The 221,263-nt window shown below is 64.6% G+C and carries 234 protein-coding genes, 1 tRNA gene, 2 pseudogenes and 1 riboswitch (2 of these 238 cut by a window edge); of the genes and pseudogenes, 104 read left to right on the plus strand and 133 right to left on the minus strand.

Translation table 11 applies throughout. From position 1 onward, the window contains the following. Positions 1-90: the end of a MarR family winged helix-turn-helix transcriptional regulator gene (locus NLM33_RS20315; RefSeq protein WP_254105844.1), read on the plus strand. 489 nt of this gene lie to the left of the window's left edge; only the last 90 of its 579 coding nucleotides appear in the window; its start codon lies beyond the left edge, outside the window; the stop codon is at positions 88-90. A 6-nt stretch (positions 91-96) separates the two neighbouring features. Here the strand turns inward: NLM33_RS20315 and NLM33_RS20320 are convergent, their stop codons facing one another. Beyond that, positions 97-1,059: a hypothetical protein gene (locus NLM33_RS20320; RefSeq protein ID WP_254098016.1), complete on the minus strand. Its 963-nt coding sequence runs from the start codon at positions 1,057-1,059 to the stop codon at positions 97-99. An 825-nt stretch (positions 1,060-1,884) separates the two neighbouring features. On the opposite strand from NLM33_RS20320, the gene NLM33_RS20325 reads away from it, so the two are divergent. Continuing rightward, positions 1,885-2,655 carry a response regulator transcription factor gene (locus NLM33_RS20325; RefSeq protein WP_254098018.1) on the plus strand — a complete coding sequence of 257 codons (771 nt, stop codon included), beginning with the start codon at positions 1,885-1,887 and terminating at the stop codon, positions 2,653-2,655. Between the two features lie 173 nt (positions 2,656-2,828). Here the strand turns inward: NLM33_RS20325 and NLM33_RS20330 are convergent, their stop codons facing one another. The 37 genes and pseudogenes from NLM33_RS20330 to motA all read right to left on the minus strand — a co-directional run bounded on the left by NLM33_RS20330 (position 2,829) and on the right by motA (position 33,372). Further along, on the minus strand, positions 2,829-3,284 hold the full coding sequence (locus NLM33_RS20330) for a hypothetical protein (protein ID WP_254098020.1): 456 nt from the start codon (positions 3,282-3,284) through the stop codon (positions 2,829-2,831). After that, a complete protein-coding gene (locus tag NLM33_RS20335; protein ID WP_254098022.1) occupies positions 3,281-3,772 on the minus strand; it encodes a flagellar biosynthesis protein FlgN in 492 nt (163 codons plus the stop codon). Before NLM33_RS20335 ends, NLM33_RS20330 begins: the two co-directional genes overlap by 4 nt. 38 nt (positions 3,773-3,810) lie before the next feature. Then, positions 3,811-4,293 carry a rod-binding protein gene (locus tag NLM33_RS20340; protein WP_254098024.1) on the minus strand — a complete coding sequence of 161 codons (483 nt, stop codon included), beginning with the start codon at positions 4,291-4,293 and terminating at the stop codon, positions 3,811-3,813. A 13-nt stretch (positions 4,294-4,306) separates the two neighbouring features. Further along, on the minus strand, positions 4,307-4,711 hold the full coding sequence (locus NLM33_RS20345) for a hypothetical protein (protein WP_254098026.1): 405 nt from the start codon (positions 4,709-4,711) through the stop codon (positions 4,307-4,309). Positions 4,712-4,714: 3 nt separating this feature from the next. Continuing rightward, a complete protein-coding gene (fliR, locus tag NLM33_RS20350; RefSeq protein ID WP_254098028.1) occupies positions 4,715-5,467 on the minus strand; it encodes a flagellar biosynthesis protein FliR in 753 nt (250 codons plus the stop codon). Continuing rightward, the gene (gene flhA, locus NLM33_RS20355; protein ID WP_254098030.1) at positions 5,464-7,545 is read right to left on the minus strand and encodes a flagellar biosynthesis protein FlhA; all 2,082 of its coding nucleotides are present in this window, start codon (positions 7,543-7,545) and stop codon (positions 5,464-5,466) included. The genes fliR and flhA overlap by 4 nt, the downstream gene beginning before the upstream one ends. Before the next feature lie 77 nt (positions 7,546-7,622). Then, positions 7,623-7,889: a flagellar biosynthesis protein FliQ gene (fliQ, locus tag NLM33_RS20360; protein ID WP_254098032.1), complete on the minus strand. Its 267-nt coding sequence runs from the start codon at positions 7,887-7,889 to the stop codon at positions 7,623-7,625. Positions 7,890-7,892: 3 nt separating this feature from the next. Beyond that, positions 7,893-8,309, minus strand: a complete 417-nt coding sequence (gene flgD / locus NLM33_RS20365) for a flagellar hook assembly protein FlgD (RefSeq protein WP_254098034.1) — start codon at positions 8,307-8,309, stop codon at positions 7,893-7,895. Between the two features lie 14 nt (positions 8,310-8,323). Continuing rightward, entirely contained in the window at positions 8,324-8,734 is a 411-nt protein-coding gene (gene flbT, locus NLM33_RS20370) for a flagellar biosynthesis repressor FlbT (protein WP_254098036.1), read from the minus strand. After that, complete coding sequence (gene flaF / locus NLM33_RS20375; RefSeq protein ID WP_254098038.1) at positions 8,734-9,078, minus strand: flagellar biosynthesis regulator FlaF; 345 nt, start codon at positions 9,076-9,078, stop codon at positions 8,734-8,736. The genes flbT and flaF overlap by 1 nt, the downstream gene beginning before the upstream one ends. 54 nt (positions 9,079-9,132) lie before the next feature. Then, on the minus strand, positions 9,133-10,191 hold the full coding sequence (locus NLM33_RS20380; RefSeq protein ID WP_254098040.1) for a flagellar hook-associated family protein: 1,059 nt from the start codon (positions 10,189-10,191) through the stop codon (positions 9,133-9,135). Then, the gene (flgK, locus tag NLM33_RS20385; RefSeq protein WP_254098042.1) at positions 10,188-11,666 is read right to left on the minus strand and encodes a flagellar hook-associated protein FlgK; all 1,479 of its coding nucleotides are present in this window, start codon (positions 11,664-11,666) and stop codon (positions 10,188-10,190) included. Before flgK ends, NLM33_RS20380 begins: the two co-directional genes overlap by 4 nt. Before the next feature lie 43 nt (positions 11,667-11,709). Beyond that, positions 11,710-12,936 (minus strand): flagellar hook protein FlgE, encoded by a 1,227-nt coding sequence (locus tag NLM33_RS20390; RefSeq protein WP_254098044.1) that lies wholly within the window; start codon positions 12,934-12,936, stop codon positions 11,710-11,712. 82 nt (positions 12,937-13,018) lie between these two features. After that, a complete protein-coding gene (locus tag NLM33_RS20395; protein WP_254098046.1) occupies positions 13,019-13,600 on the minus strand; it encodes a transglycosylase SLT domain-containing protein in 582 nt (193 codons plus the stop codon). Then, positions 13,551-14,840: a flagellar hook-length control protein FliK gene (locus NLM33_RS20400; protein WP_254098048.1), complete on the minus strand. Its 1,290-nt coding sequence runs from the start codon at positions 14,838-14,840 to the stop codon at positions 13,551-13,553. The genes NLM33_RS20395 and NLM33_RS20400 overlap by 50 nt, the downstream gene beginning before the upstream one ends. Then, on the minus strand, positions 14,837-16,024 hold the full coding sequence (locus NLM33_RS20405) for a chemotaxis protein (RefSeq protein ID WP_254098050.1): 1,188 nt from the start codon (positions 16,022-16,024) through the stop codon (positions 14,837-14,839). Before NLM33_RS20405 ends, NLM33_RS20400 begins: the two co-directional genes overlap by 4 nt. Further along, complete coding sequence (locus NLM33_RS20410) at positions 16,021-17,310, minus strand: MotB family protein (RefSeq protein WP_254098052.1); 1,290 nt, start codon at positions 17,308-17,310, stop codon at positions 16,021-16,023. Before NLM33_RS20410 ends, NLM33_RS20405 begins: the two co-directional genes overlap by 4 nt. A gap of 6 nt (positions 17,311-17,316) precedes the next feature. After that, on the minus strand, positions 17,317-17,985 hold the full coding sequence (locus NLM33_RS20415; protein WP_254098054.1) for a hypothetical protein: 669 nt from the start codon (positions 17,983-17,985) through the stop codon (positions 17,317-17,319). Next, on the minus strand, positions 17,982-19,607 hold the full coding sequence (gene fliF / locus NLM33_RS20420; protein WP_254098056.1) for a flagellar basal-body MS-ring/collar protein FliF: 1,626 nt from the start codon (positions 19,605-19,607) through the stop codon (positions 17,982-17,984). The genes NLM33_RS20415 and fliF (NLM33_RS20420) overlap by 4 nt, the downstream gene beginning before the upstream one ends. Before the next feature lie 287 nt (positions 19,608-19,894). Then, on the minus strand, positions 19,895-20,812 hold the full coding sequence (locus NLM33_RS20425) for a flagellin (RefSeq protein WP_254098057.1): 918 nt from the start codon (positions 20,810-20,812) through the stop codon (positions 19,895-19,897). A 259-nt stretch (positions 20,813-21,071) separates the two neighbouring features. Continuing rightward, a pseudogene (locus NLM33_RS20430) lies at positions 21,072-21,986 on the minus strand (flagellin). Positions 21,987-22,225: 239 nt separating this feature from the next. Continuing rightward, on the minus strand, positions 22,226-22,966 hold the full coding sequence (gene fliP / locus NLM33_RS20435; RefSeq protein WP_254098058.1) for a flagellar type III secretion system pore protein FliP: 741 nt from the start codon (positions 22,964-22,966) through the stop codon (positions 22,226-22,228). Further along, positions 22,963-23,406, minus strand: coding sequence for a flagellar basal body-associated FliL family protein (locus NLM33_RS20440; protein WP_254098059.1), 444 nt, complete (start codon positions 23,404-23,406; stop codon positions 22,963-22,965). Before NLM33_RS20440 ends, fliP begins: the two co-directional genes overlap by 4 nt. Before the next feature lie 42 nt (positions 23,407-23,448). Further along, a complete protein-coding gene (flgH, locus tag NLM33_RS20445; protein ID WP_254098060.1) occupies positions 23,449-24,144 on the minus strand; it encodes a flagellar basal body L-ring protein FlgH in 696 nt (231 codons plus the stop codon). Then, positions 24,145-24,891, minus strand: a complete 747-nt coding sequence (locus NLM33_RS20450; protein WP_254098062.1) for a MotE family protein — start codon at positions 24,889-24,891, stop codon at positions 24,145-24,147. It abuts the gene before it with no gap. 67 nt (positions 24,892-24,958) lie between these two features. Then, positions 24,959-26,089 carry a flagellar basal body P-ring protein FlgI gene (gene flgI, locus NLM33_RS20455; protein ID WP_254098064.1) on the minus strand — a complete coding sequence of 377 codons (1,131 nt, stop codon included), beginning with the start codon at positions 26,087-26,089 and terminating at the stop codon, positions 24,959-24,961. Continuing rightward, the gene (flgA, locus tag NLM33_RS20460) at positions 26,086-26,562 is read right to left on the minus strand and encodes a flagellar basal body P-ring formation chaperone FlgA (RefSeq protein WP_254098066.1); all 477 of its coding nucleotides are present in this window, start codon (positions 26,560-26,562) and stop codon (positions 26,086-26,088) included. The genes flgI and flgA overlap by 4 nt, the downstream gene beginning before the upstream one ends. 13 nt (positions 26,563-26,575) lie before the next feature. Next, positions 26,576-27,367 (minus strand): flagellar basal-body rod protein FlgG, encoded by a 792-nt coding sequence (gene flgG, locus NLM33_RS20465; protein ID WP_254098068.1) that lies wholly within the window; start codon positions 27,365-27,367, stop codon positions 26,576-26,578. A gap of 17 nt (positions 27,368-27,384) precedes the next feature. Then, positions 27,385-27,711: a flagellar hook-basal body complex protein FliE gene (locus tag NLM33_RS20470; RefSeq protein WP_254098070.1), complete on the minus strand. Its 327-nt coding sequence runs from the start codon at positions 27,709-27,711 to the stop codon at positions 27,385-27,387. Between the two features lie 2 nt (positions 27,712-27,713). Continuing rightward, the gene (gene flgC / locus NLM33_RS20475; RefSeq protein ID WP_254098072.1) at positions 27,714-28,130 is read right to left on the minus strand and encodes a flagellar basal body rod protein FlgC; all 417 of its coding nucleotides are present in this window, start codon (positions 28,128-28,130) and stop codon (positions 27,714-27,716) included. Positions 28,131-28,141: 11 nt separating this feature from the next. Further along, entirely contained in the window at positions 28,142-28,522 is a 381-nt protein-coding gene (gene flgB, locus NLM33_RS20480) for a flagellar basal body rod protein FlgB (RefSeq protein ID WP_254098074.1), read from the minus strand. Positions 28,523-28,596: 74 nt separating this feature from the next. Continuing rightward, complete coding sequence (gene flhB / locus NLM33_RS20485; protein ID WP_254098076.1) at positions 28,597-29,682, minus strand: flagellar biosynthesis protein FlhB; 1,086 nt, start codon at positions 29,680-29,682, stop codon at positions 28,597-28,599. Between the two features lie 12 nt (positions 29,683-29,694). Beyond that, positions 29,695-30,738 (minus strand): flagellar motor switch protein FliG, encoded by a 1,044-nt coding sequence (locus NLM33_RS20490; protein ID WP_254098078.1) that lies wholly within the window; start codon positions 30,736-30,738, stop codon positions 29,695-29,697. Positions 30,739-30,740: 2 nt separating this feature from the next. Continuing rightward, positions 30,741-31,136 carry a flagellar motor switch protein FliN gene (gene fliN / locus NLM33_RS20495; protein ID WP_254098080.1) on the minus strand — a complete coding sequence of 132 codons (396 nt, stop codon included), beginning with the start codon at positions 31,134-31,136 and terminating at the stop codon, positions 30,741-30,743. 106 nt (positions 31,137-31,242) lie between these two features. Next, positions 31,243-31,557 carry a hypothetical protein gene (locus NLM33_RS20500; RefSeq protein ID WP_254098082.1) on the minus strand — a complete coding sequence of 105 codons (315 nt, stop codon included), beginning with the start codon at positions 31,555-31,557 and terminating at the stop codon, positions 31,243-31,245. Next, positions 31,538-32,479 (minus strand): flagellar motor switch protein FliM, encoded by a 942-nt coding sequence (locus NLM33_RS20505; RefSeq protein ID WP_254098084.1) that lies wholly within the window; start codon positions 32,477-32,479, stop codon positions 31,538-31,540. The genes NLM33_RS20500 and NLM33_RS20505 overlap by 20 nt, the downstream gene beginning before the upstream one ends. Then, positions 32,476-33,372, minus strand: a complete 897-nt coding sequence (gene motA, locus NLM33_RS20510; protein WP_254098086.1) for a flagellar motor stator protein MotA — start codon at positions 33,370-33,372, stop codon at positions 32,476-32,478. Before motA ends, NLM33_RS20505 begins: the two co-directional genes overlap by 4 nt. Positions 33,373-33,513: 141 nt before the next feature. Between motA and NLM33_RS20515 the strand changes: the two genes are divergently transcribed. The 8 genes from NLM33_RS20515 to NLM33_RS20550 all read left to right on the plus strand — a co-directional run bounded on the left by NLM33_RS20515 (position 33,514) and on the right by NLM33_RS20550 (position 42,488). Next, complete coding sequence (locus NLM33_RS20515; RefSeq protein WP_254098088.1) at positions 33,514-34,314, plus strand: DUF1217 domain-containing protein; 801 nt, start codon at positions 33,514-33,516, stop codon at positions 34,312-34,314. A 3-nt stretch (positions 34,315-34,317) separates the two neighbouring features. Beyond that, positions 34,318-35,046, plus strand: a complete 729-nt coding sequence (gene flgF, locus NLM33_RS20520; protein ID WP_254098090.1) for a flagellar basal-body rod protein FlgF — start codon at positions 34,318-34,320, stop codon at positions 35,044-35,046. A gap of 21 nt (positions 35,047-35,067) precedes the next feature. Continuing rightward, positions 35,068-36,393: a flagellar protein export ATPase FliI gene (gene fliI / locus NLM33_RS20525; protein WP_254098092.1), complete on the plus strand. Its 1,326-nt coding sequence runs from the start codon at positions 35,068-35,070 to the stop codon at positions 36,391-36,393. Positions 36,394-37,107: 714 nt separating this feature from the next. Further along, on the plus strand, positions 37,108-37,734 hold the full coding sequence (locus tag NLM33_RS20530; RefSeq protein ID WP_254098094.1) for a MarR family winged helix-turn-helix transcriptional regulator: 627 nt from the start codon (positions 37,108-37,110) through the stop codon (positions 37,732-37,734). Between the two features lie 425 nt (positions 37,735-38,159). Further along, on the plus strand, positions 38,160-39,269 hold the full coding sequence (locus tag NLM33_RS20535; RefSeq protein ID WP_254098096.1) for an ABC transporter ATP-binding protein: 1,110 nt from the start codon (positions 38,160-38,162) through the stop codon (positions 39,267-39,269). 57 nt (positions 39,270-39,326) lie between these two features. Continuing rightward, positions 39,327-40,376: an ABC transporter substrate-binding protein gene (locus tag NLM33_RS20540; protein ID WP_254098098.1), complete on the plus strand. Its 1,050-nt coding sequence runs from the start codon at positions 39,327-39,329 to the stop codon at positions 40,374-40,376. Between the two features lie 22 nt (positions 40,377-40,398). Beyond that, positions 40,399-41,661, plus strand: coding sequence for an ABC transporter permease (locus tag NLM33_RS20545; protein ID WP_254098100.1), 1,263 nt, complete (start codon positions 40,399-40,401; stop codon positions 41,659-41,661). Then, positions 41,658-42,488 (plus strand): ABC transporter permease, encoded by an 831-nt coding sequence (locus NLM33_RS20550; RefSeq protein ID WP_254098102.1) that lies wholly within the window; start codon positions 41,658-41,660, stop codon positions 42,486-42,488. The genes NLM33_RS20545 and NLM33_RS20550 overlap by 4 nt, the downstream gene beginning before the upstream one ends. 209 nt (positions 42,489-42,697) lie before the next feature. Here the strand turns inward: NLM33_RS20550 and NLM33_RS20555 are convergent, their stop codons facing one another. Then, a complete protein-coding gene (locus NLM33_RS20555) occupies positions 42,698-43,897 on the minus strand; it encodes an adenylate/guanylate cyclase domain-containing protein (RefSeq protein WP_254098104.1) in 1,200 nt (399 codons plus the stop codon). Between the two features lie 181 nt (positions 43,898-44,078). Next, complete coding sequence (locus NLM33_RS20560; RefSeq protein WP_254105845.1) at positions 44,079-45,059, minus strand: AraC family transcriptional regulator; 981 nt, start codon at positions 45,057-45,059, stop codon at positions 44,079-44,081. 150 nt (positions 45,060-45,209) lie between these two features. Between NLM33_RS20560 and NLM33_RS20565 the strand changes: the two genes are divergently transcribed. The 3 genes from NLM33_RS20565 (at position 45,210) to NLM33_RS20575 (ending at position 47,856) form a co-directional block, all read left to right on the plus strand. Then, entirely contained in the window at positions 45,210-45,746 is a 537-nt protein-coding gene (locus NLM33_RS20565; RefSeq protein WP_254098106.1) for a carboxymuconolactone decarboxylase family protein, read from the plus strand. Between the two features lie 41 nt (positions 45,747-45,787). After that, positions 45,788-46,321 (plus strand): YkgB family protein, encoded by a 534-nt coding sequence (locus tag NLM33_RS20570; protein ID WP_254098108.1) that lies wholly within the window; start codon positions 45,788-45,790, stop codon positions 46,319-46,321. 221 nt (positions 46,322-46,542) lie between these two features. Next, positions 46,543-47,856 (plus strand): aminotransferase class V-fold PLP-dependent enzyme, encoded by a 1,314-nt coding sequence (locus NLM33_RS20575; RefSeq protein ID WP_254098110.1) that lies wholly within the window; start codon positions 46,543-46,545, stop codon positions 47,854-47,856. 30 nt (positions 47,857-47,886) lie between these two features. On the opposite strand, the gene dapA is transcribed toward NLM33_RS20575, so the two are convergent. The 4 genes from dapA to NLM33_RS20595 form a co-directional block, all read right to left on the minus strand. Further along, complete coding sequence (dapA, locus tag NLM33_RS20580) at positions 47,887-48,795, minus strand: 4-hydroxy-tetrahydrodipicolinate synthase (RefSeq protein WP_254098112.1); 909 nt, start codon at positions 48,793-48,795, stop codon at positions 47,887-47,889. Then, positions 48,792-49,925: a hypothetical protein gene (locus NLM33_RS20585; protein ID WP_254098114.1), complete on the minus strand. Its 1,134-nt coding sequence runs from the start codon at positions 49,923-49,925 to the stop codon at positions 48,792-48,794. The genes dapA and NLM33_RS20585 overlap by 4 nt, the downstream gene beginning before the upstream one ends. 144 nt (positions 49,926-50,069) lie before the next feature. Next, the gene (locus NLM33_RS20590) at positions 50,070-50,738 is read right to left on the minus strand and encodes a GntR family transcriptional regulator (RefSeq protein ID WP_254098116.1); all 669 of its coding nucleotides are present in this window, start codon (positions 50,736-50,738) and stop codon (positions 50,070-50,072) included. A gap of 154 nt (positions 50,739-50,892) precedes the next feature. Then, entirely contained in the window at positions 50,893-52,200 is a 1,308-nt protein-coding gene (locus NLM33_RS20595; RefSeq protein WP_254098118.1) for an MFS transporter, read from the minus strand. Between the two features lie 11 nt (positions 52,201-52,211). On the opposite strand from NLM33_RS20595, the gene NLM33_RS20600 reads away from it, so the two are divergent. Next, the gene (locus NLM33_RS20600) at positions 52,212-52,361 is read left to right on the plus strand and encodes a hypothetical protein (RefSeq protein ID WP_254098120.1); all 150 of its coding nucleotides are present in this window, start codon (positions 52,212-52,214) and stop codon (positions 52,359-52,361) included. Between the two features lie 32 nt (positions 52,362-52,393). On the opposite strand, the gene NLM33_RS20605 is transcribed toward NLM33_RS20600, so the two are convergent. Further along, on the minus strand, positions 52,394-54,715 hold the full coding sequence (locus NLM33_RS20605) for a molybdopterin guanine dinucleotide-containing S/N-oxide reductase (protein ID WP_254098122.1): 2,322 nt from the start codon (positions 54,713-54,715) through the stop codon (positions 52,394-52,396). A 363-nt stretch (positions 54,716-55,078) separates the two neighbouring features. Between NLM33_RS20605 and NLM33_RS20610 the strand changes: the two genes are divergently transcribed. The 5 genes from NLM33_RS20610 to NLM33_RS20630 all read left to right on the plus strand — a co-directional run bounded on the left by NLM33_RS20610 (position 55,079) and on the right by NLM33_RS20630 (position 61,789). Then, positions 55,079-56,869: a peptide ABC transporter substrate-binding protein gene (locus tag NLM33_RS20610; protein ID WP_254098124.1), complete on the plus strand. Its 1,791-nt coding sequence runs from the start codon at positions 55,079-55,081 to the stop codon at positions 56,867-56,869. 218 nt (positions 56,870-57,087) lie between these two features. Beyond that, positions 57,088-58,545 carry a DASS family sodium-coupled anion symporter gene (locus NLM33_RS20615; protein ID WP_254098126.1) on the plus strand — a complete coding sequence of 486 codons (1,458 nt, stop codon included), beginning with the start codon at positions 57,088-57,090 and terminating at the stop codon, positions 58,543-58,545. 38 nt (positions 58,546-58,583) lie between these two features. Further along, positions 58,584-59,861, plus strand: coding sequence for a CaiB/BaiF CoA-transferase family protein (locus NLM33_RS20620; protein ID WP_254098128.1), 1,278 nt, complete (start codon positions 58,584-58,586; stop codon positions 59,859-59,861). Between the two features lie 21 nt (positions 59,862-59,882). Beyond that, positions 59,883-60,716, plus strand: coding sequence for a citryl-CoA lyase (locus NLM33_RS20625; RefSeq protein ID WP_254098130.1), 834 nt, complete (start codon positions 59,883-59,885; stop codon positions 60,714-60,716). Further along, the gene (locus tag NLM33_RS20630) at positions 60,713-61,789 is read left to right on the plus strand and encodes an amidohydrolase (RefSeq protein WP_254098132.1); all 1,077 of its coding nucleotides are present in this window, start codon (positions 60,713-60,715) and stop codon (positions 61,787-61,789) included. The genes NLM33_RS20625 and NLM33_RS20630 overlap by 4 nt, the downstream gene beginning before the upstream one ends. Here NLM33_RS20630 and NLM33_RS20635 read toward each other — a convergent pair. Next, entirely contained in the window at positions 61,743-62,741 is a 999-nt protein-coding gene (locus NLM33_RS20635; RefSeq protein ID WP_254098134.1) for a LysR family transcriptional regulator, read from the minus strand. The genes NLM33_RS20630 and NLM33_RS20635 overlap by 47 nt on opposite strands. Positions 62,742-62,869: 128 nt before the next feature. Here NLM33_RS20635 and NLM33_RS20640 point away from each other — a divergent pair, with 128 nt between their 5' ends. Continuing rightward, positions 62,870-64,177 (plus strand): MFS transporter, encoded by a 1,308-nt coding sequence (locus NLM33_RS20640; protein WP_254098136.1) that lies wholly within the window; start codon positions 62,870-62,872, stop codon positions 64,175-64,177. Between the two features lie 85 nt (positions 64,178-64,262). Here NLM33_RS20640 and NLM33_RS49290 read toward each other — a convergent pair whose 3' ends face one another. Then, positions 64,263-64,394, minus strand: coding sequence for a hypothetical protein (locus NLM33_RS49290; protein WP_256570538.1), 132 nt, complete (start codon positions 64,392-64,394; stop codon positions 64,263-64,265). A 199-nt stretch (positions 64,395-64,593) separates the two neighbouring features. Between NLM33_RS49290 and NLM33_RS20645 the strand changes: the two genes are divergently transcribed. Further along, complete coding sequence (locus NLM33_RS20645; RefSeq protein WP_254098138.1) at positions 64,594-65,538, plus strand: AraC family transcriptional regulator; 945 nt, start codon at positions 64,594-64,596, stop codon at positions 65,536-65,538. Between the two features lie 168 nt (positions 65,539-65,706). On the opposite strand, the gene NLM33_RS20650 is transcribed toward NLM33_RS20645, so the two are convergent. The 4 genes from NLM33_RS20650 to mnmA form a co-directional block, all read right to left on the minus strand. Further along, positions 65,707-65,783: transfer RNA gene (locus NLM33_RS20650), tRNA-Met, on the minus strand. A 139-nt stretch (positions 65,784-65,922) separates the two neighbouring features. Continuing rightward, positions 65,923-66,288 (minus strand): hypothetical protein, encoded by a 366-nt coding sequence (locus tag NLM33_RS20655; RefSeq protein WP_254098140.1) that lies wholly within the window; start codon positions 66,286-66,288, stop codon positions 65,923-65,925. 46 nt (positions 66,289-66,334) lie between these two features. Further along, positions 66,335-66,973 carry a class I SAM-dependent methyltransferase gene (locus tag NLM33_RS20660; protein WP_254098142.1) on the minus strand — a complete coding sequence of 213 codons (639 nt, stop codon included), beginning with the start codon at positions 66,971-66,973 and terminating at the stop codon, positions 66,335-66,337. 21 nt (positions 66,974-66,994) lie between these two features. Continuing rightward, positions 66,995-68,176, minus strand: coding sequence for a tRNA 2-thiouridine(34) synthase MnmA (gene mnmA, locus NLM33_RS20665; protein WP_254098144.1), 1,182 nt, complete (start codon positions 68,174-68,176; stop codon positions 66,995-66,997). A 373-nt stretch (positions 68,177-68,549) separates the two neighbouring features. Between mnmA and NLM33_RS20670 the strand changes: the two genes are divergently transcribed. From NLM33_RS20670 to NLM33_RS20710, 9 genes are all read left to right on the plus strand, one after another. Next, positions 68,550-70,148, plus strand: coding sequence for a flagellar hook-length control protein FliK (locus NLM33_RS20670; RefSeq protein ID WP_371929973.1), 1,599 nt, complete (start codon positions 68,550-68,552; stop codon positions 70,146-70,148). Between the two features lie 12 nt (positions 70,149-70,160). Beyond that, positions 70,161-70,862, plus strand: coding sequence for a flagellar hook assembly protein FlgD (locus tag NLM33_RS20675; protein WP_254098148.1), 702 nt, complete (start codon positions 70,161-70,163; stop codon positions 70,860-70,862). Positions 70,863-71,106: 244 nt separating this feature from the next. Continuing rightward, positions 71,107-71,382 (plus strand): DUF1153 domain-containing protein, encoded by a 276-nt coding sequence (locus NLM33_RS20680; RefSeq protein ID WP_002714638.1) that lies wholly within the window; start codon positions 71,107-71,109, stop codon positions 71,380-71,382. 180 nt (positions 71,383-71,562) lie between these two features. Continuing rightward, positions 71,563-73,188 (plus strand): flagellar basal-body MS-ring/collar protein FliF, encoded by a 1,626-nt coding sequence (gene fliF, locus NLM33_RS20685; RefSeq protein ID WP_254098150.1) that lies wholly within the window; start codon positions 71,563-71,565, stop codon positions 73,186-73,188. A gap of 18 nt (positions 73,189-73,206) precedes the next feature. Beyond that, positions 73,207-74,304: a flagellar motor switch protein FliG gene (gene fliG / locus NLM33_RS20690; RefSeq protein WP_254098152.1), complete on the plus strand. Its 1,098-nt coding sequence runs from the start codon at positions 73,207-73,209 to the stop codon at positions 74,302-74,304. Next, a complete protein-coding gene (locus NLM33_RS20695) occupies positions 74,304-74,924 on the plus strand; it encodes a FliH/SctL family protein (protein WP_254098154.1) in 621 nt (206 codons plus the stop codon). Before fliG ends, NLM33_RS20695 begins: the two co-directional genes overlap by 1 nt. Positions 74,925-74,927: 3 nt before the next feature. After that, positions 74,928-75,278, plus strand: coding sequence for a flagellar motor switch protein FliN (gene fliN, locus NLM33_RS20700; protein WP_254098156.1), 351 nt, complete (start codon positions 74,928-74,930; stop codon positions 75,276-75,278). A gap of 107 nt (positions 75,279-75,385) precedes the next feature. Continuing rightward, on the plus strand, positions 75,386-76,771 hold the full coding sequence (locus tag NLM33_RS20705) for a sigma-54-dependent Fis family transcriptional regulator (RefSeq protein WP_254098158.1): 1,386 nt from the start codon (positions 75,386-75,388) through the stop codon (positions 76,769-76,771). A gap of 359 nt (positions 76,772-77,130) precedes the next feature. After that, positions 77,131-78,279 carry a M20 family metallopeptidase gene (locus tag NLM33_RS20710; protein WP_254098161.1) on the plus strand — a complete coding sequence of 383 codons (1,149 nt, stop codon included), beginning with the start codon at positions 77,131-77,133 and terminating at the stop codon, positions 78,277-78,279. Between the two features lie 123 nt (positions 78,280-78,402). Here NLM33_RS20710 and NLM33_RS20715 read toward each other — a convergent pair whose 3' ends face one another. The 10 genes and pseudogenes from NLM33_RS20715 to NLM33_RS20760 all read right to left on the minus strand — a co-directional run bounded on the left by NLM33_RS20715 (position 78,403) and on the right by NLM33_RS20760 (position 87,858). Next, positions 78,403-78,558 carry a hypothetical protein gene (locus tag NLM33_RS20715; protein ID WP_027523194.1) on the minus strand — a complete coding sequence of 52 codons (156 nt, stop codon included), beginning with the start codon at positions 78,556-78,558 and terminating at the stop codon, positions 78,403-78,405. Positions 78,559-78,647: 89 nt separating this feature from the next. Then, on the minus strand, positions 78,648-79,229 hold the full coding sequence (locus NLM33_RS20720; RefSeq protein ID WP_254098164.1) for a flavin reductase family protein: 582 nt from the start codon (positions 79,227-79,229) through the stop codon (positions 78,648-78,650). A 32-nt stretch (positions 79,230-79,261) separates the two neighbouring features. Beyond that, positions 79,262-80,086, minus strand: a complete 825-nt coding sequence (locus tag NLM33_RS20725; RefSeq protein ID WP_254098165.1) for an ATP-binding cassette domain-containing protein — start codon at positions 80,084-80,086, stop codon at positions 79,262-79,264. A 7-nt stretch (positions 80,087-80,093) separates the two neighbouring features. After that, positions 80,094-80,900, minus strand: coding sequence for an ABC transporter permease subunit (locus NLM33_RS20730; RefSeq protein WP_254098168.1), 807 nt, complete (start codon positions 80,898-80,900; stop codon positions 80,094-80,096). Next, complete coding sequence (ssuD, locus tag NLM33_RS20735; protein ID WP_254098170.1) at positions 80,897-82,063, minus strand: FMNH2-dependent alkanesulfonate monooxygenase; 1,167 nt, start codon at positions 82,061-82,063, stop codon at positions 80,897-80,899. The genes NLM33_RS20730 and ssuD overlap by 4 nt, the downstream gene beginning before the upstream one ends. Positions 82,064-82,209: 146 nt before the next feature. Next, a pseudogene (locus NLM33_RS20740) lies at positions 82,210-83,156 on the minus strand (aliphatic sulfonate ABC transporter substrate-binding protein). A gap of 218 nt (positions 83,157-83,374) precedes the next feature. Continuing rightward, positions 83,375-84,544 (minus strand): cytochrome P450, encoded by a 1,170-nt coding sequence (locus tag NLM33_RS20745; RefSeq protein WP_254098172.1) that lies wholly within the window; start codon positions 84,542-84,544, stop codon positions 83,375-83,377. Between the two features lie 90 nt (positions 84,545-84,634). Beyond that, entirely contained in the window at positions 84,635-85,501 is an 867-nt protein-coding gene (locus NLM33_RS20750) for a L,D-transpeptidase (RefSeq protein ID WP_254098174.1), read from the minus strand. A gap of 93 nt (positions 85,502-85,594) precedes the next feature. Further along, on the minus strand, positions 85,595-86,419 hold the full coding sequence (locus NLM33_RS20755) for a helix-turn-helix transcriptional regulator (RefSeq protein WP_254098176.1): 825 nt from the start codon (positions 86,417-86,419) through the stop codon (positions 85,595-85,597). Between the two features lie 233 nt (positions 86,420-86,652). Beyond that, positions 86,653-87,858 carry an LLM class flavin-dependent oxidoreductase gene (locus NLM33_RS20760; RefSeq protein WP_254098178.1) on the minus strand — a complete coding sequence of 402 codons (1,206 nt, stop codon included), beginning with the start codon at positions 87,856-87,858 and terminating at the stop codon, positions 86,653-86,655. Between the two features lie 349 nt (positions 87,859-88,207). On the opposite strand from NLM33_RS20760, the gene napE reads away from it, so the two are divergent. From napE to NLM33_RS20790, 6 genes are all read left to right on the plus strand, one after another. Next, positions 88,208-88,390: a periplasmic nitrate reductase, NapE protein gene (napE, locus tag NLM33_RS20765; RefSeq protein WP_254098185.1), complete on the plus strand. Its 183-nt coding sequence runs from the start codon at positions 88,208-88,210 to the stop codon at positions 88,388-88,390. Positions 88,391-88,417: 27 nt separating this feature from the next. Then, positions 88,418-88,732 (plus strand): chaperone NapD, encoded by a 315-nt coding sequence (locus NLM33_RS20770; protein WP_254098186.1) that lies wholly within the window; start codon positions 88,418-88,420, stop codon positions 88,730-88,732. Between the two features lie 30 nt (positions 88,733-88,762). Continuing rightward, the gene (gene napA / locus NLM33_RS20775) at positions 88,763-91,267 is read left to right on the plus strand and encodes a nitrate reductase catalytic subunit NapA (RefSeq protein ID WP_254098187.1); all 2,505 of its coding nucleotides are present in this window, start codon (positions 88,763-88,765) and stop codon (positions 91,265-91,267) included. Between the two features lie 2 nt (positions 91,268-91,269). Beyond that, positions 91,270-91,740 (plus strand): nitrate reductase cytochrome c-type subunit, encoded by a 471-nt coding sequence (locus NLM33_RS20780; RefSeq protein ID WP_254098188.1) that lies wholly within the window; start codon positions 91,270-91,272, stop codon positions 91,738-91,740. After that, on the plus strand, positions 91,737-92,390 hold the full coding sequence (locus tag NLM33_RS20785) for a NapC/NirT family cytochrome c (protein ID WP_254098190.1): 654 nt from the start codon (positions 91,737-91,739) through the stop codon (positions 92,388-92,390). The genes NLM33_RS20780 and NLM33_RS20785 overlap by 4 nt, the downstream gene beginning before the upstream one ends. Positions 92,391-92,478: 88 nt before the next feature. Beyond that, on the plus strand, positions 92,479-93,594 hold the full coding sequence (locus NLM33_RS20790) for an ATP-dependent RecD-like DNA helicase (RefSeq protein WP_254098192.1): 1,116 nt from the start codon (positions 92,479-92,481) through the stop codon (positions 93,592-93,594). 211 nt (positions 93,595-93,805) lie between these two features. Here the strand turns inward: NLM33_RS20790 and NLM33_RS20795 are convergent, their stop codons facing one another. Further along, complete coding sequence (locus NLM33_RS20795; RefSeq protein WP_254098194.1) at positions 93,806-95,491, minus strand: caspase family protein; 1,686 nt, start codon at positions 95,489-95,491, stop codon at positions 93,806-93,808. A 245-nt stretch (positions 95,492-95,736) separates the two neighbouring features. Here NLM33_RS20795 and msrA point away from each other — a divergent pair, with 245 nt between their 5' ends. The 4 genes from msrA to NLM33_RS20815 all read left to right on the plus strand — a co-directional run bounded on the left by msrA (position 95,737) and on the right by NLM33_RS20815 (position 97,659). Further along, positions 95,737-96,447, plus strand: a complete 711-nt coding sequence (gene msrA, locus NLM33_RS20800) for a peptide-methionine (S)-S-oxide reductase MsrA (protein ID WP_254098196.1) — start codon at positions 95,737-95,739, stop codon at positions 96,445-96,447. Between the two features lie 30 nt (positions 96,448-96,477). Further along, positions 96,478-96,897 (plus strand): peptide-methionine (R)-S-oxide reductase MsrB, encoded by a 420-nt coding sequence (msrB, locus tag NLM33_RS20805; protein WP_254098198.1) that lies wholly within the window; start codon positions 96,478-96,480, stop codon positions 96,895-96,897. Positions 96,898-97,003: 106 nt separating this feature from the next. Beyond that, complete coding sequence (locus NLM33_RS20810; RefSeq protein WP_254098200.1) at positions 97,004-97,168, plus strand: DUF3309 family protein; 165 nt, start codon at positions 97,004-97,006, stop codon at positions 97,166-97,168. Positions 97,169-97,371: 203 nt separating this feature from the next. Further along, complete coding sequence (locus NLM33_RS20815) at positions 97,372-97,659, plus strand: hypothetical protein (protein ID WP_027523175.1); 288 nt, start codon at positions 97,372-97,374, stop codon at positions 97,657-97,659. A 129-nt stretch (positions 97,660-97,788) separates the two neighbouring features. Here NLM33_RS20815 and NLM33_RS20820 read toward each other — a convergent pair whose 3' ends face one another. Both NLM33_RS20820 and NLM33_RS20825 read right to left on the minus strand, forming a co-directional pair. Further along, entirely contained in the window at positions 97,789-98,331 is a 543-nt protein-coding gene (locus NLM33_RS20820) for a DUF4112 domain-containing protein (protein WP_254098202.1), read from the minus strand. Positions 98,332-98,429: 98 nt separating this feature from the next. Beyond that, positions 98,430-98,855 (minus strand): DUF5413 family protein, encoded by a 426-nt coding sequence (locus NLM33_RS20825; protein WP_254098204.1) that lies wholly within the window; start codon positions 98,853-98,855, stop codon positions 98,430-98,432. Positions 98,856-99,004: 149 nt separating this feature from the next. Between NLM33_RS20825 and NLM33_RS20830 the strand changes: the two genes are divergently transcribed. From NLM33_RS20830 to NLM33_RS20840, 3 genes are all read left to right on the plus strand, one after another. Then, the gene (locus tag NLM33_RS20830; RefSeq protein ID WP_254098206.1) at positions 99,005-99,247 is read left to right on the plus strand and encodes a hypothetical protein; all 243 of its coding nucleotides are present in this window, start codon (positions 99,005-99,007) and stop codon (positions 99,245-99,247) included. Positions 99,248-99,530: 283 nt separating this feature from the next. Then, on the plus strand, positions 99,531-99,803 hold the full coding sequence (locus NLM33_RS20835) for a hypothetical protein (RefSeq protein ID WP_254098208.1): 273 nt from the start codon (positions 99,531-99,533) through the stop codon (positions 99,801-99,803). Between the two features lie 85 nt (positions 99,804-99,888). Then, the gene (locus tag NLM33_RS20840) at positions 99,889-101,169 is read left to right on the plus strand and encodes a hypothetical protein (protein ID WP_254098210.1); all 1,281 of its coding nucleotides are present in this window, start codon (positions 99,889-99,891) and stop codon (positions 101,167-101,169) included. A gap of 220 nt (positions 101,170-101,389) precedes the next feature. Here the strand turns inward: NLM33_RS20840 and NLM33_RS20845 are convergent, their stop codons facing one another. Further along, on the minus strand, positions 101,390-103,024 hold the full coding sequence (locus NLM33_RS20845; protein WP_254098212.1) for a hypothetical protein: 1,635 nt from the start codon (positions 103,022-103,024) through the stop codon (positions 101,390-101,392). A gap of 37 nt (positions 103,025-103,061) precedes the next feature. Then, complete coding sequence (locus NLM33_RS20850; protein ID WP_254098214.1) at positions 103,062-104,354, minus strand: adenylosuccinate synthase; 1,293 nt, start codon at positions 104,352-104,354, stop codon at positions 103,062-103,064. 409 nt (positions 104,355-104,763) lie between these two features. Here NLM33_RS20850 and NLM33_RS20855 point away from each other — a divergent pair, with 409 nt between their 5' ends. Next, complete coding sequence (locus NLM33_RS20855) at positions 104,764-105,696, plus strand: DMT family transporter (RefSeq protein WP_254098216.1); 933 nt, start codon at positions 104,764-104,766, stop codon at positions 105,694-105,696. 153 nt (positions 105,697-105,849) lie between these two features. Continuing rightward, positions 105,850-106,785: a DMT family transporter gene (locus NLM33_RS20860; protein ID WP_254098218.1), complete on the plus strand. Its 936-nt coding sequence runs from the start codon at positions 105,850-105,852 to the stop codon at positions 106,783-106,785. A 161-nt stretch (positions 106,786-106,946) separates the two neighbouring features. Here NLM33_RS20860 and NLM33_RS20865 read toward each other — a convergent pair whose 3' ends face one another. Next, a complete protein-coding gene (locus NLM33_RS20865; RefSeq protein ID WP_254098220.1) occupies positions 106,947-108,632 on the minus strand; it encodes a methyl-accepting chemotaxis protein in 1,686 nt (561 codons plus the stop codon). Between the two features lie 262 nt (positions 108,633-108,894). Between NLM33_RS20865 and NLM33_RS20870 the strand changes: the two genes are divergently transcribed. Further along, complete coding sequence (locus NLM33_RS20870; protein WP_254098222.1) at positions 108,895-109,938, plus strand: C-terminal binding protein; 1,044 nt, start codon at positions 108,895-108,897, stop codon at positions 109,936-109,938. Between the two features lie 69 nt (positions 109,939-110,007). Here the strand turns inward: NLM33_RS20870 and NLM33_RS20875 are convergent, their stop codons facing one another. The 6 genes from NLM33_RS20875 to NLM33_RS20900 form a co-directional block, all read right to left on the minus strand. Continuing rightward, positions 110,008-110,844 carry a TonB family protein gene (locus tag NLM33_RS20875; protein WP_254098224.1) on the minus strand — a complete coding sequence of 279 codons (837 nt, stop codon included), beginning with the start codon at positions 110,842-110,844 and terminating at the stop codon, positions 110,008-110,010. Then, positions 110,841-111,287, minus strand: coding sequence for a TonB system transport protein ExbD (gene exbD, locus NLM33_RS20880; RefSeq protein ID WP_254098226.1), 447 nt, complete (start codon positions 111,285-111,287; stop codon positions 110,841-110,843). Before exbD ends, NLM33_RS20875 begins: the two co-directional genes overlap by 4 nt. A 3-nt stretch (positions 111,288-111,290) precedes the next feature. After that, positions 111,291-112,070: a tonB-system energizer ExbB gene (exbB, locus tag NLM33_RS20885; protein WP_371929974.1), complete on the minus strand. Its 780-nt coding sequence runs from the start codon at positions 112,068-112,070 to the stop codon at positions 111,291-111,293. 15 nt (positions 112,071-112,085) lie between these two features. After that, a complete protein-coding gene (gene hutX / locus NLM33_RS20890) occupies positions 112,086-112,601 on the minus strand; it encodes a heme utilization cystosolic carrier protein HutX (protein ID WP_254098228.1) in 516 nt (171 codons plus the stop codon). 11 nt (positions 112,602-112,612) lie between these two features. Beyond that, positions 112,613-112,948, minus strand: a complete 336-nt coding sequence (locus NLM33_RS20895) for an antibiotic biosynthesis monooxygenase (RefSeq protein WP_254098230.1) — start codon at positions 112,946-112,948, stop codon at positions 112,613-112,615. A 95-nt stretch (positions 112,949-113,043) separates the two neighbouring features. Next, a complete protein-coding gene (locus NLM33_RS20900) occupies positions 113,044-115,386 on the minus strand; it encodes a TonB-dependent hemoglobin/transferrin/lactoferrin family receptor (RefSeq protein WP_254098232.1) in 2,343 nt (780 codons plus the stop codon). Positions 115,387-115,642: 256 nt separating this feature from the next. Here NLM33_RS20900 and hemP point away from each other — a divergent pair, with 256 nt between their 5' ends. Genes hemP through NLM33_RS20920 form a run of 4 tightly spaced genes read left to right on the plus strand, consistent with a single transcriptional unit; the run spans position 115,643 to position 118,709 of the window. Further along, positions 115,643-115,849, plus strand: a complete 207-nt coding sequence (gene hemP / locus NLM33_RS20905; RefSeq protein ID WP_254098234.1) for a hemin uptake protein HemP — start codon at positions 115,643-115,645, stop codon at positions 115,847-115,849. 6 nt (positions 115,850-115,855) lie between these two features. After that, a complete protein-coding gene (locus NLM33_RS20910; protein WP_254098236.1) occupies positions 115,856-116,803 on the plus strand; it encodes a hemin ABC transporter substrate-binding protein in 948 nt (315 codons plus the stop codon). Beyond that, entirely contained in the window at positions 116,800-117,888 is a 1,089-nt protein-coding gene (locus NLM33_RS20915) for a FecCD family ABC transporter permease (RefSeq protein ID WP_371929975.1), read from the plus strand. Before NLM33_RS20910 ends, NLM33_RS20915 begins: the two co-directional genes overlap by 4 nt. After that, on the plus strand, positions 117,885-118,709 hold the full coding sequence (locus NLM33_RS20920; RefSeq protein ID WP_254098238.1) for a heme ABC transporter ATP-binding protein: 825 nt from the start codon (positions 117,885-117,887) through the stop codon (positions 118,707-118,709). The genes NLM33_RS20915 and NLM33_RS20920 overlap by 4 nt, the downstream gene beginning before the upstream one ends. Here NLM33_RS20920 and NLM33_RS20925 read toward each other — a convergent pair. Continuing rightward, positions 118,690-120,369 (minus strand): mucoidy inhibitor MuiA family protein, encoded by a 1,680-nt coding sequence (locus NLM33_RS20925; protein WP_254098240.1) that lies wholly within the window; start codon positions 120,367-120,369, stop codon positions 118,690-118,692. The genes NLM33_RS20920 and NLM33_RS20925 overlap by 20 nt on opposite strands. A 192-nt stretch (positions 120,370-120,561) precedes the next feature. After that, entirely contained in the window at positions 120,562-121,170 is a 609-nt protein-coding gene (locus NLM33_RS20930; RefSeq protein ID WP_254098242.1) for a response regulator transcription factor, read from the minus strand. Between the two features lie 202 nt (positions 121,171-121,372). On the opposite strand from NLM33_RS20930, the gene NLM33_RS20935 reads away from it, so the two are divergent. After that, complete coding sequence (locus NLM33_RS20935) at positions 121,373-122,422, plus strand: AraC family transcriptional regulator (RefSeq protein ID WP_254098244.1); 1,050 nt, start codon at positions 121,373-121,375, stop codon at positions 122,420-122,422. Between the two features lie 316 nt (positions 122,423-122,738). Here the strand turns inward: NLM33_RS20935 and NLM33_RS20940 are convergent, their stop codons facing one another. Together NLM33_RS20940 and NLM33_RS20945 are read right to left on the minus strand one after the other, a co-directional pair. Further along, positions 122,739-123,908 (minus strand): acetyl-CoA C-acyltransferase, encoded by a 1,170-nt coding sequence (locus tag NLM33_RS20940; protein ID WP_254098246.1) that lies wholly within the window; start codon positions 123,906-123,908, stop codon positions 122,739-122,741. 119 nt (positions 123,909-124,027) lie between these two features. After that, complete coding sequence (locus NLM33_RS20945; RefSeq protein ID WP_254098248.1) at positions 124,028-124,927, minus strand: LysR family transcriptional regulator; 900 nt, start codon at positions 124,925-124,927, stop codon at positions 124,028-124,030. Positions 124,928-125,047: 120 nt separating this feature from the next. Here NLM33_RS20945 and NLM33_RS20950 point away from each other — a divergent pair, with 120 nt between their 5' ends. From NLM33_RS20950 to NLM33_RS20965, 4 genes are read left to right on the plus strand one after another with little or no spacing between them, the layout of a single operon-like run. After that, positions 125,048-126,421: a 2-hydroxycarboxylate transporter family protein gene (locus NLM33_RS20950; RefSeq protein WP_254098250.1), complete on the plus strand. Its 1,374-nt coding sequence runs from the start codon at positions 125,048-125,050 to the stop codon at positions 126,419-126,421. A 14-nt stretch (positions 126,422-126,435) separates the two neighbouring features. Continuing rightward, entirely contained in the window at positions 126,436-127,299 is an 864-nt protein-coding gene (locus NLM33_RS20955; protein WP_254098251.1) for a CoA ester lyase, read from the plus strand. Beyond that, positions 127,296-128,561 (plus strand): CaiB/BaiF CoA-transferase family protein, encoded by a 1,266-nt coding sequence (locus tag NLM33_RS20960; protein WP_254098252.1) that lies wholly within the window; start codon positions 127,296-127,298, stop codon positions 128,559-128,561. Before NLM33_RS20955 ends, NLM33_RS20960 begins: the two co-directional genes overlap by 4 nt. 13 nt (positions 128,562-128,574) lie before the next feature. Next, a complete protein-coding gene (locus NLM33_RS20965) occupies positions 128,575-129,558 on the plus strand; it encodes an amidohydrolase (RefSeq protein WP_254098253.1) in 984 nt (327 codons plus the stop codon). Between the two features lie 118 nt (positions 129,559-129,676). On the opposite strand, the gene serA is transcribed toward NLM33_RS20965, so the two are convergent. The 10 genes from serA to NLM33_RS21015 form a co-directional block, all read right to left on the minus strand. Then, entirely contained in the window at positions 129,677-131,266 is a 1,590-nt protein-coding gene (gene serA, locus NLM33_RS20970) for a phosphoglycerate dehydrogenase (RefSeq protein WP_254098254.1), read from the minus strand. 126 nt (positions 131,267-131,392) lie between these two features. Then, positions 131,393-132,565 (minus strand): phosphoserine transaminase, encoded by a 1,173-nt coding sequence (locus NLM33_RS20975; protein WP_254098255.1) that lies wholly within the window; start codon positions 132,563-132,565, stop codon positions 131,393-131,395. 79 nt (positions 132,566-132,644) lie between these two features. Further along, a complete protein-coding gene (locus tag NLM33_RS20980) occupies positions 132,645-132,851 on the minus strand; it encodes a hypothetical protein (RefSeq protein WP_254098256.1) in 207 nt (68 codons plus the stop codon). 158 nt (positions 132,852-133,009) lie between these two features. Then, positions 133,010-133,477: a GNAT family N-acetyltransferase gene (locus NLM33_RS20985; RefSeq protein ID WP_254098258.1), complete on the minus strand. Its 468-nt coding sequence runs from the start codon at positions 133,475-133,477 to the stop codon at positions 133,010-133,012. A 14-nt stretch (positions 133,478-133,491) separates the two neighbouring features. Next, the gene (locus NLM33_RS20990) at positions 133,492-134,082 is read right to left on the minus strand and encodes a glutathione S-transferase family protein (protein ID WP_254098260.1); all 591 of its coding nucleotides are present in this window, start codon (positions 134,080-134,082) and stop codon (positions 133,492-133,494) included. Positions 134,083-134,155: 73 nt separating this feature from the next. Beyond that, positions 134,156-134,980 (minus strand): outer membrane protein, encoded by an 825-nt coding sequence (locus NLM33_RS20995; protein ID WP_254098262.1) that lies wholly within the window; start codon positions 134,978-134,980, stop codon positions 134,156-134,158. A 170-nt stretch (positions 134,981-135,150) separates the two neighbouring features. Then, a complete protein-coding gene (locus tag NLM33_RS21000; RefSeq protein ID WP_254098264.1) occupies positions 135,151-136,005 on the minus strand; it encodes an outer membrane protein in 855 nt (284 codons plus the stop codon). Positions 136,006-136,231: 226 nt separating this feature from the next. Continuing rightward, positions 136,232-137,482, minus strand: coding sequence for an MFS transporter (locus NLM33_RS21005; protein WP_254098266.1), 1,251 nt, complete (start codon positions 137,480-137,482; stop codon positions 136,232-136,234). Positions 137,483-137,775: 293 nt separating this feature from the next. After that, positions 137,776-139,119, minus strand: coding sequence for a phosphoglucosamine mutase (gene glmM / locus NLM33_RS21010; RefSeq protein ID WP_254098268.1), 1,344 nt, complete (start codon positions 139,117-139,119; stop codon positions 137,776-137,778). A gap of 223 nt (positions 139,120-139,342) precedes the next feature. Next, the gene (locus NLM33_RS21015; protein WP_254098270.1) at positions 139,343-139,510 is read right to left on the minus strand and encodes a hypothetical protein; all 168 of its coding nucleotides are present in this window, start codon (positions 139,508-139,510) and stop codon (positions 139,343-139,345) included. 90 nt (positions 139,511-139,600) lie between these two features. Here NLM33_RS21015 and NLM33_RS21020 point away from each other — a divergent pair, with 90 nt between their 5' ends. Beyond that, entirely contained in the window at positions 139,601-140,737 is a 1,137-nt protein-coding gene (locus tag NLM33_RS21020) for an alpha-hydroxy acid oxidase (RefSeq protein ID WP_254098272.1), read from the plus strand. Between the two features lie 27 nt (positions 140,738-140,764). Here NLM33_RS21020 and NLM33_RS21025 read toward each other — a convergent pair whose 3' ends face one another. The 8 genes from NLM33_RS21025 to NLM33_RS21060 all read right to left on the minus strand — a co-directional run bounded on the left by NLM33_RS21025 (position 140,765) and on the right by NLM33_RS21060 (position 149,510). Continuing rightward, positions 140,765-142,303 (minus strand): L,D-transpeptidase, encoded by a 1,539-nt coding sequence (locus NLM33_RS21025; RefSeq protein ID WP_254098274.1) that lies wholly within the window; start codon positions 142,301-142,303, stop codon positions 140,765-140,767. A 318-nt stretch (positions 142,304-142,621) separates the two neighbouring features. Next, on the minus strand, positions 142,622-143,266 hold the full coding sequence (locus NLM33_RS21030) for a hypothetical protein (protein ID WP_254098276.1): 645 nt from the start codon (positions 143,264-143,266) through the stop codon (positions 142,622-142,624). Positions 143,267-143,386: 120 nt separating this feature from the next. Next, entirely contained in the window at positions 143,387-144,013 is a 627-nt protein-coding gene (locus NLM33_RS21035) for a hypothetical protein (RefSeq protein WP_254098278.1), read from the minus strand. A 55-nt stretch (positions 144,014-144,068) separates the two neighbouring features. Continuing rightward, a complete protein-coding gene (locus NLM33_RS21040) occupies positions 144,069-144,902 on the minus strand; it encodes a shikimate dehydrogenase (RefSeq protein WP_254098280.1) in 834 nt (277 codons plus the stop codon). 81 nt (positions 144,903-144,983) lie between these two features. Further along, positions 144,984-145,184, minus strand: a complete 201-nt coding sequence (locus NLM33_RS21045) for a hypothetical protein (protein ID WP_254098282.1) — start codon at positions 145,182-145,184, stop codon at positions 144,984-144,986. Positions 145,185-145,256: 72 nt separating this feature from the next. Beyond that, a complete protein-coding gene (locus tag NLM33_RS21050) occupies positions 145,257-147,305 on the minus strand; it encodes an elongation factor G (protein WP_254098284.1) in 2,049 nt (682 codons plus the stop codon). A gap of 127 nt (positions 147,306-147,432) precedes the next feature. Next, on the minus strand, positions 147,433-147,912 hold the full coding sequence (locus NLM33_RS21055; protein WP_254098286.1) for a DUF992 domain-containing protein: 480 nt from the start codon (positions 147,910-147,912) through the stop codon (positions 147,433-147,435). A gap of 395 nt (positions 147,913-148,307) precedes the next feature. Beyond that, on the minus strand, positions 148,308-149,510 hold the full coding sequence (locus NLM33_RS21060) for a pyridoxal phosphate-dependent aminotransferase (protein WP_254098288.1): 1,203 nt from the start codon (positions 149,508-149,510) through the stop codon (positions 148,308-148,310). 546 nt (positions 149,511-150,056) lie between these two features. Here NLM33_RS21060 and NLM33_RS21065 point away from each other — a divergent pair. From NLM33_RS21065 to NLM33_RS21090, 6 genes are all read left to right on the plus strand, one after another. Next, positions 150,057-150,707, plus strand: coding sequence for a glutathione S-transferase family protein (locus NLM33_RS21065; RefSeq protein ID WP_254098290.1), 651 nt, complete (start codon positions 150,057-150,059; stop codon positions 150,705-150,707). 145 nt (positions 150,708-150,852) lie between these two features. Beyond that, positions 150,853-151,029 (plus strand): hypothetical protein, encoded by a 177-nt coding sequence (locus tag NLM33_RS21070; RefSeq protein WP_254098292.1) that lies wholly within the window; start codon positions 150,853-150,855, stop codon positions 151,027-151,029. Between the two features lie 78 nt (positions 151,030-151,107). After that, positions 151,108-151,254 carry a hypothetical protein gene (locus NLM33_RS21075; RefSeq protein WP_254098294.1) on the plus strand — a complete coding sequence of 49 codons (147 nt, stop codon included), beginning with the start codon at positions 151,108-151,110 and terminating at the stop codon, positions 151,252-151,254. A 176-nt stretch (positions 151,255-151,430) separates the two neighbouring features. Then, positions 151,431-152,243, plus strand: coding sequence for a PAS-domain containing protein (locus NLM33_RS21080; RefSeq protein ID WP_254098296.1), 813 nt, complete (start codon positions 151,431-151,433; stop codon positions 152,241-152,243). 94 nt (positions 152,244-152,337) lie between these two features. Beyond that, on the plus strand, positions 152,338-152,793 hold the full coding sequence (locus NLM33_RS21085) for a GNAT family N-acetyltransferase (protein WP_254098298.1): 456 nt from the start codon (positions 152,338-152,340) through the stop codon (positions 152,791-152,793). A 253-nt stretch (positions 152,794-153,046) separates the two neighbouring features. Beyond that, positions 153,047-153,988, plus strand: a complete 942-nt coding sequence (locus NLM33_RS21090) for an aldo/keto reductase (RefSeq protein ID WP_254098300.1) — start codon at positions 153,047-153,049, stop codon at positions 153,986-153,988. Positions 153,989-154,006: 18 nt separating this feature from the next. Here NLM33_RS21090 and NLM33_RS21095 read toward each other — a convergent pair whose 3' ends face one another. The 4 genes from NLM33_RS21095 to NLM33_RS21110 all read right to left on the minus strand — a co-directional run bounded on the left by NLM33_RS21095 (position 154,007) and on the right by NLM33_RS21110 (position 157,649). Continuing rightward, positions 154,007-154,330, minus strand: coding sequence for an antibiotic biosynthesis monooxygenase (locus NLM33_RS21095; protein ID WP_254098302.1), 324 nt, complete (start codon positions 154,328-154,330; stop codon positions 154,007-154,009). Between the two features lie 18 nt (positions 154,331-154,348). Continuing rightward, positions 154,349-154,759 (minus strand): endonuclease domain-containing protein, encoded by a 411-nt coding sequence (locus NLM33_RS21100; protein ID WP_254098304.1) that lies wholly within the window; start codon positions 154,757-154,759, stop codon positions 154,349-154,351. A 65-nt stretch (positions 154,760-154,824) separates the two neighbouring features. After that, positions 154,825-156,045, minus strand: a complete 1,221-nt coding sequence (locus NLM33_RS21105; RefSeq protein ID WP_254098306.1) for a DUF1501 domain-containing protein — start codon at positions 156,043-156,045, stop codon at positions 154,825-154,827. Beyond that, positions 156,042-157,649, minus strand: coding sequence for a DUF1800 family protein (locus tag NLM33_RS21110; protein WP_254098308.1), 1,608 nt, complete (start codon positions 157,647-157,649; stop codon positions 156,042-156,044). Before NLM33_RS21110 ends, NLM33_RS21105 begins: the two co-directional genes overlap by 4 nt. A gap of 101 nt (positions 157,650-157,750) precedes the next feature. Here NLM33_RS21110 and NLM33_RS21115 point away from each other — a divergent pair, with 101 nt between their 5' ends. After that, the gene (locus NLM33_RS21115) at positions 157,751-157,957 is read left to right on the plus strand and encodes a cysteine-rich CWC family protein (RefSeq protein WP_254098310.1); all 207 of its coding nucleotides are present in this window, start codon (positions 157,751-157,753) and stop codon (positions 157,955-157,957) included. 198 nt (positions 157,958-158,155) lie between these two features. On the opposite strand, the gene NLM33_RS21120 is transcribed toward NLM33_RS21115, so the two are convergent. The 4 genes from NLM33_RS21120 to NLM33_RS21135 form a co-directional block, all read right to left on the minus strand. After that, positions 158,156-158,851 (minus strand): glutathione S-transferase family protein, encoded by a 696-nt coding sequence (locus NLM33_RS21120; protein ID WP_254098312.1) that lies wholly within the window; start codon positions 158,849-158,851, stop codon positions 158,156-158,158. A gap of 109 nt (positions 158,852-158,960) precedes the next feature. After that, positions 158,961-159,941 carry a hypothetical protein gene (locus NLM33_RS21125; RefSeq protein ID WP_254098314.1) on the minus strand — a complete coding sequence of 327 codons (981 nt, stop codon included), beginning with the start codon at positions 159,939-159,941 and terminating at the stop codon, positions 158,961-158,963. Between the two features lie 45 nt (positions 159,942-159,986). Beyond that, entirely contained in the window at positions 159,987-160,217 is a 231-nt protein-coding gene (locus NLM33_RS21130) for a hypothetical protein (protein WP_254098316.1), read from the minus strand. Continuing rightward, positions 160,214-160,993 carry a sulfite exporter TauE/SafE family protein gene (locus tag NLM33_RS21135; protein WP_254098318.1) on the minus strand — a complete coding sequence of 260 codons (780 nt, stop codon included), beginning with the start codon at positions 160,991-160,993 and terminating at the stop codon, positions 160,214-160,216. Before NLM33_RS21135 ends, NLM33_RS21130 begins: the two co-directional genes overlap by 4 nt. A 204-nt stretch (positions 160,994-161,197) precedes the next feature. Between NLM33_RS21135 and NLM33_RS21140 the strand changes: the two genes are divergently transcribed. From NLM33_RS21140 to uvrB, 4 genes are all read left to right on the plus strand, one after another. Beyond that, positions 161,198-162,112, plus strand: coding sequence for a LysR substrate-binding domain-containing protein (locus tag NLM33_RS21140; protein ID WP_254098320.1), 915 nt, complete (start codon positions 161,198-161,200; stop codon positions 162,110-162,112). 91 nt (positions 162,113-162,203) lie between these two features. Further along, complete coding sequence (locus NLM33_RS21145) at positions 162,204-162,425, plus strand: hypothetical protein (RefSeq protein ID WP_254098322.1); 222 nt, start codon at positions 162,204-162,206, stop codon at positions 162,423-162,425. Positions 162,426-162,480: 55 nt separating this feature from the next. Then, positions 162,481-162,711 carry a hypothetical protein gene (locus NLM33_RS21150; protein ID WP_254098324.1) on the plus strand — a complete coding sequence of 77 codons (231 nt, stop codon included), beginning with the start codon at positions 162,481-162,483 and terminating at the stop codon, positions 162,709-162,711. Between the two features lie 94 nt (positions 162,712-162,805). After that, the gene (gene uvrB, locus NLM33_RS21155) at positions 162,806-165,703 is read left to right on the plus strand and encodes an excinuclease ABC subunit UvrB (RefSeq protein WP_254098326.1); all 2,898 of its coding nucleotides are present in this window, start codon (positions 162,806-162,808) and stop codon (positions 165,701-165,703) included. A gap of 148 nt (positions 165,704-165,851) precedes the next feature. On the opposite strand, the gene NLM33_RS21160 is transcribed toward uvrB, so the two are convergent. Next, positions 165,852-166,070, minus strand: a complete 219-nt coding sequence (locus NLM33_RS21160; protein ID WP_254098328.1) for an SEC-C metal-binding domain-containing protein — start codon at positions 166,068-166,070, stop codon at positions 165,852-165,854. Between the two features lie 359 nt (positions 166,071-166,429). On the opposite strand from NLM33_RS21160, the gene NLM33_RS21165 reads away from it, so the two are divergent. Then, entirely contained in the window at positions 166,430-167,131 is a 702-nt protein-coding gene (locus NLM33_RS21165; RefSeq protein WP_254098330.1) for a hypothetical protein, read from the plus strand. A 201-nt stretch (positions 167,132-167,332) separates the two neighbouring features. On the opposite strand, the gene NLM33_RS21170 is transcribed toward NLM33_RS21165, so the two are convergent. Next, complete coding sequence (locus NLM33_RS21170) at positions 167,333-167,719, minus strand: hypothetical protein (RefSeq protein ID WP_254098331.1); 387 nt, start codon at positions 167,717-167,719, stop codon at positions 167,333-167,335. 296 nt (positions 167,720-168,015) lie between these two features. On the opposite strand from NLM33_RS21170, the gene NLM33_RS21175 reads away from it, so the two are divergent. The 6 genes from NLM33_RS21175 to NLM33_RS21200 all read left to right on the plus strand — a co-directional run bounded on the left by NLM33_RS21175 (position 168,016) and on the right by NLM33_RS21200 (position 171,788). Further along, a complete protein-coding gene (locus NLM33_RS21175; protein ID WP_254098332.1) occupies positions 168,016-168,465 on the plus strand; it encodes a nuclear transport factor 2 family protein in 450 nt (149 codons plus the stop codon). A 222-nt stretch (positions 168,466-168,687) separates the two neighbouring features. Next, entirely contained in the window at positions 168,688-168,954 is a 267-nt protein-coding gene (locus NLM33_RS21180) for a hypothetical protein (protein WP_254098334.1), read from the plus strand. A 183-nt stretch (positions 168,955-169,137) separates the two neighbouring features. Then, on the plus strand, positions 169,138-169,578 hold the full coding sequence (locus NLM33_RS21185) for a nuclear transport factor 2 family protein (RefSeq protein WP_254098336.1): 441 nt from the start codon (positions 169,138-169,140) through the stop codon (positions 169,576-169,578). Between the two features lie 279 nt (positions 169,579-169,857). Beyond that, positions 169,858-170,766: a hypothetical protein gene (locus NLM33_RS21190; protein WP_254105848.1), complete on the plus strand. Its 909-nt coding sequence runs from the start codon at positions 169,858-169,860 to the stop codon at positions 170,764-170,766. 320 nt (positions 170,767-171,086) lie between these two features. Beyond that, entirely contained in the window at positions 171,087-171,503 is a 417-nt protein-coding gene (locus NLM33_RS21195) for a hypothetical protein (protein WP_254098338.1), read from the plus strand. A gap of 147 nt (positions 171,504-171,650) precedes the next feature. Next, positions 171,651-171,788: a hypothetical protein gene (locus NLM33_RS21200; protein ID WP_254098340.1), complete on the plus strand. Its 138-nt coding sequence runs from the start codon at positions 171,651-171,653 to the stop codon at positions 171,786-171,788. A 34-nt stretch (positions 171,789-171,822) separates the two neighbouring features. On the opposite strand, the gene NLM33_RS21205 is transcribed toward NLM33_RS21200, so the two are convergent. From NLM33_RS21205 to NLM33_RS21215, 3 genes are all read right to left on the minus strand, one after another. Then, complete coding sequence (locus tag NLM33_RS21205) at positions 171,823-171,969, minus strand: hypothetical protein (RefSeq protein ID WP_254098342.1); 147 nt, start codon at positions 171,967-171,969, stop codon at positions 171,823-171,825. A 196-nt stretch (positions 171,970-172,165) separates the two neighbouring features. Next, entirely contained in the window at positions 172,166-172,648 is a 483-nt protein-coding gene (locus NLM33_RS21210; RefSeq protein WP_254098344.1) for a MaoC family dehydratase, read from the minus strand. Beyond that, positions 172,648-173,100: a MaoC family dehydratase gene (locus tag NLM33_RS21215; protein ID WP_254098346.1), complete on the minus strand. Its 453-nt coding sequence runs from the start codon at positions 173,098-173,100 to the stop codon at positions 172,648-172,650. Before NLM33_RS21215 ends, NLM33_RS21210 begins: the two co-directional genes overlap by 1 nt. A 156-nt stretch (positions 173,101-173,256) precedes the next feature. Here NLM33_RS21215 and NLM33_RS21220 point away from each other — a divergent pair, with 156 nt between their 5' ends. Continuing rightward, positions 173,257-173,550 (plus strand): DUF4282 domain-containing protein, encoded by a 294-nt coding sequence (locus NLM33_RS21220; RefSeq protein ID WP_254098348.1) that lies wholly within the window; start codon positions 173,257-173,259, stop codon positions 173,548-173,550. 141 nt (positions 173,551-173,691) lie between these two features. Here NLM33_RS21220 and ychF read toward each other — a convergent pair whose 3' ends face one another. The 4 genes from ychF to NLM33_RS21240 all read right to left on the minus strand — a co-directional run bounded on the left by ychF (position 173,692) and on the right by NLM33_RS21240 (position 176,807). Further along, positions 173,692-174,789, minus strand: coding sequence for a redox-regulated ATPase YchF (gene ychF / locus NLM33_RS21225; protein ID WP_254098350.1), 1,098 nt, complete (start codon positions 174,787-174,789; stop codon positions 173,692-173,694). 121 nt (positions 174,790-174,910) lie between these two features. Next, on the minus strand, positions 174,911-175,516 hold the full coding sequence (pth, locus tag NLM33_RS21230; protein ID WP_254098352.1) for an aminoacyl-tRNA hydrolase: 606 nt from the start codon (positions 175,514-175,516) through the stop codon (positions 174,911-174,913). Between the two features lie 60 nt (positions 175,517-175,576). After that, positions 175,577-176,299 (minus strand): 50S ribosomal protein L25/general stress protein Ctc, encoded by a 723-nt coding sequence (locus NLM33_RS21235; RefSeq protein ID WP_254098354.1) that lies wholly within the window; start codon positions 176,297-176,299, stop codon positions 175,577-175,579. Between the two features lie 244 nt (positions 176,300-176,543). Next, a complete protein-coding gene (locus NLM33_RS21240) occupies positions 176,544-176,807 on the minus strand; it encodes an accessory factor UbiK family protein (RefSeq protein WP_254098356.1) in 264 nt (87 codons plus the stop codon). Positions 176,808-176,981: 174 nt separating this feature from the next. On the opposite strand from NLM33_RS21240, the gene NLM33_RS21245 reads away from it, so the two are divergent. From NLM33_RS21245 to NLM33_RS21280, 8 genes are all read left to right on the plus strand, one after another. Continuing rightward, a complete protein-coding gene (locus tag NLM33_RS21245) occupies positions 176,982-177,713 on the plus strand; it encodes a dienelactone hydrolase family protein (RefSeq protein WP_254098358.1) in 732 nt (243 codons plus the stop codon). Between the two features lie 12 nt (positions 177,714-177,725). Next, positions 177,726-178,568, plus strand: coding sequence for a prolipoprotein diacylglyceryl transferase (gene lgt, locus NLM33_RS21250; protein ID WP_254098360.1), 843 nt, complete (start codon positions 177,726-177,728; stop codon positions 178,566-178,568). Between the two features lie 21 nt (positions 178,569-178,589). Next, the gene (locus NLM33_RS21255) at positions 178,590-179,711 is read left to right on the plus strand and encodes a class I SAM-dependent methyltransferase (RefSeq protein WP_254098362.1); all 1,122 of its coding nucleotides are present in this window, start codon (positions 178,590-178,592) and stop codon (positions 179,709-179,711) included. Then, the gene (pgeF, locus tag NLM33_RS21260) at positions 179,708-180,475 is read left to right on the plus strand and encodes a peptidoglycan editing factor PgeF (protein WP_254098364.1); all 768 of its coding nucleotides are present in this window, start codon (positions 179,708-179,710) and stop codon (positions 180,473-180,475) included. Before NLM33_RS21255 ends, pgeF begins: the two co-directional genes overlap by 4 nt. A gap of 184 nt (positions 180,476-180,659) precedes the next feature. Continuing rightward, positions 180,660-181,274, plus strand: coding sequence for a hypothetical protein (locus tag NLM33_RS21265; protein ID WP_254098366.1), 615 nt, complete (start codon positions 180,660-180,662; stop codon positions 181,272-181,274). A gap of 180 nt (positions 181,275-181,454) precedes the next feature. Continuing rightward, positions 181,455-182,408 (plus strand): ribose-phosphate pyrophosphokinase, encoded by a 954-nt coding sequence (locus NLM33_RS21270; protein ID WP_254105849.1) that lies wholly within the window; start codon positions 181,455-181,457, stop codon positions 182,406-182,408. 202 nt (positions 182,409-182,610) lie between these two features. Next, a complete protein-coding gene (locus NLM33_RS21275) occupies positions 182,611-183,639 on the plus strand; it encodes a putative zinc-binding metallopeptidase (protein ID WP_254098368.1) in 1,029 nt (342 codons plus the stop codon). After that, positions 183,636-184,670 (plus strand): ATP-grasp domain-containing protein, encoded by a 1,035-nt coding sequence (locus NLM33_RS21280; RefSeq protein WP_254098370.1) that lies wholly within the window; start codon positions 183,636-183,638, stop codon positions 184,668-184,670. Before NLM33_RS21275 ends, NLM33_RS21280 begins: the two co-directional genes overlap by 4 nt. A 263-nt stretch (positions 184,671-184,933) precedes the next feature. Here NLM33_RS21280 and NLM33_RS21285 read toward each other — a convergent pair whose 3' ends face one another. After that, complete coding sequence (locus tag NLM33_RS21285) at positions 184,934-186,028, minus strand: serine hydrolase (RefSeq protein WP_254098372.1); 1,095 nt, start codon at positions 186,026-186,028, stop codon at positions 184,934-184,936. Positions 186,029-186,128: 100 nt separating this feature from the next. Between NLM33_RS21285 and NLM33_RS21290 the strand changes: the two genes are divergently transcribed. Further along, on the plus strand, positions 186,129-186,458 hold the full coding sequence (locus NLM33_RS21290; RefSeq protein ID WP_254098374.1) for a PadR family transcriptional regulator: 330 nt from the start codon (positions 186,129-186,131) through the stop codon (positions 186,456-186,458). Next, a complete protein-coding gene (locus tag NLM33_RS21295; RefSeq protein WP_254098376.1) occupies positions 186,455-187,027 on the plus strand; it encodes a DUF1700 domain-containing protein in 573 nt (190 codons plus the stop codon). Before NLM33_RS21290 ends, NLM33_RS21295 begins: the two co-directional genes overlap by 4 nt. A 1-nt stretch (position 187,028) precedes the next feature. Here NLM33_RS21295 and NLM33_RS21300 read toward each other — a convergent pair whose 3' ends face one another. The 9 genes from NLM33_RS21300 to NLM33_RS21340 all read right to left on the minus strand — a co-directional run bounded on the left by NLM33_RS21300 (position 187,029) and on the right by NLM33_RS21340 (position 196,250). Continuing rightward, positions 187,029-187,490, minus strand: coding sequence for a carbon monoxide dehydrogenase subunit G (locus NLM33_RS21300; protein WP_254098378.1), 462 nt, complete (start codon positions 187,488-187,490; stop codon positions 187,029-187,031). Then, complete coding sequence (locus NLM33_RS21305; protein ID WP_254098380.1) at positions 187,450-188,334, minus strand: XdhC family protein; 885 nt, start codon at positions 188,332-188,334, stop codon at positions 187,450-187,452. Before NLM33_RS21305 ends, NLM33_RS21300 begins: the two co-directional genes overlap by 41 nt. An 11-nt stretch (positions 188,335-188,345) precedes the next feature. Continuing rightward, positions 188,346-189,554: a VWA domain-containing protein gene (locus NLM33_RS21310; protein WP_254098382.1), complete on the minus strand. Its 1,209-nt coding sequence runs from the start codon at positions 189,552-189,554 to the stop codon at positions 188,346-188,348. Then, complete coding sequence (locus tag NLM33_RS21315; protein ID WP_254098384.1) at positions 189,551-190,417, minus strand: MoxR family ATPase; 867 nt, start codon at positions 190,415-190,417, stop codon at positions 189,551-189,553. Before NLM33_RS21315 ends, NLM33_RS21310 begins: the two co-directional genes overlap by 4 nt. Before the next feature lie 2 nt (positions 190,418-190,419). Beyond that, positions 190,420-192,840 (minus strand): aerobic carbon-monoxide dehydrogenase large subunit, encoded by a 2,421-nt coding sequence (locus NLM33_RS21320; protein WP_254098386.1) that lies wholly within the window; start codon positions 192,838-192,840, stop codon positions 190,420-190,422. Continuing rightward, the gene (locus NLM33_RS21325) at positions 192,837-193,337 is read right to left on the minus strand and encodes a (2Fe-2S)-binding protein (protein WP_254098388.1); all 501 of its coding nucleotides are present in this window, start codon (positions 193,335-193,337) and stop codon (positions 192,837-192,839) included. Before NLM33_RS21325 ends, NLM33_RS21320 begins: the two co-directional genes overlap by 4 nt. Positions 193,338-193,348: 11 nt before the next feature. Further along, positions 193,349-194,212 carry a xanthine dehydrogenase family protein subunit M gene (locus NLM33_RS21330; protein WP_254098390.1) on the minus strand — a complete coding sequence of 288 codons (864 nt, stop codon included), beginning with the start codon at positions 194,210-194,212 and terminating at the stop codon, positions 193,349-193,351. 170 nt (positions 194,213-194,382) lie between these two features. After that, positions 194,383-195,585: an MHYT domain-containing protein gene (locus tag NLM33_RS21335; RefSeq protein ID WP_254098392.1), complete on the minus strand. Its 1,203-nt coding sequence runs from the start codon at positions 195,583-195,585 to the stop codon at positions 194,383-194,385. Between the two features lie 101 nt (positions 195,586-195,686). Beyond that, on the minus strand, positions 195,687-196,250 hold the full coding sequence (locus tag NLM33_RS21340) for a 6,7-dimethyl-8-ribityllumazine synthase (protein ID WP_254098394.1): 564 nt from the start codon (positions 196,248-196,250) through the stop codon (positions 195,687-195,689). 77 nt (positions 196,251-196,327) lie between these two features. Then, positions 196,328-196,478, minus strand: a riboswitch (FMN riboswitch). Positions 196,479-196,880: 402 nt separating this feature from the next. Here NLM33_RS21340 and NLM33_RS21345 point away from each other — a divergent pair. Then, complete coding sequence (locus NLM33_RS21345; protein WP_254098395.1) at positions 196,881-197,381, plus strand: YbjN domain-containing protein; 501 nt, start codon at positions 196,881-196,883, stop codon at positions 197,379-197,381. Between the two features lie 161 nt (positions 197,382-197,542). Then, a complete protein-coding gene (gene proC / locus NLM33_RS21350; protein ID WP_254098396.1) occupies positions 197,543-198,370 on the plus strand; it encodes a pyrroline-5-carboxylate reductase in 828 nt (275 codons plus the stop codon). A gap of 112 nt (positions 198,371-198,482) precedes the next feature. Here proC and NLM33_RS21355 read toward each other — a convergent pair whose 3' ends face one another. The 4 genes from NLM33_RS21355 to NLM33_RS21370 all read right to left on the minus strand — a co-directional run bounded on the left by NLM33_RS21355 (position 198,483) and on the right by NLM33_RS21370 (position 201,462). Further along, complete coding sequence (locus NLM33_RS21355; protein ID WP_254098397.1) at positions 198,483-198,887, minus strand: thioesterase family protein; 405 nt, start codon at positions 198,885-198,887, stop codon at positions 198,483-198,485. Positions 198,888-199,020: 133 nt separating this feature from the next. Then, entirely contained in the window at positions 199,021-199,224 is a 204-nt protein-coding gene (locus NLM33_RS21360; RefSeq protein WP_007596840.1) for a tautomerase family protein, read from the minus strand. A 101-nt stretch (positions 199,225-199,325) separates the two neighbouring features. Next, positions 199,326-200,876 carry a histidine--tRNA ligase gene (hisS, locus tag NLM33_RS21365; protein WP_254098399.1) on the minus strand — a complete coding sequence of 517 codons (1,551 nt, stop codon included), beginning with the start codon at positions 200,874-200,876 and terminating at the stop codon, positions 199,326-199,328. Between the two features lie 58 nt (positions 200,877-200,934). Further along, entirely contained in the window at positions 200,935-201,462 is a 528-nt protein-coding gene (locus tag NLM33_RS21370; protein WP_254098401.1) for a YegJ family protein, read from the minus strand. Between NLM33_RS21370 and NLM33_RS21375 the strand changes: the two genes are divergently transcribed. Beyond that, complete coding sequence (locus NLM33_RS21375) at positions 201,461-201,718, plus strand: hypothetical protein (protein WP_254098403.1); 258 nt, start codon at positions 201,461-201,463, stop codon at positions 201,716-201,718. The two genes, NLM33_RS21370 and NLM33_RS21375, sit on opposite strands and share 2 nt — an antisense overlap. Here NLM33_RS21375 and NLM33_RS21380 read toward each other — a convergent pair. Together NLM33_RS21380 and NLM33_RS21385 are read right to left on the minus strand one after the other, a co-directional pair. Continuing rightward, positions 201,673-202,563: a branched-chain amino acid aminotransferase gene (locus NLM33_RS21380; protein ID WP_254098405.1), complete on the minus strand. Its 891-nt coding sequence runs from the start codon at positions 202,561-202,563 to the stop codon at positions 201,673-201,675. The two genes, NLM33_RS21375 and NLM33_RS21380, sit on opposite strands and share 46 nt — an antisense overlap. A gap of 124 nt (positions 202,564-202,687) precedes the next feature. Next, a complete protein-coding gene (locus NLM33_RS21385; RefSeq protein WP_254098407.1) occupies positions 202,688-203,770 on the minus strand; it encodes a branched-chain amino acid aminotransferase in 1,083 nt (360 codons plus the stop codon). Between the two features lie 342 nt (positions 203,771-204,112). On the opposite strand from NLM33_RS21385, the gene NLM33_RS21390 reads away from it, so the two are divergent. The 3 genes from NLM33_RS21390 to NLM33_RS21400 are packed head-to-tail and all read left to right on the plus strand — an operon-like array spanning position 204,113 to position 206,788. Then, complete coding sequence (locus NLM33_RS21390) at positions 204,113-204,655, plus strand: MarR family winged helix-turn-helix transcriptional regulator (RefSeq protein ID WP_254098409.1); 543 nt, start codon at positions 204,113-204,115, stop codon at positions 204,653-204,655. Next, positions 204,652-205,380, plus strand: a complete 729-nt coding sequence (locus NLM33_RS21395; protein WP_254098411.1) for a response regulator — start codon at positions 204,652-204,654, stop codon at positions 205,378-205,380. The genes NLM33_RS21390 and NLM33_RS21395 overlap by 4 nt, the downstream gene beginning before the upstream one ends. A 19-nt stretch (positions 205,381-205,399) precedes the next feature. Beyond that, entirely contained in the window at positions 205,400-206,788 is a 1,389-nt protein-coding gene (locus NLM33_RS21400; protein WP_254098413.1) for an ATP-binding protein, read from the plus strand. 42 nt (positions 206,789-206,830) lie between these two features. Here NLM33_RS21400 and NLM33_RS21405 read toward each other — a convergent pair whose 3' ends face one another. From NLM33_RS21405 to NLM33_RS21415, 3 genes are all read right to left on the minus strand, one after another. Continuing rightward, a complete protein-coding gene (locus tag NLM33_RS21405) occupies positions 206,831-207,562 on the minus strand; it encodes a haloacid dehalogenase type II (RefSeq protein WP_254098415.1) in 732 nt (243 codons plus the stop codon). 12 nt (positions 207,563-207,574) lie between these two features. Next, on the minus strand, positions 207,575-208,063 hold the full coding sequence (locus NLM33_RS21410; RefSeq protein WP_371930128.1) for a DUF3617 domain-containing protein: 489 nt from the start codon (positions 208,061-208,063) through the stop codon (positions 207,575-207,577). 86 nt (positions 208,064-208,149) lie between these two features. Beyond that, positions 208,150-208,455: a hypothetical protein gene (locus NLM33_RS21415; RefSeq protein ID WP_254098419.1), complete on the minus strand. Its 306-nt coding sequence runs from the start codon at positions 208,453-208,455 to the stop codon at positions 208,150-208,152. A gap of 181 nt (positions 208,456-208,636) precedes the next feature. Here NLM33_RS21415 and NLM33_RS21420 point away from each other — a divergent pair, with 181 nt between their 5' ends. The 4 genes from NLM33_RS21420 to NLM33_RS21435 all read left to right on the plus strand — a co-directional run bounded on the left by NLM33_RS21420 (position 208,637) and on the right by NLM33_RS21435 (position 211,318). Next, complete coding sequence (locus NLM33_RS21420; RefSeq protein ID WP_254098421.1) at positions 208,637-209,104, plus strand: hypothetical protein; 468 nt, start codon at positions 208,637-208,639, stop codon at positions 209,102-209,104. Positions 209,105-209,208: 104 nt separating this feature from the next. Further along, complete coding sequence (locus NLM33_RS21425; protein WP_254098423.1) at positions 209,209-209,901, plus strand: ribonuclease T2; 693 nt, start codon at positions 209,209-209,211, stop codon at positions 209,899-209,901. 89 nt (positions 209,902-209,990) lie between these two features. Further along, positions 209,991-210,851 carry a 23S rRNA (adenine(2030)-N(6))-methyltransferase RlmJ gene (locus tag NLM33_RS21430; protein WP_254098425.1) on the plus strand — a complete coding sequence of 287 codons (861 nt, stop codon included), beginning with the start codon at positions 209,991-209,993 and terminating at the stop codon, positions 210,849-210,851. Between the two features lie 251 nt (positions 210,852-211,102). Further along, complete coding sequence (locus tag NLM33_RS21435; protein ID WP_027523068.1) at positions 211,103-211,318, plus strand: cold-shock protein; 216 nt, start codon at positions 211,103-211,105, stop codon at positions 211,316-211,318. Between the two features lie 73 nt (positions 211,319-211,391). Here the strand turns inward: NLM33_RS21435 and NLM33_RS21440 are convergent, their stop codons facing one another. Next, complete coding sequence (locus NLM33_RS21440; RefSeq protein ID WP_254098427.1) at positions 211,392-212,015, minus strand: outer membrane protein; 624 nt, start codon at positions 212,013-212,015, stop codon at positions 211,392-211,394. A 252-nt stretch (positions 212,016-212,267) separates the two neighbouring features. Here NLM33_RS21440 and uvrC point away from each other — a divergent pair, with 252 nt between their 5' ends. The 9 genes from uvrC to NLM33_RS21485 all read left to right on the plus strand — a co-directional run bounded on the left by uvrC (position 212,268) and on the right by NLM33_RS21485 (position 220,903). Further along, positions 212,268-214,328 (plus strand): excinuclease ABC subunit UvrC, encoded by a 2,061-nt coding sequence (gene uvrC / locus NLM33_RS21445; RefSeq protein ID WP_254098429.1) that lies wholly within the window; start codon positions 212,268-212,270, stop codon positions 214,326-214,328. Positions 214,329-214,423: 95 nt separating this feature from the next. Next, positions 214,424-215,041, plus strand: coding sequence for a CDP-diacylglycerol--glycerol-3-phosphate 3-phosphatidyltransferase (gene pgsA, locus NLM33_RS21450; protein WP_254098431.1), 618 nt, complete (start codon positions 214,424-214,426; stop codon positions 215,039-215,041). Continuing rightward, positions 215,038-215,289, plus strand: a complete 252-nt coding sequence (moaD, locus tag NLM33_RS21455) for a molybdopterin converting factor subunit 1 (protein ID WP_027523064.1) — start codon at positions 215,038-215,040, stop codon at positions 215,287-215,289. The genes pgsA and moaD overlap by 4 nt, the downstream gene beginning before the upstream one ends. A gap of 10 nt (positions 215,290-215,299) precedes the next feature. Beyond that, positions 215,300-215,767 carry a molybdenum cofactor biosynthesis protein MoaE gene (locus NLM33_RS21460; protein ID WP_254098433.1) on the plus strand — a complete coding sequence of 156 codons (468 nt, stop codon included), beginning with the start codon at positions 215,300-215,302 and terminating at the stop codon, positions 215,765-215,767. Next, the gene (gene prmB / locus NLM33_RS21465) at positions 215,767-216,726 is read left to right on the plus strand and encodes a 50S ribosomal protein L3 N(5)-glutamine methyltransferase (protein WP_254098435.1); all 960 of its coding nucleotides are present in this window, start codon (positions 215,767-215,769) and stop codon (positions 216,724-216,726) included. The genes NLM33_RS21460 and prmB overlap by 1 nt, the downstream gene beginning before the upstream one ends. A gap of 84 nt (positions 216,727-216,810) precedes the next feature. Next, a complete protein-coding gene (locus NLM33_RS21470; protein WP_254098437.1) occupies positions 216,811-217,398 on the plus strand; it encodes a phage holin family protein in 588 nt (195 codons plus the stop codon). Next, on the plus strand, positions 217,395-218,525 hold the full coding sequence (locus tag NLM33_RS21475) for a YihY/virulence factor BrkB family protein (RefSeq protein WP_254098439.1): 1,131 nt from the start codon (positions 217,395-217,397) through the stop codon (positions 218,523-218,525). Before NLM33_RS21470 ends, NLM33_RS21475 begins: the two co-directional genes overlap by 4 nt. Positions 218,526-218,608: 83 nt before the next feature. After that, positions 218,609-220,033, plus strand: a complete 1,425-nt coding sequence (locus NLM33_RS21480) for an EAL domain-containing protein (protein ID WP_254098441.1) — start codon at positions 218,609-218,611, stop codon at positions 220,031-220,033. A 15-nt stretch (positions 220,034-220,048) separates the two neighbouring features. Continuing rightward, entirely contained in the window at positions 220,049-220,903 is an 855-nt protein-coding gene (locus NLM33_RS21485) for a TIGR01459 family HAD-type hydrolase (protein WP_254098443.1), read from the plus strand. 148 nt (positions 220,904-221,051) lie between these two features. On the opposite strand, the gene NLM33_RS21490 is transcribed toward NLM33_RS21485, so the two are convergent. Further along, a protein-coding gene (locus NLM33_RS21490; RefSeq protein ID WP_008567674.1) for a response regulator crosses the window boundary here: on the minus strand, positions 221,052-221,263 show its 3' portion. 184 nt of this gene lie beyond the right edge of the window; 212 of the gene's 396 nt are visible here — the last part of the coding sequence; its start codon lies beyond the right edge, outside the window; its stop codon occupies positions 221,052-221,054.

Raw genomic sequence — 221,263 nt, forward strand, 5'->3', positions numbered from 1 at the left:
GCGGAGTTCACCTGCCGCCTGTTCCGCGCTGTCATCACAGACGTTGAGACCGAGCTCCTGTGCACGAGCTTCGAGCAGCGCAGGCAATAACGCAGATCAGGGCGCAGATTTGCGCGCCGGCAGAACCGCGCCGGCACTGGTCAGCACGAGCAAGCGCCCATTGTCGCTTTTGATCTCCTCGATCCGACCGAGGCCCGGCACCTGTTGTCCGAGAATGGACTCGACGACACCGTTCGGCCCCTGAAGGATCGCGATGCCTTCATAGGCCTGACGAACCGACCAGCCCTTGACCACCTTCTTCGAAAGGGTCGCGTGCTCCGACGGCGGGACCGAACCGGTGATCTCGGTACCAGGGCCTGCCGACGCCACGACCGCCATGGGCTGGGCGGCAGCCGCCGTCTGAGAGGCGACGGGCGCCGGCGCAGGCGTCTGCACCTGAGCCAGCTTCTCGAGCTTTGCGGTCGAGGCCGAATTGACGCGCTCGATGCGATCGAGATTCTCGGCGAAGCGGCCGAAGCGATCGCTCGTCGTCTTGCTCGAGAGATCGACGGCGGTCCGCAAGCCGTCGAGATTCTCCGAGACGCCGGAAACCTGACGGCGCAATTGCGCGACCGTCTCGCGCAGATTCCTGATCTCGGCGCTGGTCGCCGCATTGGTCTGGCTCGGCTGCGTGGTCAGATAGGCGATGACGCCGGTGCAGGCGCTGACCACCAGACCAACCGCGACCGCCAGCGTCGCAAGCGGCGCCACCCAGGAAGGGCGCGGCGCCGGTGGCTTGGAGACGATCACCGCCGGCCGCACGGCGACCGATGCGGGCTTCGGTATCGCCATCTTGTCCAGCCGCGCCTTGGCGCGAATGCGCTTGAGCCCGTCGAGTGCTTCCTTTGCCAGTGCTTCATCCGCAGCGACAGCAGACGCATTCTTGGAGCGAGCCTGAGGCGCGGCAGCAGCGCGCGGCGAAGGGCCCTTGCCTTTCGGATCCTGCGCGTCACGTCGCTGCGTTGCTGCCCCCGACATGTCTGCCGGTCCATTCGGACGAGCCTGTCCATCGGACGACATTTCAAAATGCTCCGTCTCGGTTCTTCTCACCGTGGCGAAGCTAGAATGCCAAGCTTGTCCGAAACCGGCGCGAATGGCCGTGCGTCATGCGAGGTACGACACAACCGAGTGTAGTGCGTCGGCACGGACGCGCTACAGTGCGGCATCAAAGCAACAGCGCGATCACGATTTGCGTTTGCCGCGCTTGTCTAGCGTCACCTGAGTCAAATTGGCGCACCCGCCTCGCAGGCTCAGGTGTCGATGCAGGCGTCAAAATCCGCTGCAAATGCGGATGCACGCAACTGCACAAAATCCCCGTGATTTCACGGTGTCGGCGACGGATCGATCTGGCACGCGGCAAATCTAGTAAGGACGCTTAATCAACTGCTACGTTCGGAAACATCAAGAAGCAACCAGCAAAAACAAACAGCATCAAACCCGCATACCAAGAGGTTTGTTCCGCGCGCTTGATCGGAATTCGGCAATTGTTACGGTCCTACTCAAGTGATTCTCGCCAGTTGGCGAGGAGAACGACACGGTTCAGCAGCGTTCGGACGCAATCCGTAACTCGACGCAGTCGGTCCAGGTCGTTTCTCGTCTGCTCCGCGAGGCCGTCGTAAGGCGCTCGCCGAGCCTCACTTCGTAAGCGTTCAGTATCGAGTGGCGTAACAGGCCTGCAGACCGCAGGCGCTGAATGCGTAGGGCTGCCCGCGAACATCATCACCGAACCATAACAAGCGTTCGCGGGGGAATGTCGTCAAACAGCATGGCCGTTCGTTCCGCCGGGGCATCACAGAAGTCTTCCCGGCGGGATCTCAGCGAGTGCGAAACAGGGGCGAAAGACTGATGTATATAATCGTTGACGATCGCGAAAGCGTGGCGAACAGCTACATTGCAGGGCTCGTTCGTGAAGGCGTTTCGTCGATCGGCTTCTCCTCCGGAGAATTCTGGGATTGGCTGCAATCCGCAAGCGAAGCGGATCTCGAGGCCGTCGACGCCTTCCTCCTGGGGGATGTCGATGCGCGCGGAAGCCTTCCGCGCGCGGTACGAAAGCGATCATCGGCTCCGATTATCGCATTGAGCGGACTGAAGATGCTCAAGAACACGCTGGAGCTGTTCGAGGCAGGCGTCGACGACGTCGTGCACGTTCCTATCCACCTGCGCGAGATTCTCGCCAGGACCGCGGCGATCGCGCGCCGCCGGATGGGCGACAGTCCGCGGCCCTGCGAGACCAGAATCCAGGTCTTCTTCAACGGCCGCGACCCGGAGATCGGCGGGCATGCGCTAACGCTGCCCCGCCGCGAGCTGCGCATCCTTGAATACATGGTCGGCAACCACGGCAAGTGGATCACGAAGACGCAGATCTTCAATGCGGTCTACGGCATCTTCGAGGCGGCCTATGACGAGAGCGTCATCGAGAGCCATGTCAGCAAGCTGCGCAAGAAGCTGCGCGATCGCCTCGGCTTCGATGCCATCGTGGCGCGGCGCTACGTCGGCTATCGGCTCGACATCCCCGTGAGCGAGACCATCGACGAGCCGATCGGGGAACTCCAGGACGTCGGCATCCTCCTCAACCGGCCGCATGCCAGCCCGGCCGCATACACCGCCGGCGGCTAGCCGAGAGCCTAGATCAGGCACGGTCCCTGCGCTCAGGTCGCGCAGGCACCGTGTGCCTGTCCATTCTCCGTCATTGCGAGCGCGGCGAAGCAATCCAGAATCCCTCCGCGGAGACAGACTGGATTGCTTCGCTGTGCTCGCAATGACGAGGAGGAGAGATCTGCTCTTTCCAGCTACGGCTTGGGCTGGAATTCGTCGCGCGAGACGTAGTTGAAGTCCTCGACCAGGACGTCCTGAATGACGTCGGCCTGCATGCGCTCGTTGACGCGTTGCTTGATGGCGGCTGTCAGGATGGACAGGTCGTAACGGGCGAGCTTCCTGAAATCCAGGCGATCGTCCGCATAGATCTTGCGGAAGGCTTCATCGACGACGAACGGATCCGGCGGAACGGTGAGCTGATGCATCGTCCGCGCCTCGACTGTGTAGACAAACCGCGCGACGATGTAGCCCTGCACGCTGCCGTTCTCGACCATCGGCACGCTAAGCGCTCGCGTTTTCTGGTACTGGAGGCCGTCAAGGTACTCGTCCTTGTGGATCAAGCCACCGTTCTCCTTCCAATAGGCGACCGCGTAGCTTCCGCCCGCGGTGAGAATGCATACCCAGAGCCCGGTCAAGAGCAGCCTGATCATTTGCCCTCCTGCGAGGTCCTGCCGCTATAGGTGCCGTCCGACTCGGCCTCTCTGATCGCCCGCACGATGATTTCGGCCACCTCGCGCACCGCGTCGTAGTGCATCTCGAGGACCGCGCGGTTCTTCTCGAGCTTCCGCCGCAGATTCTGAATTTCGTCGGTGACCTCGGCCTCCACGCCGAGGTGGAGCTGCGCGCGTATCAGGCGAACGAATTCCAGCATGCTGCGGCTCTTGCGCGTGCTGAAATCATCGAAATCGATCTTCTTGCCCGTCTGGAGTGCGAGCGTCTCCTCCTCGATGACGCTCTCGAGCCGCCGGATCGCCGCGAGCAGGCCACGCACCTCGTCGGACTTGGAGGGATCGACCGGCGCGGGCGAGGGCTCGGCGCGCACATCCGGCAGATGCACGGGTAACGCCGCTCCGCCCAAGCCGACGGTCTCCGTGTCCCGCTGCTCCACCATGCTCGTCGCGCGTTCTTCTGCCTGCATCTCAAATCACCTCCCCACTCATTTCAAGTCCGCCCAGATCATCCGGCCTTTCCCGACTTGCCATCGGCAGATGCCGGATGCGCAGCCGCAAGCTGCCTCGCAATCCCGATCCCCTTGCCTTGCGCGAGCTGGTTGCCGAGCTGCTCGGCCAGCATCGAGCGCCAAATGCCGCCCGCGGTGCCCTTGCCGAACAGGTCCTGCGCATTCTGCGGCAACATCGTCTCGACGAAAACCTGGAGAACGAAAGCCTCGAACTTGCGGTAAACGTCGCCCGAGGACGGCGCCTTGATCACCCGCACCGGTGCGACCGCATTCGAGGAGTCGAGCGAGGCCTCTGGCGGCTTTGCCGCCGCCTGATCGCCTGCGACGCTCGCGACCCTGGCGACCTCGGTTTCCGTGGCAGCGAAATCGGTGCCCGACGACTTCAGCGCATCGAGCTTCGCGATGGCCGCACGCTGCGTCACCGGGTCGGCGGCCTCCAGGACGTCGAGGACAACGTCGGGTGTCGGTGTCACGATCATGCATCGGCTCCGTCTAGCTGCTTGTGGAGGTCCAGTCGCGCACACCGGCGTGCGCGCCGGTGATCTCCTCGAGGATGCGCATCTCCACCTCGCGCTGCTTGCTCGCGATCACGCCTCTTGCGACCTGCTCGAGATGTTTCACGCGCCGGCTTTGCGCATGGACCTGGCCGAGCTGCTTCTCGGCTTCGGCCTGGACGGCGCGAGCGCCGGCGCTGGTGGCCGCAAGACGCCGCGAGATCGAATAGCTCGACGAGCCGGCCGGCAGCTCTGCGCCGTTGAGGGTTTCGACCAGATAGACCTCTTCGTCCTGCAAGTGCTGCTCCCGCTGCCTCAGCTGCACGAGCTGCCATTCCGAGAGCCGGAGCTGCAGTTTCATCAGCGAGACCATGCGCGTGACCCTTTCCGCACGTGACGTCATCGATCATTCCGCGAGAAACGACGTCACGCCGATCATGAACTGCGTCAGGAGCTCATCGCTCGTCAGATAGAGCAGCAAGAGCCCGCCGAGCAGGACGAACGGCACCGAGATGAAATAGACAGGGATGGACGGCGTCAGCTTGTTGACGAGGCCGACGGCCAGATTGACGATGACGGAGTAGACGATGAAGGGGCTCGTGATCCGCAGCGTCAGCACGAAGGCTTCGGAAAGGCGGTTGACGAGCTGCGAAAGCGCGACATCGCCGCCGAGCCTGTCGCCGGGATGCCAGACCTCGTAGGAATTCATGAGTCCCCTCAGCACCTGCCAGTGCTGGTCGGTCATGAAGAACAGCGTGGTCACGGCCGCCATGATCAGCGGAACCAGCGCCGGCGCCGGATCGGTATCGCCGACCGGTGTTCCCGGAATGTTGGAAAGCCCGATCGCACCCGCCATCGCGGTCGCCATGGTCTGAAGCGCAAGAAAGAACACGCGCCCGGCGATGCCGATGATGCTGCCGGTGAACAGCTCCGAGCCGATGAGCGAAGCCAACGTGAGCGGCTGCGCGTCTGCCAGGAGCGGCTTCAGCGTCGCGACCAGGATCGGCGCCAGCGCGAAAGTGGTGACGATCGCGACGAACAGGCGGATCTGAACGGGAATGTTGACGCTGGAAAAGCCGGGCACCAGCATCAGGCAGGCGCCGATGCGACAGAACACGATGAAGGTGGCCAGAACGCTGTCCGCAAGACCACTGATCACGACACCGCTCCAAGCGCCCTGATCTCGGCGCTGCGCGCCACCTCGACATGCGACAGGATCGGCAGGGTCGGGAACACCCGCTCCAGGATCATGCGGACATAGGGACGGGCTTCCGGGGTCACCGCCAGTACGACGCTGGTGCCCTTCTCGGTGATCTTTCTGACGGCCGCGCTCGCCTCGGTCGCGAATTGCTCGATCAGGCGCGGATCCGCGTCGAACTCGACCACGTCGCCCTTGGCGTCGCGCTTCAGGCTCTGGTGAAATGCGAGGTCCCAGCGATTGCCGAGGCGCAGCACGTTGAGCACGCCGCTGTCGGAGAGGTCGCCGCAAATCTGCTGGGCAAGCCGCATCCGCACGTGCTCGGCGACCTGCTCGGAGCGCCGCACATGCGGCGCGATCTCGGCGATCGCCTCGAGGATGAGATGGAGATTCCGGATCGAGACGCGCTCGGCGAGCAGGATCTTCAGGATCGCCAGCAGCCCGGAATATGAGATCTGCGACGGACAGAGATCTTCGACCAGGCGCTTGTATTCGGGGTCGAGCCGGTCGAGCAGGCCGCGCATGTCCTTGTAGGACAGGAGCTGGGCGAGGTTCGCCCTGATGACCTCGCTCAGATGCGTGAGCAGCACCGACAGATTGTCGACCGGCTTGCAGCCCTGCCGCTTGACCTCGTCCGTGAAGGCCTCGGTCACCCACAGCGCCTTCATCCCGAAGGCCGGCTCGATCACCTCGTCGCCGGGCACGTCGGGCTTGCCGTCCTTGTCCACCAGCACCATCACCTCGCCGAGCCGCAGCTCGCCATGGGCGATCCGCGTGTCGTGGATGCGGATCTGATAGCCCTTGGGATCGATCGACAGGTTGTCGGTGAGCTTGATCTCCGGGATCACGAAGCCGTACTGCTTGGCGAACTTCTTGCGGATCTTGGCGACGCGATGAGCGAGCTCGCCGCGCGAGCCGAGCAGATGAACCGAGAGCTGGCTTCCCAGCGAGAGCTCGATCTCCGCCGTCTTCAGCGATTCCTTGACGGATTCCTTGGCCTCGGCCTGGGCCCGCTCGTCGGCCTTGCGCGCCTCCGCCTTGCGCTGCTCGGCCGCCTGGCGCCTGGGCAGCGAATAGCCGACGAAGGCCATGACGGCGCCGAGCAGCGCGAAGGGCAAGAGCGGCAGCCCCGGCATCAGCGCCAGCACGAACATCATCAGCGCGGCTGCCGAGACGGCGCGCGGGTAGCCGCCGAGCTGGCGCAGCACGGCCTGCTCCGCCGATCCCCTGGTGCCGCCCTTGGAGACCAGGAGGCCCGCCGACAACGAGACGATCAGCGCCGGCATCTGCGACACCAGGCCGTCGCCGACCGACAGCTTGGTGTAGACATCGGCTGCGCGCGCGAGCGTCAGGCCATGATGCGTGACGCCGATGACGATGCCGCCGAAAATGTTGATCGCGGTGATGATCAGGCCCGCAATGGCGTCGCCCCGCACGAATTTCGAGGCACCGTCCATCGCACCGAAGAACGCGCTCTCTTCCTCGAGCTCGCGGCGCCGGCGCTGCGCCTCCTTGTCGTCGATCAGGCCGGCGGACAGATCGGCGTCGATCGCCATCTGCTTGCCGGGGATGGCGTCCAGGGTGAAACGGGCGCCGACCTCGGCGATACGGGTCGCGCCCTTGGTGATCACGACGAAGTTCACCGTGACCAGAATCGCGAAGATGATCAGGCCGATGACGAAATCGCCGCCCATGACGAACTTGGAGAATCCGGCGACGACGTAGCCGGCGGCCTGTTCGCCCTCCCCGCCCCGCGACAGGATCAGGCGGGTGGTCGCAATGTTCAGCGCCAGCCGCAGGATCGTCGCGATCAGGAGCACGGTCGGGAAGGCCGAGAAGTCGAGCGGGCGCTGGATCCACAGCGCAACCATCAGGATGAGCGCCGAGAGCGCGATCGAGACCGCAAGGCCGAGATCGATCAGCATCGGCGGGATCGGCAGGAACAGGATCGTAAGCATGACCACGATGCCGCCCGCGAAGAAGACGTCCGCGCCAAGTCGTCGCGGGGTCGGCAGGCTCGCAGTCAACGTATCGGCCATAGGTCACCGGCAGGAGAATTCTGCCGCGCAATCTGCCGCGCAAAGCTTACGCGAGGATGGCGGCGGCACGCCGCGCCTCAGAATCCGTGCTCGATCCGCGCGTACACCATTTCGGTGAAGGTGGAGAGATGCGCCCCGATGAAGGAGCCGGAGACCGCCACGACAAGCAGGATGACGATGATCTTCGGAACGAAGGTCAGCGTCACCTCCTGGACCTGGGTCAGGGCCTGGATGAGCGCGATGATCGTGCCGACCAGCATCGCCGCGCCGACCGCCGGACCCGAGGCGATGATGATCGTCCAGATCGCCTGCTGGACGATGTCGAGGGCGTCCCTCTCGTTCATGGCCTAGCTGATGGTAAGCCCGGCGCCGACCGGGATGCGCGTACCGTTCTCGAGCGTGGCGACCGCGCCGTCGGTGTTGATGGAGACCGAGGCGATCTTGCCGCTCACCGTCGTTCCACTGCTGTCGGTATAGCTCGCCGTGTGCCCGATCAACCCGTCGGCCTGGGACAGCGCCGAGGAGGAAAGCAGCGCGTCGAGCTTCGAATTGGTCTGCATGGCCTGCTCGACCGTCGAGAGCTGCGCGAACTGGCTCATGTATTGCGAGGTGTCCATCGGATTGGTCGGATCCTGGTTCTTCATCTCGGCGATGAGGAGCTGAAGGAAGGTGTTGTAGTCGACCGTGTTGGTCGCCGTCGTGGTGGTGGACCCGGTCGAGGTCGACTGCGTGCTGGTCGCGTCGGTTGCGCTGGTGACGTTCATGAGTCTCTCCGCTGTCAGGCCGCCTCGAAGGGAACGTTGGTCGCAGAGCCGGCCAGGATCGCCTGCTCCACCGGGAACAGCGCCCGAATCCGCTTCAAGGCCTCGTAGTAACGGCTCGCTCCGACCAACTCGTCGATCGTGGCGAGGCCCTCCAGCATCTGCCGGTTCTCGCAGACCGCCTGCAGGGCGGCGTGATGCTGCCCGTAGAGCGCAGCCGCATCGACGATGTCGGTCGGGTTCATCAGCATGTGCTGGACGATGAAATAGAGCTGGCGCAGCGCCGTCGTGGCTTCAGCCGCCTGCATGACCTGGCCTTCCAGAAGGAACATCACGTCATTGACGAGCTCAAGCGAGACCTTCCGGTCCACACGCAGCACCGCCCCGTTGACGTAGATCCGCTCGCCCGCGCGCAAGGATATCTTCATCAGAGCGCGTCTCGGATCACGCGGTTGATCTCGACGAGCTGCACCACGTCGTTCGATTTGTCCTCGCGCAGGCGATCGGCCTCCTTGATGACCCACAGGCCGATCGAGATGATGTCGGCGCGGAGCTGCTCGGGCAAGCCGTTGTCCGGATGCGAGAGATCCTCGATGAAGATCGCCCACAAGCGGCGGACATAAAGCAGGGTTTCGACCAGATCCTCGGTACTGAACAGACCCTTGCCAAGCCGCTCCAACCGGTCGATGCCGAGCGTCAAGGCCATCCGCTCGCGTCCTCGCGCCTCAAGGCTGCTGTCTTCCACGACCGCTTCATAAGCTTCAAACGTCATCTGAACCACTCTGCGCAGGAAACCGAACGACAAGGCAACGGCCAACACTCCGGCTCAGAGATAGTCGATGAGGCTGATCTTCTGCATCCGCGAGGTGAGCGCGAGTGCCGTCTCGATCTGGTTCTGCAACGTGTTGACGCGAACCGAGGCTTCGGTCGGATCGACCTTCTCCATGTCGACGATCTGCTGGTTGAGAATGTCGTGCTGGATCTTCAGCTTGTCGGTCGCGGTCGAGACTTGCTGCTGGATCGAGCCGACGCTGCCGCCGAGCACCGCGAGATTGTCGATCGCACCGCTGACGAGGCTGATGGCCTTGTCCACGACGGTCTGGAACGTCGCCTGGCTCAGGTTCGTGTTACCGAGATCGCTGAGCATGGTGTAGGCCTCGGCGAGTTGGCGGAAACCCTGCTGGTTGGCGCTGACCGACGTATTGACGATCTGGGTCGTTGAGATGCGGCTGCTCAGCGGCTGGTTGGTGGCCGAGGACCAGTTGGTGTTCCAGGCGGGACTCTGGAACTCCGCATCGAAGGTGGTGTTGAGGAAGCTCTGCATCTGGGCAGGCGTAATGCTGCTCACGCCCGCCGCGCTTTGCGTGAAGCCGAAGCCCGTGGGCGGCGCTGCCAGGAAGTCCGCGTCAACCTGGTTCTTGCTGGTCGAGCCGGCCGCGTAGTTTGCGATCGGGGCGTTCTGCGTATTGAGACCGCCGAACAAATAGGAACCGTTGTAGGAGGCGTTGAGCGCGCCGATGAGGTCCTGCAGGTTGGCGGACGCACTCGGCAGGATCATGCTGGCGCCATTGTTGGCATCGCGCGCGGCGATCATATTCTTGAGGAAGTCCTGAGCGGTCGAGCCGAGCTGCGTGATCCGGTTCTGGGTCACGTCGAGGCGGCCCGAGACCAGCCCGTTGGTGTCCACGATCTGGTCGATGAAGTTCATGTCCGCCCGCAGCGCGACGTCGCGCCCGGTGGAGACGCCGAGCTGGAGGCCGACGTCGGCAAACCGGCCGGTGGTCGCTTCCTTGGTGGCCTGGCTCAGCGAGCTCTGGTTGTTCGTGATCGAGTACCTCAATGCCGAGGAGAGCATGTAGGTCGAGATGTAGTTCGCGCTCATCATGATGTCCCCACGGCGGCTAGCAGGCTGTCCAACATGTTGTCGACGGTCGAGATCAGCTTCGACGACGCCGAATAGGTGCGCTCGACCTGGAGCATCAGAGACATCTCGTCGTCCATGTTGACGCCGTTGACGTTCGAGAGCGCCGAGTTGCTGCGGTCGAGCAACGTGTTCTGGTACTGGACGCCGTCGTCGGCCGTCTTGCGCTGGTTTTCGATCCAGCTCGCGGACGACGAGGCGAAATCGATCACGCCGCCGCTCGGCTTGCCCTGGGCTGCAGGATCGAATGGCTGCGGCGCATCCATGTCGTCGATGAGCTGCTGAAGCCGGGTCGAGAAGCCGGCATTGCCGGCCGTGTTGTAATTATAGGCCGCATTGCCGCTGATCGCACCGTCGCGCAGCAAATTGGGATTGCCGCCCGAGGCCGGATCGACGGAAGCCGCAATCGTGATCGTGCCGGCAAGGCCGACCGACACGGTTGCGCTCGCAGGCATCGCCGGTGCTCCGGGATAGGTGAAGAGACCGGGCACGTTCGGCAGCGCGGCGCCGGACTGATCGGTCTCCTGGAAGGCACTGATCAGGCCGCGCGCGATTTCGTCGAGCTGGCTCTGATAGGTGACCGTCGCATTGTCGCGGAGATCGGCAAGGCCCGCGATCTTGCCCGATTTGAGGGGCATGACGGAATTGGCCCCAGTCACAGGCACACCATCGATAAAGACGGCATTGCCGGTGGTGCCGGGCGTGTAGGCGTTGGTCGGCGCAAAACTGACCGTCCGCGCCGTCTTGTCGAACAGCACGACGCCACTGTCGGTGTATAGCGCCGCATCGCCATTGGCGCGGATCGACATGGAGACACCGACCTCCTGCGACAACTTCGAGACGATGCTGTCGCGCTGGTCGAGATAGTCGGTCACGTCGTCGCCGGCGATCGTGCCTTTCACGATCGCGGTGTTGACGGTGCCGAACTGGGTGAGGAGCTGGTTGATGTTGGCGACCGAGGTCGCGATGTCAGCATCGGCGCCCTCGCGAACCGACTGCACGGTGTTCGTCGCCTCGTTGAGCGAGGTCGCCATGTCCTTGGCCGCAGAAACCGCAGCCTGCGCCAGCGTCGTGTTGTCGGGGGCGTTGGCATATTGCTGGAGCGCCTGCTTCAGCTTGTTGAGCTCGGCGGTCGGCGACTGATCGAGCTCCGGATCGTCCACTGTGGAGGCCGCGATCTTCTGAAGACCGTCATAGATCGCAGTTTGCCTCGCGGACGCCGACGTCGCGGTCAGGACGTTGGTGAACAGGCCGGCGCTCGCGGCGCGCTGGATCGCGGCGACATAGACGCCGGCGTTGGGGAACGTGTCCAACACGGCGGTCTTGCGCGAATAGCCGGTCTGGCTCGCGCCGGCAATGTTGCGCGAGACGACCGACGACTGGATGCCCGTCGCCATGAGCGAGGAGCGGGCATTGTCGAGAGCGGCAGTGAGGGACATGAGATGCTCTTTGGCTGGCTCTTTGGCGCGCTCTCGGCCGGTATCAGCGCTTCAGGTTGACGACGACGTCGAGCAGATCCGCGCCGGTCTGGAACGACTTCGAGTTCGCGGTGAAGCCGCGCTGCGCCTCGATCATCGAGGTCAGCTCGTCAGCGAGATCGACATTGGAGTCCTCGAGGGCGCCAGACTGGATCGTGCCGAGGCCGCCGGTGCCGGCATTCCCGATCTGGAGGTTTCCGGAGTTGAGGCTGACCGAATAGACGTTACCGACTTCGGGTGTGAGGTTGTCGGGGCTCGGGACGTTGGCGAGCGCCACCGTGTAGATCGGTATCTGCGTTCCATTCTGAAGAATCGCGTTCACCACGCCCTTGTCGTCGATATCGACCTTTTCGACGGAGGACGGAGCATTGCCGTTGACGGTGGCCTTGAAGCTAAAGCTCGAAGCCACCTGCGTCATGGCCGACAGGTCCATGGTCATGGCGGCCCCGTTTGGAACGTTCACCGAGAGCGTCGACGGACCGATCAGCGCGCCCTTACCGACCGCGGTCGTGTCGAAGTTGAACGTTCCGGAGGCACCCGCGATCGGAGTGCCAGTCGCGGAATCATAGACCTGGACCTGCCAGGTATCCTGGGTGGCGGTTGTCGCGGTCCTCGACATATAGACGTCGAGCGTCACGGGCCGGCCGATATTGTCGTAGGCCACGATCGAGCTCTTCGATGAATATGACGCCGGGGTGGGCGGACCGGCGATGACGGCCGCACTCGGGTCCAGATTGCCGTTGACAGTCGCCGTGGTCGAAGGCGTGGCCTGAAGCTTTGCCTGATTGACGTTGACGATCTGCATTCCGGCGGTGCTGTTCGAAGAAATGTTGGACACGGCGCCGGGGTAACCCATGAGATAGAAGCCGGCCGCATTGACCAAATTGCCCTGGCTGTCGGGCACGAAGGAGCCCGCCCGCGTCAGGAACTGCTTCGTGCCGGTGGCGTCCGACACGACGAAGAAGCCATTGCCCTGAACGGCAAGGTCAGTCGTCGACGTTGTGAACTGCATATGCCCGGCATCGGTGATCGCGTAGCGGACCTCAGTCTCGACCGCGCCGGAGTCGTAGTTGCCCGAGCCGCTCTTCAGGATCAGCGAGGAGAACTCGGTCGAAGCCCGCTTGTAGCCGGTGGTGTTGACGTTCGCGATATTGTCCGAGACCGTCGACAGCTTGTTGGACTGCGCGCTCATGCCGGACACACCGGTGCGCATTACGCCATACAGGCTCATGGATTGGGCTCCCTTGGTAAATTGGGCTTACAATGACCGCACTTGCTTGCGCGGGGCTGGCCGTGAAGCTCGCACATCATCGTCACGCCGCCTCCTTCTGACAGAAGGCGCGCGCCTTGTCGGTCCAGGCACCGAACCCGCTCGAGACGAGATGATCGACGATGTGGCAGATGTAGCGCTTCTGCGCGGGCTGATTGTTGGGCCCCGCATTGTAGCGGGCGACCGCCATGGTCCAGCTTCCCTCGCGCTGCTTCAGCTCCTTGAGGAAGCGCGCGGCGTAGTCGACGTTGCTGGCGGGATCGAACATCGCGCGCACGGAAGCGAATTTGTCGCCGTGATAGTAGTGATTGATCTGCATGCAGCCGAGATCGATCAGCTTGACGCCCCGACGGCGCATCGCCTCGAAATTTGCCATCGCATCGTCGAGATTCTTGGCAAACACCGTCTGGCCTTCGGCGCCGAGCGCGTAAGGGTAGAGCGCACCGCGGCGGCCGGTTTCGGTGAGACCGACCGCATAGAGGATACCGAGCGGAATGCCGTGTACTTGCGCCGCGCGCGCCATCTCGCGCTCGCAGGAGCGCATGCTGTCCGCGCCCGCCGCGGCGGCGGTCGCACTAAAGATAAACAGGGCCGCGACGAGTGCGCTGGGCCACGTCCTGCTCATGACGCGTCTCCTGGTTGGGCTGGCGCTCGTCCCTTGCTTGCCTCGCTCCACTGTCCGACTGGCCGGACGATGGGCTCGAGCCGTCGAACGATCCTTGCGCGTTCTGCGACTGCGGCTGGCCGGATAGCGAGGGCTGCGACTGGCCTGAGCCCGCCTGAAATCCATCCAGCGCGCCGTGCTGGACCGGCGCGACCTCGGCGACATAACCAGCCGACTGCATCAGCTCGCGGATCGAGTCGCGCTGCTGGTCGAGCAGCTGGCTGGTATCCTTGCGGTCGGCCGCGAGGTGAACAGAGACGGCCTCGCCGACCAGGCGAAGCCGCACGGTGACATTGCCGAGCGCGGGCGGCTCGAGGCTGATGGTCAGAATCTTCAGCGGCTGATCTGGAGCATTGCCCTGCGCTGAGGCGAGATCGGGTGCGGCGGTTGACGCCGGCGCCGCGGAGCTCTCCAATTCGGTGACGACGGCATTCGCCACCTGCTGAGGCGCGGTGAATTGCGCAACGGGTGGAAGATGGGTCTCTTGCTGCACGACGGTCACCTTGGCCGCTTCGGGCAACGCATCGCGAGCGGACACCTTCGCGGCCCGCTCGACATTCGCTGTGACGGCCTCGAAACCAGATGCTCCAGGCATGGCCTTTGGCGTGGGCGCATTGCCTTGCGGCACTGTCGCAAGCTGCGGCGCGTCGGCTTGCGTCCGGGTTCCGGCTTGGGCGATGTCAGCCGTTTGCGCTTTGGCAACGCTTGCCGCCGATAGCTCGCGCCCGCCAAGGAAGCGCTCGGATCGCGCGGGCGCATCCTTCTTGTCACCCGAGAGCGGTTCCGCCTGCGGCTTGATGAGCGCCGCGGCCGCAAGCTCTGACCCGACCGTTGTGGGAAGGCTCAAGCGGCTCTGGACCTCCGCCTTCGGTGCGAGATCGAGCGGATCGTGCTTGCCGCTGCCTTGCGGCTCTTCGGCCGAATCGACCCGATCGTCGACCGTCTCGTCCTTCGACTCGTCGCGCTCGGTCAATTGCGCGAGGTGCGTGCGCAGTGTCCCCGACTTCACGGCTGCTTCGTTTCCGGAATCATTCAAGGCCCGTTTCGCGAGGTTCGACACCGTGTGAAGCAGATCGTGAAACCCGGAGTCCGCGGTACCCTGCCCGGTCAAGCTCTTTCCGGAGCGAACCGTTCCGCGCGCATTGATGCTTTCGGCGACGGCCGAGAAGAGCTGTCCGGAAGTGCCGTTGAGCTTGGTCATGGGCGGCGGTCCTTGGTCAGAAGCTCCAGCTCTTCGAGCTGCCTTTGCGCACGCGCAAGGGTCGCGACCGACGACGCCAGATCCAGACGCGCCGGCGTGGGCGGCGGCTTGTCGGCGGCGACGGCGGATGGCGGGCCGGAGATCGGCTTGCGGACGTCGAGCGCGAGCTGGATGTTTGCATTGAGAAGAGACGCCTCGCGCTCCGGCAGCTTCGGCCTGTCGACCGCCTTCAGTTCACTGAGGCCGCCTTCATAGTCGTCGGTGAGCACCCGGGCGCTCCCCCGGAACAGATGCGCCCGCTCGCGCTCCACGCTCCCGTCGGCGCTCAGCGACAGCGCCTGCTCGCCTGCAAGACGCACCACGGCAAGCCGTCCGTGGACGAGAGCGCTTTTCGCGATCACCAGATAGAGCTTGAGACGGTTGGCGCGGTCGATCTGGTCGAGCAACGCCACGATCCGTGAAAAGCGGTGCTCGTCGAGCGCGAGGCTCGAACGCGTCAAGGCCGAGGAAAACCGCTGCCAAAAGTCGCCGGCATAGACGGAATTGCGATAATGCCGGATATAGGCCTGCGTCAGGAACTCGAACTTGTCGAAATCCTCGGCTTGCCCGACCAGCGGAACCTCGCGTCGCAGCGCCGCCTCTTCCACGAGCGTGCCCGGCAGAAGCAGACGCGCATCGTCCAAGCGCTCGATCGCGACCGGTGCATCGGAACTTGCGAGCAGCGCGCCCTGCACCAGCGCGATCTGTCCGCTCATGCTCGAGGGAATCGTGCGCGGCTTGACGTCCTTCAAAAGCTCCCGCGCTTCGTCCTGGCGGCCCTCGACATAGGCGAGCGCGCCGTTGAACAGCCGCTCGTCGACATTGATCCGCTCGCGCGGCAGCTTGCGCACGATCTGCGGCGCGCCGCCACTGAGCAGGTAGACGACGATCGCCTGGCCGTTCTGCGGGTTGCTCCACACGCCTGGATCGGCGGCAAGGAATTTCTCGCCGATCTGCCGGATCAGCGCGAGATGGCCGCCATGCGCCGCGGCGTCGCCGCTGGCGATGCCGTCCTGCACCGCCTGCAGCGAACGAACTAGCGCATACGGCTCCTCCGACGATGGCGCAGGCTCCGGCGATACGGCGAGCGCGCTCGTCGCAGCGAACGGCACCAGGAGCAACGCGAAAATTCTCGGGCCGATCACGGGCGCTTCTCCCGGATCAAGATCTCGATCCGGCGATTTTGTGCCGCCGCCGGATCGTTCGTGAGCTTTGGACGGCGATCGGCATAACCCTCGACATGCTCGATCCGCTGCGCATCGACGCCGGCGCGAACCAGCATGTAATAGGCCATCTGGGCGCGCGCGGTCGAAAGCCGCCAGTTGTCGTAGGTGTCCGACCGGTAGGGCCGATTGTCGGTATGGCCGCGCACGATGATCGTGCCCGGGCGCTTGGTCAGCAGCGGCCCGATCTTGTCGATGACGCGGATCAGTTCGGAGCGCGGCTCGGCGGAGCCGACCGCGAACATGCCAAAACTCGCGTCGTCGGTCAGACTGACGAGCAGGCCTTCCTCGACCTGGCGCACCTCCGCCACCGGCCCGGCGCCGGCCTTGATGTCCGAGAGCACGTCGGTGATCGCGGCTTGCAACTGCTTGACCGTGGGCTGCTGCGCCTGTGCCGCCTCGCGCGGCTCGGTGTCCTTTGCGGCAGAATTCGCCTGCGCGTTGGCCTGAGGACTGGCTTGCGCTTTGCCGTCGCGGCCGGCCTGCGGAGGTGCAGGAGCCGGCGGCAGCAGAGGCGACATAGCGGCGGACTGCGCTTGCGCCTCGGCCGCGGCGCCGACCTCGTCAGCCTTGCTACGACGCGCGGGCTCGCCTTGATCCGCGGCGGCCGCATTTTCACGTGCGGCCGGATTTGGAGCTGGCTCGGTCTGGCTCGCCCGCCCGTCCTTCGCCGTTTGCGGCGCGAACTTCCAGAAGCCGGGATCGAAGGGGTCGCGATAGGCCTCGCCGCCCTTCAGGCCCTCTTCCTCGGCGGAGGCGAGCGCCCCGACGCGCCGCTGCCCCGCCGCCTGGCTCGAACCAGCGGCGATTTCCGCGAGGGTCGCGTAAGGGTCGCGAAACAGCACCTTCTCCTCGTAGAACGGCGGCTTCTCGGCCGTGGGCGAATCGCCGCGACGCTCCTCGTTCGGGCCTGCCGGCTTGCGCTTGCCCTCCTGGCCCTCGGACGCCGCAGGGTCCTTCTTGACGGGATCCTTCAGACCTTTCGGTGCCGGCGCGTTCTCTGCGAGCTCGATCGGATTGAAGTAGCTCGCCACGATCTGGCGCTGGTCCTGATTGAGCGCGTTGAGCAACCACATCACCAGGAAGAACGCCATCATCGCGGTCATGAAGTCCGCATAGGCGATCTTCCAGACGCCGCCCTTGGCCGGCGCATCGTCGAAAGCGCTGCGGCGGCGGATGATCACAAGCTCGGGTTGGACGTCGCTCATGGCGGATTACCGTCGCGCGTCCTTCAGACGCTCGATCCACGGCGTGATCTGCGTCTCGATCACGGTCTGGTCGGCGACCACGCGGATTTCGAAACTGTCGGCAACCTGATATTCGATGCCGGTCCGCCGCGCCGTGTCGAGCTGCGCCTTGACCAACTCGAGCAGATCGCTCGGCCCCGTGATCTTGAACACCGGCACGGGCGACTGGCAGGTCAGCGTCGATATCTGCGCGACCAGAGCCGCAACGGCCTTGTCGCGGACCGCATCGGCGAGGAACGGCTGCAGGATGCGGGCGACCGCACTGGCGATATTGGTTTCGAGCTCGCGGCAGGCCGCACCAAATCCGTTCACGATCGCGACCGCCTGCTGATCCGACCATTTGGCCCGCTCTTCGCCGAGCCTGATCGCGCCGCGCACGCGCTCTTCCGCAAGCTTGGCATCGCCTTCCGCAACGCCCGCGGCGTAGCCGCGCCGATAGGCATCATCGAGGAGATTGACGGGCGGCGTCTCAACCTTCGGCACGGCGGGCTGAGGCTGGGATTGAAGCTGAGGCGGCGGCTCCCGCCTGACCTCCTTCGGCTTTGCCGCCGGCTCCGGAAGCTTGGGTTTGTCGGCCGGCCTCGCCCGTCCGTTGGCGTCGAACTGCGTGAGTAGCTTTCCGATTGCCGCGTTCATGCCGCCTCCTCCCGACGCATCCACTCTTTGAGGATTGCCGCCGCCTGCGTCTGGTCGAGACGCACGATCTGCTCAAGCCGCTTCTGCGGCGTGCGCTGCATCTTGCCTTCGAGGTCTTCGACCAGGTTGAGCTCCGCCTCCTCCTGTTCCGGCAGCGCGAGCGCCGCGGCTTCGAGCTGCGCCGCAACGTCGGCGGCTTCGGCCTGCTCCTGCTGCGCGCGATGGGTCAGGATGCCGTTCACGGCAGGACGAAGGCCGAACCAGACCAGCATCGCGGCGACGGCCAGGATCGTGACCGCGTTGATGAAGCTTCCCATCTGCCGGTTCAGCATCTCGACGAAGCCGATCGGCGGCACCGGTACCAGCTCGCGCGAGCCCTCGACGAAATCGACGGCCGTCACCTGGATCTGGTCGCCGCGCTGCTTGTCCAGTCCGCCGGCGGTGGCCGCGAGCTGGCCGATCTCGGCGATCTTGCTGTCGACGATGGCCTGGTTGGTCTTGTCGCCGAGATCGGCGACCAGCCGCGCGCGGTTGATCAGCACGGCGATGAAGAGCTTTTTCACGGAGTAGCCGTCGCTGACCGTCGTCGTGGTCTTGGACGACACCTCGAAATTGGTGACGTCCTCGCGGCGATTCTTCTCCTCGTTGGAATTCTTGGTGCCGCCGGAATTAACCTGCTGGTCCGGAAGATTCTGCTGCACCGTGGTCGGCGTCGAGCGATCCGCGTTCTGCGACGTCTCCTTCTCGCGGACGTTCCGCACCGAGCGTTCGGCCCGCGCTTCCGGATCATAGACGGTCTCGTTGATCTGCCGCTTGTCGGTCGACAGCTGCGGCGCGACGCTGACCTCGAAATTGTCAAGACCGAGATACGGCGTCAGCGCCTTGCGGATGTTCTCCTGCACCATCTGGCCGACCATCTTCTGGAGGCTAGCCATCTTGGTCGGCGCAGCGCTGGCCTCGTCCTCCTCGGCGAGCAGCATCGAGCCGTCGGCATCCAGCACCGTCACCTTGTCGCGCGTCATGCCGGGAATGGCGGCGGCGACGAGATGCCGGATCGATTGCGCGGTGCGCGCCTCGATCGCGCCGTCGGTACGCAGCACGACGGACGCGGACGGAGGCTGCTGCGTGGCGCGGAACGATCCGCGCACGGGAAGGACGATGTGGACCCGCGCCGCCTTCACGCCTTTCATGAGCTGAACGGTGCGCGCGATCTCGCCTTCGAGCGCGCGGAGCTTGGTGACCTCCTGCATGAAGGAGGTCAGGCCCAGCGAGCCGATCTTGTCGAACAGCTCGTAGCCGGAATTCGCACTGGTCGGCAGCCCTTTCTCGGCCAGCAGCATGCGCGCCTGCATGGTCTGGCTCGGGCGGACCGAGATCGCATCGCCCGCCGCGTTGACGTCAAAGGCGATATTCTGCTCGCGCAGCGCGGCGCCGATACGCGTTACCTCCTCGCGCGTCAGGCCAGTGTAGAGGGTCTCGAATTCGGGCCGGCTCAGATAATAGGCGCCGCCCACGACGGTGACGAGAACGGCAAAACCGATCAGCCCCAATGCCATCAGGCGTCGCGGGCCAAGCTCCAGCAGATTGTTGAGCAGCTGCTGCACCTGCGCGCGACTGAGCATATGACCTCGTACCAATGCGAACGCAAATGACACTCCGCTGCCAACCTTGTCTGAAGGTTGCGCGCGACTCGAAGCGAGTCAGTTCGCCGCGCAGGCGTTGCAATTTTGCATAAGGTCTTGGAACGGATGGTCGGCAACGGCCGCACGCCGGAACGTCGACGTGCGCAGGCGCTGCGAGACGTCGCCGCTGATGGTGGCAGACCATGTCGGAGGCCGCATCATTACATCCGCCGTTTACGGCGGGGACCGTGCTCCCATGGGAGCACGGTCGTTGTTCGAGCCGAGGCTTACTTGAACAGCGACAGGATGCTCTGGCTGTTCTGGTTGGCGATCGATAGCGCCTGCACGCCGAGCTGCTGCTGGACCTGGAGGGCCTGAAGGCGAGTCGATTCCGCGTTCATGTCGGCGTCAACGAGCTGGCCGATACCGCGGGTCACCGAATCCATCAGGGACTTCACGAAGTCCGTGTTGTTCGAGATGCGGTTCTTGATGGCACCGAGGTCGGCGGCGGACTGGCTGACCGTATTGATGGCACCGGTGACCTGCGCGATGTAGCCGTCGAGCGTGGCCTGGTCGGTCGCCGAGTCCGTCAGCGCGCCGATGTTCATGGTGTCGACGGACACGCTGGTCGTGGCGCTGACGGTGTCGAGAAAACCCGCCTGCGTGCTGGTGTAGAGCGAGTAGTTGGCGACCGTCACGCCGATCGTGTTGATCGTTGGCGTGCCGCCGACGCGCGAGAACGACGACACGAGGTTGACGTTGGTCGGCGTGGTCGCGTTCGTGCTGAGCCAGTTCACCCCGTTGAACGTCGCCGAATTGGCGGTGTTCTTCATATCCTGCTGGATCTGGGTGATTTCCGACTGGATCTTCTTGCGGTCGATACCGGCCGTCTTGGCTTCGACGAGCAGCGCCTCGAGCTTGTTCAGGCCGGAGTTGCCGTCGCTGCCCAGAACCGAGGTCAGCGCAGTATATTCGGTGTCGACGGTCGCCGCCGACAGGCCGAGCGAGTCGGAGACGGCGGAGAGCGCCGCGTTGTCGGCGCGCATCGAGGTCGCGATCGACCAATAGGCCGAGTTGTCCGACGCGGTCGCGACGCGCTGACCGGTCGAGATCCGGTTTTCAGTCGTCTGCATGTTCGAGCTGACCGACCGCAGGGTTTGCAGTGCGGTCATCGCGGCCGAGTTGGTAAGCAGGCTGGAAGCCATCGTTAATGTCCCTTTGAAAGTGGAATTGAGCTTTTGGCTGGGGACATACCGGACTCTCACCGGTACGACAGGGCGACGTCATGCCTTTGGGCATCTCGAATTCGGTCGAGACCCAACCTGTCGTAGCAGCAAGGATAGCGCTCGAAGCTTGCGCGAGGCTTGTGGCGCGGAGCCGGGACGTGGATCAGGGATCGTACGGACCGGAACGAAAAAGGCCGCGCTCGCGAGAGCGCGGCCTTTCCGCATGGGTGAGCGAGGCTTAGCGGAACAGCGACAGGAGGCTCTGGCTGTTCTGGTTGGCGATCGAGAGCGCCTGAACGCCCAGCTGCTGCTGAACCTGGAGGGCCGACAGACGGGTGGATTCCGCGTTCATGTCGGCATCGACGAGCTGGCCGATACCGCGGGTGATCGAGTCCTGCAGCGACTTGACGAAGTCGGAGTTGTTCGAGATGCGGTTCTTGATGGCACCGAGGTCGGCGGCGGACTGGCTGACGGTGTTGATGGCACCGGTGACCTGCGCGATGTAGCCGTCGAGCGTGGCCTGGTCGGTCGCTGAATCGGTCAGCGCGCTGATGTTCATCGTGTCAACCGACACGCTGGTCGTGGCGCTCACCTTGTCGAGAATACCGCCCTGGGTGCTGGTCTAGAGTGAGTAGTTGGCAACAGTCACGCCGATCGTGTTCGTCGTGGGCGTGGCGCCGACGCGCGAGTAGGACGACACAAGGCTGACGGTGGTCGGCGTGGTCGCGGTCGTGCTCAGCCAGTTCACGCTGTTGAAGGTCGCCGAATTGGCGGTGTTCTTCATGTCCCCCTGGATCTGGGTGATTTCCGACTGGATCTTCGTCCGGTCGATACCGGCCGTCTTGGCCTCGACCAGCAGCGACTGGAGCTTGTTCAGGCCGCTGTTGCCGTCGGTGCCAAGGACCTGGTTCAGCCCGGTGTACTGGGTGTCGACGGTCGCGGCCGAGAGACCGAGCGAGTCGGAGACGGCAGAGAGCGCCGCGTTGTCGGCGCGCATCGAGGTCGCGATCGACCAATAAGCCGCGTTGTCCGAAGCTGTCGCAACGCGCTGGCCGGTCGAGATCCGGCTTTGCGTGCTGGCCATGCTTTGGCTGACCGACCGCAGGGTCTGCAGGGCGGTCATAGCGGACGAGTTCGTGAGCAGGCTTGACATGTGGAATGTCCCTTTATGTACGCGTTACATTTTCATGAGGGGACATACCGGGCTTTCACCGGTACGGCAGGGCGGCATCATGCCTTTGGACTGGATATGGGTGGGGTCCAACCTGCCGTGGCCCCGTAACTAGCAGCCGAACGTTATTTGTAGCTTAAGAGGCGCGCGAATTTCGCCGCAATAACAAGGGCATCCGTTTGCGTTTCGGTAACCATGCCGCGCCGGCAGGACCGATCGTCCTACGAGAACGATCGCACCAGTCCGGAGGCGAGCAGATTCCAGCCATCGATCAGTACGAAAAACAGCATCTTGAACGGCAGCGCGATCACCGTGGGCGGCATCATCATCATGCCCATCGACATCGTCAGCGTCGCCACGATCATATCGATGACGAGGAACGGCAGGATGATGAGGAAGCCGATCTCGAAGGAGCGGCGTAGCTCGGAGATCATGAAGGCCGGAATGATCACGCGCATGTCGATGCGCTTGTCGTCGAACTTCCTGCGGAAACTTTCCGCAGCGAGCGCCTCGAAGGTCTGCAGATCCTTGTCGCGGACATGGGCCAGCATGAACTCGCGGAACGGATCGGTGATCCGCAAATAGGCCTCCTCCTCCGAGATCTCGTTCTTCATGAGCGGCTGAACGCCGGTCTCCCAGGCCCGATCGAAGGTCGGTGCCATGACGTAGAACGTCATGAACAGCGCCAGGCTGATCAGGACGAGATTGGCCGGCGTCGTCTGCAGGCCGAGGCCGGCCCTGAGGAACGACAGCGCGACCGCAAAGCGCGTGAAGCTGGTCACCATGATGAGCAGGCCCGGTGCCACGGACAGCACCGTGATCAGCGCCATGAGCTGGACGATGCGGCCGCTGGTCGAGCCGTTCCCCGGAGGCAGCAGGGAGTTGAGGTCCGGGATCTGTGCGGACGCCGCCTCGGGCAGCAGAATCAGCAGCAATGCAAGCAGCAGGACTCTCGTTCTCACTGGATCACCAACGTCTCGATAATCAATTCCCGGACCTTGCCCGAGGAGCGGACATTGGCGCGCTCGGACAGGTCATCCCGCAGATGCTGAAGGCCCCGCGCACCTTCGAACTGGGCAGCCGTCGCCGACCTGAGATAGGCGACGATGTCCTCGCTGATGTGAGCGGCCAAAATGCCCGCCTCCTCGTCATTCATGCTATCCGTGACCATGGAGGCCTCGACGCGGGCCCAGTTGTTGGCGGGCGCCGCGAGATTGGTGACGACCGGCGACAGCTTCCGCAACCGCGCAGTGCCGGTGTAGGTCGACGCAACGGGAGGCGGAGTCACGTTCTTCCTGGCGTCGACGACGCGTTCGGCCGTCACCAGCAGGTGATAGCCCGTGATGGCGCCGGCGCCGGCCGCGATCAGCGTCAGGATCACGATGGCCGCGATCAGGCGCATGGCGTCCCGCGGCTCCGCGATCCGGTGCACGTGCCTTGCAAATCAGAATGGCGCCACGGTGTCATAAATCCGATGCCCCCATCCCGGCTGCTGGACGTCAGACAGATTTCCGCGACCACCATAGGACACGCGTGCCTCGGCGATCTTCTCATAAGAGATCGTGTTTCCCCGCGAAATGTCCCGCGGACGCACGATGCCCCCGACGTTGAGCACGCGCATTTCCGTGTTGACACGAAACTCCTGCGATCCGCTGATCATGATATTGCCGTTCGGCAGCACGTCGGTCACGATCGCGGCAATCGACAGCTTGATGTCTTCCGCGCGATCGATCTGGCCGTTGCCCTTGATCTGGGTGTTTGTGCTGAGATTGGCGTTGGTCTGGCCCTTGTCGCTCCATCCTGCAACGTCCATCAGCCAGTCGAGACCGACCTTGATCTGGGAATCGCGCGAGCGATCGGTCTTGTTGTCGAGCTTCGCCTTGTCCTGCATCGAGATGATCACCGTCACGACGTCACCGACGCGCCGCGCCCGGGGATCGCGGTAGAGATCGGTACCATCGTCCCAGGTCGAACGGTAGCTGACCGGCGTGCGGACGCGGGGCGTCACCGGGATCGGATAGGCCTGCGTCCTCAGGCCGTCGCCCACGGGAGACAATTGCGGCCCACGCAGGATCTCGGACGGGTCCTGGGCGCAACCGCTCAGGAACACCAGCGACAGGATGAGCACCGGCTTCTTCATCTACTTGGTCTTTCCGTCGTCCACGCGACGCATTCCGCCGAGCAGATCGGCCAGATGCGCTGCGCGTGCCGTATCCATCTCATTGAAGATCGCGCTCGAATTCCTGGGGCTCAGCTTGGCGAGCACGGCCGCGGCGGTGTCGTCCGCCATGCTGGCGATCTGGATTGCGGCAGACTCCGGCTTCATGCGCGAATAGATCTCGACCACGCTCGCCTCGGCCTTCTTCAGGAACTCGTCGCGCAGGGCCATCCATTTCTCATATTCGGCCCGCTTGGCCTCGACCTCCGCGATCCGCTCGCGCAGCAGAGTCTCGGCCTTCTCCAGCTCCTTCAGCTGCCAGGCCAGCCGGGCGTCGACGGCGGGGTCCGCGACGCTGCTGCAGAATTGCGCAACATCGTTCTCTGCCGCCGCAGCCGCAACGGGTGGCGCGGGCTTCGGAGGGACGCTGCCCGGCTTGGCCGCGCGCGCGACAGGCTGCGTCTCGGGAGCAGGCACCGCGCCGGTGGTCAGGGGTGCGGCATCCTCCGCAGCCCAGGCCGTCGCCCTGACAGAGTTCGTATCATTAGGAAGCGGCGTGATCGGCGCGCGCGGCTTCTGCGGGCCCGCCGCGCGCGATCGCGCAAAGGAGAGCAGATTGAGCGGCTTTGACGGCTTCGGCTCGTCCAGCGCCGCAGCCGGCGATGCGCTCACCAGCACGGACGCCGTGATCAGGTAGAGGAGATGCGTTTTGTAATCCAGCTTCAGCATCGGGCCGCGCGCGAATCTCGATTGAGACGACAGACATGCGCGATCAGGCTTGCATGGCGCTTGCGCGTCATTGGACGATCACATCCGCCTGCAGCGCGCCGGCCGTCTTAATCGCCTGGAGGATCGCGATGATGCCGGACGGCTTCAGGCCGATCTGGTTGAGACCGCGCACCAGGCGCTGCAAATCGACGCCGCTGAGGATCGCAACCTGGGCCCCGGCCTCGTTGGCCTCGACCATGGTCTGCGGAACGACCACGGTCTTGCCTTGCGAGAACGGCGCGGGCTGCGACACGACGGGAAGCTCCGTCACACGGACCGTCAGATTGCCGTGCGTCACCGCAACGGTCGATATCCGCACGTCGCGCCCGATGACCACCGTGCCGGTGCGCTCGTTGATGACGACTCGCGCAGGCGTATCCGGCTCAACCGTCAACTCGCCGATCTCGGCGAGAAAGCGGACCGGGCCGGCATAGCTCGGCTTCGACAGCACGATGGTCCGGTAATCGCGCTCGAAGGCGATCTGTGACCGGTAGCGGCCGCCGGCGTAGCGGTTGATGGCATCGAGGATTCGCGTTGCGGTGACGAAATCGGGATTCTTGAGCTCGAGCACGAGGAACTCCATCTCGTGAAGGCTCCCCTGCACCTCCCGTTCGACCAGCGCGCCGTTCGGAATGCGACCGGCGGTCGGCGTGCCCTGGCTGACGTTCTGCGCCTGACCTCCGACGCTGTAGCCGGCAACGGTGACGGCGCCTTGCGCCACCGCATAGACCGCGCCGTCGGCCGCCCGCAGCGACGTCATCACGAGCGTGCCGCCGAGCAGCGAGGTGGCGTCTCCGAGCGAGGACACCGTCACATCCATACGCTCGCCGGGCGAAATCGACGGCGGCAGGTCCGCGGTCACCATGACGGCCGCGACGTTGCGGGTGCGCAGCGTCGTTGGCCGCGCCGTGTTGTTCGTGCTGGTGGTATCGTTCCTGACGTTGATGCCCATGTTCTCGAGCATCGACTGGAGCGACTGTTCCGTGAATGGCGCGTTGCGCAGCGTGTCGCCGGTGCCGTTGAGGCCGATGACGAGCCCGTAGCCGACGATCTGGTTTTCGCGCAGTCCCTTGATATCAGCGATGTCCTTGATGCGGACTGCGGCCTGTGCGCTTGCCGCGGAGACGATGAGAATGAACGCAAGCAGCAGCCTGATCATGATCCATCCATGACCTTAACGGTGCCGTCCGGCTGGACGATGCCCTTGATGATCACGCCGGTGTCGGTGTTGCGTACCGGAATGAGCGCGCCGGCCGCGCCCGATTGCAGGGCCGAGCCATAGGTGACAATCGAGAGGCCACTGTCTTCGACCACGACCTTGACCATGGCCCCGCGCGCGACGGTCCAGGGATCCTCGACCGCATTGGTCGGGATCGGCTGGCCCGGCAACAGCGTCCGCCGCGCCATGCGTCCGACCAACACCTGACGTCCTTCGATGAACATGGCGACGCCGAGGAGGTTGGCCGCAAAGGCACGCTCCGTGATCATGTCCTCGCGGATCAGTTCGCCCGCGCGGATCGACACGGCCGGCACCGGAAGCCGGCGATCCTCGGCCGCAGCCAGGGATGCTGAGGCGAGCACCAGCAGCGCGGCGGCCAACCCGCGCATGATCAGGCCGAGCCTGTTCGACATGGATACACCGGAACTAGCGGCCAAGCCCCTTCGACACGGTCTGGGCCATCTCATCCGAGGCCGTGATGACCTTGGCATTCATCTCATAGGCGCGCTGCGCGGAGATCAGTTCGGTGATTTCCTTGACGGGATCGACGTTCGAAGCCTCGAGATATTGCTGGTTGATCTTGCCGTAGCCGGAATCGCCCGGCAGCCCGACGACTGGCGTTCCGGAAGCCGTAGTCTCACGATAGAGATTGCTGCCTAGCGGCTCGAGGCCGGCTTCGTTGGCGAAGTTCGCGAGGTTGAGCTGGCCGATCTGGCGCGGATTCACCTCCGTGTCCAGCTTGGCAAACACCTGGCCGGTCTGGTTGACCGTCACCTGGACCGTTCCCTGCGGCACCGTGATCGCAGGATCCAGCAAATAGCCGTCCATTGTGACGAGCTGACCGTTGGCGTTGGTGTTGAACGAGCCCGCGCGCGTGTATTGCACTTCATTGTTCGGGCCCAACACCTGAAACCAGCCGCGGCCGTTGATCGCCAGATCGTAGGGATTGCCCGTCTGCGTGAGCGCACCCTGGATGTGCAGCTTGCGGATGGCCGCCGACCTGACGCCAAGGCCGAGATTGGCGCCCTCGGGGATCGGCGAGGAGCCCGTCGCGTTCGGAACGCCCTGCATGCGATCCATCTGGTAGAACAGATCGGTGAACTCCGCACGCGCCCGCTTGAACGACGTCGTGTTGATGTTGGCGATGTTGTTCGCAATGACCTCGATGTTGGTCTGTTGCGCATTCATTCCGGTGGCCGCGATGGCGAGCGATTTCACAGCATGATTCCTTCAGATCAGATCGACATGCGAACGACTTCTTGGTAGGCCTGCACGACCTTGTCGCGAACCGCGACCGCCGTTTGCAGCGCCTGCTCCGCCGACATCAACGCCTCGACGACGCGCCGCGTCGATTCCTTGCCCTGGATCGCCGAGATCGACGCGGCCTCACCGGCCTTGAGCGTCCCGATCGCATCCGTCGTGACCTGCTTGAGCACGGAGTCGAAGCCGACCTCCCCACCCGACTGAACGGCGCCTGCCGCAGGCGCGGTCACTTGTGCTTCAATCGAGCGGGCTACCGCCTGACCCGCGGAGATCGCGGTGGACGCAATTGCCTCTAACATCGTCAGCTCCTTAGGAGATCGATGGTCATGCCAACCATCGACCGCACCTGTTTTACGACCTGAAGGTTGGCCTCATAGGATCGATTGACTTCGCGCATGTCGGCCATCTCGATCATCATGTTGACGTTGGGCAGCTTGACGTAGCCGGCCTTGTCGGCAGCCGGATGGCCCGGCTCGTATTCGACGCGGTATGGGCTGGTATCGACACCGACTTCCTTGACTTTGACGAGCTGGCCACCCGCAGCGCGATCCATCTCGGCATCGAAGGTCACGGTCTTGCGCTGATATGGGTCGGCACCAGCGATGCGCCCCGTCGAATTCGCGTTCGCCAGGTTTTCCGAGACGATGCGCATCCGCGTCGACTGCGCCTCGAGACCGGAGCTCGCAACCGCGAGCGAAGCCTGCAGGGAATCCACCATGTCAGATCACCTCAGGCTTTCACGCCGGACAGCAGCATCCGGTGGAACGACCGCACGATCGCGGCATTCATCGAATAGTCTCGATTGACCTCGCCGCCCTTGAGCATCTCCTGCTCAAGGCTGACGGAGTTGCCGGAGTGCACGACGTCCCAGCTGTCCTTCTTGGCGTTGGTTCGCGTATCGGTCTCGGCCGCACTCAACTGCATGTGCGACGGCGATGTCGTCGCGAGCCTGACCGGGGTAGCATCGAGAACCTTGTTGAACGGTTCGACGTCACGCGCCCTGAAGCCGGGCGTGTTCACGTTGGCGACGTTCGCTGCGATCGTCGACTGGCGCAGCTCCAGCCACCGGGCTTGCGAGGAAGCAAGTTCAAACAGATAAAGCGGTCCCACGGCAGCTCCCGATCTCGTCTATGCAGACGAACATAGGAAGTTAAGCTTTTCTCAAGCTTTCGCCGCAAGACGCATCATTGAACCTTTTCGCTTCGCGGCGCCTTCTGCGATTGCAGGAAATAGATGATCTCGGCGACCGGCCGGAAGAATTCCGGCGGGATCAACTGATCGACCTGCACTGCCTCGTAGAGCGCCCGCGCCAAGGCCTTGTTCTCGATCACCGGAATTCTGTTCTCTTCGGCCACCGCGCGGATCTTGAGCGCGATCGCATCCATGCCCTTGGCGACAACCATCGGCGCCGGATTCTCGTCGCGCTGATAGCGCAATGCCACCGCGAAATGCGTCGGGTTCGCGATCACGAGCGAGGCGCGCGATGCAGCCGCGATCATTCGCTGGCGCGAGCGATCGCGTGCCAGCGACCGCAGCCGCGCCTTGATCAGCGGATCACCTTCGGCCTGCTTGTGCTCGTCCTTGAGCTCCTGCCTCGTCATGCGCAGCTCGCGCCGCCAGTGGAAGCGCGCCCAGGCGAGATCGATCGCCACCAGCACGATGGTCGCAATGCAGATCGCCGACACGATCCGCATCGCGATGGTCAGGATCATCTCCGGCAACGCGACCGGATCTGTATACATCGCCTCGAATGCCCTCGCCTCGGAGGATCGCAGTACGAAGCCGACGACGAGGCTCACCGAGACGAGCTTGAAGACCGATTTCGCGAATTCCACGAGCCCTTGCGTCCCAAAGAGACGACTCCAGCCCTGCGCGGGCGATATCCGCGAAAAATCCGGCTGGATGCGGGCGAACACCAGCCGCGGCGCGTTCTGGAGCAGCGAGGCTGCCAGTCCGAATACCGCGAGAACGAGAACCGGCGGAAGCAGGAAGCGCAGCGACTCCAGCCCGACGACCGACAGGAGATCCTTTGCGTCCGCGGCCGTCCGCAGGCGAAAGCCGTCGGGGTCGTCGAGCAGAGCTTTCAGGGTCGGAACGAGCTGCTGCACGCCCTGCCCGATCAGGAACGCCTGGATCACCATCAGCGCCGCCATCGAGGCGAAGACGGAAGCCTCCCGAGATACCGGAATCCTGCCCTGCTCGATGGCATCGCGGATCTTCTTCTCGGTCGGCTCTTCGGTTTTGCTCTCCTGATCGGATGTCTCTGCCATGCTGTTCGCCGGTCAGCGAAAGACCAGCTCATCCTCCTGGTCGGGGTTGAGCTCGATCTCGCCGCGCTCCGCCAGATCGAGCGCGAGGTCGGTGATGACGCGCCGCGCCTCCAGCACGTCGCGCTGGTTCGACGGCTCGCCGATCGCCAGTTCGTGCTCGACGACGCGCCTGACGCGCGAGGCGACGGAGGACAGGATCAGCTCGCGGAAATTCTTGTCCGTGCCCTTCAGCGCGACGACGATGCGGTCGGTCGGCACCTGGTCGAAGATCATGGTGCGCGCCTTCGGCGTCAGGTTGACCACGTCGTCGAACGTGAACAGCAGCTCTTTGAGCACCTCCGCCGACTTCGGACGTTTCTCCGACAGGCTCTTCAGCATGTCCTCGATGTGGCCGCGCTCCATCTTGTTGATGATATCGGCAACCCGCGCATAGGTGTCGGCGCCGAGGTTCCGGGCGAAGTTCAACGTCAGGTCCTCATGCAGCGTCTTCTCGACGATGCGGATCGCGTCATCGACGATCGGCTTCAGGCTCAGCACGCGCCGCATCAATTCGTTGCGCAGGCTCGAGGGAAGTTGGCTCATAACCTTGGCGGCACAGGCGGGCTTGACCTTGGAGAGGATCACCGCCGCAGTCTGCGGGTGTTCCTTGGACAGGTAGCTCGCGAGCGAGTTCTCCGAGACCGACGATACGCGATCCCAGACTGACCTCGAGGAATTGCCGAGCAGGTCCGACATGATCTGGGAGACCTGCTCGGCCGGCAGGACGTCGCCGAGCACGGCCTCGAGACCCCCGAGCGTGCCGAGAATATTGGCGCCCATCGAGAACTGCTGGGCGAATTCCTCGACGATCCCTTCCAGCTCCTGCGCCGTGATCGGGCGCAGCTCGGCTGCCGCCTTCGTGACGACGCGGATCTCCTGCGGCTCGAACTGCTGCAGGACGCTCGCGGCCGCCTGCCGGCCCATCGCGAGCAGGAGTGCTGCGACCTTCTCCGTCCCTCCCAGCGAGGCCACGCCGCGCTGCTTGACGGAGGTTGCGATGCCCATCGGTTCCGCCACGATCAGGCTTCACCGTGACCGCCCAGCGGCCCGACGATCTCCGTGAGCGACACGCCGAAGCGGGAATTGTCTTCTTCAACGACCACGACCTCGCCGCGCGCGACGATCCGGCCGTTGACCACGACATCGACGGGTTCGCCGACCCTGTGGTCGAGCGGGACCACCGCACCGCGGCCGAGCTTCATGAGGTTCGCTACCGGCATGGTAGCCGCACCCAGCACCACCTGCACGGTGACGGGAATGCGCAGGATCGCATCGACATTGGCAAACTTGCCGGATTCCTCGGCCGTTCGCGCCGCGATCTCCGCCAGCCGCTCCAGCGGAGAGGTGTCGATTTGTGCCTCGCCGGACGCTGCCGCCCGGGTGGCAGATGACTCATAATCGAAAGTTTGCGCCATTTGGTCTTGCCTCTTGAAAACGTTCCTCCCGGAAATCTGCTCCGGGACGATCCCCCTACCTGCGCGCCGACGTCAGGTGACGACCCCGGCGTCCGCAGGACGTAGCCTACGGCTCACCCGCATCGCTGCCGCCTTTGGTCCCCGGCACAGCCTGCGACCGCCGCGCGTCCAGCGCCGTGATCGCCTCGTGAGCCTGATCGATTTTCGCGCTGAGCACGTTGGCCAGCCGACCGAGATTGGCGGTCGAGTCATGGGCCGCCCTGATTACGGTATCGAAGGCGCCCGCGGTCTCCTGCACGATCGTCGAGAACTCGCCCTGGTAGCTGCGCAGCCGCGCCAGCTCACGATGCATACGGGTCACCCGCATGCTGGTGAACGCGAGCGCAATGAGCAGAACCGCATCAACGAGATAGGATATCATCGACAAACTCCCGCTTCTGATCGACGGGATCCGCTACCTGCATGGCGTAATAGCCATCGAGCTGGCCGATCTGACACCAGAACAGCACCTGGTTGTTGTTCTCGAGCCTGGCGAGCGTGCGCGGCGTGGCGTTGAGCTCGATGACCTGCCCGACCTGAAACTGCGCGACCTCTCCGAGGGAGAGCACGCACTCATCCAGCACGGCGTTCAAGGTGACCTCGGTGCGCTGGACCTCGCTCTCCATTTGCCCGCGCCAGTTCGGATCGGCCGCCCGGCCGTCGGAGACGACGACATGGGCGAGCTTCTGCCTGAGCGGGTTGAGCGCCGAATGCGGGATGATCAGGAACATCTGCCCGCCGCGATAGAGCGCCTGGAGCATGATGTTGGCACAAACCGACATGTTGCTGCTGCGCCCTATCGCGAGCGATGCCATCGCGGTCTCGACCCGCTCGAGCTTGAAGGTGACATCCGACGTCGCGGCGAAAGCCGATTGCAGCGCCTTGGCAAAGCGCTCGAACAGCACCTGCACCACACGCAGCTCGATGTTCGAGAAGGCTCGTTCGACATCGATCGGCGGCTCCGCACCGTCGGAGCCGAACAGCGCCTCGACCATCGTGAATACGAAATCGCGATCGAGCATGACGAGGACCCGGGCGTCCCATTGCTCGGCATAGAGGACCGCGGCGACCGCGTTGCCTTCGTAATCCTTGACGACGTCGCCGACGCGGGCGTTGCTGATGTCGTTGACCGAAAAGTAGCAGGGGGTTCCCGCCATCGGCTGGAGACTGTCCGTGCAGGATGCCGCCATGCGATCGAAGATCACATTGAGCATCGGCATGCGGTCGATGGATATGCCCGCCGCATCGAGCAAATAGTTCGGCAGCCGCTTCTGCTGCTCGACGTCGATCCCTTCCATCATCATGCTCTGGCAGCCTTCGGTTCGGCGTCGGCCACGACGGCTTTCGGCCCGGCGATCGTCTCGTTCTCGACCACGTCGATCGACGGCCGCTCGGTGCTGGCGATCATCTTGCGGCCGTGCTCGACCGCGATCTGCGGCATGGCGCCGTTCATGAAGGCGAGCAGCGTCTGCTTGACGATGATGTAGGGCCGGCAGCGCTTCTCGCGGGTCAGCTTTATCTTCAGGGCGAACGGCGAGATGATGCCGTAGGAGAGGAAGATGCCGGCAAACGTGCCGACCAGCGCCGCACCGATGAAACCGCCGAGCAGCTTGGGCGACTGGTCGAGCGCGCCCATGGCCTTGATGACGCCAAGCACGGCGGCGACGATGCCGAGCGCCGGCAACGCCTCCGACACCACGACGAGGGCGTTATAGGGCGTGAGCTTGCTCTTCACGATGGTATGGATCTCCTCGTCCATCAGCGCCTCGATCTCGTGCGTGCGGGCGTTGCCCATGATGATCAGGCGCACGTAATCGCAGATGAACTGCAATAGCGCGGTATCCGCCAGCACGCTCGGGAACGCCTTGAAGATCTCGGAGGATGAGGGATCGTCGATATGCGCCTCGACCTCGTTGCGGCCCTTGCCCCGCAACTCGCGCATCAGCGCGTGAAGGGCGCCCAGGAGATCGAGATAGTAGCGCTCCCCGGGCACCGCCCCGGTAACGGCCTGAACCGCCGCGAGCCCGGTGTCCGCCACGACCTTCCAGGGGTTGGCGACGATGAAGGTGCCGGCCGCCGTGCCAAAGATGATGACGAATTCCCACGGCTGCATGAGCACGGCCAGATGCCCGCCCATGGCGGCAAATCCGCCGAGCAAGGCGGCCACCGTGATGATGATCCCCACGAAACTGCCCAACGCGCCGCTCCATCGCCAATCCCGTCGGCCATGTCTATGCGGCGACGCTTGCGCGAAGCTGGCTTCCCGCTGGCCAGCCCCGCGCAAGCTATTCGCGGCAGCTTGGGACGATGTCGCAACGGCCGTAAGGGGACGCGTGTCATGCTATCCACGATCGCGGACTACACGAGACTAACCAAGGACATGGGCAAGTCGCTGACGCTCGTCGCGAAGCAGCCGGATGTCAGCCGCGAGACCGACTATTTCCTCGCCAATATCGGCAAGGTGAAGAGCATCGACGACTTCCTGAAGGACTATCGCCTCTACTCCTACGCGATGAAGGCCTACGGCCTCAGCGACATGGTCTACGCCAAGGCGTTCATGCGGAAGGTGCTGACCGAGGGTGTCGCGACCAAGGATACCTTCGCCAACAAGCTCTCCGATTCTCGCTACCGTGAGTTCGCCTCGGCCTTCAATTTTGCCGCGCTCGGCAGCAACGCGACGCAGACCACCCAGGCCACGACCGGCACGGCCACCCAATATGTCACGCAGACGATGGAGCAGAACGCCGGCGACCAGAACGAGGGCCTGCGGCTGGCGCTCTATTTCACGCGCAAGGCCTCCTCGATCAAGAACGCCTATCAGATCCTCGCTGACAAGGCGTTGACGCAAGTGGCGCAGACGGCTCTCGGCCTGTCGGCGACCGTCAGCTCGGCCGACATCGACAGCCAGGCTGCGATGCTGACGAAGATGATCAAACTCACCGATTTCCAGGATCCGGCCAAGGTCACCAAATTCGTGCAGCGCTTCGCGGCGATGTGGGATGCGAGCCAGGCCTCGAGCGATATCAGCAACGGCAGCTCGACCAATCCCGCGCTGATCCTGATTGGCGGCGCGTCGACGACTGCCAGCATGGATACCGACATTCTCTCGAAACTTCAGTCCATCCGGCTCGGAAAGTAAGTCATGCAATCGGCTCTTTATGTGGGATTGTCGGCCCAGGTCGCGCTGGAGAAGCGCCTGCAGACGATCGCCAACAACGTCGCCAACGTCAACACGGCGGCGTTCCGCACCGACGTGGTGAAATTCGAGACGGTGCTGTCGCGTGCCGGAACAAATCCGGTGGCGTTTTCCTCGCCCGGCGACAACATCATCTCGCGCGAGGCCGGCAATCTCTCCGAGACGGGCAACCCGCTGGATGTCGCGGTGGTGGGCCAGGGCTGGCTGGCGTTCGCCGGCCCCAATGGCACGGTCTATACGCGCGACGGCCGCCTGCAGATTGCCCCCAATGGCGATCTTCAGACGCTGACCGGCTTTCCCGTCATTGATTCGGGCGGGGCACAGATCACCGTCGATCCGAACGGCGGGCCCCTCGCCATCGCACGCAGCGGCGCGATCACCCAGGACGGCAACGAGATCGGAACGCTCGGCCTGTTCAACATTCCCACTGAGGCCAACCTCGATCGCTACGGCACTTCGGGCATCGTGCCCGATCGTCCAGCGGCCGCCATAACCGACTTCACCAGGGACGGCTTTCGCCAAAGCTATGTCGAGGGATCGGGCGCCAATCCGATGCTCGAGCTGACGCGGCTGATGTCGGCGTCGCGCGCCTTCGACGGCACCAATTCGCTTGTCGAGGGCACTGAGAGCTCGCTTCAGAACGCGATCCGCACCCTGGGCGACCCCGCCAAATAGCCTTCCTTCCGAGGACTTCCCTTGAACGCTCTCCGGCAAATCGAGTGGGCGCTGCAAGAGCTGCAGCAGAGCACCCCCATTGCAAGCACCAGCGGCGCCATTTCGGAGATCGCGCCGACGCATTTTCGCGTGTCCGGCCTGTCCCGTTTCGTCAAGCTCGGCGAGCTCATCGCGGTGACGTCAGGTGGCAGGCCGCAGATCGGCGAAGTGGTTCGCATCGACAGCGACGGCATCATCGCAAAGCCGTTCGACCGGCAATTCGCAGGCGGGCTCGGCTCGGTCGCATTCCGACTGCCTCCGTTGTCGCTTGCGCCGGATGCGAGCTGGAAAGGGCGCGTCATCAACGCGCTCGGCGCGCCGCTCGACGGGATCGGCGCGCTGATTCCGGGATCGCGCGCGGTCTCGGTCGAGGCGGAAGCGCCTTCGGCCATGAAGCGGGCGCGCGTCCACAAGCCGCTGCGCACCGGCGTGCGCGTGATCGATCTGTTCGCGCCGATCTGCGCAGGGCAGCGGGTTGGCATCTTTGCCGGCTCCGGCGTCGGCAAGTCGACCCTGCTCGCGATGCTGGCGCGCAGCACCGGCTTTGACACCGTCGTCCTGGCCCTGGTGGGCGAGCGCGGCCGCGAGGTGCGCGAATTCGTCGAGGATGTGCTCGGCCACGGCCGGGACCGCGCCATCACGATCGTATCCACGGGCGACGAAAGCCCGATGATGCGACGGCTGGCGCCGAAAACCGCGATGGCGATCGCTGAATATTTTCGCGGCCGCGGCGAATCGGTCCTGCTGGTGGTCGATTCGATCACCCGGTTTGCCCACGCCTCCCGCGAAGTCGCGCTCGCCGCCGGCGAGCCTGCGGTCGCGCGCGGCTACGCGCCGACGGTCTTCACCGATCTGCCGCGCCTGCTCGAACGGGCCGGGCCCGGAGAGGAAGGCACCGGCACGATCACCGGAATCTTCTCCGTGCTGGTCGATGGCGATGATCACAACGAGCCGATCGCCGATACCATTCGCAGCACGCTGGATGGACACATCGTGCTCAGCCGGCATATCGCCGACCAGGCGCGCTACCCGGCCGTGGACATTCTCGCCTCCGTCTCGCGCCTTGCGCATTGCGTCTGGGATCCCGAGGAGCGCGAGCTCGTCAGCAAGCTGCGATCCATGATCGCCAAATATGAAGACACGCGCGACCTTCGCCTGATGGGCGGATACCAGTCGGGGCGTGATTCGGGGCTCGACCACGCCCTCGACATGGTGCCGAAAATCTACAGCGCGATGCGCCAGGATGCTTCTGCCCCGCCCAGCGCGGATGCGTTTCGCGAGCTGAGAGACGTGCTGAAGGCCGGTTAGCGCTGCCGTGTAGCGAATGGGCCTTCGCGTTAAACGCATGACTCGGTGCCCACGCGCGATCGTCGAAGCGAAGCGTCAACACAACGGCGACGAGAATTGCCGTGCGCTCCGGGCATAGCTTGTTGCATATGATCGTCGCATCAGGCCGCCGCTGCGCCCATCCCTCAGGCAGAGACTGCGTAGCGTGAGACCAGCAGGTATACAACTCCTGCGCGCGAATGTTGCATATCGCCTCCCGGATTCCGGCGAGCGACGCGGCAAGCCGTCAAACGAGGGTGCAGGTCGTCATCTCATGCATAGGCTCTCATCATGCTGCCTCATCGGCGAACAACATTGTTCGCTTTCACACAACTGTCGCATCCATTCGTGCTCGTCGCGTGGCGCATGAGGTGATTTACGCTGGTGATTTGCCGAGGGCGTGGCGGTCAAGTTGCACACTGTGGAGAACTCGCGCACGGGGACCGCGCCGGGCGAAACACAAAGATCTTCAAGAGCGTCTCTACTTGCTTTTCCTAACAAGCTCAGTCATCGTTTTTGCGCTGGATAAGAAACGTGGGCTGACTGACTTTTGGAATGCAGGGGCTTCGGTTGAGCAAATTCGACCCATCGTCCGACGCTGATGGCGACAGCGACTTCCATTCGGCATTGCCACACCAGACATGCCATCGACGGCCCGGTCCGCGCCGAGCAGCATCGCGACGGTCGGGGTAGGTCATGCCGCTGGCACGCGAAGCAGTCGAGCTGCTGATTCAGGCGGCGAGAGCCTGGTATTTCGAAGGCGACCGACACGGGTTACGCGATCGGGAATGGATGGCCCTGCGCTTCCTCGGGCGCGCCAACAGGTTCTCGCGGACGCCGTCCGCGCTGGCGGGCTTCATCGGCGCAACCAGGGCCACGGCTTCGCAGATCGTGAAGACGCTCGAGACCAAGTCGTACATCATCCGCAAGCCTTCGCACGAGGACAAGCGCTCGGTGGTGCTCTGCGTCACCGCCCAGGGCGAAAAGTGCCTTGCGCAGCACGACCCGATCAATCCCGTGCTGAACGCCGTGACCGCGCTGGACTCGGAGGACCGCATCCGGCTGCGTGATTCCCTGAGGGAGATCCTCAACAATCTCGACGCGACGCATCAGCGTCTCAACGCCAGCATCTGCCGGGACTGCATGTTTCTTGCCGAGCGCAGCGCGCCCAAGGGGCGCGCGGGCACAGAGTATACCTGCCGGCTCTATCGCGCTCCGATTTCGCCCGACGAGATCGAGCTCCTTTGCGCAAGCTTCGAGCGCGCCAACGACCGGTTGAGGGTCGACGAGACCCCGGACAGGATACGCGTCGCGAGCGTGTGAGCCCTTGCGGTATCTGCGCCGGGCGGATCGACGGGTCATTGCAAGCGCAGCCCAGGCGGCTTCCGCCGCTGGTATTCTTCTTGCAGGATGCTAAGCTTCACGTCCGACCTTGGACGAGGTGTTGACGGCGCCGTGGCGGCCTGCCAGCGTAAGCGCGCGGGCGGCGGGATCGGGGGCCTGATCCAACGCAGCGTCAGCGCTCCGTTCGCAGCACTCTCGACCACGCCAGGCGGAGAAAGTATTGCGTATGGCCTGCGGCAATGAAGCCTCGATGACGGCGTGCGACGTTCGCCGCTACCCGTTGTCCTCGCAGATCGACTGCGTCCCGGGCGCAGCACCCGGACACCGCCGGGCCACATCTTACTCTGGCGAACCCGGTTGATAATGGTCCCGGCTCGGTGCTCATCAGCGGACGGGAGGACAGCATGGAAGGCGCCATGACCGCGAGCACGCCGGCCCTGGTGCGCTTTTCCGGCATCCAGAAGACCTACGACGGCGAGCACCTCGTGGTGAAGAACCTCGACCTCGACATCAGGAAGGGCGAGTTCATCACCCTGCTTGGCCCGTCCGGCTCAGGCAAGACGACCACGCTGATGATGCTGGCAGGCTTCGAGGTCCCGACCCAGGGCGAGATCTACCTCGCCGACCGGCCGATCAAGGACATGCCGCCGCACAAGCGCGACATCGGAATGGTGTTCCAGAACTACGCGTTGTTTCCGCACCTCACGATCGAGGAGAATGTCGCCTTCCCGCTGTCCGTTCGCAAGGTCAACAAGGCGGAGGCGCAGGAGCGCGTGCGTGCGGCGCTGCGCATGATCAAGATGGAAGCCCTGGCACAGAGGCGGCCGGGACAATTATCCGGCGGCCAGCAGCAGCGCGTCGCACTGGCCCGCGCGCTGGTCTTCAACCCCCAGATCGTGCTGATGGACGAGCCGCTCGGCGCCCTGGACAAGCGCCTGCGGGAGCAGATGCAGCTGGAGATCAAGCAACTGCACGAGACGATGGGCATCACCGTCGTCTACGTCACGCACGACCAGAGCGAAGCGCTCACCATGTCGGACCGCATCGCCGTGTTCAACGACGGCATCGTGCAACAGATCGACAGGCCCGACGCACTCTACGAGCAGCCCGTGAACAGCTTCGTCGCCCACTTCGTCGGCGAGAACAACGTGCTGGCCGGCACCGTCGAGACGATCGAGCAGGGATATTGCCGCGTCGCGCTGGCCTCGGGCGGCTCCGTCATGGCCCGGGCGGTCAACGTGGCGGGCAGTGGCACCGCCACCTCGCTGTCGGTGCGGCCGGAGCGGATCTCCATTATGATGGACGGGGCGACGAGCGAGGGACCGAACCGTCTGCCGGCCACGGTGCAGAGCACCATCTATCTCGGCGACCACACGCTGGCCGTGCTCGAGGTCGCCGGCAACGAGGAGTTCATGGTCAAGCTTCAGCCGGGCGAACATGACGGCTTGAGGCAGGGTGAAAGCGTGTCCATCACGTTCCGCCCCGAAGACTGCCTGGCCCTCGATCCCGTGTAATCGCGCGGGACAGAACATTTTCAGGACGCAACTCACAACAAGAAGGGAACGAAGACGATGCTGAAGCTCAAGATGGCACTGGGATTCGCCGCGACGCTGACCGCCGGCGTCGCTCTGGCAACAGTCGCGCAGGCCCGCGACCTCACCGTCGTCTCGTGGGGCGGGGCGTATCAGGATGCCCAGAAGAAGGTTTACTTCGAGCCGTTCAAGAAGGCGGCCGGCGTCCCCATGAACGACGAGTCCTGGGATGGCGGCATCGGCGTGCTGCGCGCCAAGGTGCAGGGCGGCGCCGCGACCTGGGACGTCGTCCAGGTCGAGAGCGAGGAACTCGCGGTCGGCTGCGACGAGGGCCTGTTCGAGAAGATCGACTACACCAAGATCGGCGGCGAGGCCGCCTATCTGCCGCCGTCGGTCAATCCCTGCGGCATCGGCGCCATCGTGTACGATTTCGTTCTCGGCTACGACAAGGACAAGCTGAAGGACGCGCCGAAGGGCTGGGCCGACTTCTTCGACACCAAGAAATTTCCGGGCAAGCGCAGCCTGCGCCAGGGTCCGAAGACCACGCTGGAGATCGCCCTCATCGCCGACGGCGTTCCGCCGGCGGACGTCTACAAGGTGCTGGCGACCGACGAGGGCGTCGATCGCGCCTTCAAGAAACTCGACACCATCAAGGGCGACCTCGTGTGGTGGAAGGCCGGCGCCCAGCCGCCGCAATTGCTCGCTTCCGGCGAAGTGGCGATGACGTCGGTCTATAACGGCCGCATCGACACCGCGAACAAGAACGAGAAGAAGAACTTCGGCATGGTGTGGGACGGCGCGCTCTACACGCTCGACAGCTGGGTCATCCTGAAGGGGAGCCCGAACAAGGATGCCGCCTACAAGTTCCTCGACTTCGCCGGCAAGGCCGAGAACCAGTCCAAGCTCTCGGAGAACATCGCCTACGGCACCTCGAACAAGGGCGCCGCAGCCCTGATCCAGCCGGCGGTTCTGAAGGATCTGCCGACGGCGCCGGACAACATGAAGAATGCGGTGGAGATCAACGTTGCCTTCTGGCTCGAGAACATCGACCGCCTGACCGAGCGCTTCAACAAGTGGGCAGCCAAATAGCGCGCCCGCAAGGCCTGACGCGATGACGGAAGCGTTCCTGACCAGCGCCGATGCGCCGACCGACGTGCCGCTCAAGCGCCGCCTCAAGCGGGCGGAGCGGGCACGCCAGGTCAAGGCATTGGCGCTGGTCCTGCCGCTTCTCGCATTCCTGCTCTTCACCTTCTTGGGGCCCATCGCCGGCATGCTCTGGCACGCCGTCGACGATTGGGAGGTGCGCAAGGTGCTGCCGCTCACCGTGGCGGCGCTGGCATCGTGGGACGGCAAGGACCTGCCGGACGAGAAGGCCTATGCGGCGCTGGCCGACGACGTCCTGGCGGCGCGCGCTGCCGGGACGCTCGCCATCGCCGCCAAGCGGCTGAACTACGCGGTCAACGGTTTCCGCACCATCCTCACCGGCACGGCGCGCAACCTGAAGGCCCCGCCTGAGCCCGGCACGGCGAAGGAGACGCTCGGCAAGATCAATCCGGCCTGGCGCGACCGCGCCACCTGGGCCGCGATCAAGGGCGCGAGCGGCCCGGTGACTGGCTTCTATTTGCTGGCGGCGCTCGACCTGACGCGAAACGTGGACGGCGCGATCGTCGCCGCCCCGCCCGATCAGGCCATCTACCGCGACATCTTCGTCCGCACCTTCACCATCGGCCTCAGTGTCACGGTGCTGTGCCTGATCCTGGGCTTCCCGGTCGCCTATCTGCTGGCGACACTGCCGGCCGGACGGTCGAATCTGCTGATGATCTTCGTGCTGCTGCCGTTCTGGACCTCGCTCCTGGTGCGCACCTGCGCGTGGATCGTGCTGTTGCAGACCAATGGCGTGGTGAACGACAGCTTGCGCTTTCTCGGGATCATCGATGCGCCGATGCGCCTGATCTACAACCGCTTTGGCGTCTATGTGGCGATGACCCACGTTCTGCTGCCCTTCATGATCCTGCCGCTCTACAGCAGCATGAAGGCGATCTCGCCGGCCTATATGCGGGCCGCCGCCTCGCTCGGCGCGCCGCCGCTCACCGCCTTTCTGCGCATCTACCTGCCTCAGACCCTGCCCGGCATCGCGGCGGGAAGCCTGCTCGTCTTTATCCTGGCTCTCGGCTACTACATCACGCCGGCCCTCGTCGGCGGCGGCGCCGACCAGATGATGAGCTACTTCATCGCCCTCTACACCACCGAAACCGCCAACTGGGGCCTCGCATCCGCGCTGGGCGCGCTGCTGCTGGCCGCAACGCTGCTGCTCGCCGTCGTCTATGGAAAGCTGGTGCAGGGACAGCAGGTCACGGGAGGAATGAAGAATTGAGCGGCGATGCATCCCTCCGCACGACCAGCCAGCGCATCGCGTGGAGGGCGACGATCGTCCTCTCCACGCTGGTCTTCATCTTCCTGATGGCGCCGATCCTCGCGATCATGCCGCTGTCCTTCAGCTCCGGCTCCTACCTCACCTACCCGCTGCCCGGCTTCTCGCTGCGCTGGTACGACGAGTTCATCCATTCGGCGCGCTGGATGGCGTCGGTGAAGAACAGCATGATCATCGGCGTTGCCTCGACGGTGCTGTCGGTCGTGCTTGGCACCCTCGCAGCGCTGGGGCTGGCGCAGTGGAAGAGCCGCTTCAAGCCGCTGGTGCTGGCGATCGTGCTGTCGCCGGTCGTGGTGCCCGGCGTCATCACCGCGGTCGGGCTCTACTTCTTCTTCGCGCCGATCGGGCTGACCGGCAGCTATCTCGGCCTGATCCTCGCCCACACCGCGCTGGCGACGCCCTTCGTAGTGATCACGGTCGGCGCGACGCTGCAAAGCTTCGACATGAACCTGGCGCGCGCCGCAGCGTCGCTCGGCGCCCCGTCGCTCTACGCCTTCCGCCGCGTGATCCTGCCGCTGATCCTGCCGGGTTTGGCATCGGGTGCGCTGTTCGCCTTTGCCACCAGCTTCGACGAGGTGGTGATCGTGCTGTTCATGGCCGGCCCCGAGCAGCGCACGCTGCCCCGCGAGATGTTCAGCGGCATCCGCGAGAACATCAGCCCGACCATCACGGCCGCGGCGGTGATCCTGACCACCGTCTCCGTCATCCTGCTCGCCACCATGGAGGGCCTGCGCCGGCGCAACGAGCGGCTGAAGGGCAACAGCGCCTGAGGGGCGCTAGCCGCGTTGCTAAAACCAAAACATCGAAAACAACCCCATGCAAAGTAGCCGGTGGCGGCCGGCGTGATGATTTACGATTTTACGAAATCATTTGACATGTCGGGCAAATCAGGGGTATGTTGCCATCATCGGGCGGTGGCATGATCGTGCCGCAACTGGCCACGTCGAGCGACAGTAGCGGCCGATCGTAGCCCGGACCTTCACCCGTGATACGCGAACAGCTCGACGGGCTCGTTGAAGCCGCGGACCGGATGCTCGCCGACGCGCTCGAGTTCGACTTCGTTCTTCACAAGGTCGGCGAAAGCGCGGGATAGCAGCACGGTTCGCCCAAACTGTTTTGTGAGCGTTTCGAGACGCGAGGCCATGTTGACGGCCGGGCCGATCACGGTGAAATCCAGCCGGGTGCGCGAGCCGATATTGCCGTACATGACGTCGCCGACATGGGCGCCGATCCCGTAATGCAGCGGCGCGCGGCCGGTAACGCTGTTGTTTTCGTTCAGCACCGCCATGGCCCGACGGGCCTCGCTCACGGCCCGCAACAGGTTTGCGCAGGCCGACGGCTGGCTGAGCGGAAAGATCGCGAGCAGGCCATCGCCGATGAATTTCAGGATCTCCCCGCCATGCCGCACAATCGGCTCGGACATCGCGTCAAAATAATCGTTGAGGAGATCGATGACATCGTCGCGCGGCCAGTTGTCGGAGATGCGGGTGAAATCGCGCAGGTCGCAGATCAGGATCGCGGCGCGCACCGTCGTGCCGCTGCCGCGCCTGGTGGCACCCGCGAGGATGAGCTCGCCGGCGTGCGAGCCGACATAGGTCTCGAGCAGAGTGCGCGCCAGCCGGTTCTTGACCCGGATCTCGCTGACCAGCGCGAGGACCGGCAACACTCTCCTCAGGGCTGCGATATGCGCATCGTCGAAACCACCGGGACGGTCGGTTGCGAAGGTGACGAGATGCTGCTTGCCGAGCGTATGGTAGAGCGGCCACGCCACATAGTCGGTCAGGCCCTTCGCGCGCATCTCGTCATAGACGGCGTGCTTGCGCCGCTCTGACGGGTCCCGATCGAGATGCTCGCGCACCTCTGTTGCACCGTCAAGAATTTCGTTGGCGGGACTGCCGATGAATTCGGACCGCCCGCGCACATCGTAATCGACCCGTGAAATCTCTGCCTCGCGCATCCCGTCGGCCCACATCATCCGCGCGCCGAGCCATTGCGGATGGTTGATCACGACATGCAGCGTCGCCCGCGCGACCGGAATGCCCGCCTGCTGGAGCCGGATGCACATCTCGGCAAAGATGTTGTCGATGAAGCGCTGATCGCGGGTCTCGTTGGTCAGCCAGTGCAGGACGTCGCTGCCCGGAAGCGCGGCGGCAGGATCGATGTTTTGCGGCGCATTCATGGGGTGCTCCTGGGCCGGGGACGTGGATCGGTGCAGGATATGTCGTGTCTCGGATCGGCGGCGTCAACTGGTTGTGCGCATCGCAAGAGGTGGCAGCCCGGATGGAGCCAAGGGGGGCTGCGCAAGGCGCTGCCCGATGGCTTGCTCCGCGAAACGCAGGCACACACGCGACCCGACACAGTTATCCCGGATTGCGCTTGGCTCCATCCGGATTTTGGGTTTCGGCAGCCTTCGCCAATCCAAGGTCGGCAAGGATCGCTGGTTCCTGTGCCGCCTTTCGCCATTGCGCCGGGGTGATGCCCATGTGGCTTTTGAAGGCGCGCTGGAATGCAGCCTCGGATTGATATCCTACCATTTCCGCAACGGCTCCGGTCGAAATCGAGGATCTCCTCAATTCGTTCGCCGCGCGCGACATGCGGATATCCGTCAGGAGATCGCTTGGCGACCACCCCAGTTTCTCCTGGAATTGACGGGCGAGCGTGGCACGCGACATGTTGCACAGGCGCGCAAGCTCGGGCAGCGACCAGCCGCGCGCGGGCTCGTTGAACAGAGCGGCCACGGCCGGAGCCAGGCGAGCATGACCAGCCAGCGCGAGGATACCTCGCGGTGCATCTTCGGTCTCGCTCGCAAGCCGCAGCACGAGCGCAAACATCGCCGTTGAAAGCGCGTTGAGCATTGCACGGCCACCCAGGTGATCGTCCGCCGACTCGCTACGCATCAGAGCAACGAGACCGGCGAGCTGCGCGCCAGTATCCCTTTGCACCGTTCGAGCGCCGGCGTGCACGACCAGGCGTGGCGGGAGATAGCTGCGCAAAAGCCGGTCGTGTGGGGGCGTGATCGCGAAATGCCCGCAGAGCAGGTCGAGCCGCTCGCCTCTGCCTGCGTTTTCACTGATCACCAGATTGAGCTCTCGGCGATTTCGTGCCGGCTTCGGCCGCGCGGTGCTCCCGTCGTGCATCACGTGGCGCGGATTGCCGGGAAGCAGCAGGATGTCGCCCGTTTCCAGGCGAAGCGGCCGCCCGCCCGCTGGATCTTCGAGCAGCGCCGAACCGCCGACAACGGCGTGATAGGGGATTTCGTTCGCCTCGCCCGGCCCCTGATCGATGCGCCAGGGCGCACCGTAGGCGCAGCGCAGGTCCAGGCGACCGCGCACCGGCATCATCTCGAATAGCCGGCTAAGCCAATCCACGACGCCCCTCAGGAATGAGACGATTGAGCATATATACGAGTTATTACGACATTCAACGTCTCAAACCGCGATCATATCGTCACTCCGTAATCGTTCACCAACCCCAACGAAGGAGTGCCACCCATGTCTCGTCTTTCCGTCCCCAACCTCGAAACCGTCGTCGGCCCGTCCGGTCAGGTCTATGCCCAGATCAAGAAGGCCATCGGCAGCGTGCCAAACACGTTTGCGGCCATTGCCGCCCACGGTCCCGCTGCGCTCAAGTCGGTCCTCGCCGCCGACGCCGTGCTCGCTGCGGGCAGCCTGACGAAGCGCGATCAGGAAGTGATCAAGCTCGTCATCAGCGGCGCCGGCGGCTGCGACTACTGCGTCGCCGCCCACAACTATCTCGCCAAGCTCGCCGGCGTGAAGCCGGACGAGCTCAGGCGGATCCGCGAGGGCCAGCCCACCGGCGATGCCAAGCGTGACGCACTGGTCGGCTTCGTGCGCAAGCTCGCTCGGTCCAGCGGCACCGTCAGTGACGAGGATTTCGCCGCGATCAAGGCCGCCGGCTACAGCGACGCCCAACTGGTCGAGATCAGCCTCGCTTTTGCGACCACTGTCTTCACCAACGTGTTCAACCGCATCAACGACACCGAGATCGACTTCCCCGCAGTGGCATGAAGCGACCATGCAGTCAGATCTTCAATAAAGGAATCACGACCATGACCATGCTTGCCAAGACCATGCTTGCCAAGACCACGCAAAAGACCACTCAAAATCCCGTTGTCCGCGCGCTGCACAGATCCGGCCTGCTCGCCGACGACCTCGACTACCATGTCGTCCGGGCCTCGATGGTAATCATGTTCTTCTTCTTCGGGTATCAGAAGTGGTTTCCGTACGAGTTCGAACGCCTGGTCCCGTTCATCAGCAACGGGCCGCTGATCTGGTGGCTGTACCCGGTGTTCGGCCACGCCGGCGCCAGCTACTTCCTGGGCGTTTCCGAGTGGACGTTCGGGTCCCTGCTGCTGGGGGGCTTCTGGGACAAGCGGCTCGGCATTATCGGCGCCCTGGGCTCAACCGGCACGTTCATTGCGACGGTCACCATCATTCCGTTCATGCCGGAAGGCTGGGACGTCGCCGCGGGAGGCTTCCCTGCGATGACGGGCAACGTGCCCTTCCTGATGAAGGATGTCGTTCTGCTCGCCGTCTCGCTCTACCTCCTGAGGCAGGACGTGGTTCGCCTGACGCGGCAATAGGGTGGCGCACTGCTGATGGCGATGCGTCGCCGGCGAGCTTCCCACTCGCCGGCGATTGCGCGGCTTCGCGCCACACCGAGCCGGCATGACGAGAAAAGCAACGGCCTGCGCTGGGAGGAGGACGATCTGGATAGACGGTCCACCTTTGGACGGTCACAGTGCCGTCATCCCCGCTTCGTCGATCGTTGCTCTGGTCGCCGCGCTTATGTGAGGGGCTCAAGATGCATTTGTTCAAGACGATCTCGTCCGACCGCCGGTCGATCCTGAAGGGACTCGCGGCCGCGGCCGTCGCGCCGCTGGCGGGGCCGGCGATGGCGGCGGAGGGATTGCCGAAGGCGCCGACGGGGTTGGCGATCGCCAGCGACAAGGCTTATTGGGACGCGGTGCGCGGGCTCTATGCGGTGACACCCGATATCGTCAACCTGGAGAACGGCTATTGGGGCGTCATGCCCGAGCCGGTGCGGCGCGAGTTCATCCGCCAGACCGACATGGTCAACTCCCAGAATTCCTATTATGCGCGGCAGCGCTTTGGTGCCGATTTCGAAGCCGTGCGCGTCAAGGTGGCGGAGGCCGTCGGCGCCGCACCCGAGGAGATCGCGCTGACGCGCGGTGCAACCGAGGCGCTCCAGCTCCTGATCGGCGGCTACAACAGGCTGAAGGCCGGCGACACCGTGCTCTATGCCGATCTCGACTACGATTCGATGCAGTATGCGATGAACGCGCTGAAGGCGCGACGCGGCGTCGACGTCGTCAAGTTCGACGTGCCGGAGCCGGCGACCCGACAGGCCGTGCTGGACGCCTACACAAAGGCGATCGAGGCCAATCCGAAGACGAAGCTGCTGCTTCTCACCCATGTCAGCCACCGCACCGGCCTCGTGATGCCGATCGCCGAGATCGCGAGGATGGCGAAGGCCAAGGGGATCGACACCATCGTCGATGCCGCACATTCGTGGGGGCAGCTCGACTTCAAAGTGAGCGAGCTCGAGACCGATTTCGTCGGCTTCAACCTGCACAAGTGGATCGGCGCGCCGCTCGGCGTCGGCTTCCTCTACATCAAGAAGGACCGCCTTTCCGAGATCGACCGCGACATGGGCGACGAGGATTATCCGGAGGCCGACATCCGCTCGCGCGTGCACACCGGCACGATCAATTTCGCGACCGTGCTGACGGTGCCCACCGCGATCGCGCTGCATCAGGAGATCGGCGCGCCCGCCAAGCAGGCCCGCCTGCGCCATTTGCGCGACTCCTGGGTGAGCCGCGTTCGGGCGTTCAGGGATATCGAGATCCTGACGCCGGACGAGGCCGGCTCCTACGGCGCCATCACGTCCTTCCGCCTCGCCGGCAAGACCAGCAAGGCCGACAACGATGCCGTCGTGGCCAAGCTCCGGGACGGCTTCAGGGTGCACACCGTGCGCCGCGCGGGCGTCGCCAAGGGGCAATGCATCCGCGTGACGCCGGCGCTCTACACCACGGAAGCCGATCTCGATCGCCTGGTCGAGGCGCTCGCCGTCGTCACCGGCACCAGGGCGGGTTGAAGCTCTGCAGGGTCGAAACCTGGCGGAGGATCACGCCGCCTTCGCCCATTCGGCTGTGGCGGAGACGATCTCCTGCAAGGCGATGTCGGCGAGCTTCAGATTTTCGGGATCCGCCGGCTGAAGAGGCGCCCTCGCCTTGCCGACCTGGTGGCCCATCCTGCACATCGCGTTCTTGAGCGGCGCTGGATGGTTGGCCGTGTAGAGAGCGGCCACGAGCTTCAGCAGCGCGCAGTGCGCCTTCCTGGCGATGGCGAGGTCGCCCTTCACCGTTGCCTCGAAGAGCTGCCGATGGAAGGCCGGGACGAGGTTCGCCGTCATGAAGATGCCGCCTGGGCTGCCCAGCAGGAAGGTCGGAAATCCGAGGTCGTCATCACCCGACATGACGGCGATCCGGTCCCCGATGGCGGCGATCTTGGCCGCCACCACCGCGAGATCCCGCTCGCATTCCTTGAGCGCCACAATGTTGGGAATTCCCGCGAGCTTCTCAAGGATCGGAATGTCGAGATTGAGACCCGTGCGGCCCGCGTTGTTGTAAGCCACGATCGGAATGTCGGCCACGCCAGCCACGCGAGCGAAATGCTCGTGAATGCCTACCGCGCTGGCCTTGATATAGTAGGACGGGAGCACGAGCACCGCATCGGCCTTGGCGTTCGCGGCCATGCATACCGTGTCCTGAACCTCGCGGGTCCCTGGTGCCAAAGCGCCGACGGTGACGGGAATCCTTCCAGCAGTCTGGTCAACCGCGGCCTCCACGACCCGCTGCCGTTCCGCTGGCGTGAGGCTGACGAACTCGCCACTCCCCCCGATGACGAGCAGGCCGCTTGCGCCCTCCTCGACCTGAAAGTCGATCAGGGAGCGGAAGGTCGCCTCGTCAAACTCGTCGGCGTCCGTGAAGGGGGTGATGAGGGCGGTGTGGATGCCGTTGGGAGTGAACTTCATGATGCATGCGCCTTCTTGGAGTGAAGCGAGACGTCGTTCTTGTCGAGGGCGAGCACGGACCAGTCGTCCGACAGCTCGCGGAACAGGCACTCTGCGATCCAATAGTTGCCGTAGGGCATGACGTCTTCCTGGGGGAATCTGCCGAGCCGAGGCTTGCCGGATTCGACGTGCCGCATCCGACCCCACGAGCCATGGAGCAGGACGCCGCCGGGGGTCAGGAAATTGGAAATGAGTGCCTTGAGCGTTTCTCGCGCGACCCCGCGATAGCTGTCCGCCCGGTCAGGAAGCCATCTCGCCAAACGCAGCAGATTCGCGGTCGCAATGCCGGCCGCGCAGGAGTCGAACGGCAGACTCTCGCGCTCGGGATCATCGTAGTCGTAGCGAGGCACCCATCCGGATGGCGCATGCGCGACATACCAGTCCGCTGCGCGGCGCGCGGCATCGAGATAGCGGGGATTGCCGCTGGCCTCGAAGCCATGCGCGAAGTTCAATATCGCCCAGCCCTGGCCGCGCGCCCAGACGCTGTCGTCCCGCCAGCCCTGGAGGCTGAAGAGCTTGGTGACGGCGCGCGTTTCCGGATCGAGTGCCGCCGCATGACAGTTGGACCCGTCCTCTCGAATGAGACCAACCTCCAGAACCGTGTCCAGGTGCCGATAGGCCAGCGCTGCGCGCCCAGGCTCCCACTGCGACGCCCAAAGCATGGACGGCAGGTTCAACCCCGTGTCGATGACGATCCGATCCGCGCCGGCGATCTGGATGAAGGCCTGCGCCCTCCGGTCAAAGATGTTCGCGAAGTTGTCGCCCCCCGCGAAGATCCACGACTTCAGCTCTTCCCGGCCGGTGATTTGATATCCCAGCGTCAGAGCGTAGTACATGTCGATGCCGGTGGACGAGAACGTGGTGGGCTTCTCGGCCAGCACGGGTCCGATCCGCTCGCAGAGCCGCATCGCCGCCGCGCTGAAACGGCTGTTCCCCGTGAGCAGCGAGAGCAGCCAGAGCCGGCCTGTCAGGAAGCCAACCCACTGGAAGTCAGCCCAGCTGTCCCAGACATAGTTGTCATCCCAGCTGTATCCGCCCGTCATGTAATTCAGGCGCGGGACTCCATCGGTCCGCTCGAGACCATCGCACACGACGTCCGCTCCAACGCAGAGGTGCTGAAGGGCGCGATCGAGAGATGACTTGTATTCGCTGTCCACCTTGTTCCCCGATGTCGAGGTCGCGCAACCAGGCAGCCCGCAAAATGACAGGCGGCACGAGAGACCGATCTTTTCAATTCAAACGAGGAGGATGAGCCGCTCTCGCGCACCCTCGACGTGCGCCCGCGCCAGCTTTTCGGCCACATCGCAGTGCCGCTTCTCAATCGCGTCGATAATGGCGAGGTGCTCGGCGTGGATCTCCTCTGCCCGCCGGCTCGTCAGATTCGCAAGGCCGGCGGACATGACGAGGTGGATCTGGTTGCAGAGGCTCTCCAGCATCCGCTGGAGCTCCGCCGAACCGGAGGCCCGCGAGATGGTTGTGTGAAACGCGATCGCCTTGCCGGTCAGCGACGGATCGCTCTGTCCGCCAGCCGCGACCGTCGCTTCGTTGAGAAGCTCGGCGTTCGCTCTCAGCGCGGCGACCAGCTCCGGCGTGCTCATTTCGGCGGCCCAACGCGCCGCCACGCCCTCGAGCGCGGCGCGAAGGGTGTAGGTTTGGCGGATTTCCTCGGGACTTGGCCGGCGTACCTCTGCGGGTCTGTTAGGGCGGCTCACGCAGAGGTTCTCGCGTTCAAGCTGCAGAAGCGCCTCTCGGACGGGAGATCTGCTCACCGAAAGCTGCTTGGCGAGGACATTTTCGTGCAGCAGCTGCCCGGGCTTCAGGGACCCGTCGAGGATGGCCTTCCGAAGGATCGTCGCGACTTGATCGCCGAGTGCGTTCCGGGGACCGAGTTCGAGATCAATCACGCCAAGGCACCCTCATTCTGCATCCTGTCGACAGGATACAGTCGACTAGCGCGATGTCAATGGCGATTGGTCGAACAAGAAAGGCCTCGCTTCCGCGAGGCCTTTTTGTCTTGTTTGTTTTGCGACCGTTGGCCGGCGCAGCCCGAACGAGATCTCAACTGACCGATACCAGCTCCCCGTCGGTCGTCACCATCGAAGCCCTCGTGCGCGGCAGGACGAAGTGGATGATCGCGGTTGCGATCAGGTAGACGCTGGCACAGGCAAAGAACACGAAGGTGTAGTTGTTTCCCGTTGCGTCAAGCACGCGGCCGATGGCCGCGGCGGAAAAGGCGCCCGCCACGGAACTGATGCCGCCTCCGAGCCCCACCGCAGAAGCGACCGCCCCGCGCGGCATGGTGTCGGATACCAGCGTGAACAGATTGGCGGAAAAGCCCTGGTGAGCCGCCATCGCGATGCCGATCAGGATGACCGCTGCCCACATGCTGTCCAACTGCGGCGCGAGAAACACCGGCACGGTGCAGGCTGCGCAGAGCAACAAGGTGATCTTGCGGGCGGTGAAGACCTCCGTGCCGCGCTTGATCAGGGTCGACGAAATCCAGCCGCCCGCGATCGAGCCGACATCGGTGAGCAGGTAGATCACCACGAGTGGCAAGCCCACCGCCATCAGTGACACGTGAAACTTGCTGTTGAGGAAGGACGGAACCCAGTTGTTGTAAAACCACCAGGCCGGATTCGTGAGCACACCACCAACGATGTAGACCCAGGTGCCGGGATAGGCCAACAACTTTGTCCAGGGGACCTTTCCCGTCGCGACTTCGGGGTCGCTGTTGATATAGGCCAGCTCGCTCGGCGACACGCGGGGGTGTTCGGCCGGGCTGCGGTAGGCGATCAGCCAATACGCGACCCAGATCAGACCCATCGCGCCGGTCACGTAGAAGGCTGCCTGCCAGCCGGACAGGCTCACGACCAGCGCGCCGATCAGCGGCGCCAGCATCGCACCGACATTGCTGCCGCTGTTGAAGATGCCCGTTGCCAAGGCACGGTCACGCACCGGGAACCATGTGGCGATCGTCTTGATGCACGTCGGGAAGTTGCCACCTTCACCGAGGCCGAGCACGATGCGGGCGATCATGAAACCGGCGACGGACGCGACCAGACCGTGCGCCATGGATGCGAGGCACCACAGGATCGCAGCCGCAGCAAGACCGAGGCGAATTCCGATCTTGTCGGTCAGCCACCCCATGCCGGCGTAGCCGAAAGCGTAGGCGAACGAAAAGCAGAAGATGATGTTGCCGAAATCTGTTTCGCTGAAATGCAGATCGTTCTGTATCGTCGGCTTGAGCACGCCGAGAATGTTGCGATCCATGTAGTTGATCGTGGTCACGACGAACAACAAGGCGCAGATGACCCACCGATAGCGGGTGGACGCCTTGGTGAACGCATGCAGGTTCGACTCGCGCATCAAATCCTCCCTTGAGCTGGCGCCTCGGCATGTTGCCCAGCCTCCGGCCCGGCCCCGGTTTTCCCGCGGCTCATTTCGCCATCGCCTCGAACCTAGAAGACATCCCGAATGCGATCGACTTGCTATTGAGCATCGATCAATTCAATTTCGGCATTGAATGACGCGACGAAACCGATGGCCGTCGGCGTGTCCGCTAGATCGGATCGAAGGCGCGGATCGGCGGCAGGTTGCCGGTGAAGCGCTCCACCTCGACGGTCGTGAGCTGGCCGGTGCAGCCTTGCGCGAAGGACGAGGTGCCGATGTCGCGGGTGAGTACGTTCGGATTGCCGTGAACGCAGAGCGGCGCGTCGTCCTCCGGATCCATCGGGTCGTACCAGGCGCCGGTCGGCAGCTGGACGACACCGGGCGCGATGCCGTCGGTGACATGCACCGCGGCAAGGCAGGCCCCGCGCTCGTTGAACAGGCGGATGATGTCGCCATCCTTGATGCCGCGGGCGTCCGCATCGTGGGGATTCATGCGCGCGACCTCGCGGCCGCGATGTTTTGCGCCGAGCGAATGCCCGCCGAAGTCGAGCTGGCTGTGCAACCGCGTCACCGGCTGGTTGGCGACGAGGAAGCACGGCGAGCCGGGCTTCGGCATGTCGGTCTTGTCGAGCCAGACCGGATGGCCCGGACAGTCCGCATCGCCATGGCCCGCGATCTTTTGCGAGAAGATCTCGATGCGGCCGCTCGGCGTCGGCAACGCATGATTGGCCGGATCCTCGCGGAAGCGACGCAGCCTGCCGCCATCGTCGGGCTGTTGCGGCACGACGAGGCTGCCGCGCTGCCAGAAATCTTCGAAGCTGGGCGCCTCCAAGCCGCGTTTGGCGAGCGAGGCGCGGGTCGGCTCATACAGATGTTCAAGCCACTCCCGCGATGTGCGGCCTTCAGTGAAGGGCTCGCGGGCGCCGAGACGATCGGCGAGATCGGCAAAGATCTCGTAGTCGTCGCGCGCCAGCCCAAACGGCTCGGCGATGCGGTGCATCGCGACCACCAGGGGATCGTTGGTGGAATAGCCGATGTCCTCGCGCTCGAGCGTCATCGTCGAGGGCAGGACGATGTCGGCATGCCGGGCCGTCGCGGTCCAGGCGAGCTCGTGCACGACCAGCGTGTCGACTTTCGCGAAGGCCTTGCGCAGGCGGTTGATGTCCTGGTGGTGATGGAAGGGATTGCCGCCGGCCCAGTAGACCAGACGGATGTCCGGATAGGTCCGCGTCTCGCCATTATAGCGATAGGTGGTGCCGGGGTTGAGCAGCATGTCGGCGATGCGCGCCACCGGAATGAAATCGGCGACGCCGTTGCGCCCCTGCCCCAGCGTGGGCCCCGGCACGTCGTTGACGCGGCGGCCGTAATAGCCGATCGCGCCGAGCGAATAGGCGTAGCCACCGCCGGCCAGACCAATCTGGCCGAGCGCTGCCGCCAGCACCATACCCATCCACACCGGTTGCTCGCCATGTTCGGCGCGCTGCAGAGAATGGGAGACGGTGATGAGCGCCCTTTTCCCGGCAAGGCGACGTGCAAGTTTTCGGATCGTGGGCGCATCGACGCCAGAGATCGCGGCGGCCCATTCGGCACTCTTGGCTTGCCCATCGCTCTCGCCGGTCAGATAGCGCAGGAAGACCGGCCAGCCCTCGGTGTAGCGATCGAGGAAGGCCTGATCATGCAGGCCTTCACTGACCAGCGTGTGGACGATGCCGAGCATCAGGGCCGTGTCGGTGCCGGGCATGCACGTCATCCATTCGGCACCGGCTTCCACGGGCAGATCGTCACGCAGCGGGCTGACCAGGATGAACTCGCAGCCGCGCCGGCGCGCAGCACTCATGGCGCCGCGCTCGACGTGCTTGCTGATCGAGCCGCCGGCCACCATAGAATTCTTCAGCGCCATGCCGCCGAACGCCAGCACGATTCCCGTCTCGGTCGCGATCTGCTCCCAGGTGACGTTGCGCTTGGTGATGTCTTCGTAGCCCGCCAAGATCTGCGGCAGCAGCACCGATGACGCGCCCGAGGAATAGGTGTTGACCGAACGCACATAGCCGCCCATCGCGATGTTGAGGAAGCGATGCACCTGGCTCTGCGCGTGATGAAAGCGGCCCGCGCTCGACCAGCCATAGGAACCGCCGAACACAGCCGAGGGGCCGCGCGTGTCGCGGATACGCGACAGCTCGTCGCCTAAGAGGTCGAGCGCCTTCTCCCAGCTGACGGAGACGAACTCGTCGCGGCCGCGGCGATCATCGGGGCCGGGACCACGCTCGAGCCAGCCGCGGCGGATCGCCGGCTGGGCGATGCGCGCCTGATGGCGCAACGCGCCGGGAAAATTGTCGATGATGCCGTTCGGATCAGGATCCCCCGCATAGTGCCTGACCTCGAGCCCGGCCTCACTGTTGCGCGCCGAGAACACGCCCCAGTGCGAGGTGTGCGGCTTGAAACCGTCCGACAGGTCGAGGCCGGGATCGGGGAAGCCAATCGTATCATCCATCGCGTGGTCCTCATCGCGGAGCGCCGCGCAGGCTGCTCCGGTCGCAATGACCGAGACAATATGAGGCGCGCCTGTGAAGGGCAACGGATTAGCGATGTCGGGAACCGAGAGCATAGCAACCTCGCGCAGATTGCACAGCCCACAGCCTTCATGCATCCGGCCTCAACGTCGTCGTTGCGAGCCACCGGGTCCGCGCGTCGCGCGGCCCGATGCCAGGCTCCGCGAAGCAATCCAGAAAAGCTCCGCCCGTTCGCCATTTCGCCGCAGGGTTTGCGGCCTTGTCGGCATTGCCGCCTTCGCCATGATGAAACATGATGGGCTTCAGCCGGTGAGAGCTTTTCTTCCAGAGGTGGGGATCTTCCGATGAACGAAAACGAAATCCGCAGGTTCATTGCGGAGGTTAAGGAAGGCACGCTATCGCGACGCTCGTTCATTCAGACGATGGCTGCGGTCGGGATCGCAGCGCCCCTCGCGAGCCAGATCCTGATCTGGAACGACGTGGCGATGGCGGACGCCACGCTGCAATACAAGCCGACCAAAGCCGGCGGCGGCGGCCCGCTCAAGATCCTGCTTTGGCAGGCCCCGACGCTGCTCAATCCACATTTCGCGCTCGGCACCAAGGACCAGATCGCCTCGCGCATCTTCTTCGAGCCGCTCGCCGGCTGGGACAAGGAGGGCAACCTCATCCCCTGCCTCGCCGCCGAGGTCCCGACCAAGGCGAACGGCGGCCTGGCGGCGGACGGCGCCAGCGTGATCTGGAAGCTGAAGCAGGGCGTGAGGTGGCATGACGGCAAGCCCTTCAGCGCGGACGACGTGGTCTTTACCTGGCAATACGCCGCAGATCTCGCGACCGCCGCATACACCACGGGATCCTACAAGGACATCACCGTCGAGAAGATCGACGACCACACCGTCAAGGTGATCTTCAAGGCCCCGACCCCGTTCTGGGCCGATCCCTTCGTCGGCGCGACCGGTCAGATCCTGCCGAAGCATCATTTCGGCGACTATGCCGGCGCAAAGTCGCGCGAGGCGCCGGGCAATCTGAAGCCGGTCGGCACCGGCCCGTACAAATTCGTCGAGTTCAAGCCGGGCGACATGATCAGGGCCGAGCGCAATCCCGACTACCACGTCAGGAACCAGCCGCATTTCGACACGCTCGAGGTCAAGGGCGGCGGCGATGCGGTCTCCGCGGCGCGTGCTGTGCTCCAGACCGGCGAATACGACTATGCCTGGAACCTGCTGGTGGAGGACGAGGTCCTCAAGCGCATGGAGGCCAGCGGGAAAGGCAAGGTGGAGTTCACGCCCTCCGGCAACGTCGAGTTCATCATCCTCAACACGACGGACCCGTGGACCGAGGTCGACGGCGAGCGCTCCAGCGTCAAGACGAAGCACCCGACGCTGTCCGATCCGGCCGTGCGCCGGGCGATCAACCTGCTGATCGACCGCGAGGCGATCCAGAAATTCATCTACGGCCGCGGCGGCATCGCGACGGCGAGCTTCGTCAACCAGCCTGCGCAGTTCAAGTCGGGCAAGCTCAAATACGCGTTCGACGTCGACAAGGCGAACAAGATCCTAGACGATGCCGGATGGAAGATGGGCGCGGACGGCATCCGCGAAAAGGACGGCAAGAAGCTCAAATACGTCTTCCAGACCTCGATCAACGCCCCGCGCCAGAAGACGCAGGCCATCATCAAGCAGGCCTGCCAGCGCGCCGGGATCGAGATCGAGCTCAAATCGGTCACGGCGTCGGTGTTCTTCTCCTCAGACGTCGGCAATCCCGACACCTACTCGAAATTCTATAGCGACATGGAGATGTACAACACGACGCAGCCACAGCCTGATCCGGAGCGGTTTTTGAACCAGTGCGTCTCCTGGGAGATCGCGACCAAGGACAACAAATGGCTCGGCCGCAACGTCTCGCGCTGGTCCGATCCCGAGGTCGACAGGGCCTACAAGGCCGCGCAGAACGAACTCGATCCGGTCAAGCGCGCCGCACTCCTGATCAAGGTCGACGAGGCCTTCTGCGAGGCAAACGTGTTCCTGCCGCTCCTCTCGCGCAACATCGTCGGCGGCGCCGTCAATAACCTCATGGCCGACATCTCGGGATGGGACGTCACGACCTGGAATCTGGCGAGTTGGTATCGCAGCGAGTAACGCGAGCCAGCATCGCGATCAGTCCAGATCAAAGGAAGACGTGGCTGCCCTGACCGGTGCCCGCCGGCACGACCGCGCACATTCCCGCCGGTTATGATCTCCTGAAAACTTGCAATTGGACGCAGGTTTGGCCCGCGCGTTATTCCCACCGCGAAGCACGGCTCCAAATCCGTGATGGCACCGATCCATCGCCGAATGCTTCGACAGGGAGAAAACACGTGTCATCTCACGCTCACGCGGCGGGCAGCGAGCACGCGCCCCGATCGCTGGAGGCCACGCTCAGGGCGATCGGCGTTCCCCTCGCCATCGTAATCGCGGCCGCCATCTGGTTCAGCCCCACGCCGGAAGCGCTGTCCCTCCAGGGGCACAAGGCGCTCGCGCTCTTTGGCGGCATTTTCGTTCTTTACCTGACCGAGGCGATGCCGTTGGCCATCGCCAGCCTGATGGTCGTACCGCTCGCGGTCCTGACCGGAACGGCCACGCTTCGGACCGCGCTTGACGGCTTCTCCGCCTCGCCCGTGTATCTGATCGTCGGCGCCTTCATCCTGGCGACCGCCATGGTGAAGACCCGGCTTGCGGAGCGCATCACTTACGTCATTTTGGCGCGGTTCGGCAGCGAACCGACGCGGATCACGCTCGGCGTGACGCTCGTCAACATCGCGCTTGCGTTTCTCGTTCCATCATCGACGGCGCGCACGGCAATCCTCCTGCCGGAGTGCCTCAGCATCCTGACAATCTTCGGAGCCGGAGCGCGTTCGCCATTTGCGATCAATCTGCTCCTCACTCTGACGATGACGAACGCGACGATCGGCGCCGGCGTTTTGACGGCGACGGTGCCAAACCCCGTGACGGTCGAGTTCGTCGCGAAGACCAGCGGCCATACGATCACCTACGCCGAATGGCTGCTCTACGGATTCCCGCCGGCGCTGGTCATGACCATGTTCACCTGGTGGTTCATCCAGCGTGTCTTTCCGCCGGAATTCAAGGCCGGTCATGAGCAGGCCGACGCGCGGATTTCGCAGAATCTCGCCGCGATGGGGCGGATGTCTTCCGCCGAATGGCGCGCGCTGGCCGTGTTCGTCCTGGTGACCTGTCTGTGGGCGACGCAGGGCCTGACCGGGCTCGACACGACGGTCGTCTGCCTGATGGGGGCCTGCCTGCTGTTCCTGCCACGCTTCGGCGTGATCGACTGGAACGATGCCAATAAGGGCGTCTCCTGGCAGGTGCTGCTCATCGCGGGCGGCGGCGTCTCGCTCGGCGATATCCTTCTGAAGACGGGCGCCGCCAACTGGCTGGCCAATTCGATCTTCCACGCGCTCGGCCTGGCCGGTGCATCGGCGCTGATCGTCATCGTGGTCGTGATGTTCATCGTGCAATTCATGCACGTGATGTTCGTCGGCACGACCGCCATGGCGACGGCCCTGCTGCCGATCATCCTGGCGATGGCCGGAACCGCCAATGTCAATCCGGTCGCGCTGGCGCTGCCGGCCGGCATGATCATCGGCGGTTACCCGCTCCTCATGTTCTACAACACGCTGCCAAGCATCCTTGTCTATGGAACGGGCCGATTGCGCGTCGAGGATTTCCCGAGAGTGGGTGTCGTCGTCTGCATCGTCGCCTGCCTTCTCTACGCCCTGTGCGCCGCGACCTGGTGGCGCTGGCTTGGACTCGTCTGATCCCTCGCTCATCAACTCAATCATCCGGAGCACACCATATGACATTGCCACTCGCCGGTATCCGCGTTCTCGATCTCTCGAACGTGCTTGCCGGTCCCTTCTGCGGCTATCAGCTTGTGCGTCTCGGCGCCGAGGTCATCAAGATCGAGAATCCGAAGGGCGGCGATCTCGCGCGCCGGCTCGGCGCCGATCCGGCGATGGCGAAGAACCTCATGGGATTGTCGTTCGTCGCGGTCAACGCGGACAAGCAATCCGTCGCCATCGATTTCAAGGCCGATGAAGGCAAGGAGATCTTCCTGCGTCTCGCCGAAACGGCCGACGTCGTGCTGGAAAATTTTCGCCCGAAGGTCATGGAACGGCTGGGGCTCGGCTATGAGGTGCTCGCAAAGCGCAATCCGCGCATCATTTATTGCGCGATCTCCGGCTTCGGACAGGACGGCCCCTGGGCGGCCCGGCCCGCTTACGATCAGATCGTTCAAGGACTTTCGGGCGTTATGAGCGTCACGGGCGATGCCAACACCGCCCCCTTGCGCACCGGCTTTCCGATTGCCGACACGATTGCCGGTCTCACCGCATCCTTTGCGATCACGGCCGCTCTGGTGGAACAACGGCAGACCGGACGCGGGCGGCACATCGATGTCTCGCTGCTTGAATCAACCCTGGCTGCAATGGGCTGGGTGGTTTCCAACCACCTCAACGGCAATGTCGATCCGCAACCGATCGGCAACGAGAACTTCACGGCAGCTCCGTCCGGCACTTTCACGACGGGCTCCGGGCCGCTGAACATCGCGGCAAACGAGCAGAAGCAGTATGAGGCGCTGTGCGACCTCGTCGGCAAGCCGGAGCTGAAGTCCGATCTGCGGTTTCACGAGCGGCAGGCGAGAAAGGACCATCGCGCGGCCCTGAAGCAGGAGCTTGAAGCCGCGCTCGCCGGCAAATCCGCCGCCGAGTGGGAGACGCTCTTCAACGCGAAGGGCGTCCCTGCGGGATGCGTTCTGAGCGTGCCGCAGGTGCTCAAGGAGGAGCAGATCGTCGGTCGCAAGTTCGTCGAGAGCCTGAAGGCGTCTGTTTCAGGCGGCCAGACGATGCGTGTTACCCGCCCGGGCTTCCGGCTCGGGACGGACTATCCGGAACCGTTGCCGCCACCCCGCCTCGGCCAGGACACCGAGAAGTGGCTCAGGCGGCTCGGCTTCGAGAACGGCGACATCGAGGCATTCGGCCAGCGTGGCGTTGTCGCCTTCGACAACCGGCCGACGGTCAAGGAGACGGTCAAGATGCCGGATCTGAAGGCACGCGCCGAGACCTCAAGCACCTGACAGGCGATCGAGGAGAGACTCATGACCGATCAAGGCTCCGCAGACCTGCTGCAAACCGCGACCCAATGGTGGTCGACCGACATTATCGACATGAAGCCGGGCGTGATCCGGTTCCGCGGTTTTCCGATCGAGCAACTGATCGGCCGGGTGTCGTTCCCGCAAATGATATGGCTGATGCTGAAGGGCGAGCTCCCGTCCCCTGAGCAAGGAGCACTCCTGGAAGCTGCGCTTGTCTCTGCCGTGGACCACGGTCCCCAGGCGCCGTCGATCGCGATCGGACGGATGGCCGTGACATGTGGCCTTCCTCTGAATGGCGCGATGGCCTCGGCCATCAACGTGCTCGACGACGTGCACGGCGGCGCCGGCGAACAATGCATGGAGCTATACGGCGACATCGAGCGGCGTCGGGACGCCGGCGTCGAGCTGAAAACGGCCATCGAACAGGGCCTCGACGCCTTCATCGCCGCGAACGGAAAGATCGTGCCCGGGTTCGGACACCGCTTTCATCCGATCGATCCCCGGTCACCCCGACTTCTCGAGCTCGTCGATGCAGCGCGAGGGAACAAGGTGGTCTCCGGGCGCTTTGCAGAGATCGGCCGCGGGGTCGAGGACTTGATGCAACGGCGCAAGGGTCGAAAGATCCCCATGAACATCGACGGCGCCACCGCCGTCATCTATTCGGAACTGGGCTTTTCGCCCGCGCTGGGTCGCGGCCTGTTCATTCTCTCGCGTTCGGTCGGCATCCTCGCGCATGCATGGGAGCAATCGCAGCAAGGCGGACGGATCAAGGGACCCATGCCGCCCGGCATCCCCTATCGCTACACCGGGCCCGCTCCTCGGGATTTCGTAAAATGACTCAATCCCAAACCGAAGGCAGCGGCTCCGCCTCTCGGTCGGGAGGCGGTAACTATCTCGCCGTGCGGCCGGACTGGCTGGCGCGCGGCTTCGAGGAGGCGCTCGAACCTGGGCTGCCGATCATCGACGCCCACCATCATCTCTGGGACAGGCAGAACTGGAGATACCTGTTCGACGAATATCTCGCCGACATCGCCGGAAGCGGCCATAACGTCACGGCGAGCGTCTTCATGCAGTGCCAGGCGATGTACAGGTCCGACGGACCAACTGCGATGCGGGTCGTCGGCGAAACCGAGTTCATCAACGGTGTCGCAGCCATGATCGCGAGCGGCAACTACGGTCCGCGGCGCCTTTGTGCCGGAATTGTCGGTCATGCGGATTTGCGTCTCGGAGACAAAGTGACGCCCGTGCTCGAAGCCCACGTCGCCGCCGCGCCCCGCCGATTTCGCGGCATTCGACACATCACGGTGTGGGATGCGGATCGAGGCCTGATGAATCCGCTGAGTGCCGGTCCACCCGGACTCCTCGGCGACAGCGCGTTTCGAGTGGGGTTTGCGCGGCTGGCGCCATTGGGTCTCGTGTTCGACGCCTGGCTATTCCATCCGCAAATCGGCGAGCTGACCGACCTCGCACGCGCATTTCCGCAAACGACGATCGTGCTCGATCATCTCGGCGGGATCGTGGGGATCGGCGCCTACAAGGATCGACGCGACGAGGTCTTCGCCGAATGGTCGCGCGCGATCCGCGATCTCGCACGGTGCGAGAATGTCTGTGTCAAGCTTGGTGGCCTCGGCATGCGCATCAACGGTTTCGGATTCGAGATGCGCGACGACCCGCCGACGTCGGAAGTCCTCGCTTCGGCCTGGCGGCCCTACGTCGAGATTTGCATCGAGGCGTTTGGCGCGCAACGATGCATGTTCGAGAGCAATTTTCCGGTCGACAAGGGCTCCTATGGATATGGATCGGCGTGGAACGCATTCAAACGCCTGACACGTCACGCAAGCGAGAGCGATCGCCAGAGCCTGTTCAGTGGGACGGTCGCACGCGTTTATGGACTCGCTCCGCCCGACTGACCACGATCGCAGGCATGGCGGCGGAGGCATCCGTCATGCCCGGCAACGTGACCTGCTCGAGGAAATCGCGCCCTTTGGATTTGAGCAGGCCGACGACCCGCTGCGCAGCCGGAGAGAGATAGCCGTCCCGGCGGGTTACGAAGCCGAGCGGCCTTCGCATCGTCGTGGTGTCGATCATCAACCGGTCGAGCTGGCTGCCCAGTCGAAGAGGATGAAGGTTTCGCGTGGACGTAAAGCTGAGCAGCGCCGTGTCGGCGATCAGCTTGGGCAACGTCGTGATCGAGTTGGTCTCGATCTGGACGACCGGCGGCGGCAGACCATGCGCTTCGAATACGTTGTCGAGCCACTGACGCATCGCGACGGTGCGGGCCGGCAGCACCCATTTCGACGCGACCAGATCCTCGATAGCGAGCCGCTTGCCGCAAAGTGGATGATCCTTTGCGGCGACGACGACCACTTCGTCCATGCCAAACGCTTCGTGCCTGAACTCCTGCTCGTCCGAGGCAAGTATCGGTCCAATCGCGAGATCGAGGGTCCGCTCGCGAAGCGCTGCCCTGACGACGCCACTCATTCCAATCTGCACTTCGATCGCCAGTCCGGGCGCATCGGCGATGATGGCCCGGCATATCTGCGGCAGCAGGTATTCCCCCATCGTGGCGCCACAGCCGATACTGACGCGCCCCGCTGCACCAGCAGCGAAATCGGTGACCTCGCGCAGCGACTCCTCCATCGCCTCGCGCATTCGTCGCGCGCGTGCCAGGAGGACCTCGCCGACGCGCGTGAGGGTGATCCCACGCCCTGTTCGCTCGAAGAGATCGGCGCCCACGGCTTCTTCGAGACGCTGGATGCATTTTGTCAGAGCTGGTTGAGTGCGACCGAGCTTGTCGGCGGCTCGGCCCATATGGCCCAAATCGGCAATCACCTCAAAATAGGTGAGGTCGCGAAGGTCCACTTCTTCCTCCCGGTTATCGATTCTTGAACATTAGCGATTGGACCCTTGTCCGCTCGATCTGGCATGTCGAGCCTAACACGGCTGGGCCCCATCGGGGTAACCGGCCCGGATAGCGGGAGGACCGGCGGATGACCGAAATCACGGCCAACAGATCATTCACGGAAGGAAGTCCCGATGCGGGACTGCTAGCAAGTGCCATTTCCAAGAACACCTGGCGTTTGGTCCCGCTTCTGGGTCTCGCCTATCTCTTCAACTACCTCGATCGCACCAGCGTCGGCTTTGCTGCACTGCAAATGAACAAGGATATCGGTCTGAGCGCCACTCAATTCGGCTGGGGCGCCGGAATCCTGTTCTTCAGCTACTGCCTTCTGGAAGTTCCGAGCAACATGATGATGTACCGGTTCGGTGCGCGGCGCTGGCTGGCCCGCATCATGATCACGTGGGGCCTTGCTGCGGCGGCGACTGCGTTTGCGACGGGACCGTACAGCTTCTACCTGATCCGCTTTCTCCTCGGTGTATTCGAGGCCGGCTTCTTTCCGGGCGTGATCTGGTACATCTCGATCTGGTTTCCCGAGAAGCACCGGACGAGCGTGCTCGCCCTGTTCATGGCTGCGACGCCGCTCTCCTCGCTGCTGGGAAGTCCGATCTCGGCAGCCCTCCTCGGGATGGATGGATTCTGGGGGCTTGCAGGCTGGCAGTGGATGTTTCTGATCGAAGGCCTTCCGGCATGCGTGCTCGGAATTCTGTGTCTCGTTCTGCTCGCCGACAGGCCCGAGCAGGCTCGATGGCTCACGCCTCAGGAGCGACAAGCGCTTCTGTCCGCTCTTGCCGGCGACAAGCACGACAAGCCCAAAAAGAACCTGTGGGCCGCAATGAAAGATTCGCGGGTGCTGATGCTCACGGCGATCACCTTCGCCTTCACGATCGGCTCCTACGGCATAGGCATCTGGTTGCCATTGATCCTGAAGGGGCACGGTCTGAGCAACATGGAAGTCGGGTGGCTCTCGGCCGTTCCCTACCTCTTCGCAACGATAGGCATGCTGTTTTGGGCCAGTCTCGTGGATCGGAAAGGTCAGAAGATCTACAATCTCATGGCCGCTCTGATCCTTGGCGCCCTGGGCCTTGCCCTCTCGGTCGTCTTCACCTCGCTCGCTCCGGCCCTTGCCTGCCTGACACTGGCGTTGGTCGGCACGATCTCCGCGCGGACGGTCTTCTACACGATCCCGCAGAGCTTCCTGACGGGCGCCGCGGCGGCCGGGGGAATAGCGTTCATCAACTCTGTCGGTGCGTTCGGCGGTTTCGTGGGTCCCTATATGGTCGGCCTTCTGAAGGACGCGACCGGCTCCTTCAACGCCGGCATGATCGGGATGGCCGTGATCCTCGTCGTGGCGACAGGAATTTCCGGCGCACTCAAACTGGTCGCCGAGAAGATGTGATCATTCGGAGGAAGCTCCTGCGGCTCGGCCGGCCTGTCCTGTCGCTAACGGACGTCGCACCTCGGGAGCAGCGGTAGCGAAAGCATCATATCCGTTCGTCCTGCGCCACACCGTAATATCGCAGAGCCAATCTGCCGCCCCATCCGACGAAGTAGCCAGCGCCGAGGCCGGAGATCGGCATTGGTGTCGCAGCGGCCGTCGACGCAAACCGGCTCATTATGAAAACGCCTAAGAGGCGCAATCTGAGATTTGCGGGCCACCTTAAAGCTACTGCTTCGCCTCACAATAAAGTGCGTTTTACGTCGCCGCCCTACTCCTAGACCCCCGCACTGGGATACCGGATAATGACTCCAGACCTCACGAGCTGCCGTGGGAATGTGCTGCCAGGTCAAATCTAGCAGACAAGGCCCCTCCACATGAAGCTGACGGGTTTCTACGGTCAGGCTGTGACCCAGTACTTTCATCTGGAGCATCAACCGTCCTCGTTGATCACGCGTTCGCTGCGCAATGCCGAGATCGCGGTTACTGAGGTCCGGGATGATACCCCTGTGGAAGGCCCTTCCGGCGAGATGGATCTTCAGGATGCCTATGTTGTCAGCCTGAAACTTTGCGATTACCCCAACGCCGTGCGCTGGGAGCGCGGCAAGCCTGCCGCCAAGACCGATATTCGTGCGGGCGCAACACACCTGTACGACATGAAGAAAAATCCGCGATTCATCATCAACAAGCCGTTACATCACCTTCATTTCTATCTTCCGCGCTCGGCACTCGACGGCATCGCTGAGCAGGCCGGCGCACCGCGCGTGGGTGAGCTCCCCTCCCAGCTCGGCGTCGGCCATGATGACCCGGTCATCCGTCATATCGGTGGGGGAATCCTGCAAGCGTTGCGTCGACCGGCTGAGACCAACCGGCTCTTCATCGATTACACGATGCTCGCATTTACCGCGCACGTTGCGCAGACCTATGGGGGGCTGCGAACTATCCGCACGCTGGCCCGCGGCGGTCTCGCTCCATGGCAGGCCAAACAAGCCTGCGAAAGTCTCAACGCCGATCTCGGTGGAACGCTTTCGTTGCAGCAGGTCGCGGCCGAGTTTGGCCTCTCGGTCAGCCATTTCTCACGCGCGTTTCGCATCTCAACCGGCCTGCCGCCGCACCAATGGCTGCTTCGCCAGCGCGTGAAAGCGGCCCAGCAGTTGATGAGCGTGCGTGACTTGCCCCTGGCCGAGATTGCGATATCAGCCGGATTCGCCAATCAGAGCCACATGACAAAGGTCTTTGCGGCCTTGGTCGGTGTGAGCCCGGCGACATGGCGTCGCGAGGTGCTCGGTGTCAGGGACAGCGTGGCACGATCGTCCGGCTAGTGGCAGGGAGGTGGCAGCGACGCGGCGGCCGAGTCAGCTCAGGGTCAAAATGCGAAGAACTCATAGGGAGCCAATCTGGTCGGCTATGCCCCAATGAGCGGACCTCAATGAGACAACCCGCTACCAAGCCGCGAATTTTATAAATCAAATCTGACAGTCAGTTATTTTTGGTAGCGGGGGAGGGACTCGAACCCCCGACCCCAGGATTATGATTCCCGTGCTCTAACCAGCTGAGCTACCCCGCCACAGGGCTCGCGGGGCCGAAACGGCCGATCTCGCGAACGCGCGGCATATAAGGAAGGGGGCGGCGGGCTGTCAAGCAAAGTGGCCGCCCAGCGCGCCCTTTTCGGCACCGGACTCGTAGGCGAAGAAAGGGGCCCGGCCCTATTTCGGCCGGATCGTGGGATCGCCGCCGGGGCTGCCGGGCGGCGGGATCACCGGGGTTTTGCCGACATCCGGCGCCGGGGCGCGCATTTCGGGATCGATGCCTGCAGGCGGACAGAGCACGCCGTCGGATTGTGCGAGCTTGTCGCCGAGGGGTTCCCGGGCCTGGCCGGTGGTCGCGCCATTGGGCATCACCGTGCCACGCGAGCGATCCGTCTGGCTCGGCGTGCAGTCGCTGGCGCGCTGCGGGGGCGGCGGCGCGGTCGCCTGCGGCGGCGTCGCCGGGCTGGGCGGAGCCTGCGCGATCGCGTTACCCGAGGCGGCGATCAGGAGGGTTGCAAGGATGAATTTCGATGTCGTGCGCATGACGTGGAAACGCACGCCGACGCGCGCGTGTTCCAGCTAGCTGCGTTCACGATTTGCGGTAGCGGATCAGCGAAAAGTGGCCCATCGGCGGCATCGGCCGCCGCTCTGCGAGCGTGATGCCACCGTGGCGCTTCTGCCAGTTGACGAGGCGGTCCCAGGGAAACTCCGGGCGCCAGCCGAGCCGGCGCGCGAGCGGCGCAAAGGCGAGCTCGAACAGTTTTCGCGGTCCGCTTTCCGCGCCGATGTGATTGACGAGGATGAGCTCGCCGCCGGGCTTGAGCACACGCACGAACTCGTCGAGCGTGCCTTCGGGATCGGGCACTGCGGTGATGACATATTGCGCGACCACCGCGTCAAAGAAGGAACTGGGGAATGCGAGGTTCTTCGCATCCATCACACTGAGCACCTCGACATTGCCAAGCTTCTCCGCGCGCACGCGCGCTTGCGCCTTGCGCAGCATCGGCTCGGAAATGTCGACGCCGCAGATTTTCGTCGAGCGTGAATAATCCGACAGCGACAGGCCGGTGCCGACGCCGACGTCGAGGATGCGGCCACCGATCTTGTCGGCCTCCGCAATGGTCGACTGGCGTCCCGCGTCGAACACCTTGCCGAACACGAGATCGTAGACCGGCGCCCAGCGGCCATAGGCCTTCTCGACCCCGGCGCGCGAGATATCTGCTGCCATGCCCCCTGCCCTGTAAGGATCTCAGCCGCGGACCGCTTCCGCGAGCGGCCGCGCCGCATCGCTTGCGACCTTCGCGGCTGCGCTCTGGATAAAGCCGCCGCCGAGCACGCGCGCCTGCCCCGACGGCGCATCGTAGAACACGCAGGCCTGTCCCGGCGAGACGCCCTCTTCGCCGGCGACGAGCTCGACCTCGTAGTGGCCGTCGCCGCCGCGCAGCCAGGCCGGCTGCGGCGCCCGGGTCGAGCGCACGCGCACGAACATTTCGAGGCCGCCGCCGATCGCGCGATCGATATCGCCGTCGCCGATCCAGTTGACGTCGCGCAGCACGATGCGGTGCATCTTCAAGGCATCGCGCGCGCCGACCACGACGCGGCGGGTCGCGGCCTCGAGCCGCACCACATACAGCGGCGAGCCGGAGGCGATGCCGAGGCCGCGGCGCTGGCCGACGGTGAAATTGGCGATGCCGTGATGCTGGCCGATGACGCGGCCGTCGAGATCGACGATGTCACCGGGCTCCATCGCATTGGGACGCAGCCGGGTGATGATGTCGGTGTAGCGCCCCGTGGGCACGAAGCAGATGTCCTGGCTGTCGTGCTTGTCGGCAACGCTGAGGCCAAAGCGGCGGGCGAGCTCGCGCGTCTCGGTCTTGGTCATGTCGCCGAGCGGGAAACGCAAGTAGTCGAGCTGCTCGCGGGTGGTCGCGAACAGAAAATAGCTCTGGTCGCGCTCGCTATCTGCAGCGCAGACCAGCGCACGGGAGCCGTCGGCAAGACCGCGCGAGGCAACATAGTGGCCGGTCGCAAGCGCGACGGCGCCGAGCTCGCGCGCGGTCTTCAGGAGATCGCGGAACTTGACCGAGCGGTTGCACTCGATGCATGGCACCGGCGTCTCACCGAGCGCGTAGCTGTCGGCAAAATTGTCGATGACGGACTCGCGAAAGCGGTCCTCATAGTCGAGCACGTAGTGGGGTATGCCGAGCTTGGCGGCGACGTCGCGCGCGTCGTGGATGTCCTGGCCGGCGCAGCAGGCACCCTTGCGATGGGTCGCCGCGCCATGGTCGTAGAGCTGGAGCGTGATGCCGACGACGTCGTAGCCTTCGGCCTTCAGCAGCGCAGCCGTCGTCGAGGAGTCCACGCCGCCCGACATGGCGACGACGACCCTGGTGTCCTGCGGACGGCCTTCGAGATCCAGACTGTTGCGCATGGTTCCGGCTGTTGAATGCGACTGCTGCGGCGTGCGTTCCGCTGACCCCGCGTTTGTCGGTCGGGAAAGGGGCGGTCTCAGGGAACGGAAATAGTTCCACGAGGTCGGCTTGCCCGGTCGAAAGCGGCTGAGAGCTACCCTTTAATATAGGCCGTATTCCCGTGAAGCAATCGCAGGGGAGGCTTTCGCCACGCGCTTAGGGCAATTCTTGCCGGGAGGCAGAAATGGGCCGTGTTCCGGGGGCCTTCCAGCCGTCAGGCCAAACAAATCAAGTATCTGATTTTATTATATAAAGTGACATTTGGTCCAGCTGGCCCGCTCCTTGCTAACTCCTTGTGCTGAGTTCATTGCAAGGGGCGTGTCCGTGGTCAGCGTGACGTCAGATGTAGCCGCAAGCGTGTCGGTCCAGACCGCGTCGCCGAAACCTGCCCGCTTGCAGGGATCGACGGCGAACGACCAGTTCGGCGCGCTCGTCGACAGCAACACGGCGGCTGCCAGCAGCACGCCGAGCCAGACCTCGGATTCCGCACCGCGCCGCACCGACAATGCGTCCTCGTCCTCCTCCGACAAGAGCACGCGCGATACGTCGTCGACGGACTCCTCGTCGCAAAGCAAATCGACGGATGCGACCGACGATTCGACCTCTGCCGCCACCGACACGCCGGCCGATCCCGGCAAGGCGACCGACAAGACCAAAGGTAAGTCGGACGCCTCCGGCACGAAATCGAGCGAAAAATCCGACGACGGCAAGGGTGACAAGACCGAGGACACTGATGGTCTGGCCGCCGCCATTCAGGCCGATCCCACGCAGGCAGCCGCCACCGCAACGCCCGATCCGAACGCCGTCGTCGTCGCGGCGCCGGTCGTCCCGGTCGATCCGAGCGCGGCCGCGAGCCAGGCTGCCGGCAATTCAAGTTCGCCGCTCACGATCGCAGCCGCCGGCATTGCCGCGAGTGCCTCGACCGCGGCGCAGATGGCTGCGCCCGCGGTCAAGTCCGACGCGACCGGCGGCAAGACCGCCGCAACCACCGATGCCGGCACCGCCGCAAAAGCCGCGCTGACGGATGCTGCCGCCAGCGCGACGGCCGACGCTTCGCCGACCGATCCGCAAACCCAGGGCGCGCTGACCGCCACTGTTGCCCAGGCCACGCCCAAGACCTCGTTCATGGCGGCGGCCACGACGCAGCAGAACACCGACGTTTCCGATCTCGGACAGGATACGAGCAAGACGGGCACGACCGGCGCGACGCCCAACCAGGCGACGACGGCCACGAACCCGAACGCAGCCGCGCATCCGCAAGCCGCCAAGCCGCAGGTCGACGGTAACACGACCGAGGCCAAGGCCGACGCATCAGACAAGACCGCTCCCGCCGCACCCGCCACGGCATCGACGCACGACCATACGGCGAGCACCCAGGCGCTGACCAGCACGACGGACACCAGCGCCCAGGCCGCGGTCGCGGTGCAGGCGCCGCAGACCACGACGACCTCGGTCGCCGGCGCATCGACGGCGACCCTGACCGCGACTGCCGCCACCGCGACCGCGGTGCCAATCAGCGGCCTGCCGGTCACGATCGCCGCGGCCGCGCGCAGCGGCAAGACCCAGTTCGACGTCAGCCTCGATCCTGTCGAACTCGGACGCATCGACGTGCGCATCAACGTCGACCGCAACGGCCAGGTCACCTCGCATCTCACCGTCGAGAAGCCGGAGACGCTCTCGATGCTGCGGCAGGACGCGCCGCAATTGCAGCGCGCGCTCGACGATGCCGGCCTCAAGACCGGCAGCAACGGCCTGTCGTTCAGCCTGCGCGACCAGAACTCGTCCGGGCAGAACTCGGGCAACAACAACGACAATGGCAGCAACGCCCGCCGGCTGATCATCAGCGACGAGGACGCAGCTCCGGCCGCGCCCGTGGGACGCGGCTACGGCCGCATGCTCGGATCGAGCAGCGGCGTCGATATCAGAGTGTGAGGAGTATTCGACATGACCACCACGAATGCCGCCACCGCCCCGTCAGTCGTTTCCGGCACGACCCAGACGTCGTCCTCGTCGAGCTCCGGCCTGAGCTCGACCACGGGATCGACGCTTGCCGGCAATTTCCAGACCTTCCTGACGCTGCTGACGACGCAGCTCCAGAACCAGAACCCGCTCGATCCGCTCGATACCAACCAATTCACCCAGCAGCTCGTGCAGTTCGCAGGCGTCGAACAGCAGCTCAAGACCAACGACTCGCTGTCCCAGCTCGTCACCTTGCAACAAACCACGCAGGCAACGCAGGCGCTGGGTTTCGTCGGCAAGACCGCCGTGGTCGACGGCACCACCGCGACGATGACCAGTTCGTCGGCGACCTGGCATCTCAACGTGCCCTCCAGCGCTACGGTCGACATCTCGATCGCCAACTCGAGCGGCCAGACCGTCTTCACCGGCAAGTACACCGCCGGCGCCGGCTCCGACATTCCGTTCACCTGGAACGGCCAGGGCAATGACGGCACGCAGTGGCCTGACGGCAAATATACGATCAGCGCGACCGGTAAGGACGCATCGGGGAATTCGGTCGGCGTCGCCGCGCAGGTCCAGGGCACGGTGTCTTCGGTCGACCTGACGCAGTCGCCGCCGCTGCTGACGATCGACGGCAACACCTACACGGTCAGCCAGATCAAGAGCATCGTCAGCAGCAGCAATTAAAGCGGCGCGCCGAGACGACGGTGAAAAAACGCCACGCACGCCCCCGTGCGCGGGTCTTTTGTTAGTAAAGTATTTACGAAGTTGCCCGCTTGGCCGGTTGAGACCCCGTCTCACCCGCCGGGCCGATCGTGTTCCAGCCATTTTCAACGAGAATTGTATTGAAGCCTTAGGCTTAGCCAATTTTTAAGCCGACCGGCGTAGGGTTACGGCGTGAGTTCAGTGGTTGAGAGTTTGTGAGTACGCCATGACAGAACCCCATCGCCCGAGGGTGAAATACGTCATCGGGCCGGACGGCAGCCCTTTGACGATCGCGGACCTGCCTGCACCGGGGACCAAACGCTGGGTCATCCGACGCAAGGCTGAAGTCGTTGCCGCCGTCCGAGGAGGCCTCCTCTCCCTCGAGGAAGCCTGCAGCCGTTACACCCTGACGGTCGACGAATTCCTCTCCTGGCAGTTTTCCATCGACCAGCATGGTCTGGCCGGACTGCGCACCACGCGCATCCAGCAGTATCGCCAGTAAGCGATCTGGAAATTCGCCAAGTTTGACGCAAATCGGCCTCGCTCTGCGAGGCCGATTTTTTTTCATGTCGCGACTTTTGTCCCACCTCTTAATCTTCGTTAACCATATCGAAACCATCACCTAGGCAATAATTGCCCAGTCGGCTTGCCGGTTGCAGGCCGAATCTGGCGGGGCGATTGCTTGCAAGGTCTGTTGGACTTCCTGAAAGGTATCGGCGCCGCCCGGTTCGGGGCGATGATCGCGGTCACCGCCGCGCTCATCGGCTTCTTTGCCTTCGTCATCATGCGCGTGACCACGCCGCAGATGACGACGCTGTTCACCGACCTCAGCGTTGAAGATTCCTCCGGCATTATCAAAGACCTAGAACGCCAGGGCATCCAGTTCGAGCTGCGCAATGAGGGCAGCATCATCATGGTGCCCAAGGACAAGGTCACGCGGCTGCGGATGAAGCTTGCCGAAGGCGGCCTGCCCAAGGGCGGCGGCGTCGGCTACGAGGTGTTCGACAAGTCGGACGCGCTCGGCACCACCAGCTTCGTCCAGAACATCAATCATCTGCGCGCGCTCGAGGGCGAGCTCGCCCGCACCATCCGCGCCATCGACCGCATCCAGGCCGCCCGCGTCCACCTCGTCCTGCCGGAGCGCCCGCTGTTCTCGCGCGAGGCGCCGGAGCCGTCGGCCTCGATCGTGGTGCGGGTCCGCGGCTCGCTGGAGGCACAGCAGATCCGCGCCATCCGCCATCTCGTCGCCTCCGCCGTCAACGGGTTGAAGCCGCAGCGCGTCTCGATCGTCGACGAATCCGGTCAGTTGCTCGCCGATGGTGCGGCGAGCGATCCGGAGCAGGCCGTCGGCGACGAGCGCCGCACCGCGTTCGAGAAGCGGATACGCAAGCAGGTCGAGGACATCGTCTCCTCGGTGGTCGGCTCGGGCCGCGCCCGGGTGCAGCTCTCAGCCGATTTCGACTTCAACAAGATCACCCAGACCTCCGACAAGTTCGATCCCGAAGGCCGCGTGCTGCGCTCGAGCCAGACCCGGGAAGAGAGCAGCCTCACCGCCGACAACAACGGCCAGGTCACCGTCAACAACGAGCTGCCGGGTAATTCATCGGGCGGCACGGCGGTCGCGGCCCGCGACCAGAGCAAGAAGACCGAAGAAACCAACAATTACGAGATCTCCCGCACCACCAAGACCGAGGTGACCGAGGCCGGCCGCGTCAACCGCATCTCGGTCGCGGTGCTGGTCGACGGCATCTATTCCAAGAACGACAAGGGCGATCTGGTCTATCAGGACCGCACCAAGGAGCAGCTCGACCGCATCGCCACGCTGGTGCGCTCGGCGATCGGCTTCGACCAGAAGCGCGGCGACCAGGTCGAGGTCGTCAACCTGCGCTTTGCCGACGCGCCGTCGACCGCCCCGATCGCCGAGCCATCGGGCTTCCTCGGCATGCTCCAGTTCACCAAGGACGACGTGATGTACTTCGTCGAGCTCGGCGTGATGATGCTGCTCGGCCTCATCGTGATGTTCATGGTGATCCGGCCGCTGGTGAAGCGGATCCTTGCCTCCGACGAGGTCGCGGCCCTGACCAGCGCGCTGAGCGCCCCTGCGCTGACCGACGAATCCGGTTCCGCCTCTGGCGGCGGCCACGCGCTGGTCCCGAGCGGCAGCGCCACGGCGAGCGCGATCGACGTCGCCACCGTCCAAGGCCAGGTCCACGCCCAGTCCGTTCATCGCGTCGGCGAGCTCGCCGAGCGCAACCCCAATGAAACCGTCGCCATCATCCGCCAGTGGCTGAGCGAACCCGCGAAATGATTCGAGAAGTGAACTGACATGGCCCCTTCCTTGCAAAACGCCAACTCGCAAGACATCACCAGCGTGATCTCGACGCTCGGGCAGCGCGCCGGCAACCGGGCCAAGGACGGCAAGTCCTCCGAGCAGCTGGCGGGACCGAGGCGCGCCGCAATCCTGATGCTGGCGCTCGGCGAGCAATATGGCGGCAAGATCTGGTCGCTGCTCGACGACGAGGAGGTGCGCCAGCTCTCGCTGGAGATGTCCACCCTCGGCACGGTCGAGGTCGACACGGTCGAGGACATGCTGCTCGAATTCGTCTCGCGCATGTCGGCTTCCGGCGCGCTGATGGGCAATTTCGACGCCACCGAGCGGCTGCTGCAGCAATACCTGGCTCCGGAGCGCGTCAACGGCATCATGGACGAGATCCGCGGCCCTGCGGGGCGCAACATGTGGGAGAAGCTCTCCAACGTGCAGGAAGAGGTGCTCGCCAACTACCTGAAGAACGAATATCCGCAGACCATCGCGGTGGTGCTGTCCAAGCTCAAGCCGGAGCACGCCGCGCGCGTCCTCGGCATCCTGCCCGAGGAGCTGGCGCTCGATGTCGTCAACCGCATGCTGAAGATGGAGGCGGTGCAGAAGGAGGTCATCGAGAGCGTGGAGAAGACGCTTCGCGTCGAGTTCATGTCGAACCTGTCGCAGACCCGCCGCCGCGACGCTCACGAGGTGATGGCGGAAATCTTCAACAATTTCGATCGCCAGACCGAAACCCGCTTCATTACCTCCCTGGAAGAGGAGAACCGGGAATCGGCCGAGCGCATCAAGGCCCTGATGTTCACCTTCGACGACCTCGTCAAGCTGGACTCCGGCTCCGCCCAGACGTTGATGCGCAACGTCGACAAGGACAAGCTCGCCGTCGCGCTGAAGAGCGCCAACGAGGACGTCCGCAACTTCTTCTTCGGAAACATGTCCTCACGCGCAGCCAAGATGCTCCAGGACGACATGGCGGCGATGGGACCGGTCCGGTTGCGTGATGTCGACGAGGCGCAGGCGCTGCTGGTCAACCTCGCCAAGGACCTCGCCGCCAAGGGTGAGATCATGCTGACCAAGAACCGCGCTGACGACGAGTTGGTGTATTGATGGCGGCGCCCGCGAAATTCCTGTTCGACAACGATTTCTCCGCGCCCGACCGGACGCGCGAGAAGGCTGCGAGCGCAGCCGAGATCGCGCAGAAGATCGCGGCCGCCGAGGCGCGCGCCTACCAGGCCGGCTTCGACGCCGGACAGCGCGAGGCCAAGGCCGAGAGCGACCGCCGCGTCGCGCTCGCCATGGAGGAGATCAACATCTCGGTGAGGGGCATCGCGTCGGGCATCGGCAATATCGAGGCCAGGATGGAGACCGAGGCGGTCGACGTCGCGGTCGCCGTGGCGCGCAAGCTGTGCGCCGACCTGATCGCCGCCGAGCCGCTCGGCGAGATCGTGGCGCTGGTCAAGGACTGCTTCTCGCACCTGGTCGCGACGCCGCACCTGGTCGTCCGCATCAGCGACGCGCTCTACGAGAGCGCGCGCGAGCGGATCGAGCGGCTCGCCAAGCAGAGCGGCTTCGAGGGCCGGCTGGTGATCCTGGCCGAGCCGGAGATTGCGACCGGCGACTGCCGGATCGAATGGGCCGATGGCGGCGTCGTGCTCGAGCGCGGCGCCATTCTCGGCAAGATCGACGAACTCGTCGGACGCTATGTCGCGTCCCGCAAGGGGAACTAAGCCATGAGCGACACTGACGGGCAGGTCCCGCTTCCCGATCTCAACGGCCCGATGGCGCCGACCGGCACCGATGTCGGCTACAACGAGGACGAATACGCGGCCCGCGTCGCTGCCGACCTCGAGGCCGTATTCGACGTGCCGGTGCAGGTCTCCGCCGTGCTCGGTCGCTCCAAGATGGATGTCGGAGAGCTGTTGAAGCTCGGTCCCGGCACCGTGCTCGAGCTCGACCGGCGCGTCGGCGAGGCCATCGACATCTACGTCAACAACCGCCTCGTCGCCCGCGGCGAGGTGGTGCTGGTCGAGGACAAGCTCGGCGTGACCATGACCGAAATCATCAGGACCGAACGCACTTGATTGTTTCGAGCATGATCCTTTCGGAAAACCGCGACACACTTTTCCGGATCATGCTCTAGCGCAGCGAATGACGCGCGGCAGCGCGAACAGACGGACAGGAGACTGACATGCGGCTTCTCATCGTTGGCACACTGAAGGGCCAGCTCACCACCGCCACCAAGATCGCGATGGAGAACGGCGCCACCGTGACCCACGCCGAGGACCACGAGCAGGCAATGCGCGTGCTGCGCGGCGGCAAGGGCGCCGACCTGCTGCTGGTCGACGTCGCCCTCGACATCCGCGACCTCGTGATGCGGCTGGAAGCCGAGCACATCCACGCTCCCATCGTCGCCTGCGGCATCACCAACGACGCCCGCGCCGCGGTCGCCGCGATCCACGCCGGCGCCAAGGAATACATCCCGCTGCCGCCGGAGCCGGAGCTGATCGCCGCCGTGCTCGCCGCCGTCGCCAACGACTCCCGCGAGCTCATCTATCGCGACGACGCCATGGCGCGCGTGGTCAAGCTCGCCCAGCAGATCGCGGGCTCGGACGCCTCGGTGATGATCACCGGCGAATCCGGCACCGGCAAGGAGGTGCTGGCGCGCTACGTCCATACGCGATCGGCACGTGCCAAACGCCCCTTCATCTCCATCAACTGCGCCGCGATCCCAGAGCATCTCCTCGAATCCGAGCTGTTCGGTCATGAGAAAGGCGCCTTCACCGGTGCCGTCGCCCGCCGCATCGGCAAGTTCGAGGAGGCGACCGGCGGCACGCTGCTGCTCGACGAAATCTCCGAGATGGATGTCCGCCTGCAGTCAAAACTGCTCCGCGCGATTCAGGAGCGCGTGATCGACCGCGTCGGCGGCACCAAGCCCGTCCCCGTCGACATCCGCATCATCGCGACCTCGAACCGCAATCTGGCCGAGGCCGTGCGCGAAGGTACGTTCCGCGAGGATCTGCTGTTCCGCCTCAACGTCGTGAACCTGAAGATCCCGCCGCTGCGCGAGCGTCCCGCCGACGTCCTCGAGCTCGCCCAGCATTTCGTGAAGAAATATGCCGAGGCCAACGGCGTGCCGCTGCGCCCCATTTCGGCGGAAGCACGCCGGGTGCTCTCGACCAACCGCTGGCAGGGCAACGTCCGCGAGCTCGAGAACACCATGCATCGCGCGGTGCTGATGGCGCAGGGCGACGAGATCGGCGCCGACGCCATCATCACGCCGGACGGCGACCGCCTCGATGTCGCCAGGACCGCGCCGGCGGTGGCACACGCCACGATGGCAGCCGAGCAGGTGACGCGGGCGCTGGTGGGACGCACCGTCGCCGATGTCGAGCGCGATTTGATCCTGGAGACGTTGAAGCACTGCCTCGGTAACCGGACCCATGCCGCCAACATTCTCGGCATCTCGATCCGCACCCTGCGCAACAAGCTCAACGAATATGCCGACGGCGGAATCCCGATCCCGCCGGCGGGCACGCCGGGCGAATATCCCCGCATGCCGGCGATGGGGGCGTGAGGCGATCACAAACATTAAGACGACGCGAAATGCCCGGGCCAAGTCCCAGGCATTTTCTTTGCGGCGGACACGTATACACTTGCCCCGTCATCCTGAGGCGCGAGGCATGCGATGCGAAGCAGCGCATGCCGAGCCTCGAAGGATGAACGGCTACGGACGCAGCCGGGCCGTCGCCCTTCGAGGCTCGCCAAGCGGCGCGCTTGCGCCGCTAAGCTCGCACCTCAGGGTGACGGTCAACGAACGCACATTCAGGCTTGCGAGACTGGACTGTTCCAGGCGCAGAGGCGAACCGCATTCGGCGACTAGGTCGGGCCGGAATAAGACCCTATAAGCGCGAACGATAATCACGCGAGGTAATAATGTCTGAGGCTCAAATCACCGATTGGCTGGCGTCGCAGAAGCAGGCGATGATCGACCTGTTGCGCGACGCCGTGAACATCGATTCCGGGTCCTATGACAAGGAAGGCGTCGATGCGGTCGGTGCGCGGTTCGAGCGGCATTTTGCCGAGCACGGCATTCCGTTCCGGCGCGAGGGCCATGGCACCTTTGGCGATGCGATCCATGCCGAAGTGGCCAAACCCGGCAGCAACGAAAAGCCGATCCTGCTGATGGGGCATCGCGACACGGTGTTCGGCAAAGGCGAGGCCGAACGACGCCCCTTTACGATTCTGGACGGCCGCGCCTATGGCCCGGGGGTCGCGGACATGAAGGCCGGCCTCGTCATGAACGTGTTCGTGGCCACGGCCTTTCAGAAATTCGGCGGCAGCCCTCACCCGATTAAGGTGCTGATCACCTCGGACGAGGAGATCGCCTCGCCCTCCTCGCGCCCGGTGATCGAGCGCGAGGGACGTTCCGCGCGCGCCGTCTACAATTCCGAGCCGGGGCGGCCGACCGGCAACGTGGTCACGAGCCGCAAGGGCGGCATCTTCATGCACCTTGCCGTCACCGGCAAGGCCGCGCATTCCGGCGCGAATTTTGCGGCCGGCGTGAGCGCGATCGGCGAGCTCGCGAACAAGATCGTCCATATCCATGCGCTGACCGATCTGTCCAAGGGGATCACCCTGAACGTCGGGCTGATCGCGGGCGGGCAGTCGGTCAATACGACGGCGCCTTACGCCGAGGGCCAGATCGATCTGCGCTATGTCGAGCCGAGAGATCGCGACGCGGTGATGGCCGCGATCGAGAAGATCGTCGTCACCTCCTACGTGCCGGGCACGAGCGCCACGCTGACGATCAAGGGCGAATTCGTGCCGGCGGTTCAGAGCGAGGCGTCGAAGACGCTGTTCGAGGGTTACCAGGGCGCCGCACGCGACGTCGGGCTGACCACGCTCACCGGCGAATTCTCCGGCGGCTGCGCCGATTCAGGCTTCACTGCCGCCGTCGGCACGCCGACGATCTGCGGCGTCGGCCCGGTCGGCGGGCTTGCACATACGCCGGAGGAATATCTCGAGCTCGACAGCATCGTCCCGCGCGCACAAGCGCTGGCGCTGGCGATCTTGCGGAGCTGACGGCGACCCAATTCGTAGTGCGTAGGGTGGGCAAAGGCGCACTTGCGCCGTGCCCACCATCTCTCCAGGTCTCAGACGGAAGTGGTGGGCACGCTTCGCTTTGCCCACCCTACAGGAGACATCTCAAGAATAGCTCGGCGCGTCGGGATTGCGGAAGATGTGGATGGGGTCGCCGGGCACGATGTGCCGGCCGGTGAACATCGCATAGGCGTAGAGCGCGAGATAGGCGATCGCGAGCGCGCCGACGGCGTAGAAGGCCCAGGTCGCAACGCGTTTCATCGCCGGCTCCATCGCCTCCTCCGGGAGGCTCTGGCGGGGCTTCTAGATCGAGGGAAACGAAAAGGCCAGCCCGGAAGGCCACCCGGCGGTCAAATGACGCGCCGGCCCCGCGCGGGAACACTGACCTCGGCGAGCCCGGCGGCGTCCTCATCCTGGTCGAGCGCGACGTACTGTCCGTGCCAATAGGCGAGCGCCGCGCTGCGGGTCGAGCTCCGGATGTCGCGCACGCGTCCGATGACGATGCCGTGCGAGTGACGCTCGACGATCTCCTCGACCTCGCAATCGAGCGCGGCCAGCGCGCCGGCCAGCAGCGGGACGCCGGAGACGGCCGTCACCCAGTCACTGCCGGCGAAGCGATCGGCACCCTTCAGCCCGCCCTTGCCGGCAAAGCGCTCGGCGATGTCGAGCTGGTCGGCGTTGAGGATGTTCACGCCGAAAGCGCCGTGGCGCTTGATCAGCGGGAACGACGAGGCGTCGCGGTTGATGCTGACGAGCAGCGTCGGCGGATCGACCGACAGCGACGTCACCGAAGTCACCGTCATGCCGGTGATGTCCCTGCCGCGGCCGGCGGTGATGACGCTGACGCCGCCGGTGAGATGGCGCATAGCGCCGCGGAAATCGGCGGAGGGGATGGTCGTGTCGGTCATGATATGGCGGGCAATCACGTTCATGGCATGCTCCCCGAAATCAGGGCCCCTGTTATCTAGGTACGATCATCCGCCGAGAGAAGATGGCGCAGGATGGAGCCTTCGAGGCCCGCAAGCTCCACCGAGCCGCGCTCGCGCGGCCGCGGCGCATTGACCGTGACGTCATGCGCGATACGGCCCTCCTCGATCACGAGCACGCGATCGGCGAGCGCAACGGCTTCCGCGACGTCGTGCGTCACCAGGATCGCCGTAAAACCCTGGTCGCGCCAGACGCGCTCCAGGAGCCGCTGCATCGAGATGCGAGTCAGGGCATCAAGCGCGCCGAGCGGCTCGTCGAAGGCCAGCACGCGGGGCTGGCTGACGAGCGCGCGCGCCAGCGCCACGCGCTGCTTCTGGCCGCCGGACAGCACCGAGGGCCACTGGTCGCGCTTGTCGGCGAGCCCGACCTCGGTCAGCGCATGCTCGGCGCGCGGATGCGCATCAAGCGAGGCGCGGTCGCGCCCGAGGCCTACCTCGACATTCGACAACACGCGGGCCCAGGGCAGCAGCCGAGGCTCCTGGAACATCACCCTGATATCCTCGGGCCGCGCCGCCTCACCAAAGCTGATGGCGCCGGCATCGATCTTGTCGAGGCCGGCGATCAGCCGCAGCAGCGTGCTCTTGCCGCAACCGCTTTTGCCGACGATCGCAACGAACTGGCCAGCGGGGATATGCAGGTCGATGCCGCGCAGCACCTCGTTGTCGCCGAAGGATTTACGCAAGTTCCGGATCGTGAGCGGCAAGCCAAGCGCCGGCCGCTCCTGCCGCGCGCGCCGGGCCTGCGGCGTATTGCGGGTGCGCTGGTTGCGTTCGGTCTCGGGCAGGAGAAGAGCTGTCTGCATTTTTGTCTCAACGTTTCTGGAAGGCGGGGTGCCAGGCGAGCGTCAGGCGCTCGAGCAGGCGCGAAGCGCTGTCGGCGAGCTTGCCGAGCAGGGCGTAGATCAGGATCGACAGCACGACGACGTCGATCAGCATGAACTCGCGCGCCTGCATCGCCATGTAGCCGAGGCCGGAGGACGCCGCGATGGTCTCGGCGACGATCAGCGTCAGCCACATGATGCCGAGCGCGAAGCGGATGCCGACGAAGATCGAGGGCAGCGCGCCCGGAAAGATCACGCGGCGGAACAATTCGCCGTCGCTCATGCCGTAGATGCGGCCCATCTCGATGAGCTGCGGGTCGACGGTGCGAATGCCGTGCAGCGTGTTGAGATAGACCGGGAAGAACACGCCGAGCGCCACGAGGAACAGCTTTGCGCTCTCGTCGATGCCGAACCACAGGATGACGAGCGGGATCAGCGCCAGATGCGGCACGTTGCGCACCATCTGAAGCGTCGTGTCGGTCAGCTTTGCCGAGAGCTGCGAGAGGCCGTTTGCAAGCCCGAATGCGAAGCCGATGCTGCCGCCGATCAGGAAGCCGATCGAGGCGCGCCAGAAAGAGACCCAGATGTTGCGCACGAGCTCGCCGGAGAGCAACAGCTTCCAGCCCGCGAGCGCAACGTCGCTCGGTGCCGGCAGCACCCGTGTCGGCACGAGACCGGTGATGCAGGCGATCTGCCAGACGACGATGATGGCGAGCGGCACGATCCACTGGATCAGGCCGTCGACGCGCGGCAGGCGGACGCTGCGCGGAAGGGGAATGCTGTCGATGAGGCTCATGACTGCGACACCTGCTTCTGCGGACGGAAATCGCTGCCGACGGTCTCGCCGAACGGACCGCCGTTGAAGTGAAGCTTCGTGACGTTGCTCGGCAGCTCGAGCGAGAGCAGCGGGAATACCAGCTCGGCGAAGCGATAGGCTTCCTCGAGATGCGGATAGCCGGACAGGATGAACGTATCGATGCCGAGGTCCTGATATTCCTTGATGCGCGCGGCGACCGTCGCAGGATCGCCGACCAGCGCGGTGCCCGCTCCGCCGCGAACCAGGCCGACACCGGCCCAGAGGTTCGGGCTGATCTCGAGCTTGTCGCGCCTGCCGCCATGCAGCTGTGCCATGCGCTGCTGGCCAACGGAATCCATGCGGGCAAAGTTCTTCTGCGCGAGCGCGATGGTCTCATCGCTGACGTGCTTGATCAGCTCGTTAGCGGCCTGCCAGGCCTCTTCATTGGTCTCGCGGACGATGACATGCAGGCGGATACCGAAAGACAGCTTGCGCCCACGCTGGGCCGCGACCGCCTTCACCTTGGCGATCTTCTCGGCGACCTGCGCCGGCGGCTCGCCCCAGGTGAGATATTTGTCGACGGTGTCGACGGCGACGTCGATGCCTGCATCCGACGAGCCGCCGAAATAGAGCGGCGGCCGCGGCGACTGCACGGGATGGAACAGCAGCTTGCCGTCCTCGATGCGGATGTGCTTGCCCTCGACATTCACGGTCCTGCCGGCAAGCAGGTCGCCATAGATGTTGAGGAACTCGCGGGTGACCTCGTAACGCTCGTCATGGGCGAGGAAGATGCCGTCGCCCTTGTTCTCGACGGGGTCGCCGCCGGTGACGACGTTGATGAGCAGCCGGCCGTTGGTGACGCGGTCGAGCGTGGCGGTCATGCGCGCCGCGACGCTCGGCGATTGCAGGCCGGGCCTGACAGCCACGAGATAGCGCAGCCGCTCGGTGAACGGCGCGACGCTCGAGGCGACGATCCAGGAATCCTCGCAGCTTCGCCCGGTCGGCAGCAGCACCCCGTAATAGCCGAGCTGATCGGCCGCCTGCGCGATCTGGCGCAGATAGTTGAAGTTGACCTCGCGGCCGCCGATGCCGGTGCCGAGATAGCGGCCGTCGCCGTGGGTCGGCAGGAACCAGAGGATGTTGCTCTTGAGAGATTGGCTCATGGATGTCTCGCGCTCAGATGATTAGCCGTAGGATGTTCCGACCGCAGCCGCCACGATGCCGATCGACAGGGCAATGGCTGCGACCAAGCGTTGAATAAGACGCCTCATGTTCAAACCCTTTGAAATCGGAAGATTTGTCGGCACGATCAGGTCGCCGTGCTGCGCCAGACGATGTCACGGATCGCGATAGGCTTGGGAATCAGGCCGAGCTTGTAAAAGCGATCGGCAACACCCTGCTGGGTCGCGATAATGTCCTCGGTGACGGGGCCGACGACGAAGGCCGAGCGATTGGCCGCAATGGTCTGGATGTCGAGAGGAATGCCGGTCACCGCGGCCAGCGATCTTGCAACCTCATCGCGGTGCTGCTCGGCCCAGCGCGCCGTCGCCGTCGTCACGTCGACGATCTGCTGAGGATCGGGCCATGGTTCTTCGCGAAATCGCGGTTGGCAATGTAGAAGGAATTGCTCTTGGTGACCTCGCGCGCGTTGATCAGGATGCGGCCGTTCTGCTTGGTCTCGCCGATTGCGAAATAAGGATCCCAGATCGCCCAAGCATCGATGCTGCCATTGGCAAAGGCGGGGCCGGCGTCCGGCGGCGTCAGATAGACCGGTGTGATGTCGGCATAGGTCAGGGCTGCCTTCTCCAGCGTTTGCACGACGATGTTGTGTGCGCTGGACCCCTTGGTGAAGCCGATGCGCTTGCCCTTGAGCTCGGCGATCGAGCGGATCGGTGAATCCTTGGGCACCAAAATGCCCTGACCGTTGGTGATCGGCTGGCCTGCCGCATAAACGATCGCGGCGCCCGCGGCCTGGGCAAACACCGGCGGGGAATCGCCGACCGCGCCGTAGTCGACGCTGCCGACGTTCATCGCCTCCATCATCGGCGGGCCGGAGGAGAACTCGACCCATTTCACCTCGATGCCCTGGGACGCGAAATGTTTTTCCAGCGCAGCCTGCTGGCGCGTGATGACCAGCACGCCGTTCTTCTGGTAGCCGACACGAATTTCCTTCACGCCTTGTGCGCTTGCACGCGATGACAACGCAGCCAGCGCCGTTGTTCCAAGAGAGAATTTCAGAAAGTCCCGACGCTGCATTCCCAACTCCCGACCGCGTGCGGCCGTGCATTCTATTGCGATGCGGGAATGATGGTGCGAGTTACGAAAGCTGTCGAGACGTCCTGAAAAATAGCGACACGCGCACTGCGTCTGCGGCAATGGGCGTGATTAATCTTTCAATTGCCTAGGGAAATGCAGAGAGAACTTTTCCGCACGCGAACGTGAAGCCGTACCCAGCCGCGCCACTTGTTCACGCGCTAGTGCCTCCACCTCACCGGAAGGTTCAAGAGACCGCGAAACGCCCAGCCGCCGATCCGCACCGGCTCGTCGTCGGCGATCTGCAAATTCTTCGCCTTCGCGAACACGGTCGGCAAGGCAACGTCGGCGATCATGGCGCGCGAAGCCCAGGCGCCGGCGCAGAAATGCGGGCCGGCACCAAAGGCGACGCTCTTCGACACGTCGCGCCGCAGATCGAATTCCTCGGCACGCTCAAAATGCTTCTCGTCGCGATTGGCCGAGCCGAACATCAGGAACACGCGCTCATTGACCTCGAACGAGACGTCGCGGATGGTCCACGGCTTTGCAATTCGGCGTGGCGACATGCCGATCGGCGAAATCCAGCGGGCATATTCCTCGAACGCCTGGAGCCAGGACACCTCGCCGCGCCGGACGAGCTGGAACTGGTCAGGATGGGTCAGGAGCGCCCAGACGGTGCCGGCGATGGCCTTGCGTGGCTCGTTCTGACCGCCGGAGATCGCGAGCTTGACGTTGGCGCGCATGCTCTGCATCGGCATGCCCGACGCCAGCATCACACTTAACAAACTCTGGTCCGGATTTTTCTGCATGACCGGCAGCATGTCGTCGATCGCCGCATCGATGCCGGCGGTCGCCGCATGGCAGCGCGCTTCCACGGCGGGATCGCCGGCATAGTTCGCGATGCCGTCGATCATTCCTTGCGACCAGGCATCCATCTCCGCAAAGCCAATATTGGTGAGGCCCGTGATCGACTTCAGGCATTCGCCCGAAAACGGCAGCGCGAAGTCGCGCATGAAATCGATCCGCGCGCCCGGCTCGATGTCATCGATGATGCGGTCGGCATGGGCCTGGAACTGCGCGGTCCAGTGCGCCTTCACCGTCCTGGGCGAGACCGCGGGAAACACCGCGCGGCGCTCGACCTGATGCGCCTCGCCGTCCTTGCGCATCATGTTGTGGCCCATCAGCCTGTTCATGAGCCCTTCGGGCTGGTGCGAGGAGAACACGTCGATCTGCTTCTCGGAGATCGAGATGTCGTCGCGGCTCACGAGCAGCGTCGAGCCGAGCTGCGGCACGAAGGCGATCGGCGCCTCCCGTCGCATCTTCGCAAGCATCGGATAGGGGTCGCTCCAGAACGAAGCCGGGTCGATATCGATGCGCGGCGCGGTGCTCAAGGCGGTCTCCCCTGGATTCTCGTGTCCAGGAGACTAGCGAAGTCCGGCGCCGGCGTCTGTCCCTAGCGATAGGGACGGGCGGCGTTGGAGTTACTGAACCTCGGCGATCTTCGGTCCAGATGACGGCATCTGCGCGTTGGCCGCCAAGGGCCGCTTCGACGGCGATGCCGGGTCCGGCAATCGGAAAGCGGCGTCGGCCGGCGTTCCCTGGGATGGACGACGGGCAGCGGTTGCCGGAAGCACGATCACTTTCGCTCCGACTTTCACCCGCTCATAGAGGTCCACGACGTCCTCATTGGTCAGCCGGATACAACCGGACGAAACCCGCTTCCCGATCGTATCGGGGTTGTTGGTGCCGTGAATTCTATATTCGGTCTCACCCAGATACATCGCCCGAGCGCCGAGCGGGTTGCCGGGGCCACCTGCCATGAACCGAGGCAGATAAGGCTGACGCGAGACCATCTCCGCAGGCGGATGCCAATCCGGCCATTCTGCTTTACGAGCCACAGTCTGCTCACCGGACCATGCGAATCCCTCGCGGCCGACACCGATGCCGTAGCGCATCGCGTGCGCGTCGTTCAGAACGAAATAAAGGAATGTGTTCTTGGTATCGATGATCACCGTGCCCGGCGCCTGGCGGCTGGCGTAGTCAACCACTTGCCGAACAAGTGCTCCGGGACCGTCAGCGGCTTTTGGCGGTTCGACCAGAGGCGCCGGGGGCGGAATCGGAGCGGGAGCTGGAGCCGGCGCAGATGCATGAACCGGAGTTGCCACGTAAACCGGCGTTGACGATGCCTGGGCTTGTGGTGCAGACGACTTCCGTACCGGTTGCACGCTCGCCGGGCGGGACAGCAAACTATACCCCAATGCAGCGACGGCCACGGCGCCAATTGCAACTCTCGCGGCCATTGGTAGTGCGAGCGTCTCTGCCTTTCCACGTTTGGCCCGCTTACTCATGTCTTCTCCCAGGTCACCATCCTGGAAGCGGTACCCAGCAAACTTTAAGAAACTTCGAAGCGACTTCGCTCAGACTGGAACCGTCAGCGATGGTTAACGCCGAACTTCTTGACAGGCCATGAGCCGACAATAAGCCCGTCCGTCACCCATGGTTTCCAAGAGCAAGCCCAGCACGATCGCAAACAGCTCGCTCTGCGAGGAAATTCCGAGCCGCTCATCGGCGCGCTTGCGGTAGGTCAGGGTCGAATGCAGGCTGATGCCGAGGGCTTGCGAGATCGCCTCGGAGCTGAGGCCGGAGAGGATGCGGCGGCAAACCTCCTGCTCACGCGGCGTCAGCGCGGAGAGCGGCGCGCGTGTGGCGAATAATGCGGCGAGGCTCTGGTCGGGCGTTGCGGCCTGCTGGAAGTGTCGGGCGACGCTCGCGCCGATCGCAGGCGCGATTGTTTGAAGCCGCGCACGCTCGGCATCGTCGAAGCGGCCCTGCGACGTGATGCGGTAGAAATTGACATAGAAGCAGGTGTCGCCGGTCCAGATCGCGGTGGCGCATTTGTCGACGATGCCGGAATCGAGGAAGAAGATTTTCCGGTAGCGCGCGCCGTACATGCGCGGCGCGAAGAACGGGAGCATGATCGGGGCACCGCCCTCGCCTTCGAACAGCGCATCGCGATTGGGATCGGATTCGTGGAACTGGCCAGCATAGGCCGCGCCAAGGTCACCGCCGGTCGGGATGTTGCCGACGTCGAGCAGGCAGTGTGCGGCACCGGCCCGGCTCAGCGAAAACACCATGCAATGGCCGACGCCGGCCTGCCGGCGCAGGGTATCGATGAGGACAGACGCGAAGTCGGGCCGGCCGATGGCGAGCACCGCCGGGGTGATGTCGCCGGCCGCTGAAGTCGAGGCCATACCGTGGGGCCGCATCGTTTTCCTCCGCAAAGCGTTCTTTCGGCGATGGATAGCAGCAAGGGAACTATCGAGGAAGGCAGCCAAGCCGCTTCTGGGTCCCGGCTCTGCGCCGCATCGCTACGCGCTGCAGCGCGTCCGGGACACGTGCCTCGCAATTGGTCTCGTTACCCGGACGCTGCGCAGCGCTTCTTCAGCGGTGCGCTGCTGAGCCGGGGCCCATGCGGCCGCAACGGAGATGCTCGAACGCCCTACCCCACCGCCACCTTCGCCGACGGCACGTTGATCGCGAGCTTGCCGTAGCGGTCGGTGAAGGCCTGCGTGTCGATCTCCTCGAGCCCGATCTCGCCGCTCATCACGGCCCGCTTCCAGGCCTCCTGCTCCGGATCGTTCTGGAACTCCGGCATCACCTCGCGCGCGAAGAGGTCCAGCGACTCGCAGATATGCTCGTGGCTGTTCTTGCCGGCCTGGTTGAGCAGGATCACCTGGTCGATATGGGAGGTGCGGAAGCGCCGGAGCTTTTTCCGGATGGTTTCCGGCGAGCCTATCAGGCCGCCGCGCAGCGCGGCTTCCTGCGCTTCCGGATTGTCGCGCTTCCATTTGTTGTACTCGTCCCACATATTGACTGTGCCGGGTGCCGGCCGCTGGCGATTTTGCGACGCGCCGTAGAAGCGCAGCGCGAACTGGAAGAAGGTGGCGCCATCGGCCCGCGCACGCGCCTCCTCGTCCGTCTTCGCGCACATGAAGAACGACACCAGCGCCATGTTCGGATTGATCTCGTAGTCTGCCAATTTGTGCAGCCGCTTGGTCATCGCGTTGTAATAGGCATGCACCCAGGCGTGTGCGGCGTCCGCGCTGACGAACTGGAAGCCGAGCGCGCCAAAGCCGTGGCGGCCAGCGCGCTCGATGGTCGGAAGCTGCGAGCAGGCCATCCACAGCGGCGGGTGCGGCTTCTGCACCGGTTTCGGCACGACGTTGCGCAGGGGCATGTCGAAATATTTGCCGTGATGCTCGCAGCCGCCATCCCGAAACATCGGGAAGATCGCACGCACCGCCTCCTCGAAGATCTCCTTCTTGGTCTCCATGTCGCGGCCGAACGGCTCGAGCTCGGTGATCGAGGCGCTCTCGCCCATGCCGAACTCGCAGCGGCCGTTGCTGAGGAGATCGAGCACCGCGACGCGCTCGGCGACGCGCGCGGGATGATTTGTGGTGAGCTGGAGGATGCCGTGGCCGAGGCGGATCCGTTGCGTGCGCTGGCTCGCGGCAGCCAGAAAGGATTCCGGCGACGGCGAGTGCGAATATTCCTCGAGGAAATGATGCTCGACCACCCAGGCATGGTCGTAGCCGAGGCGATCGGCGAGTTCCATCTGCGTCAGGGCATTCTGGTAGAGCCGGAGCTCGTCGCCCGCCACCCACGGACGCGGCAATTGCAGCTCATAGAAGATGCCGAACTTCATGACGCCTCTCCCTGGATTGTTCTTGTTGCGGGCATCTTATTGAGCGGGGCTGCGCTGTCCATGGCGGCTCAATTCCGCCGGACGGGACGTCTTTGACCGGACGCAGGGTGTGCCAGGTACCCGATATCGTCTGTGCGAAGGCAGACGACCCACGACGCGCAAACTGTCGAAAACAACCCCATGCAAAGTAACCGATGGCTTCCCTGCCCGCTCGTCGCAGCCGTGCGGCGAAGTGCCCGCAGGCGCCAACCGTTGATTCAGATCAAGGCGATCTGCCGCCCGATACCTATGGTGCGGCAAGGCAACGGCCCGGAAGCCGTCCAATTTCCAAATTTCAGAGAGACCGAATATGTCGGCCCCTGACGACACGACTGGGCGCATGCGCCGCAAGCGCATGGAGATCTTCGCATTCCTGTTCCTGACCGCGGTCGTCATGCCCGCCCTCGCGGTCGGAACGGTCGGCAGCTACGGGCTCGCCGTGTGGATCTACCAGATGTTCGCAGGCCCCCCCGGCCCGCCTCCTCCACATTGAAGCCCCGCAAGCCGAAAGACCGAGATCATGGCCCAAGCCACACTCAACCGCCGCGCACTGATCACCGGCCGGGTGCTCAGTGCCGACCGCATCATCCCGCCGCCCGGAGGCGAAATCGCCAGCATTCTGGTGCAGGCGCGACCTGAGCGCCTCGCTGAGCTCGAGGCCGCCATCACCGCGCTGCCTGGCTGCGAAATCCACGGTCGCGATGCGCGCGGCAAGCTCGTCGTCGTGGTCGAGGCGCCGGATGCCGGCAGCCTCGGCACCCTGCTCAACGACATCCAATCCATGCCGCACGTCTATTCCGCGGCGCTCGTGTTTCACGCCATCGAAACTGCCTGAGACCGCGTCGCCCACGCCGGGAGAACCATTATGACCTCACCGAAGATCGACCGCCGCCAGATGCTGAAGCTGGAGGCCGCTGCGATCGCAGCCGCCGCCGCGGGCATGCCGGCACCGGCGCTCGCCGCCAACCTCATCGCCGAGCGCGATGTCAGCGAATTGAAATGGGACAAAGCCGCCTGCCGCTTCTGCGGCACCGGCTGCTCGGTGATGGTCGCGACCAAGGACAACCGCGTGGTCGCGACCCATGGCGACATCAAGGCCGAGGTCAATCGCGGCCTCAACTGCGTCAAGGGCTACTTCCTCTCCAAGATCATGTACGGCCATGATCGCCTGACCCAGCCGATGCTGCGCAAGACGAATGGCAAGTACGACAAGAACGGCGAGTTCACGCCCGTGTCGTGGGACGAAGCCTTCGACATCATGGCCGAGAAGTGGAAGGACGCGCTGAAGAAGCGTGGGCCCAGCGGCGTCGGCATGTTTGGCTCCGGTCAGTGGACGATCTGGGAAGGCTACGCCGCCTCAAAACTGTTCAAGGCCGGCTTCCGCACCAACAACATCGACCCCAATGCGCGGCACTGCATGGCCTCGGCGGTGGCCGGCATGATGCGCACCTTCGGCATCGACGAACCGGCCGGCTGCTATGACGACATCGAAGCCACCGACGCCTTCGTGCTGTGGGGCTCCAACATGGCGGAGATGCACCCGATCCTGTGGACGCGGCTGACCGACCGCCGCCTTTCCGCACCGCATGTCCGCGTCGCCGTGCTCTCGACCTTCGAGCACCGCTCGTTCGACCTTGCCGATATCGGCATGGTGTTCGTGCCGCAGACCGATCTCTATATTCTCAACGCGATCGCCAACCACATCATCAAGACCGGGCGCGTCAACAAGGATTTCGTCGCCGCGCATACCGTGTTCAAGCGCGGCCAGACCGACATCGGCTACGGCCTTCGGCCCGAACACCCGCTTCAGAAGAAGGCAACCGGCGCGGCCAAGGCCAACGATTCCACCGACATGAGCTACGACGAGTTCGCAAAGTTCGTGTCGGACTACACGCTAGAGAAGGCCGCAAAGATGTCCGGCGTGCCGCTCAACCGGCTGGAGGCGCTGGCCGAGCTCTACGCAGATCCGAAGACCAAAGTCGTCTCGTTCTGGACCATGGGCTTCAACCAGCACACCCGCGGCGTCTGGTGCAACAACCTCGTCTACAACATCCATCTGTTGACCGGAAAGATCGCGTCGGCCGGCAACAGCCCGTTCTCGCTGACCGGCCAGCCCTCGGCCTGCGGCACAGCGCGCGAGGTCGGCACCTTCTCGCACCGCCTGCCGGCCGACATGGTCGTCACCAACAAGGAGCATCGCGACAAGACCGAGCACATCTGGCTGTTGCCGGAGGGCACGATTCCCGACAAGCCCGGCTATCACGCCGTGCTGCAAAGCCGGATGCTGAAGGACGGCCTGCTCAATGCCTACTGGGTGCAGGTCAACAACAACCTGCAAGCGGGGCCCAACATCAACGAGGAGACTTATCCAGGCTTCCGCAACCCCGACAATTTCATCGTGGTTTCGGATGCCTATCCGACCGTGACGGCGCTCGCCGCCGACCTGATCCTGCCGACCGCGATGTGGGTGGAGAAGGAAGGCGCCTATGGCAATGCCGAGCGTCGCACGCAGTTCTGGCACCAGCTCGTCACGGCGCCGGGCGCATCCAAATCCGATCTCTGGCAGCTCATGGAGTTCTCCAAGCGCTTCAAGATCGAGGAAGTATGGCCCGAGGAGCTGCTCGCCAAGAAGCCGGAATATCGCGGCAAGACGCTGTTCGACGTGCTGTACAAGAACGGGCAAGTCGACAAGTTTCCGACCTCGGAGATCGAGGAAGGCTACGCGAACGACGAATCCAAGGCGTTCGGCTTCTACGTTCAGAAAGGCCTTTTCGAGGAATATGCCGCGTTCGGCCGCGGCCATGGTCACGACCTCGCGCCATTTGAAGCCTATCACCGCGAGCGCGGCCTGCGCTGGCCCGTCGTCAACGGCCAGGAAACCAAGTGGCGTTTCCGCGAGGGCAGCGATCCCTATGTGAGACAGGGCGCGGACGTGCAGTTCTACGGCTATCCCGACGGCAAGGCGCGGATCTTCGCGCTGCCTTTCGAGCCGGCGGCGGAATCGCCCGACAATGACTATCCGTATTGGCTCTCGACCGGCCGCGTGCTGGAGCACTGGCATTCCGGCACCATGACACGCCGCGTGCCGGAGCTCTACAAGGCCTTCCCCGAGGCCGTCTGCTTCATGCACCCCGACGACGCGCAGGACGCAAAGCTGCGCCGCGGCGACGAGGTGAAGGTCGTGTCCCGCCGCGGCTACATCCGTGCTCGCGTCGAGACGCGCGGCCGAGACCGGCCGCCGCGCGGGCTGGTGTTCGTGCCCTGGTTCGACGAGTCCAAGCTGATCAACAAGGTGACGCTGGACGCCACCGATCCGATCTCGCTGCAAACCGACTTCAAGAAATGCGCCGTGCGCGTCGAGCGGGTGTGACCATGACGAAACGATCCGGAATCGTCCTTCTGGCGCTCGCTATTGCCGCGGGCGCGAGTTCGCTGACCGCGCAGACGGTAACCTCGGGCCTGCGCGGGCCGACCCCGCTCAACGACGAAGGGCCGGCGCCGCCGATGCTGCCGAACCGCAACACCTCCGAGAGGGAGTCGCGCAACTATCCGGAGCAGCCGCCGGTGATCCCGCATTCGATCGACGGCTACCAGATCGACCTCAACAGCAACAAATGCCTGTCCTGCCATGCGCGCTCGCGCACGGCGGAATCGCAGGCGCCGATGGTCTCGATCACGCATTTCATGGACCGTGACGGCCAGTTCCTGGCCTCGATCTCGCCGCGGCGCTTCTTCTGCACGGAATGCCACGTGCCGCAGAACACCGCCACTCCGCCTGTCAGCAACGACTTCACCGACATCGACACGCTGCTCTCGCGTTCAAGCCCGGGTGGCCGCCGATGACGACGACCGCCGATGACCCCAATTTAGACCCCAAGGCCAAGCGCGGCTTGCTCGCCCGAAGCTGGGATTTCGCGCTCGAGCTCTGGGGCGTGCTGACGCGGCCGAGCACGGTGTTCGCATTGGGCACGCTGGTGCTCGCGGGCTTCGTGGCCGGCGTCATCTTCTGGGGCGGCTTCAACACCGCGCTGGAGCTGACCAACACCGAAAAATTCTGCACCGGTTGCCATGAGATGCGCGACAACGTGTTCGCCGAGCTGAAGTCGACCATCCATTTCAGCAACCGCTCCGGCGTGCGCGCGACCTGCCCGGACTGCCACGTCCCGCACAACTGGACCGACAAGATCGCGCGCAAGATGCAGGCCTCCAAGGAAGTCTGGGGCAAGATTTTCGGCACGATCGACACCCGCGAGAAATTCACCGACCACCGGCTCGAGCTCGCGGCGCATGAATGGGCCCGCTTCAAGGCCAACGACTCCCTGGAATGCCGCAACTGCCACAGCGCCGATTCCATGGACATCACCAAGCAGTCGCCGCGGGCCTCCGTCGCGCATCAGCGCTTCCTGTTCACGGGCGAGAAGACCTGCATCGACTGCCACAAGGGCATCGCCCACCACCTGCCCGACATGCGCGGCGTTCCCGGCTGGCAATAGGGCCGGCGCCACCGCTTGAACCGGCGGGGGGAATGGTTAGTTTTGAGGATCGGCGAATCGATCATTTTCGCCCTCCCTCAAGACGAAAATGCCGACATTTACCCCGCATCAGGATGCCGCCCTCAAGGCCGTCGCCGACTGGCTCAAGGCAAAGCCAGGCCGCAACGGCACGCCGCCGATCTTCCGCCTGTTCGGCTTTGCCGGAACCGGCAAGACCACGCTGGCGCGGCACATCGCGGACGGCGTCGATGGCGAGGTCAAGTTTGCCGCCTTCACCGGCAAGGCCGCGCTCGTCATGCGCAACAAGGGTTGCGACAACGCCTCCACCATCCATTCCCTGATCTACCGCGCCCGTGAATCCGGCGAGGAACAGCCGAGCTTCGAGCTGTGGGACGATGCGCCGGCCTCGAAGGCGAAGCTGATCGTGATCGACGAATGCTCGATGGTTGATGCCGAATTGGGCCGCGACTTGATGTCGTTCGACTGCCCGCTGCTCGTGCTCGGAGACCCCGCACAGTTGCCGCCGATCCAGGGCGGCGGCTTTTTCACCAATACCGAGCCCGACGCGATGCTGACCGAGGTGCATCGCCAGGCGCAGGACGATCCGATCGTGCGGATGTCGATGGACATCCGCGAGGGCCGCGAGCTCGAAATCGGCCGCTATGGCGAGAGCGAGGTGGTCTCGCGCAAGGAGCTCGATCCTGACCGCGTCATGAGCGCCGACCAGATCCTGGTCGGCCGCAACAACACCCGCCGCGCCTACAACATGCGCGTGCGCCAGCGCCAGAACATCGAGGACCAGTTTCCAGTCGCCGGCGACAAGCTGGTGTGCCTGCGCAACAACCGCAAGAAGGGCCTGTTCAACGGCGGCCTGTGGCGCGTCAAGTCGCGCAACACCTCGCGCTCGAAGTCGCGCATCCTCAGCATGCGGCTGTCGCCGGACGAGGACTTCGGTCACAAGGTCACGAAGGTCTCGGTGCGCGCCGACTGTTTCGAGGGCGGGGTCGAGCAGATCGCCTGGGAGCAGCGCAAGCCCTATGACGAGTTCGACTACGGCTACGTGCTGACCGTGCACAAGTCGCAGGGCTCGCAATGGGACGACGTCGTGCTGTTCGACGAGAGCTTTGCGTTCCAGGACAGCCGCGCGAGGTGGCTGTACACCGGCATCACGCGCGCGGCGAAGCGGCTCAGCGTGGTGGTGTGATCGGCGGGACCCGGGCGACGCCGCAGCCTTAACCTCCGTTCGTCATCCCGGACAAGCGAAGCGCAGATCCGGGATCCATAGCCACAGGGAGTAGTTTGGCGAAGACTCGTGGTTAGCTGATCGCGCGACAACACCTCCCTGGGGGTATGGGTCCCGGCCTTCGCCGGGACGACACCGAATGTGTGGCGCCGGTGTTCCGCAAATCGCGCGATCACTTCCCCGCCACGAAGTAGAAATCCTCGCTGCCCGGCGGCGAGCCGTAGGTGAAGGGTTGCTGGCCGTGCTTGGTCTGGAGCCAGACGTCGTCGCGGACGATGTCGAACAGCTTGCGGACCTCGACGTTCGGCTGCCGCACGTCGCGGGCGAGCGCGAGCGCGAACGGGCTGTCGTTACCGTCGCCGTCCATCGCGGTCTCGCCGTGCTTGGCGGCGTAGACCACCATGAAGCCGACGCTGGGCTCGATGTTGGAAAAACCCTTGTCGACCAGCTTGAGCGCCAGCGTGTGCTGCATGGTTGGCGCGAAGGGATTGTCGCGACAGGCATCGAGGATGACGAGCCGCAGCTTGTGCGCGCCACCAACCGCCGCGATCACCTGCTCCAGCGCCACCGCTTCGGTCTCGGCGTCCTTGTCGATTGCAAGCCTTGCGTCGACCGGCACCAGGTAATTCACGCCGCCGATCTCGAAGCCATGGCCGGCATAATAGACCACGGCCCAATCGGCCTTCTCCGCATCCGCTGCGAAGGTGCGCAGCGTCTCGAAGAACTGGTCCCGGGAAAGATCAGTCGAGATCGTGACGGTCTGGAAGCCGACGTCACGTAGCGCGCCGGCGACCAACTTGGCGTCGCGCGGCGGATTGGCGAGCGCATGAACGTTGCGGTAGGCGCCGTTGCCGATCACCAGCGCCACACGGCGCAGCGTCGAGCGCGTCGACGGCGTCTTGGGCTCGAGCACGGCCAGGCGGCCCCGCGCGCCGGTGCGCGCCATCGCGACTTCGATCTCGTCGAACGGGGTGAGCGCGAAGGCGGCGGCGCGGTAGTCGGCACGCGCCTGCGCGAGATCCTGCTTGCGCTCGAACACCTGGCCGCGGCCGGCATGGGCGCGGACGTTGTTCGGATTCATCTCGAGGATGGCGTTGTAGTCCTTCAGCGCGGAGTCGAGGTCGCCCTTGGCGAGGTAGGCATCGGCGCGGTTGGCGAGCGCATACTGGTTCTTCGGCTGCTTCTCCAGGATGTTGTTGCAGTCAGCGAGCGCCTCGTCGAAGCGCCGCATCGCGGCAAAGGTCACGCAGCGATGGTTGGGAATTTGCAGCGCATTCGGATCGATCTTCTGCGCGTCGGCAAAGTCCGCGAGCGCGCCGTCATAATTCTTCATGAAGGTCCGCGTCCGCGCGCGGTTGGTGTGACCGACCAGCAGATTGGGCGTGTATTTGATCGCGAGATTGAAATCGTCGAGCGCGCTCTGGAGCGCGCCCTTGCGCAAGTACAGCGTGCCGCGGTCATTATAGGCGCCGCCATAGTTGGGGCGCTTCTGGAGGGCGAGGTTGTAGTCAGCCATCGCCAGATCGTCCTGGCCCTTGCGCTGATGCGCCTGGGCCTGGCCGTCGAGCGCGAGCATGTTGTCGGGATCGGCGTCGCGCGCCGCGGCAAAGGCTTCGAGGGCGTGATCGAAGTCGCGCTTGTTCAGCAGCGAGAAGCCCCGCACGATCAGCGCGATGGACTTGTCCTTCCCGGTCACGCGGTCCGAACCGAGCAGCTTTTCGCAGGCCGTGAACCGCGTCGGCAGATCCAGCTTTCGCTCGCGGCAGGTCTCGAGATCATCGCCGAGCTGAGGGTCGGCCAGGACGACCGGCGCAGATGACAGCAGGATGAGAACGATCAAAGAAACAACGCGCAACATTTTCGTCGAACAAGCTCCAGCGCCACTCATTTTCTATGTCGGTCATCCAACGAAGGGGTTCATCCCGGTCCGATTTCCCCGTTCCGGCGACGCTAGCATGCCTTCTTCACGGGCTCGTGTCCGCCAGCGCGTAACATCCGGCCCGTCCGCCCGTATCTTGGGCAGGCCCGCATGCGGGGCCTGGCGGGCTGTTCGCCCGGCCCCAACCACCCTAGACTGTCGCATCGACCGAACGAGGATCCGCCATGAGCCGACCCGCCTTCCATTCCCTCCCCCTCCTCGCCGCCACCGCCGCGCTGGCGCTGGCCTTCGCCACGCCGTCACGGGCGGCGGAAGACGCGGTGGTGATCCCCGCCCCCGCTGTCGACGCGGCGCCCGCAAGCGGTATCCAGACCGCGGTCGTCGCCGGCGGCTGCTTCTGGGGCGTGCAGGGCGTGTTCCAGCACACCACCGGCGTCGTCAACGCGGTCTCCGGCTATGCCGGCGGCACCAAGGCGACGGCCGACTATCACACGGTCTCGTCGGGCACGACGGGCCACGCGGAATCGGTCGAGATCAAATACGATCCGAAGAAGATCTCGTACGGCAAGATCCTCCAGATCTTCTTCTCGGTCGTGCACGATCCGACCCAGCTCAACCGCCAGGGACCCGACACCGGCACGCAATATCGCTCGGCAATCTTCACCACCTCCGACGAGCAAAAGAAGATCGCGGACGCCTATATCGCCCAGCTCAACGCAGCCAAGGTCTTCAGCAAGCCGATCGTGACCAAGGTCGGCGCGCTGGACGCGTTCTATGCGGCGGAAGGCTATCACCAGGACTATCTGACGCTGCACCCGAACCAGCCTTACATCGCCTACAACGATATCCCGAAGGTCGAGAACCTGAAAAGGCTGTTCGCGGATAACTATATCGAGAAGCCGACGCTGGTCAGCGCCGGCAAGGTCACCAACTGATTGCAAAGTCATTAGCTGAACGGGAGATCCATGCCCGACACCAAGACACCCACGAACGAAACCAAGGTCGCCAAGAGCGAGGAGCAGTGGCGGCGCGAGCTCACGCCGATGCAGTATGCGGTGCTCCGCGAGAAGGCGACCGAGCGTCCCTTCTCGGGCGAGTACGAGCACGACCACCGCGCCGGCACCTACGTCTGCGCCGGCTGCGGCAACGTGCTGTTCGAATCCGACGCCAAGTTCGATTCCGGCTGCGGCTGGCCGAGCTTCACCCAGCCGGCGGTCGAGAGCCATATCGACGAGGAGACGGACCAAAGTCACGGCATGGTTCGCACCGAGGTGCTGTGCTCCAAATGCAGCGGCCATCTCGGCCATGTCTTCCCTGACGGCCCGGCGCCGACGGGCCTTCGCTACTGCATCAATTCAGCGGCGCTGAAGCTCAAGCCAAGATGACCTGCAAGAGCCGGGTTCCGGCGTGGAACCCGGCGGCCGGATGTGCTTTTCTCTTCTGACGGGCGCGGGCGGACAGGGCATTCCGGCGGCCGTCAGGGAGGACGCCATGACCCTCGGAACCATCCTGATCATCCTTGTCATCATCTACCTGCTGGGCGGCATGTCCGGCCGGTTTGGCGGCTATGGCTATGGCATGGGCCATTCCGGCATGGGGCTCGGCGGCGTGGTCCTGGTGGTGCTGATCGTGCTGCTGCTTCTTGGCAAGCTGTAAACCACTCAAGCCATTGAATTTATTAAACTTATCTCCGTTGCGGGGCTGCCATGCGCGGATTCATCATCTCCGTTCGCGGGGGTCGCATTTTTGTCAAATCGGCCTATATTAGAGGGCGAAAATGACATGGCCGCCTGGTTGCGGCCCGCGCTCACAAACCCCACACGCGCCCGAAACCGAAGAAGATCACGAGGTCTTTGACCATGCGTCCACTGCGTCCGTTCAACTTCAATACCTCCGCCGAGCTTTTCCCCGCTGCGATCCGCAAGAAGAAGCGTGCGGGCTTCACCTATCGGCGGTTCGGCACCGCGGCCGAAGCCGTGCGCTTCGCGATCGAGGAATTGCCGACGGATTCTCTGAACGGCGCGTACCTCCAGGTCGAGGAAGCTCGCTTCGACCAGAACGGCATCCGCTCGCTCTATGAGAGCGAGGCGTTTCCGCTGCCGCGCCGCCGCAAGCCGGCCGCGAACACCGACGCCGACGCGGCGTAAGCTTTTCTCATCCCCCGATGCGCAATGAGCGCGGTAGCCGAAAGGTTACCGCGCTTTTCGCGTCTTGATCTCTCCCTCTCCCCGTTCTTGCGGACCGCACGCGGGAGAGGCGAAGGGTCCGCGCTCGCCTTACAAGCGCGGCTGCTTGTCCAGCCAGCGGCGCAACAGGCGGACGTTACGCATGTTGGCGCGAAACATGACATCGAAGGCATCGCCTGCGAACGGCACCATGCCGACCACACCGTCGACCGCGACATTGCCGAGCATCCGCGCCGTGATGTACCAGGGCGCGCCCAGCGCGCGGGCCTCGCGCACCAGCCACAACGAGATCGCGGTGGTGATGATGTCGCCGATGACAGGGATCAGGCCGATCAGGCCGTCGATGCCGTAGCGGATCTTGGTGCCAGGCAGGATGAAGGCGACGTCGAGCAGCTTTGCGATCGCCTCGAGCCGCGCCAGCCGCTGCTCGCGCGTCAGCTTGCCGAAGGGATTGGTGCTACCGAACTCGAAAGCGAATTCGCGAAAGCCCTCTCCAAGCGTCTCGGGACGGATCTCGCGGCCGTCCTGATCGATGATCGGCCCGCGCGCCTCATCGCCCGAGAAGTCTGCGCGCGAGGTCCTCCGCGAATGGGCACGGCGCGTTGCAAGAATATCGTCGTCAGACATCGTCATCGCTTGAGGCAAAACCATCGCTTGAGCGTCATCGCCTGGGGCAAACGCGCATGCGCCGCTTCGGTTGCTGCGCCGCGCCCAAACGCCGCCCCCTGCCCTCAGGTCGGCGCCGGAGCCGGCTGCGGCTCCTCGACATATTTATGTACGAGCCAGGACGAAATCACGCTCGGCACGAAACCGACGAGGCCGTAGAGGACCCATTGCACCGCGCCGGTATCTGCCCCGCGCGAGCCATAGGTGATGGCGGCGAGGACGAAGGCGAACAGGCCGACCAGCAGCATCCGCAGCACCGGGCCGATGCGCTTGACGTGAAACAGGATGTCGTCGACCGCGCCGATCATCAGCGACGGCAGGAAGCCGAACAAATAGCTGTATTGCAGGGTCTTGAAGAACACCACGAACAGCTTGCCGACCTCGCCCCAATTGGTCTGGGCCCAATAGCCGGACTGGTAGGTCGTCGTCAGCAGCAGCAGGAATCCACCGACAAACGGGCCCACCAGCGCAAAAACCAGATAGCGTTTCATCAAGCACCCCTCACCTCAAGACCCGCCCCCGTTATAGCAGCGCCTTGAGAAGCTTGGATAGCCGGGTCGAAGCCCGGGGAACAAGTGGCAGGCCGATGGGTTCTGTGAACGGCCCTCGTGTCTGTCCTTTCCGGAGATTGGATTTGGCCATGCGTTGGATGACCCTTTTCCTGGCGACGATCATGCTCACCGCAATCGGCTTCTCTGGCCTGCCGGCGTTCGCACAAGGCCATGCCGGAACCCAAGGGGAGCAGCAGGCCTGCTCGCGCGACGCCTCGCGCCTGTGCCGCAAGGAGCTCGGCAATGACAGCGCGGTCCAGTCCTGCCTGCAGGCCAACCGCGCCAAGCTCTCGCGTCCCTGCCGCAAGGTGTTCGAGAGCCACGGCATGTGAGCGCAACACATGTCGGAGACCTGGCGATGCTGAGCGAATTGCCGTGACGAACGCGCAACAATCGTGAAATCGTTCACGCGAACCATTGAAGCTTCGCGGCATTCGCGCATAATCGAATCGGGGCGGCGCAGCACTTTCGATTCGAAATCTCAAGCGTAATCGAGCAACCACACCGGGGGCATCTCCCCGCGTGTTGGATCTGACGTGCGGCAGTGCAAGCCGCGTGCGGCGCCTCCAATACACAAGCGGCCAACACCGCCAAAATCTTGGGGATGCATCTCACATGTTTAGCCACAGTATCGGGAAGATCGCCACGCTCGCCGCCATTGCCGCAACTGCCACCGTGCTTCAAGCCGCACCCGGCCTCGCCTTCTCCTCCGAGGCGCAACAGATGTGCACCGGCGACGCCATGCGGCTGTGCGCCAGCGAAATCCCCAGCATCTCCCGGGTCACTGCCTGCATGGTCCGCAACAAGCACCATGTCAGCCCCGGCTGCCGCGCCGTGATGGACCGCGAGGCCGCTGCCGCGCGCAAGCGGGAAGCTGCCGCGAACTGATCACTCGCGCGCACTGCAAGTTGAGCGGCGTCCTGCCACGATCGCGCTATGCTGAGGCCCGGCCAAGAGAGCTGGAGCAACAGACATGGCGAGGATTTCGGCGAGGATCCTGATCGCGGACGGCTGGCGGCAATCCCTTGTCCCGGCGAGCACAGCCGCCCTGTTGGCACTGGCGCCTTGCGCAGCGCCCGCCCAGCAGGCCGGCGTCAACTTTCCGGATGGCCCCGGCAAGAGCACCGTCGTCGGCATCTGCGGCTCCTGCCATGACATCGGCCGGCTGGCGGCGGGCTACACGCCCGAAGGCTGGCACACCGTGATCCGCATGATGCAGAATTTTGGCGCACCGATTCCGCCGGAAGAGACCGCCGAGATCACCGACTATCTCATCAAGAGCTTTCCCGAACGGCCCCGCCCCGCCGCCGTGCTGATCGCCGGCGACACGCAGATCGACATCAAGGCGTGGCCGGTCGCCACCGAAGGCTCTCGGCCGCACGATCCGCTCGCCGCCCACGACGGATCCTTGTGGTACTCCGGCCAGCTCGCCAACGTGCTCGGCCGCCTCGATCCCGCCACGGGCGCTATCCGGGAATACAAGCTCGATCCGCAGACCGGCCCGCACGGCCTGAAGGAGGACAAGGACGGCAACATCTGGTTCACCGGCAATTTCGCCGGACTGATCGGCAGGCTCGATCCGAAGACCGGCGACGTCAGGGAGTACCGGCTGCCGGATGCGTCGGCCAAAGATCCGCATACGCTCGTTTTCGACCAAGACGGCATCATCTGGTTCACCGTGCAGGCCGGCAACAAGGTCGGGCGCCTCGATCCCGCAAGCGGCGAGATCAAGCTCGTCACGCCGCCGACGGCAAATGCGCGGCCCTACGGCATCGTGGTGAATGCAAAGAACGCCGTCTGGTTCGTCGAGTTCGGCGCGCCGAAGATCGCGACCATCGATTCGAAGAGCATGGAGATCCGCGAGTACCTGCTGCCGGATGCGGCCGCCCGTCCCCGCCGGCTCGCGATCGGTCCGGATGATGCGATCTGGTATGTCGATTTCGCCCGCGGCTTTCTCGGCCGGCTCGATCCCGCAACGGGCATGGTGAAGGAATGGGCTTCACCGAGCGGCCCGAAGTCGCAGCCCTACGGTATTGTCTTCACCAAGGGCGCGGTCTGGTACAGCGAGTCCGCTGCAAAACCCAACACCATCGTCCGCTTCGATCCCGCAAGCGAAAAATTCCAGAGCTGGGCGATCCCCGGCGGCGGCGACATCGTCCGCAACATGGACATCGACCGCAGCGGCAACCCGGTGATGGCCAACAGCCTCGTCAACAAGGTCGGCGTGGTGGAGATCGGCGGGACGGGGCACTAGGTTCTGCCGTCATTCCGGGGCGCGCGAAGCGCGAACCGGAATCTCGCGCCACAATCTCGGGATTCCGGGTTCGACGCTGACGCATCGCCCCGGAATGACGAAAGCGGTTGAAGTGTTCCCTAAAGCATGATCCGGAAAAGTGCGAAGCGGTTTTCCGGAAAGATCATGCGCAAACAAAAACCTAAGGCGCGATGACGATTCATCCTGATCTCATCGCGCTTTAGTCCCCCCACTGCGCGAATGCGTCGTTGAACGCGCGCTCGCCGGGGGCGCCCTTCTCGATGGCGATGATGGCGCGGCGCTGGTTGGTATAGACCAGCGGCACGTCGAACCAGGAGCGCTCCTTCAGGAGCTGGACGTTGCGCGCGCGGTCGGCATCGACGTTGGAGAGCCCGACCAGGAAGAAGCCGTCGGTGACCTTGACGGCGAGGCCCGCGAGCGGCGTGCCGCGCGCCTGCTCGTTCGACTTCATCAGGATACCAGGCACGTTGGCCACGCCGCCACCGGGGAAGTCCGGCGGCAGGATGAAGGTCAGCTCCGCGGTGTGGCTCGCCGGCAGCGATGAATCGGTGTTGCGGCGGAACGACATCGTCATCTTGAACTTGCGGTCGGGAATGTCGATGTCGGCGCGCACGGCGACGTCGGCCTTCTGGTTGCCCGAGGCCTTGATCGGCTCGGTCCGCCAGACCACGGTGCCGACATATTGCTTGCCCTTCGGATCGGACGGATCCTCGTCATAGAGCACGACCTTCTGCGCCACCGGCGCGGCCGGCTGCTCGGTCGACGAGGGCTGGCCGACGCGATCGGGGATCTTCGGCTTTGCGGTCGGCTGCGAAGCATCCTTCGGTGCCTCCACGACCTGCGTCGTCGCGGACGGCTTGAACAGGCCGCTCACGGTCTGCACCGCCTGCTTGCCCCAGAGGATGCCGGCGCCGACCAGGATGAGCACGATGCCGACGGCGATCGCGCTCTTGAACGGGAAGGCGGAGCCGGAGCGGGCACGCTTCTTGGTGTCGCGATCGAGGACCGGAATGTGCGGGCGCGGTGCCGCCGGCCGCGGCGCGTAGCGCTCGGCCTCCTCGATCGACTCGTCATAGGAATACGGAACGTCCGGCGGCTCGCCGCGGTTCTCCAGGCTCGGCTCGAGCCGGTCGAACTCCGGCGAGGGCGACGGCACGTTGGCATAGGTGCGGCGTGCGGCGCGGTTGGCCTGCGCCGCGGCGCGGCCGAGGTCGTCGGCATCCGCGGTGATGTCGCGAAAGCCACGAACGCCCGGCGCCTGCGGCACCGGCGGTGGCGCGCCTTCCGGCGGCCGGCGCGAGGCCGAGCGATCACGCGCCGCAGGCGGCGCCGGCGGCTCGGGCATCGGGGGCGGAGGCGGGGCCTGCGGGCGCGGAGGACGCAACTGGCGCTGGGCATCGCGGTCTCCGAGGTCATCCCCAGCAAGCGGGGGACGCTCGTTGCGCGACGACGGCGGCGCGGCAGGACGTGCGGGGCGCGGTGGTGCGGACGATGAGGTCGAAGGCGGCGCGGGCGGAGTGCCCTCGGCGGCGCGGGCGCTGGCGCGGCGGAAGGCATCGCCACTGCCACTGCCGCCCGCACTGCGGGCGCCGCCACCGGGGCGCGAGGCATCCCGGGCGCGCTGGGCGGCTTCCGATTCGACCTTGCGGACGGCCTCTTCGAGCGACAGCCGCTCGCGGGTGATCTCGGATTCGGAGAGCGGTGGCTGCACGCTGCGGAGCTGCGCGATCAGCGCCGTGCGCGCCCGTTCATAGAGCGCGCGGCGGCTTTCGCCGGGAGCGTTGGGGTCCAGGGCGGCAATAGCGCGGGCGATCAGCGGATAGTAATCAGCCATTTCAACTCAACTATGCGCCTGTCCCGGTAAGATACCGTTAAGCCTCAAACGGGTTTTGCACCAGAATAGTATCTTCACGTTCGGGGCTCGTGGAAAGAAGCGCGACCGGACAGCCCACCAGTTCCTCGATCCGGCGCACATATTTGATGGCCTGAGCCGGCAAGTCCGCCCAGGAGCGGGCGTTCGCGGTCGGCTCCTTCCAGCCTTCGATGGTCTCGTAGATCGGCTCGACCCGGGCCTGCGCGCCCTCGCCGGCCGGGAAATGGTCGATCTCCTTGCCGTCCAGCCGATAGCCGGTGCAGACCTCGATCGAATCGAAGCCGTCTAGGATGTCGAGCTTTGTCAGCGCCAGCCCGTTGATGCCGCAGGTTCTGACCGCCTGGCGAACCAGCACGGCGTCGAACCAGCCGCAGCGGCGCGGACGGCCGGTGTTGGTGCCGAACTCGCGGCCACGCTCACCGATCTTGCGGCCGATCTCGTTGTCCTGCTCGGTCGGGAACGGCCCCTGGCCGACGCGGGTCGTGTAGGCCTTGCACAGACCCAGCACGTAGCCGACCGCGCCGGGCCCGAGGCCCGCACCGGTCGCGGCCTGCGCCGCCACCGTGTTGGACGAGGTGACGTAGGGATAGGTGCCGTGATCGACGTCGAGCAGCGCGCCCTGCGCACCCTCGAACAGCATGCGCTTGCCTTCGCGACGCTTGATGTCGAGCAGCCGCCACACCGTCTCGGCATAGGGCAGCAGCTGCGGTGCCAGCGCGCTCAGCTCGGCCAGGATGACCTTGCCGTCGAACTCCGGCAGATTGAGGCCGCGGCGAAGTGCATTGTGGTGAGCAAGGAGCCGGTCGATCTTGTGCGGCAGCGTGTCGAGGTCGGCGAGGTCCATCAGGCGGATGGCGCGGCGGCCGACCTTGTCCTCATAGGCGGGGCCGATGCCGCGGCGGGTGGTGCCGATCGCGGTCGCCGCATTGGAGGATTCGCGAAGCGCATCAAGCTCGCGATGCAGCGGCAGGATCAGGGTGACGTTCTCGGCGACGCGAAGATTGTCCGGACTGACCGCGACGCCCTGCGCCCGCAGCTTGGTGACCTCGTCGAGGAAGGCCTGCGGGTCGAACACCACGCCATTGCCGATCACCGACAGTTTCTGGTCACGCAGCACGCCGGAGGGCAACAGCGCGAGCTTGTAGGTCGCGCCATTGATGACCAGCGTATGGCCGGCATTGTGGCCGCCCTGAAAACGGACGACGATGTCGGCCTGCTCCGACAACCAGTCGACGATCTTGCCCTTTCCCTCGTCGCCCCACTGGGCGCCGACGACGACAACATTGGCCATTCGCGGGTAATCCCTATGCAAACTGTCTTTATATCGCATGATCCTCGCGGAAAACCGGTGTCCACTTTTCCGGGATCATGCCGCGCCCAGCTCCATCCACGGCCGGGGCCGCTCGCATGCGAGGCAGCTCAACCGGATAAAGGAAGCGGCCTCTCTAGGCAAGCAAGAACGGGGCTTTTTCGCGACCCGGAACCCGCTTCAAGCCTTTGATATCCCCGGAAAATCCATAGCCGGTTCCGACCTCGACGAAAGGCGCAGAGGCTGTCTCTGGCGCGCATGGTCGCGATGCATCCGCTGCCGTTGCTGCTACGCGCGATTCCGTGTCTGTGTGCCAAGCCGGGTATCAACCGACCCGGGACGCCGCCGGGCCGGCCGCCTCGGCACATGACCCGGGGCCATAACAATCACAATGTCCGCCGCCGACCAGACCACGCGCCTTGCCGCACCCGGCCGGCACTGGATCACCAACCAGCCCTACCTCCTGCTCAGCATCACCGCGCTGTGCTGGGCCGGCAATGCCATCGTCGGGCGGCTCGCCGCCGGGCACATCCCACCGGTGACACTGTCGTTCCTGCGCTGGTTCATCGCCTTCCTGCTCGTACTGCCGTTCGCCTGGACGCATCTGGTCAAGGACTGGCCCGCGATCCGCGGCAAGCTCGGCCTGATGATCGTGCTGTCGGTCACCGGCATCGGCGCCTTCAACACGCTGCAATATTGGGCGCTGGAGCATACGCAGGCGCTGAACACGCTGCTGCTGCAATCGGCCGCGCCGCTGGTCGTGGCGCTCTGGTCGCTGATCATTTTGGGTGTCCGCCTCACGACGACGCAGGCATTCGGAGTTTTGCTCTCGCTATGCGGCGTGCTGACCATCCTCTTGCACGGCGACCTCACCACGCTCTCCAACATCGCGTTCAACAAGGGCGATCTGATCTTCATGGGCGCGCTGGTGATCTTCGCGCTCTATTCGGTGCTGACGCTGAAGCGGCCCGCGATCCACGGCCTGTCGTTCCTTGCCTTCACCTTCGGCTGCGGCGCGGTGTGCCTCGTTCCGCTTGAGATCTGGGAATTGTCGGCCCGCCCGGTGATGAAGCTCGATCTGCCGAACCTGCTGACTCTGGTCTATGTTGCGGTGTTTCCCTCGACGCTCGCCTATCTCTGCTTCAACCGCGGTGTTGCGCTGATCGGCGCCAATTGCGCCGCGCCGTTCTTCCACGTGGTGCCGGTGTTCGGCTCGATCATGGCGATGATCTTTCTCGGTGAGCTGCCGCAGGCCTTCCATTTCATCGGCTTTGCGCTGGTGCTGTCAGGCGTGTTCGTGGCCTCGCGCAAGCAGGCGAGCTGAACGGCGCATTCATCCACGTGCGCGCCGCACACCTTCGATGTTCAACATATTGACCGCCAAAGCCACCTCCATGATCTCCACTGCATTGTAGCATTGCGGCGGTGGGACTTGCGGTGCAGCCGCGATCCGGCGCAAGCTCGCTCACGAAAAACAATGACAATCGCTTCGCCCGCGCCACCGGCCACGAATCCGGCCGGCTGGCTCAACAACCAGCCCTATCTGCTCCTGAGCCTGAGCTCGCTGTTCTGGGCCGGCAACATCGTGCTCGCGCGCCATGTCGGCGCACATGTGCCGCCGCTCACGCTGACCACGATCCGCTGGTTCGGCGTGTTCCTCATCCTGCTGCCGTTCGCAGGGCCGCATCTGAGGCGCGACTGGAAGGCGCTGCGCGCGCATCTGCCGCTGATGCTGTTCCTGTCGCTGGTCGGCTTCGCCTTCAACAACGCGATCTCGTTCTGGGCCCTGCAATACACGGAGGCGCTGAACGCGCTGCTGATCCAGTCAGCCGGGCCGCTGTTCGTGGCGCTGTGGTCGCTGGTGCTGTTCGGCGTCCGCCTGACGGCTGCGCAATTCGCCGGCATCGCAATCTCGCTACTCGGCGTCCTCATCATCATCCTGCGCGGCGATCTCGCGGCGCTTGCCGGCATCAGCTTCAACCGGGGCGACATCATGTTCGCCTCCTCGCTGGTGGCATTCGGGCTCTATTCCGCCTTCATCCCGCGGCGGCCGAAAATCCATCAGCTCTCCTTCCTGTCCTTCACCACCTGCTGCGGGGCGATGATGCTGCTGCCGGCCGCGGTGTGGGAGTTTTCCGCGGGCAACGTCTTGAAGCTGGATTCGACGACGCTGGCGACATTCGCCTACATCCTGATCTTCCCCTCGACGCTCGCCTATCTCTTCTTCAATCGCGGCGTGGCGCTGATCGGACCGAACCGCGCCGCACCGTTCTTTCATCTGGTGCCGGTGTTCGGCTCGGCGATGGCGATGCTGCTGCTCGGCGAACGGCTGCAGCTCTTCCATCTCGTCGGTTATGCGCTGGTGCTCGCCGGCGTCGTGATCGCGTCGCGGCAGGGCTCGGCGTCGAAATAGTTCGGCAGGGCATCGGGAAGCAGTACGAAGCAGCCACGCGTGATGCCGCCGTAGGGTGGGCAAAGCGTGGCGTGCCCACACAAAGTTTCCACGGTTTTGAAGAGAAAAGGTGGGCACGGCGCTGACGCGCCTTTGCCCACCCTACAAGACCATTGCGGGGCTTAAGCCGCCCGCACCTTGGCGAGGAAGCCGTCGACGGCGCTGCGCAGTGCGCCGGACTGGTTGTCGAGCTCGCGGGCGTTCGACAGCACGTCGGAGGCTGCCGTACCCGTCGCCTTGGCCGCCGAGGTCACGCTGCCGATATGGGCGTTGATCTCGCTGGAGCCGGTTGCGACCGACTGGATGTTGCGGGCGATCTCGCGCGTCGCCTCGCCCTGCTGCTCGATCGACGCGGATATGCCAGCGGTGATCTCGCTCATCTCGGCGATCGTCTGGGTGATGCCGGCAATCGCGGCGACCGCGTCGCTGGTCGAGGTCTGCATCGCCGCGACCTGGGCGGAAATTTCCTCGGTGGCCTTCGCGGTCTGGTTGGCGAGCGCCTTGACCTCGGAGGCGACGACCGCGAAGCCGCGGCCGGATTCGCCGGCGCGCGCCGCTTCGATGGTGGCGTTGAGCGCGAGCAGGTTGGTCTGCGCCGCAATCGAGTGGATGAGCTTGACGACCTCGCCGATCTTCTCGGCGCCGGAGGACAGCACCTGCACGGTGGTGTTGGTGCGCTCGGCGTCGCTGACCGCCTTGCTCGCGACCTCGGTGGAGCGCGTCACCTGACGCGAGATTTCGGCGACCGAGCTCGACAGCTCTTCGGCGGCGGCCGCGACCGTGCCGACATTGCCGGACGCCTTTTGCGAGGCGGCGCCGACGGTGGCCGCACGCGCACTGGCATCGCTCGCGGTCGCGGTCATCGACTGCGCGGTGGTCTGCATGCCGGCGGCAGCCGAGGAGACCGAACGCACGATGCCGTTGACGCTGCGCTCGAAGTCACTGGCGATCCCTTCCATCGCGCTGCGACGCTCCGCCGCGGCGCGTTCCTTCGCCACCGCGTCGGTCTTCTCGATATCGCGGATGCGGATCGCATTGTCCTTGAAGATCTGCACGGTCGAGGCCATCGCACCGACCTCGTCACCACGACCGACGCCGGGGATGTCACCCTCGAGCTTGCCATCGGCGAGCTCGTTCATGCGCGTGCCGAGCCTGTTCAGCGGCAGGCTGATGCTGCGGCCGAGCAGCCAGGCAACGCTGCCGGCGACGATGACGATGCCGAGCATGGACAGGCCGAGCAGCCAGTAAACCGGGCCCATCTTCTCGTCGATATCCTCGAGATAGGCGCCCGTGCCGAGATACATGTCGAAGCCGGGAACCGCGACGGCATAGCCGAGCTTGCGGATCGGCTTCTCCTGACCAGGCTTCACATATTCATAGAACAGCAGGACCTCGCCATTGGCCTTGACGCCGTCCATGATCTCGCGGGACAGCTTGCGGCCATTCGTCTCCACGTCCATGCGGTTCATGCCGACCTGCTTCGGATCGGGCGCGAGCTGCGTGATGCCGTCATAGGTGGTGCCGAACAGATAGCCCGAGTTCTTGTCGTAGGTCATGGCGTTGCCGTAGCGGCGGAATTCGGCCAGCGCGGCCTCCTTCGTCATCTCGCCGGCGTTGACGCGCTTCATCAAGGTGGCCGCATAGTTGCGGGCCAAATCGACGATCGCCTTGGTCTGATCGATGCGCGCATTCACCATCTCGCGCTTCATCAGATATCCGGACAGAACCCCGGAGATGCAGAGGCCGAACAAGGTGACGCCGACAAGGATGCCAAGCTTGGGGGCGATCTTCAAATTGCTCAACTTCACGAGGTGGCTCCGGCAATGAAGGGGATTACGGACACGCGGGTGGGTCGATCGAATTTGAATCAATTTTTAGTGTGGGACCCATTAGCAACTTGTTACGATGGCTGCGTTGAAGCCCGCACAGGAGGCAAAAACCCGCAAACACCGCGGCCTGCGACAACCGACGATTGTACGCGCCAGGCTCGATTTCGCGTAAAAGACGCAAAGACCCGGCGCCAAAGCCGGGTCGGACAACAAGAACCGACAAACCAAATCGGAGCAGGAAATGCCGAAATTCAGGGTGGTGACGCCGAAGGGCGCGAGCTTCACGGTGGCGGGAAGCGATTATTCCTTCGAGCGGGAGGCGCTCGACCCGATCGACGCGGAGATCGTCGAGGCGCCGGCCAACGAGACCGAGTTCATCGCCGCAGCCCGGACGGCTGACGCGATCTACGCCAAGGGCATCCCGATCACCAAAGCCATCATCGACGCGCTGGAAAACTGCAAAGCGATCACGCTCGGCTCTGTCGGCGTCGACAGCGTCGATGTAAAGGCGGCAACTGCCCGCGGCATTCCAGTGACCAACATCCCCGACACCTTCATCGAGGAGGTCGCCGACCACGCGATGATGCTGCTGCTTGCAGGCTTCCGCCGCCTGGTCGAGCAGGACCGGATGGTGCGCACCGGGCGTTGGGCCGAGGGCCGACCGGCACTGCTGAAGATTCCGCGGCTGATGGGACAGACGCTCGGCTTCATCTCCTTCGGCCGCGTCGCGCGCGCGGTCGCCAAGCGCGCCGCCCCCTTCGGCCTGCGGATGATGGCCTATGACCCCTTCATCCAGGAAACGCTGATCTATGATCACGGCGTGATACCGGCGACGCTGAACGAGGTGCTGTCGCAATCGGACTTCGTCTCGATGCACGCCCCCGCCCGGCCCGAGGTGCATCACATGCTGAGCGAGAAGCATTTCCGGCAGATGAAGAAGGGCTCGATCTTCATCAACACCGGGCGTGGCGCCACGGTGGACGAGGAGAGCCTGATCAAGGCCCTGCAGGAGGGCTGGATCGCGCATGCCGCGCTCGACGTGCTGGAGAAGGAGCCGCCGTCGCACAATAATCCCCTGCTCGGCATGGAGAACGTCACCCTGACCGCCCACGTCGCCTCGGCCTCGGCTCGCTTCGACGAAGCGCGCAAGCGGCGCGTGGGCTACGAATTGTCACTGGTGCTTCAAGGGATGTGGCCGGTAAGCTGCGTCAATCCGTCGGTGCTGCAGAACACGGCGCTGCGACGCTGGCAGCCCGTCAGCATGGATCGCGGTCCGAACAGCTAAAGCCTGTGACGCGCCTTCAGATGAATTGTACCGGATGTTCCGCTTTCGCGGGCGTGAGGCCGGAGAGTGCTACCTCACCGTAAACTCCACCGGAATCGTAAATCCCATCGACCCGCTCGTGATCTCCGGTGGAAATGGCGGGAAGGGTTGCGCCTGGCGAACCATCGCCATGGCCTGCGCGTCGAAGGCAGCGACGCCCGACGAGCCGCCGAGACGACTGGACAACACCTGCCCACCGCGGCCGAGTGTGAAATTCAACCTGACCACGCCGCGCTGGCCGCCGGCTCCTGACGGATACTGGTGGAAGCGCATCAGGTGTGCGCGGACGCGCTGATTGTAGGACGCAATCACGGAGGCCACCGCACCGGCGCTCACGGCGGAGGCCGGCGGCGCCTCGCGCTCGGCTCGCGGCGGCGCGCTGGTCCGCGGTGCAGGTGTCGCATCCGACGGCCTCTTCGCATCGGGGCGAACCACCTTCGGCTTCGCCGGCACGGGCTTCTCGAACGGGACGATCTTTGCCGGCTCCGGCTTTGCGGGTGTCGGCTCCAGCTTCTGCTCCGGTGGCGCGACGACGTCAGGCTTCTCCTGTGGCGGGGTCGGCGCGATCATCTCCTCAATTGCCTGCTGCTGCACCGGTTCCGGCAGTGAGGCGTCGGCCTGCTGCATCACCGGCCCCGGCGCCACGTCGAGCGGCATCGGTTGCGGTGCCGACGTCACCGGCGCGAGATCGACAAGGATCGCCGGGCTGCTCACCCCCTGCTCCGTCGGCGGCTGCGTGAGCCAGGCCAACGCAACCGCGACGATCGCGGCATGCGCCAGGATGATCGCCGTCGCCGATACGCTCCAGCGCACGATTTCGCGCTCGTCAAGCGGCAGATGCAAGGCGAACGCATTCGCCGCCGTCATTTGCGCACCTCGAGGCCGACAAGGGCGACCTTGAGATAGCCGGCGTCGCGAAGTGCGTTCATGACCTCCATGAGATTGCCATAGCTGACGGCCTTGTCGGCGCGCAGGTAAATCCGCTCGTCCTTGCGCCCTCTGGTCGTCGCATCGAGCGCAGCCACGAGGCCGTCGCGGCCCACGGCGTCCTCGCCGACAGCAACGGCGAGATCAGGCTTCACGGTGACGAAAACCGGCTTGTCGGGCCGCGGCTGCGGCTCGGCGGCGGTTGCGGGCAGATCGACGCCGATATCGACGGTGGCAAGGGGTGCTGCGACCATGAAGATGATCAAGAGCACCAGCATCACGTCGATGAAGGGTGTAACGTTGATCTCATGCGCGACGTCGAGATCGTCGAAGGCACCGCGGCGCAGTCCCAATGTCGCGCGTCCTCCGAGCTTGGCCGTCATGCCCTACTCCGCCGCCCGCGCCAGCGAGAAGTCGCGACGATCGCGCTGCCGGCTCACCAGCAGCATGAGCTGGGCCGAGGCATCGCCGAGCAGCGCGCGATAATTTGCGATGCCGCGGACCAGGTGATTGTAGATCACCACGGCCGGGATTGCCGCGACGAGGCCGAGCGCTGTCGCGAGCAGTGCTTCTGCGATGCCGGGCGCGACCACGGCAAGGCTGGTGGTGTGGGTCTCCGAGATGCCGATGAAGGCGTTCATGATGCCCCAGACGGTGCCAAAGAGGCCGACGAACGGCGCAGTGGCGCCGATCGTCGCGAGCACGCCGGTGCCGCGTGCGATCTGCCGCGACATCGCGGCCTCGACGCGCTCGAGCCGCAGCGCAATGCGTGCCTCGAGACCATCGCCAATGATGCCGCCGGAAAGATCGGCCTCCTTGGCCGTGCTCTGAATGAGCTGGGCGACCGCGTCACTGGCGGCGCCGGCTCGCTTCGCCGCCTCGGACATCGTGATGTCAGCTTCGAGCGCGCGCGTTCGCGTCACGGCCAGCGCGCTCTTGCGGCGGAGCTCAACCGTCTTGGCGAGCCAGACCGTCCACGTCACCAGCGAGGCGCAGACGAGCCCGATCATCACCGCCTTCACCACGATGTCGGCGCTGAGGAACATGCCCCATGGCGAGAGGTTGCGCGGCAGAAGCGCCTCATCCGTCGCCGCCGTGGCAGAAGCCGACGACAACGCCAGCAACGCGCCTGCCGCGAACATCCACCGAAGGAACAAGCTCCGCATCCTGACCTCCCAACGCTATGGCACGGCGGACGCTCCGATCCGCTCCGCAAGCTGCCTGAACCGCGCGAGCTGATCGGCGCGCAATGCGCGGGTCTCATCGCGGCCGACGAAGACCTTGAACATGATGCTGCCATCGACATTGACGAAGGCGATGAACGCCGACGTCTTTCCCATGAAGGGACGCTCGACGAAGGCGATGGCGGCACAGCGGGTGTGCCTGAGATGCCCGTGCAGCCCCTTCGGCTGCATCAGGTTGAAATAGCCGCGGCCGACTTCGCCGGCGGGGACCGCGCCGGTGAACTCGAATATCCCGTCGTCGGTATGAACGATAAGCGTGAGCTCGCCCCATTGCGCGATATCCTGCATGGCGATCTCGAAACGATCGCCGCCGGCCATCGAGACCATCGGCGACGGCAACGCTTCGATGACCTGGTGCGGCGTGACCTTGCGCTCGCGCGCGACATCCTCGATCACCGCGCCCGGATTGTCCGCCATGTACGCCCTGAGGTCGGCGAGGTCCGTGCTCAGCATCCCACTCTCCTTCAAGCAGCGGCGCTGGTCTTGCGCTCGCTCTGGATGACCTCGAAGCCTTCGAATTTGGGATGGCCGAGATAGAGGCTTTCGCCACCCCTGCTGTCGGCGCGGGCGTGCGCGCGGCGGAATTCCTCAGAGCGCGTCCAGGCTTCGAACGCGGCCTTGTCGACCCAGCTCGTGTGCGAGGAATAGAGTGTGTGGTCCTCCGCTTCCGGCCCCCTCAACAGGTGAAACTCGACGAAGCCAGGCATGGCGTCGAGATAGGATTCGCGTGTGGCCCAGACGGTCTCGAACGCAGTCTCTGCGCCCTTCTTCACCTGGAACCGATTCATGGCGATGAACATGTCATTCTCTCCTTTTCGAAACTGAAACGCGCCAGAGCCGCGCTGGAGCATCAACGCGGCCCGGCGGAGATTGGGGTGATGCATGCCGTGGCCGGCTACGCGCCCCCGAGGTGGATCTTCAGGCCGGCCTTGTAGACCGCACCGGGGCCGGGGCTGGAGAACAGCACGTCGTTCTGCGTCGTGCCGTCGGTCGAGCTGCCGGGAATGGCGTAGGGCCGGTAGTATTGATTGAGCAGGTTGTCGATCGAAGCGGTGAAGGTGATGTCCTTGGTCGCCTGATAGGTCAGGTAGAGATTCACCAGCTCGTAACCCGTCGACGGCAGGTAGCCGGCTGGGACATCGTTGTTGGCGCCGAACGAGGCCCATTGCGCCGAGATCGTCAGCGCGCGGTCCAGCAGGCGAACGCCGGCCGTGGTCACGACCTTGCGCGGGGTGATGGTGGCAAGCCCGATATTGGTCGCGGTGTTCTTGCCGCGTATCAGGTGACCCGAGACCCCGACGAACCAGGCGCCTGCATCGTACATCGTCTCCGCCTCAAAACCCTCGATCCGGGCGTGGGCGATGTTCTGGTACTGGTAGTACTGGCTGTAGGATCCGTACGGTGTCGCAACCCGCGTCGAGGCAACGAGGTCGATGTAGCCGTCGACGTCGTTGCGGAAGACGTTGAACTTGCCGCGGAAGGAGTCGACGGCCGAGAAGATGCCGTCATATTTGAGATTGACACCCGCCTCCTTGTTCTTGCCGATCTCCGGCCGCAAGTTCGGATTGGGCAGGAAGCAGAACAGACCGATCGAGCCATCCGGACAGGTGAAGAACGCGGGTCCGCCTCCGGTCGCATGCGCGCCCGAGATCACCGTCTCGGTGATCGACGGCGCGCGATAGCCTTCGGCATAGCTGACATAGGGCGTGAAGCCTGCAACCGGGGTGACGCCGAGGGTAATCTTCGGCGAAACGCGATCGCCGCCGGCATCCGTGCTGCCCGAGTGCAGGTCGTAATGATCGTAGCGCAGCGCGCTGACGGCCTCGAACCAGGTCCCGTAGTTCTGCTTCAACTGGAGGAAACCGCCCGACACGTTGCGGATGCCGCTCGGTGTCGTGATGTTGGAGTTGCCGCGACTGTCGGTCGTCCCGACGTCGTCCTGGAACGCATCGAGACCCCAGGTCAGCGCATTGCGCCAGTCGCCAACGTCGAAGCGCGTGGTGTTGTTGGCATCGATGCCGATCGTATCAAGCACATAGCCGCGCTTGTCGCCGACGCAGCCGGAGATGTTGTTGCCGTAGACACCGGCGCCGCAAAAGGCCGTGCCGCCTGTGGAATAGTGATAGGTCTTGGTCTGGTCGTTGTCGGTGCGATTGCCGTAGACCGACATATGCCAGTCGAACAGGCGGTCGTCGGGACGCGAATAATTCCAGGTGATCGTGCCGGTGTAGTTCTTGGCGTCGGAGGCATAGACCGACGAACCCTGATAGAGCGCGCGCTGCGCGGCGGTGAGCACCGGACCGCGATTGAACTGGCCGATATTGTACTGGTCGTCCTGGAAAATGGCGCCGAACTTGACCTCATGCCCGGCGGCCGGCCGCACCGTGAGCTTCATCAGGCCACTCGTGATCTGGTTGCCGGTGTTGCCGATCTCGGTGCCCGAGCCGTCCTTGTAGTTGCCCTGCGTGCGATACACTGCGCCCCCGAACACATCGACGTCAGGCGTGGCACGCACGCCGCCGAACACCGAGCCGAGGCCGCGATCCTTGTTGGTGCCATAGGAGCCGCTCATGTCGACACCCCAGCGCTCGCCGGGGCGCAACACATCCTCGATGTCCTTGGTGCGGAACGACACCACGCCGCCGATCGCGCCCGAGCCGTAGATGTTGGCGGTCGGGCCGCGCACCACGTCGACGCCGCCGACCAGCTCGGGGTCGAGGAAGAAGGAGCCGTTGGCGTTATGCCCGGTGCGCTGGTAGTTCTGCCGCGCGCCGTCGACGACCACGGCGACGCGGCCGAAATCCTGCAAGCCGCGGACGTTGATAACGGTCGAGGGATCGTCGCCGCGCTCCTGGAACGATACGCCTGGAACGTTGTAGAAGATATCGGACAACCGGTTCGGCTGAAGCCCCTGGATCTTCTCCAGCGTGACAACGCTGACCGGCGCCAGCGCGTCGATGGCGCGCTCCTCGGTCTTCGACGCGGCAACCGTGATCGTATCGAGCGATTGAACGCTGGTCGTGCTTGCCTGCGCATGTGCGTCCATTGCACGCGCGGCCACCTGCTGATCCGCTTGCGGCTTGGATGGCTTGCGCTTGGCCTGCTTCGGCGTGGACGTGGCACGTGCGCTCTGCTGGTCGGCAGTCTGTGCGAGACCGCTCCCCGGCAATGCCGCCGCCATTGAAACAACCGACGCACCCAGAATCAGCGCGCGCGAATACCTAGCTCCGTCAGCCATAAAAGCCCCAGCCCAATCATCTCTGTGTTCGTTCTGGCTGGCGTGCGCCGCGCGAGGCGAGCGACTGGCTGGCTATGCTTTGGCGCGCAGGCCGTCGGCCTGCATCGCGTCTCGATTGGTTACGTCCCGTGCCATATCAGGTCAAGAATGCACGGTTACAGTTTATATCGATTGTAAATCGCAGCCGTTGGAATGCGCATCCCGCGACCTATACAAGCATCCGACATCCGAATTTCGAAAGCACCTTAGCAATACAATGTCGCAAGCTTCCGGAGACGACAGCAGCACGCCCGCGGCACACGCGGGAAACCCTTCCGTGGCAGCGAGAAGTTTGATCATGCAGGGCAACCGAATCGACAGCCGCGCACTGTTCGCGACTGAGCGCGAAATCATCATCACCCATGGCGATGACCGCTACCGCCTGCGGCTGACCTCACAAAACAAGCTGATCCTGACGAAGTAACTGACAATGACATATTGTCGCACGCTCGCGCATCTGCTCATCACAAGCGCCATTGCGCTCGGCGCGGCCTCGCATGCCGCTGGCATTACAGTGCACGACGCCCGCAACCGTGATGTCGCGGTCGACGATCCCGCCCGCACCGTCTCGATCGGCGGCGCCATCACCGAGATCCTCTACGCGCTCGGGCTCGAGAACAGGCTGGTCGGCGTCGACACGACGAGCCTCTATCCGGCAGCGGCGCTGCACGACAAACGCAACGTCGGCTACATGCGCCAGATCTCCGCCGAGGGCGTCCTGGGACTGAATCCCACGCTGATCCTGGCCGTCCAGGGATCCGGTCCGCGCGAAACGCTTGATATCCTCGATACCGCGAAAGTGCCGATGGTCCTGGTGCCTGAGATCTTTTCCGAGCAGGGCCTGCTCGACAAGATCGCCCTGGTCGGCCACGCCATGGGCGTCGATGCGCGGGCCACATGCCTGAGCGGCGCAGTTGCCGCCGATCTCGCGCAGCTCCGCGAGCTGCGTGGCAAGGTGACGAAGCCGGTCCGTGTGATGTTCGTGATGTCGCTCCAGAACGGGCGGGCGATGGTCGCCGGCCAGAAGACCGCGGCCGACGAGATCATCAGACTGGCCGGCGCCGCCAACGCCGTCGACGACTATGAGGGCTACAAGATCATCAGCGACGAGGCGATCGTCGCGGCCAGGCCGGAAGTCGTGCTGTCGATCGAGCGCGGCAGGGAGACGCTCCAGGCCGAGGCGGTCTATGCCCATCCCGGCTTCGCCCTGACGCCCGTCGCCGCCAACAAGGCCTTCATCGCGATGGAAGGACTTTACCTGCTCGGCTTCGGGCCGCGCACGGCGGCAGCGGCGCGCGATCTCTCGATCAGGCTCTATCCGGAGCTGGCCGCGCAGGCGGGGGCGCCGGCCGTGTTGACGGCCGATTGCCGGCAATGAGCATGGCGTTCGAGGTGAAGGCAGGCGACCGCGCGCGGCCGAGGCAGAATGTTGCGGCGTTCACCATGGCCGCGCTCCTCCTTACCCTTCTCGCTTCAGCCATTGCCTCCCTCACCGTCGGCGCGGCCGGCATTCCGCTGCACCGCCTTGCTGCGGCCCTTGGCGTCTGGGGCGATGGCGCGACCGGTCCGCTCCTTACGCGCGATCAGCTCGTGCTGTGGTCGATCCGCATCCCGCGAATTGCAGCGGCGGCGATGATCGGCGGCCTCCTCGCGGCCGCGGGCGCGATCATGCAGGGACTGTTTCGCAATCCGCTGGCCGACCCGGCGCTGGTCGGTGTCTCCAGCGGCGGCGCACTGGCGGCTGCGGCAGCCATCGTCTTCACGGACTCACACCTCGGCGAGACCATGCGCGCCCTGCAAACCGAACTGTTGCCGCTTGCGGCGTTCGGCGGCTCACTCCTGACGACGGCAGCCCTCTACGGTATCAGCAGCCGCTCGGGCAAGACCTCGATCGCAGTCTTTCTGCTCGCCGGTGTCGCCATCACCGCCATCACCAATGCCGGCATCGGCCTCCTGGTGTTTATCGCCGATGACCGCCAGCTCCGCGACATCACGTTCTGGATGCTGGGCTCGATGAGCGGCGTGACCTGGGCCAAGAACGCCATGCTCGTGCCCGTGCTGCTGCTCGGGCTCTCGGCCTGTGCCTTCATTGCCCGAGGTCTCGATGTCCTCGCGCTCGGCGAGGCGGAAGCCTTTCACGGCGGCGTCGATGTCGAGCGGTTGAAGCGGACGTCGATCGTTCTGATCTCCGCCATGACCGGTGTTGCGGTCTCGGTCTGCGGCGTCATCGGTTTCGTCGGCATCGTCGTCCCGCACGCGCTGCGGCTCGTGATCGGACCGGCGCACCGCTCGCTGTTGCCGGCCTCTGTGCTACTCGGAGCGATCCTGATGCTCGGCGCCGACACGCTCGCCCGCACCATCGTGGCACCGGCTGAAATGCCGATCGGCATCCTGACCGCTGCGGTCGGAGCTCCCGTGTTCCTCGCGATCCTGCTTCGTCAGCGCGGGCTTGCGACGCTGTGAGCGCCGTGATCGAGGCACGGGGCCTGACGAGGCGTGCCGGCCGCGCCACGCTGCTCGAGGCGGTCAACCTCCGGGTCACCGAAGGCGAGATGATCGCCATCATCGGCCCGAACGGCGCCGGCAAATCGACCCTGCTGCGGCTATTGTCCGGCGATCTTCGCCCGAGCCTGGGCGAGGTGTTGCTGAAACGGCGGAACGTTCATTTCTACACACCGCGCGAACTGGCCGCGCATCGCGCCATGCTGTCGCAACACGTCAACGTGACCTTCCCGTTCACCGTCGAGGAGATCGTGCGGATGGGCGCAGACGATCGCGGCGGGCGCGGGGCGGACGTGCTCGTGGATGCCGCGTTGCATGAGGTCGGACTGTACGACTTTCGCAATCGGCAGCTGCCGACGCTGTCGGGCGGCGAGCAGCAGCGCGCCCATTTCGCTCGCGTGCTGGTCCAGCTCGCCTGCGGCGAGGCCACGCATGGCCCCGGGCTTCTGCTGCTGGACGAGCCGACCTCCAGTCTCGATTTGCGCCATCAGATCGATCTGGTCGAATCGGCGCGCCGCCGCGCCGCCGGCGGCACCGCCGTGATCGCGATCCTGCACGACCTCAACCTCGCCATCCGCTTTGCCGACCGGCTTGTCGTGCTGCGCAATGGCCGGCTCGCGGCCGATGGCGGTCGCGGCGAGGTCGTCACGCCCCAGACGATCCGGGATATTTTCGAGATCGACGCCGTCGTTCATCGCGGTGACGACGGCGTCCCCTATCTGCTGCCGCAATCGATGCGCGCAGCCGTTGCCGGAGCGGCGATCAGCCCGCCGGCGCCATGACGATGCCCTTGTCCTTCGGCCAGCGCACGCGCCAGCCGAACTTGATCTCCTTGACTTCGCCGGGCTTGGCGTCGAACGCCCATTCCAGCACGCCGCGCTTGTCGCGCAGATTGGTCGACGTGGGCGGCGTGGTCGTGGGCAGCATCTCGACCGCGATGTCCTCGCTCTCGCTGACCGGGAGCTGATCCTCGATCGCGATCCGGATCGGGAAGTCATGACCATTGCGCACGGCGGTCCGGAACGAACGCGTATCAGTCTTTGACGACGAGATCACGCCCGCCGTGCCTTCGTTCTGCCGGATCACCGAACGCTCGATCTTGATCTTGTCGTCGGCGCCGAAGCCGAGGCGGATCGCCTCGGTCCGCGCGGCGGTCGAGAACTTGCTGCGGCCGACGAATACGCCGTCGCGGAAGATCGCGACCTTGCCGGGCAAAAGGTTGGTGTCGTCGGAGAGCTTGAACGAGGCCTCGAGATAGGCGGTCGGATCCACCACCGGCGCCGCACGGATCGCGAGGTCCGGCGTGACCGTCATGGTGGAGATCAGCAGGCTCTTGGCGCCTTCATTAGCGCCGAGGCTGACGCGGCCTGCGATCTGATAGACCGCCTGGAAATCGCCGATCTCGGCATTGGCCTGCTGCTCAACCGCCTGATCGCGCGGCACCAGGGGCTTCATTTCCTTCGCCCTCGCCGGCGACTGTGCCTGCCGCGTCATGTCCGGCTCAGGTATGTCCACGTCGGAACGCCCTCCCAATGCCAGCGGCTTCGGAAGCTGCGGATAGCGGACGACCAGCGAATTCAGCTCCGGCGCACTGCCGCCGCGGCTGACACGAACGGTGGAGACGCCGAGGCTGACATTCGACCAGTCCTCGCCGGTCGACTGGGTGATTTCCGCGCGGCGCACCAGTTCGAGCTGCGGCTTGTGGTCCCTGGCGCCGGTGTCGAGGCGGGCGTCGTAGAGCGGCGCCCAGCGTGCATTGCGCACATTGTAGGTCACCCTCAGCGTCGCTTTCGTCACGGCAGCAGATGCAATTTCGACCCGCACCTCCAGCTTGCTCGGCGGCTTGGCCGCGCGATCGGCTTCGAGCTGAGCGATCTGGCGATCGATCTCGCGCTGCTTTCGCATGGCATCGCGGATCGCGGTGTCGGCGGTCGCGATCTCCTCGGCAACCGCGGAGAAGGCCGCGCGCCATTCGGTCATCGGCCGCGCCTCGCCCTTCTCGCCGATGCTGGCGGGAGAGGCCTCGGCAAAGCGCTCGGCAAACTTGCGCCGGGCACTGGCCGCATCGGCCGCGCCCTGCAAATCCGAGCGCTGGTCCTTCAAGGCCTCGATGCGCTTGTCGAGTTCCGGCAGATTGACCAGAGCCGCTTGGCGCGGCGGCCGCGCGTCGATGGTGCCGATGGTGAGCTTTGCACCTGCCTCGCCCTCAACCCGCAAGGAGGACGTGTCGAGGCCGAGCGGAAAATCCTTTGCGACCAGCGTCGAGTCGCCCGGCGGCAGGTCCAGCGTGATGACGCGAGTGACGCTCGCACCATCCGGATAGACCGTGACGGCGTCGATGGCCGACGTCGCATCCAGATCGGCCGCCCATGACGGCAGCGCAATCGCCGCCGTGACCAGGACCAGGCTCGTCGTCGCCAGACTCTTCGCGATCGTTCGCATGAATTTCTCTCCTGCCAATGTCGCCGTATCCCCAGCCGGACGCGGCGAAAAAAGTCTCACCATCGTGGTGAGACGCGGCAGGAAAGGAACCGGTTCGATTGGGGTTTCCATACGGCCGCGCCACGGCAGAGCCGTGGCCACGGAACGCGTCATCTGGCCGCGCCGACGCTTCGGCCTTGGTTCAGCCTTGGTTCACCCTTGGCCGTAGATGCGGCGAAGCATATCCGTGACGTTCTTCGCGCCGGCCTTTCTCAGGATGCTTGCACGGTAGCCCTCAACCGTCCGCGCACTCAGGCGCATCACGCGAGCGATCTCTTTATTGGTGTAGCCGGCCGCGAGGTGCTCCAGCACCTCGCATTCGCGCCCTGTGAGTGGCTCCCAACCGGCGAGCCAGCGCTGCCGGTTCGGATCGGAATGCGCGAACTCGTCGATGGCGGCATCGATGCGGCCGACAATCTCATGGCTCCGGAACGGCTTCTCGATGAAATCGAACGCGCCGCGCTTGATGGCATCGACCGCCATGGCGATACTGCCATTGGCCGACGTCATCAGGATCGGCGCCATGCAATTTTCTTCGCGCAGCCGCTTCAGCACGTCGAGGCCGGATTGATCCGGCTCCTGCACCTCGAGCAGGACACAGGCCGGCATGCGCACCCTCGCCTCCGACAAGAGAGACGCACCATCGGCAAAGCAGATGACCTCATAGGCCGTCTGCTCGAGCGCCATAGAAAGTTGTTCGCGGGAGGACGCGTCAGTATCGATGACGAATACCTCACCCTTGGAAAGCGTGTTTCCCGGCATCATCCTGCTCAGCAATGTCTTGGTCAAAAGGACCGGGACGGCGCCTGGGCCCCTTCGCCCTGCCGGCCGTCATGAACCGGCATCTGCGCCGGTGCTTCGGTTTTCGATATGTATGTTCAACCCGGTTCCGGGATTTGACGGATCGGGACAGAAATTTTACATTTCGGGACATCTGCGTGAATGGCTGGCAGGAACGGTTCGCATGACCGATCTCATTCGCAGCGCAGGCCTGACCTACTATCCGGAGGTCGCCCGGTCGGTCGGGCTCGACCCGAAGCAGATGATGCGCAAGGTCAAGATTCCGCTGGCCTGCCTTGAAAAGCCCGACGTTCGCATCGCCGTTGCCGGTCTTCGCCGCCTGCTCGAAGCATCTGCAGAAGCTTCCGGTGCCGAAGATTTCGGCTTGCGCCTCGCCGAGCTCGGCGGACTGACCAATCTCGGGCCGGTCGGACTGATCGTTCGCGAGCAGGCCACCATTGGTGATGCGATCGAGGCGCTGTCGCGCTTCATCCATGTCCATCACGACGGCATGCGGCTCGACGTCACGCGCGACAAGAAGATCGTGACCATCACGATGCATCTACGCGGACGGCGTCCGCGTGCGCCGCGTCAGTCCATCGACATGGCGCTCGGCAGCGTCCACCGCATCATCCAGTCGCTGTTCGGCGGCGACTGGCGGCCGCTGGAGGTCCATCTTCACTATCCGCCGCCCCGCGACCGCAAGCGCTATCGCGAGTTCTTCGGCTGCCCGGTGACCTTCAATGCCGCGACCGACGCGCTTCTGCTGTCAGCCCACGACATGGAGCGCCGGATCCCGAGCGCGCATCCGCTGGTCGCGAGCTATCTGCGCAAGCGTATCGAGGCGCTTGATACACGACCTGCGAGCTGGGACGAGAAGGTCGACGAAGTCGTGCGCTCGTTGCTCTCGAGCGGCGAATGCACGGTCGAGCGCGTGGCCGAGCATCTGGCCTGCACCCGCCGCACCATCCATCGCCACCTTGCCGAATGCGGCACCACTTTTTCCGAGATACTCGACGCACAGCGCGCCGAGCTCGTCACCCAGCTGATCGAAGAGTCCGGCCGGCCGCTCTCGGCGATCGCCGAGCAGCTCGGCTTTTCCGCGCAAAGCGCCATGGCGCGCTGGTTCCGCCGCCGCTTCGGCTGCAGCATTACCGACTGGCGCAAGGGCGTGCGGCCGGCGATGCCGCGGACCGATGTTGCCGGTCACCGCACACAAACGGCGAGATTCTAAATCGATCAGCACGAGCTCTTCTTCCTTCTCCCCTTGCGGGAGAAGGTGGCGTAGGCCGCCTCCGGCGGCCGTTCTTAAGAGACGCCGATGCTTTGCATCGGCTATGTCGCCGGATGAGGGGTTGCATCCGCGAATTCAAACGCAAGTAGCTCGCGCGCGGATAGAGACCCCTCACCCGTCTCGCCGCTACGCGGCGATCCACCCTCTCCCACAAGGGGAGAGAGGAAGAGAAGCGCGATGCGTACACCGCAAAGAAAAAAGCACGGCGCTCGACGCGCCGTGCTTTCGTCGTTCGCTCAGTAGGCGCTCGCCTCAGCTAATAGATCTCGAACAGGCCGGCGCCGCCCTGGCCACCGCCGATGCACATCGTCACCACGCCCCACTTCGCCTTGCGGCGGTGACCTTCCTGCAAGAGGTGACCGGTAAGACGCGCGCCGGTCATGCCGAAGGGATGGCCGATCGCGATCGAGCCGCCGTTGACGTTGTACTTGGCGGGGTCGATGCCGAGCTTGTCGCGGCAATACAGGCACTGGCTGGCAAAGGCTTCGTTGAGCTCCCAGAGATCGATGTCATCGATCTTCAGGCCGGTACGCTTCAACAGCTTCGGGATCGCGAAGACCGGGCCGATGCCCATCTCGTCCGGCTCGCAGCCGGCGGTCGCCCACGCAACGAAGCGGCCCAGCGGCTGAAGCCCACGCTTCTCCGCGTCCTTGGCTTCCATCAGCACGACAGCCGCGGCGCCGTCGGAGAGCTGGCTGGCGTTGCCGGCGGTGACGAACTTGCCCGGCCCCTTCACGGGCTCGAGCTTGGCGAGACCTTCCATTGTCGTTTCCGGCCGGTTGCACTCGTCGCGATCGACGACGTAGTCGACGATCGACTCGGCCTTGGTCTGCTTGTCGACCACCTTCATCCTGGTCTTCATCGGGACGATCTCGTCCTTGAACTTGTTTGCCTGCTGGGCGGCCGCCATGCGGCGCTGCGATTCCAGCGAGAACTCGTCCTGGTATTCGCGGCTGAGCTTGTAGCGCTCGGCGACGATGTCGGCGGTGTCGATCATCGCCATGAAGATGTCGGGCGCGACTTTCAGAAGCTCGGGGTCGACCGACTCCTTCGGCGAGCCACCGCCGGGAATCGAGATGCTCTCGACACCGCCGGCAACGATGCAATCGGCCCCGTCGGAGCGGATCGAGTTGGCGGCCATCGCGATGGTCTGCAGCCCCGAGGAGCAGAAGCGGTTCACCGAGACGCCGGCGGTCGTCTTCGGCAGGCCGGCGAGAAGCGCGGACTGACGGCCGATATTCGGCGCGCCATGGGCACAATTGCCGAGATAACAATCCTCGACATAGTCCTTCTCGACACCGGCGCGATCGACCGCGTGATGGATGGCGTGGGCCGCGAGAGACATCGGCGGGGTGATGTTGAACCCGCCGCGGCCGGATTTTGCGAGACCCGTGCGCGCATAGGAAACGATGACGGCTTCACGCATTGTTTTCTCCCTTTCGGATCGCCGGATTGTGGCGCTTCAAACGCTATTCGTACAGATATCCCGCCAAGGCAACAGAAATAGTTTCCGTCCGATTTTCCGGCCAGCGGAACGGCCTGATATCATCGCTTGCCTCTCGACAGCCGGGTCTTGATCATCCCGTAGAGCGCGCTGGCGGCCGGCGACAGCGTCTCGTTGCGCCGCCGCACCAGGGCAATCGTGCGATACAGGACCGGATCGACCAGCGGCACCTCGACCAGGCCGGTCGCGACCGCGGTCGCGTTCATCGCCGCCGGGAGGATCGCCGCCCCGACGTTCTCCCGCGCCAGCGCAATCGCGCTCGGCGTGCTCTCGACCACGAAACGGCCGCGCGCTTCCAAGCCCGCATTGACGAGCTGGGTCTCGACGATGCGGCGGTTGCCGCTGGCGCCACCGAGCGTGATCAGGTCGATACCCGCCAGATTTGACCAACCGACCCGCCTCAGCTTCGCCGCCGGGTGCGTGCGGCTGCAAACCAGGACGAAGGGATCGCGCACCAGCATCTCCTCGGCAAGATCCGGATTGGCCTCCTGCTGGATGTGGATGCCGAAATCGGCTTGACCTTCGCGTACAGCACCGGTGACCAGCGCGCCGGACCGCTCCAGCAGCTGCACGCGGTTGTGCGGATATTTTTTGGCGTAGCTGCGCAAGGCCAGCGGCAGTTGACGGAACGCGACCGACTGCAATGTCGCCAGCGTGACGTCGCCGACGCCAAGCCGCGATGTCGTGCGCAACCGGTCGAGGCCGTGGACGAGGTCGTCGACGATACGGCGAGCCAGCGGCAGGAAGTCCTTGCCCATCGGGCTCAGCGCGGTCGAGCGCGTGGTGCGGTCGAGCAGTCGCAGCCCCACAAAAGTCTCCAGCCGCTGGATGCGGCGCGTCAGCGCGGTCTGGGTAATGAAAAGATGCTCCGCCGCGCGGTTGAAGCTGCCGAGCTCGGCGACATGGACGAAGGCCTGCACGCCGTCGATCGGGATTTTCATGCAAATCACTCATGAAAAATTGCGATTAATGCATTTTACGCAACGAGGCGCCTTCCGCAAGATCGTTGCGACGGACGGGCGCGTAACCGGCCGCGGCAAACAAGATTTCAGGAGGGAACAATGACGACCAATGCGGCGGCAGGTCCGATGCATCCGGCAACGGACCGCGCGGCACCAGCCGGGACATCCGCCTCCAATCTGCTGCAACGCGCCATGGAGATCCGGATCGGCATCATCCCGCTGCCGGTCTATCTGCTGCTGCTCGGCCTGATCGCGGCATTCTCCTTCAAGGGCAAGATTTCCGGCGAGGTCACGGTGATGATCGCGGTCCTGGTCGCCGGTGGCTTCACCTGCGCCGAGATCGGGCGGCGAATCCCGGTCCTGAACGTGATCGGCGGCTCCTCGCTGGTGACGATCTTCCTGCCGTCGTTCCTGGTCGCGCATCAACTGTTGCCGGCGCCACTGGTGCAGCAGGTCACCACCTTCACCAAGTCGACCAACTTCATCTATCTCTTCATCACCGCCGTCGTGGTCGGCTCGATCCTGAGCATGGACCGGCGCGTGCTGATCCAGGGTTTTGTCAAGATCTTCATTCCACTGGTCAGCGGCTCGATCCTCTCGCTCGCGGTCGGCGGCACGGTTGGATGGCTGTGCGGGATCGGCTTCTGGCGCTCGATCCTCTACGTCGTGGTGCCCGTGATGGCAGGCGGTGTCGGCGAGGGAGCGATCCCGCTTTCGGTCGGCTATGCGGAGGCACTCGGCCTCAACCAGGGTGCCATGCTCGGCCAGATCCTGCCGCTGGTGTTCTTCGGTAATCTGGTCGCCATCATCTGCTGCGGCGCGCTGAATTCGTTCGGCAAGCGACGCCCGGACCTTACCGGCAACGGCCAGCTACAGCCGGGCGGCAACAACACCGCCGATGCGACGCACGATCGCGCGCATTCCAGCATCACCAGCATCGATGTCGCAACCGTTGCGGCCGGCGGCATTACCGGCATCGCCATCTATGTGTTCGGCACGCTGATCCACAGCCTGATCGGCCTGCCGGCGCCCGTCGCCATGCTGTTCCTCGTGGTGCTGGTCAAGCTGCTCAAGGCGGTGCCGGCCTCGCTGGAGGAAGGCGCGCGTGTCGTATTCCGCTTCTTCGTCACCGCGGTGACCTATCCGCTGCTGTTCTCCACCGCGGTGGCGCTGACGCCGTGGCACGAACTGGTGGAAGCGTTCCACCCCGCCAACCTCGTCACCATCATCGCCACCGTCGTGACGCTGACGGCCACAGGATTTTACGCCGGTCGCCTGCTCAAGATGTATCCGATCGAGACCGCGATCGTGAACGCCTGCCACAGCGGCCTCGGCGGCACCGGCGACGTCATGATCCTGACCGCAGCCGAGCGGATGGAGTTGATGCCGTTCGCCCAGGTCGCGACCCGGATCGGCGGCGCCATCACCGTGACACTCGCGATCGTCGCGATGGCCCATTTCAAGATCATCTGAGCGGAGGGGCCAACATGTTGATGCGAAGCAAGCTGTTCGTCCCGGCCTCGCGACCCGAACTGTTCGATAAGGCCTTGAACTCCGCCGCCGACGCGTTGTCGTTCGATCTCGAGGACGCCGTCGCACAGAACCAGAAACCGCAGGCGCGCGCTGCGCTCGCCAAGTTCCTGCGTGAAAAGCCGGATACCAACAAGGCCATTCTGGTCCGGGTGAATGCGTTCGGCACGGTCGAATTCAACGCCGACATCGACGCATTGTCGGGGGCGACGATCGATATCATCAACCTGCCGATGGCCGAGGACGTCGATGCGGTGATCGAGGCGGTTGCGAAGATCGAAAGGCTACAGAAGCCTTCGCGGCAGGTCGGCGTGCTGCTCAACATCGAGACCCCCAGGGGCCTGCGCAAGGCCGCTGACCTCGCGACGTCGCATCCGCGCGTCATGGGGCTGCAGATCGGCTATGCCGATCTGCTCGAGCCTTGCGGCATCGTCAGGTCCGACCGCGACGCGCTCGCCCATATCCGCCTCGCGGTGCGGCTCGCTGCTGCCGAGGCCGGCATCGACGCCTATGACGGCGCCTTTGCCGCGGTGAAGGACACCGACGGTTACCGCACCGAATGCCTGATGGCGAAGGCGCATGGCTTCGCCGGCAAGAGCTGCATCCATCCGAGCCAGATCGCGATCGCCAACGCGACCTTTATGCCCGATGCGGCCGAGATCGCATGGGCGCACAAGGTGGTGGCCGCCGCGAGCGAGGCCGATGCACGCGGCGTCGGCGCCTATCTGGTCGAGGGACACATGATCGACAAGCCGTTCGTCGAACGCGCCCGTGCCATCGTGGCGTTGGCCGACACAATAGCAACCGTGATTGCCAGATGAGCCAATTGCACGCCCGCGACTACGAGCCGAACCGCAGCGGCACGCTGGACGGGATCCGTATCCTCGACTTGTCGCGCCTGTTCGCCGGCAACGTGCTGACTCAGATCCTCGGCGATTTCGGCGCCGAAGTGATCAAGGTCGAGCCGCCGGAGGGCGACACCTTGCGTGCCTGGAAGACCGAGGGCATCGAGACCCACTGGAAGGTCTATTCGCGCAACAAGAAGAGCCTGTGCCTGTCGTTGCGCGATCCGCGTGCGATCGACATCATCCGGAAGCTGGTGCCCTCGACGCAGATCTTCATCGAGAGCTTCCGGCCCGGCGTGCTGGAGAAAATGGGATTGTCGCCCGAAGCGTTGCTGGCGCTCAATCCATCGCTGGTCATTATCCGGATTTCCGGCTGGGGTCAGGACGGTCCCTACGCGCAGCGGCCCGGCTTCGGCACCGTGATCGAAGGCGTCTCGGGATTCGCCGCGATCAACGGCTTTGCCGATCGCGAGCCGGTGTTACCGCCAATGTATCTCGCCGACGGCGTCGCCGGCATCTATGGCGCTTCGGCGGCGATGATCGCGCTGCGCGAGGTCGAAATGAAGGGCGGCCGCGGCCAAATCGTCGACCTGCCGCTACTCGATCCGCTGTTCGCGATCCTCAGCCCGCAAGCCGCGAACTACCGCCTCACCGGCAAGGTCAAGCCACGCACCGGCAGCCGCTCCACCAATTCGGCGCCGCGCAACGCCTATCGTTGCAGCGACGGACATTATGTCAGCCTGTCCGGCTCGATCCAGAAGATGGCCGAGCGGCTGTTCCGCGCGATCGACCGCCCCGATCTGGTCGACGACCCGCGCTTCCGCACCAACGCAGACCGTCTGCGACATGCCGACGAACTGGACGCCATCATCGGTGACTTCATCGGCGCGCGAACGCAGGCCGACAACGTCACCTTCTTCGAACGGGCCGAGGTCACGATCGGCCCGATCTACGAGACCCCGCAGATCATGGCCGATCCGCACGTCATCGACCGCGAGTTGATCGCCGACTATCCGGACCCGGAAATGGGGCAACTCCCGATGCACCATGTGGTGCCGCGGCTGTCGCAGACGCCAGGCGCAATCCGGACCCCCGCGCCGGCACTCGGCCAGCACAACCGCGATCTGCTCAGCGAAATCGGCATCGACGACGCCGGCTACGCGTCGCTGTGCGAGGCCAACGTGGTTTGCGAGGCACCGACCAGGGCCGCGCCGGCCAAACGCCAATCCAGCCTGTGACAGGAGATCTCTGATGCTGCACCGGATCACGCGAAGGACTTTCGTCGCAGCGAGTGTTGTGACAGTCGCGGGGCTTGCTCAGTCGTATTCGGCGAGCGCTGACGCGATCCCCAATTCGTCGGGCACCGAGGCCCCGAAAACGAGAGCGCCGGCGAACGCCTGCGACGCGCATTTCCACATCATCGATCCACGCTTTCCGACGCCGGAAACCGCTAGGCCCACAGGCTCGACCTTCGACGACTACCTGCTGCACCAGCGCCGCATCGGTACGACGCGCGCGGTTCCGGTGCAGCCGAAATATCACCGCACCGATCACGCCTGCATCCTCGATGCGCTCAGCCGGCTCGGCAAGAACGGACGCGGCGTCGGCGTCTGTCATCCCGACACGAGCGACGCGGAGCTGAAGCGACTCGATGCCGGCGGCATCCGCGGGCTCCGTTTCAGCGTGTGGAATCCGAGCGACACGGTGACCACGATCGACATGATCGAGCCGCTGGCCAAACGCATCGCCGATCTCGGCTGGCATGTGCAGCTTCACATGTCCGGCGATCAGATCGTCGAGACGTCGGCAATGCTCGGCCGCCTGCCCTGCCCGATCGTGTTCGATCACATGGGACGGCTGCCGCCGAAGCAGGGACCGGAGCATCCGGCTTTCCGCGTCATCGTGGATCTCGTTGGAAAAGGCAACGCCTGGGTGAAACTCGCCGGCGCCTATCTCAACACCGAGCAAGGCCCGCCCTATGCCGACGCGACGCGGATAGCGCAGGCGTTCGTAAAGCAGGCGCCCGAGCGGCTGGTCTGGGGCAGCGATTGGCCCCACGTCACCGAGAAGCACAAGCCCGACGACGCCGAGCTGTTCGACCTGCTCGGGGTGTGGGCTGGCACTCAAAAGACCCGCGACGCGATCCTGGTCGACAATCCGGCCAAGTCTACGGGTTCGACCGCTGACGCTGCGGCAGCGGAAGTCACCTCTCCCTTGGGAGAGGTCGGCGCGTAGCGCCGGGTGAGGGGTTACGGTCCATCGATAGACCTGAAGCCCTCACCCGGATTTCTTGCGACGCTCGAAATCCGACCTCTCCCTCCGGGAGAGGTGAACAGAGCCAGCGCGTGTCGGCTCAGAACGTCAGCGCCTTCGCCTGCTTGACCTGTGGCAGCGCCTGCACCTTGGCGAGCAGCTCCGCCGGCACCGCACCGTCGACCTCGACGAGCGCTATGGCATCGCCGCCCTGCTCGACACGGCCGAGATGGAAGGTTGCGATGTTGATCTTGGCATCGCCCAGGAGGCTTGCGAACTTGCCGATGAAGCCCGGCTTGTCCTCGTTGGTGACGTAGATCATCGACTTGCCGAACTCGGCATCGACGCGGATGCCCTTGATGTCGACCAGCCGCGGCTTGCCGTCGTGATAGACGGTGCCGGAGACCGAGCGCTCCTGGCGCTCCGTCGCGACCGTCACTGTGATGAGGCTTTCATAGTCGCTCTGCGCGGCGCGGGTCACTTCATCCACCACCATGCCGCGCTCCTTGGCGACGACAGGCGCGGACACCACGTTGACATCACCCAGCATCGGCCGCAACAGGCCGGACAGCACGGCGGAGGTCAGCGCCTTGATCTTCATCTCGGCAACATGGCCCTCATAGGTGATCGTGATCTTCGAGATGCCGGTCTCGGTGAGTTGGCCGGCGAAGGAGCCGAGCTTCTCGGCGAGCGCGATGAACGGCTTCAGCTTCGGCGCTTCTTCGGCGGTGATCGAGGGGAAGTTGATGGCGTTGGAGATCGCGCCGGACAACAGATAGTCCGACATCTGCTCGGCGACCTGAAGCGCGACGTTCTCCTGCGCCTCGGTGGTGGAGGCGCCGAGATGCGGCGTGCAGATCACGTTGGGATGTCCGAACAGCACGTTCGAGGTCGCGGGCTCCTCGATGAAGACGTCGAAGGCAGCACCCGCAATGTGCTTGGCGTTCAGCGCATCCACCACCGCCTGCTCGTCGACCAGACCGCCGCGGGCGCAGTTGATCAGGCGCACGCCCATCTTCATCTTGGCGATCGCGGCCGCGTCGATGATGTTCTTGGTCTTCTCGGTGAGCGGGGTATGCAGGGTGATGAAATCGGCGCGCTTGAACAGGTCATCGAGATCGACCTTCTCGACGCCGATATCCTTGGCGCGCTCCGGCGACAGGAAGGGATCGAAGGCGACGACCTTCATGCGCAGGCCAAGCGCACGGTCGCAGACGATCGAGCCGATATTACCGCAGCCGATCACCCCTAGCACCTTGCCGGTGATCTCGACGCCCATGAAGCGGTTCTTCTCCCACTTGCCGGACTGGGTGGAGGCGTCGGCCTGCGGAATTTCGCGCGCCAGTGCCAGCATCAGGGTGACGGCGTGCTCGGCGGTCGTGATGGAATTGCCGAACGGCGTGTTCATCACGATGATGCCCTTGGCGGTGGCCGCCGGGATCTCGACGTTGTCGACGCCGATGCCGGCGCGGCCGATCACCTTCAGGTTGGTCGCCTTCTCGATGATCTTGGCGGTCGCCTTGGTCGCCGAACGGATCGCAAGGCCGTCATAATTGCCGATGATCTCGGCCAGCTTGTCCTTGTCCTTGCCGAGGTTGGGCTGGAAGTCGACCTCGACGCCGCGGTCCTTGAAGATCTGCACGGCGGCGGGCGAGAGCGCGTCGGAAATGAGAACTTTCGGTTTGGTCATGGGCATGATCCGTGGTGCGAGCTGCATTTACGGAGTGTCGCCCGCGGGCTCACCCGCGGGACCATCTCTCTTGAGCGATGGATGGCCGGATCAAATCCGGCCATGACGATGATCGGGTTGAGATGCTTACGCTGCCTTGGGCAGCGCGGCCTTGGTCTCGGCAAAGGCCCAGTCGATCCACTCCGTCAGGAGCTCGACGTCCTTCGCTTCCACCGTGGCGCCGCACCAGATCCGCAGACCCGCGGGCGCGTCGCGGTAATACGCGAAGTCGAAGCCTGCGCCTTCCTTCTCGACGAGAGCAACCAGCTTCTTGCTGAAGTCGGCCTGCGCGTCCGCCGAAAGCGAGGTGATCGCGGGATCGGTGAACTTCAGGCACACCGACGTGTTGGAACGGATCGCCGCATCCTTCGCCAGGAAATCGATCCAGGGCGTCTTCGCCTTCCAGTCGGCCAGCACCTTGGTGTTGGCGTCGGCACGCGCGATCAGCGCCTTCAGGCCGCCGATCGACTTCGCCCAGTTCAGCGCATCGAGATAGTCCTCGACGCAGAGCATCGACGGCGTGTTGATGGTCTCGCCGACGAAAATGCCTTCGTTGATCTTGCCGCCCTTGGTCATGCGGAAAATCTTCGGCAACGGCCAGGCCGGCTTGTAGGTCTCGAGACGTTCCACCGCGCGGGGCGAGAGGATCAGCATGCCGTGCGCGGCCTCGCCGCCGAGCGCCTTCTGCCAGGAGAAGGTGACGACGTCGAGCTTGGGCCAATCCAGCGGCTGCGCGAACGCGGCCGAGGTGGCGTCGCAGATGGTCAGGCCTTCGCGGGTCGCGCTGATCCAGTCGGCGTTCGGCACGCGCACACCGGAGGTGGTGCCGTTCCAGGTGAAGACGACGTCGCTGTTCTGATCGACCTTCGAAAGATCCGGGATTTCACCGTAAGCCGCGTTGAGCTTGGTGACGTCCTTGAGCTTCAATTCCTTGACGATATCGCTGACCCAGCCTTCGCCGAAGGATTCCCACGCGAGCGTGGTGACGGGCCGTGCACCAAGTAGCGACCACAGCGCCATCTCGACCGCGCCGGTATCGGACGCCGGAACGATGCCGATGCGATAATCGGCCGGCACCTCAAGCACTTCGCGCGTCAGATCGATCGCGAGCTTGAGCTTGGTCTTGCCGATCTTCGCGCGATGCGAACGGCCGAGAGCTGCGTCTTTGAGATTTTGGGCGGTCCAGCCGGGGCGCTTGGCACAGGGGCCGGAGGAGAAATGCGGCACGAGGGGCCGCGAAGCGGGCTTCGCTGCAGTCATGATCTACCCTTCCAGATAGTAAGCCTCCCGTTGGGGGGAGGTGTCCCGCGGCGGCTAATACGGGAAACGGGCAGAATCGTCAAGGAAGTTTAGGCGTCTCACGGTGGAGTGATGCCGTTTCCGCCGTCTTCTCGGGAGCGTCCACAGCGGCGGCGGCATTCAACAGGCCCGTCGCCTCGCTGATCAATTGCGCAGCTCGGCGACGGCTGGCGACCTTCAAAATGCGTTTGTCGTCGGCCTGCACAACGTAATCGTTGCCGACCTTGATGAATGAATAGCTTGTCATCGAAATCCCCGAACCGACCGAGCCCGGTGTCTGACGCAACCTAGCACCGATCGTTCCCCAACGAACATGAACGAACGTCCGTTAGTTTATCAGCCCTTAACCGAAACGGATGCGCAGGCGGATTTTGCAGACGATGCAACGGCCGCGCTGAATGTGCGTCAAAAGCGGACAGTCATGCCGACATGGCTCGCTGTGAATCCGAGCCGCTTGTAGAAGCGTTGCGCATCGGTGCGGCTCTGATGCGTCAGCAACTCGACCAGATTGCAGCCCTTCGCGCGAGCTTCGGCCACGGCCCATTGCACGAGCTGCTCACCGATGCCGCGGCTGCGGCAGTCAGAGGCGACGCGCACGTCTTCCAGGAGACCACGCGAACCGCCCTGCGAGCTCAGGCCCGGCAGGATGGCGAGTTGCAGGCAGCCGACCACCCTGCCCGTACCGTCCACCGCGACGACGAGCGTCAGACCGGGATTTTTGTCGACCGCATCGAACGCCCCCAAATAGGACTCCGGCAGCGGCTCCTCCAGGCGCTCGCGTGCGCGGCCGAGATGATCGTCGGCGAGCATCGCGACGATCGCGGCCACGTCCTCGCGGCGGGCGCGGCGGATCGAGATGATATCGGCGGTCATGACGGGCTCCGAGCTCAGCGCGCCGGCGGAAGACCAAGATAGTTCTCGGTCTCCGCAATCCACCGGCTGATGGCAACATGGCGGCCGAGATCAAAACCGCCTTCATGGGCGAGGCGGGTATAAGCCAGCAGCGAGACGTCGGCGAGCGAGGTGGCCTCGCCGACGAAGCAGCGGCTGGTGGCGAGATGCTGCTCCATGCGGTCAAGCGCCGCATAGCCGCGCTTGACCTTCTCCGGGTCGAGCTCGGAGACGTCCTTGCCGAGATAGACCATCTGGAAACGGCACACCGCGACATAAGGCTCGTGGCTGTACTGCTCCCAGAACAGCCATTCGTCCATCTTGGCGGCAGCAAAGACATCGCGCGGAACGAGGTCGCTGTCGCGGGCGAGATAGCGGATGATCGCATTGGACTGCGCCAGCGTGCGGCCGTCGTCGAACGCGATGGTCGGCACCTGGCCAGCGCCGTTCATCCTCAGGAATTGCGGCGTGCGTGTCTCGCCCTTGCGCGTATCGATCTCGACCCACTGATACGGCAGCTTGAGCCTGTCGCAGACCCACTTCACCTTCAGGCAATTGCCGGAGTTCATATCGCCGTAGATCTTCATCGCCGCTGCTCCCATCGCTGCGACAAAAGCATCAGGGCGGCGCGGTCCTGTCAACCGGCGTTAAGCGCAGTGCTCAGAACTTGTAGCCGAGACCGGCGCGGACGGTGTTGATGCTGGTGTCGACCTGGCTGGTGAAGCGGATATATTCCCACTCGGCGCGCATGAAGAGACCGCCCGTGAGGTTCACGTCAACACCAAGGCCGCCCGTGTAGCCGTAGATCAGGTGGTTGTGCATGGCGTCCGTCGCGCTCAGCGGCGTGAGTGCGGTGAAGGGCCCCGTCTGTGCCGAGGCGATCGCGTCATTGACGGTGACCGAGCGCGTGATGTCGGCATTGCCGAGCGCGAAGCCGCCGAACATGTAGGGCAGGAAGCACCCCCAGGCATAGGCGGCGCGGCCGCGGAACGTCGCCATGTCCTTGATCGAGATCGAGGCGGACGACGTCACGGCGACATCGTGGAAGTTGCCGTCGGAGAGCGCGCTGCCGCTGACGAGCTCCTTGAACGCGCTGGACGAGCCGCCGAACGAGCCGTGCAGGTAGCTGACCTCAAGACCCAGAACAACGTCTTCCCACTGCCCATTGTATCCGAAGAAGACGCCGTAGCCGCCGGAGCGGCTCGAGTGCTTGCCGAGCCCGAGATTCCAGTTGGCGACATCCATCTCCTGGATGACGTTGTGGTCAAGCAGCGCAGCGAGCAGGGTGGAGTTCGACCCGCTGAAATTCTCGTCCGACGAGCCGTAGCCGCCCTGGCCGCCGACATAGAAGCCCTGCCAGTTGACGCTCGACCGGCTGAGGCCATCGCTCAAGCTGCCGCGCAGGATCGGGAGATCCGGCATATCGGCGGCCTGCGCGGCGGACACCACGCTCCACATCGCCGCTGCCCACAAAAGCCTACGCATCGCAACGCTCCATCGAACTCGAACTTGTCGCGGATGATCATGGCCCGTTAACCTTAACCAATGGTTGCGTTGCGCGATTTCGGCACGATCTGGCCATGAATTTTGCGCAAAGCAAAACGGCGCGGGATGATCCCGCGCCGTTAAGACGTCTTAACCGATGGGGGCTGCGATCAGCCCTTGGTGACCAGCGGCGGCGGCGCGTAGATCGGCGGGCTGTCGAGATTCCAGCGCACGCCGAGCTTCACGTCGTGCGAGGTGATGTCCTTGAACTGGAACGGCGCGTGCGTCGTGTTGGTTACGCCGTCGAACGAGTAGCTGGCACCAGTGATGCCGCTGCCCATGTCGACGTAGCTGTAGGCCAGTTCGAGGGTGAGGCTCGGATTGACCTTGTAGGCAAGACCGGCATGCGCAGCCCAGGCGAAGTTCCACTTCGAGGCAGCGCCGGCATAGTTCAGGCTGCGGCTCTGAATGCCGCCGCTCATGCTGTCACCGGAGTCGGTGAAGTCGCCGACCGTGACGCGCGCCGTGCCGACGCCCGCGCCGATGAACGGAGTGATGCACCACCAGGTGCCGAGATCGACGTAGGCGTTGGCAAGGAAGAGCAGTTCCGACTTGGTTGCGGTGTAGCTGTTGGTGCCGACGAAACCGGCGGCCGGGCCTGTGCCGGTCACGACGTCGAGGCCCGTGAAGGTCGTCTTGCCGCGATACTGGCCGGTGATGTCGGCGCGGAACCAGCTGTTGAAGCGATAGCCAGCGCCGAGGTCGAAGATGCCGCCACTGCTGAAGCTGCCAGTCTGTGCAACGTTCACGTTGTTGTAGGCGGCGGCGTTGGTGTCGAGCACCCGGTCAACGCGCTGGTTGCTGAAGCCGATATCGCCGCGCAGATACCAGCCTCCGAAGTCGGCGGGCGGAGCCGGCGGCGCGTACATGGGGGGCGGCGCTGCGATCGGCATGTCGGCGGCGAATGCCATCGACGAGATCAAAGTTGCCGCACCCGCGGCAAGGAAAGACTTAACGCTACGCATTGGCTTCGTCCTTTTGGCCGGTGAGGCAAAATACGGAAGCCTCACGTTCTGAAAACTCACGGGCGGACGATGGCACTAAATGCTTAAGCGCCGCTTAACCCTAATTTTTAAGGTTGATATTTTCTCACCGCACACGCGCGCGCGGCCGCAGCGTTGCAAAAATGAGGCGTCGCTGTTCACAATCGCTAACGATGTATGAAGGCGCCGCGGCCTGCGAGAGGTCGAATTAACGCGCGTGCTGCGGCAGTTTTGGCAGGAACACCGCCAGCAGGCCGATCGCCGGCAGATAGGCGCAGACCTGATAGACGAACTCGATCGAGGTGTGGTCGGCGAGCTTGCCGAGCACGGCCGCACCAAGGCCACCGATGCCGAAGGCCACGCCGAAGAACACGCCCGAGATCATCCCGAAGCGGTGCGGCACCAGCTCCTGCGCGAACACGATGATCGAGGATGTGGTCGAGGAGATGATCAGGCCGATGAACACGGTGAGCACGGCGCTCGCGTAGAGCCCGGCATAGGGCAGCGCCAGCGTGAACGGCAGCGCGCCGACGATCGAGATCCAGATCACGATCTTGCGGCCGAAGCGATCCCCGAGCGGTCCGCCGAGAAACGCGCCGACCGCATTCGCTGCGAGGAAGATGAAGAGGTACATTTGCGCTGCCTGCGTCGACACGCCGAAGCGATCGATCAAATAGAAGATGTAGTAGCTCGACAGGCTCGAGACGTAGAGCTGCTTGGAAAACAGCAGCGCCACCAGCACCAGAAGCGCGATCGCGACCCGCCGCGAGCTCGGCCCGTCGGGATGCGCATGGATCGGCTTTTCCTTCTTCGTCGTGATCTGCGGCGCGTACCAGCGGCCGATGCGCCAGAGGATGACAATCGCGAGAAACGCGATCGAGGAGAACCAGGCAATGCTGCCCTGCCCGAACGGCACCACGATCAGCGCCGCCAGCACCGGGCCCATCGACGTGCCGAAACTGCCGCCGAGCTGGAACACCGATTGCGCAAAGCCGTAGCGGCCGCCGGAGGCGAGCCGCGCGATGCGCGCCGACTCCGGATGAAACACCGCCGAGCCGAGGCCAACCAGCGCGGCCGCAACCAGGATGGTGAGATACTGATGCGCGGCGCTGAGCAGCAACAGGCCGAAGAAGGTTGAGGCCATGCCGGTCGACAGCGAGTAAGGCTGCGCCTTCTTGTCGGTATAGTGCCCGACCACCGGCTGGAGCAGCGAGGCCGTGAACTGGAAGGCCAGCGTGATCATGCCGATCTGCGCGAAGTCGAGCGCGTAGGTGTCCTTCAGGATCGGATAGACCGATGCGATCAACGACTGCATGGTGTCGTTGAGGAAATGCGAGAAGCTGATGCCGGCGAGCACGACATAGGCCGGCCCTGCGCCCTTCGCAGCGGCGGGCGCGACGTCAGCAACGACGACGGGCTCGGTCAGCGTTTCCTTTGAGACGACGACTGGCTTGTTCAATGGAGCATCCCGGCAGGCGCGGCGAACCGCCGCATCCGCTAGTTACGATGCACGGGGCGGCGGAACCACCGCCAATCGCAAATGGCTGGGATGCGTGTGTCTTACCCTCTCGCCTTGCGGGAGAAATCGTAGGGTGGGCAAAGGCGCACTTGCGCCGTGCCCACCATCGATCCAACAGCGCAATAAAAGCGGTGGGCACGCTTCGCTTTGCCCACCCTACGATGCTGTGGTCGCGGATGGAGACCCCTCAGCTTCGCGCCACCTTCTCCCACAACAAGGGGAGAAGGAAGAGCTTACGCCGCAGCCTGTCCGAGCGCGGAGACGATGGTGTCGACGACTTCCTCGACCAGGATGCGGTCCTCGCCCTCGCCCATCACGCGGATCACGGGCTCGGTGCCGGAGGAGCGGATCAGCAGCCGGCCGTGGCCATTGAGCCGCTTCTCGCCGTCCGAGATCGCCGACTTCACGTCGTTGTCGTCGAGCGGCTTGCCGCTCTTGTAGCGGACGTTCTTCAGGATCTGCGGCAGCGGATCGAAGCGATGGCAGACCTCGGAGACCGGACGGCGCAGCTTCTGCACCACCGCCAGCACCTGCAAGGCGGCAACGAAGCCGTCGCCGGTCGTCGCGTAGTCGGACAGGATGATGTGGCCGGACTGCTCGCCACCGAGATTGTAGCCGCCGCTCAGCATCTGCTCGAGCACGTAGCGGTCGCCGACCGGCGTGCGCACGAGATCGAGCCCCTGCCCTTTCAGGAAACGTTCGAGCCCGAGATTGGACATCACGGTCGCGACGATGCCGGGTCGCGCCAGCCGTCCGTCTTCCTTCCAGCTCTGGGCGATCACCGCGAGCAGCTGGTCGCCATCGACGATGTGGCCGCGCTCGTCGACCAGGATCACGCGGTCGGCATCACCGTCGAGCGCGATGCCGATGTCGGCGCGCATCTCGCGCACCTTCTTCGACAGCGCTTCCGGCGAGGTCGAGCCACATTCCTTGTTGATGTTGAAGCCGTCGGGCTCGACGCCGATCGGCACGACGTCGGCGCCCAACTCCCACAGCGCTTCCGGCACCACCTTGTAGGCAGCGCCGTTGGCGCAATCGACCACGACGCGCAGCCCGTCGAGCGACAGATCGCGCGGCAGCGTGCGCTTGGCGAATTCGATGTAACGGTCATGCACGCCGTCGATGCGGCGGGCCCGGCCCAGGCTCGCACTTTGTGCGAGCTTCTTGTCGAGGGACTCGTCGAGTAGCTGCTCGATCTGCCTCTCGACGTCATCGGACAGCTTGAACCCCTGCGGACCGAACAGCTTGATGCCGTTGTCCTCGAACAGATTGTGCGAAGCCGAGATCATGACGCCGAGATCGGCGCGCATCGACTTGGTCAGCATCGCGACCGCCGGCGTCGGCATCGGGCCGACCAGCAGCACGTCCATGCCGACGGAAGTGAAGCCCGCGACCATCGCATATTCGATCATGTAGCCGGACAGACGGGTGTCCTTGCCGATCACGACCCGGTGGCGATGATCGCCGCGCTGAAACGCAAGGCCGGCGGCCTGGCCGACCTTGAGCGCGAGCTCCGGCGTGATCAGTCCGTTGGCGCGGCCTCGTATCCCGTCGGTCCCAAAATATTTGCGGCTCATAAGACTCCCCCACGCGGCAACCGGGAATCCCCAATACAACCACCGGATGCCATCGAAGGCACCGCATCCCTGATTGCGCCGGTGTCTTATAATGCCATTGCAGCTAAGTTGGCTTCAAGAAATATGATGAATCATTACGGAACCCGGCACCCGACCGAACCGGTAACCCTTTGTTAATATTGGAACTCTCGCCAAACGGCCTCGAACCATTGGAACCTTGCGCCTATTCGGCGCGCTTGATGTGCCGATCGCCGCGGGTCGGCGGAGGCTGGGTGACGTTGACGGGATCGGAGGCCGGAAAGGTCTCTTCGAGACCCTCCTCGAGCGCCTCGTCGAGGCGATGCTTCTCTTCGGCCTTGGTGGATTTCGGCGCGGGTTGCGGTCTGGTCATGGCTGCCTCTTCGCAAACGATTTGGCTGTGCACTCAACCATGCTAGATGACCCCTAAATCCGTCGACGCAAGGACGGGCCGGGGAACGTCATGAAGCATATCACCTGCATTGAAGACCTACGTGCGCTGCACAAGCGGCGCGTGCCGAAAGCGTTCTTCGACTATTGCGACCGCGGCTCCTATGCCGAGGAAACGCTGCGCGCCAATCGCGACGATCTCCAGCAGATCAAGTTCCGTCAGCGCATCCTGGTCGACGTCTCCAAACGCGACACCTCGACCACGATCCTCGGCGAGCCATCGACCATGCCGCTGGTTCTCGCGCCGGTCGGGCTGCTCGGCATGCAGCACGGCGACGGCGAGATCCACGCCTGCCGCGCCGCACAGGCCGCGGGCATCCCGTTCACGCAGTCGACGATGTCGATCTGCTCGATCGAGGACATCGCCGCCAATGTCGAGAAGCCGTTCTGGTTCCAGCTCTACGTGATGAAGGATCGCGGCTTCATCAAGGACTTGATCCAGCGCGCGATGGCCGCCAAGTGCAGCGCGCTGGTGCTCACCGTCGACCTCCAGGTGATCGGGCAGCGCCATGCCGACATCAAGAACGGCATGACGGTGCCGCCCGAATGGTCGCTGTCGAAGCTCATCGATTTCGCCACCAAGCCGACCTGGGTCTCCGGTGTGCTGCGCGGCAAGCGCCGCACCTTCGGCAACATCGCCGGTCACGTGAAGAACACCGAGGATCTCAATCGTCTGGCAGAATGGACCGCCTCGCAGTTCGACACATCGCTGAACTGGAAGGACGTCGAGTGGGTCCGCAGCATCTGGCCGGGCAAGCTCGTCATCAAGGGCATCCTCGACGTCGAGGATGCCGAGGAGGCCGCAAAGACCGGCGCGCAGGCCCTGGTCGTCTCCAACCATGGCGGCCGGCAGCTCGACGGCGCGCCGTCGTCGATCGAGGTGCTGCCCGAGATCGCGGATGCGGTCGGCGACAAGATGGAGATCATGTTCGACGGCGGCATCCGTTCCGGCCAGGACGTGATGCGCGCGCTCGCGCTCGGCGCAAAATCCTGCATGATCGGCCGCGCTTATGCTTACGGGCTGGGCGCCGGCGGTCAGGCCGGCGTCGCCAAGGCGATCGACATCATCCAGAAGGAGCTGCTGACGACCATGGGTCTGTGCGGCGTCAACAGGGTGGACGAGATCGACGACCACATCATCGCGGTCTAAGACGGCCCGCGCGCGACGTACCGCGTCTTACCACCAGCCCTGTTGCGGCTGCCAGTACTGGCCGCCGCCGCGCCGGCGCAGATTGCCGGGCTGCGGGTTGGGATTGCGCTGGAAGAAGAAGCCGAAGCCGCCGTTGTCCCAGCTGTCATCGCTCGCAACGAGATCGGGGGCCGTGGGCCGGCGCGTGATGAAGCCGCCCTGCGGCTGGTTGTTCAGCACCGCAACGAACTCGGTGCGATAGTTGGTTTCGCTGCTCAGCGGCTCGTCAGAGATGATGATCGAGGATCGCGGCACTGCGGTCGGCGCGATGCGGTCGAGCAGGTCCTGCGGGATGGTGACGCGGTCAAGCGCGTCCTTGGCGTCGTCTGCGTTGTCGATCGAGACCACGGTCCAGCGCAGGCCGGCATCGCTCTTCGCCATCGCCGTGAACACATGCGTGCCGATCGGCCTGTCGGGATTGCGGATCGTAACGGGAACCTCGATGCTCGTATCAAAGACCTCGCCACCGCCGTCCGGCGCCGGCTTGTGCGTATTGCGGCGCACGTAAAGCTTCTGCGTCGCGCGGCTGATGTAGACCGAGACCGGCTCGAGCGCGAGCCTCGCCTCGGTCGCCGCCTTGACGGCGTCGGTCTTCCTGGTCGCGGCCGCCTTGGCGGCGTCTTTGGCAGCAGCGGCGGCGTCGCGCTTCGGCTGCGCATTCGTCTTGGCGGTGTCGAGCTGCGTTGCCGCGTCAGCAGCCTTGGTGGCGGCTTTTTGCTTCAGCTCCTCGGCCCGCGCTTTGGCCTGATCCGTCTTCGCTGCGGCCAGCACCTTCTCGGCGTAAGCGAGCTCGGCATCAGCGCTCTTCTTGAGCCGTTCCAGATTGCGCAGCGACGCGGGGAGCGATGCGGCCTCGCGTGCCGTCGTCGCGGCGGCTTTCTTCGTCTCATCGGCTGCGCGGGTGGCCTCCTCCGCCTCGCGGGAAAGCGTCTCGGCCCGCGCCGGGGCCGCAGCAATGGCCTCCTTCTTGGGCACGAACAGCGCCGGATGAGAGAAATCGACCGGTGCGGCGTCGTTCGGCGAGATGATCACCCGCATCCCGATGTTCGTCTTGTCGAACAGATTCTCCGCAAAGCCATAGGGCATCCGCACGCAGCCGTGCGAGGCCGCATAGCCGGGCAGCGGCCCGCCATGCAGTGCGATGCCGTTCCAGGTAATGCGCTGCATGTTCGGCATCCAGGCATCGTCATACATGGTCGAGTGGTGATCCTTGTCCTTCTCGATGACGGCGAAGACGCCCGCCGGTGTTTCGCGTCCCGTCGTGCCGGTCGACACCGGCGCGCGCAGGATCCAGCCGTCGGCGTCGTAGAAAGTGACCTGCTGGCCCTTGATCGACACGATCGCCATGATCGGCTCGCCAGCCGTGCGCGGCGCAACCGCTTCGGGCGCGGGGCGCGCCTGCTTGGCCGCGGCGGCGTCGGTGGTCAGCGCCGTCAACGCGGCCATCGCCGCGATCGCCACAAGGCCGGCAGGCCGCCAACGTCGCATCGCCAGAGTGGATTGCGCCGTCGTCAATCGATTTGCCATGCGTACCCCGGTTGAAATAGTCGTCTGCGCTCAGCGTCGACTTAAGGTCAGATTGCGATCTTTGGACCAAATAACTGTCGCCATCGCAATTGGCTCCCGAGCATTATCGGCAGGTTCGATGGCAAATCTCTGATATACGACGGCCCGCGCGGGAGGAAGGGTGGTTTCAGCCAAAATGGACCGGGCCCGACAGCGCGCAAGGCTGCCGGCGCGCCCGTCTGGGGGCGAGCGGGCGCGGCTCGCCCGAAGGCCTTGACGGCTCCCTGGAGCCCAAACCCGGACGACGAGCCTTGCCGCCCCGGAAAATGACGCCGGCAGTCACATCGGCGGCGTCACTCCGTCGCGGCCTACATTGACACGGCCCGCTTCGAGCGAACCGTCCTCCTTCTTGGCCGCGCCGAAGATGATGAGCTTGGCGCCCGGCTTCACCTCGGATTTGTCGCTGGCGACGAAGGTGACGATCGGCGTATCCGGCGGCACCACGATCTTCTTCTCGCCGTCCTTGTATTTGAGCAGGATGTTCTGGCCGTCGGTGCCCTTGACCGTCTCGGCCACGGTCGCATTCGTCATGGTCGAGTTGGCGCGCGCATCCCAGGGACGGAAACCTTCGGCCGCGCCGCGCTGGTTCTCCGGGAAGATGTGCACGGCAATGGCCCGCTGCGACCCGTCGGGCTCGGGCATGCCCGTGACGCCGATATAGGAGCCCTCCTTGATCTCCGACAACGCGGTCTTCACGACGGCGAATACGGCCACGTTGTCGGTCATGCGCACCTTCACGTCGCTGCCTTCGCGAGTCCTGATGCCGAGCATGTTGCCATCGACGGCCTCGATGGTCCCGCGGATACGGACCGTCGGCGCCTGCTGCGCCGACGCGATCGAAGACAGAATGGCAGACGACACAATGACAAGTGTGGCGAGCGAGGCCACGAGCGGGCGTGGCCTCCGGGCGTTCAGTTCCTGCATGGTCTGTCCCTCCAGAGCGGTTGCGCCGGTCAATCATCGCAACCCCGAACCTGGATGCCTATTCCATTGTCCTGCGCTTTGTTGCGATCACGAAAATCGATCCGCGCGATCGGGAGCGCCTCACATCGGCGGCGTCAGGCCGTCGCGACCGACGCTGATGCGGCTGGTCTCGAAGGACCCGTCCGCTAGCTGCTTGACGAAGGCGATGATCTTGGCGCCCTCTTTCAGATCCGATTTCTCACCGGGCACGTAGGTGACGACCGGCGTCTCCGAGGAGACGAACACCTTCTTCTCGCCGTCCTTGTATTTGACGAGCAGCGTGTGACCGTCATTGCCGACCACGCTCTCGGCCACGGTCGCATTGGTCATGCTGGAATTCGGCCGCAAATCGTAGGGCCGCGAACCTTCGCCGGTGCCGCGCATGCTTTCCGGAAAGACGTGAACCTCGACGGCGTTCTGGCCACCGTCCGGTCCCGGCACGGTGGTCGCTCCGACGAAGGAGCCGACCTTGATGTCGGAGAGTGCGATCCTGGTGATCCCCGCGACGCGAAGATCGGATGCAATATGCAGCCGGACGTCCTCACCGCTGCGTGACTTCACCGACAGCAGATCGCCGTCGACTTTTTCGATCGTTCCGCGCACCCGCGTCGGCACAGGCGCCTGCTGCGCGACGGCATAGAGCGTGGATAGGCCCACCATCGCGACAGCGACGAGCGGACGTGTGAAAGTTGCACGTTGAACAGGCATGACAGTCTCCGATTGTCCCACGAGGACAAGACCCCGGAGGCGGTGCCCTATTCTCTCAAGATTTTGTGAGATCGGCTTCGACCAGCGCGCGCAGCTCTGCCGTCACCTGCGGCCGCTTGCCGAACCACAGCTCGAACCCGCGTACCGCCTGGTGCAAGAGCATGCCGAGCCCGTCGGCGGTCCTCAGCCCGCGCGCCTGCGCTGCCGCAAGCACTGGCGTGATCAGCGGAACATAGACGAGGTCGGCAACGACGGCCTGTTGCGGCAGGCGCGCGATGTCGAGTTCGAGCGCCGGCTGGCCGCGCATGCCGAGCGAGGTCGTGTTGACGAGCAGCCTTGCCCGCGGCAGCACGTCACCGATCGCGTCCCACGCCATCGGCTGCACGCGCGAACCGAACGCCGTCGCCAGTGCCTCGGCCCGCGCAATGGAGCGGTTGGCAAGATGGACGCGGCTGACGCCGCGTTCGAGCAGGCCGAACACGACAGCGCGCGACGAGCCGCCGGCCCCCAGCACCAGCGCCTCCTCGGCCGCATCCCACCCCGGTGCGCTGGCGTCGAGATTGTTGATGAATCCTTCGACGTCGGTGTTGGTCGAATGCAGCTCGCTTCCGGCGAGCCACAGCGTGTTGGCGGCACCGATCGCCTTGGCGCGCGCATCCGGTGTCGAGAGCGCGAGCACGTCTTCCTTGTGCGGGATCGTGACGTTGGCGCCGACGAAACCGTGCAACGACAGCCGCAGCACGAAGTCGCGCAGGTCCTCCGGCGGCACCGCCTCGATCACATAACCGCCATCGATGCCGAGCGTGCGAAGCCAATAGCGATGGATCAGCGGTGAGCGCGAATGCGCCGCCGGCCATCCGATCAGGCAGGCTACGGGTGTCTTAGACACGGTTTTCCTCGAAGGCGCAGGTTCGCAACGGTCCCTCCCGGGAGTTTCTCGGGCGAGAGATTTCGCGTCCGGCCCGCGCTGTCAAGCACGCGAGCGTCGCAGCATCGGCGCTACCGCCGTCCCGAGCGCCAGCGCAGCGCCGGCGGCAAACCAGCCCGCGGCGAGGCTGATCCAGGCATGGTCCAGCGCAGCGACCACCGAACCGCCACCAGCGCCGGCCACAGCAACGGGTTCGGGATCCTGCCCCCACCGTGCCCGCCGGTCAGACTGGAGAACGTTCACGAAGCCCAATGATTTGCGAAGCAAAGCGCCGACGGCCGGCCTCGAGGCCGGCCGTCAAGCTGGATGCCACCGTCACGCCGCGTCGCGATGCGCGGCGATGATCTGGTCGGCGGCGCGCCCCGTCACCTCGGCCATGTGGTCGAACTGGCGGGTGAAGCTGCCGGAGCCGGCGGTCGCCGAGCGCAGCTCGACGATGAGCTCGCCGATCTCGGCCTCCGGCATCATGGCCCGCACGGAGTCCCAGCCGCTCCAGCCATCACGGGTATCGAAGCCGAGGATCTGGCCGCGCCGCGCCGACAGGATCGCGTTGATCTTGGCGGTGGCGTCCGTCGGGCAGACGATCTCGACCACATGGATCGGCTCCAGCAGCACCGGCTGGCACTGCGGCAGGCCTTCATTGAGCCCGACCCGCGCCGCCGTGCGGAACGCGAGGTCCGAGGAGTCGACGCTGTGATAGGAGCCGTCGGTCAGCGTCACCTGCACGTCGGTGACGGGGAAGCCGAGCGGGCCGCGCGTCAAGCCGTCGACGACGCCTTCCTCCACCGCCGGGATGTAGTTGCGGGGCACCGCACCACCGACCACCTTCTCGGCGAACCTGAACCCCTCCCCGCGCGCCAGCGGCTTGATGTCGAGCACGACGTCGCCGAACTGGCCGTGGCCGCCGGACTGCTTCTTGTGCCGGCCGCGCTGGACGATCGGCTTGCGGATTGTCTCCTGGTACCCGATCGCCGGCGGATGAGACTTGACGTTGACGCCGAAGCGGTCACGCAGCCGCTCGCTGGCGACGCGCAAGTGCATCTCGCCCTGCCCCCACAGCACGGTGTCGTGGGTCTGGGGGTTCATCACGATGACGAGCGAGGGATCCTCCTCGTGCAGCCGGGCGAGCGCCTGGCCGAGCTTGACGTCATCCTTGCGGTCGGCCGCCGCGACCGATATCGCGAGCACCGGCGGCGTCGGCTCGACCGCGATCAGTTGAGACGGCTGGGTCTTGCCGGTCGAGATCGTATCGCCGGTCTTGATCGGATCGAGCTTGCCGAGCGCGATCGTGTCGCCGACCTCCGCCGACGGGCGCTTGGTATCATAGGCACCGTTGACGGCGAGAATGCCGGAGATGCGCCCCGCGCCGCCCGAGGCGGATTGCAGCGTGGCGCCGTCATCGAGATGGCCGGCAAGCAACCGCGTCAGCGACAGCTTTCCGCCATGCTGCGAATGCAGCGTCTTGAAGACATAGCCGAGCGCATCCTTCGTATCAGGCGCGCCAAGCCGCTTGGCGGTCTCGGCAATGCCGGGCGCCTCATGGCGCAGCGCCTTCATCAGGCGCAGCACGCCATTTTCGCGCGCGGCAGCGCCGAGCAGCACCGGGCAGATCAGGCCTTCGCGAAGTTCGCGCGAGAGATCGTCGAACACGGCATCGCGCGGCGGCTGGATGTCTTCGAGCAGTTGCTCCATCAGCGCGTCATCGTGGTCGGCGAGCTTCTCCAGCATCGAGAAGCGGGCTTCCTTCTCGCGGTCGAGATTGCCGCCTTCGAGCGCGATGACCTCGGAGGCCTTGTGCTCGCGATAGACGAAGGCGCGCTCGAGCGCGAGATCGACGAAGCCCTCGATCAGCTCGCCGTTCCAGATCGGAATCTGGCGCAGCACCAGCGGCACGCGGGAGGCCGGTTGCAACGTCTCGAGCGTCTCCCGGATGCGCTTGTTGGCGCGATCGATCTTGTTGAGGAACAGGAAGCGCGGAATCCTCATCTCCTCCAGCTCGCGCAGGATGATCTGAAGCTGCGGCAGCTTCTTCTCGTCGGCTTCGCAGACCACGACAGCTGCGTCGACCGCAGGCAGCGCCGCGCGCATGTCGTGGGCGAACTCAACGGAACCCGGACAATCGAGGAAGGTGTAGCTGTCGCCCATGAAACTCGTGGAGGCAGCCGTCAGGCCCACGGTCATCTTGTGATGTCGGGCCTCTGCCGTGGCATCGCCCACCGAAGTACCGGCGTCGACGCTGCCGGCACGCGGGATTGCGCCCGTTCGTGCCAAAATCGCTTCGAGAAGAGTGGTTTTACCGCTTTGGAAAGGGCCCACAAGCGCAATGCACCGTGGACCTCGGGGACTTCTGACGTCTTGTCCCATTCGCCGCCTCCTTCATGTGGAGCTCGGCCCGTGATTGGGTCGGCAAAGGTCGATGCTCTGCCCGTCCCTTCGTTTTGGCAAGCGCGAAACGTCGCTGCGGTGCGTCGTCGCCGAAACGTGTCGACCGTTAGCGGCCCGGCCGCAGTTCCAGGCTTTCGAGGCCCGCTGCGATGTTGAGTCCGACCTGGCCCTGCACGCTGAGCGGCTGGAGCGCGATCGAATTGTTGGAGCCGCCGACCAGCACGTTGCCGCCCAAGCCGACGCCGACCGACGCGCTGCCTTGCGCGCCGGCATAGTTGCCCGAGAGATCGCCGGGCCCGAGTCGATCGACCGGCGCGAACACGCCCCACGCCAGCGCTGTCTCCTGGGTGATGCCGAGGTCGAGACCGACTTTGCGGATGGTCGCGACGTAGCGATCCTCCGGCACGCCTTCGGCCCGCAATACGCAGCCGAGATTGGTCACCGATCCCACCACGAAGCCGATGCTGGCGCCGCCGCGGCATTCGAGCACGCCGACCCGCACCATCCGCTGCTGCGCGCTGGCACCCACGACCGAGGCAACGAGGCTGGCGGCGGCAAGCCCGGCGATGACGAACGAACGGCGCATGAATTTTCTCCGGCGATGAATGAAATACGAGCAGAGAGAGCGCGGCACACGCCGCGCGATGGTCTATGCCACAAGAGTCTTGCAGGTGCCAGATCGGACGCATCTAAAACCGAACGCGCGGAAAGAGCCCCTCACCCCACCCTCTCCCCGTAAGAACGGGGCGAGGGAGTGCGCGAGCAGTGCGTCCCTCACGATCGGAAATAGTAAAGACTGCCGAGCGCGCCTTGACCTCTCCCCGCCCTTCTGCGGGGAGAGGTCGGACTGCGAAGCAATCCGGGTGAGGGGCAAGGCACGATGCTGACCCAGGCAGCGGTCCATCCGACTCGCACACAGGGAGAAGTACAAACAAAAAGGCCCGCGCGAAGCGGGCCTTTTCGATGTCTGTCGCGACAGCCTTACCGCAGGTTGCCGCAGAAGCGCTGGATGCGCTTGCAGGCGTCTTCGAGATCGGAGGTCTTGGTCGCGTATGAGATGCGGAAGGCCGGACCGAGGCCGAAGGCCGAGCCCTGCACGACCGCGACGCCTTCACTCTCGAGGAGCTCGGTGACGAACGCCTCGTCGTTTCCGATCACCTTGCCCGACGGCGCGGTCTTGCCGATCGTGCCGGCGCAGGACGGATAGACGTAGAATGCGCCCTCGGGGCGCGGACACTCGATACCGTTCGCCTGGTTGAGCATGGAGACCACGAGGTCGCGGCGCTCCTTGAACACCTTGTTGTTCGCGGGGATGAAATCCTGCGGACCGTTCAACGCTTCCACCGAGGCCCACTGTGCGATCGAGCACGGGTTCGAGGTCGACTGCGACTGGATGGTCGACATCGCCTTGATGAGCTGCGCCGGTCCGCCGGCATAGCCGATGCGCCAGCCGGTCATGCAGTAAGCTTTCGAGACGCCGTTCACGGTCAGCGTGCGGTCGTACAGGCTCGGCTCGACCTGCGCGACGGTGGTGAACTGGAAGTCGTCATAGACGAGGTGCTCGTACATGTCGTCGGTCATCACCCAGACGTGCGGATGCTTGACCAGCACGTCGGTGAGCGCCTTCAGCTCGGCCTTGGTGTAGGCCGCGCCGGTCGGGTTCGACGGCGAGCAGAGGATGACCCATTTGGTCTTCGGCGTGATCGCGCGCTCGAGCGCTTCGGCCTGGAGCTTGAAGCCGGCCGCGGCGGTGCAGACCACCGGCACCGGCTCGCCGCCGGCGAGCGCGACCATCTCGGGATAGCTGACCCAATAGGGCGCCGGGATGATCACCTCGTCGCCCGGATTGATGGTCGCCATCAGCGCGTTGTAGAGCACCTGCTTGCCGCCGGTGCCGACGATCACCTGGTTCGGCTTGTAGCTGATGCCGTTCTCGCGCTGAAACTTTGCGATGATCGCTTCCTTCAGCTCGGGGATGCCGTCGACCGCGGTGTACTTGGTCTTGCCGGCTTCGATGGCATGGATCGCGGCCAGCTTGATGTTGGCGGGCGTATCGAAGTCGGGCTCGCCGGCACCGAGGCCGATGACGTTGCGGCCCGCCGCTTTCAGCGCGCGTGCTTTATCCGTGACCGCGATGGTCGCGGACGGCTTCACACGGTCGAGCGCAGCGGCAAGGAAGGACATCATCATCTCCTGGCGAGCGTCGTGAGCCCTTGGGCGACACGACTCTGATTGTGGGAATGAAAGCACCCTAGGACGGGTGCCGCTGCATCGCAAGAAACTTCGGCCCAATCCGGCAAAAGTTTACGGATCCGCGCCGAAGAGCCCCCGAATTTGCGCAATATTCCTAAACTTTGCGGCCGAAATGGCTTATATCCGGCAAAGATTGTCCTCCGAGCAATTTGCCCTTCACTCAGCCGCAAGCTGCCGTTTCCGCAAGGCCTGCTACCTGACGATGCGGGGCAAGCCTCGATCGATCGCGCGGCTGTTACCGCAACCATTCGATGCCGGCATGTCATCGCCGGCGCGCAGCGATCGCAGCCTGACGCAAGCGTGATGCGAATTGTTCTGTCGTGTTGAAATGATTTTTTGCGGCGTTGCAGTGCAGTAGCGATTTCAAGTTTTTCTACCGCGCGGCCCTTGCGGCGGATTCGCAACGGCATCATTGTTTAGCCGCGTTGCGGGGCAACAAGCGGCGCGCCTTCCCGTCACCGGATCAGAACCTCTCGAATGTACAAGCTCTATTCGATGCAACGCTCCGGCAACAGCTACAAGGTCCGCCTTGCGCTGGCGCTGTTGAACGTGCCCTACCAGGCAATCGAGATCGACATTCTGCGCGGGGAGAGCCGCACGCCGGATTTTCTTGCGAAAAATCCTTCCGGCCAGGTGCCGCTGCTCGAGGTCGGCGACGATCGCTACCTCGCCGAGTCCAACGCCATCCTCTGGTACGTGGCCGGCGGCACGCCGCTCGCGCCGGAGCAACGCATCGACCGCGCCGAAGCGCTGCAATGGATGTTCTTCGAGCAGCACGCGCTCGAGCCCAATATCGGCGCCGCCTATTTCTGGTTGTCGCTGGTCAAGGGCGGCCGCGACCTCCAGACGCACGCGCTGGAGGACTGGATGGAGCGCGGCTATGGCGCGCTCCAGGTGATGGAAAATCACCTCAAGACCGCCGAGTATTTTGCCGCCCGCCAGCTCACCGTCGCCGACATCGCGCTCTACGGCTACACCCATCTTGCCGACCGCTGCGACTTCGACCTCTCGACCTTCCCGGCGATCCGGGCTTGGCTGAAGCGGGTCGAGCAGGCGCCGGGCTTCGTGTCGATGGACTGGCGGCCGGCCGATATCGACGATCCCGCGAGCATCGCCGCGAGCGCCTGAGCGGGCCGAGAATACCGGGCGCAACGTTAACCTTTGCCACGATCTCGCCATTTTCGGCGCGATCGTCGCCCAAATGTTGCCGGTTGAAATTGTGACATTGATTTGCGTCGTGGGTGATTCGCTCGCGCGTTGAAGGATTTAGACCATGATTCGGGAGTCCGGCATGGTGGGCTTTCAGGGGCGACCTGCCCCCGTCGTCTCTTCCCGGCTGACAGGCGCCGTCGCGGCCTCGCTCGCGATCGCGGCGCTGTCGCTGTGCCTGATCGTCGCCCTGACGGTGCTGACGACCCGGGGGACCATGGCGATGGGGCTTGCGGGCTGACCCGCGTTTCATCCTCGGCCACCACCCGGCGCGGGTCAGTGCGGACCCCGCGTTGATCGGCATCGCAGCAGGACATCGATGAAGTCACCGGTGATCATCGTTGCAGTGACCCTGACCGCGGCCATCCTGGTCGCGGCATCGCTGTTGATTTTCGCCGGCACGCGCAAGAACACGAGTTCCTCGACGCTGAACATTCCGGCCGCGCACGGTCAGGTGATGGTGTGAGGCGCACACACCGGGGCAGCGCGCTCGGTCAAACACGCGGCGATTTGGCTTAAAATCCGTGGAAAGCTCTGCGCACCGCCGCAGTTACGCCTTAAGCATCGCAAGCGAAATCACATCGCAACGACGCAACGATCGGCCAATCTCCTGGCGTTAGCTCGTCAGGAAGCGAGAAGGCCATGCGGTTCGGATGGCGTACGATACCCGGTCCGGCGCTGACGGCAGCGACGGCGCTGCTGGCGCTCCTGCTCGATCGCTATCTTCCCGTCCCCTCACCCGCACCGCTATTCGTCTGCATCGTTGCCTTTGCCGGCTCGCTCTCCGGCTTCGCCTCCGCCATGGTCAGTGCGACCGTCGCGGTGATAGGCTCGGCGCTGTTCTTCCTCAACCACGGTAGCGTGCCGGGCTACACCACGACCGATCTCGTCCGGCTCGGCCTGCTGGCGATCACGGCGGCCGCCACCGCAGGGATCACCGGGCTGATGCGCGAGCGCCTGCTCGACGCCTTTGCGCTGGAGCGCCGGCACTACGCCACGGCCGAGCGCCTGTCGGCAGCGCTCGACCAGGTCGACATCGGCATTGTTTTGCTCGATGCAGAAACCCGCGCCGAGTTCATCAACCGCGCCTTCCGCGACTATTTCTCGCTGCCCGACGAGAAGGCCGAGAGCCGGCCGCCCTTCATCGCGCTGATGTATCACGGCCGCGATACGGGTGCCTTCGAGCTGCCGGAGGACGAACTGAGCGCCTTCATCGCCGTGCGCATGGAGATGGTCAGGATCGGCGACGCCACTCCGATCAACATCAAGCTCAGCAACGGCGAAGTGCTGCGCTTCGTCTGCGCCGCGTTGCCCGATGGCGGGCGCATGCTGAGCTACACGCCGGTGACCGACCTCGTCCGCCACACCGACACGCCATCGCGCGCCGATTACTATCGCTCGCTGCGCGATCCCACCGGCCGCAACCTGATCCGCTACTTGCGTGTCGCCGAATAGCGCTAGAGTAGGTTGATCGGCGCGGCGATCATCCCGTATGAATGACGGCTCGCCTAGCTAGCGCCTTGCTCCCCTTTGATTGCGGAATTTCGACATGTCCCTCGCCATTCGCGCCGTCACCCGGCAGGATTACGATCAATGGCTGCCGCTGTGGGACGGCTACAACGCGTTCTACGGCCGCTCGGGTGCGACCGCGCTCGCGCCCGAGATCACGCGCATGACGTGGGCGCGCTTCTTCGATGCCTATGAGCCGGTGCATGCGCTCGTCGCCGACAAGGACGGCCAACTGCTCGGCCTGACGCACTATCTGTTTCACCGCTCGACGACCGCAATCGAGCCGTCCTGCTATCTCCAGGACCTGTTCACGGCGGAAGCTGCGCGCGGCCAGGGCGTCGCCTCGGCGCTGATCTACGCCGTGTACGAGCGCGCGAAGGCTGCGGGCTCGCCCCGGGTCTACTGGCAGACGCATGAGACCAACCTCACCGCACAGCGCCTCTACGACAAGGTGGCGGACCGCTCCGGCTTCATCGTCTATCGCAAGATCTTCTGAGCCGCGCGGTTGCAACCCTGTGGATAAGTACGGCTGTCACCTGTACGTAACATTGCAGGACTAGGCTCCTGCTTGCGTCTGATCAGGCCCCCCGTCACCGATCAAGCGCCCAAGCGGTCCCCGTCAGTCGCCGCGTCTGACCGGGGCCGCATTTTTTTGTGCGCATGGCAGCATCGCGGCCGTCGCCTTGCCGGTCGAGCGCACGGCCGTCAGAATGGGGCCTTGCCCGCACGCTCCTCTGACAGGACCTCCCATGGAAATCCGTAATCTCGGCGCCTCCGGCCTGCGCGTCTCCGCCGTCGGCATCGGCTGCAATAATTTCGGCCAGCGCACCGATCTCGAGACCTCGCGCAAGGTGATCCACCGCGCGCTCGATCTCGGCATCACGCTGTTCGACACCGCCGACATCTATGCCGGCATGGGCGGCTCGGAAACGGTCTTGGGCACCGTGCTCGGCGACCGCCGCAAGGACATCGTGCTCGCAACCAAGTTCTCCAAGCCCATGGCGAGCGACGGCACCAAGCAGGGCGCCTCGCGCCGCTACATCATGAGCGCGGTCGAGGCGAGCCTGAAGCGGCTGAAGACCGACTATATCGACCTCTACCAGCAGCACGATTACGACCCGCTGACGCCGCTGGAGGAGACGCTGCGCGCCCTCGACGATCTCGTGCGCCAGGGCAAGGTCCGCTACATCGGCAATTCGAACTTCCCGGCCTGGCGTATCGCGGAGGCCGAGTTCACCGCGCGCGCGATGAACGTCAGCCGCTTCATCTCCTGCCAGGACGAATACAGCCTCGTGGTGCGCGACATCGAGAAGGACCTGCTGCCCGCCGCGCAGGAGTACAAGCTCGGGCTGTTGCCATTCTTCCCACTGGCGAGCGGACTCTTGACCGGCAAGTACCAGCGCGGCGCGGCGGCGCCCGCAGACACGCGCTTTGCCAAGGCGCCGGCGCTGCGCGACCGCTACGTCACGCCGCGTAACGAGGATATCGTCGAGAAACTCCAGGCCTTTGCCAAGACGCGCGGACACACCATGGTCGAACTCGCCTTCTCCTGGCTCGCGGCGCGCCCACAGGTGGCGAGCGTCATCGCAGGCGCTACCCGTGTCGAGCAGGTCGAGGAGAACGTCAAGGCGATCGCCTGGAAGCTCGGCCCTGACGAGCTCGCCGAGATCGACGGGATCACCAAGGGCTGACGCCTGCAGCGCGGCGCGCTATTTCCCGCCGCGTCCCACGGTCTGCATCACCTCAAAACCTTCGAACTGGGGATGGCCGAGATAGAGCGGCTTGTTGTCGCCGGCCCGGTGATGCGCCGCGCGAAACGCCTCCGACTTGGTCCAGGCCTCGAACGCCGCATAGTTCGCCCACACGGTATGCGAGGCATAGAGCGTATGGTCCTCGGCTTCCGGCCCTCTCAGCAGATGAAACTCGATGAAGCCCGGCACCTTGTCCAGATGCGTGTCGCGCGTCAGCCACACCTGCTCGAAGGCAGCCTCCGACCCCTTGGCGACGCGGAAGCGATTCATGGCGATGTACATTCCTGATCTCTCCTGACGTTAGGGACGCGCGGCTCTCTCACTCCCTCTCCCCGTCCTAACGGGGAGAGGGGTGGGGTGAGGGGCTGCCTCCACGAGTTCGGCTTGAATTGTGAGCAAAACGCCATCGATATTGCCGAGGACATCGTTGTTCCAGAAGCGAAGTATTTTGTAGCCCTTTTCTGTCAAGCGCGCGTCTCGGATCTCGTCCGCGGCGGATTCATTGTGTTGCCCACCGTCGACTTCGACAATGAGGCGCTTCTCGCGGCAGACGAAGTCGCAGATGTAGCCGAGGATCGGCTCCTGCCGCACAAACTTGTTGCCGTCGATGCGGCGGTTGCGGATGCGATTCCAGAGGACTGTCTCTGCGTCGGTTTGGTTCATCCGTAGTCGCCGTGCAAGTCGAATAGACTTTTCATCGTTGCTGCGCATTGCCTTGCCCCTCACCCGGATTGCTGCGCAATCCGACCTCTCCCCGCTAAAGAGCGGGGAGAGGTTTATACGACCAGCCCTTTCATCGGTCTTGCGCTTGCGCTCTCCGGGAACACCGTCTCGGCCAGCACGCGATCGGTGAGGCCGAACTGGTCCTGCAGCACGCCCTTGATCACCGCGCGCAGGTCGGTCGTCGGCTTGACGTCGCGGCCTTCGTAGAGGCTCGCGAGCTTCAATCCCGGCCAGTCGGAGATCACACGGCCGCCTTTCACGGCGCCGCCAGCGAGCAGCGCAATGGTGCCTGTGCCGTGGTCGGTGCCGTCGGTGCCGTTGATGCGGGCGGTGCGGCCGAATTCGGTCGCGACCACCACGACCGTGTCGCGCCAGCGATCCCCTAAGCCGCTTTCGAATTCGGCGAGCGCGCCGTCGAGGCCACCGAGCAGGAATGCGAGCCGCCCGACCGGGCCGCCTTCATTGGCGTGCGTGTCCCAACCGTCGAAAGCGAGTGCGGCGATGCGCGGACCGTCGTCGGCCGCCATCAGTTTTGCGGCGCCCTTGGCGACCAGACGCATCTGCGCGACCGCGTTGCCCGGCTTCGGCTTCATGTCGTCGCCGCTGGCCGCCTTCTCGAGCTGAAGACCTTGCGACAGTGCGGACGCCAGCGCGGGATCGCGGTGACGATAGAGATCGACGAGCCGCATCGCGGTGTCGTCATCGGCCTGCGGCAGCGCGACCGGCGCCCAGCCGACGGTCGGCGCCGCGCCGCGCAGCACCAGCGGCGTGGTCGGTCCAACCGCAAGCCCGCTCGAAACACGCTCGCCGCGCGGCAGCGCTTCCAGCGCGCGATTGAGCCAGCCCGATTGCACGCGGCCCGGACCGGCATAGCCGCTTTCGAGCACGTCCTGGCCGTCGAAATGCGAGCGGTCGCGATAGGGCGTCGACACCGCGTGAATCACCGCGGCATGCTTGTCGCGATACATCCGCGCAAATTCCGGCATCGACGGATGCAGCGCGAAGAACGAATCCAGCATGAGCGCGGGGTGCTCCCCATCGCGCGTCAGCGCGATCGAGCCGTGCAGGCCGGCATAATCGGGATCGCCGAGAGGCGCGACGGTCGCAAGACCATCGAGCGCGCCGCGCAGGATCACCACGATCAGGCGGGGATCGCGACCGTCGGCCGCGCGCGCGAATTTCGGCAGATACGCCCAGGCGGCGAAGGAGGCACCGCCAAGCAGTAGCCCACGTCGCGAAGTGAGGAGCCGGTTCTCGACGCAATCCATCGTCATCTCCTCTGCAGTTCCGGCGACATCAGGAGCAGCGCCAATGCCTGCTGGCGCGATTCCGCGCGCTCGATGGTCCGTCGCGTCTCGGTCGAGGCCGCATCCGCCGCGGCGAATTCCAGGAGATCGAGCGGGTCGATGTTGTTGCCGAGCCGCGATCCGATCTGGACGGCGATGTCGAGCCTGAGCTTCATGCCCTCGGGCGCAGCCCAGGCGGCATTGGTATCGGGGAATCCATTTGGTCCGGCCGGCGACCACAGCGGCTGTCCGAGCAGATTGAGGCTGTTGAGGTATTGTCCGGGATCTTCCGGCACGCGCGCAAGCAGCCTGCCGCTCGCGACCAGGAATTCGTAAGGTGAGCGCATCTTGGTCAGCGGCGCCGTCCACGCCTCATTGGAATCGACCAGCGCGGTCGCAAGCGCCTTGAGGTCGCCGTCCGTCTTCACGAAGACGTCGCGCAGGCGCGCCACGAGCGCGGGCGGCGGATCGTCCGCGACGAAATGGCGCGCGAATTTTCCGGCGATGAAGTTCGCGGTCGAGGGATGGCGCGCGATGTCGGCCAGCGCCGCTTCGCCCTGCGCGAGCCCCGCCGCGTCATAGGTCTTGCCGAGCAGCACTTGCGGTCCGGGCTGATGGGCATTGGCGTTGAACACGAAATTGCCGGGCTCGCCCAACCGGCCCTGCCGGCCGGCAAAAGTCCAGCCCGTGATGATGCGCGCGAGCGAGGTGACGTCCTCCTGCGTGTAGCCGCCATTCACGCCGAGCGTATGCAGCTCCATGATCTCGCGCGCGAGATTTTCGTTCAGCCCGCGCTTGCGGTTCTGGCCTGCGCGCGAATCCGGACCCAGCGATTGCTGGTTGTCGAGGAAGAACAGCATCGCCGGATGCTGCTCGACTGCGTTGAGCATGTCGGCGAAGCGGCCGAGCACATGGGGGCGGATCGCCTCGCGCTCGAATGCGCCGGCCCAGATCCGCGCCAATTCTCCCTTGCTCGCGGAAATGCAAAAATGGTTCGACCAGAACGCAACGAGGCGCTCGGTGAAGCCGCAATCGGCGAGCGTGGCGCGTTGCAGCCGCGCCAAGGCCTCGGCGCGAAACGTCTTCTGGATCACGTTGAGCGGCTGTGGCGCAGGCTTTGCGGCGGGCGGCGGCGCCGCATTGGGCTGCATGGCATCAGTGGACTTTGCCGCGACATCGCCTGGCTTCATCTCCGGCGACTGGCCGGCGATGTCCATCGCGACGGCATTGAGCGACAGGTTGCGGCGCGCTGCGGGCTTTTGATCGGCTGGCGGCGGCGCGCTCTGGGCTTGCGGCGGCGCTTCGCCTGGTTTCGCTTCGCCTGGTTTGGTTTCAGCTGGCGTGCCGGCCTTGGTGGCGGCCTCGCGCGCCGCTTTCACCTGCGCCTGATATTCGAACACGGCCTGGCCGAGCTGCGGCGTCGATTGCAGGCCCGGCGCCTCCAGCAGCACACCGTTCGGCCGGCCCAGCTCCGCCTTCACGAAACCACGCGGGTCGGAGGCCGCATTGACGAAATCGCCGGATGCGCCGCCGCGCGCGCCGAAGCCGAACCGGTTGAGCGCAACGAGCGCGGCTTGCGAATCGCGGGCCATTGTTCCGTCCTTGCACTTCCTTGCGGCATGCGCGCCGATTATTATACCGCCGTCAATGATGAACCCGGCATGAAAATGTCGGCGAAGCTTCGGCGCAAATGATGACAAATCGGAAAGAAAACCTCACCGCGTCCGCCGCATCTTTGCGTCAAATCGTCTGTTCCCGCTGCGGCACGGCGTTTTCATGCGGATTGTCCGGCGCCTGCTGGTGCGCCGAGGAGACCGCGCGGCTGCCGATGCCGGTCGAGGGCGAGGATTGCCTGTGCCGCGATTGCCTGAGGAAGGCGGCCGGGGAAGCGGTGAAGTAGCCCACGATAGCGTTCGTGAGATGCGAGGGCGCCGCATCCTCCCGTGTCGTCCTGGCGAAATCCAGGACCCATTACCCCAGGACACAGTTTGGGGAAGACTCGTCGTTCGGTACTACGACCATCCACAACCGAGGGATCACGCGGTATGGGTCCTGGCTTTCGCCGGGACGACGTTGGGGAGAAAGCGAGCGTAACTCGCTACACCGCATGCCCCGGCGACTTCCGCGCCATGCCGTCGAATGCGTCGAGCAGCTTTTCACGCCAGGCGTGGACGGGGTCGTCAACCTCCAGCAGCTTGAATGGGCTCACCACACGCGCCCATTGGAAGCCGCCGAACACGATGTAGTCGGCGTAGTTCGGCGCGTGGCCGCCGAGGAAGGCTTGCGTCTTCAGGGTGAGACGCATGATGTCGAGCGATCTGCGGAACGCTGCGACGGCGGTGTCGCGGCCGGCCATGATCTCCTCCAGCGGCTTGCCGAACCGCGCTTCACGCGTCCGGCGAAAATAGTCCGCATCGACCGCCGCCAGGTTGTTCGGGATGTCGGCGATGATCAGCGGAAAGATGCCGCCGACGATCGCGATGTCTCCCCACGCGTTCAGCATCCGCGCCATGGCACGGCCGCCCTCCCCGTCGAACAGTGACGGACGATCGGGAAAGGTGTCTTCGAGATAGTTGGCAATGGTCCAGGAATCGACGACCGGCCTGTCGTCGTGCAACAGCACCGGAACCCTTTCCGAGCCGTGCGGCGCGATCGCGGCCTTCTCGGTGAAGCGCCAGGGTAGCGTTTCGGCGGCGAGGCCCTTATGCGCAAGCGCCATGCGCGTGCGCCAGCAATACGGACTGAAGGGCCGCCCGGCGTCGGTGCCGACGAGCTCGAAGAGTTTGAGTGACATGGAAGGCCCCGCTGCTGTGATTAGCGGAGAGAGTAGCCGTCACTGCAAGGAGCGCAAGTGAAGTAGCAATCCGGATTGCCGCGGCAGCGAAATTCTTGCTTCGCTTTACTCACGGCGCCGGCATCACCGTGATGGTCCTGACTTCGGTCTTCTGCATGCTCCGGTTGAGCGCGCGTGCGGTGGTGACGGTCTTGTCGGTGATCCTGCGCGTCATGCCGTCCTCGACCTCGAACACCGCGCGCTCGTCGAGCGAGAGCACCATCTGCTTGACGATGTCGTCGATCTGCTGCGGCGTCGCGCTGTTGCCGGCGGCGGCCATCAGCTTCTTCATCAGCGACTGCGTGAACTCCTTCAACGAGGCTGCGTCGTAAGAGGCGGTGTAGACATAGGTGCGCTTGCCGGAGGCCGCATCCGCCTCGGTCAGTTCGAGGCTGGAGTTGGATTTCATCGCGCCGCCGCCGAGCGGACTGTCGACCGCATCGGTCGAGCGCCTGACCTCGCCCCGCTTCATGCCGGTCACCTGCACTTTTGCCAGTTGCGGCAAATCTTCGACGTAGCTGGTCGCGGCCTTGTCGGCGTCGACTTCGACGAAGCCCGCCATGACCTGGTTGAGCACGGCGACAAGCTGGGGCTTGTCCTTGTACGGCTCCGTGAGGCTGCCGGCCATCTTGCGCACGGCGGCCTTGGCCTCATCGAGATTGTCGACACGCACCGGCTTGCCGTGCACATCGGTGGCGATCTTGATCAGGACATCGTCGAGCGCCTTCGCGGCGGAACGCACCAGCGGCAGCGTCGGATCGTTGCCCTCGGCCGTGGTGCCGCGATGGACATAGGTGATACGAAAACCGTCGGCGGCCTTCGCATCGATGGTCATCTCGGCACGCGACTTGAGCAGCGAATTCCGCGTGCCGCCCTCCGCCCTGGCCTCGTCGGTGCTGGTTTCGGTTTCGATGATCCAGCGGCTGCCGACCGGCGGATTGAAGGGACGCTCGGGCGGCTCCGCGGCGCAGGCGGCGTGAAGTGCGAGGGCGGCGAGCGCGGCGGCGAACGTCACCGCGCGGCGGATGGTGTCAAACTGCGGGTGTGTCATGCGTCCCTCCAGCCCTTGGTGGCGGCGTGGAGGGAATGGGTTCAATTACCGTCCGTTGACGCGCAAGAACTTCTCGCCGTCCTCCGTCACCGCGATGATCAGGCCCATGCCGGGCAGCGTCTCCCGCGCGACGTAGCCGCGGTCGGCGGCGTCTTCCCAGATGGTCAGGCGTGGGCATGAGGTCTTCCAGGTCGAAATCACCTCGGCATAGGCGCGCGGCTCGCGCGCGATCCATTCGACGAAATCGAGCACCAGCGGATCTGCGCGATCGGTCATTGCACACCTCCGTTGTCAAAGGCCGCCATCACGGGCGTGCGGACCAGGAGCCAGCTGCCATAGGCGATGTAGTAGCAGGCAATCGTGGTGATCAGCCGCATCGACCAGGCGATGAATTGCTGATCGCTCATCGCCTCCAGGATACGCCGCGCCAGCGTGGTTCCGAGCATCGAGGCAACGATCGCGACGCCGGCCAGGACGGGATCGAGCGAGGCCGCCTGGTCGATCACGCCGCCGAAATAGATCAGCTTGGTGAAATGGCTCACCACCTGGCACACCGCCTTGGTCGCCACCTTCTCGCGCCGGCCGAATTCGCCGCCCAGAAAAAACGTGTCGAGCAGCGGCCCCGAGACGCCGGTCATCAGCATCAATCCCATGCAGATCGTGCCGTAGACGGTGCCCTGCCAAACACTGTCGGGATTCGGCTTGACGCCTGACGGCAGCAGCCGCGCCATGAACGGTGTGACGCCGAGCAAAAGCAGCGCGGTCGGCTTGTCCGGCACGTAGCGGGAGATCGACCACGCTGCAAGCGCGACTGCGCAGCCGATCAGATAGACCCCGACCGGCCGCCAGCGGATATGCGAGCGCCAGAGCAAGGCGCGCCAGCCGTTCGAGGCCATCTGCGTGATCGCATGCAGCACCATCGCGGTCGGCAGCGGCATCAAGGCGAGCAGCACGCCGATCAGGATCAGCCCGCCCGCCATGCCGAACAGTCCCGACAGGAACGCGGTGGCGACCATCAGCAATCCGAGGGCAGCGATCATGATGGGCGTCACGAAGAGTCTCCTGGAGTGGCGCGGCGAAGTAAGGGACGCAAATCGCTAGTTCTCCCTCGCCCCGCTCTTGCGGGGAGAGGGTAAAGTGCAGCACGCGTCGCGAAAAAATCGGCTTCAAGCTACGCCCATTCTTGTGCCTCGCTTGTGGAACTCACGCAAACTGAGTTATCTTGGCCTGGCATCAGCTTTCCTGAGGGTATGGACGTGCGGCGGCTGCTCTTTCTCAACGGCATCAAGGCATTCGAGGCGGCGGCGCGTGCCGGCAGCTTTGCCGCCGCCGGCATCGAGCTGAGCGTCTCGGCCGCCGCGGTCAGCCGCATGGTGCACCTGTTGGAAGAGCGCCTCGGCGTCGCGCTGTTCGAGCGCAAGGCCAACAAGCTCGTGCTCACGCAAGCCGGGCGCGCCTATCAGAGCGGGCTGACTCCGATCTTCGATGCGCTGGCGAGCCTCACCGCGCAGGTGACGGCGCCCTCGAGCGTGCGCGTGCTCACCATCGGCGTCGGCCACACCTTTGCGATGCGCTGGCTGATCCCGCGTCTCTCCGAATTCCGCAACGAGGAGCCGGATATCGAGGTGCGCTTCACCACCGGCGGCGCCGCGGTGCCGTTCGGCGAGGACTGGAGCTGCGGCATCAAGCTCGGCACCGGCGACTGGCCGGGCCTCGTCGCCGAACCGCTGTTTGCCGGCGACCTCACGCCGGTCTGCGTGCCCCGCCTCGCCACGTCCCTGAAGCGGCCGGCCGACCTCAAGGGCCCCGGCCTGATCCGCGTCGCGCATTCGCCGGAGGACTGGCCGCTCTGGCTGAAGGCGGCCAATGTCAGCCGCGTCAGCGCGCGCGGCCCCGAGTTCGAGTTCTACGGCCAGGCCTTGCAGGCAGCCAGCGACGGGCTCGGCATCGCCATGGGCATCCGCCCCTATATCGACGACGATCTCGCCGCCGGCCGGCTGGTGGCGCCCTTCGACCTCTCGGTACCCAAGGGCATGCGCTGGTATCTGGTGTATCGCAGTTTCCAGACCGAGCAGCGCGACTTTGCCGCGTTCCGCCGCTGGATCATGCGCGCTGCTGCGGAACCCGCGGCGCGCCCGCGCAAGGCCGGCCGTCTCGCCGCGCGCGCCTGAAGCGAAAAAGCCGCACCCGTGTGAACGACTTCACACGTGCTTGCGCGCGGACGTGGTCTCCTGACCCTCCAATAAGTAATCGGGGACGACCATGACGACGCTTTACGACGGCTTTGACATCGAATCGTTCGAGGCTGGCAAGGGCCTGTGGCACGCCCGCATCCGGCGCGCTGACTTGAGCCTGCTCGCCATCGACGGCGTGCTGTTTCCGGCGATGGAGGTCGGCTTCGCCTGGCCCGACCCGGAAGCCGCGATTGCCGATGCCAAGCACCATATCGACCGCTTCCGCCGGCGGACGGAGCAGGACGAATAGGAGTTTCCGACCAGGATCTTTGACGCAGCGCGGTGGCAGAACGAGGACTGAAGTCATGTCGCAGATCGAGCTCGAAGAGACCCAACCGCTGGCCCAATCCTGTGAACGCTCCGTGCGGTCGAACTGCCCGGAATGCCACGGCGAGCTCGCCGTGCTCCGCGTGATCAGCGGCCGCGCCGGCTGCGAGTACTGGACCATGCGCTGCACCCATTGCGGCGGGATCCATCTCGACATCGTCCGGCCGCAAGCGGCAGGCGAGGACGACGGCTCGCTGCCGGCGGCGTGAGGGCGGCACCTGCTGCCAACCTGCTGTCAGCAGGCTGACCCGCGCAAGGGCCTTCGCCCTTTCCTGTGTGGCGGACTCGTCCCATATTCGGGGGATGGCGAAGAAACCTGCTCCCCCCGAAAAATCCGTCAAAACCCCGAAATCCAAGGCACATCGTCCCGACGTGCAGCCGATCGCGCCGGCGCTGGCCGAGCTGCTCAATCCCGCGATCAATCGCGGCGAGAGCGGCATCGGCTCGTCCACGGGGCTCCAGCCGCCGCCGGACAATTCGCGCGACCGCCGCGCCGGGGGCGAAGCCGCCGCGCATCGCGCGCGGGCCTCGACGCCGAAGGATTTTCCGGCCGATCGCCCCGCAGGCCTCGAAGAGGCGCCGCAAGCCAATTACGGCACCGCCGCCACCGTGCCGTTCCTCGATCCGGAACTGGCGCGGCAGCTCGGGCTGCCCACCGAGGAAGACGATGCCGAGGCTTTGGCGCGGCCGCCGCGCAGCAAGACCGAGGCGCTTGGCGTCAAGGCGACCGCGGATGCGCTGGAGGCGCTGATCCGCGAGGGCCGGCCGGAGTTCCGAAAGGACGACGGCTCGATGCGGGTGTGGACGCCACACCGGCCGCCGCGCCCGGAAAAGTCCGAAGGCGGCGTGCGCTTCGAGATCAAGTCGGCCTACGAGCCGAAGGGCGACCAGCCGACCGCGATCGCCGAGCTGGTCGAAGGCATCCAGCGCAACGACCGCAACCAGGTGCTGCTCGGCGTCACCGGCTCGGGCAAGACCTACACCATGGCCAAGGTCATCGAGGCGACGCAGCGCCCTGCCCTGATCCTGGCACCGAACAAGACGCTCGCCGCCCAGCTCTATGGCGAGTTCAAGAGTTTCTTCCCCGACAACGCGGTCGAGTATTTTGTCTCGTACTACGACTATTACCAGCCGGAGGCCTACGTTCCGCGCACGGACACGTACATAGAGAAGGACTCCTCCATCAACGAGCAGATCGACCGCATGCGCCATTCGGCGACGCGCGCGCTGCTCGAACGCGACGACGTCGTCATCGTCGCCTCGGTGTCCTGCATCTACGGTATCGGCTCGGTCGAGACTTACACCGCGATGACCTTTGCGCTGAAGAAAGGCGAGCGCATCGACCAGCGCCAGCTCATCGCCGACCTCGTCGCGCTGCAATACAAGCGCACCCAGGCCGATTTCACCCGCGGCACCTTTCGTGTTCGAGGCGACGTCATCGACATCTTCCCGGCGCACTACGAGGACCGTGCCTGGCGCGTGAACCTCTTTGGCGACACCGTCGAGAATATCGAGGAATTCGATCCGCTCACCGGCCACAAGCAGGATGAGCTCGAATTCATCAAGATCTACGCCAACTCGCACTATGTGACGCCGCGCCCGACGCTGGTGCAGGCGATCAAGTCGATCAAGTCTGAGCTGAAGCAGCGGCTCGACCAGCTCCACGACCAAGGGCGCCTTCTGGAGGCACAACGGCTGGAGCAGCGCACCACCTTCGACATCGAGATGATGGAGGCCACGGGAAGCTGCGCCGGCATCGAAAACTATTCGCGCTATCTCACCGGGCGCCTGCCAGGCGAGCCGCCGCCGACGCTGTTCGAATATGTGCCTGATAACGCGCTGGTGTTCGCCGACGAAAGCCACGTCACCGTGCCGCAGATCGGCGGCATGTTCCGCGGCGACTTCCGCCGCAAGGCGACGCTGGCGGAATACGGCTTCCGCCTGCCCTCCTGCATGGACAACCGCCCGCTGCGGTTCGAGGAATGGGACATGATGCGGCCGCAGACGGTTGCTGTCTCCGCGACGCCAGGCGGCTGGGAGCTCAACGAAAGCGGCGGCGTATTCGTCGAGCAGGTGATCCGTCCGACCGGCTTGATCGACCCGCCCGTCGATATCCGCCCCGCCCGCACCCAGGTCGACGATCTCGTCGGCGAGGTGCGCGCCACGGCGCAGGCCGGCTATCGCTCGCTGATCACGGTGCTGACGAAGCGCATGGCGGAGGACCTCACCGAATATCTGCACGAGCAGGGCATTCGCGTGCGCTACATGCACTCCGATATCGACACCATCGAGCGCATCGAGATCATCCGCGATTTGCGGCTCGGCGCCTTCGACGCGCTGGTCGGCATCAACCTGCTTCGCGAGGGCCTCGACATTCCCGAATGCGCGCTGGTCGCGATCCTCGACGCCGACAAGGAAGGATTTCTGCGCAGCGAGACCTCGCTGATCCAGACCATCGGCCGCGCCGCGCGCAACGTCGATGGCAAGGTGATCCTCTATGCCGACCAGATGACCGGCTCGATGGAGCGCGCGATCGCCGAGACCAACCGCCGTCGCGAGAAGCAGGTCGAGTACAACACCGCCAACGGCATCACGCCGGAGAGCGTGAAGAAGCAGATCGGCGACATCCTGAACTCCGTTTACGAGCGCGACCACGTGCTGGTCGAGGTCGGCGGCCACGACATGACCGACGACGTCATCTCGATCGGCCACAACTTTGAAGCCGTGCTCGCCGATCTCGAGACGCGAATGCGCGAAGCGGCCGCCGACCTGAACTTCGAGGAGGCCGCCCGCCTCCGCGACGAGGTCAAGCGCCTGCGCGCCACCGAGCTCGCCGTGGTCGACGATCCCACCGCCAAGCAGCGCACCGTGCAGGGCAAGGCCGGCGCCTATGCCGGCACGAAGAAATACGGCGATGCCGCCAACCTTCCCGTCAGCGCGATGAAGAAGAAGACCGTGGGCTCCGCGCTCAAGGCCAGCGGCGGCAGCGGCTCGAAGGTCCACAAGCCGCATCTCGACGAGATGCACGGCCCGGAATCGCTGCCCTATCGGCCGACACGTGCGCTGCCGTCAAAACCGTTCGGCGGCGAGAGCCGGATCATCCAGCCGACCGACTCGCGGCAATCAGGCCCGGAGTTCGGCCCGGCGCCGAAGTCGACGGGCGGAGCACCGGGGCGGCGCGGTGGGTGGAAGAAGAGGTGAGATGCGCGCTCGCATTCCACCCCGCGGAGCAAGAGACACGATGGTTTCCGGGGCGCCGCTTGTGCAGCGCCCCGAATGACTCGTGGCGAGAGAGATCACCGCAGCTCACGCGGCTATTCCCTGAAAGTAATGATTCCGGTTGGAGCCGTCATAGGCGCCGTAGGTCATGCAGCAGGCTTTGAAACCTGCGTCCGGAGCCGCAGGGGCAGAGGTCGTTGCGGCCGAGTTTCTCGGTCAGCTCGACGTCGCCGTGGACGACGCGCCTGCCCCGTTTGACGTGGGTTTCGGAAGGGAATGAATTCCGTCGCTTACGCGTGATGCTGAAAGCTAGGAAGGTTTTCGAGATCGCGATGCTTGCGCATGGCACCCTCCATTCGTTGAGAAGCGCGGCCCGATTGCCGCGCGCGTCTCGCTAGCATAGGAGAGGCGGTTCTGGAAGGCATGGGGCGAGCTCGGCAATTTACTCAGCCCTTCGTGATTATGGATTCCGGGCGCGCGACTTCGTCGCGCCCCGGAATGACGACGGGAGAGATCGGCAGCTCCCGCACGCATTGCTGCGGCAAGTCCATGACGACACATCGCCTCCGTCCCACACGCAAAACCTGCACACACGCTTGTGAAGCGAGAGTGTGACCTGCCGGCTTGCCGATGCAGTGAACTTCACCTAACGATTTCGACGTTTCAATTACGAGTTGCTGGGGTGGATATTTTAGAGGAGTGATAGACATGGCAATGGCAGTGAAACGTGGTGCAATTCCGAGCCCGCGACACGAACTGGCAGCGGCGATGCCGCATATGGCACTGGCTCACGTCCCGGCCCATCATCTGTTCTTCCCCAAGAAACTTTCGATCTGGCACAACGACGTCCATGGCGACTGCGTGACGGCCGAGGAGGCGTTCGCCAAGGCCTGCCACAAGCCGGAGATCTTCATCAGCGATGCGGAGGTGGAGAAATGGGCCAAGGCCCACGGCGTCTACGAGGGCGCGGTGCTGATCAATGTGCTGAAGGCGATGCAGAGGGAAGGCTTCGCCCAGAGCGACCACACCTATGACGACGGCTCGCCGACCACGGTCGACTGGACCAATCCGGCGGTGCTGAAGAGCGCGCTGGTTCACGGCCCGGTCAAGATCGGCGTCGCCGCCGACCAGCTCGAGACCACCTGCCGCGCGCACAACTTCAAGACCGGCTGGTTCGCCACCGGCTACAATCACGACAGCAACGAGGATCACTGCGTGAGCCTGTGCGGCTACGGCACCATGAGCTGGCTGGCACATCAGCTTGATACCTCGGTGCCATCTGGCATCGACGGCTCGCAACCCGCCTACGCGATGTTCACCTGGGGCAGCATCGGCATCATCGACGTGCCGTCGATGGTGGCAATCACCCACGAAGCCTGGCTGCGGACGCCGACCACCATCGTGGTCTGATCGAGCCACGGGCTCGCCTTGCCTCTCCCGCTTGCCTCTCCCGCTTGCGGGGGAGGTCGCGGCGCAAAGCGACGCGGGTGGGGCTCTCTCCACACAGGGAATCTCGATTGCGGAAAAACCCTCTCCCCCGCCCTCTCCCGCAAGCGGGAGAGGGCGGGCACCTGCATCGCTGTTCGCGGCCGTATCCAATCTCGTCGCGCCTTACCCGACGCTCGCCACCACCACGGCCAGCACCGACAGCATCAGCACGATCGTCAGCAGTTGCAGCGAGGCGGCCGGCTGCGTGCGCCACGCCGTGATCTTGTCGGACAGCGACAAATGGCCGTCGAAGAATTTCGGCTCGTAGACCGTCTTGAACAGGTTCGGAGACTTCGGACCGAGCACGACCGCGAGCAGCGCGTGGATCAGCGAGGCGCCGATCACGAAGACGGCGACGCCGGCATCGCCGACGAGGTCCTTGTTGCCGGCGAGCTTGAGCATCAGCGCGGCGGTCGCAAAGGTCGGGAAGCTCAGCAGGACCGCGGTCAGCGCAAAACCTTCGAGCAGGTTTTGCAGCCGCGATTTCCGGGCAGCGGCGGTTACAGCCATGGCGCGCCTCCCTGACGACACGCGTATGACACTAACCCCGGCCGACGTCGCCTCATGTGAGCTGGTTCACGCGTCCGGTGTCGCGCGCCATCGACATGCTTACTGCGCCATCGCTTGTCGCATCCCTACACGAATCCGCGCAGGAAAATAGTCACACAACCCGCAATTGCATGCCATGAACCTGGTATTGCGCCGTCGCGTCAAAACCCCTGCAATCCTCGGTGCTTTTGCGGATTGCAGGGATCGGGCAGGCCGCGATAGCTTCGCTATGCGCGGGCCAATGAGAGCGGCGGAGCATGACGGTTGAGAGCTTGAACAGGCAGCGCGTGCTGCATCTCCTCGACACTTTTGCGCGCGGCGATCTCGACGCGGCGCTGGCGTGCTGCACCGACGACGTCGACTTCCTCACCCACGCGCCGATCGACGTGCTGCCGCACATGGTGCCGCGGCAGGGCAAGGACGAGCTGCGAAAACTCTGGCAGACGGTGTGGTCGCGTTACTCGGAGATCCGCCACGAGCCGGCGCATGTCGTCGCCGAAGGCGATCGAGTCGCGACGTATTTGCACACCTTCTTCAGGAAGCGAACCAACGCGCGCATCGTACAGGTCGACATGGCCGTGTTCTATCGCTTGCGCGACGGGCTCGTATCGGAAATCCGCGAGATCATCGATTCCTACGATTTGGTGCAGCAGGTGCTCGAGCGCGAGATCGGCCCGCTGATCGTGGGCGAGCCGATGGAGGGGTAGCGGGGCTCGCGATCCTTGCTATGCCGCGCTACGCCGGAGCAGCTCGCAACGGCGGCGGTTGTCCAGCGGGCTATCTCCTCATAGTCGTCCTGGCGAAAGCCAGGACGACATCGGAATGTGTGCACGCGCCGCAAGCAGGGAGCGGTGAAAATTGAACCTACCTCCCCTTTCCTCAGACCCATCTCGGGGCGTTGTGGACGCCGGCGAACTGAATCCAGGCCGATGAAAATCGCATTGCTTGCCGTGTTGGGGCTGTTCCTGGGGTCGCTGGGCGGGGCTGCGCTCGGCGTCGGAGCCGGGCTCGCCTGGGTCGAAATCTTCAAGACCACGAATTTCGAGGGATATAGCGGCATGCTGGTGTTCTTCACCTTCATGCCGCTCGGGGCCATGATCGGCGGCATCGCCGGCGCCGTGCTGTTCGGCCTGCTGGCGATGCGCGACGACGCGATCCCCGTCGAACGGGAACAAATCGCCCGGCCCGACCGGTAAACTACGGGATTCTATTGTAAATCTCACAAAGTGCGCGCAATTGTGCATTGCGAAAACGTGAATTGCGTTTTCGCAAGTTGAGCTTATTTGTTTGCCTACAAATGAATTAGGCAACCCCGCGGCACCTACTGTGCATGGGGTTGTTTTTCGTTTTTTTGCTAGCCAGTTTCAGGAACGACCCAAATGACAGAGCACAGTCTCTGGCGTTTCTCGCGCGCGTTGCATGGCGCGATCAACGACCGGCAGTTTGAGGATCTCGAGACCCTGATCGACGAGGACGTCGACTGGGCGATCTACGGCCCGATCGACATGTTTCCCTTCCTCGGCGCCCGCCACGGCAAGGACGCCGTGCTCGACGTCATCCGCCAGATCGCTGACAATTTCCGCGTCCGCCGCTTCGACCGCGAGACCATCCTGCTGGGCGTGGATTCCGCCTCGTCCATGCTGCGCTATTCGCTCACGGCGCTCGATTCCGACAAGCCGATCTCGCTGCGGGTGGCGCAGTTCGCGCAGTTCAAGGCCGGCCGGCTGCTCAACATGCGCGTGCTGGTCGACACATTCGATCTCGTCGAGCAGGCGCTCGGCCGTCCCATTCATCTGCCGAAGATGAGCCGGGTGGGGTGAGGGCACCAACGGGTCCCGTCTCTCCCGGGTCCGATGACGTACGCGTGAGCACCTGGCCACCAGCCCCGCCGGGTCGCTTCCCGCGAGCATTCATGTCGCCGGACGCGCGCTTTGCGCGCGGCCCGTTGGTCTTCGCTGTGATGTGACGTTTCGCCCACCCCTTGCCGCCACAATTTTGCGACGATATCTCCGCATCGTGGACGCGGAATGAAACGCATGATCGTGCCGGAAAACCCCGCACAGTTTTCCCGATCATGCGCCGGGCTTGCGGGCAGGACGATGGAATTCTCGACAGGGTTTGGCTGGACCAGGCTGCCGATGCTGGCGGCCGCGTTCATGTTGGCGTCCGTGACGCTGGCGTGGGCTCAGATCGTGCCGATGCAGCCCGGCCAGGCCGCCGCCGCGCCCGAGGAGGCCGAGGAAGCGGCCGACGTCAACGATCCCGACGTGCTGAAAGGCATCGACGTCGACAAGCTCGACTGGACCCAGCTCAACATCGATGCCTCCACGCTCAACGAGCTGATGGCCGCGAAGAAGCGCGCGCAGGCGGCGGCCAATGGCGGCCCGAACTGGTCGAACGACCGGCGCGCCAACGGCACATCGGCGGTGACGGTGAAGCAATCGGTCACCCCGTTCTGGGATACCCAGGTCGGCGCCGACATGACGGTGACGCGCGAGCCCACCACGATGTCCGAGCTTCTGGCGGAGAAGGCCACCAATGGCGGCAGCGTGCCGCAATCCTCCGGCAGTGCCTGGGCGACGGCGACCGCGCCGGGTGCGGGCTCGATCTGGGACAAGACCGCGGTGGAAGCCCGCGTCGATCCCGGCGCCGAAAGCAGCAAGCTCGGCGCCTCGCTCAGCAAATCGGTGCCGCTGTCGGACAATCATTCGCTGACGCTCCAGAACGGCTACAGCGTCAACCAGCAGGGCACGACGCCGATCCCCGGCATCGCCGGCCGCACCACCCGCAACTACGAGACCGACCAGTCCGCCAAGGTTACCTTCGGCGAGACCGGCACGAGCATCGTCGCCGGCCAGACCATGTCGACCACCGACGACAAATGGCTGCGCAAGATCGGCGCCGAGCAAAAGCTGTTCGACAACGTCACCGTCTCCGGCTCCGTCGGCGAGACCGCGCAGGGCACCACGAACAAGAGCCTGACCGCGGGTTTCAAGAAGAGCTGGTGAGTCGCGCCGGCGGCTCTCCTCGCTTCGCACTCTCTTCTCATCCTGGGGAGCGCTCCGCAGGAGCGCGTCTCGAAGGATAGAGGCCCCCACTGCCGAATCCAGGCCTTCATGGTTCGAGTCGCGCGTTCCGCGCTCCTCACCATGAGGAGTTACATCGCGAGCCCGTAGCGATTCGCCACGGCAAAGCCGCCGAATGGTCGATCCTTGCCGCATCTCGGCCCATATGCGGTCAAAATCAGACGCCCTGATGCTTCTCGCCTTACAGACGTCGTCGTGCGGGGGACACTCGCGCTGCGCTCAACGCGAACAGGGGTACAACGATGAACGCCGGTCGTTCGGAAAAGATTGAATCAACTGAGACCGAGGTCGCCGACAGCAACCTCGCCGCGGTCACGGAGGTCGAGGCCGGCATCCGCGACTTCGTGCGCAACGACATCGCCTATCTGCGCCGCCCGGCCGTGGGCAGCGAGCCGGCGATCGATTCGAATGCGGAAGCCACCGTCACCAACGTCAACTCGCTGATCCAGCGCGTCGCCGGCACCTCGCTCGCCGAAATCGAGAACCTGATCTCTGAACTGGAGAGCCTGCGCGACCTGCTGCATGCCGAAGGCCAGCGCGTCCAGCGCGAGATCTCCGGCTACGCCCAGCTCAGCCAGGCCGCGATGAAGTCGACCCGCATGATTTCCGACAACGTCGCGCAGTGGAAGCGCGCCGCCGACGGCCTGCGCAACAGCTGATCGCAGTCACGCAACCTTTTGACCGCTGCGTTCCCAAGGGAGCGCGGCGGTTTTGATTCCGGCATCGATTTGAACTTTCCACTGCCCCGCCGCGACTAAAGCCTAGCGCGGGCCGCATTCGCGGGCCTTGTCAGGGGACAGTTTCAGATGGAAAGCATTCGGCCCGAGAATACGGACCCCATCCCGTTGCGCCCCGCGCCGTCGCAGTTCGGCACGATCATGCTCCGCTTTGTCGGGCTGCTGGTGGTCGCGATTGTGATTCTGGCGCTGGTCTACAGCCGCTGAAGCAGCGCCGGCGCTTTGATGGGTTAACGAACGGTTAGCGATCGGCCGCGACGGTCGAGGCTTCCTGCGTATAGCCGCCATCGGCATAGCCGCGCACCACCATGCCGGCAATCAGCATCACTGCGAGCGTTGCGGTGGCGAAGATGAATCCGACCAGCTTGAGTGCGCCGCGGTCTGCCATGGTCCTCGTCCCCTGTCCTCTATCCCGTTGGTTCAAATAGACAGCGACAGGTTCACAATTGGTTAGCAAATCAGTGGTTCCGCGAAATGCTTCGCGACGAACCGCATGGCGAGGCTTATGGCAGTGGACGCCAATCCCGTCCATAGCGCGCGGGCAACACTTGCCGCGCATTTTGGCTGTTCAGATTGGAACTGGTCTAACCGCCCTGCCCGCGCATCGGCACGAAGGCGGTTGCAGTGATCGCGTATACCTGTTCGCCACGCTGGTTGGTGCCGGTGGTGATGGCTTGCAGGATGCCCCAGCCGAGGCGCGAGGCGGAGACGCGCTTGTCGGTGATGACGCTGGCGAAGCTCACGGTATCACCCGCGAGCACCGGCTTGATCCAACGCAGGTCGCGAAAGCCCGGTGACGGCCCCCACACCGCAATCGTCTCGCCGCGTGCAGCGGCTTCCTTCGCAAGACGCTGGCCGTCGGCGACGAGCAGGCTCATGCAGGCGGAACCGACATGCCAGCCGGACGCAGCGAGCCCGCCGAACAGCGAGTTCTTGCCCTCTTCCTCGTCGAGATGAAAGCGCTGCGGATCGAATTTCGCGGCGAATGTCTTGATGGCTTCTGCAGTGAACGCGTAGGAGCCGATCTCGCGGCGCAGGCCGATCGATATGTCTTCGAAGAACCGCATCACTTGAGCCCTTCGCGCCGCTTGATCAGGATCGGCGAGGTCATTTCACATAACGCTTCGCCTCTTGCGTTGCGCGCGGTGCATTTGAACTTGACGATGCCGAGCTCGGGCCGGCTCTTCGAGGCACGCGCCTCCACCACGTCGACATCGAGGGTCAGTTCATCGCCGGGCCTCAAAGGAGAGAGCCAGCGCACCTCGTCAACGCCCGGCGAGCCGAGCGAGGCCGCGCGAGTAATGAAGCCGTCGGCCATCATCCGCATCATCAGCGAGCAGAGATGCCAGCCCGAGCCGGACAGGCCCTTGAGCATGCTTTTGCTGGCAGCCTCCTCATCGAGGTGCATCGGCTGCGGATCGAACTCGGCGGCAAAGGCCAAGATCTCGTCGCGGCTGACATGGCGCGGGCCGAACGTGCCGAAACGGCCGGTGGGAAAGTCTTCGAAGGTCAGGGTCATCTGGGTGTGATCAGCGGGAAAGACAGATTGTGGCCGCACTTTGCGGCAATCTCAACCCGCCCGCCCGCATGGCTCGTGCTACATTCGATGCGGCAGGGCTTGCCTGCCTTGAGTCGGATCGACGCGGGTCAGGTCCGATTTGCCGGGGGAGAGAGAATGTTCACGTTCAGCGACCTGTTTCAGTGGGACCGCTTCATCACGCCGACCATCATCAAGACCTTTTACTGGCTGGTGATCGCGCTGATCTGCCTGTTCGGCATCTCCGGCATCTTCTCAGGGCTCGCAGCAATGGCAATCAGCCCGTTCGGCGGATTTCTGGTGGTGCTCTCGTCGATTGCGAGCGTCATCGTCGGCATCGTGTTCTCGCGCATCATCGCGGAGTTCATCCTGATCGTCTTCCGCATCAACGAGCATCTCGGCGCCATCCGCGACCAGGGCGGGATGCGGTGACTTCTCGTGTCCCGGACGCGGCGCGGCATGAAATGACGCGACGCAGAGCCGGGACCCATGCATCCACAATAGAGGAATCTGGGCCCCGGCTCTGCAGCGCACCGCAAGAGCGCTGCGCTGCGTCCGGGGCACGAGAGCTCGTTACGTATTAAACCTGAAATGCATCACGTCGCCGTCGGCGACGGTGTAGTCCTTGCCTTCGAGGCGCAGCTTGCCGGCGTCGCGGGCGCCGGCTTCGCCATTGAGCGCGACGTAGTCGTCATAGGCAATGGTCTCGGCGCGGATGAAACCCTTCTCGAAGTCGGTGTGGATCACGCCGGCCGCCGCCGGCGCCTTGGTGCCGCGATGGATGGTCCAGGCGCGCGCCTCCTTCGGCCCCACCGTGAAATAGGTGATGAGGTCGAGCAGGGTGTAGCCGGCACGGATCAGGCGATCGAGGCCGGCTTCTTCGAGGCCCAGCGTCTCCAGGAAGTCGACGCGCTCTTCGCGTGACAGCGTCGCGATCTCGGACTCGATCTTGGCGGAGATGACGACGGCGACGGCGCCTTCCTTCGCAGCCTGCTCCTCGACTGCCTTGGAGAAGGCGTTGCCGGTGGCGGCCGAGCCTTCCTCGACGTTGCAGACATAGAGCACGGGCTTCGACGACAACAGGCCGAGCATCGAAAAGGCGCGCTCTTCCTCCGCCTTGCGCTCGACGAGGCGCGCGGGCTTGCCGTCGCGCAATAGCACGAGCGTGCTGTTGACGAGGTCGAGCTGCTCCTTGGCGTCCTTGTCGTTGCCCTTGGCCTTCTTGGTGAGGTTGTCGACGCGCTTCTCGAGGCTGTCGAGATCGGCGAGCATCAGCTCGGTCTCGATGGTCTCGATATCGGCGAGCGGCGCGATCTTGCCCTCGACATGGGTAATGTCGGAATCTTCAAAGCAACGCACGACATGCGCGATCGCATCGACCTCGCGGATGTTGGCCAAGAACTGGTTGCCGAGGCCTTCGCCCTTGGAAGCGCCACGCACCAGACCGGCAATATCGACGAAGGTCAGACGCGTCGGGATGATTTGCGCGGATTTCGCGATCGCCGACAACTTGTCGAGCCGTGGATCCGGCACCGCGACCTCGCCGACATTCGGCTCGATGGTGCAGAACGGATAGTTCGCCGCTTGCGCCGCAGCGGTCTCCGTCAGCGCATTGAACAAGGTCGACTTGCCGACATTGGGCAACCCGACAATCCCGCATTTGAATCCCATCGTATCCTCTAACGCAGTGCGTAGGATGGGTTAGCGAAGCGTAACCCACCACCTTCTTGCCGTGACATGGTGGGTTACGCCGAGCGGACCGCGCTTCGCGCAGCCGCGGGGCTAACCCACCCTACTCTTTGCCGTTGTCGTCCTTGGTCAAAAATCCCTTCGCCTGCATGGCGAGATGCACCTTGTTGGCGAAGGTCGCGTCCGCGCCTTTGGCGAGCAGAGCGGCGTGCTCGGCAACGGCGTCGCAGAGCGTCGTCACCCATTCATCGTCGGCCTTGGCGAAATCCGCCAGCACATAGCTGTGGACCATCGCCTTGACGCCGGGATGACCGATGCCGAGCCGCACCCGGCGATACTCATTGCCGATATGCGCCGAGATCGAGCGCAGACCGTTGTGGCCGGCGATACCGCCGCCGATCTTCACCCGCACCTTGCCCGGCGGCAGCTCGAGCTCGTCCTGGAACACGGTGACGTCGCCGGGCGCTATCTTGAAGAAGCTGGAGGCTTCCTGAACGCTGCGGCCCGACTCGTTCATGTAGGTCGTGGGCTTGAGCAGAATGATGCGCTCAGTCCCGAGCGTACCTTCGGAGGTCTCGCCCTGAAAGCGACGGCGCCATGGTGCGAAACCATGACGCCGCGCGATCTCGTCGACGGCCATGAAGCCGATATTGTGCCGGTTGCGTGCGTATCTCGCGCCGGGATTGCCGAGCCCAACAAAGAGTCGCATGACGCGGCGCGCCCCCGCTTGGCGCGCGACCAGAGATCGCGCGCCAGATCTTCAAGGAGATTACTTCTTCTTGTCGCCGCCGGCCGGAGCCTTGGCAGCCGCTGCAGGAGCACCCGCTGCGGGAGCTGCCGCACCAGCCGCCGGAGCCGCCGCGGGCGCTGCGCCCGGAGCAGCCGCACCTGCTGCAGCCGCTGCCGCCGCCTTCTGCTCTTCAGCGTAGCCGGAAGGCGGCACGATGGTGACGAGGGTAGCGTCCTCACGCGTCAGCGCCTTGACGCCGGTCGGCAGCTTGACGTCAGCCAGATGCAGGGAGTGACCGATTTCGAGCGAGCCGACGTCGGCCTCGATGAACTGCGGGATGTTCTCCACGCCGCATTCGAGCTCGATCGCGTGGGCAACGATGTTGACCGTGCCGCCGCGCTTCACGCCCGGCGAGGATTCCGACTTCACGACGTGCAGGGGCACGCTGATGCGGATGGTTGCGCCTTCGCCGAGCCGCATGAAGTCGACATGGATCGGGAAGTCCTTCACCGGATCGAGGTGGAAGTCGCGCGGAATCACGCGGTGCTTCTTGCCCTCGAGGTCGATGTCGACAAGGGTGGTCAGGAACCGGCCGGCGAGGATGCGCTGGCGCAATTCGCGATCGTCAACCGAGATCGGGAGCGGGGGCTGGTTGTTGCCATAGATCACTCCGGGCACTCTCCCGGCGCGACGCTCAGCCCGGGCGGCCCCCTTGCCGCTCTTCGGACGTGCGGTCGCCTTCAATTCCTTGACGGTCGCCATAACGTTAAGTCCTTGTTTTTGCAAAAGTTAATGGGCCGCAACGCGGCCCATGGTTTTCGCCGCAGCAAGCCTCCAGGGGTGCGGGGGCCGCGGACGTGGCGGGCTTTTAGCCGGAAGCTGCGGAAATGACAAGGAGAATGGGCATCCGAGTACACCGTCATTCCGGGGTGCTCGCGACAGCGAGCGAACCCGGAACCTCGAGATTCCGGGTTCGGTCCTGCGGACCGCCCCGGAATGACGCCGCTTAGGCCCCGGGCGTTCCGCCGAGCTTGGCCTCCAGCGCCGCGATCCGGTTCTTCAGCGCCTCGTTCTCCTCGCGGGCGAGGCGCGCCATGTCCTTGACCGCCTCGAATTCCTCGCGCTTCACGAGGTCCATGTCGCGCAGGAATTTCTCAGCCTGGGTGCGCATGACCGTGTCGAACTCGCGCTTGACGCCCTGGGCGGCTCCGGCGGCGTCATTCATGAGGCGTCCGATCTCGTCGAAAAACCGGTTGGTGGTCTGTGTCATGGCGATCTCCGGATGCCTTTGCGCGAACTTGAGCCTGGAAAGACAATGGCAATCCGGACACCGCCGATCAAGGGCTCGTGCGTGCGCCTGAGCCATCCTTGTCATGCCAGGGTTTCCTTGCCATCGTATTGATTGGCTGGGCATAACAAGAATCACAAAGCGAAGCGCGAGACCATGATCGACCAGCAGATCGAGATCCCGACCAAGGACGGCTCGACCACCACCTTCATCACCCATCCCGAGCGCGGCGGCCCGCTTCCCGTCATCATCTTCTACATGGATGCGCCGGCGATCCGCGAGGAGCTGCGCGACATGGCGCGCCGGCTCGGCACATCCGGCTACTACGTGATGCTGCCGAACCTCTATTACCGCTCCGGCGTGATGGAGATCGGGCCGGTGCCACCGGACCCGAATGCGCCGGAGCGCAAGCGGATGTACGAGCTGATGAACTCGATCAACATCCCCCTGATCATGGACGACACGCGCGCGCTGCTCGGCTATGCCGAGGGCCAGGCGGCTGCGAACACCAAGCTGGTCGGCACCGTCGGTTATTGCATGAGCGGCCGCTACGCCATCAACGCCGCCACGCATTTTGCCGATCGTGTGAAGGCCGCGGCCTCGATCTACGGCACGCATCTAGCGACCGACCAGGCCGATAGCCCGCATCTCGCGGCGAGCAAGACCAAAGCCGAGCTCTACTTCGCCTGTGCCGAGACCGACATCTACGCGCCGGTCGAGATCATCGAAAAGGTGAAGGAGGGCATGAGCGGCGCCAAGGCCGAGGTCGAGATCTATCCCGGCACCCATCACGGCTTCGCCTTCCCCAAGCGTCCGGTCTATCACCGCGATGCCGCCGAGCGGCACTGGGAGCGCCTCCTGGCGCTCTATCGCCGCAATCTTGTCTAGAACCAGGGCGCGATGCCGCTTCTTCTAATCAACTTCCCCTCCTTCGACCCTAACGCGATTGCGATCGGGCCGTTCGCCATCCGCTGGTATGCGCTCGCCTATATTGGCGGGATCGTGCTCGGCTGGATCTACGCCCGCGCGCTGGTCAAGACCGACAGGCTGTGGAGCGGGCCGGCGCCGATCTCGCTGGTCCAACTCGACGATTTCATCCTCTGGGTCACGCTCGGCATCATCCTGGGCGGCCGCACCGGCTATGTGTTGTTCTACAACCTGCCCTTCTTCATCGAGCACCCCGCCGCGATCCTCAAATTGTGGGAGGGCGGCATGTCCTTCCACGGCGGCTTCATGGGCTGCGTCGTCGCGGTGATGTGGTTTGCCAGCCGCAACCGCATCTCGATCCTGTCGCTCGGCGACATCACGACCGCTGTGGGGCCGATCGGCCTGTTCCTGGGGCGGCTCGCCAATTTCATCAATGGCGAGCTGTGGGGCCGCGCCGCCGATCCGAGCCTGCCCTGGGCGATGATCTTTCCGACCGGCGGCAACATCCCGCGCCATCCGAGCCAGCTCTATGAAGCCGGCATGGAAGGCATTTTGCTGTTCACCGTGCTCGCGGTCATGATCCGCCTCGGCGCCTTGAAGCGGCCGGGAATGATCCTCGGCAGCTTCATCCTGATCTACGGCCTCACCCGGATCATCGGCGAGCATTTCCGCGAACCGGACGCGCAGCTCGGATTTTTGTGGGGCGGATTAACCATGGGCATGCTGTTGTCGATCCCCATGCTTATCGTCGGCGCCATACTTATTGTATTTGCAGTGCGCCGCGGTGCGCCCAAACCGCTTCAAGCCATTCGTTAATTCATTTCGAGAAGACAGGCTGTGACCGACTCGCCGTTGCTGAACGAGATCAAGGCGCTGATCAAATCCTCCGGCCCGATGCCGGTGTGGAGGTACATGGAGCTGTGCCTGATGCATCCGCGTCACGGCTACTACATCGCGCGCGATCCGCTCGGGCGTGAAGGCGACTTCACCACCGCGCCGGAAGTCAGCCAGATGTTCGGCGAGCTCCTGGGGCTATGGACGGCATCGGTGTGGAAGCAGATGGGCTCGCCGCAGCTGTTGCGGCTGATCGAACTCGGGCCCGGCCGCGGCACCATGATGGCGGACGCGCTGCGCGCGCTGCGGGTGCTGCCGCCGCTCTACCAGGCGCTCCAGGTCCACATGGTCGAGGTCAATCCGGTGCTGCGCGAGCGGCAGAAGACGACGCTGTCGGGCGTGCGCAACATCACCTGGCACGCCACGATCGACGACGTGCCCGAAGGCCCCTCGATCATCCTCGCCAACGAATATTTCGACGTGCTTCCGATCCACCAGATGGTGAAGCGCGAAAACGGCTGGCATGAGCGCGTGGTCGATATCGATGCGAACGACAAGCTTCAGTTCGGCGCCGCCGCCGATCCGACCCCGCGCTTCGACGTGCTGCTGCCGCCCTTGGTGCGTGCCGCGCCCGTCGGCGCGGTGTTCGAATGGCGGCCGGATTCCGAGATCATGAAGCTCGCAAGCCGCGTGCGCGACCAGGACGGCGCGGCGCTGATCATCGACTACGGCCACTTGCGCAGCGACGCCGGCGACACCTTTCAGGCGATCGCGCGCCACACCTTTGCCGATCCCCTGAAGGCACCGGGCCAGGCCGACATCACCGCCCATGTCGACTTCCAGGCGCTGTCGCGCGCCGCCGAGGACGTCGGCGCCCGCGTCCATGGCCCGATGACGCAGGGCGAGTTTTTGAAGCGCCTCGGCGTCGATACTCGCGCGGCGGCACTGATGCAGAAGGCGACACCGGAAGTCTCCGCCGACATCGCCGCGGCGCTGAAGCGGCTGACCGATACGGGCCGCGGCGGCATGGGCTCGATGTTCAAGGTGCTCGCCATCTCCGAACCGCGGCTCACCTCGCTCGCGGCCCTGAGCGACCATGTTGGGGAAGGCGACGACGCATCATGACCCTGTGCTCCTCGCTGCTCTCGGCCGTGCCCGGCCTGCGCCATGCCTTCTTCACCCGCGAGGGCGGCGTTTCCAGTGGCATCTATGCCGCGCTCAATGGCGGGCTCGGCTCCAATGACGACCCGGCCCTTGTCGCGGAGAACCGCCGCCGTATGGCCGAGCATGTCGGCGTTCAGCCTGGCCGGTTCATCAGCCTGCACCAGATCCACTCGCCCGACGTGCTCGTCGCCGATGGCGCCTGGCCGAGCGGTCCGCGGCCGAAGGGCGATGCGATGGTCACGCGCACGCCCGGCCTCGCGCTCGGCGTCTCCACCGCCGATTGCGGGCCGGTGCTGTTCGTCGATCCCACCGCGCGGGTGATCGGCGGTGCGCATGCCGGCTGGAAGGGCGCACTGACAGGCGTGCTGGAGTCCACGATCTCAGCGATGGAAAAGCTCGGTGCTGAACGCAGCCGCATCATCGCGGCGATCGGGCCCCTGATCCGCCAGGAGAGCTACGAAGTCGGCAACGAGTTCGTCGCGCGCTTCATCGAGGCTGACGCGGACAACGCCGTGTTCTTCATTCCCTCGGTGCGCGAGGGCCACGCGATGTTCGATCTCGCTGGCTTCATCCGCATGCGGCTCGAGGCCGCCGGCATCCTGATGATCGACGACCTCGGCCTCGACACTTATTCCGACGAGCGCTTCTTCAGCTATCGGCGCTCCGTGCACCGCAAGGAGCCGGACTATGGCCGCCACATCCACGCGATCGCGCTCGAAGCGTGAACACAACAGCAACGCGATGATTTCCGTCATTCCGGGGCGGCTCGAAGAGCCGAACCCGGAATCTCGCGCCACAACCTCCAGATTCCGGGCTCTCGCTACGCGAGCCCCGGAATGACTGCATTTGGGACTGTGGCTCCCCTGCCCTAGACGTTAATGCATTTTAACGATATCGCTGCCCTCCATAATGAGGGAAGCGTCATCACTCTTGCGCCGCGCGGGCACGCGCGTGCTGGCAGCCATGCTGCTGGCAGCATCCTGCGCGCTTGGCGGCTGCGCCGGCGGCGGGGCGGCGAGCAACTCCTATGCGATGGCGCCGCCGAGCAGCGGCAGCGGGACGACGGTGGCCTTTGAATCCATCGACGGGCCGCCACCGCAGGTGTTCGACCGAATGGTCGGCGTGCTCGACAGCGAATCGAAGCTGCGCAGCCTGTCCATCGTCTCCCGCGAGGGCACGGCTGCCTATCGCGTGCGCAGCTACCTCTCCGCGCAGGTCGTTCGCGGCAAGACCATGATCGCCTGGGTCTGGGACGTCTATGACGCCAACCAGCAGCGGGCGCTGCGCCTGTCCGGCGAGGAACCGGCCGGCAAGAGCGGGCGCGATCCCTGGTCGGCCGCCGACGACATGGTCCTACGGAGGATCGCGCAGGCCGGATTCAGCGGACTTTCCAATATGATCAACGGAACGCCGGCGGATTCTCCCACCTTGCGGGGACCGGCGGTGGCAAGCGCGATGCCCGGGTCGCTCACGCCCGACATGCCGGCTGCGGCGCTCGGCTATGCGAGCGATAACCAGCGTTAAACCACAGCCCCAAGTCCCGGCCAAACCGTTGGCCCGACTCAGGATTTCGCAGGGAAAACGTAGCATCCCGGGTTGCCAGTGCGGCCTTGGGCCTGATATTTGCTCGCCCGTTGAAACCGTGCTCCATGGGTATCCGAGATGTTGAACGTCGTGTCCAGCAAGGCGCGGGAGGAAGCGACCATGTCGGCCAAGAACGGCTCAATCAAGCTGGTTGCCGGCAATTCCAATCCGGCGCTCGCGCAAGCCATCGCGCAAGGCCTGCATGTGCCGTTGACGAAAGCGGTGGTACGGCGCTTCGCCGACATGGAGATCTTCGTCGAGATCCAGGAGAACGTCCGCGGCTCGGACGCCTTCGTCATCCAATCGACCTCGTTCCCCGCGAACGACCATCTGATGGAGCTCCTGATCATCACCGACGCGCTGCGCCGCTCGTCGGCGCGTCGCATCACGGCGGTGATCCCCTATTTCGGCTACGCGCGGCAGGATCGCAAATCCGGCTCCCGCACGCCGATCTCGGCCAAGCTCGTCGCGAACCTGCTCACCCAGGCCGGCGTCGACCGCGTCATGACGCTCGATCTGCATGCTACCCAGATCCAGGGCTTCTTCGACATCCCGGCCGATAACCTCTACGCCGCGCCGCTGATGGTGCGCGACATCAAGGAGAAGTTCGACCTCTCCAAGGTGATGGTGATCTCGCCCGACGTCGGCGGCGTTGCGCGCGCCCGCGGCCTTGCCAAGCGCATCAACACCCCGCTCGCGATCGTCGACAAGCGGCGCGAGCGTCCCGGCGAGTCCGAGGTCATGAACGTGATCGGCGACGTCGCCGGCTACACCTGCCTCCTGGTCGACGACATCGTCGATTCCGGCGGCACGCTTGTGAACGCAGCCGATGCGCTGATCGCCAAGGGCGCCAAGGACGTCTACGCCTATATCACCCACGGCGTCCTCTCCGGCGGCGCTGCAGCCCGCATCACCAACTCGCGGCTGAAAGAGCTCGTCATCACCGACTCGATCCTGCCGACGGACGCGGTGATCAAGGCGCCGAACATCCGCACCCTTCCGATCGCCAGCCTGATTTCGGATGCGATCGCGCGCACGGCCTCGGAAGAGTCGGTGTCGAGCCTGTTCGACTGAACACGCTGACGTCGAAGGGTGGAGCCAAGCGTAACCCACCGCTTCTGCCACCGCGGCAAGTAAGGAGGTGGGTTACGCCTTCGGCTAACCCACCCTACGATCCAAGGCTCTGAAGCGCCGCAGCACGCCTCCGAGGGTTGTTGCCGGCTGTGGCCCATGACATCATCCAGATACCGAGTCATCGCTGCCTCCTGGATGCCTGATGCCACGCCGGAAATTTGCTTGGGAAAAGTTGTCGGACGAGCAGTTGCTCCAGCAGCGCCTGAGCAGTCTGAGGGTTACGGTCGAAGGCACTTGGCTGGAGGATTGTGTCAGCACGCTTCACGAGGAACTCGAAGAGCGGGGCATCCGGCTGCGACCACACACATGGATATCGAGCGAATGGTTTAGCCCCGCAGATGTGCCCGGCATCGCCATTCCGTTCTATCTCGCTCATCCCCGCCTGATGAAGCTCGAGAAGAAGATGATGTTCGACGTCGAGGGCGGCACCTGGCGCGAGTGCATGGCCATCCTCCGTCACGAGGCCGGCCATGCCATGCAGCACGGCTACCAGTTGCAGCGCCGCCGGCGCTGGCAGCAGCTCTTCGGTCCGTCGTCGAAACACTATCCGCGCTACTATCGGCCCAATCCGGCCAGCAGGCGTTATGTCCAGCATCTTCGGCTCTGGTACGCACAAAGCCATCCGGACGAAGATTTCGCCGAAACGTTTGCGGTGTGGCTGCGGCCGCGTTCGAACTGGCGGACGCGATATGCCGGTTGGCCGGCACTGAAGAAGCTCGAATATGTCGACGAGCTTATGGGCGAGATTGCGGGAAAGCGACCGCCGATCACGACGCGAGAGCGTGTCGATCCGCTGAGCAAGCTCAGCCAAACGCTCGAAGACCACTACAGCAAGAAGCAGGCGTTCTACGCCTTCACGCCACCGAAGACCTACGACCGCGACCTCTCCAGGCTCTTTTCCGCCGATCCACGGCATCAACGCGCAAAACCGGCTTCGGTCTTGATCAGGCGGCACCGCGCCAAGATCAGGCAACTGGTCGCGCGGTGGACAGGCGAGAACCAGCTCACCCTTGATGCCGTGCTCGACGACATGATCTCTCGCTGCCGCGAGCTCGACCTACGTGCCGTCGGTCCTGAACAGAAGCTCGTTCTCGACTTCACCGTCCTCGTGACAGCAAAGACCATGCACGCGCTGTTCGGCCCATCACGCCGCAAATGGATCGCGCTATGAGACGCCTCCGTATTCTCGTGCTCATGCATCCGGATTTCGTGCCTCCGGACTCGACCGACGGATACACCGCACAGGAAATCAACGCCTGGAAAACAGAATATGACGTGGTGAGCACCTTGCGCGCGGCCGACCATGAGGTTCGCCCACTCGGCGCGCAGGAAGAAATCAAGCCGGTGCGCGACGCGATCGAGGAGTTCAAGCCGCACGTGGTTTTCACGTTGCTGGAGGAGTTCCACTATAACGTTGCGTATGACCAGCACATCGCAAGCTATCTCGAGCTGATGAAGGTCCCATACACCGGGTGTAATCCGCGTGGCCTGATCCTGGCACGCGGCAAGGATCTGTCCAAGACGCTGGTGCATCATCGCCGGATCGCGGTGCCGGCCTTCGCCGTTTTCCCGATGCGCCGCAAGGTCAAACGGCCAGCGCATCTTGCGCTGCCGCTGATCGTCAAAAGCCTGAACCTGGACGGATCCTTTGGCATCTCGCAGGCATCGATCGTCGATACGGACGAGAAGCTCGCCGAGCGAGTCGCCTTCATCCACGATCGGAGCGAAACCGCCGCCATCGCCGAGCAGTTTATCGAGGGGCGGGAGCTCTATGTCGGCGTGATCGGCAACAACCGGCTGCGCGTTCTGCCGGTTTGGGAATTGAAATTTGGCAGCATGGGCGGTCACCGGTCGCGGCACATCGCCACCGAGAAGGCCAAGCACGATCCCGACTATCAGGAGCGCGTCGGAATTGCCGACGGGCCGGCGAAAGGCCTGACGCCGGAATTAACCGCTCGCATTCAGCGAGCGGCGAAACGCATCTACCGAGCGCTTGGACTCGATGGATACGCGCGCATCGACTTTCGTCTCTCTGCCGACGGCACTCCGTATTTCATCGAAGCAAACCCCAATCCCGAAATCGCGAAGAGCCAGGAGTTCGCCACGGCGGCTCAACATGACGGGCTCAAATATCCGGATCTCCTGCATCGCATCCTGACCCTCGGAATAAGCCGCGCCAGGGCAGGTGTATCCCTGGGCTGATGGCAAGATGGCATGACGGTTTCGATCGGCGTCGGATTGCCGGCAGCCCGGGCGTAGGCCAGATAGCTCTCGATCTTTGCCACGGGCAGGTTGTCGTCTTTTTCAGCAAGCAGCATCAGCAACTGACGACTGAAACGTGATCGTGGTCTGGCCTGCGGCGCCTGACAATGTGCCGCCACTGTTCCAAATGCGATCATCGCCATGAGGCCACATAAGATCCGGCACATGAGAGACCTTCGCTGTCCGCTCTTACGCTTCCTCGCCTACGCAAAACTCGGCAGCACGACATCGGCCATGACGGAGCGGATGACCCCGGCTTGCTCCGCAACAGGCTTTGGATAGTTACCGCAATGGAACACCACGACGAGATCACGCGCGGGCACGACCGTGAGGATCTGACCGCCCCAGCCCACACCACCGAACCAGTGTAAGGGCTGCGGGCGCTGGCCGGCGCCGTAGTCGCCCATGTACCAGTGATAGCCGTAGCTGCGGACGGCGCTGGTCGGGACCACTGCCGTGGTCACGCGCTTCACCCAGTCGGCGGGAACGACGGACGTTCCGTTCCAGGCGCCGCCGGCGAGCATGAGCTGTCCGATCTTGACGAGATCACGCGGCAGCAGGCGCAAGCCCGAGGCGGCGCGAGGCTCGCCGTCCCTGCCGACATTCCACTCGGAAGGACCAAAACCCAGGGGATCGAACAGCACGCGGCGGCAATAGGCCGGCAGGGCCTCGCCGGTGCCCTTCGCGATCAGGCGGCCGAGCAGCGCTGTGGCGGCGCCACAATAGGTCCATTTCACGCCGGGCTCGCCGACGATCGGGAGACCGAGGATGAAACGATAACGGTCCGGCGCCGCCTCCATTGCGCCTTCGCTGTTGCCGGGCTGGCCGTAGGGAATCGTGAGCTCGTCCCATTCGAAGCCGAGCGTCATGGAGAGCACGTGATGAATGGTGATCCGGTCGCGGCCGGGCTGCTTGGCGAGGTCGGCGTACTCCGGAAATTGCTCATAGAGCTTGGCCTCGGGCGGCGGCACCTTGCCGGCCGCAAGCGCCACACCATAAGCGAGACCGACCACGCTCTTGGAGACCGAGCGCAGATCATGCAACACGTCGGGACCGAACACGACGTTACCGACCGGACGACCCATCCGCTCATCCTCGCCCTGCCCGTAATGCTCGAACACGAGCTTGCCGCCCTGGCTCACCAGCAGTGCGTGGAGACCGAACACCTTGCCGCTCTGCTCGACGTCGGCAAGACGTTGCGCCACAGCATCGGACGCCTGAGCCGCAAATGCATAACGAGGTGCAATCAGTCCGGCACCGAGAGTAGCCAACACGTGACGACGATTGAGATGGGTCATAGGCACGTCTCCTGCACGAAGTGGATATTAACAGGTACCTTGTAATGCACAGTACCTTGCTATATAAGTCTGTGTCAAGCTGGTGTACTCAGTTGGAGGAATGGCGGACTCCCCGAATCAAATTCAGCTCAAGAAGGGCGCGCTTGAACTGTGCGTCCTCGCGCTGCTCGCGCGCCGCGAGAGCTACGCCTATGAGATCGCCTCGACGCTGGCGGCCAGCGTCGGCATGGGCGAAGGCACGATCTATCCGCTGATGCGACGCATGCAGGATGACGGGCTCGTCGACACCCGCCTCGCCGAATCCAGCAGCGGGCCGCCGCGAAAATACTACCGGCTGACGCCGGCGGGCCGCGCGGCCTTCACCACGCAGAAGCGGGAATGGCGCGCATTCGCCGACGCCGTCAACGAGTTGCTCGGAGACACCAGATGAACCGTGCCGACTTCCTCCGCATCCTCCGCGACGGGCTCGCCGGGCTTCCCAGAGAAGATGTCGACGACGTCCTCGCCGACTATGCTGCTCATTTCGAGGACGCTCGTGCCTCCGGCCGCCCCGAAGAGGAGGTCGCGGAAGCGCTCGGCGAGCCGCGGCGACTGGCGCGCGAGCTGCGCGCCGAGACGGGCCTGCGCCGGTGGGAAAATCATCATTCCCTGCAAAACTCAACGGCGGCACTGCTGGCGCTCGGCGGCCTCGCCTTGGTCGATGTCATCCTGCTCTTGCCGTTGCTGCTCGTCGTCATGCTGATCCTGCTCATCATCGCCTTCGTGATGCTCGTCCTCGGAATCGTCGGCATCGGACTGCTGATCAGCCTCTACAAGCATGCAGGCAACGGACATATCGTCGAGCTGGTGTTGCGCGGCCTTGCGGGCATCGCGCTGGTGACCACGGGCGCGGGCTTCGGTGCACTGCTGCTGCTTGGACTCAATGCCGCCGTCAGATGGCTCGGCGGCTATGCACGGCTGCACTATCGGCTGCTCAAGCCGGAGCAGCCCATCGCTTGAGTCAGGTGTCTGCGCCAGCCTTCGCGCTGACGACCTCGGCAAACGACGCGAAGAATTCGCCGGCGAGCTTCGTCGCCGTGGAGTTGATCAGCCGTGCGCCGAGCTGGGCAAGCTTGCCGCCGATCTGGGCGTCGACATCATAGTGCAGCAAGGTGCTATCGGCGCCGTCCGATTCCAGCCGCACCACGGCGCCGCCTTTGGCGAAGCCGGCCACGCCGCCGGAGCCTTCACCCGAAATGCGATAGCTGCTTGGTGGTTGAAGATCGGACAGTGTCACCCTGCCGCCGAAGGTCGCCTTCACCGGGCCGACCCTGAAGACGACGGTCGCGGTCATTTCGTTCGGGCCGGTGACCTCGAGCGACTGACAGCCGGGGATGCACTGCTTCAGCACATCGGGATCGTTGAGCGCCGCCCAGACCTTGTCACGGGATGCGGGAACGCGCTGGCTGTCGGTCATCTGCATGGTCGGTCCTCTCCTTGTCTTTAACAGCGGCCGCGCGCTGGCCGCGGCGGCGCACTTGCGTGATCTCGGCGAGGATCGACATCGCGATCTCCTCCGGCGTGATGGTACCGAGATCGAGCCCGGCCGGCGCCTTGACGCGATCGATCGCGACAGCGCCGACGCCTTCCGCGATCAGTTTCGCGCGCAGCGCCGCCATCTTGCGGCGGCTGCCGACGAAGGCATGATAGGCGGCCTCAACGGCGACCGCCGCTCGCAGCGCGGCCTCGTCGCCCTTGCCCTGCGTCGAGACCACGACGAAGCGTTTTGCCTCGGTCAATTCGCCCAAGCCGTAACCATCGATGATCGTGTCCGCGTCGGGCTGCGATGCGAGATCGGCCGATGGCGCCGCGAGCGTGACGTGAAAGCCGAGCGTGCGCGCTTGTGCCGCGAGCGACAGCGCCACCGGGCTCGCGCCGAGCACGACGAGCGAGGGATGCGGCAACACAGGCTCGACGAAAATATCCATGGTGCCCCTACTCGGGCACATATTGCTGGCAAAGCGGATGCCGTCGCGGTTCTCACCGGGCCTGACTCCGAGCTCGGCGAGCAGGTTCTCCGGCTGCACCGAGACCATCCGCGGTACGCCGTCGGCGAGCGCCTCGCGCGCTGCCTTCAGCACCGCGCCGCGAGCGCAGCCGCCGCCGATCCAGCCCGCGACGATACGGCCGTCGGCCGCGATGATCGCCTTTGCGCCCGCTTTGGCCGCCGTGACGGACACCGTGCGCACCACGGTGGCGAGCACGAAGGCGCGCTCGGCGGCCTTCATCTGCGCGACGAGATCGAGCACTTCGACATTTGCCGTCATTGGCGCCTCCGTCAGAGCTTCGCCAGATAGGGTTCGAGCGCGCGCAGGCTTTGCAGCGTGTTGGCGGGCGCGTACAGATTGACATAGGGCAGCGCGGCCTTGATGCCCCTCGCCTCCGGCGCGTAGCCCGCCCAGGCCATCATCGGATTGAGCCAGATGATGCGCCGGCAGCGCCGCGACAGCGCCGCCATTTCCCGTCCCAGCAATACGGCATCGCCGGTCTCGTAGCCGTCGGACACGATCATCACGCAACTGCGCGAATGGATCACGCGCTGCGCGTGCCAGCGGTTGAAGCTTTGCAGGCTCTCGCCGATCCTCGTGCCGCCGCCCGCGCCCTGCGCCATGATCGAGAGGCGGTCGAGCGCGCGGCCCGCATCCTTCTCCTTCAGCGCGTCGGACACGTAGGCGAGGCGCGTGTGGAACAGGAACGCTTCGGCCTCGTGGAATTCGTCGAGCACTCCGTGGATGAAGCGCAGGAACATCGATGTGTAGGCACTCATCGAGCCAGATGCATCGAGCAGCACGATCAGCCGGAGCGGCTTGTCCTTGCGCTGCCGCTTCACCAGGCTGATCGGCACGCCGCCATGGCTGATGTTGCGATGGATGGTGCGGCGGAGATCGAGCCTGTAGCCATGCCGCCGCGCGAGATCCCGCCGGGTCAGCCGCGTGCGCATCGCCCTTGCGAGCTGCGCTGCGGCTTCGTGCGCCTGCGCGATCTGGTCGGGATCGCTGAGCCTGCGAAAGTCTACCTCGGCTAGATTCTCGGCGTTCGAGGCGCCTTCCATCCGTCCCTCGCCGCCGCGCCCATCCGGCGCATCGTCGGATGACGGGATCTGATCGGTCGGCGACTGCTTTGCGCCCTGCTCCGTCGCCGCGTTCTGCAAGCTCTTGAGCGACGGGCTGCTCGCGCCTTGCGCCGCACCGACCGTCCGCGAGCGCGAGCGTACGCGGTTGCCGAGCCAGAATGCGTCGAACAGGCCGTCGAACTTGTCCCAGTCCGACTTTCGCGCCGAAAACAGATGCTTGAACGCTGAACGCAAGAGGCCCGGGCGCGCGGCATAGCCCGCCGACATCAGCGCCGCCGCATCCTGCCCCTCCGCAAGCCCGACCCGGAAGCCGGCGTCGCGCAAGGTGCGCAGGAAAGCCGCGAGTTTTGCCGAGACGAGACGCGAGACCTGGTCGAGGTCGTCGAATTCGGGGCTCGCGCCGCAACAGCTCATGCCACCCTCCCGAGCAGGCGCTTCGACACCTCACGCGTGACGCGCGCGCGGTCCTCATGCGTCTTCAACAGGCAGATCAGCGTCTCGTGCACGGTCTCGGGCGCATCATGGAGATCGCGAATGTCGAGGCCGACGAGCGCAGCCGCCCAGTCCAGCGTCTCCGCGACGCCGGGCACCTTGCGCAGCTCTTCCTTCCGGACGCCCTCGACCATGCGCGCGATCTGGAGCGACAACGAAGGAGTTGCTCCAGCGATCCGCGCCAGGATGATGCGGGTCTCGCGATCGACGTCGGGATAGTCGACATAATGGTAGAGGCAGCGCCGGCGCAGCGCATCGGAGAGCTCGCGCGTGCCGTTCGAAGTCAGCACCACCTGCGGGATGGTGTTCGCGGGGATGGTGCCGAGCTCGGGGATCGAGACCTGGAAGTCCGATAACAACTCCAGCAAAAACGCCTCGAACTCGTCGTCGGCGCGGTCGATCTCGTCGATCAGCAGCACCGGCGCCTGGGCGCGGCGGATGGCAGCGAGCAGCGGACGCTCCAGCAGGTATTTCTCCGAGAAGATCTGATCCTCGATGCTGTCCGTACCGCGATGGGCCTGGATCGCCAGCAACTGGCGCTGGTAGTTCCATTCATAGAGCGCGGAGGACTGATCGAGGCCCTCATAGCATTGCAGGCGGATCAGCTCGGTCGCGTGCACTTTGGCGAGCGCCTTCGCCACCTCCGTCTTGCCGACGCCCGCCTCGCCTTCCAGCAGGAGCGGACGCCGCAACAATTGCATCAGCGAGATCGCGGTCGCGAGCTCCGCGTCGGCGATGTAGCCCGACGCGGCCAGTGCTTGCGCGATCTCGTCACGACCTTTCATCGCTACGCGACCGCGCCCAGTTGCTTCGCCGCCTTCCAGTTGCGCCAGAAGTCGTGCGGCATCTGGATGTGCGTGCTCCCTAAGAACGAGAACGCGTCGTTGACGGCATTGGAGAAGGCCGGCACGCCGCCGACATTCGGGCTCTCGCCGACGCCCTTGGCGCCGATCGGATGATGCGGCGACGGCGTAACGGTGAAGTCGGTCTCCCAATGCGGGGTCTCGACCGCGGTCGGCATGAAGAAATCCATGAACGAGCCGGTGACGACGTTGCCGGTATCGTCGTAGCGGATCTCCTGCCCCATCGCGATCGCGAAGGCCTCCGTGAGGCCACCATGCACCTGGCCCTCGATGATCATCGGGTTGATGCGGGTGCCGCAATCGTCGAGCGCATAGAAGCGCCGGACCTTGTACACGCCGGTATCGACGTCGATGTCCATCACGCAGAGATAGGCGCCGAACGGATAGGTCATGTTGGGCGGGTCGTAATAGGAGACCGCCTCGAGCCCCGGCTCCATGCCCGGCGGCACCGAGTTGTACGCCGCCCAGCAAATATCCTTCATCGACATGAACTTTTCCGGCAAGCCCTTCACCCGGAAGCCGTCGATGTCCCATTCGAGATCGTCCTCATGGACCTCGAGCTTGTAGGCCGCGATCATCTGCGCCTTGGCCTTGATCTTGCGCGCCGCCATGGCGATCGCGGCACCCGCGACCGGCGTCGAGCGCGAGCCGTAGGTGCCGAGCCCGTAGGGCGCGGTGTCGGTGTTGCCCTCCTCCACCTGGATGTTGTCGGCGGGAATGCCGATCTCTGTCGCGATGATCTGGGCCCAGGTGGTCTCGTGGCCCTGGCCCTGACTCTTCGTTCCCATGCGCGCAATGCCGGCACCGGTCGGATGCATGCGGATCTCGCAGGAGTCGAACATGGCAATGCCGAGGATGTCGCAGTTCTTCGACGGGCCGGCGCCGACGATCTCGGTGAAGAAGGAGACCCCGAGCCCCATGACCTCTCGGGTCTCGCCGCGCTTGAAGGCTGCACGCTTGTCCGCCTGTTCCTTCCGGAGTGCGGCGTAGCCGGTCGTCTCCATCATCTTGCGCATGGCGGTGTGGTAGTCACCGGAGTCGTATTCCCAGCCCAGGGCCGAGTGATACGGAAACTGCTCCGGCTTGATGAAGTTCCTCAAGCGTAACTCAGCCGGATCCATGCCAAGCTTCTGCGCCAGGATGTCCATGGCGCGCTCGATGCAGTAGGCCGCCTCCGTGACTCGGAACGAGCAGCGATAGGCGACGCCGCCCGGCGCCTTGTTGGTGTAGACGCCGTCGACGGCGAGATGCGCCGTCGGGAAATCATAGGAGCCGGTGACGATGTTGAAGAAGCCGGCCGGCCATTTCGACGGATCGGCGCAGGCATCGAACGCGCCGTGATCGGCGAGCACGTGGACGCGCAGGCCGGTGACCTTGCCCTCCTTGGTCGCGGCGATTTCAGTGGTCATGTGATAGTCGCGCGCGAACGAGGTCGCGGTCAGGTTCTCGATGCGGTCCTCGACCCATTTCACCGGCTTGCCGGTGACGATGGAGGCCACCGCCGCGCAGATGTACCCTGGATAGGCGCCGACCTTGTTGCCGAAGCCGCCACCGATGTCCGGCGAGATCACATGGATCTTCTGCTCCGGGAGCTTCGCGATCAGCGACACCACGGTGCGGATCACGTGCGGGGCCTGGAAGGTACCCCAGATCGTCAGCTCGCCCTTGACCTTGTCGAAGGAGCAGACGCACTGGCAGGTCTCGAGTGGCGACGGATGGGTGCGGTGATAGGAGATCATCTCCTTGATCGTCACCTCGGCCTTCCTGAAGGCGGCGTCGGTCAGATCCTTGTCGCCGACCGTCCACTCGAAAATGTGGTTGTGGTGCTTGCGTGGGCCGTGCGCGCCCGTGGTCTGGCCCGCAAGGTCTTCGCGCAGCACCGGAGCGTCCGCGTCCATCGACTTGAAGGGATCGACCAGCGGCGGCAGCGCTTCGTACTCGACAACCACCTTGTTAACGCCATCGTCGGCAGCGTAGCGGTCGGTCGCGACCACGAAGGCGACCTCCTGGTTCTGGAACAGCACCTTGCCGTCGGCCAAAACCATCTGCACGTCACCGGCAAGCGTCGGCATCCAGGCGAGGTTCACCGTCTTCAGCGTCTCGGCGGTGATCACCGCAAGCACGCCGGGGACCTTCAGCGCCTCCTCCGAATTGATGGATTTGACGCGCGCATGCGCATGCGGCGAACGGACGAAGTCGCCGTGCAGCATGCCCGGCAGCTTGACGTCGTCGACGTAGTTGCCCTTGCCTTGGGTGAAGCGGATGTCCTCGACGCGCTTGCGCTTGCAGCCCATGCCTTCGAGTGCGGCCGTGCGTTGTTCCCGCGTGGGAGTTAGGTCGTTCATTCCGCGGCCTCCTTGAATTCGATGCCGTTGAGCTTGGCAGCGGCGTATTGAATCGCCTTGACGATGTTCTGGTAGCCGGTGCAGCGGCAGATATTGCCGGAGATGCCCATCCGGATTTCCTCTTCGGACGGCGAGGGATTCTCCTGCAGCAAGCGATGCGCCCGCATGATCATGCCTGGCGTGCAGAAGCCGCATTGCAGGCCGTGCATCATGCGAAAGCCTTCCTGCAAGGCCGACAGCGAGCCGTCGGCATTGGCCATGCCTTCGACCGTCGTGATGTCGCTTCCCTGCGCCTGCACCGCGAACATGGTGCAGGACTTCACCGACATGCCGTCGATATCGACGGTGCAGGCGCCGCAATGGGTGGTCTCGCAGCCGATATGGGTGCCCGTCATCCCGAGATTCTCGCGGATGAAATGCACGAGCAGCGTGCGCGGCTCGACGAGGCCTTCGACCTCGGCGCCATTCACCTTCATGGTCACATGCGTTTTTGCCATTCGTCCCTCCCCTAGCGCGCGCGGCTCGCGGCGCGTTGCAGCGCCCGCACCACCATGATGCCGCCGACATGCTTGCGGTATTCGACAGGGCCGCGGGCGTCGGCAGCCGGCGACATGATCGTTTCGGCGGCAGCGGCCGCGTTCTTCAGCGCGACCGCATCGAGGCTCGTGCCGATCACCGCTTTGGCTGCATCGGTCGCGAGCAGCGGCGTCTCGTGAACATTGGTGAGCCCGATCGCGCAGCTCGCGACCTTGCCGCCCGCCATGGTGAGCACGACGGCCGCGGCCGCGGTCGCGTAATCTCCGACCTTGCGCTTGAGTTTTTCGTAGGCGTAGCCGTGCCCCGCAGCGGGCACCGGGACCGAGACAGCGGTGAGGATCTCGCCGGGCTCAAGCACTGTGAAATAGGCGCCCTGGTAGAAATCGGCCGCCTTGACCTCCCGGGCGCCGTTCGCGCCTTCGAGGCGATAGGTCGCGTCCAGCGTCAGCATCAGCGCCGGCATGTCGTTGCCGGGATCGCCATTGGCGACATTGCCGCCGATCGTGCCGCGGTAGCGTACCTGCGGATCGGCGATCAAAAGCGCGGCCTCATGGAGGATCGGCACCGATCGCGCGACATCCTCGGAGGCGAGCAGATCATGCTGGGTGGTCATCGCGCCGATGACGAGGTTATCGCCATCGCGGCGGATGCCCTTGAGGCCGGCGATGCCGTGGAGGTCGACGAGGTGGCTGGGGCTCGCCAGCCGAAGCTTCATCATCGGCACCAGACTGTGCCCGCCAGCCAGCGGCCGCGCGTCCTCGCCGAGATCGGACAACAGTTTGACGGCGTCGGCAACGCTTGCCGGCCGGTGATAGCTGAATGCGCCGGGGATCATCGTCTCCTCCCAATCGTCCTTGCGCACGGTGGCGCGGACGTTGGTGGGACCGTCTCCCTGAGCGGAGCGAGCCGCAATCGTTTGGGCACAAAGAGGGGAATTTCGCACGAAATGCGGGCTGGAACGCACGAATTGCGTCAGCTTGCGCGACCCTTCCTCGCGGCTCGGGTCTACGCGTGTCGCCGCGTCGCCAGCCCCAGCCTTGCCTTCAGCTCGGCGATCTTGGCCCGGCTCACGGGCACGCGGTGCGGGGACGGACCGTCGAGCTCGAGGACGGCGCCGTCGCCCTCCTTGCGAACGAGGGCGACGTGGGGGATGCAGACGATGTGGCTGCGGTGCACCCGGAGAAACAGGCTCGGATCAAGCTGCGCCTCGGCCTCCGAGATCGACCACGGGCACATCCGCTCGCGGGTGCCGTCATGCACCAGCGTGTAGTGGGCATCGGCGCGGACGCTGCGGACGTCGGCGGTATCGATGAAGTGCGTACCGTCGGCACCCTCGACCGGCAGGCGCGGGGCGGGCGCGGCGCGCGGTGGCTGGCCGACGCCGCCGAGCGGCGCAGACACCGGCCGTGGCGATGTCGCCGCGGGAGCCGGTGCGGCCAATGCGACTGCCGGCGCGGTCGGATCGCCGGCCATGGCCGGCACCAGCGTCTGCCGGCGCGGATCCGGCACCAGCGACAACAGGAAGCCGGCCGCAATCACGAAGCACAGCACGGCCACCACGATGGAAAGTATTTGCTGCGACGCCGCGAGGCTGCCGCCGAGATGCCGATGCGCCTCGCCGGTGAGCGGCAGGAAATGCATGCCATGCATGGCGGTGTAATGCATGCCGGACACCGCGACGCCGAAGGCGATCGCGCTCACGATCAGGCGAAAGCCCTCCTGCTGCGCGAGGAAGGCGCGCAGGCCGCCATAGGCGGTGCCGATCGCCACCACGACCGAAAGCAGCACGATTGGTTCGTCATGCGCGATGGTGAACGGTCCGGAGAGGCCGTGGATGCCGACATAATGCATGCTGCTGATACCGACGCCGAGCAGCACGGCCGAGGACACCACCCGCTTCAGCGAGGGCTCGCCGATCGACACGAAGAACAGGGAGATGCCGACCACCAGCGCGCAAATCAGGAACGAGATGATGGTGGGCAGCACGAGATAGACGGTGTCCGGCGGCAGCGGCGCCGCCAGCATGCCCACGAAATGCATGGTCCAGATGCCGACGGCCAGAAATGCCGCCGCGCCCGCGAGCAGCACGCGGTTGCTGACGCCCGGCGTGTTGCGGATGCGCGCCGCAAGCGCAAAGCCGGTATAGCCGCCCAGGCTCGCGATCGCTACCGAGAGCGCGACGAGATAGGGATCGTGTCCTTCGAACATGATCTTGCCGGCCGCTCCGTCTCCACGGAGCGCCTCCTCCCGCCGCCGAGTTTATCAACGCGGCGGCGGAAATGACAATCAGCGGCGCGCAAGGCGCAAGGTTACACGATCCCCGCCGCGACCTGGCCGCGCAGCCGCTCCAGGCCGTGCAACGTGTTGGCGCAGGCCTCGGCAACCTCCACGCCCTTGATCGCAAAGTGCTTGCGGAAGAAGTCGTAATGCACCTCGGTCTCGTGGAATTGCTGCGGCGTCAGCACGGCGGAGAACACCGGCACCTCGGTGCGCAACTGCACGTCCATCAGCGCCTTGATCACGGTGTCGGCGACAAATTCGTGGCGGTAGATACCGCCGTCGACGACGAGGCCGGCCGCGACGATCGCGGTGTAGCGCCGCGTCTTGGCGAGTATCTGCGCGTGCAGCGGGATCTCGAACGAGCCCGGCACCTGGAATACGTCGACATGGGTGAGGTGCCGTGCTTCGGCCTCCCTCAGGAAGGCGAAGCGCGCCTCCTGCACGACGTCGTGATGCCAGCAGGCCTCGACGAAGGCGACCCGCTGCGGCTTTGCGAAGCGGGGATACTCATGCACAGGCGGCTCGGGTGGAACCGGCGGAGGCGGGGCTTGCTGGGAAGTTACGACTTGCGGGTCTTGCAACATCTGATTCATGGCTTTCCTTCTCAAAGACCAGAATCAGGGCATACGGAACGACAAACGGCCGCATCCTCGCGATGCGGACCGCCACCGACCGTTCTCTTTCATCCGGACTTTAACCGTCGGCTTCGGAGTTGCACCGAATCTGCTGACCCTTCCCCTTTGCGGAGGAAGGCGCTCGCGGGCTTGGACCTTACGGCCCTTACCGCCGGTGGGGACTTTCACCCCGCCCTGAGAACATCGGCTGTTCGGAATGAACAACCTGGCTGAAATATGACGCCGGCGGGCGGCCGCAGCAAGCGCCTTCGGCATCGCCAAACCGCATGGTCCCATGCGGCCGGGGCGGTCCAGCGCCCCATGGAACGGAATTTTGGGACGGCATTAACGAATGGCGCGGGGCTCGCTCAATCCGATTCCGATTTGTTCTCAAATTAATAATTGTGACCGAGATGAGCTGTGGACGAGCCTGTCGGACCTTGTGGACGGACTCGCGACGGAGTTGCGCAGATTCCGCAAATCACATCAGTTGATCCCCGAAAGGCCCGCGCGATCCAAGGGGATCGCCGTCAGCGACGTTAAGGGAGCGCGCGCCGGGCCAACCGCGTGCGTATCAAGATAACAATAAAGGCAAGAGGTCGAGACGGCATGTCCCTGCTCGAAAGCAATATCGATTCCCGCAGCCACCCGCTCTCGGTGGTGGAGGACATCGCCGCCAGCAACAACTGGCCGTTCGAACGTTCCGGCGACGACGAGATCACGATCGTCTCGAAGGGACAGTGGACCGACTATCAGCTCTCCTTCACCTGGATGGGCGAGATCGAGGCGCTTCATCTGGCCTGCGCGTTCGACATGAAGATTCCGATTGCGCGCCGCTCCGAGGTGCAGCGGCTGGTCGCCGCCATCAACGAGCAATTGTGGGTCGGGCACTTCGATCTGTGGACCCACACCGGCATGATCATGCACCGCCAAGCCTTGATGCTGCCGGGCGGACTGACTGCCTCGACCGCGCAATGCGAGGCCATGCTCGCCGGTGCCATCCACGCCTGCGAGCGCTACTTCCCCGCGTTCCAGTTCGTGGTGTGGGCGGGCAAATCGACCACCGAGGCGATGGACGCCGCGATGTTCGACACGGCAGGCGAGGCGTAACGCACACCGCCTCCCCAAGGTCGTCCTGGCGAAAGCCAGGACCCATACCGCGTGATCTCACCGTATTGCACGACGCTTGTTGCTCTGCCCTCCATCCACTAGAACCACTCGGGGTAATGGGTCCTGGCTTTCGCCAGGACGCTGAGTGAGTGGCAATAGCGATGGCAAACAACAGCGCCTTGAAAGACATCACCGGCACCATTCTCCTCGCCGGTGCGGGCAAGATGGGCGGCGCGATGCTGACCGGATGGCTGGCGCAGGGCCTCGATCCGCGCCGCGTCGCGGTGATCGAGCCGTATCTCGCGCCGGAGATCAGCGCGCTCGCCGCCAAGGGCGTCGCGCTCAATCCAGATGTGACGAGCGCCGGCACCGTCGAGACGCTGGTCGTCGCGGTGAAGCCGCAATCCTTCCGCGAGGCCGGCGCGAAGCTGAGGCCATATGTTTCTTTGGGCACCTCGGTGGTCTCGATCATGGCGGGAACCACGATCGCTTCGTTGCAAGAGGTCTGCGGCGGCGCCGTGGTTCGCGCGATGCCGAATACGCCGGCCGCGATCGGCCGCGGCATCACGGTCGCGGTGGCCGCGAACAATGTCAGCAACAGTCAGCGCGCGGTGGCCGACGCGCTGCTCCGTGCCACCGGCTCGGTCGAATGGGTCGAGGATGAGGGCCTGATGGATGCGGTCACCGCCGTGTCCGGCTCGGGCCCTGCCTACGTCTTCCTGCTCGCCGAAGAACTCGCGCGCGCCGGCGTCGAGGCGGGCCTTCCCGAGGCGCTCGCTACCAAACTCGCGCGCGAGACGGTCGCAGGCGCGGGCGAATTGTTGCATCGCTCGGAGCTTGCATCGAGCACGCTACGCCAGAACGTCACCTCGCCCGGCGGTACCACCGCCGCGGCGCTCGAGGTGCTGATGGGCGAGCCCGGCCTGCGCGACCTGATGATCCGCGCGATAGCCGCGGCGACGAAGCGATCGAAGGAATTGGCAAAATAATCCGGTGCCGTAGGGTGGGCAAAGGCGCACTTGCGCCGTGCCCACCATCTCTCCCCGACAGCGACAGAAGTGGTGGGCACGCTACGCTTTGCCCACCCTACGACATCGTCGCCTACTTTCGCTCCGGTACACCAAAGCGCTTGGTGAACTGCTCGTAGTTCACGAGCGCGCGGGCGTGGCGGCCTTCGCCGAGCCTGCGCGCACCCTCGAACGCCTCGACCTCGAAGCGGATGACGCGGCGCTCCACCGCGATCACCTTCGCAGTGGTCCGCACTGTCGCACCGACGAAGCTTGCCGCGAGATGGCGGATGTCGACCTCAGTGCCGACCGTGACCCAGCCCGGCTGAAGCGCAGAGCGGATGGCATCGCCCGCGGTCATCTCCATCTCCAGGATCATCATCGGGGTCGCATAGACCATCGGCATACCTGACACGAAATGCCCGACCGTGCGCTCCGCAGGCACCACCAGCGTGCGCTCCGCGCTCATGCCGATTGTGATGAAATCGCGTGCGTCCATGGCGCCTTGCTCGTCATTCCGGGACGCGCGAAGCGCGGACCCGGAATCCAGAGGTTGGGAATCGAGATTCCACAATGCGCAATTACGCATTGGGGTTCAGCCCTGCGGGCTGCCCCGGAATGACGCTCGCGCGTCACTTCTTCGCCGCAGCCGCGCGTTCCACAAAAGTCTTGCCGCCCTTCATCTTGTGCGCGAGCGGCGCCTCGTTGATCTGGATGACAACGGCATCGGCATCGACGCCGAGATTCTTCACCAGCGCCTGCGTGATGTCGCGCATCATACCGGCCTTCTGTTCGTCGGTGCGGCCCACGGCCATGCTGACGGTGATCTCAGGCATCTTGTTCTCTCCCTTGCGGCCGGACGGGCCAATCACGATGGCCCATCAAACAGGACACGAATGCCCGGGACAAGCCCGGGCATGATTGCTCTCGCGAATAGCTAACCCCAGCTCACGTCATGGCGCGCGAGCACCTCGCGCACCTTCGCGACGAGGTCGGCCTCGCTGCAGGAGAACTGCGCCGGGCGCGTCTCGCGCCATTCCTGGTTGGAGGCGATCGCGGCTGCGGCCTTGGCGCCTTCGATCAGATCCTTGATCTGCACCTCGCCGCGCGCTTTTTCGTCCGAACCCTGGATGATCACGCAAGGCGAATTGCGGCGGTCGGCATATTTGAGCTGGTTGCCCATGTTCTTGGGATTGCCGAGATAGAGCTCGGCGCGGATGCCCGCGGTGCGCAAGGCGCTGACCATCTTCTGGTAATCGGCGACACGGTCGCGATCAAACACGGTGACGACGACGGGCCCGAATTCGGTCCGCGTGTCGAGCTTGCCGAGCAGCGTCAGCGCGGCCTGCAAGCGCGACACGCCGATCGAGAAACCCGTCGCCGGCACCGGCTCGCCGCGAAAACGCGAGACCAGGCCGTCATAACGGCCACCGCCGCCGACCGAGCCGAAGCGAACCGGGCGGCCCTTCTCGTCCTTGGTGTCGAGCAGGAGTTCGACCTCGTAGACTGGGCCGGTGTAGTATTCGAGGCCGCGCACGACGGAGGGATCGATACGGATCCTGTTCCGATCGTATCCCGCGGCTTCGACTAGATCTGAGATGAGCTTGAGCTCTTCAATACCCGCAAGAGACGTTGCGTTGGCACCAAAATGAGTCATCATGCCATCTAGGACGCCCTTGTTGCTTTCAACGAAATCTCCACCACCCACGTGCTCAAGTTCAGTCACGCGACCACTTTGCAAGAGCGTGAACACCAAGACTTTCTGTATTTGCTGTTTATCTAGACCTGCGCCCTTGGTGAAATCGCCACTCTCATCCTTTCTTCCGGTGCCGAGCAACAGCTCCACACCTTCAGTCCCGAGCCGATCATATTTGTCGATCGCCCGAAGAACGGTAAGCCTCTGCGCTGCATGCTCTTCTCCACCGAGACCGATAGATTCGAGGACTCCATCCAGAACTTTCCGATTATTCACCTTCACCACGTAGGAGCCGCGCGCGATGCCGAGCGCCTCCATCGTGTCCGCCGCCATCATGCAAATTTCCGCGTCCGCCGCCGGCGTCGCCGAGCCGACCGTGTCGGCGTCGAACTGCATGAACTGGCGGAAGCGGCCGGGGCCGGGCTTCTCGTTGCGGAAGACGTAGCCGGCGCGGTAGCTGCGATGGGGTTTTGGCAGCGTGTCGAAATTCTCCGCGACGTAACGCGCGAGCGGCGCGGTCAGGTCGTAGCGCAAGGAGATCCACTGCTCGTCGTCGTCCTGGAACGAGAACACGCCCTCGTTGGGGCGGTCCTGGTCGGGCAGGAACTTGCCGAGCGCGTCGGTATATTCCATGGCCGGCGTCTCCACCGGCTCGAAGCCGTAGAGCTCGTAGACCGCGCGGATCTTCTCGACCATCTGGCGCGTGGCCTTGATCGCGGCGGGATCGCGATCCTCCAGCCCGCGCGGCAGGCGCGCCTTCAGTTTCTGGGGTTTTTTGGGTTTTTCGGCCATGCGCGGCGTTTACCAGCCGACGCGCCATGCGGCAACCCGGTCAGTGCCCTCTCGCCGCCTACGGCTGCTCCATCCGCGCCCGCAGCGCGTCGGCGTCGGCCTTCGGCATCGATTTCAGGAGCGGCTTGATGGTTTCGCCGCCGACGATCTTGTCGTTGCGCATGAACATCCAGTCCGAGATGTCGGCATCCCTGAACTCGACGAGGTCGCCCTCCCGCCTGCCCGGCAGGTCGCGCGGGCGGTTGGCGAACCGCCCGGAATAGGAGCCGCTGCCGAGTTTCTTCACGTCAGCCATCCAGATGTGCTCGGCATTGGTGCCCGATGTCGGGAAGCGCACCTTTAGGGAATGCCCGGTCTCCGTCGGTTTCGGCGCATCGTAGGACGCCCAGAACGTCGGCAGCGTGTTGCGCGCACGGGCGATCGCGGCGTTCATCTCGGGATTGCCGGAGCGGACGTCGATGACCGGCGAGCGATCCTGGGCGCCGACTTGCGGCGTGGGGCCGATCGTCAGAATGCCGAAGACCGAGATGCCGGTGATGGCAGCGAGCACTGCCCATTTCAGGGGTTGAGGGAGCGTGGGAGCCATGATCGCGCTGTCCAAATGCCTCGATGTCTGGAGCTTTGTCGTGTGGTCGAGCCAGCGCGTTCATGACGCCGGCGTTCCCCGGATGCAGCGCAGCGCGCCGCGCTTGCGGCGTGGTGCGCTGCTGATCCGGGGTCCACACGGGCGGTGGGTCCCGGCTCTGCGGCGCATCGCCGAAGAGGCGCTGCGCCGCGTCCGGGACATGAAAATCGTTTACGCCGCTTCCCGCTTACCCTTCGGCTGCACTTCCGCCGCATAGTCCTTCATGAGCGCTTCCGAGATCGCGCCCGGCGTGAACCTCCACTCCGCGATCTCGGAGACCGGGGTCACCTCGGCGGCGGTGCCGGTGATGAAGCACTCGGAGAAACCGCCGAGCTCCTCCGGCATGATCCGCCGCTCGATCACCTCGATGCCGCGTCGCCCAGCGAGATCGATCACGGTGGCGCGGGTGATGCCGGCGAGGAAGCAATCGGCGATCGGGGTGTGGAGCTTGCCGTCCTGGACGAAGAAGATATTGGCGCCGGTGCATTCGGCGACGCGCCCTTCCCAGTCCAGCATCATCGCATCCGCATAGCCTTTGCGCTCGGCCTTATGCCTTGAGATGGTGCAGATCATGTAGAGGCCACTGGCCTTGGCGAGCGCCGGGATCGTGCGCGGATCGGGTCTTCGGTACTCGGCGAGATCGATGCGAATCCCCTTCAGCTTCGAGGCGGGATCGAAATAGCTCGGCCATTGCCAGGCGGCGATTGCGAGGTGAATCGTGTTGTTCGGTGCGGAGACGCCCATCATTTCCGAGCCGCGCCAGGCGATCGGACGCAGATAAGCATCCGGCAGATTGTTCGTGTCGATCACGCGCTGTTTGGCAGCGTCGATCTCGGCAACCGAGAACGGGATCTCGAAATCGAGGATATTCGCCGAGGCCTTCAGCCGCTCGGAATGCGCCGTGCTCCTGAACACCTTGCCGCCATAGGCGCGCTCGCCCTCGAACACGCAGCTCGCATAATGCAGACCGTGGGTCAGCAAATGGACGTTGGCGTCCTTCCACGGCACCAGCCTGCCGTCATACCAGATGACGCCGTCGATCTCATCGAATGAAGCTCCCATGACTCTCTCCCGCTGGTGTTGAATTCATCGCGCACACGCCCGTGCACGCGTCCCGGCGGGACGCGTGCAGGCCTTGCTCAATCAGGGAGACGTCAGGGAAGCGGCGGCCTGAGGCCGCCGCAGGTCAAAAGATCTTTCTGATCCAGTCGTGCGGGTCGTTGGTCCGGCCGTACTGGATGTCGACAAGCTGCTTGCGCAGCCCCATGGCGACCGGGCCTGCGGCGCCGCCGCTGATGAGGAAGTCGCCGCTCGCCGAGCACACCTTGCCGATCGGCGAGATGACGGCCGCCGTGCCGCAGGCGAAAGCCTCCTTCAGCTTGCCGCTGGCCGCATCCTTGCGCCACTGGTCGATCGAGTAGGGCTCCTCGCGCACCACCGTGCCGGCATCCTTGGCGAGCGCGATGATGGAGTCGCGGGTGATGCCCGGCAAAATGGTGCCGAGCGGCGGGGTGATCAGCGAGCCGTCGTCGAACACGAAGAAGATATTCATGCCGCCGAGCTCCTCGATATAGCGGCGCTCGACCGCATCGAGGAACACGACCTGGTCGCAGCCGTGCTCGATGGCCTCGGCCTGCGCGCGCAGGCTCGCGGCGTAGTTGCCGCCGCATTTGACGGCGCCGGTGCCGCCGACCGCGGCGCGCGTGTAATTCTCCGACACCCAGATCGAGACGGGCGCAGGGCCGCCCTTGAAATAAGAGCCGACTGGCGACGCGATGACGGCAAAGATGTATTCCGCCGACGGCTTCACGCCGAGGAAGATCTCGTTGGCGATCATGAAGGGCCGCAAGTAGAGACTGCCCTCGCCGCCCGGGATCCAGGCGCGGTCGATCCGCACCAGCTGCTCGACCGCCTCGATGAACACGTCCTCGGGCAGCGGCGCCATCGCCATGCGCTCGGCCGAGTTCTTGAAGCGCCGCGCATTGGCGTCGGGGCGGAACAAATTCACGCCGCCGTCGTCGCGCCGGTAGGCCTTCAGCCCCTCGAAGATCTCCTGCGCGTAGTGCAGCACGGCGCCGGCCGGATCGAGCTGGAAATTGGCGCGGGCTTCGACGTGCGCGTCATGCCAACCGCCCTTGGCCTGGCTGTAGCGAGCCACGGCCATGTGATCGGTGAAGACCCGGCCGAAGCCAGGGTTTTCAAGCTTTGCCGTGCGCTCCTGCTCGGCGGTCGGATTGGTGGCAGGCTGGATTTCGAATTTCAGACTCATTTTTTTCCCTTGCCTCCCGCTGTCGCAATCGGCGCGCGGAATCGCGCCGGCCTGCCTCTTTCGGGCTTGATAACTTAACCAGGTCTGGCCCCGACCGTGACCAGCCTTGTTACGGCCGGTTTCCCGTGGCCAGCATGTCGCGACAGGACATGCTTTTGCGGAGGGCGGAAGTCCAGTATGTTTTGCCGATATGCCGCTCGACAATCGCACGGTAGATCTGGTCCGGCCGGCTACCTGTCCGGCACTTCCCCGGCCGCTTTGGACAACATCATCCCGAACGAAGCGATCTAAAATTTCGTCCGGGTCGATCGTTTTGTAACATTGAACCCAAGATACGTCAATATGCCTGACATAAATTTCGCAAACCCCTCCCCTGACGCTGCCGAGATCAAGCCGGCGGCCAGCGATGTGGGCAATTTGCGCTGGGATATCATCGAGCTCCTGTTCTTCGCCTATCGCGATTTCGTCGGCGATCCCGACCAGGAGCTGGAGGCGTTCGGCTTCGGCCGGGCCCATCACCGCGTCATGCATTTCGTCTACCGCTATCCCGGCCTCAAGGTCGCCGACCTCCTGGACGTCCTGCGCATCACCAAGCAGTCGCTCGGGCGCGTGCTCAAGCAGTTGCTCGATGAGGGCTATATCGTGCAGAAGACCGGCGATAACGATCGACGCCAGCGCCTGCTCTATGCGACACCGAAGGGCGAGGCGCTGGTGCAGAAGCTCGCCGGGCTCCAGACCACGCGAATCAACCGGGCGCTCGCCGAGATCGGCTCGCAGGACGCCGAGACCGTGAAACGCTTCCTGCGCGCCATGATCGACCGCGAGGATCCCGACAAGGTGCTGGAGACGATCTTCGCCACCGTCAACCAAGCCACAAAGGAGTGACCGTGCCACTCGCTGCCACGCTCGCCCGTCCGCCGGTAGAGCCCGCCGACGATGCCCCGCATATCCTCCTCGTCGACGACGACCGCCGCATCCGCGACCTCCTGTCGCGCTTTCTCGCCGCCGAAGGCTATCGCGTCTCGACCGCCGCGAGCGCCAGCGATGCCCGTGCCAAGCTCATGGGCCTGCATTTCGATTTGTTGATCCTCGACGTCATGATGCCCGGCGAGACCGGCTTCGACCTCGCCCGCTTCATCCGGACATCCTCCTCCGTGCCGATCGTGATGCTGACGGCCCGGCACGAGGCGGAGGCCCGTATCGAGGGCCTGCAGATCGGCGCCGACGATTATGTGGCGAAGCCGTTCGAGCCGCGGGAGCTTGCGCTACGCATCAACAACATCCTCAAGCGCACAGCCCCGCCGCAGGTCACCACGATCGAGAAGATCGCATTCGGTCCTTACGTCTTCCATCTCGATCGCGGCGAATTGCGCCAGGGCGAGGAGGTCATCCACCTGACCGACCGCGAGCGCGAGATGCTGCGCATTCTCGCAGACAGCCAGGGCGAGACGGTGCCGCGCGCCGCGCTGACCGGCAACGGCAGCGTCAACGAGCGCGCCGTCGACGTGCAGATCAACCGCCTGCGCCGCAAGATCGAGCGCGATCCCGCCAATCCCTTGTTCCTCCAGGCGGTGCGCGGCATCGGCTACCGGCTGGTAGCCTCGCCATAGACCGGATGAAGCGGACGCGATGAGTACGATCGATACCGGCCTGACGCTGCTCAGAAGCGCCGCCGACCGTGTGTCCGCCGCCAATGGCTGGATGGGCAATGCGTTCAAGAGCTGGATGCCGACGGGCCTCTATGCCCGCGCGCTCCTGATCATGATCGTGCCGATGGTGGTGCTGCAATCGGTCGTCGCCTTCGTGTTCATGGAGCGGCACTGGAACACGGTGACGCGGCGGCTGTCGGCCGCTGTCGTGCAGGACATCGCCGCGCTGATCGACGTCTACAAGGGCTATCCGCAGGACAAGGACCGCGACCAGATCAGGCGCATCGCGCAGCAGCGCCTTGGCCTGGTGGTGGACTTCCTGCCGGCCGGCGACATGCCGCAGCCAGGGCCAAAGCCGTTCTTCTCGCTGCTCGACCAGACGCTCTCGGTGCAGCTCGGCCGCCAGATCGGCCGCCCGTTCTGGATCGATACCGTCGGCCGCTCCAACGTGGTCGAGATCCGCATCCAGCTCGACGACGCCATCATGCGCGTGTTCGCGCAGCGGAGCGCGGCCTACGCCTCGAATTCGGAGATCTTCCTGTTCTGGATGGTCGGCACTTCTTCGATCCTTTTGATCGTCGCAGTGCTTTTCCTGCGCAACCAGATCAAGCCGATCCTGAAGCTCGCGGACGCCGCGGAAAGCTTTGGCAAGGGCCGCGACGCGCCCAACTTCCGGCCGCGCGGCGCACGGGAAGTGCGGCGTGCCGCGATGGCGTTCCTCGAGATGAAATCGCGCGTCGAACGCTCGATCGAGCAGCGAACCGCGATGCTTGCCGGCGTCAGCCACGATCTGCGCACCATCCTGACCCGCTTCAAGCTCGAGCTCGCGCTGATCGGCGATAACCCCGAGATCGAGGGCATGCGCAAGGATGTCGACGAGATGTCGATGATGCTCGAGGACTACCTCGCTTTCGCACGCGGCGATTCCGGCGAGCAGTCGCAGCCGACCGACATGGTGCAGGCACTCGAGGAATTGCGCAGCGATGCCGAGCGTCACGGCCACACCGCGACTGTCGCGTTCAACGGCCTGCCCGTGGTGACGGTGAAGCCGGCCTCGTTCAAACGCTGTCTCGCCAACCTCGTCACCAACGCGGCACGCTACGGCAAGGCGATCGCCATCACCGGCCAGCGCGATCACCGCTATCTCACCGTCACCATCGACGACAACGGGCCCGGCATCCCCATGCATTTGCGCGAAGAAGTGTTCAAGCCATTCTTGCGGCTGGACAACGCCCGCAACCAGGACGAAGGCGGCACGGGCCTCGGCCTTGCGATCGCCCGCGACATCGCCCGCTCGCATGGCGGCGACATCACGCTCGGCGACAGCCCGATGGGCGGCTTGCGGGCGAGCGTGAGGATACCGGTGTGAGCCGCGACGCGCACGGCCCGGCTCTGCTTCGACAGCCTGCGACTAAACGGCTTGCAGCTTGTCCGCGAGGTCAATGAAGCTCGCCGCATAGATGTCGAACCAGCTCTCGGGCGAGACATCGGGCGTGGCGTCCGGCCCGAACTCCAGAGGGCGAGGCACGAAAGCTGTCCTCATGCCGAACGCGCGAGCTGCCTTCAAATCATACTTGTGGCAGGCGACCATCAGAATCTGATCTGGCCGATAGCCGAGATAGTCGACGGCGAGTTGGTAGACCGCCGGCGCAGGTTTGTAGCTCTTCGCCAGTTCCGCCGTCAGCACGGCATCGAACGGCAGGTTGGCATTTTTCACCAAGGCGACGACGCTGGCCATTCCCGCGTTCGACAAAGTCGATGTCAGATAGCGCCGGCGAAGCCGCGTCAGCCCCTCGATCGCATCCGGCCACGGATCAAGTCGGGTCCAGACATTGTTCAGCTCGTCGCGCTCGGCATCATCGAGGCGATCGGACAAGCCGTGCCGTTCGACGAGCGTTTCAAGCGCCTCCCGGTAAATACGATCGACCCGCAGCCAGGTCCTGCGACCGGCGATCACCGCATCCATCGCGGCGCGGTAGAGCTCCCGCCATTCTGCCGACAAGGCAGCCCAGTCGATCCCGAGACCCTTCTCGTTGTTGATGGCCGCACCAGCCCGCAGAATGGGGGCGTAGAAATCGACACAAGTGCCCTGAATGTCGAACGCAATGGCTTTGACGTTCGCCGTTCGGTCAGAGACGGCCATGACGATCGCTCCCTACTTCGGCAGCAGATCCTTCAGTTTCGCGGCATCCTTGACGTTCATCTTGAAGCCGCCGGGCATCACGATGTCGCCTGGCTTCTGGTCCGCCTTGCACGGGCCGAGCCACTTGGCCTCGATCGTCGTGGTTGAGTCGCGCCCCGCAGCTCCGGCAACGCCGCCCTGGATGTGTGCGGTGCTCTTCACCGTATAGGCGGCGTTGAAGTCGCCGGTGATCTCGGCATGCGAGGTCGTGGTGGTGCCGGCGACGTTGCAGACGGAATCGCTGACATAGCCGGTCGCGGTCTTCTGGATGTCCTGCTTGGTGCAGATCTGCTTGGCCATCGGGGAGACGTTGTTGTTCATCTCCTTGTCGACGGTCTCGTCGGTGCAGTGCTGCATGGTCATCTCCGGCATCGGCCCGCCCGACCGAAGCATCTTCATCTCCCAGAGGCCGGCCTTGCGCACCGGCAGATCCACCGCATGCGCAGCCGTCGTCGCCGACATCGCGAGCACGAAGAGGCTAGCGCAGAAAACAACACGCCGTCGCGTCATGCGCCAAACTCCCGGTCGTCGCTTGCGGTCTATAAGGATCAGTACAGCGTGCGCAGCGGCTGCTCGGCCGCGCCATACGGCACCCAGCGGCAGGAGAAGGAGATGTAGCCGCCGTCATAGGGCTGCACGGCGAGGAATTTCACCACCTTGCCGTAACGCGCGCAGTGGTCGACCGCGATCTGCCGCGCATCGACCTGTGCTGCCATCGAATAGGCGATGATGCCGCCGGTGTCGTTGCCCTTGAAGGGCGGCACAGGGAGGATGTCGGCGCGCGCCGGCACGCCCGCCAACAGTCCCGAGACAACCAGGCTGGCAAGAAGGCTCGCGGCCGCAATGATTCGCATTCCCGTCACTCCATTTGGCTGGCACCAGTTTACGGTGCCGCGGACGCGCTGAAAAGAACGGAAGGCCTGTTAGGTGCGATGTTGCGTGCAACTCGCTGGCGAGTGTTGCAGCGCTGCACTTGACCTCTCCCCACCTTCGCGGCACGGTCCGATGCTTGCAGCCATGTCTCCTGGATTGCCCATGTGCGACCTCGCCACCTCCCTGAAATCGCTCCGCTTTGCCGCGGTATTCGGCCTCGTTCTGGGGGCGCTGTCGCTGACCGAGGCCAGGGCCGCAAATCCGCTCGAGCTGAACTTCTGGCTGGATGGGCCGCGCTATGACGGCCGGGTCGCCGATTGCGACAGGGCACTGCCGACGATCGCCACCCAATTCTGGGAGAAAGAAAGCTCTTTCTGGAATTCGTCGTTGAAGATCACGGGCTTCGCCGGCATTCACGAGACCGCCTTCCGGCCCTGGCAGTCCGACAACATTCCGCGCCGCTACTGCACGGGCGAGGCCATGCTCAGCGACGGCAAGGCGCGAAAGGTGCATTTCTCGATCGTCGAGGACGGCGGTTTTGCCGGCTTCGGCCAGGGCGTCGAATGGTGCGTGGTCGGCCTCGACCGCAACTGGGCCTACAATCCAGTCTGCCGGGCGGCAAAACCCTGATTCGGTCGAATCGTCGCGCCAAGGCGGGCGGCGTCAATTTTGTTCTTGAAATGTTCTCGTTGCCTGCTAGGCTCTCTTGCACAGTCTAGTTGAAGGGCGTCGCCATGTTTCATTCCAGATTGCATTCCCTGTCCCGTTTCCTGATCTCCCTCGTACTCACCGCCGGCCTCGTTACGCTCGCAGGCAGCGCCATGGCGCAGGACAAGCGCCAGAACGCGCCCGGCGAATTCGATTTCTACGTGCTCTCGCTGTCCTGGTCGCCGTCGTTCTGCGAGGAGGCAGCCGAGCGCGGCGGACGTTCCCAGATCCAGTGCGGCGGACGGCCCTACGCCTTCGTGGTGCACGGGCTGTGGCCGCAATATGAGAACGGCTTTCCCGAATACTGCCAGCGGCCGGCGCCGCGGCTGAACCGTAACATCGTCTCCTCGATGCTCGACCTGATGCCGGCGCCCGGGCTGATCTTCAACGAATGGGACAAGCACGGCACCTGCTCGGGCCTGTCGGACCGCAACTACTTCGAGACCATCCGGAAAGCGCGCGCTGTCATCAAGATTCCGGCCGAATATCTCGATTTGTCGCAGGCCAAGACCGTGGCGCCCGCCGATGTCGAGGAGGCCTTCATCAAGGCCAATCCGGGGCTGAGCAGCTCGGCCGTTTCGGTGACGTGCAACCGGACACGGCTGTCGGAGGTGCGCATCTGCCTGAACAAGGATCTGCAATTCCGCTCCTGCGAGGAGCTCGACCGCCGCGCCTGCCGCCGCGACCAGGTGACGATGCCGCCGATCCGCGGCGGTTGAACTGGATCGCCGTCATTCCGGGGCGATGCGCGGCATCAACCCGGAATGACGGCAGTTACATTTGCCGTACGATGTCGTAACTGTCCGACATGAACTACCGCCACGCCTTTCACGCCGGCAGCTTCGCCGATGTCATCAAGCACATCGTGCTGGCGCGCATCCTGACTTATCTCCAGGACAAGCCAGCCGCGTTCCGCGTCATCGACACCCATGCCGGCGCCGGCCTCTACGATCTTGAAGGCGACGAGGCGCGGCGCGGCGGCGAGTGGCTGACCGGCATCGCCCGCATCATGCAGGCGCGCCTGTCCAACGAGGTCGCCGCACTGACAAAGCCCTATCTCGACATCGTCCGCGCCTTCAATCCGCGCGGCGAGTTGAAGACCTATCCCGGATCACCGCTGATCGCGCGTGGACTGTTGCGGCCGCAGGATCGTCTCGTCGCCTGCGAGCTCGAGCCGAAGGCGCGCAAGGCGCTGATCGATGTGCTGCGCCGCGACACGCAGGCGCGCGTCGTCGATCTCGACGGCTGGATTGCGCTGCCGGCCTTCGTGCCGCCGAAGGAGCGGCGCGGTCTGGTGCTGATCGACCCGCCCTTCGAGGCCAAGGACGAGTTCGAGCGGCTCGGAGAAGCATTCTCGGAAGCGTTCGCCAAGTGGCCGACCGGCATCTATGTGATCTGGTATCCTGCCAAATCCAGGCGCGCCACCGACGCGCTTGCGCAAGCGGTGGCGCGGGCCGCAGCCGCAGCCAAACCTCAGGGGAAATGTCTGCGGCTCGAATTCAGCGTCGCACCGCAAAGCACCGGCGCGTCACTCGCCTCGACCGGGCTTTTGATCGTGAACCCACCCTTTACGTTGCAGGACGAGCTCAGGACCATCCTGCCGGAGCTCGAAAAGCCGCTCGGCCAAGGCGGCGCGGCCCGTTTCCGCCTGGAGGTGCCGAAGCCCTAAAGTAGTACGCCTATTGGGAAAACTATGCATGAACGGTAGTCAATCTGCAGAGAACCGTATTATGCTGTGCTTGGTGACTGGCTTTACGTTCCGCTTCCGCGAATGGTTGCGGCGGAGTGAAGGCCTAAGAAGGATCCAGGCGGACTGAACGCGTCCGCCCAAGGGTGGCCAGCTCCCGGGCTCGTATGTCCGGTCATGCCGAGATGCGGGTCTGCATCGCGGCGGAGGAGCAATGCGGGGGAGGAGTCCCGATGGCCATGACGGGCACGGTTAAGTTTTTCAACGGCGAACGCGGATACGGCTTCATCAAGCCGGACGATGGCGGTCGCGACGTCTTCGTTCACATCACGGCGGTGGAGCGGGCGGGACTGAAGGACCTCACCGAAGGACAGCGTATCACTTTCGAAGTCGAGCCGGACAAGAAGGGCAAGGGACCCAAAGCGGTCAACCTGGTGATCCTCTCTTAGACGAAGCCTGACGCAAAAAAAGTCCCGGCCGCGAGGCCGGGAGGTTTAGGTCCGGTATTTTCTTCTTTAGCTATCAGAAGTGATAGTTCACGCCTGCGCGTACCACGCTGGCGCTATAGCCGTTCGATACGCCAGTGATCGCGAACTGGCTCGAGGACAGATCGAGGAAGAGATATTCGATCTTGGCACTCCAGTTCTGCGCGATGCCGAACTCGGCGCCGACACCTGCGGTCCAACCCACGGTGGTGTGCGATTCCGTCCAACCAAAGGTCTCCGCACGCAACTCGCCGAAGGCAAGACCGGCGGTGCCGTAGAACAGGATGTTGTTGAAGGCGTAGCCGGCGCGGCCGCGCAACGTTCCGAACCAGGGATTGGAGAACTTCCACGGGGCGAACGTATCGTCGGCGCCGGCCGCCTGGATATCGCCTTCCACGCCGAACACCCAAGGGCCGTTCTGGAAATTGTAGCCGGCCTGGATGCCGCCGACGAAACCGGCCGGCTTGGCGAGATTGTTGCTCACCGAGCCCCATTCATACCCGAGGTTGGCGCCGAGATAGGGACCGGCCCAGCTATAGGCATTGAGCGGCTGGTTGACGGTATAGGGCGCACGCTGTCCGTAATTGAGATCGGCGGCCTCTGCCGAAGCGCTCCAGCCCGCGGCAACCAGAGCCGCAGCGCCCATAACGAGCCCCTTCATCACACTCTCCAACGCAACTGCCGCGAGCCATCGCGATCCCCATGCGCCGCCGCGCAAGGCAAAACCGCATGGTTACGGAACCAAGAACTTTTCGCGTAGGATTTATCGAGAGTTTTAAGTTAAAGGGTTGTTAAGCGCGGTTACCGCCCGCTTAACAGTCTTAAGGAAGCGTTACCGGGAACACCGCGCACGGTCGGCTAAGCCCGCCCGATGAAACTTCAAATCGGCACTCCCAGCGCCTAAATTCGCACCATGGATCACGATTCCTCCGACACCCCGGACACCGCGCGCGCGCGAAAGGTGCGACGCGGCGCAGCGGCGGACGCTCCCCCGCAGGAGCTGACGCCGCCCGACGTCGATCCTGCGACCAATGGCAGCGACGACGAGGACGAGGCGCGGCTGCCGGACATCCTGGAAGAGACCGGCGCGGTCGGCGAAGGTCTGCTTGCGACCGGACATGACGCGATCGAGCGCGCGGTGCGGCTCGCCCCCACCTCGGCGGGCGTCTATCGCATGCTCAATGCGAACAACGACGTGCTCTATGTCGGCAAGGCCAAGAACGTCAAAAAGCGCCTCTCCAACTACGCGCGCATCGGTGCGCCGCAGCCGGCGCGCATCCTGCGCATGATCGCGGCGACGGTGTCGGTCGAGATCGTCTCGACCACGACCGAGACCGAAGCGTTGCTGCTGGAGGCCAACCTCATCAAGCAGCTGCGGCCGCGCTTCAACGTGCAGCTGCGCGACGACAAGTCGTTTCCTTACATCCTGATCACCGGCGACCATTGGGCGCCGCAGATCCTCAAGCACCGCGGCGCGCAGACCCGGCCCGGGCGCTATTTCGGCCCGTTCGCCTCCGCCGGCGCCGTCAACCGCACCATCACCGCGCTGCAGCGCGCGTTTCTGATTCGCTCCTGCACCGATTCGTTTTTCGAAAGCCGCAGCCGGCCCTGCCTGTTGCACCAGATCCGCCGCTGCGCCGGCCCCTGCACCCGCGAGATCGACTTTCCGGGCTATGCAACGCTGGTGCGGGAAGCAACCGACTTCCTCTCCGGCAAGAGCCACGCCGTGAAGCAGGAGCTTGCGGGCGAGATGGAGAAAGCCTCGGGCGAGCTCGAATTCGAGCGTGCGGCGCTCTATCGCGATCGTCTCGCCGCGCTGTCGGCGATCCAGTCGCAGCAGGGCATCAATCCACGCACCGTGGAAGAAGCCGACGTGTTCGCGATCCACCAGGAGGGCGGCTTCTCCTGCGTCGAGGTGTTCTTCTTCCGCACCGGGCAGAACTGGGGTAACCGCGCCTATTTCCCGCGCGCAGAGAAGACGTTTACGCCGGAAGAGGTGCTGGGCTCGTTCCTCGCGCAGTTCTACGACGACAAGCCGCCGCCGAAGATCATCCTGCTCTCGCATGAGATCGAGGAAAGCGAGCTGCTTGCCAACGCGCTGTCGATCAAGGCCGGCCACAAGATCGAGGTCTCCACGCCGAAGCGCGGCGAGAAGAAGGAGCTCGTGACCCACGCGCTGACCAATGCACGGGAAGCGCTGGGGCGGAAGCTGGCGGACACCGCGACGCAGGGCCGCCTGCTGGAAGCGATGGCCACGACCCTTACCCTGCCCCATCCGCCGAAGCGCATCGAGGTCTACGACAACAGCCATATCCAGGGCACCAATGCGGTCGGCGCCATGATCGTCGCGGGGCCCGACGGCTTCGTGAAGAACCAGTACCGCAAGTTCAACATCAAGTCAGAAGGGCTCACGCCGGGCGACGACTATGCGATGATGCGCGAAGTCCTGCAGCGCCGCTTCAAGCGGCTGCTCAGTCCGCCCGAAGAGCCTGCGAAGGCCAAGGACGACGACTTCCCGCAATGGCCCGACCTCGTGATCATCGACGGCGGCCGCGGCCAGCTCAACGCTATCCGGGAGATTTTCGAGAGCCTCGGGCTGACCCAGGTGTCGCTGATGTCGGTGGCCAAGGGGCCGGACCGCGATGCCGGGCGCGAGACGCTGTTCATGCCGGGCCGCGAGGCCATCAAGCTCGAACCGCGTGATCCCGTGCTCTATTTCATTCAGAGGTTGCGGGACGAGGCCCACCGCTTCGTCATCGGCTCGCACCGCAAGCTGCGCAAGAAGGACATCCGCGAGGCCGGTTTGCAGGAGATCCCGGGCATCGGCCCGTCACGCAAACGTGCCTTGCTGCATCATTTCGGAACCCTGAAGGAGATCGAGCGGGCGTCGATCGCCGATCTCGGCAAGGTTCCGGGGGTGAGCGCGGAAAGCGCCCGCAAGATTTTCGAGTATTTCCATCCCCAGCCGGGGTGAACTAAAGGGGACCAGCGGTCATATGGTCGTCGTCTCCGCACCTCATTGAGACCGGGACGGTTGACCTTGATGCTGCAGCGGTATTGGTAGAACGAATGAACATCGCCACGACACGGGGGACCGCCAAGAGCTCGATGTCCCTTCCGAACATCCTGACCTACGCCCGGATCGCCGCGATCCCGGTGGTGGTGGGCTGCATCTACGCCCAGTCGATCATGGACGGGCCGCTGTGGCTGCGCTGGGTGGCGGTTGCCATCTTCATCGCGGCGGGGGTGACGGATTACCTCGACGGCTATTACGCGCGGATCTGGAACCAGCAGTCGGCCTTCGGCCGGATGCTGGACCCGATCGCCGACAAGCTCCTGGTCGCCTCGTGCCTCCTGATGCTGGCCGCCGACGGCATCATCCACGGCTGGTCGCTGTGGGCCGCCATCGTGATCCTGTGCCGCGAGATCCTGGTGTCGGGCCTGCGCGAATATCTGGCGGCACTGCGCGTCAGCGTGCCGGTGACCAAGCTCGCCAAATGGAAGACGACGGTCCAGCTCGTTGCAATCGGCTTCCTGCTCGCGGGCGAGGCCGGCGACCAGGTGGTGCCGGTGGTGACCCAGATCGGCCTGCTCTTGCTGTGGGCGTCGGCGCTGCTGACCATGTACACCGGCTATGACTATTTCCGTGCCGGCATCCATCACCTCATCAAGGAGGATGAGGGATGAAGGTGAAATATTTCGCCTGGGTGCGCGAGCGCATCGGCAAGGCCGAGGAGACGATCGAACCGCCGGCGAGCGTGCGCACGATCGAGGAGCTGATCGCCTGGCTCTCCGGCCGGAGCGAAGCCTATGCCTATGCGTTCGAGAAGCCGAAGGTGATCCGCGCGGCGATCGACCACGCCCACGTCAAGCCGAATGCGGCAATCGCCGGCGCCCGCGAGATCGCGTTCTTCCCGCCGATGACCGGCGGCTAGCATCGCGCGCATGACCGGCCCCGTCACCATCCGCATCCAACAAGACGATTTCGATGTCGCGCGCGAGATCGCTGCGCTGACGAACGGTCGCACCGACATCGGCGCGGTCGTGAGCTTCTCCGGCATCTGTCGCGGCGACGAGGACAGCGCGAAGATTTCGGCGCTGACGCTGGAACATTATCCGGGCATGGCCGAAGAAGAGATCAAGCGCCACGTCGACGAGGCCATCTCGCGCTGGCCGCTCGACGGCATCACCGTCATCCATCGCGTCGGCCGGATCACGCCCGGCGCAAACATCGTGCTGGTGGTGACTGCCTCGCAGCATCGCCAGGCGGCATTCCAGGCGGCCGAGTTCCTGATGGACTACCTGAAAACCAGCGCCCCGTTCTGGAAGAAGGAAGAAAGCGCAGCCGGCACCGGCTGGGTTGAGGCTGATACCCGCGACGACCAGGCCGCCGCACGCTGGACCAAATCCTGATGGCAAAAGCATCCAAGAAAACCACGCGCGGCCGCGCCGCACCCAGGCTTGCGAAGGTCGCCGCCGGCGAGCTCGTAACGCTGCTCGATTTCGTCCGCTATGCGGTGAGCCGCTTCGTCGAAACCAGGCTTGCCTTCGCGCATGGCACGACCGATCCGGTGGCAGAGGCCGCCTTCCTCGTCTGCGAGGCGCTGCATCTCAATCCGGAGCAGTTCGAGCTCTTTGCCAACGCCCGCGTCACCGCGGCGGAAGGCAAGACCATTCTGGCTCTGATCAACGCGCGCGTCACGACGCGCAAGCCGGCCGCCTATCTCGTCAACAAGATCTACATGCGTGGCTTGCCCTTCTACGTCGACGAGCGCGTGATCGTGCCGCGCTCCTTCATCGGCGAGCTGCTGGATTCGCATTTCGGCGGTGACGGCGAGGCCGGCTCGCTGATCGACGATCCGATTGCCGTCGAGCGCGTGCTCGATCTCTGCACCGGCTCCGGCTGCCTTGCGATCCTCGCCGCACAGCATTTCCCGAATGCGCAAGTCGACGCGGTCGACATCTCCAAAGGGGCGATCGAGGTTGCCGCGCGCAATGTCGCCGACTACGCCCTCGAGGATCGCGTCACGCTCCATCGCGGTGATCTGTTCGCGCCGCTCGGCAACGCGCGCTACGACCTGATCATCTCCAACCCGCCTTATGTCGATGCGGAAGGGATGGCGTCACTGCCGCCGGAATGCCGCGCCGAACCAAATCTTGCCTTCGATGGCGGTGCCGACGGGCTCGATGTCGTGCGCCGCATCCTGCAAGACGCACCTCGCTACCTCGCGCCCGAGGGTGGATTGCTGTGCGAGATCGGCCGCGGCCGCGAGCGGATCGATGAGGCGTTCCCCGAACTGCCGCTGCTCTGGCTCGACACCGAGGACTCCGAAGGCGAGGTGTTCTGGATCGCGGCCGCCGATCTCGGCTGACGCGAGCCCGCCGGAACAAGTCAAACGCCTCCACGTTCATCCACCAACAATGCTGTCAGCCGCGGCCGCTGGAGGATGTTTCGCATGCTTGCGCCATCGGGCGAATTGCTGCGCGCCGGAGTGGCGCTCAAGCTCAACCACCTCAAGCGCGCCACCCGGTCGTATTTCCGCGACCGCACCAGCCAGGCCACCGGCAAGGCGACGTCCTATGCGGTCGCTGCTGGGCTCTTCGCCGTCGCGGGCCTGTTCGCCATCGCCGCCTTCTTCGTCGGACTGATGGCGCTGTTCCGCTGGGTCGAGCTCACTTACGGAATGTTCTGGGCCTTCGGCGCCGTCGGCACCGTGCTTCTGGTGCTGGCGGCGATCTCCGCCGGCGCCGCAATGGCCCAGATCAAGCGCCGGCCCAAAGCGGTCGTGCCGCTCACCAGCCGGCTGCGGGTTGCGATCGCCACGCCCCGGATTCCGCGTGGAACTGTCAAGGAGGCCGTGAAGGAGGTCGCCACCACGATTCCCCTGGTACCGCTTGCGCCGGGTGAAAAGGGCCATCGCAATGGCGGCTGGCCTGCCCGGGGCAACCGGTCGGTGCAGCTCGGCCTGATGCTCGCGGCTGTCGGGCTGTTGGGTTTGACGGCCGCGCGCCGGAGGCGCCACAGCCACCGATTGGACGCATGATGACGCCGCGGCGCGAGCAGCTCGACGATTGGCTGCTCGTCGCCGCCACGACGGTGTTGGTGCTGACGGCGGAACGGTACTTTCAGGGCTATGGCGCGCCGCGATCCGCTGATGTCGAGAACGGCCGCAACGCGAAAGGTAACTCGCTCGAAACCAATCCCGCTCGCGCCGCCTTGCAGGGCGGCCACGGCCGCCGGTCCAAAAGCCCGCTCAAGATTCCCCTTGCCGGCTGGAAGGACATCCTCTGGCGCACCTACCAACGCATCGACGAGGATCGTCTGCTCGCAACCGCCGGCGGCGTCGTCTTCTTCGGGCTGCTTGCGATTTTCCCCGCCGTCACCGCACTCGTCTCGTCTTACGGCCTGTTCGCCAACCCCTCGACGATCAGCGCCAACCTCCAGACGCTCGCGATGATGCTGCCCGAGGGCACGTTCCAGATCATTGAGGACCAGATCGGGCGGGTGGTGTCGAAGGGCAACACGGCGCTTGGCGCCACCTTCCTGTTCGGTCTCGTGCTGGCGATCTGGAGCGCCAATGCCGGCGTCAAATCGATCATCGACGCGCTCAACGTCGCCTATGAGGAGCGCGAGAAGCGCAGCTTCATCCGTCTCAATCTGGTGTCGCTGGCTTTCACGATCGGCAGCATCGCCGCGCTCCTGCTGATGGTGGGCGCCGTGGTCGCCTTCCCGCTCGCGCTGAACCATCTCGGGCTCGCTCCGGAGAGCAAGCTGATCGTCGCGCTGGCACGTTGGCCGCTGCTGTTCGTCATCCTGCTGGCCGCGCTCGCCATCCTCTACCGCTTCGCGCCCAGCCGCGACGCCGCGCGCTGGGAATGGCTCAGCATCGGCGCGGTGACGGCCTCCGTCCTGTGGATCGCCGGCTCGGCGCTGCTCTCCTGGTATCTCTCGGAATTCGCCAATTACAACGCCACCTACGGCTCGCTGGGAGCCGCGATCGGGCTGATGATGTGGATGTGGATGTCCGCCATCGTCATCATGTTCGGAGCCGAGCTGAACTCGGAGATCGAGCGGCAGACCTTGCGGGATACCACCACGGGCACGCCCACGCGGCTCGGCAGCAGGGAGGCCGTCTCGGCCGATACGGTCGGCGCGGCCGCACGGAGCTAAGTCAAGCCTGTCATCAAGATCACTGCCCCGCGAATCAACATTGATGCTAAAGTTGTGCTGCTTGGGGGAGCAACTGACGCGCCATGATCCGTATTTCTACGATTTTCATCGCCATCTGCATGGTGCTGGTCGCAGCCTCGCTCGGCCTCGTCCTTCATTCGGTGGCCGGCATCAACGGAACCGAATCCGCGATCGTGGCACTGACCGCGCTGACGTTCCTGATCCTGTACAACGCGGTCTCGATGCGCCTGCGCGACCGCAGCGACGTCGGCAACCAGATCGCCGATCTGTCGCGCGGCACCGCCGATCTGGCCCGCCAGGTCGCCGAATTCGGCCGCAGGCTGGCAGCGGTCGAGGGGCGCGTCGCCTCCGCCAATTCCACCAACGCGGACCGCGTCCAGTCGGTGGTCGGTGAGATCAACGAGCTCGGCGGCCTCGTCAAGCAGCTCGCCGCCACCGTGGCGACGCATGAGGACTTGCTGGCGACGGGCGCGCCCGCCGCGCAGCCGGAAGCCGAGACGACGCAAGAACTGTTGGCAGCGCCTGAGCCCCGGCCGGCCGCGCCGCCGCCAGTTCCGTCGGCACCCCCGACCGCTCCGGTCGCGACCGCCAGTGCCCGCAACCAGACGCAACTGCTCGCGACGCTGCGCAACGCGATCGACGAGAACCGCATCGACATCTTCCTCCAGCCGATGGTGACGCTGCCGCAGCGCAAGGTTCGCTTCTACGAGGCGGTGACGCGAGTGCGCGACGAGCGCGACCAGTTCATCGCCGCCGAGGAGTTCATCAGCATCGCGGAAGCCTCGGGGCTCATCGGGCGCATCGACAACATGGTGATGCTGCGCTGTGTACAGGTGCTGCGCCGGCTAATGGTGCGCAACAAGGACGTCGGCGTGTTTTGCAACGTCGCGGCCTCCACGCTCGGCAATTCCACCACCTTCGCGCAATGCCTCGACTTCCTCGAGGCCAACCGGGCGCTCGCGCCCTCGCTGGTGCTCGAATTCAAGCAGTCGACGTTCCGCAATCTTGGCGCCGCCGAGACCGAGAACCTCGCGGCGCTGGCCCAGCGCGGCTTCCGCTTCTCGATCGACCACGTCACGGACTTGCGCATCGAGCCGCGCGAGCTCGCCGACCGCGGTGTGCGCTTCATCAAGGTGCCGGCCGGGCTGCTGCTCGATCCCAAACAGGCCTCCACCTCGGACATCCATCCGTCCGACCTGTCCGACCTGCTCGGCCGCTTCGGCATCGACCTCATCGCCGAGCGGATCGAGGGCGAGCGCGCGGTGGTTGACTTGCTCGACTATGATGTACGGTTCGGACAGGGCTTCCTGTTCGCACCGCCCCGGCCATTGCGGCCGGAAGGTGCATCTGCTACCGCCGGTGCCGCGCCGGACCAGGCGCAGCAACAGGCATCCAATGGCTCCGCCCCGTCCAGCTCAGGCGAAACGGCTTCCGCGCCGCCGCCACAGCGCGTCACCGGCAATGCAGCGCTCGCGCGCCGCATCTGACCGGCGGTTCGCGTCATGACCGCGCTGCATTTCGTCGAGAGCCTGCGCGAGCTCGTCGCGGGCGTGGACGTCGTGCTCAGCGACATCTGGGGCGTGGTCCATAACGGGCTCGAGTCCTTCCCCGAAGCCTGCGAGGCGCTGCACAGTTTCCGCCAGCAGGGCGGTACGGTCGTCCTGATCACCAACGCGCCGCGTCCGGCCGATTCGGTGCAGCGGCAGTTGCGCAAGCTCGGCGTTGCCGACGAGACCTATGACGCCATCGTCTCCTCGGGCGATCTGACGCGGCTCTATGTCGCCGGCCATCCCGGCCGAAAATTGTTCTGGCTTGGTCCCGAGCGCGACAGTTCGATCCATCGCGGGCTCAACGCGGTGCTCGCGCCGCTGGAGGAGGCCGACTACATCGTCTGCACCGGCCTCTATGACGACGAGACCGAGTCGGCGGAAGATTATCGCGGCATGATGCTGAAGGCGCGCGAGCGCAAGCTCACGCTGGTCTGCGCCAATCCTGATATCGTGGTCGAGCGCGGCGACCGGCTGATCTATTGCGCCGGCGCCATCGCCGAACTCTACCGCGAGCTCGGCGGCGAGGTGATCTTCTACGGCAAGCCGCACCGGCCGATCTACGAGCGCGCGATGGCGCTCGCGGGCGAGCGCCAGGGCCACCAGATCGATCGCAAGAAGGTGCTGGCAATCGGCGATTCCGTACGCACCGACCTAACCGGCGCGCGCGAATTCGGCATCGACTGCCTGTTCGTCACCCGCGGCATCCATTCCGAGGAGTTCGAGGGCCTCGACCAGCTCGATCCAGCCTCCGTGCTGGAACTGTTCGGCCATCCACCGAAGGCTCTGATGCGCGAATTGAAGTGGTAAAAGCCTGTCATTCCGGGGCGCCCGAAGGGCGAACCCGGAATCTCGAGATTCCGGGTTCGGTGCTAACACACCGCCCCGGAATGACGGCGTAAACGCAAATGCCCGGGACGAGCCCGGGCATTCAAATCTGTCTGCACAGATGGTGCGCTTACGCGCTCGCCATGTCCGGGAAGACCGCCTCGATCTTGGTCTTCAGCGTCGCCGCGTTGAACGGCTTGACGATATAGTTGTTCACGCCGGCCTTCTTGGCCGCGATCACGTTCTCGGTCTTGGATTCCGCCGTGATCATGATGAAGGGCGTGGTGGCGAGATTGGGATCGGCCCGCACTTCGCGCAGGAGGTCGTAGCCCGTCATCGGCT

Origin of the sequence: Bradyrhizobium sp. CCGUVB1N3 (assembly GCF_024199925.1) — a bacterium.
Classification (GTDB): domain Bacteria; phylum Pseudomonadota; class Alphaproteobacteria; order Rhizobiales; family Xanthobacteraceae; genus Bradyrhizobium.

Excerpts from the sequence above, each read along its gene's own strand:
- NLM33_RS20320 (WP_254098016.1), bottom strand. The coding sequence starts at position 1,059 with ATGTCGTCCGATGGACAGGCTCGTCCGAATGGACCGGCAGACATGTCG.
- NLM33_RS20325 (WP_254098018.1), top strand. The coding sequence starts at position 1,885 with ATGTATATAATCGTTGACGATCGCGAAAGCGTGGCGAACAGCTACATT.
- NLM33_RS20330 (WP_254098020.1), bottom strand. The coding sequence starts at position 3,284 with ATGATCAGGCTGCTCTTGACCGGGCTCTGGGTATGCATTCTCACCGCG.
- NLM33_RS20335 (WP_254098022.1), bottom strand. The coding sequence starts at position 3,772 with ATGCAGGCAGAAGAACGCGCGACGAGCATGGTGGAGCAGCGGGACACG.
- NLM33_RS20340 (WP_254098024.1), bottom strand. The coding sequence starts at position 4,293 with ATGATCGTGACACCGACACCCGACGTTGTCCTCGACGTCCTGGAGGCC.
- NLM33_RS20345 (WP_254098026.1), bottom strand. The coding sequence starts at position 4,711 with ATGACGTCACGTGCGGAAAGGGTCACGCGCATGGTCTCGCTGATGAAA.
- flhA (WP_254098030.1), bottom strand. The coding sequence starts at position 7,545 with ATGGCCGATACGTTGACTGCGAGCCTGCCGACCCCGCGACGACTTGGC.
- fliQ (WP_254098032.1), bottom strand. The coding sequence starts at position 7,889 with ATGAACGAGAGGGACGCCCTCGACATCGTCCAGCAGGCGATCTGGACG.
- flgD (WP_254098034.1), bottom strand. The coding sequence starts at position 8,309 with ATGAACGTCACCAGCGCAACCGACGCGACCAGCACGCAGTCGACCTCG.
- flbT (WP_254098036.1), bottom strand. The coding sequence starts at position 8,734 with ATGAAGATATCCTTGCGCGCGGGCGAGCGGATCTACGTCAACGGGGCG.
- flaF (WP_254098038.1), bottom strand. The coding sequence starts at position 9,078 with ATGACGTTTGAAGCTTATGAAGCGGTCGTGGAAGACAGCAGCCTTGAG.
- NLM33_RS20380 (WP_254098040.1), bottom strand. The coding sequence starts at position 10,191 with ATGATGAGCGCGAACTACATCTCGACCTACATGCTCTCCTCGGCATTG.
- flgK (WP_254098042.1), bottom strand. The coding sequence starts at position 11,666 with ATGTCCCTCACTGCCGCTCTCGACAATGCCCGCTCCTCGCTCATGGCG.
- NLM33_RS20390 (WP_254098044.1), bottom strand. The coding sequence starts at position 12,936 with ATGAGCCTGTATGGCGTAATGCGCACCGGTGTGTCCGGCATGAGCGCG.
- NLM33_RS20395 (WP_254098046.1), bottom strand. The coding sequence starts at position 13,600 with ATGAGCAGGACGTGGCCCAGCGCACTCGTCGCGGCCCTGTTTATCTTT.
- NLM33_RS20400 (WP_254098048.1), bottom strand. The coding sequence starts at position 14,840 with ATGACCAAGCTCAACGGCACTTCCGGACAGCTCTTCTCGGCCGTCGCC.
- NLM33_RS20410 (WP_254098052.1), bottom strand. The coding sequence starts at position 17,310 with ATGAGCGACGTCCAACCCGAGCTTGTGATCATCCGCCGCCGCAGCGCT.
- NLM33_RS20415 (WP_254098054.1), bottom strand. The coding sequence starts at position 17,985 with ATGAACGCGGCAATCGGAAAGCTACTCACGCAGTTCGACGCCAACGGA.
- fliF (WP_254098056.1), bottom strand. The coding sequence starts at position 19,607 with ATGCTCAGTCGCGCGCAGGTGCAGCAGCTGCTCAACAATCTGCTGGAG.
- NLM33_RS20425 (WP_254098057.1), bottom strand. The coding sequence starts at position 20,812 with ATGGCTTCCAGCCTGCTTACCAACTCGGCCGCGATGACCGCACTGCAA.
- NLM33_RS20440 (WP_254098059.1), bottom strand. The coding sequence starts at position 23,406 with ATGCGCCTGATCGCGGCCATCGTGATCCTGACGCTGATCGCGGCCGGC.
- flgH (WP_254098060.1), bottom strand. The coding sequence starts at position 24,144 with ATGAAGAAGCCGGTGCTCATCCTGTCGCTGGTGTTCCTGAGCGGTTGC.
- NLM33_RS20450 (WP_254098062.1), bottom strand. The coding sequence starts at position 24,891 with ATGCTGAAGCTGGATTACAAAACGCATCTCCTCTACCTGATCACGGCG.
- flgI (WP_254098064.1), bottom strand. The coding sequence starts at position 26,089 with ATGATCAGGCTGCTGCTTGCGTTCATTCTCATCGTCTCCGCGGCAAGC.
- flgA (WP_254098066.1), bottom strand. The coding sequence starts at position 26,562 with ATGTCGAACAGGCTCGGCCTGATCATGCGCGGGTTGGCCGCCGCGCTG.
- NLM33_RS20470 (WP_254098070.1), bottom strand. The coding sequence starts at position 27,711 with ATGTTAGAGGCAATTGCGTCCACCGCGATCTCCGCGGGTCAGGCGGTA.
- flgC (WP_254098072.1), bottom strand. The coding sequence starts at position 28,130 with ATGGTGGATTCCCTGCAGGCTTCGCTCGCGGTTGCGAGCTCCGGTCTC.
- flhB (WP_254098076.1), bottom strand. The coding sequence starts at position 29,682 with ATGGCAGAGACATCCGATCAGGAGAGCAAAACCGAAGAGCCGACCGAG.
- fliN (WP_254098080.1), bottom strand. The coding sequence starts at position 31,136 with ATGGCGCAAACTTTCGATTATGAGTCATCTGCCACCCGGGCGGCAGCG.
- NLM33_RS20500 (WP_254098082.1), bottom strand. The coding sequence starts at position 31,557 with ATGATATCCTATCTCGTTGATGCGGTTCTGCTCATTGCGCTCGCGTTC.
- NLM33_RS20505 (WP_254098084.1), bottom strand. The coding sequence starts at position 32,479 with ATGATGATGGAAGGGATCGACGTCGAGCAGCAGAAGCGGCTGCCGAAC.
- NLM33_RS20515 (WP_254098088.1), top strand. The coding sequence starts at position 33,514 with ATGCTATCCACGATCGCGGACTACACGAGACTAACCAAGGACATGGGC.
- flgF (WP_254098090.1), top strand. The coding sequence starts at position 34,318 with ATGCAATCGGCTCTTTATGTGGGATTGTCGGCCCAGGTCGCGCTGGAG.
- NLM33_RS20530 (WP_254098094.1), top strand. The coding sequence starts at position 37,108 with ATGCCGCTGGCACGCGAAGCAGTCGAGCTGCTGATTCAGGCGGCGAGA.
- NLM33_RS20535 (WP_254098096.1), top strand. The coding sequence starts at position 38,160 with ATGGAAGGCGCCATGACCGCGAGCACGCCGGCCCTGGTGCGCTTTTCC.
- NLM33_RS20540 (WP_254098098.1), top strand. The coding sequence starts at position 39,327 with ATGCTGAAGCTCAAGATGGCACTGGGATTCGCCGCGACGCTGACCGCC.
- NLM33_RS20545 (WP_254098100.1), top strand. The coding sequence starts at position 40,399 with ATGACGGAAGCGTTCCTGACCAGCGCCGATGCGCCGACCGACGTGCCG.
- NLM33_RS20555 (WP_254098104.1), bottom strand. The coding sequence starts at position 43,897 with ATGAATGCGCCGCAAAACATCGATCCTGCCGCCGCGCTTCCGGGCAGC.
- NLM33_RS20560 (WP_254105845.1), bottom strand. The coding sequence starts at position 45,059 with ATGATGCCGGTGCGCGGTCGCCTGGACCTGCGCTGCGCCTACGGTGCG.
- NLM33_RS20565 (WP_254098106.1), top strand. The coding sequence starts at position 45,210 with ATGTCTCGTCTTTCCGTCCCCAACCTCGAAACCGTCGTCGGCCCGTCC.
- NLM33_RS20570 (WP_254098108.1), top strand. The coding sequence starts at position 45,788 with ATGACCATGCTTGCCAAGACCATGCTTGCCAAGACCACGCAAAAGACC.
- NLM33_RS20575 (WP_254098110.1), top strand. The coding sequence starts at position 46,543 with ATGCATTTGTTCAAGACGATCTCGTCCGACCGCCGGTCGATCCTGAAG.
- dapA (WP_254098112.1), bottom strand. The coding sequence starts at position 48,795 with ATGAAGTTCACTCCCAACGGCATCCACACCGCCCTCATCACCCCCTTC.
- NLM33_RS20595 (WP_254098118.1), bottom strand. The coding sequence starts at position 52,200 with ATGCGCGAGTCGAACCTGCATGCGTTCACCAAGGCGTCCACCCGCTAT.
- NLM33_RS20605 (WP_254098122.1), bottom strand. The coding sequence starts at position 54,715 with ATGGATGATACGATTGGCTTCCCCGATCCCGGCCTCGACCTGTCGGAC.
- NLM33_RS20610 (WP_254098124.1), top strand. The coding sequence starts at position 55,079 with ATGAACGAAAACGAAATCCGCAGGTTCATTGCGGAGGTTAAGGAAGGC.
- NLM33_RS20620 (WP_254098128.1), top strand. The coding sequence starts at position 58,584 with ATGACATTGCCACTCGCCGGTATCCGCGTTCTCGATCTCTCGAACGTG.
- NLM33_RS20625 (WP_254098130.1), top strand. The coding sequence starts at position 59,883 with ATGACCGATCAAGGCTCCGCAGACCTGCTGCAAACCGCGACCCAATGG.
- NLM33_RS20630 (WP_254098132.1), top strand. The coding sequence starts at position 60,713 with ATGACTCAATCCCAAACCGAAGGCAGCGGCTCCGCCTCTCGGTCGGGA.
- NLM33_RS20640 (WP_254098136.1), top strand. The coding sequence starts at position 62,870 with ATGACCGAAATCACGGCCAACAGATCATTCACGGAAGGAAGTCCCGAT.
- NLM33_RS49290 (WP_256570538.1), bottom strand. The coding sequence starts at position 64,394 with ATGAGCCGGTTTGCGTCGACGGCCGCTGCGACACCAATGCCGATCTCC.
- NLM33_RS20645 (WP_254098138.1), top strand. The coding sequence starts at position 64,594 with ATGAAGCTGACGGGTTTCTACGGTCAGGCTGTGACCCAGTACTTTCAT.
- NLM33_RS20655 (WP_254098140.1), bottom strand. The coding sequence starts at position 66,288 with ATGCGCACGACATCGAAATTCATCCTTGCAACCCTCCTGATCGCCGCC.
- NLM33_RS20660 (WP_254098142.1), bottom strand. The coding sequence starts at position 66,973 with ATGGCAGCAGATATCTCGCGCGCCGGGGTCGAGAAGGCCTATGGCCGC.
- mnmA (WP_254098144.1), bottom strand. The coding sequence starts at position 68,176 with ATGCGCAACAGTCTGGATCTCGAAGGCCGTCCGCAGGACACCAGGGTC.
- NLM33_RS20675 (WP_254098148.1), top strand. The coding sequence starts at position 70,161 with ATGACCACCACGAATGCCGCCACCGCCCCGTCAGTCGTTTCCGGCACG.
- NLM33_RS20680 (WP_002714638.1), top strand. The coding sequence starts at position 71,107 with ATGACAGAACCCCATCGCCCGAGGGTGAAATACGTCATCGGGCCGGAC.
- fliG (WP_254098152.1), top strand. The coding sequence starts at position 73,207 with ATGGCCCCTTCCTTGCAAAACGCCAACTCGCAAGACATCACCAGCGTG.
- NLM33_RS20695 (WP_254098154.1), top strand. The coding sequence starts at position 74,304 with ATGGCGGCGCCCGCGAAATTCCTGTTCGACAACGATTTCTCCGCGCCC.
- fliN (WP_254098156.1), top strand. The coding sequence starts at position 74,928 with ATGAGCGACACTGACGGGCAGGTCCCGCTTCCCGATCTCAACGGCCCG.
- NLM33_RS20705 (WP_254098158.1), top strand. The coding sequence starts at position 75,386 with ATGCGGCTTCTCATCGTTGGCACACTGAAGGGCCAGCTCACCACCGCC.
- NLM33_RS20710 (WP_254098161.1), top strand. The coding sequence starts at position 77,131 with ATGTCTGAGGCTCAAATCACCGATTGGCTGGCGTCGCAGAAGCAGGCG.
- NLM33_RS20715 (WP_027523194.1), bottom strand. The coding sequence starts at position 78,558 with ATGAAACGCGTTGCGACCTGGGCCTTCTACGCCGTCGGCGCGCTCGCG.
- NLM33_RS20720 (WP_254098164.1), bottom strand. The coding sequence starts at position 79,229 with ATGAACGTGATTGCCCGCCATATCATGACCGACACGACCATCCCCTCC.
- NLM33_RS20725 (WP_254098165.1), bottom strand. The coding sequence starts at position 80,086 with ATGCAGACAGCTCTTCTCCTGCCCGAGACCGAACGCAACCAGCGCACC.
- NLM33_RS20730 (WP_254098168.1), bottom strand. The coding sequence starts at position 80,900 with ATGAGCCTCATCGACAGCATTCCCCTTCCGCGCAGCGTCCGCCTGCCG.
- ssuD (WP_254098170.1), bottom strand. The coding sequence starts at position 82,063 with ATGAGCCAATCTCTCAAGAGCAACATCCTCTGGTTCCTGCCGACCCAC.
- NLM33_RS20750 (WP_254098174.1), bottom strand. The coding sequence starts at position 85,501 with ATGAGTAAGCGGGCCAAACGTGGAAAGGCAGAGACGCTCGCACTACCA.
- NLM33_RS20755 (WP_254098176.1), bottom strand. The coding sequence starts at position 86,419 with ATGCGGCCCCACGGTATGGCCTCGACTTCAGCGGCCGGCGACATCACC.
- NLM33_RS20760 (WP_254098178.1), bottom strand. The coding sequence starts at position 87,858 with ATGAAGTTCGGCATCTTCTATGAGCTGCAATTGCCGCGTCCGTGGGTG.
- napE (WP_254098185.1), top strand. The coding sequence starts at position 88,208 with ATGTCGGCCCCTGACGACACGACTGGGCGCATGCGCCGCAAGCGCATG.
- NLM33_RS20770 (WP_254098186.1), top strand. The coding sequence starts at position 88,418 with ATGGCCCAAGCCACACTCAACCGCCGCGCACTGATCACCGGCCGGGTG.
- napA (WP_254098187.1), top strand. The coding sequence starts at position 88,763 with ATGACCTCACCGAAGATCGACCGCCGCCAGATGCTGAAGCTGGAGGCC.
- NLM33_RS20780 (WP_254098188.1), top strand. The coding sequence starts at position 91,270 with ATGACGAAACGATCCGGAATCGTCCTTCTGGCGCTCGCTATTGCCGCG.
- NLM33_RS20785 (WP_254098190.1), top strand. The coding sequence starts at position 91,737 with ATGACGACGACCGCCGATGACCCCAATTTAGACCCCAAGGCCAAGCGC.
- NLM33_RS20790 (WP_254098192.1), top strand. The coding sequence starts at position 92,479 with ATGCCGACATTTACCCCGCATCAGGATGCCGCCCTCAAGGCCGTCGCC.
- NLM33_RS20795 (WP_254098194.1), bottom strand. The coding sequence starts at position 95,491 with ATGTTGCGCGTTGTTTCTTTGATCGTTCTCATCCTGCTGTCATCTGCG.
- msrA (WP_254098196.1), top strand. The coding sequence starts at position 95,737 with ATGAGCCGACCCGCCTTCCATTCCCTCCCCCTCCTCGCCGCCACCGCC.
- msrB (WP_254098198.1), top strand. The coding sequence starts at position 96,478 with ATGCCCGACACCAAGACACCCACGAACGAAACCAAGGTCGCCAAGAGC.
- NLM33_RS20810 (WP_254098200.1), top strand. The coding sequence starts at position 97,004 with ATGACCCTCGGAACCATCCTGATCATCCTTGTCATCATCTACCTGCTG.
- NLM33_RS20815 (WP_027523175.1), top strand. The coding sequence starts at position 97,372 with ATGCGTCCACTGCGTCCGTTCAACTTCAATACCTCCGCCGAGCTTTTC.
- NLM33_RS20820 (WP_254098202.1), bottom strand. The coding sequence starts at position 98,331 with ATGACGATGTCTGACGACGATATTCTTGCAACGCGCCGTGCCCATTCG.
- NLM33_RS20825 (WP_254098204.1), bottom strand. The coding sequence starts at position 98,855 with ATGAAACGCTATCTGGTTTTTGCGCTGGTGGGCCCGTTTGTCGGTGGA.
- NLM33_RS20830 (WP_254098206.1), top strand. The coding sequence starts at position 99,005 with ATGCGTTGGATGACCCTTTTCCTGGCGACGATCATGCTCACCGCAATC.
- NLM33_RS20835 (WP_254098208.1), top strand. The coding sequence starts at position 99,531 with ATGTTTAGCCACAGTATCGGGAAGATCGCCACGCTCGCCGCCATTGCC.
- NLM33_RS20840 (WP_254098210.1), top strand. The coding sequence starts at position 99,889 with ATGGCGAGGATTTCGGCGAGGATCCTGATCGCGGACGGCTGGCGGCAA.
- NLM33_RS20845 (WP_254098212.1), bottom strand. The coding sequence starts at position 103,024 with ATGGCTGATTACTATCCGCTGATCGCCCGCGCTATTGCCGCCCTGGAC.
- NLM33_RS20850 (WP_254098214.1), bottom strand. The coding sequence starts at position 104,354 with ATGGCCAATGTTGTCGTCGTCGGCGCCCAGTGGGGCGACGAGGGAAAG.
- NLM33_RS20855 (WP_254098216.1), top strand. The coding sequence starts at position 104,764 with ATGTCCGCCGCCGACCAGACCACGCGCCTTGCCGCACCCGGCCGGCAC.
- NLM33_RS20860 (WP_254098218.1), top strand. The coding sequence starts at position 105,850 with ATGACAATCGCTTCGCCCGCGCCACCGGCCACGAATCCGGCCGGCTGG.
- NLM33_RS20870 (WP_254098222.1), top strand. The coding sequence starts at position 108,895 with ATGCCGAAATTCAGGGTGGTGACGCCGAAGGGCGCGAGCTTCACGGTG.
- NLM33_RS20875 (WP_254098224.1), bottom strand. The coding sequence starts at position 110,844 with ATGACGGCGGCGAATGCGTTCGCCTTGCATCTGCCGCTTGACGAGCGC.
- exbD (WP_254098226.1), bottom strand. The coding sequence starts at position 111,287 with ATGACGGCCAAGCTCGGAGGACGCGCGACATTGGGACTGCGCCGCGGT.
- exbB (WP_371929974.1), bottom strand. The coding sequence starts at position 112,070 with ATGCGGAGCTTGTTCCTTCGGTGGATGTTCGCGGCAGGCGCGTTGCTG.
- hutX (WP_254098228.1), bottom strand. The coding sequence starts at position 112,601 with ATGCTGAGCACGGACCTCGCCGACCTCAGGGCGTACATGGCGGACAAT.
- NLM33_RS20895 (WP_254098230.1), bottom strand. The coding sequence starts at position 112,948 with ATGTTCATCGCCATGAATCGGTTCCAGGTGAAGAAGGGCGCAGAGACT.
- NLM33_RS20900 (WP_254098232.1), bottom strand. The coding sequence starts at position 115,386 with ATGGCTGACGGAGCTAGGTATTCGCGCGCGCTGATTCTGGGTGCGTCG.
- hemP (WP_254098234.1), top strand. The coding sequence starts at position 115,643 with ATGTCGCAAGCTTCCGGAGACGACAGCAGCACGCCCGCGGCACACGCG.
- NLM33_RS20910 (WP_254098236.1), top strand. The coding sequence starts at position 115,856 with ATGACATATTGTCGCACGCTCGCGCATCTGCTCATCACAAGCGCCATT.
- NLM33_RS20915 (WP_371929975.1), top strand. The coding sequence starts at position 116,800 with ATGAGCATGGCGTTCGAGGTGAAGGCAGGCGACCGCGCGCGGCCGAGG.
- NLM33_RS20925 (WP_254098240.1), bottom strand. The coding sequence starts at position 120,369 with ATGCGAACGATCGCGAAGAGTCTGGCGACGACGAGCCTGGTCCTGGTC.
- NLM33_RS20930 (WP_254098242.1), bottom strand. The coding sequence starts at position 121,170 with ATGCCGGGAAACACGCTTTCCAAGGGTGAGGTATTCGTCATCGATACT.
- NLM33_RS20935 (WP_254098244.1), top strand. The coding sequence starts at position 121,373 with ATGACCGATCTCATTCGCAGCGCAGGCCTGACCTACTATCCGGAGGTC.
- NLM33_RS20940 (WP_254098246.1), bottom strand. The coding sequence starts at position 123,908 with ATGCGTGAAGCCGTCATCGTTTCCTATGCGCGCACGGGTCTCGCAAAA.
- NLM33_RS20945 (WP_254098248.1), bottom strand. The coding sequence starts at position 124,927 with ATGAAAATCCCGATCGACGGCGTGCAGGCCTTCGTCCATGTCGCCGAG.
- NLM33_RS20950 (WP_254098250.1), top strand. The coding sequence starts at position 125,048 with ATGACGACCAATGCGGCGGCAGGTCCGATGCATCCGGCAACGGACCGC.
- NLM33_RS20955 (WP_254098251.1), top strand. The coding sequence starts at position 126,436 with ATGTTGATGCGAAGCAAGCTGTTCGTCCCGGCCTCGCGACCCGAACTG.
- NLM33_RS20960 (WP_254098252.1), top strand. The coding sequence starts at position 127,296 with ATGAGCCAATTGCACGCCCGCGACTACGAGCCGAACCGCAGCGGCACG.
- NLM33_RS20965 (WP_254098253.1), top strand. The coding sequence starts at position 128,575 with ATGCTGCACCGGATCACGCGAAGGACTTTCGTCGCAGCGAGTGTTGTG.
- serA (WP_254098254.1), bottom strand. The coding sequence starts at position 131,266 with ATGACCAAACCGAAAGTTCTCATTTCCGACGCGCTCTCGCCCGCCGCC.
- NLM33_RS20975 (WP_254098255.1), bottom strand. The coding sequence starts at position 132,565 with ATGACTGCAGCGAAGCCCGCTTCGCGGCCCCTCGTGCCGCATTTCTCC.
- NLM33_RS20980 (WP_254098256.1), bottom strand. The coding sequence starts at position 132,851 with ATGACAAGCTATTCATTCATCAAGGTCGGCAACGATTACGTTGTGCAG.
- NLM33_RS20985 (WP_254098258.1), bottom strand. The coding sequence starts at position 133,477 with ATGACCGCCGATATCATCTCGATCCGCCGCGCCCGCCGCGAGGACGTG.
- NLM33_RS20990 (WP_254098260.1), bottom strand. The coding sequence starts at position 134,082 with ATGAAGATCTACGGCGATATGAACTCCGGCAATTGCCTGAAGGTGAAG.
- NLM33_RS20995 (WP_254098262.1), bottom strand. The coding sequence starts at position 134,980 with ATGCGTAGGCTTTTGTGGGCAGCGGCGATGTGGAGCGTGGTGTCCGCC.
- NLM33_RS21000 (WP_254098264.1), bottom strand. The coding sequence starts at position 136,005 with ATGCGTAGCGTTAAGTCTTTCCTTGCCGCGGGTGCGGCAACTTTGATC.
- glmM (WP_254098268.1), bottom strand. The coding sequence starts at position 139,119 with ATGAGCCGCAAATATTTTGGGACCGACGGGATACGAGGCCGCGCCAAC.
- NLM33_RS21015 (WP_254098270.1), bottom strand. The coding sequence starts at position 139,510 with ATGACCAGACCGCAACCCGCGCCGAAATCCACCAAGGCCGAAGAGAAG.
- NLM33_RS21020 (WP_254098272.1), top strand. The coding sequence starts at position 139,601 with ATGAAGCATATCACCTGCATTGAAGACCTACGTGCGCTGCACAAGCGG.
- NLM33_RS21025 (WP_254098274.1), bottom strand. The coding sequence starts at position 142,303 with ATGGCAAATCGATTGACGACGGCGCAATCCACTCTGGCGATGCGACGT.
- NLM33_RS21030 (WP_254098276.1), bottom strand. The coding sequence starts at position 143,266 with ATGCAGGAACTGAACGCCCGGAGGCCACGCCCGCTCGTGGCCTCGCTC.
- NLM33_RS21035 (WP_254098278.1), bottom strand. The coding sequence starts at position 144,013 with ATGCCTGTTCAACGTGCAACTTTCACACGTCCGCTCGTCGCTGTCGCG.
- NLM33_RS21050 (WP_254098284.1), bottom strand. The coding sequence starts at position 147,305 with ATGGGACAAGACGTCAGAAGTCCCCGAGGTCCACGGTGCATTGCGCTT.
- NLM33_RS21055 (WP_254098286.1), bottom strand. The coding sequence starts at position 147,912 with ATGCGCCGTTCGTTCGTCATCGCCGGGCTTGCCGCCGCCAGCCTCGTT.
- NLM33_RS21060 (WP_254098288.1), bottom strand. The coding sequence starts at position 149,510 with ATGTCCTTCCTTGCCGCTGCGCTCGACCGTGTGAAGCCGTCCGCGACC.
- NLM33_RS21065 (WP_254098290.1), top strand. The coding sequence starts at position 150,057 with ATGTACAAGCTCTATTCGATGCAACGCTCCGGCAACAGCTACAAGGTC.
- NLM33_RS21070 (WP_254098292.1), top strand. The coding sequence starts at position 150,853 with ATGATTCGGGAGTCCGGCATGGTGGGCTTTCAGGGGCGACCTGCCCCC.
- NLM33_RS21075 (WP_254098294.1), top strand. The coding sequence starts at position 151,108 with ATGAAGTCACCGGTGATCATCGTTGCAGTGACCCTGACCGCGGCCATC.
- NLM33_RS21080 (WP_254098296.1), top strand. The coding sequence starts at position 151,431 with ATGCGGTTCGGATGGCGTACGATACCCGGTCCGGCGCTGACGGCAGCG.
- NLM33_RS21085 (WP_254098298.1), top strand. The coding sequence starts at position 152,338 with ATGTCCCTCGCCATTCGCGCCGTCACCCGGCAGGATTACGATCAATGG.
- NLM33_RS21090 (WP_254098300.1), top strand. The coding sequence starts at position 153,047 with ATGGAAATCCGTAATCTCGGCGCCTCCGGCCTGCGCGTCTCCGCCGTC.
- NLM33_RS21095 (WP_254098302.1), bottom strand. The coding sequence starts at position 154,330 with ATGTACATCGCCATGAATCGCTTCCGCGTCGCCAAGGGGTCGGAGGCT.
- NLM33_RS21100 (WP_254098304.1), bottom strand. The coding sequence starts at position 154,759 with ATGCGCAGCAACGATGAAAAGTCTATTCGACTTGCACGGCGACTACGG.
- NLM33_RS21105 (WP_254098306.1), bottom strand. The coding sequence starts at position 156,045 with ATGACGATGGATTGCGTCGAGAACCGGCTCCTCACTTCGCGACGTGGG.
- NLM33_RS21110 (WP_254098308.1), bottom strand. The coding sequence starts at position 157,649 with ATGGCCCGCGATTCGCAAGCCGCGCTCGTTGCGCTCAACCGGTTCGGC.
- NLM33_RS21115 (WP_254098310.1), top strand. The coding sequence starts at position 157,751 with ATGACAAATCGGAAAGAAAACCTCACCGCGTCCGCCGCATCTTTGCGT.
- NLM33_RS21120 (WP_254098312.1), bottom strand. The coding sequence starts at position 158,851 with ATGTCACTCAAACTCTTCGAGCTCGTCGGCACCGACGCCGGGCGGCCC.
- NLM33_RS21125 (WP_254098314.1), bottom strand. The coding sequence starts at position 159,941 with ATGACACACCCGCAGTTTGACACCATCCGCCGCGCGGTGACGTTCGCC.
- NLM33_RS21130 (WP_254098316.1), bottom strand. The coding sequence starts at position 160,217 with ATGACCGATCGCGCAGATCCGCTGGTGCTCGATTTCGTCGAATGGATC.
- NLM33_RS21145 (WP_254098322.1), top strand. The coding sequence starts at position 162,204 with ATGACGACGCTTTACGACGGCTTTGACATCGAATCGTTCGAGGCTGGC.
- NLM33_RS21150 (WP_254098324.1), top strand. The coding sequence starts at position 162,481 with ATGTCGCAGATCGAGCTCGAAGAGACCCAACCGCTGGCCCAATCCTGT.
- uvrB (WP_254098326.1), top strand. The coding sequence starts at position 162,806 with ATGGCGAAGAAACCTGCTCCCCCCGAAAAATCCGTCAAAACCCCGAAA.
- NLM33_RS21165 (WP_254098330.1), top strand. The coding sequence starts at position 166,430 with ATGGCAATGGCAGTGAAACGTGGTGCAATTCCGAGCCCGCGACACGAA.
- NLM33_RS21170 (WP_254098331.1), bottom strand. The coding sequence starts at position 167,719 with ATGGCTGTAACCGCCGCTGCCCGGAAATCGCGGCTGCAAAACCTGCTC.
- NLM33_RS21175 (WP_254098332.1), top strand. The coding sequence starts at position 168,016 with ATGACGGTTGAGAGCTTGAACAGGCAGCGCGTGCTGCATCTCCTCGAC.
- NLM33_RS21180 (WP_254098334.1), top strand. The coding sequence starts at position 168,688 with ATGAAAATCGCATTGCTTGCCGTGTTGGGGCTGTTCCTGGGGTCGCTG.
- NLM33_RS21185 (WP_254098336.1), top strand. The coding sequence starts at position 169,138 with ATGACAGAGCACAGTCTCTGGCGTTTCTCGCGCGCGTTGCATGGCGCG.
- NLM33_RS21190 (WP_254105848.1), top strand. The coding sequence starts at position 169,858 with ATGGAATTCTCGACAGGGTTTGGCTGGACCAGGCTGCCGATGCTGGCG.
- NLM33_RS21195 (WP_254098338.1), top strand. The coding sequence starts at position 171,087 with ATGAACGCCGGTCGTTCGGAAAAGATTGAATCAACTGAGACCGAGGTC.
- NLM33_RS21200 (WP_254098340.1), top strand. The coding sequence starts at position 171,651 with ATGGAAAGCATTCGGCCCGAGAATACGGACCCCATCCCGTTGCGCCCC.
- NLM33_RS21205 (WP_254098342.1), bottom strand. The coding sequence starts at position 171,969 with ATGGCAGACCGCGGCGCACTCAAGCTGGTCGGATTCATCTTCGCCACC.
- NLM33_RS21210 (WP_254098344.1), bottom strand. The coding sequence starts at position 172,648 with ATGCGGTTCTTCGAAGACATATCGATCGGCCTGCGCCGCGAGATCGGC.
- NLM33_RS21215 (WP_254098346.1), bottom strand. The coding sequence starts at position 173,100 with ATGACCCTGACCTTCGAAGACTTTCCCACCGGCCGTTTCGGCACGTTC.
- NLM33_RS21220 (WP_254098348.1), top strand. The coding sequence starts at position 173,257 with ATGTTCACGTTCAGCGACCTGTTTCAGTGGGACCGCTTCATCACGCCG.
- ychF (WP_254098350.1), bottom strand. The coding sequence starts at position 174,789 with ATGGGATTCAAATGCGGGATTGTCGGGTTGCCCAATGTCGGCAAGTCG.
- pth (WP_254098352.1), bottom strand. The coding sequence starts at position 175,516 with ATGCGACTCTTTGTTGGGCTCGGCAATCCCGGCGCGAGATACGCACGC.
- NLM33_RS21235 (WP_254098354.1), bottom strand. The coding sequence starts at position 176,299 with ATGGCGACCGTCAAGGAATTGAAGGCGACCGCACGTCCGAAGAGCGGC.
- NLM33_RS21240 (WP_254098356.1), bottom strand. The coding sequence starts at position 176,807 with ATGACACAGACCACCAACCGGTTTTTCGACGAGATCGGACGCCTCATG.
- NLM33_RS21245 (WP_254098358.1), top strand. The coding sequence starts at position 176,982 with ATGATCGACCAGCAGATCGAGATCCCGACCAAGGACGGCTCGACCACC.
- lgt (WP_254098360.1), top strand. The coding sequence starts at position 177,726 with ATGCCGCTTCTTCTAATCAACTTCCCCTCCTTCGACCCTAACGCGATT.
- pgeF (WP_254098364.1), top strand. The coding sequence starts at position 179,708 with ATGACCCTGTGCTCCTCGCTGCTCTCGGCCGTGCCCGGCCTGCGCCAT.
- NLM33_RS21265 (WP_254098366.1), top strand. The coding sequence starts at position 180,660 with ATGAGGGAAGCGTCATCACTCTTGCGCCGCGCGGGCACGCGCGTGCTG.
- NLM33_RS21270 (WP_254105849.1), top strand. The coding sequence starts at position 181,455 with ATGTCGGCCAAGAACGGCTCAATCAAGCTGGTTGCCGGCAATTCCAAT.
- NLM33_RS21275 (WP_254098368.1), top strand. The coding sequence starts at position 182,611 with ATGCCACGCCGGAAATTTGCTTGGGAAAAGTTGTCGGACGAGCAGTTG.
- NLM33_RS21280 (WP_254098370.1), top strand. The coding sequence starts at position 183,636 with ATGAGACGCCTCCGTATTCTCGTGCTCATGCATCCGGATTTCGTGCCT.
- NLM33_RS21285 (WP_254098372.1), bottom strand. The coding sequence starts at position 186,028 with ATGACCCATCTCAATCGTCGTCACGTGTTGGCTACTCTCGGTGCCGGA.
- NLM33_RS21290 (WP_254098374.1), top strand. The coding sequence starts at position 186,129 with ATGGCGGACTCCCCGAATCAAATTCAGCTCAAGAAGGGCGCGCTTGAA.
- NLM33_RS21295 (WP_254098376.1), top strand. The coding sequence starts at position 186,455 with ATGAACCGTGCCGACTTCCTCCGCATCCTCCGCGACGGGCTCGCCGGG.
- NLM33_RS21300 (WP_254098378.1), bottom strand. The coding sequence starts at position 187,490 with ATGCAGATGACCGACAGCCAGCGCGTTCCCGCATCCCGTGACAAGGTC.
- NLM33_RS21305 (WP_254098380.1), bottom strand. The coding sequence starts at position 188,334 with ATGACGGCAAATGTCGAAGTGCTCGATCTCGTCGCGCAGATGAAGGCC.
- NLM33_RS21310 (WP_254098382.1), bottom strand. The coding sequence starts at position 189,554 with ATGAGCTGTTGCGGCGCGAGCCCCGAATTCGACGACCTCGACCAGGTC.
- NLM33_RS21315 (WP_254098384.1), bottom strand. The coding sequence starts at position 190,417 with ATGAAAGGTCGTGACGAGATCGCGCAAGCACTGGCCGCGTCGGGCTAC.
- NLM33_RS21320 (WP_254098386.1), bottom strand. The coding sequence starts at position 192,840 with ATGAACGACCTAACTCCCACGCGGGAACAACGCACGGCCGCACTCGAA.
- NLM33_RS21325 (WP_254098388.1), bottom strand. The coding sequence starts at position 193,337 with ATGGCAAAAACGCATGTGACCATGAAGGTGAATGGCGCCGAGGTCGAA.
- NLM33_RS21330 (WP_254098390.1), bottom strand. The coding sequence starts at position 194,212 with ATGATCCCCGGCGCATTCAGCTATCACCGGCCGGCAAGCGTTGCCGAC.
- NLM33_RS21335 (WP_254098392.1), bottom strand. The coding sequence starts at position 195,585 with ATGTTCGAAGGACACGATCCCTATCTCGTCGCGCTCTCGGTAGCGATC.
- NLM33_RS21340 (WP_254098394.1), bottom strand. The coding sequence starts at position 196,250 with ATGAATCAGATGTTGCAAGACCCGCAAGTCGTAACTTCCCAGCAAGCC.
- NLM33_RS21345 (WP_254098395.1), top strand. The coding sequence starts at position 196,881 with ATGTCCCTGCTCGAAAGCAATATCGATTCCCGCAGCCACCCGCTCTCG.
- proC (WP_254098396.1), top strand. The coding sequence starts at position 197,543 with ATGGCAAACAACAGCGCCTTGAAAGACATCACCGGCACCATTCTCCTC.
- NLM33_RS21355 (WP_254098397.1), bottom strand. The coding sequence starts at position 198,887 with ATGGACGCACGCGATTTCATCACAATCGGCATGAGCGCGGAGCGCACG.
- NLM33_RS21360 (WP_007596840.1), bottom strand. The coding sequence starts at position 199,224 with ATGCCTGAGATCACCGTCAGCATGGCCGTGGGCCGCACCGACGAACAG.
- hisS (WP_254098399.1), bottom strand. The coding sequence starts at position 200,876 with ATGGCCGAAAAACCCAAAAAACCCCAGAAACTGAAGGCGCGCCTGCCG.
- NLM33_RS21375 (WP_254098403.1), top strand. The coding sequence starts at position 201,461 with ATGATCGCGCTGTCCAAATGCCTCGATGTCTGGAGCTTTGTCGTGTGG.
- NLM33_RS21370 (WP_254098401.1), bottom strand. The coding sequence starts at position 201,462 with ATGGCTCCCACGCTCCCTCAACCCCTGAAATGGGCAGTGCTCGCTGCC.
- NLM33_RS21380 (WP_254098405.1), bottom strand. The coding sequence starts at position 202,563 with ATGGGAGCTTCATTCGATGAGATCGACGGCGTCATCTGGTATGACGGC.
- NLM33_RS21385 (WP_254098407.1), bottom strand. The coding sequence starts at position 203,770 with ATGAGTCTGAAATTCGAAATCCAGCCTGCCACCAATCCGACCGCCGAG.
- NLM33_RS21390 (WP_254098409.1), top strand. The coding sequence starts at position 204,113 with ATGCCTGACATAAATTTCGCAAACCCCTCCCCTGACGCTGCCGAGATC.
- NLM33_RS21400 (WP_254098413.1), top strand. The coding sequence starts at position 205,400 with ATGAGTACGATCGATACCGGCCTGACGCTGCTCAGAAGCGCCGCCGAC.
- NLM33_RS21405 (WP_254098415.1), bottom strand. The coding sequence starts at position 207,562 with ATGGCCGTCTCTGACCGAACGGCGAACGTCAAAGCCATTGCGTTCGAC.
- NLM33_RS21410 (WP_371930128.1), bottom strand. The coding sequence starts at position 208,063 with ATGTCGGCGACGACGGCTGCGCATGCGGTGGATCTGCCGGTGCGCAAG.
- NLM33_RS21415 (WP_254098419.1), bottom strand. The coding sequence starts at position 208,455 with ATGCGAATCATTGCGGCCGCGAGCCTTCTTGCCAGCCTGGTTGTCTCG.
- NLM33_RS21420 (WP_254098421.1), top strand. The coding sequence starts at position 208,637 with ATGTGCGACCTCGCCACCTCCCTGAAATCGCTCCGCTTTGCCGCGGTA.
- NLM33_RS21425 (WP_254098423.1), top strand. The coding sequence starts at position 209,209 with ATGTTTCATTCCAGATTGCATTCCCTGTCCCGTTTCCTGATCTCCCTC.
- NLM33_RS21430 (WP_254098425.1), top strand. The coding sequence starts at position 209,991 with ATGAACTACCGCCACGCCTTTCACGCCGGCAGCTTCGCCGATGTCATC.
- NLM33_RS21435 (WP_027523068.1), top strand. The coding sequence starts at position 211,103 with ATGGCCATGACGGGCACGGTTAAGTTTTTCAACGGCGAACGCGGATAC.
- NLM33_RS21440 (WP_254098427.1), bottom strand. The coding sequence starts at position 212,015 with ATGAAGGGGCTCGTTATGGGCGCTGCGGCTCTGGTTGCCGCGGGCTGG.
- uvrC (WP_254098429.1), top strand. The coding sequence starts at position 212,268 with ATGGATCACGATTCCTCCGACACCCCGGACACCGCGCGCGCGCGAAAG.
- pgsA (WP_254098431.1), top strand. The coding sequence starts at position 214,424 with ATGAACATCGCCACGACACGGGGGACCGCCAAGAGCTCGATGTCCCTT.
- moaD (WP_027523064.1), top strand. The coding sequence starts at position 215,038 with ATGAAGGTGAAATATTTCGCCTGGGTGCGCGAGCGCATCGGCAAGGCC.
- NLM33_RS21460 (WP_254098433.1), top strand. The coding sequence starts at position 215,300 with ATGACCGGCCCCGTCACCATCCGCATCCAACAAGACGATTTCGATGTC.
- prmB (WP_254098435.1), top strand. The coding sequence starts at position 215,767 with ATGGCAAAAGCATCCAAGAAAACCACGCGCGGCCGCGCCGCACCCAGG.
- NLM33_RS21470 (WP_254098437.1), top strand. The coding sequence starts at position 216,811 with ATGCTTGCGCCATCGGGCGAATTGCTGCGCGCCGGAGTGGCGCTCAAG.
- NLM33_RS21475 (WP_254098439.1), top strand. The coding sequence starts at position 217,395 with ATGATGACGCCGCGGCGCGAGCAGCTCGACGATTGGCTGCTCGTCGCC.
- NLM33_RS21480 (WP_254098441.1), top strand. The coding sequence starts at position 218,609 with ATGATCCGTATTTCTACGATTTTCATCGCCATCTGCATGGTGCTGGTC.
- NLM33_RS21485 (WP_254098443.1), top strand. The coding sequence starts at position 220,049 with ATGACCGCGCTGCATTTCGTCGAGAGCCTGCGCGAGCTCGTCGCGGGC.